Below are 173,808 nucleotides of genomic sequence, written 5' to 3' on the forward strand. Positions count from 1 at the left end.
GCGCCTTGAACAGCGGCGCGGCCTTTGCCTCTTCACCGGAAGCGGCCTCTGCCTTGGTTTCCTTCTTGGCCTTCGGCTCCTTCGGAGTGGCCTCGGCCTTCGCCTCGGCGGCGACTTCAGCCTTGGCCTCTGCCTTGGCTTCCGGCTTCGCTGCGGCCTTCTTCGACGGCTTGGCACCACCCAGCAGGATCTCGGCGATCCGGACGGTGGTCAGAAGCTGGCGGTGGCCGATCTTGCGGCGCGAATTCTGGCGGCGGCGCTTCTTGAAAGCGATGACGGTGCGGTTCTTGCCCTGCTCGACGACTTCCGCCGTGACCAGAGCGCCATCGACGAACGGCGCGCCGAAAGTGACATTCTCGCCCTCGCCATGCGCGAGCACATTGCCGATCTCGACGATATCGCCGACCTTGGCTTCGAGCTTCTCGATCTTCAGGAGATCGTTGGCGGCGACGCGATACTGCTTGCCGCCCGTTTTGATGACTGCGAACATTTTTTGCCTTTCGCTGTTCGGTCGGCCTCGATGAACCGCCTCGGGCGGTTCGGCCGTCTTTTTGTCAGTCTGCGGGTTCAAAAAACATTCGGCGCGGAAGAGCCTCCACGCCGAATGCGGGCTGTCCCTAACCGAAGGTTGCGCTGGAGTCAAGGCAAACGGCCCTGTCTCTGAAGAGGCCGCGCGCGGCGTTGCCGGCAAACATCGGTCCGTTCCCTCGCTGTCCCTTTTCGCGGAAGCTGGAATTCACTCGAATAGGGCCTTGTAACTCTAGCAGTCACCCGTTATCTAGTGCGCCGCGCCGGCAACGGCCGACCATGACCTCGCGGAGAGGTGGCAGAGTGGTCGAATGCACCGCACTCGAAATGCGGCATACTCGCAAGGGTATCGGGGGTTCGAATCCCTCCCTCTCCGCCATTTAGCTTCCATAATAATCGTTTCCTTTCAAAAGCTTCCTTGTTGCGCTTGACCAGCGCGAAGCGAAACTTATCTTAGACTGTGTAACAAACTGTGTAACATTAGAGAAAGATAATGCGACGTTCCGCAGCGCCAAAGCCGCATAAACGTGAAGGCATCTGGTATCTCGTCCGCAGGGTGCCGAAGGAATTCGCGGCGTTTGATCGCCGCTGCCTAGTACGCATTTCCACGGGCGTCGCCGTGGCTGACGATCCCCGCGGTGTACGGGCGCGAGATGCAGTGCAAAGCCTCGGCGCGGGGCTGGAGGCGTATTGGCGTAGACTGCGGGAAGGCCAATCCGCCGAGGCGGGGCTGCGTTTCGAAGCCGCGAGGAAGCGCGCGCGGTCATTTGGATTGGCCTATCGCTCTAACGAGGAACTAGCAGCGGGGCCGCTCGACGAACTCATGGCCCGTATCAAGCTGCTCCTCGACAAAAAATCGATCGAGGACGCGCAGGACGTCTCGGCCGTCATGGGTGGGGAGAAGCGGCCAGCGGTCCGCCTGAGCGGTCTTATCAAGGAATTCGAGACGATCGAGCAACAGAACTTGCTGACCATGTCGCCTAACCAAATCAAGAAATGGCGTAACCCCAAAAAGCGCGCAGTTGCCAATCTGGTTGGAGTCATTGGCGACAAGGAGATCGCAAGCCTCACTCGGGACGACGCAATCGCGTTCCGCGAGTGGTGGCAAAAGCGGATCGTTGAGGATGGACTTGATATCGGTACGGCCAACAAGGACATCGGCCATGTTTCGAAAATGCTGCGCGTCGTCGATCTGACTCACCAGCTCAAGCTGGAGCCGGTTTTTCGAAACCTGCGTCTTTCCGGCGCCGTCCCCGGGCAACGCGCTGCGTTCACAGCGGAGTTCATTCAGGAGAAGATACTCGCTGAAGGCGCGCTCGACGGACTCAATGACGAAGCCCGCCATCTAATCTATGTGATTGCCGATACCGGACTCAGGCTTTCTGAAGCGGCAAACCTCACCACCGAAACAATCCACCTCGATCAAGAAATCCCGCATGTGCGGGTGCGCCCCAATGGCCGTCGCTTGAAGACCGGTCATTCAGCCCGTGACATTCCCTTGGTTGGCGGCGCACTTGCAGCCATCAAGCTCCATCCGGACGGCTTTCCTCGTTATCGCGACAAGGCCGCGTCACTTTCAGCGCTCGTCAACAAGGTGCTCGCCAGCAAGGAACTTCTGCCGACTTCCGAGCATAGTCTTTATAGCCTGCGACACACTTTCGAGGACCGGCTGACGGCAGTTGAGGCGCCGGAGAAGGTAATTGCTTCTCTGATGGGCCACAAATGGATCCGGCCCAAATACGGCGCGGGACCTTCGTTAGCGCAAAAGCGCGAGTGGCTTCAAAAAATCGCTTTTACCCCGCCCGGGCGAATGTGATTGCGGCGCCATCCAGGCCTTGAGAACCAACCTCACGGCTCCAGCTGTCCGAGCCATTTAGGTTGAGCGTGGCCAGCACGCGCTGCGCTCGCTCGCGATTTCCGAGCTTCCGCCGCATTTGTTCGACCTCGTATTCCAGCCTTTCGAAGGTCGGTATATAGGCATCTCCATGCCGGATGACCAAGTAGGCGGCAACAGCTAGACAGCATTCTAGCTCCGTGGCCGATGGATCGGAAAAAGGGGCGACGCCATACCAAGACGAGCAACGCCTCTCGAGGGCTTCCGAACTAGGCAAACGGCCAGCATGTGGCATGGGATACAAACCTATGCCTGATCGACGAACCTAAAGTGCTCACGAAGCTTGACCGGTACGCGGGCCATCGGAGGGTTCTGCCTAAAACCGCCAAAAATTTTGAAACACCCATTCATCCGGCTCGAATTCAAAGGGATCGGCGATTTTTGGGTTATGGCTTGCAAGCATAGTTCAGCCCAGACAAGAACGCCTGATATCTTGTCGTTCACTGTCACCCTGCCAAATATGGTGCCGGTGACAACGGCAGTTTGGCGAGCAGAAGAATTCCCGAGACTGAGACGTTCTACGGCTTGGCCCATGTTCGCGCTCCTCCTCGATTGGAGACAGGATGGGCCATATGGAAGCGAATAAAAGGAGGTTGGTGACGAGTCTCGGTAGTGGAGTAGAAACGGGTGGAAAAGCTTGCGCTATTCGCCGTCGGCGCCGCTAAGCGCATTTGAGAGAAGGGGCAACGATCGCCAAGAGATGACGTCCGATCGCAAGCCGGCTAGAAATGCGACAGTGACGCGCCTTTTTTGGCACGACCTTAGCACCCGATCGGGCCTCAGCTGGTCGTCGTTGCGCAGCCGATCGGGTGCGATTTTTATAAAGCTCTCTTGGCTTTAGCTTTGAGAGCCCGTCATCGAGACAAATGCAAGGGAACGGTCCCGCCCCCTGGGGACATTCGACATGCCGTGGCAGCTTCCTATGGTGAGCCAGCGCATTCCGATACACGTTTTCCGCGCTCTACCGTTGCTCCAGCACCTGTGCTGAGGCTGAGCGCTTGATCAGGACCCGACCGCTGCTGTTGCGGGATGGTGACTGGGTTGAGGTCGCGAAAACCTTGACCGCGGGTACGTTGTTCATCCAGATGAGCGCTGAGCCGAGAAGCAGCCAAGAACGCTTCCCGTAATCGAATCCTACGGGAACCGCGAAACCAGCGTCCAAGGGACGCAATTCTCCGACGTCGTTCACTCAAGCTCATCTCGCAACTTGAACGCTTGTATGAAGCCGCTGCATGTGCGCCGGTGGACCGGATTGCTGCTATCCAAACCACGTGCTCAGTTTCGCCCCCGTAATAACTCTACCGTCCGAAACGGCTTTCGCGCGTCAGGTCCACCCCACATGAAAGTTCCGCGAGCAGCACGGACGGAGAGGCCGGTCACAACTCCTTCGCGTGCTCTTTTACTACCGAATCAAGTGCCAAATGGAGAGGCACTGCCTTAGAGAACAGGAAGCCCTGCGCGGTTCTGCAGCCAAGCTTGTACAGAGTTTGCCGATCTGCCTCTGTTTCAACGCCCTCGGCCATGACCTCGATCCCGAGCGTCCTACCAAGGTCAATCACCGCTTTGACAAGCAGCCGATTCTCCCGGGACTTGGCTAAGCCGCGAATGAAGCCCTGATCTATTTTCACTTTCCTGATCCGACTGTCCTTGAGCGATGCCAACGTCGAAAAACCGGTGCCGAAGTCCTCGAGCGCGATAGAAATGCCAGCATGTGAAAGCTGGCCGAGCTTTTCATCCACTCTGTCCGGATCCACTGGGGCTTCTTCGGTAATCTCGATGTCGAACATCGTTGCAGGGAGGTCTTTTGCCGCCAGACCATTAAGAATCATCTCGTCAATATCGCCAGCTTCCAACTCGCGCGGTGAAACATTCATCGCCACACGAACATCACGACGGTCAGCTTTGACCAAGCCCTCGATAAGAGCGCAACAGTCGGCGAATACCGTTTGAGTTAGCAGCTGAAGCATTCCAGTTTCGCGTGCCGCTGTCATGATCTCGGGCGGAGAAATGGGACCGTGAAGCGGGTGAGACCATCTTAGCAAGGCTTCAAAACCGACGACGCTTCAGTTTCGAGTCTTACGATTGGCTGAAACCAAGCGACCAAGCTTCTCATCGTTATCGCCGAATGAAGATCGCGTTCGATTGACTGGCGGCGTTGCAGTTCCCGGGCTAGCTCGGCACCGAACAGACAAAATTCATTCCTGCCGCGGCGCTTAGCTGTGTAAAGGGCGATGTCGGCCCGCAACAACATTTCCGTCAGTCCGGGGTTTTCAGCCAAGTAGATTCCTATAGACGCTCCAATGCGGACGGATGCGATCCCAGGATAGGGGCGAGCAAGCTTGGCTATGAGATTGGACGCGAGATTGGTGGGAGAAGGAGAATTCTTTCGCGAAGAAAAAACCAGCACGAATTCATCCCCACCGATGCGGGCGAGCGTTGAGCCCTCCGGTGCTTCTTCCTCTATTCGGCGGGCGATCCTGGCAAGCAGCTCGTCACCCGTTCTGTGACCGTAGGTACCGTTGACAGATTTGAACCCGTCCAGATCAATCAGCATGGCCACAAAGGGTCCATCGGTGTTCTCAAACTGATCGATTGCATGTTCGAGGCCCCGCCTGTTGAGGAGCGCGGTAAGATGGTCCTCCCTGGAATTGCGCTCCATTTCCGCGGCAAGCCGCTCGGCTTGATGTCTCAGGCGGCTCGCGTCACGGAAGCGCGCTTGTCCAACGAACGAGGATCGAACCAGGCCGCCCTCGAAAAGCAGGACGGCAAAAGCCAGAATGTAGTTTTCCGGGGCTCCCTTCGTCAGCAAACATGCGGCGGCAATGAGGAGTGGCGGTGTGATGAAGCATATCGCTGCCGCAGCATATGAGCTGCCGTACGTGACCGCGCCAGCTGAAATGCCCGCCAGAATTATTAGATGCAGCGATGCTTGAGACGTCGTGTATCCAGCCGTTAGGATGGCAAGGAATGACCAGGTGAATCCCGCCAGAAGAGCAAGCCTGCCAAACCAGCGAAGCCGCAGCCAAACCCGTGTCAGATCATCCTGGACTCCGGGTTCCTTCAGCTGATGACGGGCGAGTGCAAGGCGGGCGGCATTTATCGCATTAACGACCGAAAACCAGGCCGCGCCAGCAAGACCGTTCCCGGAAAGGGCCTGCACGGTCAAAATCAGCCCGGACAGCACAATGCTTATCGGCATTGAGACGAAAAGGCCTGCCCTCAGATCAGCGAGCTGGTCCTGAAGGATTCTCGCCTCCAGCGGATCTTCTTTTCCAAGGCTGGACGGGTCAGCTTGCTTACTCCTGCTTGTCCGCAGCCTATGCAGCCCCCCTGAAGGACGGGTTAATTCTTCAATCGGAGATCAGCGTCGGGGAGCAGGATTACTCCGGTGCATCATGCACTCTCTCCCATCGCTCGCCCAGCACGCGCAAAAATGCGACTGCTGGTGCAGTATCACCGCTGGAGCTCCGCCGATATCCCATGCCGGACAAGGGGAACATGTTGGGCAAAGCGAAGCCCCAGATGCCTTGCAAGCCGTGCCGCCAGGTGGTCTCTGGAGTAGAGTCCAATCAATATGTTCGTTGCATGGTAGAGCGGCGCCGCCGACAGGCGCAGCCGCCTTTCGTATATATGCAGCATGTCGGGGTCGCCAACATTGCGGCCGTCGCGGCACGCAGTCATGATTCCACGGGCGAGTTGCTTCTGGCTGCTGAGACCGATGTTGAATCCGTGAGCGGTCACCGGGTGCATGCCGATGGCAGCGTCGCCGATGAGTGCGGCGCTCGGCGCCCGGAATTTGTGCGCCCAGGTCGTGACCAGCGGATAGGTGTGGCGCTTGCTTGCCAAGGTCATTTTTCCAAGGCGCCCTCGACACCGTTTCGTCAACTCCGACAGGAACAAATCATCATCGAAGGCAAGCAGTCTATAGGCCTCGTTTGAGCGCAATGTGAGCAGCAGCGACGACATGCCCTCCGCGAGGGGCAACATCGCTATCGTCTGATGGTGATCGAACCATTCGATGGCGATCTGGTGGTGGGCGCGCTCGTGCCTCACTCGGCAAATCAGCATCGAGTGGCCAAGCCGGTTGATATCGGCGCCGATGCCTAGCAGATCACGCGTGGCGGACAAACGCGAATCCGCGGCAACAACCAGCCGAGCAGTTAAACGCGCGCCATTAGAGAGCGTTACGACTGCTCCTTCTTGGCTGTTTGTTGCATCGACGACCGAGTGGCCGCACAACAGCCGGGCGCGATCCTGCAAGCGGACGATTTTGAACAGCGCCTCGCGGATCCGGCAATTTGGAACCAAAACCCCCAGCGGTTCTCCAGAGTTGCTGGGAGGATCGAAACGAAGAGCGAATGCGCTCGAGCCGTTGAGCACGCGCGCGCCTTGAAGTGCTGATTTGTCCGAAGCCGGGATGACATCCCAGGCGCCGAGCTCGCGAAGGGTTCTGATCGAAGCGTTGGTCAGCGCGATTTCGCGACCATCGAAAGCCGGATTCGCCAGACTATCGAATGTGTTCTGTTCAACAACTGCCACCTTGAGTTCGCTTTGGGCAAGCGACGCAGCGAACGAAAGGCCGACCGGGCCGGCTCCAACGACAACGATGTCAAAATTATCGTCAGAGCCCATCAGCGTGCCGCCATCCGGTCGCCTATCCTCGTGTAACGGTGGAACTGAGCCGAGTGACATGAGCTCCGTGGCCGCCGCATTGCCTAAAGGCGCTGGGCCGGGAGATTCGCATCGATCGGCAACGAAGCACTCAAAGCGCTCAGAGGTGGATGCGGCTAACCGATCCCGCCCTTTGGCCGCGCAGCCGCGCAGATCGCCGCCAGCAAGCGAGACACTCGCGACGCTGGTCAGCCACGGCCGCGCCGCATCGATCGCCACATTCCACCTGGAACCCTTGCGCATACTACTCACGCTCCACGACGTCGAAGCGGGCTCTCTTGCGAGGGTATCGAACGTAGCGCTCTCTCTCGTCATCCCAGCCAAGGTAGCGGAAACTTTTATCCACGACCGCGCATATCTCATCAAGAACCTGCTGCATGGCTTCGATGTCGATGTCCTTGCAATTCAGTCGCCGATAGAGCAAAGCCCACGCGGCGACATAGTCGTCGAAATAGCGCGCGTCACTCGAACCAATGATCAACTTCGGACGGTTGATCGATCTCGAAAACGCACGTCCCAACCCCGATGATGCTCCGCAGCACGTTGACATCACGAGGATCTTCGGCGCTGGATGCGAGCCCTGGAACATTTCTACGAAGTCAGCCCAAAGAAGGCCACTTTCGACGCACACAACCCATCAAAGGCGAAAGCTGTTGATCGGCCCCCGTGTCCGCGCAGCCACGCGGATGGTCAGCCAGCAAGCGAGATACACACGACGCCGGTCAGCTAATGGCTGCGCCGTAAGCACAAGGCATGGCCGACCACACGACAGAAAACCCAGAACCGTGAAGGTGCTGATAATGACGACCAATCTTTCCGTAAGTCATGCATTTCTCCGTCGAAGACTGGTCAATAGAACACACCGATGAGTATGACCCTGATCTGGATCAGCCAGACATGACCAATCGGCACTGGCGGTTCACGGTCAGGTGATCGACCGTGACGTTCCACTTTGGAACCCGTGCGCACATGGCCAAGCTCTCGTCCGGCCACGCGAGGTACTCTCGTGGCATCAGCCGCCTCATACTGGGTGCAATGGGAGGCAGTCCTTCGCACGACAGAGGCTTTTCACAAATGTAGTGTGCAGCTTAGGTCAAGATGGTCATGGAGCATGGAGCATGGAGCATGGACAGCTTGTTCCCGACCGAGCCGGCTCGACTGACGAGCGCGATCCGCGCATCTTATGCACAGCGGATTGAAATCAGCGTTCCGGTTTGTCGTCCCGATCAATTAGTATCCGCTCGGCGGCTCCGTCGAGATCTTCGTATTGACCGCTTCGCAATGCCCAGACGAAGCCGGACACACCCAGTGCACCCAGAAAAAGGGCCACTGGTATGAGATAGAGCAACGTCGTCACGAGGATTATGCCGAATAGCTGACTGCGGAGCGTCCGACTTTTTGAATAACTTGCAGCGTCGCATTCGCCCCGAAGCCGTGCAAGCGCAATGCGTTTCCAATAACAAGCACCGATGAGGCAGACATGGCAATCGCCGCTAACAAAGGCGTGGCGTGCCCGAGGATGGCGATTGGTACTGCCACCGCATTGTAGACGATCGCAATCGCGATGTTCTGGCGGATCAGGTGTCCCGCCTTGCGCGAGACGTCCAGCGCGAGAGGCACTGCCAGAAGGCTTTCGCGCAGGAATACGAAGTCGGCGGCATTGCGGCCAATGTCGGCGGCGGTAGCTGGAGCGATCGAGACATGCGCCGCGCTGAGCGCCGGCGTGTCGTTGAGGCCGTCGCCAACCATCAGAACCTTGTGTCCGTCTTTCGCCAGGGTCTCGATGCGCTCGACCTTGCCGGATGGCAGCAGGCACGGAACGAAGTCCTTGACACCCAGCATTTCTGCGACTTCACCGCAGGCACCCGCAGTATCGCCCGACAGCATTTCCACTGACACCCCGGCATGGCTCAATTGCCCGATCGCCGCCTTGGCGTCTGCGCGCAGCGCGTCCTCAAAATCGAAGGTCGCGACAATGAACCCGTCTTTTGTCAGCACGGTTCCGCCATGTTTGCCTTCACCACCGGTCCGGGCTCTCCATCCAGCCCATCCGCGTCGGCCTAGCCGCCAGGTGCTTCCGGCTCCAGTGGCTTCGATTCCAAACCCTGGATGCTCGGTGACGGCATCAAATTTGTACTGCCCGCCGGGATGGGCAAAACCGGCTATGGCCTTTGAAAAAGGATGGCGGGAATGCGTAGCCATGTCTCCCGCGACTGCCAGCATGGCCGGATCGATCGACGATGCATTGACCAGCCGGGGCTGGCCGAGCGTGAGCGTTCCGGTCTTGTCGAACACCGCTGTATCAATCGTCGCCAGGCGCTCCATGGCAGAACCGTCCTTTACCATGATGCCGTTCTCAAACAGGCGCCGCGCGGCGACCACCTGAACGATCGGTACGGCGAGGCCGAGCGCGCACGGGCAGGTGATGATCAGAACGGCAATGGCGATGGTTATCGCCCGGTGCCAGTCGCCGGTCACCGCCATCCAGCCAAGGAACGTCGCGAAGGCTGTGAGATGAACCACCGGGGCATAGAGCGCTGAAACGCGATCGGCGATCCGGCGATAATGCGCGCGGCCGCCCTCTGCGGCTTCCATAAGACGAACCATTTCCGCCAGAAACGAATCCTTCGCGGCGGCTGTCGCCTCAATCGTCAGCGGGCCGGTAAGATTGAGCACGCCGGCCTGAACTGCTTCGCCCGGCGCCACGTTTTTCGGCGTGCTTTCGCCTGAGGCCAGCGAGCAGTCGAGATCCGACGTTCCCTGGATGATCTTGCCGTCGACGGGGATCCTCTCACCGGCTGCGATCAACAACCGCATGCCTGGTTCGATCTCGCCGACCGGCAAATAGTCGCGCGCGCCGTCGCTGCGCAGCACCATGGCGCCATGTGCGGCCAACTGGGACAGGCCTTTCACAGCGGTCCGGGCACGTTCGCGCATCACGTGATCCAACGTGCGGCCGATCAACAGGAAGAACAGCAGCGATACCGACGCGTCAAAATAGGCGTGATCGCCATGGTTGATCGTCTCGTAGAGGCTCATGGCGTAGGCGAGCGAAACACCGACCGCGATCGGCACGTCCATATTCATGCGGCCATGGCGCAAAGCATTCCAGGCCGAACGGAAGAAGATGCCGCCGGCGAAGGCGAGGGCAGGAATGGCGATCAGCGCCGAGACCCAGTGAAACAGGTCGCGGGTAGCACCTTCGGCGCCGGACCAGACCGAGACCGAAAGCAGCATGATGTTGCCCGCCGCAAAGCCGGCAACCGCGACCGCGCGGATCAAATCCGATAACGTCCTGTCCTTGTCGCCGACCTCGGAAGGGAAGAGATGCGCCTGGTAGCCTAGCCGCCCAAGCGCGACGACGAACGGTGGGACCTCGTCACCACGCCACCGGACAGAGACCCGTTTCGTCGACAGGTTGACGCGGGCGCTCTCGACGCGATCGAGCTTTCCCAGCGCCGTCTCGATCGTCTGGATGCAGCCTGCGCAATGAACCGTCGGTACTGAAAGATCGGTCTGGTGAAGATCATCGCCAAGCGATCGGCTCGCCAGCCTGATCTCCTGGCTGGACGGCAGGACCGATCCGGTGTTGACCAGATCAAGCGCCATTTCGGCGCCCGGTGCACAACAACTCATTGCAGCGCTCCATTGGAAATCATGATCCGGCGGACGTCGCGATACGGTTTGTCCAGACCGGCGTCGGCGTCGACTTCGACAATCCAGACGCCGTCCTTCGGCATGTGCTGGGCTGCGAATTCCTGGCCCGAGGCGGGTGCGAGGGTGACCGACTTGTCCTCCTTCTCGTACGCGGGATGGCGAAACAGCACCTTGACGCCGTGCAAGGGAACCGGCTTGCCGGCGACGTCGGCGAGGCCATAGCGAACTTCGCCCCATGCGATGGTCAGCTTGCCGGTCCAGCCAAGTGCTGCCTGCGCCCGTCCTTCCTCGGCCTTCTTGTTGAATTGCTGGCTCGCCACATAGGTGTTTTCGACGACGAGGCCAGTCCAGCTTGTGCTGGCGAGCGTTGCCATGGTCAGATTGACTGCGATGACCACGCCGAAAAAGGCCAGGATGATGACCAGCATGTGCCTGCCGGTGAATTCACGAGGCTTTTGTACATTGGCAGTCATCTGAGGGGCTCCGGCGCGTTGAAGGTGGCGGTGTACTCGTTCGACTCAAAGCTGGCTCTGTCCTCGACGCGGAACTTGAAGGTCTGTGCCGGAGCGCGGATCTGGTCCGCCGGCTGGCGAACGAAGACCCTCAGCATTTTCAGGCGGTCGGGTTCGACCGGAATGGCGAAGGAACGGCCTGCGGGGATGTCGTCGCCGACGACGACCATGTCAGCGCCTTCAAGGCCCTGCATGGTTACGACGATCGTCCTCGGCTCGGGGATCATGTTGAGCAGCTTGACGGTATAGCCATTGCGGATGGATCCGTCGGTCAGCGTGACGAACTGGGGATTGCGATCATGCAATACGTTCAGTTCGAGCCGATCGCGCGTCAGCAGCGAATAGAGCAGGCCGAGGCCGATCAGCGACCACAAGCCCATGTAGACGTAGGTGCGCGGCCGAAAGATCTTGCGGATGTGAAAATGCGCCACCTTGTCGGAGAACAGGCCATCAGCGGTCCTGATCAGCGATGGATTGACTGAGCTGGACCCGCCTGCAGTCGCCAGCATCATGTTGGCGTTGTAGTCGGAGAGCGTCGCATAGGCGATCAGCCCACGCTCCTTGCCGAGCTTGTCCATGACGCCGTCACAGGCGTCGATGCAGAGCGCGCAAGTGATGCATTCGAGCTGCTGGCCGTCGCGAATGTCTATCCCCATCGGGCAGACCGCGACACAGGCATTGCAGTCGACGCAGTCGCCCACGGGCTGGCCTGCGGCCAGCACCTTCTTGGCGTGGCGCGAACGCGGTTCGCCGCGCCAGTCATTGTAGGTGACAGTGAGGGAATTTTCATCGAGCATGGCCGCCTGGATGCGGGGCCACGGGCACATATAGGTGCAGACCTGTTCGCGCATCAGACCGCCGAACGTGTAGGTGGTAGCCGTCAGGACGGCGACAGTGATGTAGGCGACGGGCGCCGCAGTGCCGGTGAAGAGCTCGCCGAGCAGCGTCGGTGCATCGGCAAAGTAGAAGATCCAGGCGCCGCCAGTCGCCGCCCCTATGACCAGCCAGATGGTGTGCTTGGACACACGCAGCATGAGCTTGCGCGCGGTCCAGGGACCTGCGTCAAGTTTCATGCGGGCGTTGCGGTCCCCCTCGATCGCACGTTCGACGACGAGGAACAGATCGACCCACACCGTCTGAGGGCATGCATAGCCGCACCAGGCACGGCCGACAGTCGAGGTGATCAGGAAAAGACCGACGCCCGCCATGACCAGGAGGCCGGCCACATAGAAGAATTCCTGGGGCCATATCTCGATGAAGAAGAAGTAGAAGCGCCGGTTCGCGAGATCGAGCAGGACTGCCTGGTCCGGGGCAAATGGACCGCGAGCCCAAGGCAGCCACGCAGCCAGGTAGTAGATGCCAAGTGTGATCGTCATCACCAGCCATTTGAAGCGACGAAAGTTGCCCGAGGCGCGCTTCGGAAAGATCTTTTGACGCGCGGCATAAAGCGGCTTGCGGGTTTTGGCGGAATTGACAGTTTCTGTTTCGAGCCGTGTCAACTGCGTCTTATCACGCATGTGCAACTCCACTTTCCCAGCCAATGTCAGGGGCACCTGTCGTAAAGCCTCGCGGTAGGATAGCCTTGCCGGGTTGTGCAGATCGCATTAGGGATGGTGTCGAGGCCCGGCTCACGCCGGGCCTCGTCCGCTTGGCAGGGGGGACCGAAGAATAGGACTTCCATTCCTATTCTCCGCCGCCAAGCGAATGGACATAAACTGCAAGTTCCTTGACCTTGATCTCGCCGAGACGGCCAACCCAGGCCGGCATGACGCCCTGTTTTGGCGCACGGACCTGTGCGGCGATGGCTGTCTCACCGGATCCATAGAGCCAGATCGCATCGGTCAGGTCGGGGGCGCCGAATTCCCTGTTGCCTTTTGCATTGTCGCCGTGACAGGCGACGCAGTTCTCGGCAAAGACCTTGGCGCCGGGTTGGATCAGACTTGCATCGCGGACCTTGCCGGAAAGGCTGGCCACGTAGGCGCTGACTTGTGCGATCTGGTCGGCGGTAATGATGTCGCCGAAGGCCGGCATTTCCGACAGGCGCGTGTCCGGATCGGATGCGAAGCGGATGCCGTGCGTAATCGTCTGCTGGATCTGCTCGGCCTTGCCGCCCCATAGCCAGTCGTCGTCGTTGAGATTGGGAAAGCCCTTGGAACCTTGGGCGCCGGAGCCGTGACATTGTACGCAATTGACCTTGAAAGCGGCGCCACCGGCGGCGATTGCGAATTCGCGCAGGCCGTCGTCCGCGGAGATCTCCGAGACGCTCTTGGACTCCACCGCCGAGATATATTTGCCCTTGGCGGCCTCAGCCGCAGTCAGCTCGTTCCTGACCTCGTTGCGGCTGGAATAGCCGAGCACACCCTTCGTCGCCGAGTGCAACAGAGGCCATGCTGGATAGGCGATGGTGTAGCCTATCGCCCAGACAATGGTGACGTAAAAGGTGATAACCCACCATCTGGGAAGCGGGTTGTTCAGCTCCCGGATGCCATCCCATTCGTGGCCGGTGGTCGAGACGCCAGAGATTTCATCGATATGCTCGTCGCTCATGATCACTCGTCCTCGAGCGGAATGCGGGCCGCTTCGTCGGCCAGCCTTCGGCTGCCGGGGCGTAGGGCAAAGGCGATGCACCCCACGAAGAACAGCGCCATCGCAACCAGGCCCCAGCTGTCGGCAAACGCCCGCATCAAATTGTAGGTCATCAGCGTTCTCCTCAGCGGTAGCCGGCGGCTTCGTCGTAATTTTTGAAGTCGACCAGTGTGCCAAGCATCTGCAGGTAGGCGAGCAGGGCATCCATTTCGGTGACCTGTTGCGGGTTGCCGTCGAAGTCGCCGATCTTGGCTTTTGGGTAACGCGCCTCAAGGCCTGATGTGTCGGCATTGGGATCGGCCTGCGCCGCCAGATCCGCATTGGCGTGGACGATCATGTCATCGGTGTAAGGGACGGCTACAAGCCTGTTGGCGACCAGATGCGTTGAGAAATCCTTCACGTCGATCGGCGTGTCTTTCAGGAACCCATAGCTCGGCATGATCGATTCCGGCACCACCGAGCGCGGGTCGGTAAGATGCGCGACATGCCATGCATTCGAGTAGCGGTCGCCAACTCTGGCGAGATCCGGCCCGGTGCGCTTCGATCCCCACTGGAAGGGGTGATCGTACATGGACTCGGCAGCTAGGCTGTAGTGGCCATAGCGCTCAACTTCGTCGCGGAACGGCCTGATCATCTGGCTATGACAGAGGTAGCAGCCCTCGCGCATATAGATGTTGCGCCCGACAAGTTCGAGCGGCGAATAGGGGCGCATGCCTTCCACCTTCTCGATCGTATTGTCGAGATAGAAGAGAGGCGCGATCTCGACGATGCCGCCGACCGTCACCACGAGCAGCGAGCCAACGAGAAGAAGCGTGGCGTTCTTCTCGATGATTGCGTGTTTGTCCATCAAGCCCATTACCTGGCTCCTGATCGCGCAGGTCGGATGGCGACGGGGCTCGGCATCGGCTCCTCCTCGCGCTGGTGGCCGAGGATGGTCCTGGTGATGTTCCAGGCCATGATCAGCGCGCCGGAGAGGTACATGGCCCCACCGATGGCGCGCATGACATAGTAGGGGTGCATGGCGGCGACGGTCTCGGCGAAGGAGTAGACCAGGAAGCCCTGCTCGTCGTATTCGCGCCACATCAGGCCCTGCATGACGCCGGATACCCACATCACCGCGGCGTAGACAACGATACCAAGTGTCGCCAGCCAGAAATGCCAGGTGACCAGCCGCAACGAGTAGAGCCGTTGCCGGTTCCAGAGCTTCGGCACCATGTAGTAGATTGCGCCGAACGAGATCATGCCAACCCAGCCGAGCGCGCCCGAATGGACGTGGCCGATCGTCCAGTCGGTATAATGCGACAGCGAATTGACCGCCCGGATCGCCATGATGGGGCCTTCGAAGGTCGACATGCCATAGAAGGCGACGGCCATCACCATCATGCGTATGATCGGATCGGTGCGCAGCTTGTCCCAGGCGCCGGACAGCGTCATCAGGCCGTTGATCATGCCGCCCCAGGACGGCATCCACAGCATGATCGAGAACACCATGCCGAGCGTCTGCGCCCAATCGGGCAAGGCGGTGTAGTGCAGGTGATGCGGCCCGGCCCAGATGTAGAGAAAGATGATCGCCCAGAAATGGACGATCGACAGCCGGTACGAATAGACTGGCCGGTTCGCCTGCTTGGGCACGAAATAATACATCATGCCGAGGAAGCCGGCGGTGAGAAAGAAGCCGACCGCGTTGTGGCCGTACCACCATTGCGTCAAGGCGTCCTGGACCCCTGAAAAGGCGGAGTAGCTCTTGGAGCCCAGGAACGAGACTGGTATGGACAGGTTGTTGACCACATGCAGCATCGCGATGGTGACGATGAACGACAGGTAGAACCAGTTGGCCACGTAGATATGCGGTTCCTTGCGCTTCAGGATCGTGCCAAGGAACAGAATGAGGTAGGCGACCCAGACGATGGTCAGCCAGACATCCACATACCATTCGGGTTCGGCGTACTCGCGGCCCTCGGTGATGCCGAGCAGGTAGCCGGTCGCGGCCATGACGATGAACAGCTGGTAGCCCCAGAAGACGAACCAGGCCAGATCACGGCCGAAGAGGCGGGCGCGGCAGGTGCGCTGCACGACATACAGAGACGTGCAAAGCAGCGCGTTGCCGCCGAAGGCGAAGACGACACCGGATGTGTGCAACGGCCGCAAACGACCGAAATTGAACCAGGGCTGGATGTTGAGATCGGGGTAGGCGAGCTGCAGCGCGATCACCACGCCGACCAGCATGCCGACGACACCCCAGAACACGGTGGCGATCGCGCCGTAGCGGATCGGACCATCCATGTAAGCGGATGGGTCAATCGGAGCTGCTGGCTTGAACTCCGTGTTGCGCAACAGGATCGCAGTGAAACCAGCCACTGCGAAGAACAACACCCACATGTGTCGGCGGAAAGGTTCATCCACGCCGAAGCCGGCGGCCACCAGGGCCGCAAAAGCGAACACGCTTAGAAGGACGATCTCTGTGCCGAATTTCATTGCAGATCCCGATCTCGAATCTGGTGGATGCCAAATCCGCAGCGCACTAATCGCGCAGCCGCCGCCCCCTCGCCCTGATCTATGTCAGGCCGCAAGATTTTGTGTCGGCGGCGCAATCAGCAGGTGGCGAATGAACGAGGAACGCAGCGCGGGCTCACCCCCCTCATGGAAGGCGTTCCCTGGGTTGGGCGGGCGCAGACGCGATCGCTGAGGCGAAAGCTGAGGCCCTGCGCGCGTTGGATGCTATTGCCGATGCCCTGCCAAACGTTGTTCGGATCCCATTGGAAACGAACGCGATCGTTCCGCCGAGCCGTGGCAGATTAAGGACCATGCTTCGCCGGTATGTGCCGAAACACACCTGGCGATTGGTCACGTTCCTATCAAAGCCCGAAAGCTGTTTGTCTCGACCGTGACGCCGCTTCGTCGAAGGCGCGGCAACATCGCATTAAAAGGCAAACACGGCCCGCCCCGGAGTCATGCGACATGGCCTCGCCGCTTAGGGCCGCTCGCGTCCGCCGCCACAGCGCTTCTCCAGACGGCTTATGCTGTCCACCGTCACATGGCGTGCGTTCTCAATCCGAATCACCCCGTCAGCCCGCAATCGCGTCAGTTGGCGGCTCACGGTCTCGTTGGTGATTCCAAGGAAATCAGACATTTCGACACGCGTCAGCGGCAGATCGAAGGACGCCGACCCGGAAGCCGCATCGAGACTGGAATCGATATTCCGGGCCATCATGAGGAGAAAAGTCGCTACCTTTTCCGGAGCTGTCTTGCGCCCCAGCGTCACCATCCACTCGCGCGCCTCATCGAGTTCATTCAGCGTCTGTTTGAGCAGGCGATGCTCGAATTCCCGTGACGCCTTCATCATCCGTTCGACGGCCGCTCGCGGAAACGAACACAGCGTGACTGCTGTTGCCGCTTCCGCATTGATCGAGCTTTCCACCTTGAAAGGACGTCCCAGAAAATCCGGTGCAAACTGGAGACCGACGATCTGCTGGCGCCCATCCGACAGGCTCTTTGATAGCTTTACAACGCCTGAAAGCACGTTGGAGTAGCTGTCGACGTTCTGTGCCTCGCCGGTCAACTCCATTCCTGACTCGATCCGGCGACGCGAGCAAGTCTTGGCGAGCCCAACCAAATTGTCTGGATCGAGCGCACCGCAGACACCGCGACGCCGTGCCTCGCAAGGGAAGCAAAGAACAGGAATGCCGGAACTATGAATGTCTTGCCGAAAGGTCATGCGTTCGCCTTACCCGATCCTAACTGCCGGCAGGATACCCATCCAGGGTAGAGAAATCCTGCGGCGGTTTGTCCATGAGCGCGGCTGATCGAGATCAGGGTCTGCTTCAGCGATGCGTGCAGTGTTCCGGCGGGCAACACGGTGAACGCGAGATGCAATCGGAAATAGCTGTCAAACTCAGCGAGAACGTCCCACGCTACACCAGCTATCCGACGGCGCCGCATTTCCATTCGGGGATCGATGCTGCCATTTACCGTGGCTGGTTGGAGACGCTGGAAAGCGGCGACGAAATCTCGCTGTACCTGCACATTCCTTACTGCGACAAGCTCTGCTGGTTCTGCGCCTGCCACACCAAGCAGACGCACCAATATGAGCCGGTGGCCGCTTATCTGCGCTCGCTGAATGCCGAAATCGTCACGATTGCCGGTCTGCTGAGCGGCAAGGCACATGTCCGTGCAATCCACTTCGGTGGCGGTTCGCCAACTATTCTGAGGCCCGATGATATGGTTGCTCTTGGAGCGGCCTTGCGGGACAGCTTCGACTTTCTCCCGGATGCTACGGTCAGCATCGAAATCGAAACCAACGACATGGACAAGGCGCGCCTTGATGCACTTGCTCAAATCGGCGTAACCCGGGCGAGCCTCGGCGTGCAGGATTTCGATCCGCAAGTGCAAAAAGCAATTAATCGTGAGCAGAGTTTTTTGCAGACCAAGGCAGTCGTCGACGGGGTTCGTTCGCGGGGCGTCGAATCGGTCAATCTGGACCTGCTCTACGGGCTCCCGAATCAGACACGCGAGACGATCTGTTCCACGGTGGCGCAGGCACTGACCTTGGAGCCAGACCGGATGGCCCTGTTCGGCTACGCACATGTGCCCTGGTTCAAGAAGCATCAGACGATGATCGACGAGGCATGGCTGCCGAGTCCCACTGAGCGTTTCGCCCAATCTCAACTCGCGGCGCGGGCAATTGTCGCCAAGGGATATGAGGCAATAGGACTCGATCATTTCGCGAAGCCCGACGATGCGCTGGCCATAGCGGCCCGCGCAGGGGTTTTGCATCGCAATTTTCAGGGCTACACTGAGGATCGCTGCCCGACACTGATCGGACTTGGCCCTTCGTCCATCGGTCGTTTTCGCCAAGGCTACGTGCAAAACATGGCTTCGACTGCCGGGTACGGGCGCATGGTTGCGGATGGCGGGTTGGCTGCCGTCCGCGGCGTTGCCCTTTCCGACGACGATCGCGTCCGTGGCTGGATCATCGAGCGGCTGATGTGTGATTTTGCCTTCTCGGCAGTCGATCTGGTGGAGCGGTTCGGCAAAGCCGGCGAGCAGCTCCTTCATCGCTCGAGGTCCATCGCACTCCACGATCCTGCCCGAGCGCTTGAATTCGATGGTGACAGTTTCCTCGTACGTTCGCGGCCAAGTTCGATACATATTTCAAAGGGGGAACGGCGAGGCACTCGGTGGCGGTCTGAGCAAAGCACAGTGCGCTCGCCGTTTGGTCGATCGGCGAACCAGCTGCGTTCGTTTTGACCGCTCATAGGCGACTACCGCATCAAATCGAAAATGCAAACTTAGGCTGTTGCGCGGTATCTCCTTCCACATCCTCTCTTGCGCATACCTACATTCCAAGGGGTTTGATCCTATGCTTCGCGAGGAGCAGGTAGGTCGCGACAGCTAGGCAATGTTCCAGCTGCCCTAGCGGAGGAGTCACGATTTTCCGGCAAGCTCCGTCGGCAGACGTTCTTTTCTGGCCCTGGCAAAGGCTCGGTCGCCTTCCAGAAACGCCGCCAGCATGAAAGGGATGAGTTCTGCCACGGTTTCAGACTGACCATAGGTCTGACGGTAAAGTGCAGCATACTCCTTGAGTGTTTGGCTCAGCTCCGCGCTGACGGTAATGGTGATCTTCGAAGCTGTTCGGTCCGGAAGTTTTCCAAGTTTCAGGTCAGCCATGATAACTCCTGCTCAACTGGCGTATGGCCGCAGCACGATGTCCTTGTGCACGATGACGCGCAGTGGCCAACCTGGGCGGACGACGATGGTGGGCTGGATATTGAGGTTTTTTTCGGTGATGCGCTGGCCGGCTCGACTGGCGTTCTGCTGGGCTGATTCCCGGATCGCCTTGACCAGATCGCTCTCGTTTTCGCCGAGGCTGAATTCTGTGCCGACACCGAGCAATGTGGCAAGCGCCACTCCCTTGATCATCTGCCAAGTGTGGAAATCGACTTTGTCTTCCAGCCCTGCGTAGCCGGCGGTGTCGCTCGCGGGCAGATTGTCGATTTCGGCCGACGAGCCGTCGGGCAGCAGAATGCGCTGCCAGACCAGCAGCGCTCGCTTTTGCCCGAACGCGACGACGCTGTCGTAGACGCCGATAAGACGTGAGCCCTGCGGAATCAGCAATATGTTGCCCGTGACCGTGTCGTGCACATTTTCGGTGACTTGCGCGACGACAAGGCCCGGCAAATCGGAATTGATGCCGGTGATCAGGCTGGCGGCAATCACGCTGCCAGCCATCAGTTGATATGGCGAGATCGGCGTCTGAAGCGCATGCGGATTGTAGATCCCGCCAGTGCTCCGCTGGCTGAGAAAATCAAGCTTTCGCTGCTGATTGTTCTGGTCGCCTTCCGCCGCCGCCACCGAGGCTGACGCGCGTCCTGCTTCGGATTGGGGAAGCGCCTCAAATGGATGCTGAGCAGTTTGCACGCTCTCTCCGACATCTGTCTGTTGAGCTCGATTTTCGACGCGGAAAAGCACCCGCGATTCACGCGCTTCGATCGCCTGCTGCGCTAGACGCTGCTCCTCGGCCGAGATGTCTTGGCCCGGCACGATGCCGAGCTGGCGCTGCCGCTCGAGGATGGGGCGGCCGAGGTCGCCCGGCAAAGGTAGCCCAAGGACGGGAGGCTTTGGCTTCATGCCGGAATAGTCATGGGGAAGCGTATCGAGTCCCTCGGCGGTTGGTTTGCGCTCAGTGTTGTAGAGATCTTCCGCCTGATCCCTGATGCGAAGGGCCGGCCCCTGGAGGGCGATCATGGTAACGCCGAAGACAGCGCCGGATCCGAGCGCTGCGATAGCGATGATCACACCGCGCCTGAACCGCACCACGCGGCGGGGAGAGGCCCGAAGCTGCAGTTCCTCGGGATCCAGTTTCGGCGGGATGCCAGAGCGGGAATTTTCGATCATGAGCCCTCACCTCGCCGGCTGCCGCGAAAGAGCGAGATCCGCCGTTGCGGTTGCCTGCCGTCAATCCTGCTGATGCGGATCACCTGCTGCCGCTTGGTGCCGAGGCGAAGTTCGGCCGCGGCGAAGAGCCGATCGACGATGTAATAGTTGCCGCGCACGCGATAGTTGACGAGCTCGCTGCTCCCATCTGCGCCGACGATGAAGAGTGGTGGCGCCTCGCCCTGATCTATGCGACGAGGGAACTCAATATAGACCTTGCTGCCGTCGTCGAAGGCTCGCGTCGGTCTCCAGGGCGGTGTGTCGCCACTGATTGAGTAGCGAAAGCGAAGGTTTTCGAGCGCGATGTTCGACGCGACCGGTGTAACTGCCTCGGCTTGAGCATTGCGCTGGCGAAGCGCGATGATCTGGTCTTGGCTGTAGGTCCAGGAGATTGCCGCCATTGCGGTCTTCTCGGTGCTTTGAAGCTGCAAATGATAGGTCCGCCGGTCCGTCGTAATGACGACATTGGTGGCAAGACCCGGCGCGAAGGGTTTTACCAGAACATGGGTGCGCTGATTGTCACCGGTGCCGCTTGCGGTATCGCCAATGACCCAGCGCACGGTGTCGCCAGCCGACACGGCGGTTAGTTTCTCGCCCGGCTGCAGAGCGATGTCGGTCACGCGCTCCGGCGCGGCATAGAGTTGATAAAGCGCGCCATCGGTGAAGGGGTAGACTTGCACTGCATTAACATACCCGTACTTGGTGGGTTGCTGGGTCGCGGCTTTGTTGGCATCAGCGACGCGTTCTTCAGGAGGGCGCTTGTCCTCGGCCTTGCCGGGCTCGGGCTGCATTTGGCCAGGCAGCGGCAGTGGTTTTGGCACCTCGACAATTCTAATCGGCCTCTCCGGCGCTTTTTCGATCGCGGCCGGTTTGAAGTCGGCAGCGTCATAGGAAATCTCAGGCGGCGGCACCTTCTTCGATGCACAAGCGGAAACGACCGCTGCCGACACCGATAGGATCAGCACGGCACGAATCGGTGACATTTTACCTTTCATTGGTGGACTCCGTCGGAGAAAGGGGGGCTGGGACGGCGCTGTCGAGCTCGCGTGACCAGTCAATGGCATTGATGAAGACGCCGAGCGGATTCTTGCGCAGCTGATCCGTATTGCTTGGCGAGCGGATCACGATCGTGAGGATCGCAGTCCAGCGCATCGTGCTGGCAAGGCTTCCGCGCTCAAACACCTGCTCGGTCCATTTGACCTGGAATGAACTTTCGGAGGCTCTGACCACGCTGGTGACCTGTACCGAAACACTGCGCGTTCCGATCTGACCGAAGGGGTCGTTCGCCTTGGCGTATTCGTTGAGGAAGAGCGCTGCGCGATCGCTAGCAAAGTCGTACGCTGCCAACCAGTTCTGCCGAACCAAAACCGGATCGGTGGAAACGGAACGGACATTCTGGATGAAGCGGCCGAGATGCCAGGCGATCTGAGCATCCGAGGGCTCATAATTCCGGACCGCCGGCGCGACGGCGCGCGTCTCGCCGAAGCCATCGACCTCGACGACATAAGGCACGACACGGCTTTGCATCGACTGCCATACGAGTCCGCCGGAAAGCCCGGTCGCCAAGGCCAGGCAGCCAAGGGCCATGATCCGCCAGTTCCTGGCCTGCAGTCGAGATGAGCCGATGCGCTCGTCCCACAGTTGGGCGGCTTTTTGATACGGCGTGACCGGTTCGGGTGTTTTGCCGTAACGGTGCACGGGTCGCTTGAAGAGCATCTAGTCATCCTTGTCGTTGAGAGAGGGGTTGGCGCTGCCTCCCGGCCGGTCTCCGTCTCGGACAGCTTGCATGGCAGCGTGGCGATTTGCCCGGGCGGTCTGTTCAGAACGTAGGCGCCTTGCCCACGTCGGCGCCGAAACAGTGGCCGAACCGGCAGAGCGTTCGGTCATTGACGCTGTCGGCGCGCCGCCGGTCGCGGTCCACGCGGCATCGCGCCCGGCATCGGCGTTGCGCCCAACACTTGCAGTGGCGGATCGCGCTATGCGTATAGCGGCGCCGCCAGCTGCACTGGTTACACCATGCATTCCAGCAGCCACACCGGAGAGGCCAGCGTCGGGCGAGGTTGCGCGCCCGATCTGCCATGACGTGGAAGCAGCCGATCCCATTGTTGTGCCGGCTCGGATGGCGGCGAGACCGCCGCTGGTTGCCATACGCGCGCCAGCAAATGCTGTGCCTCCAGCAACGAGTGATACACCCGCTGCCGCCGCGGTCGTGCCGAGGGCGGCGCCCGCCCCAAGCTGCGGTGCGCCTGAGACAAGACCCGACGCGATCCCCGGCCCAAAAATGCCAAGGCCAAGCAGTGCCAGTGCGCCCAGTACCTGGGACATGGCACCGGCAAGATCCGGCTCCTTGCCTTGCAATGCGGAAGCGAACTCCCCGAAGAGCGTGGAGCCGATACCGACAATGACGGCGAGCACCATCACCTTGATGCCTGACGAGATAACATGGCCGAGCACGCGTTCGGCCAGGAACGCTGAACGGTTCCAAAGTGCGAATGGAACCAAAACAAAACCTGCCAGCGTGGTGAGCTTGAACTCTAGGATGGTGATGAAAAGCTGGATGGAAAGGATGAAGAAGGCGATGATAACCAGGAACCAGGCCATCAGCAGCACGAAGATGGTCAGTGCGTTGCCGAAGATTTCCGGGAAGCCCAGGAGCTGACTGGCTTGGTCAAGCATTGGCCAAGCACCTTCGAAACCGGTCGCGGCAATGCGGCCCGGGCGCAAGAGATTGTCTGCCGACAGATTGCCGGCCGACGCCTTAATCCCGAGACCGGCAAAAGAACGATAAACGATATCGGCGAGGTTCTTGAAATTGTTCAGAATGAAGGCGAAGACGCCAACATAGAGCACCTTGCGGACAAGCCGGCCGAGAACGCTGGTTTCGTCGCCGAGCGCCCACGCCAGGCCGGCAAGTGTGATGTCAATGCCGATCAGAATGGTAGTGAGGAAGGCGAGGTCGCCCGATAGCAGACCGAACCCGCTGTCGATGTAGCGGATGAAGGTCTCCATGAAGCGATCGATGACGCCAAGGTCGTTCATGCCGCTGCCTTTCTCGTCGTGATGAACTCGTGATTAATTGCCGGGATAAGCCGAGCCGGTACCCAAGAACCGCTTCGTCATCTCGCGGGCGGCTTCGTCTGACTGGGCCTTGCGGGCGGCATCCTCGGCCTCAGCTCGAAACTGCGTTGCGAGCAGCGTCTGGATCTGCATCTGCTGTTTTGTCGAAAGCGCCATCAGCTGGTTGGTGGCCTGGCTTGCCTGAAGCGCACCGGCCGCCCCTTGGCTGCGGTTGACGAGATCGGCGAGCAGATCGCCGTCGGCGCGGACGTTCTCGACGATTTGCGACTGGACACCCATGGTCTGGCGGAACGCCTGCATGGCGGTTTGCCAACGCTCCCGCGCAGCACTCGCCACATCGCTGACTTTGATCGTGGCGTCGTAGCTTTCCGGATATTGGCTGCGCCACTGGTCTTGAAGCTTGCCCAGATCAAAGCTGAGGCCACTCGCCTGGTCCATCAAGCCGTCGATGCGATGGAGCGAACCGGTGAGTTGGCCAACGGAAGAGAAATCCAGACGCTGAAGATTGCGCGCCATGTTCTGCAGCATGGTCGCCTGATTCTGCAGCGACTGGATTTGGTTGTTGATCTGCTCCAATGCGCGCGCGGCCGTCAGCACGTTCTGCGCATAATTGGACGGATCGAACACGATAAGGGCGTACGCGGGCTGCACATAGTCGGCCATAGGCTTGGCGATCAGGGAAACGGTGATCAGGCCGGAGAGAAGGCGTCGCCGCATCATGAGAATTGCTCCTTGTCTGGTTGAGGGAATTGCTTGAGAAGTTCGCCGGCCCAATCGAGGCCGCGCGCGATCAGGAACTGCGAGGCAAAGCTGCCTTGCCCGTCTTCGGACATGATCCTGTCGATCAGAGTCTGCGTGGCCGGATCGGAAGCACCGCAAAGCGCAAGAGCGATGGGGCCAAGCTCGAGCTCGAACAGACGGTTGCCGCGGCGCGATTGCAGATAATACTGACGCTTCGGCGTGGCGCGGGCGATCAATTCGATCTGCCGCTCGCTTAAACCGAAGCGCTCGTAGGCTGTGCGCGCCTGGGGTTCCACGGCACGATCATTGGGAAGGAAAATGCGCTGCGGGCAGCTTTCGATGATTGCCGGCGCTATGCCAGAGCCCGCGATATCAGCCAGCGACTGCGTAGCGAAGACAACCGACACGTTCTTCTTTCGCAGCACCTTCAGCCATTCGCGGATGCGGGCGGCGAACAGCGGATTGTCGAGATAGACCCACGCCTCGTCGAGCATGATCAGCGTGGGCCGTCCGTCGAACCGTTCCTCAAGTCGCTGGAACAGATAGGTAAGCACCGGCAGCAAAGCGCCTTGGCTGTGCATTAACTCCTCGGTCTCGAAACACTGCACATCCGACAAGGCCAGCCCATCATGATCGGCATCGAGCAGGCGGCCGAAGGGACCGTCGAGCGTGTAGGGCATCAATGCGGTCTTCAGCGCATTGGATTGAAGCAGGACCGAAAGACCGGTCAGTGTGCGTTCCTGCGCCGGCGCGGTGGCAAGGCTGGCCAGCGCTGACCAAATAGCCTCCTTCACCTCCGGCGTGACGGTGACGTTCTCGTGGGCAACAAGGCTGGCGATCCATTCGGCCGCCCAGCTTCGGCTAGCCTGGTCGTTGATGCTGCGCAGTGGCTGAAAGGCAAGGGAACCGTCCGCTCCTAGCGCGTGGTGTTCTCCACCCATGGCAAGTGTTGCAGCACGGGCCGAATTGCCTTTGTCGAAGACATAAACCTGGGCGCCGGCATAGCGCCTGAACTGCAGAGCAATCAGAGCAAGCAGAACCGACTTGCCGGCGCCGGTCGGACCAACAACCAGCATGTGGCCGACATCTTCGACGTGGGTGGAAAGCCGAAACGGTGTCGACCCACTGGTCTCGGCAACGAAAAGCGGTGGCGCTTCGGTTTGGGTGACTTTCGCGAGATGCTCGTTTGTCGCAGGACCGGCCCAAACCGACGACAGCGGCATGAGATGGGCAAGGTTCAATGTATGAACGAGCGGTTGGCGAACGTTAGCGTAGACATGGCCAGGCAATGAGCCGAGCCAAGCCTCGACCGCATTGACGCCTTCTCGGATCGTGGTGAAGCCGAGCCCATTGATGATGCGCTCGACCGCGCGAAGCTTCTCTGCAGCGGCTTGGCGATCCTCGCCCCACACCGTCACGGTGGTGGTGAGATAGCCGAAACTCACATGATCACCGCCCAATGCCTGAAGGGCTTCGTCGGCATCGAGCGCCTTGTTGTCGGCATCGTTATCGACAAGCGGGACCGGCTCGTTGGTAATGACCTCGCGTAGGATTGCCACGATCGATTTGCGCTTGGCAAACCACTGCCGGCGCAATCGCGTCAGCGTCTTCGTGGCTTCCGTTTTCTCGAGCGGAATGAAGCGCGTCATCCAGCGATAGGCGAAATCCTGATGATTGAGGGTATCGAGGATTCCGGGCCGGGTGAGGTTCGGAAAGCCGAGGATGGTCAGTGTGCGAAGATGCTGCTCACCCAGCATCGGCTCCAGGCCACCGGTAAGCGGCGCATCGACCAGGATTGCATCCAGATATATCGGCGTTTCCGGGGCCATGATAGGATGGCGACGAGGCGAAATCGTGCCGTGGAGATAGGTCAACGTCTGAGCATCATCGAGGACGCGTACTTCGGACATGAAACCCGAGAAGAGATCGAGCACGCGGTTGGTCTCGTCACGGAACCTCGCCAGATCCTGGCGCCAGTCTCTTTCTCCTCGGGAATAATGAGAGTCGACGAGCGCGCTTTCTGCGCGCGCCTGGGCGTCCGGCGGTGGCATAAACACCAAGGTCAGATGATAGCGGCTCTCGTAGTGCGCTACCTTCCCCTCGAAAGCAGCGCGGCGTTCTTCGTCGACCAGCCACGACGCGGCGTCAGGAAAATGCGAGTTCGGATAGCCCAGCGCTTCTGTGCGCTCGGCCTCAAAGAACAATGCCCAGCCAGAGCCAAGGCGTCTGAGAGCATTGTTCGCCCGGGCGCAAATGCCGACGAGTTCAGCCTCCGTCGCACTTTCGAGATCCGGGCCGCGGAACCGCAACGTCCGCTGAAAGCTGCCGTCCTTGTTGAGCACGATGCCGGGCGCCACCAAGGCAGCCCAGGGTAGATGGTCGGCAAGCCGGTCGGCTTTGCTTCGATATTCCGAAAGGTTCAGCATGCAAGCCACCCCTTCAGACGTAGGTGGCGCACAAGCACGCTGGCGAAGTCCGGATCGCGTCTTGCGGCAAACACCGCTAACGAGTGGCCTGCGATCCAAAGCACCAGACCAGCAATCCATTGCTGCAAGCCGAAGCCAATGGCCGCGGCCACTGTACCGTTGAGGATCGCCACCGCGCGCGGAGCCCCGCCGAGCAGGATCGGCTCGGTCAGCGCCCGGTGGACCGGTACTGCGAAGCCCTCGATATGCTGCTCCCCGGCGGCCATCAGACGAGCGCCCCACCACCGAAGGAGAAGAAGGAGAGGAAGAAGCTCGATGCCGCGAAGGCGATTGACAGACCGAAGACGATCTGAATCAGGCGCCGAAAACCACCGGCGGTGTCGCCGAAGGCAAGCGTCAGGCCGGTGGTGATAATGATGATCACCGCAACGATCTTGGCGACCGGTCCCTGCACGGACTCCAGGATCTGCTGCAGCGGCTGCTCCCACGGCATGCCGGAGCCGGCGGCATAAACCGGGGCCGTGTTAAGAAACGCGAGCGCTGTGGACGAAAGAAAGCGAAGCTTCTTGCGCATGAGGAAGGCCTTTCAAAGCTGCTGGAGTTGCGAAAGCGTGAGCGGGGCAACGGCGTAATCGCCGCTGCCGTCGAGACCGGTGACCTCGGCGATTGCGTCGATGTGGCGCGACGAGCCGCGTCCCGCTATGAAGACGATCAGATCTATCGCCTCAGCGATGAGCCGGCGGGGAACGGTGACCACCGCTTCCTGGGCGAGTTGCTCAATGCGATAGAGAGCCGAGCGCGCGGAATTGGCGTGTACGGTAGCGATGCCGCCTGGGTGCCCGGTGTTCCATGCCTTCAGCATGTCGAGCGCTTCCGCGCCCCTCACCTCGCCCACGATGATGCGGTCCGGCCTGAGCCTCAGCGTCGAGCGCACGAGATCGGCAAGGGTGACCGAGCCCCGCCTTGTTCTCAGGGCAACGCAGTCCCTGGCCGCGCACTGCAGTTCGCGTGTGTCCTCGATCAGGATCACCCGATCGTCGCATTCGGCGACTTCAGCCAGCAGAGCGTTGGCGAGTGTTGTCTTCCCCGAGGAAGTGCCGCCGGCGATCAGCATGTTGCGCCGCTCGCGGACGGCCTTTTTCAGCGCATCGGCCTGCAGCGGCAGCATGATGCGTTCGGCAACATAGTCGGCCAGGGTGTAGACTTTCGCGGCGGGCTTGCGGATGGCAAAACATGGCGCCAACACCACAGGTGGCAGCAGGCCTTCGAAGCGTTCGCCAGACGGCAATTCGGCACTGACGATCGGGTTGTCGGCGTGCGCCTCGGCGCGCACGTGCGAAGCAACCAGGCGGATGATACGTTCTGCCTCGGACGGGTGCATGTGAACGTCGGTATCGACCCGACCTTCGCCTAACCGGTCGAGTCGCAGCGCGCCGTCGGGATTGACCATCACCTCGATGACGGACGGATCGGCCAGGGCTTCGGTGATTGCCGGACCCATGGCGGTGCGCAGCATGACACGCCGCCGGTGGTCGGCCTCGGGATGAGAGCTCATCCTTCCCCTCCCCCACCATTGTCTTTGCTAAGCGACTTTTTGCCGGAAGCGATCTGGCGGCCGACCTTCTCAACGAATTTCTCGAAACGCTCTTGGGCAATAGCCTGCGTTGCCCGATCCGGGACCGGCGTGTGGGCGTGAAGGGTGATCGAAAAGCGGATGAAGAGCGCCAGGCTCTCCAGGATCACCTCGGAATCGCGCCTGACGTGGGCAAGATCGCGGGAGAGCCGGTCAAGCCTTACGCCGTAGCGCCGATCGAACTCGCTCTCGCCACGCCGCTCGATGAACGCCTCGATCGCCTTCGCCACGATCGCTGATTTGGTCGTTGACGGATCGCGACTGAGGTTGTCCAGTTTCTCGCTGAGCTCCGGCTCAAGCAGAAACTGATGGCGAATGCGGTGCGGCTTCATGCGGCTCGTTCCGACGGCCCGGCGTTGCGCCGGCGACGGGAGAAGCATCGGCCAGACGCTCAAAATTGCTTATGGCCGTTATCTACGCTGAGGTGCGCTCTGCAACTCAGCGGACTTCAGAAGCCGGGAATGACATCGTCGCCCCTGCCCTCGTTGATACCGTAGGCGCGGGCCGCAGTGGAAATCCGATCCATGACACGCTTGTCCGCGAGCGCTTCGCTGTCATCGTCTGCGGGCTTGTACAGATCGGCCTGATCGGGCTCTTGAGAGACAACAACGTCTTCTTCGGGCAGGCTTGGATGGCGTTGCTGCTGAACGCCTCCCTCGTCTTCAACTGGCGCGTCGGCGCTTTCCTCGTCCGCAGCAAGTCGGCTATCGACGCTGCACACTTGTCCAGTCCAGCCGTCCGGGCGTGATGCAGGGCAGTCCGCATAGGGTCCGTCGTGCAGCACCGGCGCAGGCAGCACCCGATCTGTGAAATTCTGATCCTGATAATAGCGCAGCTTCTTGGCGCGGATCGGCGGCAACCCAGAAACCAGGACCAATTCGTCTGACGGCGGCAATTGCATCACCTCGCCTGGCGTCAGGAGCGGGCGCGCGGTTTCCTGGCGGCTCACCATGACATGTGAAAGCCAGGGCGCAAGCCGATGGCCCGCATAGTTGCGCATCGACCTAAGTTCGGTTGCGGTGCCGAGGGCATCCGAGATGCGCTTGGCCGTGCGTTCGTCATTGGAGGAAAAGGCAATTCGCACGTGGCAATTGTCGAGAATAGCATTGTTCTCGCCATAGGCCTTTGAAACCTGGTTCAAAGATTGTGCGATCAGATAGGAGCGAATGCCATAACCTGCCATGAAGGCGAGCGCCGTTTCGAAGAAGTCGAGGCGACCGAGCGCCGGAAACTCGTCCAGCATCATGAGCAGCTGATGCTTACGGCTCTTCTTCGGGTCCCCCTCCAGACGCTCCGTCAACCGCCTGCCGATCTGGTTCAAGATCAGTCGCACCAAAGGCTTGGTGCGCGAGATATCCGAAGGCGGCACGACCAGATAGAGCGACAGCGGTCGCTCTCCATCCACTAGGTCAGCGATGCGCCAGTCGCAGGACGAAGTGGCCGCCGCGACCGTTGGATCACGATAAAGCCCAAGAAAGGACATGGCGGTCGAGAGGACGCCTGAGCGCTCGTTTTCCGACTTGTTCAGGAGTTCGCGAGCCGCCGAGGCCACTACGGGATGGACCTGAGGGTTATGCCCCGTCCCGAGATGGTTTGTCGTCATCATCCGCCGTAGCGTTGCGGCAAACGAGCGTTGCGGGTCCGACAGGAAGGTGGCGACGCGGGCTAGCGTCTTGTCCTCTTCAGCGTAGAGCACGTGCAAAATGGCGCCAACTAGGAGTGAATGGCTGGTCTTCTCCCAGTGATTCCGTCGCTCCAGCGCGCCCTCGGGATCGACGAGGATGTCGGCGATGTTTTGAACGTCCCGGATCTCATCTGGGCCTTTGCGCACCTCCAGCAGCGGGTTGTAGCGTGCCGATCTCGGGTCGGTCGGATTGAACAGAAGGCAGTACGAGAATTTCGACCGCCAGCCGGAGGTCAACTGCCAATTTTCGCCTTTTATATCATGAATGATGGCAGACCCGGTCCAGGAAAGTAGCGTTGGAACAACCAGCCCCACGCCCTTGCCCGAACGCGTCGGCGCAAATGCCATGACGTGCTCCGGGCCGTCATGGCGCAGATAGCGATCGTTCAGCCTACCGAGGAAAACGCCCGCCGGCCGTAACAACCCTGCCGTCTCGACCTCATGAGTCGTGGCCCACCGTGAAGACCCATAGGTCGTAACCGACCCGCGCTGTCGCGCGCGCAAAAGCGAGCCTGCGATTGCGGCGGCACAGCCCAGGAATCCGCTGGCGCCTGCAAGCGTACCGGCTTTGTCGAAGACCTCCGGCGCATAAGCATCGAAGTGGAACCACCATTCAAACAGCTTCCACGGCTTGTAGATTGGCCAGCCGGCGAAGAGAAACCATGGTGCGCCGAGAGGCGTCTGGTAGGTCAGCATTTGAGCGCACCATTGGGTTGCCGTCCATACGCCGATAATGACAATTGCGCACACAACGGCGATCTGCCCGATCAGTAGCTTCGTAGGTGTCATCGGCTTGGCCCGCTGAACAACGCGACCTAGCATCGCGCGGTGCAGCCGGGACAGGAATGTTCCTCACATACGATTTGGGAGCAATGAACGACTTCCTACTATGCAGGTCGGTCAGCACGCGTGTTGCGCCTTCACGCGACACCATCCTCTCCATTCACCCTGAGGCCCGGCGCCGCCGACAGTTGCGTGACCGCTCCTCCGCAAAGTTATCTTCTGCGTTCAGGGAGCCAGGGCGCCTGGGCTGGCTGATGAACACCGTCCGCTCGCGCATGTGGGGTCGAATTGATTTGTGCCCAAGTGGAGGCAGGCTCATCATTCAACAGTTGCCGCAGTTCCCCTGGCTCGAACGCCATCATTGGTGGGGAGGCAGGCTCGTCTTCCAACAGTTGCCGCAGTTCCCCTGGCTCGAACGCCATCATCGGTGGGGAAGCGGGTTCATCCTCCAACAGCTGCCGCAGTTCCCCTGGCTCGAACGCCATCATCGGTGGGGAAGCGGGTTCATCCTCCAACAGCTGCCGCAGTTCCCCTGGCTCGAACGCCATCATTGGTGGGGAGGCAGGCTCGTCCTCCAACAGTTGCCGCAGTTCCCCTGACTCGAACGCCATCATTGGTGGGGAGGCAGGCTCGTCTTCCAACAGTTGCCGCAGTTCCCCTGACTCGAACGCCATCATTGGTGGGGAGTCAGGCTCGTCTTCCAACAGTTGCCGCAGTTCCCCTGGCTCGAATGCCATCATCGGTGGGGAGGCGGGTTCATCCTCCAGCAGCTGCCGCGGCTCTTCCTCGTGCGGCAAGCGCCTCCTTAGCCGGTCTTGCAGCGCCTGCCGATCGGCAACGAGGTTGTCGAGGGGCAGCGGCTCGTGGTCTGGCCGCTGCCCTTTCACCAATCGTTCAACCAGCGCCCACGTGCCCTCCAGGACAAATACGCCGCAATCATAATGGTTCGTCTGTCTGGCCATGGGGGCTGGCGCCAAGGTAGCATTCAGCAGTCCTGCGAGCTGTTTTGCAGGCACGTCGTTATATCCCTCTCGCTGGAGGGAGTCGTAGTGATAGGCGAACCGCCTTTCGGGGTCGCGGCGATCAACGAGCAGCAGCGACCAATGGGTGCCGGGGCTAGTAGCCGTGCCATTATTCACTGGCAAGAACAGGAAGTCGGCTGTGGCGTTGTTTTGATTATAGATGGACTGCAATATGCCTCGAGCGTCTTGCGGCGACGTGTGTCGCAGTAGATGGGATACGGAAGGATCCACCAGCCGAGTCCGGGCAGCGAGCGCCGGATTGATCCCCTGCAGTTGCCGCTCCAGCAAATTGTAATCTCTCTGGACATGGGCGTCGCTCAGCCATTCGGCGGCGCCGAGCACCCGCCCCGTTGCAACGTTGGACGGGGCTGTCGGATCGAGCGCCCCGATCTGAGCCCCAGAGGAACTGGTCGTCAGTGTGGTCACATCAACCAGTGGAAGGCCGCGGTAGGTGCCTGGCAGCTTAGCGGTTGCTGGCGAGGCGGGTTGGGGAGCTCTTGCCGGTGCCGCTGGCCCAGCTTCAGCAGCGGCCCCAACGCGCCTGGTGACTGCGTCTGCCGGATGAGCAGCAAGGACAGTTTCGCGCCCGAGCACAATGCGCGGCAGGATATCCCGGAGGTGAGCCAATGCAGAACCGATACTTAGTCTATTACCATAGGAGACAGCCTTGAAGCTCTCAACATCTTTATCCAGCGATTTGTCGTGAATCCGAGCGGCAATCCCAGGCTTGTTATTTTGACGCAGATACTGGCTAAAATGTCTAAGAAAATTTGTATAGCCGCCCACGGTATCTGGATTCCGTCCGGTCGCAGGCGCTGCCAGGTACTCCTTGGTCGAAGCGGCTCTGTAATCTCTAATGAGCTCGGCATCGTCAGGATAGGGGATCACGAGAGGGCGACCCATAATCGGGGCTCCGCTTGTCGACTTCTTGAGGTAACGCAGTGCGCCAGCCACGGTGGAGGAACCACCCGTACTCTCGTACTCCTTGAGATCCTGATCCAGCGACGAATGGTAAAGCCGAGCAGCAAACCCTGGCTTGTTGTTTTGAAGGAGCCACCGACTAAAGCCGAAAAGAGAATTTACATTGAAAGTGACCGTGTTCGCGCTGGCCTTACCCGCGTGGAATGCTGCCCTCAGCCCTTCGATAGCGGTCGCATCGTTGGAATAGACAGGACGCTTGTCGGAACCGTTGGGGACTACAATTGGACGATCCGGCTGCACTGTCGAGGACATCGAACCACCACCTCCGGGATGCGGTGCTGGGGTGGATTCGTGTTCATCCCTCTGCCTGACGAGCTGCGCCTCAGATTCCGGTGTAGCCACCTTATGAGGATCCTGCATCGGTTCGATCCCCTCCATCTCCTGCTGCAACCAAGCCAAAGCTTGGCGAGCGGCGGCTTCATCAACCGCGGAGGATGTCTCCACACCTCTGGCGGACGCCGGCAGAGCCTGCTCCGCCCGCCGTCGAAAGAGCTCTGGCGAGGCGGATTTCTCCGCCCACAATCTGGGCTGCGTAGCGAGTCCCCGTCCAGATTTATGTGGCACCGCCTCGCTTGGCAGCGGGCTGCTCCTGTCCCGTGCAGCTACCAGCCCCTCCGGGGCGCCCTGGTCGCCGTGGCGCCAGTTCAAGTGAGGGACGGCCTCTCCAAAGTCGGGTGCTTGGTGTTGGTGCGCGGTTGGGGCGAGAGACAATGGTAGATCGGTGCCCTCCTTATAACCTACCGGCAGGAGCTCCTCTGGCCAATCGAATCCCTGCTGTGGTGCGGTATGCTGAGCAGCGTCGCCACGGGGACGAGCCTCCATGCTGACCGCGTTTTCCAGATGACTCCCGAGTATAACGCGCGGCGGGTGCTTGCGGATATAAACCAGTGCAGATTCGATCGGAGCTCCACGAGTAGAGGAGGCGGCCTTGTAGCTCTCAACATCTTTATCCAGCGATTCATCGTAAATCCGGCCCGCAATCCCGAGCTTGTCATTTTGACGTAGGTAATGACTGAAATGGTTAAGAGCAGTTGCGTAGCCGCTCGCGGATCTGAAATGTCTAGTGAGCGCGGCGTCGTCAGGATGGGGGTTCAGGACAGCGCGACCCACAATCGGGGCGGCTCCGCCTATCGGCTTCATCAGTTGACGCAGTGCGCCAGCCACTGTGGAGGAACCACCCCTACTCTCGTACTCCTCGAGATCCTGGCTCAGCGACGGATGGTAAAGCCGAGCAGCAAACCCTGGCTTTTTGTTTTGAAAGAGCCAACGACTAAAGCCGAAAAGAGAATTTGCGCTGCGAGTGACCGTGTCCGGCCTGGCTTTACCCGCAAGGAGTGCAGACTTCAGCCCTTCGATGGCGGTGGCATCGTTGGAATAAACAGGACGCTTGTCGGCACCGTCGGGGGCCACAATTGGACGATCCGGCTGCACTGTCGAGGGCATCGACCCATCGAGATGCGGCGCTGGGGTGTATTCGTGCTCATCCCCCTGCATCGCGAGCTGCGCCTCCCGTTCCGATGTACCCACCTGATGGGCAGGGAGTTGCATCATCGCGCGAGCGCCTGAGTCACCAACCTGACCTGGTTGCCGCTCAGTGACAGCATGCTGCAGATTGCTTTGGATCCTCTGCCTCTTCGTTGGTCTCAACTCACCTTTGCCATGCGAGCCATTGACGAGGACATCCTCGCCTGGTGCACTCATCAACTCATCCGCCGCCTGCAATTCGCCCAAGTGCTGCTCAAAACCGGCTTGGCCGGCTTGTCCGCTTGCTCGTGCGGTACGGCGTGCTGCACCTGCAGCCAAGCTGCTACGATGAATGTCCAGTTTGTACGGGTGCACGCTAGCCTCACTTCCACAGATCACATGAGCAACCTACTCAGGCAAGCTTTCGAAAGGCTGACGAGGTCCGCCGCCGCGGAAGGCGAAGGCTGGTTTTCTGCTCAGCGGTTGACGGCCTAGCGTGTTGCGGCCGCGCCGGGTATCACGCCAATCAATCTGAATAGTCGATGCGTCAAACGAACCAGGATAGGATTTTCGTAGCGGGGCTGCTCTACTCACTCTTGTCCTGAGGTAGAATTCAACCATATCGCCGAGCAACTGGATGCCGATTGGATACCCGATCCGGAAAGCTTCAGCTCATATGTGACGCGAGGATGAGAATCGTGGCAGCTCCAGACCGACGGGCTGCCACCCACAGCGGCGATGACCGACGAGGGTCTTCTATTGCCAAGGTAATCGTCCGTTCGGGGACCTATGTGTTCCTATGCTCGTCGAGCGGATCGGGTGGGCCGCACCGCCGTAGCGTTACGGCGAGCGGAAGCGGCGTTGGGTGCGGCTTTTCCCCTGAACGCTTCACACCAGGCTGATAGGGGATCTTGCAATCGCACACACGCGGTCTGCAGGCGTGCCTATCAAGCAGTTTGCTCAGACCAACGTCGCGGCGAGCCTATCCTCAATACGCAGCGCAAGTCCTAGACTCCACGATCGTCCTTCGGTGCAGATTTGCTCGCGCCTCGCCCTGATTACAGCCGATAAGGCGAGCTAACAATTGCAAGAGCCACAAGCTACTCCAGCTCGATCGGTTTGCTGTTCCAGTCGGGCGGGGTCTGACCGAGAATGTTGCGAACGAAGAAGTCTAGGAGTTTGCGCTCGGTGTAGGTGCCTAGAGTATGGTGATTGGCACCAGGAACGTAGACAATGTCAAAATCTTTTCCTGCCTTGATGAGTCGATCGGCAAGCTGGAACGAGCAAAACGGATCGACATTATCATCCATTTCGCCGACCGCGATCATCAGCTTGCCCTGCAGCCTGTGAGCATTGTCAACGGCGGAGGATTGCGAATATTCAATGCCGACCGGCCACCCCATCCACAGTTCATTCCACCAGGTCTTGTCTATCCTGTTGTCGAAGCAGCCGTTTTTGGCGACGGCGACCTTGTAGAAATCGGGGTGAAAGAGCAGCGCGCTGACTGCACTCTGGCCGCCGGCGGATGCGCCAAAAATGCCGACGTTGGATATGTCGTACCATGGATATTGCGCGGCCGCCGCCTTGTGCCACAGAATGCGATCGGGAAATCCTGCGTCCTTCAGATTCTTCCAAGCAACATCATGGAAGGCGCGGGAGCGGTTGTTGGTGCCCATGCCGTCGATCTGAGCAACGACGAAGCCCAGCTGCGTGAGCGGCTCTGTCCACCGCGAGAAGGATTTTGGGACGAAGGAGCCGTGGGGTCCAGCATAGATATTCTCCACAACCGGGTATTTCTTCGTCGGGTCGAAGTTGGCTGGCAGGTGGAGCACACCCCAGATGTCAGTTTTGCCGTCGCGCCCCTTGGAATGGAAACTGAGCGGCGGCTGCCAGCCTGCGGCGACGAGCTCGGAAATGTCGGCCGTCTCGATCTGCTGGAGCTTGGCATTGTCGCTGGCGCGGTAGAGTGCCATGCGCGGGGGCAGATCGATGCGTGACCAGAGATCGACATAATAGCGCCTGTCAGGCGAGAACTCGATATGGTGGTTGGCCGGTTCGGGCGTCAGTGCAGTCAGTCCCTTGCCGTCAAAGCCGATGCGGTAAGCATGGACCCAATAGGGGTCCTCCTGCGAGTTCATCCCGCTCGCCTCGAACCAGATCTGACGCTTCACCGGATCGACATGGTTGACCCTCCGGACGACCCACTCACCTCGGGTGATCTGGTTTTCGAGCGCGCCTGTCCGGCCGTTGAAAAGATACAAATGCTCATACCCGTCGCGCTCTGATGCCCAGATGATCTCCTTCCCGTCATCGACATCGTAACGGAAGATTTTTCCGGCATCCTCCTGGCCATGCCCCAGCGGCAAATAATCCACGAATGTCTCGCTGGTCTCATCGATCAGGGAGCGCCCGCGGCCCGAGGCGGCGTCTACCTCGACCAAGCGATAGAGCTGATGCCCGCGCTGGTTATATTCGAAAGTGAAGCCGCGGCTGTCCGCCCACCACCGGAGAGGGGAAAGTTCGAAGACGTTCGAGAAGAGGGCACCGTCAATCACGATCTGGCGCCGGCCGGCAATGTCGAACAGGACTGGTTGGGGCAGCGGAAGGACATCGCCCGGCCTGGGATAGAATATTGTTGAATATTCCCGCTCCAACTGGTCCGTCGATGAATTGAGGTAGCGGACCTCTCGCCTATAGCCGGGGCGAACAAGGTAAGCGGCGAGGTGGCGCGAGTCCGGCGACCAGCTCAGCGTCGAAAAGACGTAGCAATTGCCTTCGGCTCCGTCCCGGCTCAGAGGAACATCCTGCAATCCGTCCTCGCTGCGCAGGAAAACGTTGCAGTTCTTGATATAGGCGATCCATTTGCCGTCGGGCGACGCGTTGCTCTTGTCGGGGTTGTTCTCCGCTGGCGGCGTGTAGCGGTGGCTGAGCTCCCTACGGTCCCCTTTCCTTGCATCGAATGTGGTGCTGGTACAGTCATAGCTTGCAAGGTCGCAGCTCCACCGGGTGTCTTCAATCTGGAAGTCGAGCCTGCGACCATCCTCACTCAGTTCGAAACGGTCGAACGGAAGATTGCCGGCTTGATAGCTCTCATGGCTCACCTTGTTTAGCGCTGCCGCCAGACGCGCCTGATCGAAAGCGGGCCGCTTGAAACCCGTGGCAGCATCGACCTGCATGAACTGCTGCTCGCCGTGGCTAGTCCGGCGGTAGACGAAGGCTTCACCCCCGGTCAGCCAGAAAGGCATTTTGGGGACATTGACAGTGAGCCCGCCATATCGATCGTTGATCGTAAGTGCGCGCTTGAAATCGGCCGGCGCTAGCGTCGGGTGTAAACTTTTCGAACCCTTGGCCAGCGTCTGAGTTGCCGATCGCCATGCCGCGCGCGTCAAAGCGCCGATCCTGGACATACCTGTTCACTTCTTTCGGTTTTCGGAATGCTAATTTTGAAGTTGGGTTCTCGTCGCCGGTCTGCAGCAGCGCCGAGCGTCGCCTTGGAGGAGAGCCAGCACGCGGGTGCAGCCAGGCACGCGCAACAGGGGCGCTCCTTGGACATCCAGGCACTGGTTCGGGTGCCGATTGAAGAGTTGGCGTCCGTCGCCGAAACAACCAGGAAAGAGCGTCCATGCAGCCCTGACGCGACTATTTCCCCGCGAGTATGGCCGCTTGCTTTTCTGCATCATCTGAAAGGTCCTGCTCTAGTCGGGCCGGATGTCACCCCGGCAGATTGTGCTATTTCGACAATCTCCGAGCGATTGCCGCCGGCCCATGACGAGGTTTACCGATAGGGCGCAATATGCGTGCCAAAGGAAAAGCGGTTTAATACACGGCAATCCGCCTATGTCGCATCCCCAACATCGTCGCACACCGGACAATGCCGGACGATATTGTCCCGGGGCGTCAAATTGGTTTGATGGTGACCCAACAACTGGCGGATGACGATCTCGAAATGCGCGACAACGGCCTCGGTGGACACTGTCGCCGCGCCCAGCACGCTGGCCGCCTGCCCGGCGATGTCCGCGCCCAGGCGGATGGCCTTGGCCACGTCGACGCCATCGCGGATCCCGCCCGACGCGATCAGCTTCACCGTTGGCAGCGCCCGACGCACCGCCTGCACGCTGGTCAGGGTGGGAATCCCCCAATTGGCGAATGACATCGCCACTGCACGGTCGGCGGCATTGCGGGCGCGCTCGCCCTCCACTGCGGCCCAACTGGTGCCGCCGGCGCCGGCGACATCGATTACCGCCACGCCCGCCTCGACGAGCGCACAGGCCACCGAGGCGGACAGGCCGCCCCCACTTCCTTGGCCACGATCGGCACGCCCACGATGCGCGCGGCGCCAGCGATCAGCGCCAGGACGCCGCGCCAGTCGCGGTCGCCCTCCCGGCTGTACCGCTTCCTGCAGCGGATTGAGATGGACGATGAGCCCATCGGCCTCCAGCGCGTCCACCGCGCGACGCGCCAGGTCCAGGCCGTCGGCCTCCCGCAGTTGCGCGGCGCCGATATTGGCCAGCAAGGGAATGTCTGGCGCCAGGCGGCGCAGCGCGCGCGTTAGCCCCTGGGAGTTACGGGATTGCAGGCTCACACGCTGCGAACCGCACATGGCGATCCGCAAGGCTTGCGCTGCCTCGCTCAAATGCCGGTTGATGGCCTCGGCCCGTGGCATGCCGCCGGCCATAGAGCTGATCAGCAGCGGCGCGCGCATAGCCTTGCCCAGCAGCGAGGCGCGCAGGTCGATCTGCGTCAGGTCCAACTCGGGCAGTGCGCAGTGTTCGAAATGGATGTACTCCCAGCCAGCGGCCACCGTGGCCGGCGCCGTTCGCCGATCCAGCACCAGCGAAGCGCGCAGCTGAGCGCAGCCCTCGAATCCGGAGAGAACGCACGGTACGCCGTGCCCCAGCGCCTGCTCCACGGCGGCGAGCTGCTCCGGCGCGATCAGGCCAACGTCGTTGCAATTGTCTAGCCAGAACAGCAGCGCCAGTTCGCGATAGAACGCCACGATCAGCGTTTCGTTCTGCGGATCACGGCCGGTGCGGGCGCTGGTGTCGCGCAGGCTCGGGTGAATGCGTTGCAGGATTGGGGGACGCGTGACGCAGTCAAAGCTCCCCTTGCCAAGCACGGAGCAGGCGAGTGAGAGAGCAGATGAATAGGCGTGTCGCCAATATTTTCGCATTGCTATAATCGATTATAGTTGTGAGGAGCAATTTGAGACCATTTACTTGCGGCTCAAGTCACCCATAAAAGAAGGCAAGCACCGATTCGGTAGCTTATCCCCTGTCTTTCGCGTACTCGCGGCCGTGGCGCCGGGTGAACGATTGAAGACCGCCGGTCTCACTCGCAGGTGGGCGCCAGGGCGTGGGACGGTTGGCAAGCCACAGGAGTAGGACAATGTCGAAGGATTCGGGTAAGGGCGATAATCACGGCGGCGGGCCGGGCAAGATCGAGATCACGATGGTGGTGAACGGCCAGCCCACGCAGGTCGAAGCCAATCCCAACCAGCCGCTTCACGTCATTCGTACCAAAGCCCTTGAGAACACGCAGAATGTCGCCCAACCAGCCGAGAATTGGGAATTGAAGGATGAGGCCGGCAACTTGCTCGACGTCGACAAGAAGCTTGGCGATTTCGGTTTCCCGAATACTGTGACCCTGTTCCTCAGCCTGAAGGCGGGCGTCGCAGGTGCCTAAACCCCAAAGTGTGGATCCGGAGGTCTCCCGAGCGAAGTTTGATCGGGAGATCGGCCGGTTCCGGCCATATGCTGATGTCTATCGGGCTCAGGGCTGCTTCTTGATCGAGGCGACCTTTCCGCGCGCTTTCTTCATTTTCGCAAGCCTCAAGTTAAAACCACGGGTGATCAGCGCAGCGAGCGAGGTCGACTTCACCGACTACGACTTAAGACCACCGTCCGTGGTCTTCGTCGATCCGTTTACGCGTCATCCGATTGCCCGGAAAGATCTATACCTGAAAATGCTTAGACGTCCGCCGCTGCCCGGAACGCCGCCGGAGATGATAGGAGCTCTCATCCAGCAGAACGCCGTGCCGCTGACGGACTTCATCCAGGCCAACAGTCCCGAGGACGAACCATTCCTGTGCATGGCGGGCGTCCGGGAATACCACGACAATCCAGCCCATTCAGGTGATCCATGGCTACTTCATCGGGGTTCTGGCGAAGGCTGTTTGGCCTTCATCCTGGACAAGATCATCAAGTACGGAATCATTCCTATAGAGCAGTTGCAGATTCAACTCCCACCGGCAATCGTAGGAATGGTGGTATCCCCTCAGGCGATACAAGAATGACTGGTTTGAGAGATGTAACGATCGTGACTCTCCCGCGCGGCTGCATCTCGACCACGCATGGGCATCTGCGCTCAGTTGGTCGCGAAGGCAATGAGGGGATGGCGCTCTGGGTCGGCGTTCAGCAAGACCGGCACTTTGCCGTAACAGAGACGGTTATCCCGGCGCAGCGTCACATTCGGACAAACGATGGCGTTTGCGTGATCGTTGCGGCCGAAGAACTGCACCGGCTCAATGTCTGGCTCTACAAAAGCGGCCTGAAACTCTTGGCCCAGATTCACAGCCATCCGGGCCGCGCCTACCATTCGACGACGGACGACGCTTATGCGGTTGCTACCACGGTTGGGTGTCTGTCGCTGGTAGTGCCGAATTTCGCCCGCGAGCCTTTCGATTTTGCTCGGGTCGCCGCCTATCGGCTTGACGAAAAGGCCAAATGGAATGCGCTCCCTCCCGCGGCACTGTCGCGAATGATCATGATATCGAGTTGAACAATGGCATTCGCTAACTTCATCGATCGTGCCGCCACGGCGGCATCTCAGGTCCTGGCCGATTTTCATCTGGGAGACTTCAAAGCAGCTCTTGAAAAGCAGGTCGTGGCAGTCGCCTTCGACCATCAGGCCGCTTCCTGCGCCGAAGGCCAGGCGACACTAGATCTTGCGGTGAGATTGCTCGCTAGGCTCTACCCGGTTCTGGCGATACTCCCGCTGGACAGCGCGGCGAGCTCTCAAGCCCAAGCGCTGGAGCGCTTGGCAAAGTCGATCAATCCAAAAGTCGGCATCCGGCGTTCCGGCAAGTCTGCCACCGTCTGCGTCGTTGCAGGGGTAACGCGCCCATCACTCCGGTGCCCGATCTTTTTCGTGGGATCGGACGGTTGGGCGGCAAAGCTGTCGCGTACGGACCCGGTGGGCTCTGGCCCAAGTCTGCTGCCTTTTGGAGCTGGCGCCGCCAGTTGCTTCGGCGCCGCCAACGTCTTTCGAACTATCTTCGCCGCCCAGTTGACCGGCGCCGAGTTGGACGAAACCATCGACCTCTCGCTATGCAGCTACGACAAGACCAAAGCCGGGGAGGCTGGCCCGATCGACTTCCCAGTCGACCTTGGCGAAACCCACCTCGTTGGGCTCGGTGCGATAGGCCATGGCTCGCTTTGGGCGCTAGCGAGACAACCCGATCTCAAGGGTCGTCTGCATGTAATCGATCACGAAGCGATCGAACTCTCAAACCTGCAGCGCTACGCATTGGCCGGCCAGGCGGAGATTGGTATGTCCAAGGCGGTTCTTGCAGCCACCGCCCTTAGATCGACTGGCCTTGAGGTCGAGGCGCACCCTCTGACGTGGGCAGAATATGTTGCGCGCCGGGGCAATTGGGTCTTAGACCAAGTGGGTGTGGCGCTTGACACCGCCGCCGACCGTCTGGCTGTCCAAGGTGCACTGCCGCGATGGATCGCAAACGCTTGGATGCAGGAGCACGATCTCGGTATCTCCCGGCATGGTTTCGATGACGGCCAGGCTTGCCTTTGTTGCATGTACCTGCCATCCGGAAAATCCAAGGACGAGCACCAGCTGATTGCCGAGGAACTCGGAATACCGGAAGCACACGAGCAGGTGAAAACGCTCCTGCAGACAAATGCCGGAGTTCCCAACGACTTTGTAGTTCGCGTGGCTACAGCGATGGCTGTGCCGTTTGAACCGCTAGCCCCGTTTGTCGGCCAGCCCCTGCGCTCCTTTTATCAGCAGGCTATCTGCGGCGGTCTGGTGTTCCAGCTTAGCGAAGGAAGTCGCCGCGTTCGAACTGTGGTTCCGATGGCCTTTCAGTCGGTGCTTGCCGGGATTATGCTTGCCGCGGATTTGGTCAAGCATAGTGCGGGGTTTCCCATGAGCCCGACGACGAGCACTCGGGTGAATCTTCTGCGCCCCCTTGGCTCTCACTTGCACGATCCGAAGGCCAAGGACTCCAGCGGCCGCTGCATCTGTAGCGACGACGATTTCATTGCCGCTTACAGGCGCAAATACGGAGCGCGTTGATCAGGTAAGCGATGTCTCGGCCGCCTAAGCAGACGCGCACCTCTCCGTAGACGCAGGGGGCGCGGCTTGTGGGCGTGACCATGGGCGCCATTATGACACGCTTGGCCCGCTCCTTTGCCGGCCTATCGTCCTCCGCGCATGATCCCGTGCCGACGTGATGATCCAGCACCAGCCGCCATGGCACCAGAGGCTGGTCAAACCTCCGTTGTTGGCCGGTTTGGACAGTGCTGCATCAGGTCTCGACCGACGTCTCGACAGTCAGGGCTGCTTCGACGGGTGTGAAGATGTCAACATCGACCCCAGGCGCCCGAATCGTCACAATCAGGGCGTACCGAGCCAGAGCGTCGACGCGTTCCAGGTAAGGCTTCTCCTTCCACCAGCCCCCGACCGGGAACACGCCGATCGCGTCACGCTCGGCGAGATCGGCGGCGCTGCCCGACCAGAAATCGGCGTGCAACGAGCCGCGATCGCGGAAGGTGCCGAGCAGCCACTCTTCTCCGCCTCCAGCAGGCGCCCCTTCCTCCTCGTCCCGAGCGGCCTGATTGATGCGGGCTCGGAATTCGTCGACTGTCTCGGTCGCTGACTTTACTCTGAACCGAAGACCATGGGACGCGTAACGATGCCGGCGGGTCCATCCGCGTTCACCGGGGTTGGGTTCGATGAAATAGGACAGCGTGACGCGGAGCTCGACCTGGGCAGCGCCGAGCGCCGCGAGCTGCTCCTTCGGCCAAGGCAGGCGATGCAGCTTCATGTCACGCGTTTTGGCAGCCGCGCCGCCCTCGCGCTGGAAAGGCTGAAGCTCATCTTCAACGATAAGCGTGAGGTCGTTCACCGTTGACAGAAGCGCGCGCCCAAGATCTGGCACGCCGTAACCATAGCGCCGCACGAGCGCCTGGATCTCGCCCTTCGCTCCGTTGCACGCATCGATGCGTGCGCGCATCGCCGGAGTCCATTCGGCCGAGTGGACGATCAGGGCGCGAACCGATTCAGGCCACAGCTCGGGGCGCGCTGATAGAATTAGTCCCGCCATCCGTGCGGCATGGGCCGTTGCCGCGCTCGTATCTCCGAGGGTGGTGAAGTGGCGCAGTTCGGGTCGACAGAAAGTGGTCAATATCTGCAGATCGTCGATCGGCTCGCCGGGCAACACACCGTCATGGGCGAGATTGCCGCCTTCGAAGACGACCTCGGGCTTCACCGGCCACTGCCTGTCCCAAACGACCGAAGTGCGACTGCGCGGCGAGAGCTCGCCGACCGGCGCGATCGGAGCGTAGCCCGAAAAGTCGGTGTCAATGATATCGACCTTTTCTGTGAAAGCGCCGACCGTCAGCGCATTCCAGGCCTGAGAAGGATCATCGACTGCTTCCAGATCGTTGCGCGTCAAATGCTCGGCCGGCATGAGGTCATCGCCGATGTTGCCGGCAGAGAGAACGATCAAGCGTCGCTGTTCCTCTTCGAAACAGAGTTGGTCGATAGCGGCAGACCACGATGTGGGCCTTCCACGCGCCGGACTGGCGCTTGTCACAGCCATTGCGATCGCGCGGCGGCGCTCCGGCGCCTGCACCTCGGCGCGGGCGATCGCTTCCGCGGTGATCGCGCCATAGAGTTCTGGATCGTTTGCCTCGTCTTCTGGCGGAAGGATACGAACACTCTCCAGCCGAAAGGGCAATGGAACTGGATCGCCTCCGACCAGGAGCGGGACCAGATCACCGTACAGGCCGACACCTGCCATTCGCGTCCCGTGGCCGCTCCACGCAGGTGTGTCGTCGCTGCCCCATGCCGGTTTGACGGTGTGCCAGTCTTAAACGGCAAGTGCGGGTTCGATCAACGGGTGGGTGCGACGCACGCCGCTGTCGAGAATGCAGACCGCAATATCGGATTGAGGCGGTCTGACGCGCCCGAGAAGCTCGTCGCTCCAGTCCCTTTGCTCCGCGCCGCCAAGGCCCAGGAAGAAGGACGGCGTATCCTTCGCGCGCCGCAGCTCGGCGACGACATCGCTGTGCGCAATCATGCGGTCGAGCATTGCCGTGCTGGCGAGGGCCAGCATGACCACCCGCTCCGGAAACCTAACCGCATGCGTGCGCAAAGTGATGTTCAGGGCTTCGGCAATGTGCTCGAAGTTCTCGCGGCGACCGTCGCGCAGCCAGACTTCCCACCACACCTGCTCGTCAGCGGCCTGGGGGAAGAGGTCGTCGTGGTCGGTAAACAACGATCGTGCAGTCGCCAGCCTGACTGTCTCCATGCGGGAGACGAGCGGCTCGTTGCGCGGTCTGCCGCGGTCAGTATCAACGTCTCGATACGCCTCGACTTTCCGCAAATAATAGGCTTGCGCGCTTTGCGGCAGGAACACCGACGCTGTGATGGGAGCACCGGGTTGAGTTGGCTCATGGACGGCGACCAGCTCCATGTGCTGGCGACGATCGGCCAACTGGTCGAGGGCCGCCCGTCCGGACATGGGCAGATCGATCGCGAGGTAAAAGCCAGGCGTGCCGACCGACAGCTGGGGGTCACGCGCCGCAATCTGCTGGCGTGCACTTTCGACCGCTTGTTCGATGGATTGCGTCAAGGCCGCAGCATGCGACGCCCGATCACGCGCCGGCAGCGGCGGTGCATGTATAAGTTGGTTGGGCCGCCGATAGGCTTCCCGAATGCCGTTGTTGCGAAGGTGGATATGGGCGCGGTCGCGCGGAAAATCGTCTGCCATTATGATCTGTGCTGTCGCTACTCAAACAGCGACGCCTGCCGGCGTTCCTTCAGAGCGTCGATGAGCGCTTCCGAGGTGATCCGCTTCCCCCCCCGCAATATGATGGTTTTTGCAGCGTCGTCGGCCGCGCGCGTGATCTCGGCCTGCGACAGTCTCTCTGCCTGAGAGATCGCCTCGTTCCAGGCAAGCCCTCTGGTGTCGAAGCGGTCGAGTCGAGCCCGAAGCAGCGCCTCTATAATCGGCCGATCGGGCACGGCGTATTCGATGACATCGTCGAAACGGCGGAACAAAGCTCTGTCGAGCAGCTCGGGATGATTTGTTGCCGCAATAATCAGGCTGTGGCTGTCGTCTTGCTCGAGAAACTGCAGAAACGAATTCAGCACGCGCCGAATCTCGCCAACATCCTGGCGTTCGCCTCGACGCGCGCCGATGGCATCGAATTCGTCAAAGAAGTAGACGCCCCGCGTCGCCTGCATTGCATCAAAAACAAGCCGCAGCTTTCCGGCAGTCTCTCCCATGAACTTGGTGATCAAACCATCGAGGACGATCGTGAAAAGGGGCAGATGAAGCTCCCCGGCCAATGCCGATGCGGTCATCGTCTTGCCTGATCCTGGCGGGCCGACCAGAAGCAGTTTGCGACGGGGAACAAGCCCGTGCTCGCGCAAGCTTGCTTGTTGGCGCTGCTCTCCCAGCACGCGGTGCAGGCGCGAGCGCAGACTGTCCGGCAAAATCATGTCGGTCAGTCGCAGGTCCGGATAGCGCACATGCAGGAGCCCTGCGAGCTCGCCCTTTGGCTGAAAAAGGGGAACCGGCCGACTGCTCTTGACAATCCGGGCGTCCCTGCTCTTGGCTGCGTCGACCAGATCCTTGAGCTCCTGAGCAAGCTTACCATGGCCTTGACGTGCCTCATGCGCAGCAAGCTGCATCGCGATAGAGAGGAAACGATCCTCGTCGCCGGCAATGTGGCTTTTAAGCAGCGTCACGATATGGCGGGCCGTGGTCATGGCTCTCTTCTGGGGTATCCGTTTACTTGGCGAAGCGCATGCAACCTAAACGCTTTCAACGGCGATTTGTATCGCGCAATGGTGTTTTTTCTCTTGTCGATGTTCGCCCGTGGCAACTTCAGCGGTGAACTGTTGCGCCGCGGTCATAGGCCAGCCGGAATAACGCCGGCCAGCAGACAACAGTCCGCATCTTCGAGCGCTCGAAGTCTGGCCACTCACGCAGCGTGTCGGGTCCGAACGCTCCAAAGCCGCCCCGCCTGGCAGGTCCATGCGACCGATTGCGGGCGTGCGGCCATAAGGTCTACGCGGGCTCGCATGGCTGCCCGCGCCGCTGGCTAAAAAGCTGTACACCATCTCACGAAACACCAGGTCCGCTCCTTTGCCGGCCGACGGTCCATGAAATCCCCTCCCCACTTACGACACCGGAGACCTCCTTGCCCACATGGCGCTCAAGCACCGGCCGCCATGGCACCAGCGTGAACTCGCGCGACTTTTCAACGACGGCATATTTTCCGCTGGCAAGCTCGACGGAGCGGCGGAGCGTACCCTCTACTCGTCCTCCGGATCGCGCTTCGGCATAGGGCAGGCCAAGTTCCTCCGACAGTTGGCCAGCAACACGGTTCAGTTCTCGCTGGCGCAGGATCGAAAGCATGTTGGCTCGATAGACGATCCCATCCTGTTCTTTATGCGCGAGGCCTTGCGCGATCAGCCACTGCCGCCGGCGAGCTTGCGCCTCTCTCACGTCGCGGCCGAAGCCGGATCCGTGCAAAGGCTCGGGTCTATCGGCAACCAGCTCCCGGTCGAGCCAGGTGGCGCCGTTGAAGCTGACCTGTCGCTCCAGCGCCATTGAGGAGAGCTTGTCGGCAACGACAGGCTCGGCCCTGGCCCGCTGGCCCTCATAATTCGCGACGCGATCGAGATGGTCCGGCGCGATGAGCCAGGTGCCGTTCGGCTCTCGCTCGACGCCGCCGGTCGCGCGGCGGATCGCCTCCAGCCGCCGCACATGCGTTCGCGCAAAGCTCTCGGTGGCGGATGGGTCATGCTTCAGGTGCATATCGACGTCGTAACGGCCGCCATGCGCGGCGGCGATTTCGGCGATGGTACGATCGACCTGCCTCGGCTCGGTGTTCCTTGGCGCGACACGCACGATGCAGCCATTAGGCATCGTTTCCATCGCCTCGCCTCTACCGATGTTGATCCAATGGCTCTTACCGTCGACGGCGTCGACGATCATGTAATGGCGGTCATTGATCTCGTCGGCCAGTCCACGCGCGACAACGCGACCGACGAGAGACTGGACGGGCTCGCCGGATCGATCGTGGATCACCCAGTCGGCGGCCCTGCGGGCAAGCCCCTTGCCGGTCAGTTCGCGGTGCATGGTCTTGATGATGTCGCCGCGTTCGCCGGTGCGGCGCAGCGTGGCTTCGAGCTCATCGTCGAGGCGCCAGGAGCCAGCGCCGACCTCCGCGGCCAGACCCATCCGCTCGAGCTTGCGCAGCCGTCCCTGGTGCAGCGTCTGGCGAATGGCGTCGGGACCGCCCGGCGAGACCAGGCCGTCATCATCACGCATGCTGAGCAGCCGACGGTCGATGCTGGTGAAGCGTTCCTGCTCCATTTCCCGGCGCAGGCGAAGCTCAATCTCGCGGTCGGTTCGCGGACCGAGATCGAGGCTGACCAGCTCGGCCGCCCGCTCGCGGATGCCAGATGAGATATATTCGCGCGCGATGACCAGGTTCTCGCCACGGTCGTCCCTGCCACGGACGATGATGTGGCTGTGCGGGTGGCCGGTGTTGAAATGATCGACCGCGACCCAGTCGAGCTTCGTGCCGAGGTCTTCCTGCATCTGCGCCATGAGCCGCCGCGTCAGCGCCTTGAGGTCGTCGTACTCGATGCCGTCTTCGGCAGCGACGATGAAGCGGAACTGATGGCGGTCGCCGTCCGCGCGATCGATGAACGCCTTGCCGTCGACGCGGCCGCTGTCGGCGCCGTAGAGCTCGCCAGGTTCACCTTCGCGGGTGACCCCGTCGCGCTGAAGATAGCGTAGATGGGCACGCGCCCCGTCCGCGCCCTTGCCGGCGAGCTTGACGACCCGCGCCTTGACGATCACCCGGCGCTGGCGGAAGGCGGCATACCGGTCGCGCGATTTCAGCAGTGCGGCGGCCGCCCCGCCGCGCCCTGTCCGGCTTCCTGTGAAGCGACCACCGCGTTGCGGCCGGCCGCCAGCCCGGTTGATCGCCGCACGAACCTGGCCGGCATAGCGTTTGCCGGCCTTCGAGCCGCGCGACCCGATTTTGCCGAGCTTCGGCCTGAACTCGTCATCCTTAATGCGAGCCTCCCAGACATATCAAGCAAAATCAGACACTTACACGTCAAACCCTCTTGGCACCGGCGGCAGCCTCCCGGAAAAACGATGTGCAGACAAAGATTTAACCGCCTCCTGGAGGCGGTACCTTTATCTTGCCTTCCGCGCCCAGCCCCGCCAGACGCGCCCCCGTCCGCCATGGCTAACGCACCGGCTCCTTCGGCTGCGCGCCGTCCTTGCCGAGCGGCACGAAGAGATCGCCGTTTCGCACGCCTGAGTGAACACCGTCATGAATGAAGAACAGCGACCGTCCGAGAGGAGCGATTTGCGCCTTTGGAGCGACAGATTGGCTTTCGAACGCCTCGATGTCGGCCGCCGAAACTCCGGCCGCCTTGAGTTGGTCGAGGTACTCGACGGTCTCTTCTGGCAGCGGTTTGCCACGCTTCAAATGCTCGTCGTAGCGCTCGGGACCGGCATTGTAGGCGCCAAACAGGCCAGGAAATCCGAAGCGGTCATACATGGCACTGAGATAGGCCGTGCCGGCCAGGATATTGTCGCGCGGATCGTGGGGGTTAGGCCCAAGGCCGTGTTCGACCCGCATCTCTTCATAGGTGCCGGGCATCACCTGCATGAGGCCCATGGCGCCAGCGGGGGAGGTGATGGGGCGGCCGCCGCGCATTGTCTTGCCGCCGCTTTCGGCAGCCATGACGGCATAGATCCAGGCTTGGGGAATATGGAAGCGCCGGCTTGCTTCCGATACCAACGTCTGCCACTTTCGCAGCTGCGGACTTTGGGAGATGGCGACCGGCTCAGCGCCGGTCGAGGCGGAACAGGCGCATGGCGCAATGGCGATCATGCCCAACAAGAGGAGGGTCACTCGGTCCATAGTGGTACGAGCCTCCCGATGACATTTTGAGTGGGAACAGGCCCGAAATAGCGGCTGTCGAAGGAGCGGTTTTTGTCGCTGCCGAGCAGGAAAACCTCGTTATCCCCGAGCGCTCGGCAGCCGTTCCACCATGGCAAAGGTCGGCCTTCGGCGTCGATTTTGAGCCGGCGCGCGACGATGTCGCCGCCGATGATGATGGCGTCATTGAAGGCGCAGACATTATCGTCCGGCAGCGCTGCAAGACGTTTTGCCAGCGGCACATTGCGAGGCAGATAGCTGCGCTCGGCGGCGAGATACGCCGCGTATTCAGGCGGGCGCACGAGCACGAGATCGCCACGCGCCAGCGCTCCCGCAGCGATGCGGTAAAGGCCGATCGGCGCGCTGGCCGAGGCGTTCCAGACCAGCCAAGGGGCGGGCTTTCCCAGCGCCGTGAAGCCCAAAAGACCGAGACCGGCCGCGGCCAAGGCGACCGTCTTACGGGCTCGAACACGCCTCAGGCGGCTGCCGATCAGATGGATGGAAGGGCGCCGCCTCATGAACGGCCTCCCGTGCCGCCCTGGCCGGAACCGGCCTTGCCATCGCCGGCGATGGAGTGCTGCGGGTGTCCTTTCGACCAATGGTCGAGTTCGTCGATGTGATAGCGGACATAGCGGCCGTGCTTGCGGAATTTCGGGCCGCCGCCCTTGAGCCGCATCTTTTCGAGCGTGCGCTGGGAGAGCCCGATATAGAAGGCGGCTTGGGCTGTGCTGAGAAACGGGCTGCCCTTTTTCGCGCGGGCCGCGCGTTCGTTTTCGTCGTCCATGATGATCCTCGTTTCGCTTCGGACAAGCGAGGGCGAGGATGGGCGAGGGAGATCGTCTCGGGGACGGGCGAAGAGTCGGGGGAGAGTTTTCGCCGCCCTTTAGGGCGGACGGGGTTTGGGTGGAACTCCTGGGAATGAGCCCCGCGCCGGGGCTGCGGCGCGAGGCTCTTATCTCGGCCGGTCAGTCGGCCGGGTTCCAGATGATGGCGTAGGTGTCGTGATCGTCCTGGCCGGCGGCTCGGCCGAGATTGGCGTAGAGCTTGCGCGGTCCGAACTCCGGCGCTGCAATCGACAGGCTCACATAATCCTTGCCGGAAGTCTCGCCGGTGCGGATCCAGCCAGCGCCGACTTCGACCCCTTGCGTAAGCACCCGGAAGTCGGGATGGTTATCGGCGCTCTTGGCCTGGTTGGGGACGATATCGATGTCGGCGCGGACGCTGAGCGTCTTGAACTGGCCCTTGTAGGCGCCGTTTTCCTGCTTGTTGACGTAACCGATCGCGGTCATTTCGAAGTCTCCTTTTGTGGTTTCGCCGGGGACCATCCCCTGCGATGGCGCACCGTAATGGGCGCGTCAGGACCGCCTGAATCCGACAGGGCCGCAGCGACAGTGAAGGACCCGAGCGGGCAGCTTTTTTGTGAGCGAAGCGGCGCGAGGAAGCCGCCGCAGGCGGCGGGGAAAAAAGCTGATGGCGCGAGGGTTTCGGGCGGCCGGACCCGCCCATAGGTCGACAAGCCAGCCGCAGGGATGGTCCTTGGAGAGAGCATGGAGACCGCTCGCCAAGTGCGGTCTGTCAGCCAAGCAGGACGCCGGGATGAAACGGCCTGCAAAGATGCTGCGCCCTTATGCCGGATCGAGATCGTGCCAGCGGGTCGGGCGCCAGAGCAGACATCCGGCATGGTGCGATCTATGAAAGCAGGGCTCGCCAGCGGGAATTTGATACGCGAGGGGGCCAAAGTAAGGCTGGATGAGAAGCCGGTGCTACCTGCAGGTCCAGTGTCATGTGGCGGCGCTCGGGAAACCGCTACGCAATGTAACGCGCTCTTATGAGGCGAACAGACCGGCCCCAAAACCGATCGACCGGTGGTCGGCGCGAAACGCGTCATGCCTGTCCGAAAGCTGACAGTGGCAGAAGACGCATGTCGGGTTCCGCACAATTGACCATGCTGGATTTGTGAGGTTTTCAGGGAGAGCCATGCGTTCACTTCCCAGTGAGCTTTGGCACGGCATTTGCTCTTGATGTGGCAACACGGATCGAAGGTTGACTGCATGCACAAGCGCGAGATGAGCAATGCTCTCCTTTCCTGGAGGCTTGGCAGCAGATTCGATTTGACGTTGCGAGGAGCTTCAGCCGCTCGCGGCGGAAGTGATCTCAAATCTGAAGGCACCGTTGGGGCCGCAGCCATCAAACACATCTTTCTCTTTTTCGCAGCTCGTCTTCAACGCGATGCGGACTTCTTCGCGTCGACGGCGGCCGAAGGTGGAGAAGGGGCTCGACTTGCAAAAAGGAGTTGTCAATGACGTCTTACGTTCGCACCAACAGCCCGGCGCAGGTGCGCTCACTGTCCACCTTTGGCAAGCATCTGCAAAGGAGCGTGCTGACGGCGACGCTGCTTGCCGCGGCTTCGACGGGAAGTGAAGCGCAGCCCTATGTTCGTGCTGACGGCAGCACGACTGACGACTTGGAAGCGGCGCGAGCAAGTTGGCGTCATGACGCCGAATTCAATGGAAATGTGGGGCTCGCAGCCATCAACGCGGATGCCGCGTATGCGTTGGGTTCCACCGGGGAGGGGGCCAGAGCTCCTCGCCTGCCCTCGTCCGTCTTGACGAGTGCCCGCTTACAGCCTACCTCACTATCGCGTTAGCACTCGTCCATCGCGAGTGCTAACAAAAACCCCTCAACAGCGCACCAGGGAAAAATCCGAAAATGGCAAAGTCGAAGTTCCGCCCGCTGCATGACCGCGTGGTCGTTCGCCGGGTCGAATCCGAATCCAAGACCGCTGGCGGGATCATCATCCCCGACACGGCAAAGGAAAAGCCGCAGGAAGGCGAGATCATCGCTGTCGGCTTCGGCGCTCGTGACGAAGCTGGCAAGCTGGTCCCGCTGGACGTCAAGGCCGGCGACCGCATCCTGTTCAGCAAGTGGTCGGGCACGGAAGTCAAGCTCAATGGCGAAGACCTTCTGATCATGAAGGAATCCGACATCATGGGCATCATCGGCTCATATCAGGCCCTTTCGTCAACTGAATTCCCGGGCTCGATTGAAGCCCCTGCCAGGAGCTAAAAATGGCTGCCAAAGACGTAAAATTCTCCCGCGATGCCCGCGAGCGCATGCTGCGCGGTGTCAACATCCTCGCTGACGCGGTGAAGGTCACGCTCGGCCCCAAGGGCCGCAACGTGGTCATCGACAAGTCGTTCGGCGCCCCGCGCATCACCAAGGACGGCGTCACCGTCGCCAAGGAAATCGAGCTTGAGGACAAGTTCGAAAACATGGGCGCGCAGATGGTCCGCGAAGTTGCTTCGAAGACCAACGACATCGCTGGCGACGGCACCACGACCGCGACCGTTCTGGCGCAGTCGATCGTCCAGGAAGGCCACAAGGCCGTTGCCGCCGGCATGAACCCGATGGACCTGAAGCGCGGCATCGACCTCGCGGTAACCGACGTCGTTGCGACCCTGATCAAGAACGCCAAGAAGATCAAGACCTCCGAAGAGGTTGCCCAGGTCGGCACCATCGCCGGCAACGGCGATGCTTCGGTCGGCAAGATGATCGCCGAAGCGATGCAGAAGGTCGGCAACGAAGGCGTCATCACGGTTGAGGAAGCCAAGACCGCCGAGACCGAACTCGAAGTCGTCGAAGGCATGCAGTTCGACCGCGGCTACCTCTCGCCCTACTTCGTCACCAACGCCGACAAGATGGTTGCCGAGCTCGAGGACGTCTACATCCTCCTGCACGAGAAGAAGCTGTCCAACCTCCAGGCCATGCTGCCGGTTCTCGAAGCCGTCGTGCAGACCTCGAAGCCGCTGCTCATCATCTCGGAAGACGTCGAAGGCGAGGCTCTGGCCACGCTGGTCGTCAACAAGCTGCGTGGCGGCCTGAAGATCGCCGCCGTCAAGGCGCCGGGCTTCGGTGATCGCCGCAAGGCCATGCTGGAAGACATCGCCATCCTCACCGGTGGCCAGGTCATCTCGGAAGACCTCGGCATCAAGCTCGAGAACGTCGGCCTCAACATGCTCGGCCGCGCCAAGAAGGTGTCGATCTCCAAGGAGAACACCACCATCGTCGACGGCGCCGGCAAGAAGGCCGAGATCCAGGGCCGCGTTGCCCAGATCAAGCAGCAGATCGAAGAGACCACTTCGGACTACGACAAGGAGAAGCTGCAGGAACGTCTGGCGAAGCTCGCCGGCGGCGTTGCGGTGATCCGCGTCGGCGGTGCGACGGAAGTCGAAGTCAAGGAAAAGAAGGACCGCGTCGATGACGCCCTCAACGCGACCCGCGCGGCCGTCGAAGAAGGCATCGTTGCTGGTGGTGGCGTCGCGCTGCTGCGCGCTTCGGCCAACATCAAGGCCACCGGCGTCAATGCCGACCAGGCCGCCGGCATCAACATCGTGCGTCGTGCGCTTCAGGCTCCGGCCCGCCAGATCGCGGCCAACGCCGGTGCGGAAGCATCGATCGTTGCCGGCAAGATCCTTGAGAACAAGGGCGCGACCTTCGGCTACAACGCCCAGACCGGCGAGTATGGCGACATGATCGCCATGGGTATCGTCGATCCGGTCAAGGTTGTCCGTACGGCTCTTCAGGACGCGGCCTCGGTCGCCGGCCTGCTGGTCACCACCGAAGCCATGATCGCGGAGGCTCCGAAGAAGGAGTCGGCTGGCGGCGGCATGCCTGGCGGCATGGGCGGCGGCGGCATGGGCGGCATGGGCGGCATGGATTTCTAATCCAGCTCTGGCAGCTTTCGCAACGAGAGGGCGGCATCAATGCCGCCCTCTTTTTTTGCGAACCTCGGTCCGATGAACGATCGACGCCAACGCCGGCCATCGGCGTTAGGGCAACCTCAAAAGAACTGTCGAGTTGGTTGCGCGCGGCTTTGCGTCATCAGAGGCGCAAGGCGGTCGCGTGTGAGGATTGCGCGCTCCCATAGGCGGTTTCGGCATGTGCCTCGCCTTCGACATCGACATTGCGGCCAAGCAGGAAATCGGCGGCTTTCGAGGCATGGCTTGCGGCGCGGAAGATGGCGCGGTTGTCCTCGCGCAAAACCGTCAGCCATGAGCCGATGTAGTCGGCATGGCGCACGCTCGGCTCGATGCCGAGACTGCTGCAGATGAAGGCTGATGCGATTTCGGCGACCAGTTCCTCGCGCGCATAGGTGTTGGACCCGAAGGAGCCGGACAGGTCGCGCGCGAGTCGCCTCGGGTGGCCGGTCCAGTGTCCAAGCTCGTGAAAGCAGGTCCGGTAATAGTCGATCTGGTGGAAGAAAGCCGGCTGCGGCGGCACCTGTATGGTGTCGCTGCCGGGCATGTAGAAGGCGCGCTCGCCGCCGATGCGAAAATCAGCGCCGGTTGCATGAATGAGCGCCTCGGCCTGCGGGACCATCTCGCGCTCAGGCAGAGGCTCGCCGGCGGCGTAAAGATGTTCGGGCAGATTATCGCACTGCGCGACATCGAAGACGGTGAAGCGCTTCAGGAAGGGCACCGCCTGCGGTTCGTCGCCATCGGTGTCGGCGCGTTGCTTTTCGTTCTTGGGAACAAAGCGGTCAGCGTGAACGATGGTGGTGCCGTGCTCGCCCTTCCTGACATTGCCGCCAAGCGAAAGCGCCTGCCGGAAGGTGAGCCAGTTCTGGCTGGGGAAACCGCGCTCGATGACCGCGCCCCACAGGATCAGGATATTGATGCCGGAATATCGGCGCTGGGTGGCCGCATTCCGCGGCAGGCCGAGGCCTGTCCTTGCCCTGCCCCACGGCTTGACCCATGGCACGGTGCCGCGCTCCAGTTCGGCAATGATGCGGTCGGTGATTTCCTGATAAAGGCTGGCGCCGGTGCGCCCGCCACTGTCTGCGCCAGCCTGTCGGCTGCCGCAACGTTTGTTGTTTGCACGCATCGTGATGTCCTCCGCTCTACAATCGCGCGCCCTCCCCGGAAGCGGGGTGGGCGGCAAAAGCGACCGGAAAGGCCCGCCGTCGGAGGCGGACTGCATCAGCAGGACCGGAACGGAGTGGAGGACCCGAAAGCGACAAGCGAAGGGTTGCGGGACGCCGCGGCGGGCCTAGAAGGGAGTGCTGCCCACCCTGCGCCAGGGGGAAGGCCACAATAGAAAGACGCCGGCCGACAGGCCGGCGACCGTCAGCAGCCGAAGGCTGCCCCGCGCCAGGGGGCGATGCCGCAGGGCCAAGACCGCCTGAGCTTGCCGAAGAAAAGCGGGCTCGGTTCACGAGCACCCGGCCAGCGACTTCAGGCGCGGGCGCTCAGGATTGTTGTTGGCGCCCACGGCAGCTGGATGACCGCAACAAGATTACGAGGAGCGACAGCAAAGCCAGCTGCCACAAACGGCACGCTCCGGCAACAACAGCGTGGCCGGTCTACAGATGCTGCCCCGCACGAGAGCCAGCACGCTTTGAGCGCGCATCGGCGATGCAAGCGTTGCAAGCTGGCCATGTCCACAAGGTCGGCGACCACTATATCGCCGACCACCAACGCGGGCGTACCGTCTAAGTGCAGACCTTTCGCGAGTGCGCGGACCGCGCATTTCATCTGCGATGGCCGGATCTTGCATTCCCGCTTGAGCTGCTCAACGTCAAGGCCTACACGCGCTGCGATCTTGAGAGTGACCCTTCAACTGGGGGAAATCATAAGGGCGCGGTGGAATTCGTCGAACTTTCCCTGTTTTCTCGAGGCGAGTGCGGCGAAGGCTGGGAATTGGGAATCCGGTCCCAGGACCGGGAACTGTTTGATCACAAGCTTCAGATTGGGTTCATGCTTGAAGGCTTTTTGGTAGTTGATATCAGCCAGTCTGCAATGCGGACAGTTGTGGTAGTCATTGAATATGACCAGAACGGCATCGCCTTGCGGGTTGCCGGCGATTGGCGAAGGAGATCGTTGTCGAATGCGCCGCTCCACTTTTGCCTGTCGGTCGACCACGCCTGCCGGTGCAGGTTCGCGCTATATTGGCTCGCCAGCAAGGCGAGGAGTAAAAGAAGAGCTGCGACAGTGATGGCAGTCGGCTTAGACATGAGTCTCCAATCCATGGACGGCGTGGCAGCAACGGCCGCCTTTTTGGTGTAAAATGGGTCAGTTTTGATCGTGCCCCGCAGTTGCTACAGGCGCACAGGTGCCGGTGCGATCTGGCGGTTTCTCAAATACGGCTTTGCGCCATCGGGTCCACCCCAATAGCTGAGCGTCGTTCGCACGGGGAATTGTGTTCACCACGCCGGGCGACTTGACCGTCCACCGCCGGAGCGCTGAACGGTCCGCTAGTGAGGCGCTCCCCGAATCGTCGTTTATCCCGCTCGCCCCGGACCGGGTGACAGCCAGCGTTGCCGCTACGCTGCGGAGAAAAACCGTCAGCGCGTGGCATTCGGACATAAGCTGATCGACGCCAAGAATAAGCCCCACGGAGGTGACCGGTGCGGCCGGAACAAGAAAGAGCGTTGCAGCCATTGTGACGAGGCCTGCACCGGTAATGCGGGTTGTTCCGTTCGAAGGGAACAATGCGACAAACAGCATGAGGATCCGGCAGCCGATCGGGAGATCAGTTTTCGTCGCTTGGGCGATGAAAAGGGCGGCGAGCATCATATTCGTGCCGTCCAGATTGAATGGAATGAGACCCACGACCGAATGCGTGGCGCCGGCCCTTTCCATCTTCTCCATGAGCGAGGCCAGCGCGGCCTCTGAGGAGGACATTGCGAGCAGCAGCTCGTCCTTGATGTATCGGACGAGAGAGAAGAGCGAGCGGCCGTTGTAGCGGCAGACCGCGCCGAACAGGACCGAGAGGAACAAGACTTGCAGGATGTCGCCTTCCGCGAAGGCATTGGCAATCGTTGACGGGATGATGTTCATCAGGAAGCTGGTCACGGACTGCTCGTGAGCCGTGGCCACATAGCCCTTAACGGCTTGGACATCGAGCGAGGCCGGATCGATGTTGAGGCCGGCGCCAGGCTGAACGATATTCGCGACAATCAGCCCGACAACAAAAGCGAGCGTCGAAAAGGTGAGAAAATAGACCATCGCCTTGGCGGCAACTCGGCCGACCTTCTGCAGATCGCTCATGCCGGCAATGCCGGTCGCCATTGTCAGGAAGATGACAGGTACGGTGATTATCTTGACGACATCGACGAAGGCATCGCCGAGCGGCTTCAGGCTGTGGCCGGTCTCCAAATGGAAATAGCCGATTGCGGCACCCAGGATTATGGCGGCAAGTACCTGCACGTAGGTCCGGGCAAAATGGCGCTTGCGGGGCGCTGCGATCGCGCGGGGAACTCTTGGAACCAACACCGTCTCTCTCCTTGACCGGATCGGGGTGGGGCTCCTCCCTCTCCCATGCAGTGCTCCGGTCGAACGCTGCGCCCACTTCGGCGCAAACGATGTGCCAAATAGCAAAGAGGGGAAAACGCGCAGGACCTCACGCAATGCTTGCGATTCGCTCTCCCACACTCGTGCAGTGGTTGCCTGTCGCAACTATGGAAGGGTCGATTCTTGGGAACTCCAAAGGCCGCTCTTTGCGTCGAGCAGCTTGGCTGCCTGGAAGGTTCCCTCTTTGCCTTGCGGTCTGCGAGCTGAGTCCAGATCGTCATCATTTGGCTGCGCGCCGCACGGGGCTCGAAAGATTCAATCGAGGACGGGTCCTCTTGGAAAACGGGGGCAGCGTTGGTCAAGCCCTTCCACCCTGCTGTCCCAATGGTGTTCAGAAGCTCAGTTCACGATCAAGCGATGGATCAGCGTCATCTGGCGTTTGCGCCATCGCGGCGGCGTTGCAACGGGTCTGCCAAAGATGAGAAGGCCGCGAGGCAGGGTCCGAGACCTAGACTCCAACCTCATAGCGCGCTCGGCTCGCGTTCGGAAGGTTCGAACCGCAGCACGATCAGGTGGCGACACCGTTGGTCGGAACCGGAACCCGACGAATGATCGTTCGTGACCGACATCTGTGAACAAGCAGTATGTGTCATTGCAATCACCACCCGTTGCGCGGAAATGCCCATATGGCCGTGAATGAACTGGATTTGGTGATTTTCCAGATGGCGGTGGAAAGCGTCCGCTTGCTCTCTTCAAGCTTTGATGAGAAGGCGGCTGAGATAGCCACGAGGAGCCGTGGTAGCCTTCTTTTTGACGTGCGGGTGGACGGTGACCTGGAGGTCCAGCGAGTCGCAGCCATTGGATATCCAGGCGACAAGATCGGTGTGGTGGCATTGGACCGAGAGGGCCTTGTTAGCTGTTGTTGCCTAGTCAATGGCACCTTCTCACCTTTCATTGCACCGTTGGAGAACTGGACCAGCATGCCCCTTTCGATGCAGGCCCAGATCGATGTCACAGGCTATGCGAGGCTCCTTCTGGCCGCCTTGCGAAATGCTGGACATATGCTGGACAGGTAGCATCGCGATGATGTCTGTGATGAGATGGTGCAAACGGCTGGATGAGGCGATCGCTTGCTGGCAGCTTTGGCAACAAAGCGATCGGTGAGTTCGCAATGCTGGAACACGTCCTTTAGACTCTGCAGTTAAGTTAGCGGACTACCATCTGACGAATGCCCTCTGACAGTCTGCATGGCGCGGCATGCCCTCTTAGGAATGCAGCCGTGGTTCTACACCATCGGCTGTTTTTGTGTCGAAGGCGACGGGCACGCCATGAACGAAGGAAGCGGCCGCCAACAGTTCCTCCAACTCGCGGTCGGTGGCCTTGCATGCCGGCATTAGTGTTCGGATGGCGCGGATCGCCTGCGCCATGGAGAGAAAGCGGACCCTTCCCCTGGAAAGGACATAGGCTTCTGCGGCTTTTTCGACGGTGACGGTGTGAAACGAATTGGTCATGACGAATTCCTCCCTGAACCCTGACCAACCCGACTTATGGCACGAATTCGACCGCCTTCAAGCCTATGTCCGATTGCGGACAATAGCTGCGATTCGTTCAAAACCGCTGATGCTTTTGGGCGACCTGGTGAGGGGCAAGGAGACGTCGGCTGAACCCGTTTCAACCGACATGCTTCAGGCAGCGGCCAGGCCGAAATAACGCTGCTCCTCCTTGTCATAAGCGCCATGTGTGAGCTTTATCAATCCGGCACGGTCGATGATCGTGATCTCGCCGCGCTTGGCGTGCACCAGTCCTCGATACTCAAGCATTTGCAGGGCCGTGGTGACCCCGGGCGGTGGGCGCGAGCATGGTCGCCAGAAATTCATGCGTCGGGAGGATCTTATCTCCTTCCGCACGGTCGTGGACCATCAGCTGCCAGCGGGCCAGCCGTTCTTCGATCTTGGAGTGGCCATTGACCAGTGCCGTCCGGCATGATTGGACGAGGAACGCGTGGGCATAATCCAGCACTGAGGTGCGAAGCGACGGGCTAATCGCAGGGCGAAGGTTTTCAACCGGCAGGCGCCAGGTAGTGCTTTCCTTTCCGAGAATGACGGCAATTCCTTTCATCCCGTCATAGCCGACAATGCCGACTTCACCTTGCCGCCCGCCGGTCATGGTGGCGACCACCGACGCGATGCCCCTCTCGGGAAAATATACGTTCTTGATCGGCTGATGCGCGACCTCCAACTGGTCCTTGATGCCCGGTTCGACGTGATGCAGCGATGGTCGCAAAAGCGCGAAGTCCTGCGGGGTGAGGGCTTCAGCACCTGGTCGCGAAAGAGGGATCGGGCAAGGCTCTCTTCCAACGGGGCAAGAGCGCGTACGTCTTACTGTCGGCTGCACCGAAGTAAATGCCGGCCGATGCCAAAGCATAGGCTTCGAAACGCGCGATTGCAAAGCCCTGTCGGGGCAGTGCAGTCATGCTAGAAGTCGCGCCGCCTACGATAGGCAGCGGATGACATGATTCCCTTCTGCGGCGGCCACCAAGAACGGCTCGGGCACGCTTTAATCGTTCATACACAAGCTCGCAGGAATGTAAGCAGCGGAACAATCGGGTGATTCGTACCGCCCTGCCCTTTCAGAGATCAAGTCATTGGACGTCAATTCGGCTGGAACGCCTCGTCGAACGGCCCAGGAAAATGCAGCCGGATGAGCAATGGTGGTTCACCTTATGTGCGGTCCCGGATATGCGGTCCGGCGGCTCATCTCCCAATAGCTTGTCGATGGGGAAGTGGAACTCGTCATGTCGCCGCGAACCGTCACCGCGCTAGCGGGGCTCTTTTGAAGACGCCGGTGTTTTTCTTTGTGGAACTGAATCTGTGAGGTGATTGATGCATGAATCAAACATTTGCGTATTTCCGCTGCATCGGCGACGTATATTGGTCGAAAGTATCGCCCAGGCCCTCGAGACCAAGAACGGCGAGGCGGCGAGTGCGTTCTGGCGCTGTGCTGCCAAGAAAATGCTCATTCAATTGTCCGATGTAGGAATTGCGCCAGAGCTCGCTGCGCAGGAGGTTGGAAGCCTTCTTCATGCGGTCTTGGACGACATGGCCAACCGAACGGTAATGCACAAAGCATAGGCTCGGGCGCTGTTGGACCGCGCGTCAGCTCGGGTCCTTATCAGGGGACTGCTCCGACTGGCCGACGGTCCGGCCAAACCGGCATACCGGCAAAGGTTTGAGGTTGCGATCGCTCACGGCGGCCGGTCCAATATTCTAAGACGACCTCAGAAGCCACGTTGGCTTCTTTGGACGAAGCGGAGGGGCGCCATTTTGGCGTGCTCACGCTGGACTGCGGGTTGCGCCTACGGAAATCCAAAGTCCGGCCGCGCGAGCCAATCGACCGGAACAGTCGAAAGCTCGTGGGGGCGGGTCCGCTCACCCTCACGGCGGCGGTGGCGGCCGTGAGCAGACTTAACTCAAGTCACGGCTGAGCATCCGCAGGCGCTATGCCGATTGGATGAGAACTGGTTGCCACAACACCGGCCCGTTGAGGCGTCCCCTCCAGCGGATGCGCAAGAGACTGGCGTAGGAAATATCGAGGAAGCCGGCGACTGCCTCGGTGTTGCCGACCTGCTTGGGCTGTCCGATACGTGACAACGGCCAGGTGGCGAGACGAAGGATCCTTTCGATGCGCGTATCTGTCACCGTTACGATCCCGGAGAGATTGTTGGCCAAGCCGAATTCGATGATCCCCGCGAAGAGCTCGTAGGTTGCTTGGGCCAGGCCGCCAGCTGCCTTCGGCGCTGTCGCAGGGAGATCGAGCGCGAAACGACTACTCTCCCAGATATCGGCACTCGCAGGGACCACCATCTCATCCAGCAGCGTCGGAAACGTATCGCGCAACATTGTCGGTCCGGTGGTCGGCAAAAGGCGGACGCAGCCGCAAGTTCGCCAATCGGACCCCTTGAGAAGCAGGTAGACGGGGTTCAGGCTGTCAAACGGGTCCGTTTCCATTTCGCCTTCGGTCTGCACTTCCCAATCGAGCCGCTTCTTGAAAACCCGATACCTAAGTCCGTGCATTTCCTTGAGTTCGCTCGCAAACTCGGCGTAGCAGTCGGGTGTTATCAGCTGCATCATTGTCGTCTCCGTGCGGGATGTGTCCACGCAATCGAAGGGCAAAGCCGTCATGAATGCAGCCTGTAGACCTTTACAGCTAGACTTGGAGAGGATCAGGATCTCGCCCGAGCAGCCATCCGCACTACGGCCTGGTTGATGGTTCGCACGCCAAGCTTCGCCTTGGCGTTTTCCTGATGGAAGGTCACGGTGCGTTTCGAGACACCGAGAATCTGGCTGATATCCCAGGCCGACTTGCCGCACGCCGCCCATTTCAGGCACTCGAACTCCCGCCGGGTGAGCGTTATGCCATCTACCACGCAATCTTCGGCGAGCCTGCGCCGGGCATGGATATGAACGTTGATCGCAACCAGTTGCATTGCTTTTTCGTAGCGCGTCAGCGACCTCAGAAATGGCGGATGCGCCTCGTTGGAGGCGAAGGTCAGTGCGGCGAACCGGCCGCGATGATCATGCATCGACATGGTCAGTCCGCCGCGAATGCCGAACTCAGCTGCTTTTTCCAGGACTTCCTGCTGAGAGGTCGGCAAATAACGGTGATCGCGGTCCACACCCCAGTCGAAGGTATCCCAGCCCCGCAGTCCCCGCAGGATCACGGGATCCACGCTGTGGTAGCGCTGTTGCAGGTAATGTGATGTCCATGATGATGGATAATTCGAGATCAATCGCGGCCTGTCGCCGGAAGCGGATGGGTAGGTGAAATAAGCGAAGAGCGGAAAGTCGAACCCGGCTGCGGCGGACGCCATTGCCTCATGGAGATCGACGGCATCGACGCTTGCAGAGAGTTGCTCGACCAAGGTTTCAAATACGCGATGCATCTGCGCTTAGCGTACCTCGCGGAGGTTGCTGGAAGCCGACGGAGACGTGGTTCTAAATGATGGCCTGTCCCTGCAGGGCATACGACGCGCCGCCGTCATCACCGCAATTGCTGTGCTGCTTCCGATTGGAGAGAGCTCCGCCCACCTGACCAACTACCGATGGGTGATATTGCGACGTTATCGATGAGCCGCGTGTCGCCAAGCCAAGCCGCAGCAAGCAAGCGTGCCGGTCGGTCAAGGCTTGCTAACGATTGCAGGTCTGTTTCTCCGCGCAGCTCCAGGTATTCGAGCTCGCGATAGCCGGCAGCCAGAATTGCTGCACGCGCTTCATCAAGCGTAGGCAGGATGGGGGAGCCGCGTGCAAGCCGCTCGGCCGTATCGAGCAGGACCGATGCTAGTTTTGGGGCAATGGCGCGTTGGGCTGGGGAGAGCCGCACGTTACGCGACGATAGCGCAAGACCATCGGCTTCGCGGACTGTCGGACAGGGCACAATAGTGATCGGAATGTCGAGATCCCGGACCAAGCGCCTGACAAGCTGAAGTTGCTGAAAATCCTTTTCGCCAAAAAAGGCGAAGTCAGCGCCGGCCTGCAGGAAGAGCTTGGCCACGACCGTCGCCACGCCATTGAAATGGCCGGGCCGGAATGCGCCGCAAAGGCATTCGCTGATGCCGGACACTGAAACGGCCGTGGCGAAGCCCACCTGGTACATTTCCTCTGTGTCCGGCACATAGAGCAGATGCGTGCCCAGCAGAGCGAGCTTGGCAGCATCGTCGCTTTCCGTCCGAGGGTAGGCAATCAGGTCGGCGGGGCTGTTGAACTGCTTGGGGTTTACGAACAGCGTCACGATCACCCGCTCGGCCCTTTCGAGCGCCTTCCGCACGAGGCTCAGATGCCCGTCGTGCAAGGCTCCCATGGTCGGCACAATACCGATCGTGGCACCCGAGCGACGCCATTGCGCAACGACGCCGCGCAGCTCGCTCACGGTTCGAGCGATCGGCACGCTCATGTGAAGTCACCGGCCTTCAAGGCGTTGACATAGAGATGTTCGACCGCCGGAAAGTGCCGGTTCCGCACATCGGTGGCGTAAGCGGCGATTGCCGCCTCAGCCTGCTCACCGAGCTCGGCATAGCGTTTGACGAACTTCGGCCGAAATGAGGTGAAGAGCCCGAGCATATCGTGGCTCACCAGAATCTGGCCGTCGCAAGCTGGCGAGGCACCGATGCCGATTGTGGGTATGTCGATATCGGCGGTTATCTGCCGTGCAAGCTGCTCCGGTATCTTTTCCAGCACCAAGGAGAAGGCGCCCGCTTCGGTTACCGCCCTGGCGTCGCGCCTGATCCGCTCTGCATCGGCTCCCCGGCCCTGCACACGATAGCCTCCAAACGTGTTTACCGCCTGCGGCGTCAGGCCCACATGGGCCATGACAGGTACGCCGCGCGCGGTAAGGAAGCGGATGGTTTCCGAGATGGTCTCGCCGCCCTCGATCTTTACCGCTGAACAACCGGTCTCACCCATCACGCGCGCAGCGTTGCCGAAAGCGTGCTCTGGGCTTTCCTCGTAGGAACCGAAGGGCAGGTCGACGACCATCAGCGCGTGTTCAAGGCCGCGGCGAACGGCCTGTCCGTGCATGATCATCATGTCGAGCGTGACCCCCAGCGTCGACGACAGGCCGTGCAGCACCATGCCGACGCTGTCGCCGACAAGAACGATGTCGCAGTGGCGATCGAGCAGCCTCGCGACCGGCGTGGTGTAGGCCGTCAAGCATACAAGTGGCGTCTGGCCTTTTCGCGATCGAATATCTGGAGGAGTCATCCCTTTTATCTCACCAGCCGCGCTCAACCGAGGCCCCTTCCCTTACGTTACCAACAGCGGGTGTCGCGTTTGGCATATTTTTGTGCGACTGCGAAGAGCTAAAAACAGCGCTTGAGTACTCTGGTGTTGACGTGCTGGCTTCCAAGGTTACATTCAATCGATTAAGGCGCTCCGTTGGGCCAACCCGCTTTCGCAAACATGGATCCTCAGACAAGAAGAACCAAGAAAGGCAAAGCCGCCGTCAAAGCTGACGAAGCCAAAGTGGACCTGACTGCCGTCGTGGTCGCCGTAAACGACAGTGAGCCCTGTGTCCTCACAGTCGGTCATGCGGACACCCTCCCTTCTGGACCTTTTGCCCTTGAGCATCGATCACTGCAGTCGGGTTTGAGGGGGTGGGTGGAGCAGCAGACCGGCCATGCACTTGGATACATCGAGCAACTCTACACCTTCGCCGATCGCGATCGCATCGGCACTGAGCGCCACCAGCGCGTCATCTCAATCAGCTATCTCGCATTGACCAGGAAGGAACAGGCAACGAACTCGGCCGCGTGCGGCTGGCAAAGTTGGTACGAATATTTTCCCTGGGAGGACCACCGCTTCGGCACGCCGCCTGTGCTGCTCGATAGATTGCGGCCCCGCCTGATTGAGTGGGCCGGCGGCGCCAGCGAGCCGACCACTCAACGCGAGCGCCGGCAGCGCGCTGCGATAGCCTTCGGCTTCGACGACCGCCATTGGAACGAGGAACTCACGCTCCAACGCTACGAGTTGCTCTATGAAGCTGGTCTGATTGAGGAGGCCGGTGGCGGCAGGGACGCGATTGCGGCCGCGGCTGGCAAACCAATGGTCGCTGACCACCGTCGTATTCTGGCAACCGGGATCGCGCGGCTGCGTTCGAAGATCAAATACCGGCCGGTCGTGTTCGAGCTTATGCGGCCTTCCTTCACGCTGCTGCAACTGCAGCGAACCGTGGAAGCTTTGGCTGGCAGGCTGATCAACAAGCCGAACTTCCGGAGATTGGTCGAGCAGCAGGAACTTGTTGAGGAGACCGGGGAGACCTCCCTCGACACGGGCGGCCGACCGGCGAAGCTTTATCGCTTCCGGCATGCCGTCCTCGACGACAGGGCTATCGCCGGGACAAAATTACCGCTGGCGCGGGCTTGACATACTTATAGTCAAGGTAGATATATTCCCTTATTGTCAAACCGAATATAATCGAGGCGCCAATGACTGGGGCGTTACCTATGGCTGCGTCCCTGTATGAGCGTGTCCGGCGGGTGATCCCACCCGTTGAATGGCTCGCGTTCGCCGGCGATATTGAAGCCATCTTAGCGCTGAAGCGTGAGCGCAATGCGGTGGTGCTGGCGCACAATTACCAGACGCCCGAAATTTTTCATTGCGTGGCAGACATCGTCGGCGACAGCCTGGCGTTGGCCCACAAGGCGGTGACGGTCGACGCCGACATCATCGTGGTTGCCGGCGTTCATTTCATGGCCGAGACGGCAAAACTGCTCAATCCGAACAAGACCGTGCTCATCCCGGATCTCCGCGCCGGCTGCTCGCTGGCCGAATCGATCACGGCAAACGACGTGCGGCTAATGCGGCTGCGGTATCCGGGGGTCCCCGTTGTTACTTACGTCAACACTTCCGCCGCCGTAAAAGCGGAGTCCGACATCTGCTGCACGTCCGGCAACGCCAAGGCGGTGGTGGAATCGCTTGGCGTGGCGCGTGTGCTGATGCTCCCGGACGAATATCTGGCGAGGAACGTGGCAGCCGATACAGACGTCGAGATCATCGCCTGGAAAGGCCATTGCGAGGTGCATGAGCGCTTCACCGCAGCAGACATCCGGGAACTGCGCGATGCCCATCCAGGCGTCATCGTGCTGGCCCATCCAGAATGCCCACCAGACGTTGTCGCGGAGGCGGAGTTCTCCGGCTCGACCGCGGCGATGTCGGATTATGTCGAGCGTGAGAAACCGACGCGTGTCGTCCTTCTGACCGAATGTTCGATGAGCGACAACGTCGCGGTCGCGCATCCCGACGTCGAGTTCGTTCGCCCATGCAATCTGTGCCCGCACATGAAGCGCATCAACCTGGCCAACATTCGCGCCGCACTCGAGCAGAACCGGCATGAGGTCCGGATTGATCCCGAAATTGCCGGCCCCGCCCGCCGCGCGGTCGAGCGCATGCTTTCCCTATGAGTCTGGAGGTTCGCGACATCGCCGGGGCGCCGGTCGTCATCGGCGGCGGCATTGCCGGCCTGATGACGGCGCTTCATCTGGCGCCGGAACCGGTCGTGCTTTTGACCAACGCGCCGCTTGGAACCGGAGCCTGCAGTGAACTTGCCCAGGGCGGTCTTGCGGCAAGTCTCGGGGGCGACGACGGCCCAGATTTTCACCTTTGCGACACGATAGCTGCCGGCGACGGACTCTGCGATGAGGCCACGGTGCGGCGAGTGGTACGAGCTGCACCCGAAGCGATTAGGACGATCCAAAGGTTCGGCGTCGACTTCGACCAGCACCCTGACCGCGCGTTGCGACTTGGGCTCGAGGCGGCACACTCGCGACGGCGAATTGTGCATGCAGCCGGCGACGCCACCGGTCGCGAGTTGGTGCGCGCGCTCGTCGCCGCGGTTCGGCGTACAGCCTCGATCACCATTATCGAAAATGTGGAGGTCCGCCGGCTGGTCGTGCAGGACGGGTCGGTCATCGCCGTGGTCGCAGCAGGACGAGCCGGCGCGCTCGCTCTGCCCACGCGTCGCGCGGTGCTGGCGACCGGCGGCGTCGGCGGGCTGTTTTGCGACACGACAAACCCCGCTGGCTCATGGGGTCACGGGCTGGCGCTCGCCGCATGGGCGGGGGCGGAACTCGCCGACTTGGAATTCATACAGTTCCATCCAACTGCGCTCGACGGTCCGCGCCGGCCGATGCCGCTGGTGAGCGAAGCCGTGCGTGGCGAAGGCGCGGTGCTCATCGATGAGCGAGGAGAGCGCTTCCTCGCCGACACACCTGGCGGTGAACTTGCGCCTCGCGACGTCGTAGCGCGCGCCATTTGGCACCAGCTTGCCGTTGGACGCCGCGTATTCCTGGACGCACGGCAAAGTCTCGGCCCGAGATTTGGCAAGCGTTTTCCAGGCATCGCCGAATTGTGCCGGAGCGCAGGAATCGACCCCGCGACCGACCTGATCCCGGTGCGCCCGGCGGCACATTATCACATGGGCGGCGTCGCCGTAGACAGCGCCGGCCGCAGCTCCATCGAGGGATTGTGGGCCTGCGGTGAGGTGGCCTGTACCGGCCTGCACGGCGCCAACCGCCTGGCCAGCAACTCGCTCACCGAAGCGGCGGTCACCGCGAGCTGGGTTGCCGAAAGCGTTGCCGGCACGTCGTATACCCGGCGACCGCGCAGATGCTCCACATTCGTCCCTCCACGACCAGACGCTTCCGTGGTCCGCCCGATTGTCTCCGCCGCCCTGGGTATCATCCGCGACGGCGAGGCAATGCGCGAAGCGGTGGCGACCCTGCTGCCGATCGCAGCCAATAGTGTCGCTGCCTCTGGTCCGGCTTTGGTCTCACTGATGATCGCCGCGGCGGCCCTGAGGCGGGAAGAGAGTCGAGGCGCGCACTGTCGGTCCGATTTCCCGCTCCACGATGCCAACGTGCGCCCATCACGGCTGACACTGCACAGCGCAATGCGGGCCGCGGCCGCACTCGATTGCCGGGCTACCATACGGAGCACTTGATATGACTTCATTCTCCCCCCTCCCCGCGACCCTGATCGAACCGATTGTGCGCGTTGCGCTCCTCGAAGACCTGGGCAGATCCGGCGACCTGACCACCGATGCGGTTATCCCGTATGATTGCACTGCCACGTTGGTGCTCAAAGCGAGGCAGGCGGGCGTCGTTGCCGGGCTCGATCTGGTCTCGTATGCCTTCCTTCTCGTGGAACCGGCGATCAACATCCAGATCTGGCGCCCTGATGGCAGCGAGGTTGGGGCCGGGGAAACCATTGCAAGATTGTCCGGACCCGCACGAGGCCTGCTCACGGCCGAACGCACGGCCCTCAATTTCTTATGCCGGCTGAGCGGCATTGCCACTGCCACAGCGGCCATGGTTGAGGCCGTGCGCGGTCACAAGGCGAGGATTGTATCGACGCGAAAGACGACGCCCGGGCTGCGGGCATTGGAGAAATACGCCGTGCGCGTCGGCGGCGGTGCCAATCACCGGTTCGGCCTCGATGACGGCGTGCTCATAAAGGACAACCACATCGCGATCGCCGGCGATATCCGCACAGCAATAGAGCGGGCGCGCGCCGCAGCAGGGCATATGGTGAAGGTCGAGGTCGAGGTCGACACGCTGAAGCAGCTCGATGCAGCGCTCGCGATTGGTGTTGACGCGGTGCTGCTCGACAATATGTCGGTCGAGGATCTTGCCCGCGCGGTTTCTATAGTGGATGGCCGTACGATCACCGAGGCGTCCGGTCGGGTGATGCCGAAAACGGCGGCGGCGATTGCGGCGACCGGTGTCGATCTCATCTCCATGGGTTGGCTGACGCACAGCGCCCCGATCCTCGACATCGGCCTGGACATGCCGGACCACCAGAACATCTGCAAGCACTTGAACTGAGGATTACGGCGTGAGGAGCAACATCAGCTCGGCAGGCGTAGGAGGTGCTGGAAAGACGTGCCGCAGCTCGCCTTTAGCGAGTGCGCCCCAAAGCCAAGAAGGCGTACCGGACTAGCAAACAAAGGTTTGACGATGACGATTGGAATGAACTCGGAGTTCGACGTGAACCAGACCATGCAATCGGTCGATGGAACGCCTCCGCGATGGAACCGCAAAGAGGCCGAGGCCATCTACGGCATGCCATTCAACGATCTGCTGTTCCTAGCTCAGACGATCCACCGCCAGAACTTCGATCGAAACCGAGTGCAGCTGTCGCGGCTCCTTAGCATCAAGACCGGCGGGTGCCCCGAAGATTGCGGCTATTGCAGCCAGTCTGCGCATTACGAAACCGGTGTGAAGGCGTCGAAGCTGGTGGACGTCAAGCATGTCATCGACGAAGCGGCCATGGCGCGTGATGGCGGCGCAACGCGCTATTGCATGGGCGCGGCGTGGCGAAGTCCCAAGGAGCGCGACATGGAGGTTGTGGTCGCCATGATTGAGGGCGTCAAGGCCCTCGGCATGGAGACCTGCATGACGCTCGGCATGCTCGATCTTGAGCAAGCTGCTCGCCTGAAGCAGGCCGGTCTCGACTACTATAACCACAACATCGATACCTCTGAGCGCTACTATGGCGAGGTTATTTCAACCAGGACTTTTGCCGACCGGCTGGAAACGCTTGGGCACGTGCGCGCGGTTGGGATGAAAGTCTGCTGCGGCGGCATTGTCGGGATGGGAGAAGAAAAGACCGATCGCATCGACATGCTGGTCACGCTCGCGAACCTGCCCGAGCCGCCGGAAAGCGTGCCGATCAACATGCTTATTCCCATCGAAGGCACGCCGCTTGCCGCGGCCGACGCCATCGATCCGATCGATTTCGTCCGCATCGTTGCGCTCGCGCGGGTGATGATGCCGAAATCCTATGTAAGGCTGTCCGCCGGCAGGACGGCGATGAGCGACGAAACGCAGGCGCTGTGCTTCTTTGCCGGGGCCAATTCGATCTTTGTCGGCGACACGCTGCTGACGGCGGGAAATCCCGGCGAGGACAAGGATACCCTTCTGTTCCGGCGCCTCGGCATTGAGCCTATGGAACTCGCCACGCAATGAAGGAGGCAATTCTTGCCCGCTATGACGCAACCTTGCGGGGACTGGGGCGCAAGGACCGGTTGCGGACGCTCGCACCGCGCGCCGGGCTCGACTTCTCGTCGAACGACTATATCGGACTTGCCGCCTCCAAAAGACTGGGCGATGCGGTTTCGACGGCGATTGCGCGGGGCACGCCAGTGGGCGCCACCGGATCGCGGCTGTTGCGCGGCAATGCACCGGAACATGAGCAACTGGAGGCGGACGCAGCGGCATTTTTCGGAGCCGAGCGTGCACTGTTCTTCGGCAGCGGCTATATCGCCAACTTCGCTCTGCTGACGGCCCTGCCGCAGAAAGGCGACCTGCTGGTCCTCGACGAGCTCGCTCATGCCAGCATGCATGAGGGTGCCCAGGCCGGGCGCGCTGAGTTCAAGCTGGCCGCGCACAACGACGTCGACGCTGTCGAGGACGCAATCACCCGCTGGCGCGCCGAAGGCGGCATGGGGCGGGTGTGGATCGCCTTCGAAAGCCTTTACAGCATGGATGGCGACCGTGCGCCGATGGAGAGCCTGGTCGCGCTGGCTGATCGGTACCAGGCATTCATCGTCGTCGATGAAGCGCATGCCACCGGCGTCTGGGGACCGGACGGCCGGGGACTGGCCGCCGCGTATGAAGGCCGCGACAACATCGTCACGCTCCACACATGCGGCAAGGCGCTTGGCGCATCCGGCGCGCTCGTTACCGGACCGCGAACACTGTGCGACTATCTTATCAACCGGTGCCGGCCATTCATCTATGCGACCGCACCATCGCCGCTGATGGCAGTCGCGGCACGTGAGGCGCTGACTATTCTGTCTGACGAGCCTATGCGTCGTGCTCAGTTGCACGAGCGTGTCGCTTTCGCGAGCCGGCAATTGGCCGAACGCTGCGGCGTGATGCCCAGCGGTTCGCAGATCCAGCCGCTTGTGATCGGCGATAACAGCCGCACCATGGCGGTGGCGGCAGGACTGCAGGCACGCGGCTTCGACATACGCGGCATTCGCCCGCCGACAGTGCCTGAGGGTACGTCGCGCCTGCGCATTTCGCTGACTCTCAACGTCGACGAAGCCGACATTTCCGCCATGGTCGAGGCTCTCGTCGGAGTGTTGGCCACAGCATGACCAAACGCATCGTCGTCACCGGAACAGACACTGGAATTGGCAAGACAGTGTTTTCGGCCGGACTTGCCGGGCTGCTCGACGGCTTCTACTGGAAGCCGGTGCAATCGGGCCTCAACGAGGAGACCGACAGCGAGGTCGTCGCCCGGCTTTCCGGCTTGCCCGACGGACGCGTGCTGCCCGAAGTCTATCGACTGACGATGCCGCTGTCGCCGCATCGATCAGCCGAAATCGACGGCGTCGCGATCGAGGCCGACGATCTTTCATTTCCGGTCCTGCCGACACCGCTCGTCATCGAAGGCGCCGGCGGGCTGATGGTGCCGCTCAATCGACAGACAAGGTTCATTGACATATTCGAACAATGGCGGCTGCCGGTCATACTGTGCGCCCGCACCGCGCTTGGCACCATCAATCATACGCTGTTGTCGATCGAGGCCCTGAGAGCCCGCTCCATCCCGCTCATCGGCATTGCCTTCATTGGCGAAGAGGTGGCCGATACACAAAGGACAATCGTGGAATTCGGCGGCGTGCCGCAGCTGGGCAGGCTGCCGCACCTCGGTCCGCTGACGGGTGAAACGTTGAGAGATGCAATGATTTCCGGCTTCGACCTGGCCATGATTGCCGGAGGCGACTGATGGCGGAGTCTCGAGTCTGGCATCCGTTCACGCAGCACGCGCTAGAGCCCTCGGTCCCTGAAATCGTGCTGACTGAAGGCGCCTATCTCCACAAGGCCGACGGCTTCCGCATCCTCGATGCGATTTCTTCCTGGTGGGTCGTCACCCATGGCCATCGCCACCCCCGCATCATGAAGGCCATCGAGACGACCGCGTCGAGCCTCGACCAGATCATCTTCGCGGGCTTCACCCACGAGCCGGCCGAACGGCTGGCCGAGGCGCTTATCGGCATCGCACCCGCCGGCCTCGACCGGGTGTTCTATTCCGACAGTGGCTCCACCTCAGTCGAAGTCGCGCTGAAGATGGCGCTCGGCTATTTCCGCAACATCGGCGCGCCGCGTTCGCGCATCGCCGTCATGGAGCACAGCTATCATGGCGACACGATCGGGGCGATGAGCGTCGGCGCCCGCGGCGTCTTCAACGCCGCCTATGATCCTTTGCTGTTCGAGGTCGACGCCATCCCCTTCCCGGCCGCCGGGCGCGAGCAGGAAACGCTGGATCGGTTCGAGGCCGTTAGCCGCGACCGGCGCGCAGCCGCGCTGATCGTCGAGCCGCTGGTGCTTGGCGCCGGCGGCATGCTGATGTATCCGGCCTGGGTTCTTGCCGAATTGAAGAGGATCGCCGAAGCCTCCGGCACGCTGCTGATCGCCGATGAAGTGATGACCGGCTGGGGGCGCACCGGAACCATGTTTGCCTGCGAACAGGCGTCCGTCTCGCCCGACATCTTGTGCACCTCGAAAGGTCTGACCGGTGGTACCATCCCGCTGGCCGCCACGATCGCCACCGATGCCATCTTCCACGCTCACTTTTCGGAGGATCGCAAGAAGACGTTTTTCCATTCGAGCTCCTACACCGCCAATCCGATCGCCTGCGCGGCAGCACTTGCCAATGTCGAGATCTGGCGTGACGAGCCGGTGGCCGAGCGGATCGCGGTCTTGAGCGCGAGGCAGGCCGCCGGGCTGCAACGCTTCCGGGTCAATCCATATTTCACCGACTGCCGGACAACCGGCACCATCGCGGCACTCGACCTACGCACCGGCTCAGCCGGTTATCTGGCCGAGATCGGGCCAAAACTGCGCGCTTTTTTCCTTGAGCGGGGGCTACTTGTGCGCCCGCTCGGCAATGTCCTCTATCTTCTACCGCCCTATTGCATCACCAGCGACGAATTGGGCGGGCTCTATGACGCGATAGAGGAGGCCGGCGAACGCTTCGGCTCGCGGCCATGAACCTATCGTCGCGCGTTCTCGGCTTCGGCCATCATGCGCCGGCGCGCAAGGTCGAGAACCCGGAAATCGAAGACCGGCTCGGGCTTGAGCCCGGCTGGATCGAGCGGCGCACCGGAATTCGCTCGCGCTTCTGGGCAACAGACGAAGACACGCTGTCGGGCCTTGCCGCCTCTGCCGGCGACATGGCGCTGACCAATGCCGGTATCGACCGCGGCGACGTCGGTCTACTCTTGCTCGCCACGTCGACGCCCGATCACCTTCTGCCGCCAAGCGCGCCGCTGGTCGCACATCGGCTGGGGCTAGGCCGCGCCGGAGCGATCGACCTGACCGGCGCCTGCGCCGGCTTCATCTATGCGCTGATGTTCGCCGACGGGTTCACCCGCCTGCACGGCAAAGCGAGCCTTGTCATCGCCGCCAACATCCTCAGCCACCGCATCAATTTGGCCGAGCGCGCCAGCGCCGTGCTGTTTGCCGATGCCGCCGGCGCCATGGTGATCAGTCCTTGCGATGACCCGGATCGAGGCATTCTCGGCGCTTCGGTGGATTCCGACGGCTCGCGCTACGGGCTAATCCAGATTCCCGCCGGGGGAAGCAACACTCCGTTCCATGCCGACCTCGACCTCGCGCAGACACGGATGACGATCACTGACGGCCGTGAAGTATTCAGCAAGGCCGTGGAGATGATGACCGCCTGCTCGAGAGATGCGCTCACTGCTGCCCGACTGAGGCCGCAAGACCTCGATCGTTTCGTGCCGCATCAGGCCAATGCGCGCATTTTCGACGCGGTCGGCAGGAACCTCGGCATCGCTGATCACTCGATCGTCAAGACGATCGCCGAATATGGCAACTCTTCCGCCGCGACGATCCCGCTCTCATTGTCGCTGGCCCATCGGGCGCAGCCGTTTCGGCCTGGCGAGAAAGTCCTCTTGGCGGCAGCGGGTGCGGGTCTCAGCGGCGGCGCGCTTGTGGTGGGAATTTAGCAAAGCAATGCTTGCGCACAGGACTGCTCATGAATGAGACTATGAGAATGGCTCAATACGTAAATAGTCGCCGGCAAGCTCCATAGAGCTGGGTTCCGTGCGGTGCTCCGCGATGTCTAAGTATCGACCCGCTTGCTCAAATCGCAGCGCTCATCGAAGGCCAGCAATACCTCATGCAGAGCGAAAATCCTCAACCGCCCGTTTCAAAGACGCTCGCCCCATTTCGAAACAAGGTGTTTCGCTCAATTTGGGCGGCCACCCAGATTTCCAGCCTCGGTTGGCTAGTGCAAACGGTCGCCATCAGTTGGCTTATGGCAACGATTTCAGCGTCCGACCTCATGGTGGCACTCGTCCAGGCCGCATCCACATTGCCGGTGTTCTTCCTCTCAGTTTTCGCCGGAGCCATTGCCGACAACTTCAGCCGCCGGTGGGTGATGTTTGCGGGACACTGCCTGATAGCATCGGCGTCGACGACGCTGATGATTTCTGTGGGTCTGGGATTTGTCAGTCCTTGGCTGATTCTCGGGTTAGGTTTCCTGGCCGGCTGCGGCTTTGCCTTGAATGATCCGGCTTGGCACGCTTCGGTCGGCGATATCCTTCACAAACGCGACATTCCGGCCGCAGTGACGCTTATGTCCGTCGGATACAACATTGTGCGCAGCGTTGGTCCGGCCTTGGGGGGCGTGATCCTGGCCGTCTTTGGGCCGCTGGCCGCTTTCGCCTTGGCTGCGGTGAGTGATCTGGCGCCCATAAGCGCGATATGGCGCACCAAATGGGAGGTCCGCTCTTCGCCTCTCCCTCGTGAGAGAATGACGACGGCAATTCATGACGGAGTGCGCTTTACTGCGATGTCTTTGGAGATCAGGGCAGCGACCGCCCGAGCCGCTCTTTTCGGATTGGCAAGCATCTCCATTCTGGCGTTGCTCCCCCTCGTCGTCCGGGATCAGTTGAAGAGTGGGCCAATTGTCTACGGTATCTTATTGGCCGGCTTCGGCATGGGTGCTTTCATCGCGGGCATGGGCAACGGCTTCTTGAGGAAGGTCACGTCTCAAAACAGGCTGGTGGCCTTCGCCTCTGTGGCTTGTGCAGTCTGTTGCCTCTCCCTTGCCCTTACATCGTCGATTCCTGTGGCGGCCATTTCGCTGGCGCTCGGCGGAGCGGGTTGGCTTATCACCTGGACGGGCATTGACGTGTCGGTGCAGTTGGCAAGCCCAAGGTGGGTTGTAGGCCGCACGCTCTCCATTTACTACGCCTTGAGCGCAGGCGGTATGGCTGCTGGCAGCTGGATCTGGGGTTCTGTCGCGCAAAACTATTCCTTGACCTTAGCATTGGAGGGCGCCGCAGGCGCTCTGTTGCTGGTTGCAGCAGCGGGGATCGTGTTGCCGGTCCGTCCCTGGGAAGAAACCGATCAAGAAAGTTCAGTTTTTCATCCGCCGGACGTGGCTCTCGATCTGAAACCCAGAAGTGGCCCTATCGTGGCCAAGGTCGAGTATTTGATATCGGAGGAAAATATCGAGGCCTTTCTGGGCTCCATGCGCACGCGGCGACACGTCCAGAGCCGTGCCGGTGCACGAAACTGGACGCTCCAGCGAAATCTGCAAACACCGTCACTTTGGACGGAGACATTCCGCACCCCCACCTGGATGGACTTTCTCCGCCTAAATCATCGACTCACCGCAGCAGATAAGGAAGTCGCCCAGCATCTCCTGTCACTGCATGAAGGAGAGGTGCCTCCGCAGACAGTGCTTTCGATTGAACGGACGACCGAGGCAATTCGTACCCGTACCTCGACAATCTTTTCTCGTCCTCCAAGATGACGCCATCAAGCTGCTGTCCAGGGACAGGGTGGATCACCGGTGCTTTGCAGAGCACAGCCTCACACCGAGAGCAGCGTGCTCCGGGTTGTGCGCTTTCGCGCGCACCCAGGCGAGATGATGGTGAACGCGGCGTCAAGTGGAAGTCCCCTGCATACGCTTGCGGAGTCTTCTGCGAGAGCCCATGCCGACGAGCGCCAAACAAGGTTTGATGCCTTTCGGCGTCGTGGCCTCAACTCATCGATTCGCGAGAAAAGCATCGAATGCAGCAGCAACGGCGCGAACAACAAAGCGGTGCTCCGGCCGCACGCGGATGAAGCCGTTTTCGACGTCCAGGATCCCCTCCTCAGCCAGCGTCACCAAACTCTCAACTGAATCGAGAAAACGAGCTGGTTCGATTTCGTGGGCGGCACAGATGGTCGGCACGTCGGCCTCCAAATCGCACATCAGTCGCTCGATGATCGCTGCGCGCACCCGGTCATCGTCGGTCAGACGGTGACCCTTTGATGTCGCCAGACGTCCACTTGCGATGTGCCGGGCGTAAGAATCCCGTGTTACTTCGTTCTGAACATACCCCTCGCGGACTCGGCCAATAGCCGACGCGCCTAAGCCGATCACGTTTTGCAAGTATCGGCCGAGTATCCCAGCGAATTACGCCGTAGGCGCGCCCGGTCTTCTGCGCTAGCGCGAGTTCGTCGTCCGGCGGAGCGAAATGATCGAGCCCGATCTCCCGGTAGCCAGCGCCAACCAGTGTCTCGGCGACAGCTGCAGCCTGTTCGGCGCGAAGATCGCCGTCCGGTAGACCTGCCTGCTCGATAGGCGCTGGTTCTTTATCACGGAAGGAATATGCGCGTATCCGAACACCGCAAGCCGGTTGGGGCGCATGGCGACCGCAGCCATCGCGGTCTGGATGCAGGACTGCACAGTCTGTTTCGGTAGACCGAAGATGAGGTCGAAGTTGATATGGCCAACGCCATGCCGGCGGAGATTTTGGACTGCAGCGGCCGTCTGCACCTTACTCTGGATCCGATTGATCGCCTTTGCACATCGGGATCAAAGCTCTGCACGCCGATGCTCGCGCGGTTGACACCGTTAGCTGCCAAGGCTTCGGCCATTTCCGGTGTGAACGTTCGGGGATCGATCTCCACGGTGATCGCAGCAGTTTTGCTGAAAGCGAAGTGGCGGCGTAGAAATTCCATCAGCGCCAAGTGCTCGGCTGGCCCGATAAGGTGAGGCGTTCCGCGCCGAAATGCACATCGCTCACCGGCAGCCCTTGCCGCACTTGCTCCGACACCAAACTGATCTCCTGACGCAGCACCGCTAAATAATTAAGGATCGGGCCGTTGCGACGGATGACCGCGGTAGGGAAGCCGCAATACCAGCACATGGATCGGCAAAACGGAATGTGGAAATAGAGCGACACCGATTCGTCGGCCGGGAGGCCCCCCAGCCATTCCTCATAATCGTCAGCACCAACTGCCGCAGAGAAGTCTGGCACAGTCGGATAGATGGTATACCAAGGCGGCCGGGGGTCCCGGTACTTTGTCAGGATTGAGGTGTGCAAGGAGCTGTCATCCCACGTCGCTGATCCATCATTCTTTCGTTGCGCGCTCGTCCTGGTCTCTGACCTAAGTCAGTGCGTCCCGCTTATGTCGCAGTCTCGTTTGGACAGGATGGGGTCAACCACGCCGGGGAGCGCGCGTGCCATGGTTGCGCCTGAGGTGATGGTGCGGTGCCGCATTCAACGTCTGAGTAGTACGTGACGCCAGTGCAGTGTGCTTGAGGCGTCTGCGGAAGAACTTTGCAATGCGAAATTCATGTCCGACGCAACGGACCTGTCAAGCCTCGTTCAGACGCCATCCAGGTCCAGCCAGCGGCCTTCCCTGCCGGCCGAAAAACCATACCGGCTTTAGCCACCGAGACGCTCTAAAGCTGACGTCGGCTCATTTGATGAAAGGAGGACGCCGCTAGGGGGTGCACAAGGTTCCCCGGCTTGACGTCGCTTCGAGCGAAGAGCGGCGGTGTGGCTTGTCGTCAAGCGCCGGGCAGCGTGCCCCCTACCGATATCCCGAAAAGATCGACCAAGATGGCCATGCCGACGCCACACGCGGTCTGGATGAGGCCGACCATGAAAATGCGATTGGCGCGTTCGTAGATGGGGCGCCGCAAGGAACTCATGTCGAGCAGCATGGACAGCGCTCTCATCTGCAGTGCGATGCCGAGCAGGATCGGCACTACGGCGAACAGATCGTAGAGTTGCCATGGCAAGGGGTTCGCGGCCCAATGAGTGAGGAAGCCGAGCGAAAAGGCAAGCAGGATACCCACGGCAGTGATTGTGCCGTTGCGGAAAATGGTCTCGATCGGTTCTTCCTTCGGATCGTGCTCGTCCAAGCGGCTTCCTTTCGTTGCTCTTTCCGTCGAGACTAAGTTCTCGAGAATGCTGTTCATCGCCAATTACTCGAGGCGAGCCGTAGGCAGCCGTTTCAGGGTGCGCTCCCTCTCGCTTCCGGCCGCGCAATGTACCTGCACGGCGAACTTACAGCGGCGAAAAGGTGCTGCGGCCACCATGCGACGCCTCGGACGCGCACGCCCTCTGTTCCTGGCGCAGCCCTTGCGGAGCGTACGCGCAGTGATCCTTCTCGGTAGCGCATGGCGCGGCCTCCGTTGCGGTCAGACGGGAAGCCGTCGCTGTTAAACGAGACTGTCACATATCGAACATGGCGAACCGTGTCGCACATTGCTTTTCGCAGTGACCCTCAAAAAAAGTGATTCCAGCGAGACGAAGGCGCGTCGGCCCGATTTTGGTGTCGGCCGCATTTACGCTTCAGGTTGGCATGTCGCTTGCTGCTCTATTTCGGAGAGCTGCAGCGGTCCGACCGGAGTGTTTCACATGTAAACGATAATGAATCTCCTAACAGAAAACACTATTATAAGTACATGTGGCTTTTACGCTGGCTCACCTCTCGTGTCAAGCGCTTTGGCGTCCACATATTGGAGACAACACGCACAAAATTTAGAGGAAAAGCTTGCTCTTTCGCCTCTATCCTTTTTATTCCTTCATGGAGATCTAGACATGTACATCAAGAGTCCTCTTCTCGGCTTAACTGCTCTGATGACCGTTTCCGTCGGTCGAGCAGCTGGCGCCGAGCGGGAACCGGCCGAGTACATCAAGATCTGCGACGTCCTCGGCTCGGGATATTCCTATATTCCCAACACCGAGACCTGCCTGCGCATCGGCGGCTATGTCCGTTACGATATCGGCCTGGGTGACGTCCGATCGTATGACAGCGCAAGAACCTCGGACGTGAGAACTGGCGAGGACCAAGGCACTTGGCGAAACAGCACACGCTTCACGTTCAAAACTTGGACCGGCCAGCAGACCGAGCTCGGCGCGTTGACGACCTATACCGAAACCCACGTGAATTTTGGCAACAGCGCTAACTCGCATGACAGTCCTCAGAACTATGATTTCAACAGCGGCCTCGCACTGGCTTCTGCCTGGGTCGAGCTGGGAGGCCTGCGAGTTGGCAAGGAGGGGTCGGCCTTCGATACGTTTGTAAGCTACGCTGGCGACGTTCTCGATAGTATGCTCGTTCCGTCGGCCGGCTTCGACACCAACGTGGCTCAGTACCACTTCGACGCCGGCAACGGCATTTCGACTGTGATTTCGCTCGAACAAGGATCGGGCTCAGCCGGTACTATCGACAGCTATATTCCGCACGTTGTCGCCGGCTTGAAATACACGCAAGGCTGGGGCTCGATCACCGGCGTCGCGGCTTATGACAGCAATTACGAAGCTTTTGCCGGCAAGATCCGCGTCGACGTCGCTGTCACAAACCAGCTGTCGCTGTTTGGACTCTTCGGCTACGGTTCCAATGCCAGTCTCAACGAGGACTCAAACGGCGCAATTGCCAATCATGGGCGCGGCTCGTACAAAATCTGGAACGGCCAGTGGGCTTTCTGGGCGGGCGCCACCTACGAGTTTGACGAGAAAACTTCGTTCAACCTTCAGGTCTCGGGTGATCAGCTCAAGGATGCTGGTGTGGCTGCAAACGTCGCCTACATGGTCGTTCCCGGCTTCACGGTCACAGCCGAGGTCGATTACGACCACTACGGCAACTCTGGCCTCGGCCCTGCCGAGCCTACCGCCGTCAAGGGCACGAGCAAGCCGAACAGCGTCGGCGGCATTCTCCGCTTACAAGGCTCATTTTGAAATCTCTCCAGTCGCGAGCATGGCAAAGGCACTTGCCTCGACAACGCACGCATGGAGAGCTTCGTTCGCCATCTTGAAGTCTGCATCGACCGTCCACGGCCCATCGTACCAACTAGAAACTGAAAGTTATGAGCCCTGTGTACTACACCTAGCCCTTGACCTGCCCGATGAACCGGCCAGGGGCCGTCAGTTCAAATTCGGGGCCGCTTAGAGGGCAGTGTGAGGCCGTGTTAGGTAAGCGCCACTGCAATGTCGAGGCCGCGACACGCCTGTCGCTTTGGACGGCTGGAATTGCCCTTCGCGGCGCCATTCATTCTCTCAACATTTACGTGATAATGCACGCTGAGTCCGAGCCGCGTGGCAGCACCCATCCTAGGTCACTATCGGGGGGCCTTAAACCTGAACAGCTCCATCGTCGCGGCTGCTGCGGAAGCAGGAGCTATCACTGGGACCCGTACTGGTGCTTGTCAGCCGCTGAGCCGCTACTTCGTCTTAGGAAGAGCATTGTCCTTGCCAAAAGCCGGCCAGTATTTCGAGATTGCCAGTGTGGCGCCGGCTGAAGAGAAATGACCATAGTCGAAATATAAAAACTCTCCTCTATCGGAATAGGCGCAGCGTCCTGCGCTGCACAGGAATTTCAGCGGATCGATGAATGTGGCGCCTTTGGTAAATGAGCGCACACGTTCGTTGATGTCGGGGTCCATCGCGATCGGCCAGGACGTATCGTCCAGATTTTGGCGCTTGGCGAAGAACGCAATTTTCCGGACGTCAGTTGGGAACTGCGGAGACTGGCCGATGACAAACACGCGCACGCCCAGGGCACGAAGCGTAGCGATTGTTTGCTGAAGACCGTCGAAACCTCTGACCTCATAGTCACTCCATCTACCGCTGAGGATAACCGTCTTGATGTCCGCTTCCAAGATGACGTCCAAGGCCTTGCGATTGAACCGGACACAATCAAGACGATCGTAAGGGTAGTAATAGAGTATCGGCGCGCAGCTGGCGTACGTATATTCAACGATGTTCGCCTGCAATCGATTTATGTTAGCACCCAAGCCGGAAACATAGTGCGCGGCGAAGGAGTCGCCCCACAAAAAAACCGTTGTTGGAAAACCGCTGGTGCGCGTGCAATCCTCCATATTCCAGCTTTCGATCCGGCTGGTGCCCTCGTTGAAACAGATGCCATTCCTCCAGTCCCCGACGGAAATGCGCCGCTGGACATAGTCCGGAAACCGTTGCGGAAAGCCATTGCCGAGCGCCCCCGCCGCTCCGCCGGCACAAAGGACAACGATCGCGAGCGCTGAAAAGGCGAAGATAGGCCCCGGGGAGGTGAAGGCCCTCTTCTGTCGAAACGGCTGCTCTACAAACTTCCAGGAGAATGCAGCCAATGCGAGGCTTGCCACCAACATCGCACCGGTCATCAACGGATCGAGTTTTTGGAACGAAAGATAGTGCGCGAACGCATTGAGAGGCCAGTGAACAAGATACAACGAATACGAGATGAGCCCAATCCAGACCAGCGGCCGGACTTCGAGCATGCGGGTGGCGACCGTCGAGGGGGTATTTTGGCCAACATAGATCAGAAGGGCCGTTCCGATGCATGGATACAAGGCGTTGTAGCCTGGGAACGGATCACTCGCCGAAATCGCGAAGAACCCGATGGCGAGAAGGCCAAATCCGGCCACCCCCACCGACTCCATCAGGAATCGGTTGCCCAGCGGCGAGGGGCATTTGAGCATGAGCAGGGCGCCCAACATGAGTTCCCAGATTCGGGTCGGCAGCAGATAGAATCCGGCGGTGGGTGCCAGCGATGTCGCCATCACCGCCACTACGAAGCTGCAGAGAATTATCGGAAGAAGTGTCGTCAGCCAGCGCTTCCCGATGTAGCGATAGATTAGGAACATCAGGATTGGTGCGAAGATGTAGTACTGCTCCGCTACGGAAAGCGGCCAAGTGTGCAACAGTGGTAGAAGCGCGGCATCGATAGAGAAGTAACTTGACGTTTTCCAGAAGAAAACGTTCGACCAGAAGGTCGAGGTAGCTATGATGCTAAGACTGAATCCGCGCAGATCCGGTGGCAGAAGAATGAACAATGCTGCAATGCAGGTGAGAAGCATCACAAAGACGAGCGCCGGCAGAATGCGCCGGGCACGGCGCCAGTAGAAGTTGACGATGGAAAATTGGCCGCGTTCAAGGTCATCCAGGAGGCTTCCGCTGGTTAGGTAGCCGGAGATGACGAAGAAGATATCGACCCCGCTAAAGCCACCCGGGATCGCCGAAATTCCGAAATGAAAGAGTACGACCGGAAGTACAGCAACGGCCCTAAGGCCCTCGATATAGCGCCTATATTGCATCCAGCGGTTCCTTTTATTTTAGATCAGGACGCGATTGGAAGCTTTCAATCTCCGGTAGGAGTGCTGCCGAGATAAGGGCGGTATCAGCCACCTTTATCCGTCCCGAATGTTCTGTAAGTTGCAACTGGTACAGAAGCACGATCGCCATCGCCGGCCTTGACGGCCTGATTGTCGAGCAGATCGCGCGGATCGTTGACCATCACGGCCAGGTTATGTCCTGTCGAACAACCAAGCGGCTGTTTGAAGGATTCTTCATTGGGTAAGGCACCATATGAGGGACAGACCGGCGGACGGGCGTGATAGACAATCGCCTCAATTCGCACTGAGCCGGCGTCGTGTTGATCGCGCAATTGAATGTTGTCTTCTTCGATTGCCAACTGCCTGGCCTGATGGGCTACCCCTGCGCTGAGCTGGGGCGAACCGCTGATGAGGAGGTGGATGGCATCGAACCGGCCGCGACTGGCCTTGTCTAGGAAAACACGCAAACGCTGCCGTTCGGAAGCGCGCAGGCTTTGCAACGTCAGGACGGTGGTCTCCTCTCGGACAAGCATTGGTGCCGATGGTTCGACATCAACTGGCGTAGTGCTTGTGCAGCCACTTACGCTTGGTGCCAGAGCGACAAAGAGGATTATAAAACGCAACATCTTTGGATGACACTATTCGATGATGAAGCCGAGACCGCCCTGGGCGCTTGGCGCGCCCGCACGGATAGCAGCGCGGTCTCGCGGGGGACTTGTCACGGAATTCGTCGGAGCGCCCCCTCCGTTCAAAGCCGGTGCCGCCCGCTCGGTCGGTGCGCTCATCTGGTTTGGGTTGGAGCCTGGTCTTACAATGTAAGGCGTAACTAGAATGACCAGTTCTGACTCCTCTTTTTGAAACGAGGTCGAGCGAAAAAGCGGTCCCAGGATCGGCAGTTCTCCGAGCCAGGGAAAGGCCCTGACATCATTGTTGACGTTCCGCCTGATTAGACCGCCGATTGCGAAGCTCTGGCCGCTGGCGAGTTCGACGACCGTATCGGCTCGGCGCGTGGAAACTGCCGGCACGGAAATTCCGTTGATTTGCACGGCACCTTGCGTCGACAGTTCACTGACTTCGGGCGTTACGTGAATGTTGATTTGATTGTTGCTGAGAACTGTCGGCACAAATTCCAGACTGACGCCGAAGTGACGGAATTCAACCGATACCTGCCTGTTTTCCTGCAGGACAGGAATGGGAAATTCGCCGCCCGCGAGAAAGCTGGCCTTTTCACCCGACATAGCGGTGAGGTTCGGCTCAGCCAGGACGGAAGCTATATGCTCCTTGGCGAGCGCGTCGAGAACCGCGCTGACGTTGACGGCACCGTTGTCGAATCCGATTTCTGCTGTACCGCCACCCTGGGTTGAACCAGACCCAGCGCTTGCAGCGCTTCCGCTTAGAACGCCCACTTTGAAATTGCCGATTTGACCGAAGGCGGACAAGTTGACGCCGAGTGACTTCATGGCGCTGCGTGAGACTTCGGCTACGCGCACGCTGAGGTTAACTTGCAGGGATCCAGCGACCTTGATGTTGTTGACGACTTGCGCTCCGTCGCCCAGATATTGCTCAGTGACTCTTTTTGCGGTGTCGGCGACCTCTGCGTCGGGCGCCGTCCCGCTAAGGATTGCGCCGCGCGGCGTATAGTTGACGCGGATGGGATAGTCGCCGACCTGCTCCCGCAACATGGCGCGTAAATCCCCGATCGGTTGCGTGACAACGATACGCAATTCGGCGAGAGGCTCGCCATTGCCATCCAAGGCGAATAGGCTGGTCCGCCCCGATTTCTTGCCAAAGACGAAGATTGTTTTGCTCGATGGCGCCTGAAAATCCGCGATCGTGGGGTCAGCAACAAAGATGGTCGTGGCTGGCGCGGGCAGATGAACGGTCTCCCCGAGCGAAGAGGAAAGGGTCAGCGTGGCGTTGATGCTATTCGAAGCCGCATGCGGCGGGCCTTTGTCCTGCTTGTTTTGCGCCGCGACACCAAGTGGGAAAGTCACAATAAGCGCGCAGAGGAGATGGCCCAGGTAACGGGGAACTGCAGGTCTTGTAACCTTGTTGGCGATCGCCCGCCAATTGAGCGCATGGCAAGGATGTTGAAGGATCAGCAAAATAGATCTTCTTTCGATTCGACAAACTATGCGGACGAGGCGTCAGTCAATTCTAGGATGTAACCAATGCCTCGGATGGTCTTGATCCGTGGCGTTGCACCTGATCTGGTCAGATGTCCCCGTAAACGATAAATTCCGACTTCAAGCGCGTTGGCAGACACGTCGTCGTTGAATGAATAGAGGTGATCTTCCAATTGCGCACGGGGCACGATGCGGCCTGCCCGGTTAAGCAGGTGCTCTAGAATACAGAGTTCGCGACGTGCGATCATCATTGGGTGCCCATCAACGAAAACCTGGCGGGCGACCGGATCAAAGTCGAGATTGCCAAATACGAGCCTCAGGTCGGTCATCTGTGTCGCCCGGCGCAGAATGGCTCTCATTCTGGCAATAAGCTCATCGGTAGAGATGGGTTTGAGCAGAAAGTCGTCCGCACCACCGTTGAAGATCGCAATTCGCTTATCGAGATCGTTAAGGCTGCTCATAATGACGGCAGGAACTGAATGCCCGTGGGTCCTCAACTGCCTCAGCCAACCCAAGCCATCGCCATCTGGCAGAGCCAATTCCAGCAGGAGAATTTCATAGCTGGCGCAAGAAAATGCACTCGAAGCCAGTTCCAGAGTACCAACGACATCAACGACGAAGCCGCCATCCCCGAGCGCAAGTCGCATGGCGCGCGCAAGATCCGCATGATGATCCACGAGCAGCGTTCGCATTTCATCTCCTCTCGAAGAGGGACGGCCCATCGAACGCGTCACCGGCGGCCATCTGATCGGAGCACACGGCGCGCAACTCGTCGCAGCTCTCGGAACTGGTCCGAGTCGGAGGGACATGCAAGTCGCTCGGTGGCAATAGGCGCGGGTGAGGACCAACTGACGGGCTCAAATACGCCGGTCGGCGAACCCACGAGGCCAGCAACCCGCGTGCGATTTCTCGTTGCATCATCTCTCCTACGTGCAGCCCCTGCGCTCGCAAGGCAGCGTCGCGGCTCAGAGCCCGATTCCCACAGAGGGTAGGGTTAGCTTTCGAGAAACTGATTGAACAAATCGATTATTTGGATCGAATGCATCCACGGTATGGATGCAGCGCACCATCTTCAACGACTGCGGCGTCCTGATGCACTGTTGTGTCTGTCGTGCTCTGCTTTTTTCGCTGTCCTTCAAGGCTGGCGAGCCTGGTGGAACCTGCGCGTCATTGGCTTGGTAGCTTGAATGCTCAACAACGGAGCGCCCTGCGCAAAGCCGCTCTCATTTCCAAAAAGCCTTGCAATCTGGTTGGAGCACTTCGCGCTCGACACCAAAATAGGCGAGGAAAACTGACGTCTGACAGGGATGTACATGCAACAGCCGATTTGCGGCACCAGCAAACGACCGCGTTCAGGCTGAAGATCGACGACCAACGGCTCCTCGATTTCCGCACCGACCGCTTTTACAAGCTCTTCCTGTGCGGGCGGATGCCGGCAAACAGCAGCACAGGGTCAGCGAAACCGGGAGCGGGCCTGCTTGATCGCCATGATCACATTGCCGCTGTCGCGCGTGCGGAGCGGAATGCAATCGGTCCAGCCGGCGGCAATCCGGTCAGCACCATCGTCTGCACGAAGCTCCCTGACGAAGACGTGCCCGAATGCGCTCAACAAAGCCGGGCGGCGGATCTTTCCAATCGCCGAAGGTGCGGGCTGGCACCGAGCGGCGAACTGCGAACTCATTCCTGCCCGGCGGCGCTGGCCGCCGCGAGCGTCGATGCGGACCCAGCCGCTCCGAATCCTCCCACAACACGATGAGCGCGTCGCGGACATCGCTGCCGTAACAGCGGCTGCGGCTCTTGCCCGCAGACGGCCTCTGCTCACGACGGTTCATAAGACGGATCGCGCGCTTGCGAATAATAGCCGGTTACCGCCTCGAACTCATCCAGAATGCGCCGCTTGTCAACGCCGCAATAAAGCTCCACGATCGCCGCTTCACCGTGTCGCCATGCTGAGCCGCGCCATCCTTCCCCCGAACCGGAATGGCACGACCTGTCCATCCCCTTTGGAACAGGACACTATTGGTAACATTTTGCTTGAGGCAATGCGGCTCGTTGCCTTCCTTTTCGCTGACCGGAAGGGTACCGGAAGTCGTCTATCGCATTTTACCCGCTGAAAGCGGCAACACCTCGACCTCAATCGCAGATCATAGGAAATAGACGATCGCGTCGGGGCCTCAGCATCGGTTCACCGGGTTTCCGTCATCGACTGAAGCGAATTGCCCCATCGACCGTCACCGGGTGGGCCGCGATACGTCGCCGTGTATGATTAGCGAGCGCACGTAGCGGAGCCATAGCTCTCCACCCAGCCATGTTCCCCTAGTTGGAAAATGTCCGGCGGACCAGAGGTGCTGTCGTCAGCTTTTCCTGAATAGCGGCCAAGGCAATCCCTACCAGTCCATCACCACCTTGCCGGAACTGCCGCTCTTCATCGCATCGAAACCGATCTGAAAATCGTCGATGCCGATGCGGTGGGTGATCAGGCCGGAGACATCCAGCGGACCCTGCACAAGCGCGATCATCTTGTACCAGGTTTCGAACATCTCGCGGCCGTAGATGCCTTTGAGATGCAGCATCTTGAAGATGACCTTGTTCCAGTCGATCTCGAAGCCGGTCGGCGCGATGCCCAGAATGGCGATCTTGCCGCCATTGTTCATGGTGTCGATCATGTCGCGGAAAGCGGGGGCGGCGCCTGACATTTCGAGCCCGACGTCGAACCCCTCGGTCATGCCGAGCACCGGCATGACGTCGCGCAGCTTCTCCTTCGAGGCGTCGACGACATGCTGGACGCCGAGTTTCTTGGCTAGCGCCAGCCGCACCGGGTTGATGTCAGTGATGACCACTTTGCGCGCGCCGACGCATTGGGCGACGAGCGCGCCCATGATGCCGATCGGCCCGGCGCCAGTCACCAGCACGTCCTCGCCGACCAGATCGAAGGACAATGCGGTGTGGACGGCATTGCCCAAGGGATCGAAGATCGCGGCAATCTCATCGGGCACATCGTCGGGGATCGGCACGACATTGTGCTGCGGGATCGCCAGATACTCGCCGAAGGCGCCTGGACGGTTGACGCCGACGCCGAGTGTGTTGCGGCACAGATGCCCTCGCCCGGCGCGACAGTTGCGGCAATGGCCGCAGACGATGTGGCCTTCGCCCAATACACGCTGGCCGACCTTGTATTCGGTGACCGCTGCGCCGAAATCGGCAACGGTGCCGACGAATTCATGGCCCGTCACCATCGGCACCGGCACCGTCTTCTGCGCCCACTGGTCCCAATTGTAGATGTGCACGTCGGTGCCGCAGATCGCCGTCTTCTTGATCTTGATCAGCACGTCGTTGGGGCCGATTTCCGGCACCGGCACCTCTTCCATCCAGATGCCCGGTTCGGCCTTGGCCTTCACAAGCGCCTTCATCATGTTCGACATCAGGATTTCCCTATTCCGTGATTGCGCTTCTGGCGAGATAGCCTGCACAACGGGAAGGTAGGCCACTAACTCGTTTGAACGTCCGGAATGGTCAGCCCCGCCTGCTCGGCCTCGCGGCGCAAATTCTGACGGGGCCTGGGGCCGATCTGCTGGATCACCAATCCGGCTGCCAGTGAGCCAAGGTCGCCGCAAGTCTGCAGGTCGCGGCCTTGCGTGTAGCCATGCAGGAAGCCGGCGGCATAGAGATCGCCGGCGCCCGTCGTGTCGACCAGTTCCTTGATGGCGGTCGCCTTGATCACCACGGTCTCGTCGCCGCGCACGATCACCGAGCCTTTTTCCGAGCGGGTGACGGCGGCGATCCGGCAATCCTTGCGGATCTGGGCCAGCGCCTCGTCGAACGACGATGTCTGGTAGAGCGACTTGATCTCGTGGCTGTTGGCAAAGACGATGTCGACCGTGCCCGAGCGCATCAGGTCGAGGAATTCGTCGCGGTAGCGGTCGACGCAGAACGAATCCGATAGCGTCATCGACACTTCTCGGCCTGCCGCGTGCGCCAGCTTCGCCGTCTGGCGGATTGCCTCCTTGGCGCGCGGCGGGTCCCACAGATAGCCTTCGAAATAGGTGACCTTGGCGCCGGACGCCTTGTCGGCTTCGACATCCTCAGGGCCAAGCTCGACGCAGGCGCCGAGATAGGTGTTCATCGAGCGCTCGCCGTCGGGCGTGACGAAGATCATCGAGCGCGCCGTCGGCGGCTCACCCTTGAGCGGCGTGGTGCCGAAGGCGACGCCCTGCGCATGGATGTCGTGGGCGTAGATTTCGCCCAGCGCATCGTTGGAGACCTTGCCGAAGAAGGCCGCGCGGCCGCCAAAGCTGGCGACGCCGGCCGCCGTGTTGCCGGCGCTGCCGCCGGACGCTTCGATCGCCGGACCCATGCGGCTGTAGAGCAGTTCGGCGCGTTGTGTGTCGATGAGGTTCATCGCGCCCTTGATGATGCCGTTGGTCTCGAGGAATTCCTCGTCGCACTGGGCGATGATGTCGACAATGGCATTGCCGATGCAAAGCACGTCATAATCCGGCATCAAAATCTCCGCCAAAACCCGAGCCGGCTTCTTGCCACGCCGGCCGGGCGTGGTCTCGCGAGTTGAAATGGGTTGCCGCATGCGCTTGATCCAGCCGCCCTCACGCAGCTGCCGGTCCGGCTTCACGCAGCAAATCGTCAGCTTTGTCCGTCTTCTCCCAAGTGAACTCAGGCTCTTCACGCCCGAAGTGTCCGTATGTCGCCGTCTTGCGGTATATCGGCCGTAAGAGATCAAGCATCTTGATGATGCCTTTCGGTCGGAGATTGAAAACCTCGAGAACAAGGCGCTCGATCCTTTTTTCCTCGATCCTTGCGGTTCCGAAGGTATTGACCATGACAGAAACCGGACTGGCCACGCCGATCGCGTAGGCAAGCTGAACCTCGCAGACCTCTGCAAGGCCGCTGGCAACGATGTTCTTCGCGACATACCGGGCGGCATAGGCCGCCGAGCGGTCAACCTTGGATGGGTCCTTGCCCGAAAAGGCACCGCCGCCGTGACGCCCGGTCCCACCGTAGGAATCGACGATGATCTTCCGTCCTGTGAGGCCGCAGTCGCCGGCAGGCCCACCGACCACGAACCGCCCTGTTGGGTTGACCAGAAATCTGATCCCCGAAGTATCCAGGTGGGCCGGCAGGACCGGTTTTATGATCTCCTCAATGACGCCTTCGCGGACCGTGGCTTGTGAGACCGCTTCGTCATGCTGCGTTGACAGGACTATGGTATCCAGCGCCACCGGGCGGAGCCCTTCGTAGCGTACCGACACTTGAGATTTCACGTCCGGACGCAGCCAGCCAAGCTGTCCCGCTTTCCGGACCTCGGCCTGTCTTTTCGTCAAATGGTGAGCGAGTTGGATCGGCAGGGGCATCAATGTATCCGTCTCGTTGCATGCGAATCCAAACATGATGCCCTGATCCCCTGCCCCTTGCCCGAGATCCTGCCCTCGTCCTTCATCAACGCCCTGGCTTATGTCGGGCGACTGCTCGGTGAGGGCCAGAACGACGGCGCAACGTCGACCATCAAAGCCAATCGCATCATCGTCGTAGCCAATATCGAGTATCGTATCGCGGGCGACTTGGCTGTAATCGATGTGGGCATGGCTGGTGATCTCGCCAGCCACAACGACCATCCCCGTCTTCACCAACACTTCACAGGCGACGCGCGCCTTCGGATCGGTGCGCAGGACCGCATCGAGAATGGCATCGGAGATGTTGTCTGCCATCTTGTCGGGGTGTCCCGCGCCGACGGATTCGGAAGAGAACACGAACTGCCTGGTCATAAAAATGCCCTCGCTTCAAGTGCTGGAGTTAGTGAGGAGTTTCTGGATTGGGGTGGCTTATCGGTCGCGGATGCCGGGAACATCGAACGCAGTGCAGAAGTCGGCAACGTCTCTTCGTACGCTCGCATGAACTTCCTGGTCATCGGGCTGGCGGCAGACCGAGTCGATGAAAGCGGCGATCTGCACCATCTCCGTTTCGCGCATGCCCATGGACGTCACCGCTGGTGTCCCTAAGCGGATGCCGCTTGTCAGCGCCGGATGCCGCCGGTCGCCCGGGACCATATTGAAATTCGCAATGATGCCTGCACGCGATAAGCGCTCCGCATAGGCTTTGCCTGACAGCGGCCGGTCCCGAAGATCAAGGATCAGCATGTGATTGTCAGTGCCCCCAGTGACGAGTTCATAACCTCGCTCCAGAAGCGCCTGGGCCAGAGCCTTGGCGTTGTGGACGATCTGCTGACCGTAGACACGAAAGGACGAGTTCGCTGCTTCCTGCAAAGCGACGGCAAGCGCGGCGATAGTATTCATATGCGGTCCGCCTTGCAGAAGAGGGAACACGGCGCAGATTGTGTTTGCTCTTCGGATGATGGAGGGGCTGATAACGGTCTTCATTCCTTGATAAAATGAAGCCACCCCGGGGACCGCGGATCGACTTGTGAGAGGTGCTGGTGACCACATCGCAATGGGACACGGGGTTCGGATGCACTCCTGCGACAACCAGGCCGCAGATGTGGGCGATGTCAGCCACCAGATACGAGTTCACCTCCGAAGCAATTTCGGCCATTGCCGCGTAGTCAAAAATACGCGGATAAGCAGTTCCGCCGACCCAAATTAGCTTCGGGCGTTCCCGCTTGGCGGTCTCGCGCAAGTGGTCATAGTCAATTTGCTGTGTCTTTTCGTGCAGCCTGTACGGGACGCGCTGATAATCGCTGCCGGAAAAATTGACGGACCAACCGTGAGTCAGATGGCCGCCTTCGGGTAAAGGCAAGCCCATGACTTTGTCACGGGGGCTCAAAAGCGCGCGATAGACAGCCTGGTTGGCTGGCGAGCCTGAATAAGGCTGGACGTTGGCGTGTTCACTGCCAAATAGCGCTTTCAGGCGCTCGATCGCGAGGGTCTCAAGCTCATCGACGATCTCGTTTCCGGCGTAGTAGCGCGCACCGGGGTATCCCTCGGCATACTTGTTGGTGAAAATCGACCCGGTCGCTTCCAACACCGCCGAGGAGGCAAAGTTCTCGGAGGCGATCAGTTTGAGAGTTGTCCGCTCCTGACGCTCCTGTCTTAGAAGCAGTTCGTGAACGCGGGAGTCGACGGCGGCTAAGTGAGGCCGCCCGTAAGTGTCGGGCTGCGCGATGGCGCCGCCGGCGGAGTTATCCATGGTAGTCGCGCTCCATTTGGACTGATCTATTTCACGATCAAGCAGGCGGTCCCTTCAACCGCGCGTCTTGTATTGCTTCCAGGCGTTGTAGGTCTCTTTTATGATGGCCATCATCGTGGGGCAGGAGATCGACCACCAATTGAGCCAGCCCGCCATCCTTGCCTCCTGCTTGCATATGGTACGAAGACTGCGGACGTTGTTCGTTGCAGCAAAGAAAGTTGGCTCTGCCCAGCCGCCGAACGTGGCGTCGAACCTGCTCGCGAGGCAGACTGGTAATATCGGCCAGCTCGCCGACGGTTAGATCCGCATGCGCGCAAAGGCCCAGGATTCGAAGGCGATCAAGATGCGCTGCCGTCCTTAGGCGATTTACCAGTGTCAACATTGGTTGGCATCAACCCGGACGGGATGCAGCAAGCCGCTAGCCCTTCTATCCCCATCAATCCGCATGAGACCTCTCTCGTCATTTGCTGTAAATCCGCTGGTATGGATGCTAATGGAAGATGGATCACAGTCCTTTCTACGACTAAGACGCCAGATATTGGGGCTAATGTACCACCTGACAGGAGACTACACTCACGAACATTATGTGAATTTTTTTTAACGTTGCTGAGAATCAAGGGTGAGGTTTGGCGAATGTCTCGCCGTCGACTGTCGAATCCTGCCCGACGGGATTATGGGGTGCGTAGCCTGCTTGTCCTTTCCACATGACCAGCGACGATGGGGCGGAGGCGGCAGACATAGCTCTGGAGCATGCTGCGGTATCTTTGGCCTGAAGCCGAGGAAGGCGGACCGTGGCTTCCGCGCCGCTGCCGGGAGCCCGCGAACAGGCCAAGTTGATCAGCCGGGTGTTGCCGTCATAGAGCGTGAGACCCAAAGCTGGCCAGCCGCGCCCTGAGGCTGACGCACCGCTCAGCGTCCACCTTGCTCTCGAAGCCCATCGGCATAGCGCCGATAACGACTTGACCGCGTGCGTGTCGACGAGCGATCGGTGAGCGCAAGGATCGAGGGTGCAGTGCAGGATAATGCTGTTTTAAATCAGCGCTGTTTTCAGCCGACTGCCTTGAGCGTGGGCACAAGGATATAGGCCCAAGGCAGGAGATCATCGTCTGCTGTTCGGGAGGCCGCCCTGGGCGCGCGACAGCCGTTCCTTCGGCTGCGCCGCTCCGCCACCATCCGCGCCGTGCCTTCCGGAGACCATTCCCGCTGCCGGCCGGCGCCCGTGAAAACCTCGACCCGGCGCACCGGCTCGAGATGGCTGGGCTCAGCGTAACTCTGAAGTCGTCATATACCGAAGCCTTCACAGACTTCGGACATCCCCCTCACAGTCCGATCCAGATGGCGTCAGGAACACCGCTGCGTTGATGCGGATGAACCCCTGCTTGTGCCACAATGACCCTTATGTCAGCGCGCGAGCCAAAGCTTCCGCGCAAGGCGACGGCTAGGATAAGGCAATGCCGACGAAGGGCACATTGCTTGCCACACTCTGGAATGATGGCATGCTCGGAAGGCCTAGGCTTTGCTCAGGGCCGCCTGCAAGGCGCGCTTTGAGGTTATTCACATAGCCTTCTGCGTAGTCCTGCGCCGTCGAGACCGAAAGATCAATGCCTGCCGCCAAGGCCTCTTCCATCAGGTGCTTTACGAGCCCATTTCGAATGGCCAGCTTGACCTCGGGGCCTGCGATAAGGCCGATCGCCTGCGCGGCCATATTGAGGCCAGCTTCCTCCAGCGCTCGCTTCATATCGCCTCCGTTAATGGCCGTACGCAGGAGATTGGCTGCTTGCGACTCAGCCTCGAGAACCATCGAGGCAAGATCGGCTACTTGTCCGAGGCCCGGAATGAAGCTGAGCAGTCCCACCGCCGTTGCCGCCAAGTCGAGCACTTTCGTCTCGATTTTGAGCACGGAGTCGACGACGTGCATGACGGCCCCGCCGTTCTTTTTGGCTGACTTAATGTCAGGCTGGTCCATCAGGCCCATCTTCATGTCCGCGACGGCATTCTGCTCTTCTGCGGTTTGGGCGCCGTGGGTGATTGGCTGCTGAACGTTGCGGTTCGCAGACGACATGTTTGTGCAAAAATGGGCAAAGTCTTTTTTGCTGATATTGCCGGAATCAACCGTATGCCCGCCGCCAAAGTCGAAGAATTTATGATGGGTCTTATAGCCCGTGATCGAATTGTTCAGGAGGCCAAACAGAAGAGGATCTGAAAGGAGCTGAGAGGCTGCTTCCCGCACTTTCGGATCAAGGCTCTTGTCGTCTTTCATTTTCGCCAGTTTGTCGCGAGTCAGAACACCGCTTCCAAAGAACGTGTCCTGATGGTCCTTGATCATCTCGACCGTATTCAGCTCAGTTTGCGTGAGGCTCATCGACGATGAGGCGACTTGCAGGAAATCCTCTTTGTGCATCTTCCCTTTCGAGCCACCGCACAACTGGTTCCAAGCATCGGGGTGATCGAGGAAATATTGCGCCGCCGCAATGACCTGGGGCGGAAATTTGCCGTTTTTCGATTCGCCGCCGACCATTTTCTTGAACTCATCCAGACTCAGGTCCTTGGACAGATTTTCGGAGTACCGGTAAAACTCCCGCAAGGCATCGCTCAAGGTCATGACCGAAGGCTGCAAACCTCCGCTGCCGTCGGATGGTATGTAGTTCTGCTCGTAGCTTCGCGCTTGGGCTTCCTGAAATGCAGCAACTTGTGGGTGGTGGTTTGAAAATCCGGCCAAGTCCTTGGCGTTGATCTTGCCTCCACAGCGGCCGTCGCCCTGCGAGCCAATCGCATAAAAAAGTCCCGAATCCTGCTGCAGTCCCTGGATCGCCGCTTTCAGATCCGGTGGCGTAGAGGGATCATTGGCTTTGTCGGTCAACGACTTCCAAGTAAGCGGGCATTGGTCCTTGTGACGGTTGAGTACCGCAACAATCTGCAACTCAGCCGTGGTCAGCGACCCACCGTTCCACGTGATTCCGGGGCTCGGCCTGGGAGCCGGCTCGATCTTCGGAGTGACGCCGAGCAGATGTTGGGCTTCAGTCGCCTTGGAGCGTTGCGATTGGTCCTCCTTGAGAGCCGCCCTCATATTTGGCGGCAGCAGATCCAGTGGGTGTTGCTCCAAGCCATTCAATGTCAAGACATCCGGTGCCAGATGGCCCAAAGGGTCCTGCCGCAATTTATCCATTGTCGAATCAAGATTCGACGCTGGCAGATCCCCTTGCGCGAAAGAGCCGGGCTTGTCTGCCAGCACACAAGTGGACAGCATCGCTTCGAAGCACGATGCACTTTGCTGATGCTGGGTCGCAAAATGGGAAACTTTCAGGCCCGGCCAACCCCTTGCGGACTGTAGCGAATTTGAGCGGTAGAAAGTTGAAAGATTACTGGCCGACATTATGCATCCTCAGACGTGACGTTGAAATCCCCACAAGAGACCCCGACAGAAGATCCCTTGCGTTTCACAAAATTCGACAATTCCAAGCGTCGGCAGGTCACGAATGCGCCTGCCCTGCCTTCAATTGCTGTGTTCCGGGCCGGCTCCAAGGTTCGGTCCAACACAATGGCCGGAGTCACCGCGAGAGCTGCCGGGACTCATCATGAGCGGATTAGCTTTCGAGAAACTGACGAGTTTGCGAAGAGTTCACAAAGGGGTAGCCGCAGTCATGTTCTTCAGAGCTGCGGGAAATCCTCAATGTTCATTTCTTGCCCAGCTCAGGCTTCCCGCCAACGCTATCCTGTTGTGGGATGTCAGAAGAATAAGAAGCATCCGGTCGTCCGTCGCGAACGACCGTAGTGGAGGAGCCGCGAAACAAGATCAGCACTGATTCCTTTGGCGTTGCCGCTATGTGAGTCTGCGCCTGCGCCTGCGCCACCAAGCCGTTAAAGGTCTGCTCCACGAGTGCGACGAAGCGCGGTGGACCGGAAACGAAGACGAGGCCATTGCCTGGCACGGGTTTGACCACATAGCGCTCGTCGGAGATATCAAGCTTGTCGAGAGCCCCCTTGAACGCATCGAAGCGAATCGACGTCATCAAAAGCATTCGAGTTTGCGATTCTTGTGCAGCAGACACATAGAGCACAAGGCCGTCATAGTACCATTGTAGACCGTAAAGGTTCGTCAAGCGGTCGAGGAACGCGCGCGGTGGCAAATCAGGCATACGTCCGCGAATTCGCCCCTTCACCGCAGGACTGATGTTGACCCTGATATTCAGGTTGTTGCCGAATTCCTGCAACGCTGCAGCGAGCTCCTGATCCAGAACCGTGTATCTATAGGGTGTCGCCGGAAGGGACAGCGGGACTGCATGCGCCGGGTGAATCCCGGTGGACAGAAAAAACCCGGCACAAAGAAGTCTCAAAACATGCAGGGTGACGGGTTGGATAAGCGTTCTCGGCATGTCGCACTGATAAACCAAACGCTGAAATCATCACAAGTGACTAAATTGCCGAAGAGATTTTAGATTGTCGAAATGACGCCGCCGTTAGTCAGCTTGTTGTCAGCTTGCCCCCCTAGGAGTGTTGCGCCGACACCGGGTGATGAATGGGCGGGGCTCGCCCGGTCAGAGAGAGCAACCGAGTCCTTACATGATGATGCCTGTCACGTCGATCTCTGCCACTCTAACGGCTGGCCTCCCCAGGGTCGGATCACCGTCGATTGTCGAGCAGGCCCAGTTTGAGCGCGCCTTAGGGCATGCAGCCGACTCGCTGAAAAACGATGCCGCCGCGGGGCCAGCGAGTGCGGCGCCAGTTGCTGCGGCGATGGATGTTCAGCGCGCGGCTGCGCCGACGAGCGGCATGGGCGATCGCGTGTTGCAGACGATTTCCTCCCTATATCCACACAACACTGTTTCCTTCCCCGCGCTCGACCATGACATAGCCCTTTCGAAGGGCGCTCTACCGGGACCGGCGCAGAAGCTTCCCGTTCCAGGTGAGGCGGGAACCGGAATCTCGGGCATTCCCCAACAAGGGCAAGACTTCGAAACGATGATGGCTGGTCTTCGGGATGTTTACAACGGCGTCACCCAGGTGGCGCTTATCTCCAAAGGCGTCAGCGGCGTCACATCATCCGTGAATAAACTTTTGAAGGAAGGCTGAACCGCGCGCATGATTGGCTTGGCCGAGGGCGAAATCATGCGTGGCCTGTCAGGGTGGCGGTCGGTTAGACTTGTCATGCTGCCAGTTCTCGTCGCCCTCACTGCTTGCAAAGCCGACCTCTACACGCAATTGCAAGAGCGTGAGGCAAATGAAATGCTCGCACTTCTTGAAGACAACGGGGTCGCCGCGATCCGGGTGGTCGCCAAGGATGGAACCAGCACGATCCAGGTTGACGAAAAGCTGCTCGCCTTCTCAATCAACCTTCTGAACGCCAAGGGGCTGCCGCGCCAATCCTTCAAGAACCTCGGTGAGATATTCCAAGGATCAGGCCTGATTGCCTCGCCGACCGAAGAGCGTGCCCGTTACGTGTATGCCCTGAGCGAAGAGTTGTCGCGGACGATCAGCGATATCGATGGCGTTTTTTCTGTACGTGTTCACGTCGTGCTGCCGCATAACGACCTTGTGCGAGCCGGTGCCACGCCATCCTCGGCCTCGGTGTTTATCAGGCACGACGCAAAAACAAATGTCGCGGCTCTGCTGCCAAAGATAAAGATGCTTGTAGCCGACAGCATCGAAGGCCTGTCCTACGATAAGGTGGAAGTGGTTTTGGTGCCGGTAGAACGGTCCGCACACGAGCAACGGCCCGATCCGACTGCTGTTTTGCCACAAGCATCACTACCTCTTCCTGCGCCACTTCTGGCGACCGTAACAGGTTTTGCCGCAGCCGTATTCGCCGTGGCCTGTTATCTCTTGATCGGCGTTGTTACGCGTCGGCGCAAGCAATCAACCGGCGTTTCCAAGGTCGAGGGGCGCCGGGATGCTTCTGCTGTCGAGGCCATTCGCAAAAGAATGCCTGCAATTGGACGTGGGTGACATCTCATTGCCAATGCCTATACAGACCGCCCGACCTGATGGTCCGCACTTTCCGGGCGCGAGCGAGCTTGCGGCTTCGGCCCATCCAACCCGTCTTGCGGCGCGTCTTGATCCAGCGTTATCGGCCGAAACGTTAGTGAAGTTGCAGAAGTGTTCCAGACTGCATCCAAGGCTGGCAGAATTGCTGGGCAACGATGACGTGGATCTGAACCACATCGGCTGCAGGCCGGACCTTCTACGCGGGCATGATCCATATCGAGCGGCCCTTCTTGCTGGTAGTATCTGGCATGCCCGTTCGCTGGTCGCGTTTGTCTCTCAGCCTGAGCTTGCCATCCTTGTTAAACGCATCGGCGTGGATGCACACGCATTCGGAATCCGACACCTGCTGCATGCTGTTGACAAAAGACTGATCTCGGACCCAGAAAAACTCGCTCAGCAAATCGAATACGATGGACACGCATGTCTTGGAGCTTGGCTCCAGGACAGTTCAGCGACCGAGCGTAACCGCGTGCTTCTTCGATTGCCCGAGGGGACTGCCGCGGAGACTCCAGCACATGAGCATTGGACCGCCGCCGGCCAATTGCTTTCACTTGTAGTAGCTCATTTTGAGACAGAGACCCCGGTGAAATGACAGTCGAACTTTCCGAGGGGCCAATAGCGCCGCAGATGCGTCCAGTCGGACCACTGATACCCGCGAGCGAGCTCGAAACCTGGCACAGCGCCGCGCAAGCCCTTGCCGCGGCAGAACGGCATCGGCAGCGCGTTCGAAACTGGGCACGCGCGGTTTACCAGCGGGCGTGGGCGCGCGGCCACATGGAGGGCTCGAATGCAGGCACCGAGGAGATGGCAGGGTTGATTGCGGAGACAATCTCCGAAATCGCGCGACGAAAGGCGGCTCTGGAGCAGGAATTGCCGCAGCTCGTGATGGAAATATTGAGCGATCTTATCGGCGCTTTCGATCCGGGCGAGCTATTGGTGAGGGCTGTTCGTCACGCCATAGAGTGTCAATACAGCGGCGCCGACGTTTGCCTTCATGTTTCTCCCATGCAAGTCGACATGCTTGCACGAGAGTTTGCTCGATGCGACGGCCAGGATGGTCGACCAAGGGTGCGGATCGAGCCCGACCCGACATTGTCGCCGCAACGCTGCGTGCTGTGGAGCGAGTACGGCAATGTTGACCTTGGACTTGACGCCCAGATGCGCGCGCTGCGCCTTGGTTTCGGGACGCTCTGTGAGAAAGGCGAGCTATGAGAAAGCCCGTCCCAGAACATAACGCTGACGCCGACACTCGAGCTCTCGTTCCAGCAATCTCGTCTTTGAGGGCTGCGGCCAAGCGAATTGACACGCGTGCGGTGCGCGGTCGGATCACGCGGGCTATCGGCACACTGGTTCATGCCGTCTTGCCAGACACTCGTATTGGGGAACTTTGCCTCCTAGAGGACCCGCGAACCGGGCTGTCGCTCGAGGCCGAGGTGATCGGCCTGTCGGGTGATGGTGTATTGCTGACACCGATCGGGGACTTGGTGGGCCTATCCAGCCGCGCAGAGGTCGTGGCCACTGGCCGAATGCGTGAGGTGCCCGTCGGCGGCGATTTGCTCGGTCGCGTGATCGACAGTCGTTGCCGCCCATTGGACGGCAAAGGCGAAATCAAGACCGTCGAAACTCGGCCCCTGCATGGCAGAGCCCCCAATCCGATGACGAGGCGCATGATTGAGCGGCCATTCCCGCTTGGGGTCCGTGTCCTCGATGGTCTGCTGACGTGCGGCGAGGGCCAGCGGATCGGGATTTATGGCGAGCCAGGTGGTGGCAAGTCGACGCTGTTGTCACAGATCGTAAAGGGTGCCGCCGCTGACGTCGTCATAGTGGCGCTCATAGGCGAACGTGGACGGGAAGTTCGTGAATTCATCGAAAGGAATCTTGGTGAAGAGGGCCTTCTCCGTACGGTCGTCGTGGTTGAAACATCCGACCGCTCGGCGGTAGAGCGTGCGCAATGCGCTCCAATGGCGACTGCGCTCGCGGAATATTTCCGCGATCAAGGCCTACGCGTTGCTCTCATGCTGGATTCGCTGACGCGCTTCTGCCGCGCTATGCGCGAAATAGGCCTTGCTGCGGGTGAGCCGCCGACGCGACGGGGCTTTCCTCCTTCCGTTTTTGGCATGCTGCCAGGCCTGCTCGAGCGCGCCGGCATGGGTGAGCGGGGCTCAATCACGGCCTTCTATACGGTGCTTGTAGAGGGTGATGGCACGGGTGATCCAATCGCCGAGGAATCGCGTGGTATTCTCGATGGCCATGTCATCCTCTCACGCGCTATTGCGGCGCGATCGCATTTCCCCGCTATTGATGTGCTGCAGAGTCGCAGCCGCGTCATGGATGCAGTCGTTTCGGGGACACATCGCAAGGCAGCATCCATTTTCCGCGAGCTCCTGTCGCGCTATGCCGAGACCGAGTTCTTGATCAATGTTGGCGAATACAAGCCAGGTGGAGATCCCCTGACTGACCGGGCTGTCGCGTCAATCGACGAACTGAGGGAGTTTCTGCGCCAGAGCGAAGATGACGCGTCAGATTTCGAGGAGACGGTCGCATGGATGTCGCGTCTGACCGCGTAAACTGGATTCAGTCTTCGAGGTTACGGCTTCTGAAGGAAATGCAAGAGCGTCGTGCCCTTGGCGAGCTGTCCAAGAAGGAAGCCCAGCGCGATGTGGCCGCCTCAGCCGTACAAAATGCCTCTAGGGAGCTTGCAATGATACAGCAACATTGTTCAAGAAAAGAAGCAGCGCTCTATCAGCATCTGATGTCACTCGACAACTTGTCTAGCGCAGCGCTCGACCGTCACCGCCTTCACACTGAACAACTTGCCGCTGAGATCAATTCCAGACGGCAGATGCTTGATGATACCCAAATCGCTCAAGAGGAGGCTGAGATGGCGGCGTCCAGGACGAGGGAGCTATGGGTCATATGTTCGGCGGCAAGGGACAAATGGCAACAAATCGAGGACGACGTGCGGCGCGCCGTCGAGACTCATTCGGAGGCCGCAGCCGAGATCGAGGCCGACGATGAGATACTGCTGAAATATGCGAGGGGGTCGCTTGCCTAAATGCCGCGCAACCGGATCCGACGGTCGCAAGAGGTCGTCCGAATGACACGACCGTGCAGTCTTTGATAGGCGCTGCGGTCACACCCGCCATGTTCGAACCAGTTCTGAAACTGTCCCACACGGTTGTCTCGTGGCTCAATGATACAGCAGCGCCGCGCACGCCGTTTCAAAGCCGGATCAACGAGGTGCCGCTATCGGTGCGAACGGCAGGGCTTGTCTGGCAGCAGGAACCTGCTGCCATTCCGATGCTTGACTGCGTCTGGAGAGTGGGAGCCGAAACGGTCATCTTGTCACTGTCGCGCCCGCTCGTAGAGGAGTTCATCACGACAGTGCAGAACGGCTTGGCCTTCCCTTCCGAGCCAACTGCTTCGCTAATTCTCGAACTCGCTCTGGAGCCGCTTGTCACTCGACTGGAGGAGACGACGCGTCTGAACGTGCAACTCGTGCGGGTATGCGAAGCCACGATGCTGGCTCCTCATCTTGAACTCGACATCATTTTCGGCGCGGTCAAGGGCAAGGGCCGTCTATTCCTGTTCACGCCACTTGACGGCTTAGTACCGCCTGCGTTTCGCGCGCTAGGCGAACTGCTTGCCCAGTTGCCGCGGCAGCTGGGCGGGCTGCCTCCAGAGCTCCCGCTCATTGTTGCAGGAGAGGTCGGCACGCTTCGCCTTCCTGCGGCGCTTCTTCGAAGCGCATGTGTCGGTGATGCATTGTTGCCCGATATTGCGCCGTTCGGCCGCGGCCAGATCACCCTAGCTGTCGGCCAGTTGTGCGCCGAGGCGGATCTTGACGGCGATGAATTAATCTTGCGGGGGCCTTTCCGCCCGCGACCGTGTCCTTTGGAGAGTGCGCATATGACACAACCCGGATCGCAACTGGAGCTTACTAAGGATCTCGACGATGTCGAGATCGTGCTTGTCTTTGAATGCGGCCGCTGGCCTATTTCTCTTGGGGAATTAAGAAGTGCCGGCGAAGGGCATATTTTTGAACTTGGATGGCCGATCGACGGCCCGGTCGACATAGTGGCCAATGGTCAGCGTATCGGGCGTGGCGACATTGTCCGCATCGGAGAAGAGCTGGGCATCAGGCTCCGTGGCGGGTTTGCATGCAATGAGTGAAGCTCAGCCGACAATCCTGGCGCTTCTTGCGGTTACCGCCGGACTCGGTCTGCTGGTTTTAGCAGTTGCCACGACAACGGCCTTTGTAAAGGTATCAATTGTTCTTTTCCTCGTCCGCAATGCGCTCGGGACCCAGACCATACCACCCAATGTGGTGCTGTACGCCGCGGCGATGATCCTCACTATGTTCGTTAGTGCGCCCGTTGCTGAGCAGACCTATGACCGCATGTCGGATCCCAAGCTCCACTATCAGACATTCGACGACTGGGTAAGCGCCGCTAAAGCCGGAAGTGAGCCCTTGCGCGAGCATCTCAAGAAATTCACAAATGAAGAGCAGCGGCGATTTTTCCTATCTTCGACAGAAAAGGTCTGGCCAGAGGAAATGCACGCTGCAGCCACGCCTGATGACTTTGCAATACTTGTACCATCTTTCTTGCTATCAGAATTGAAGCGCGGATTTGAGATAGGATTTCTACTTTATCTGCCTTTTATTGTTATAGATCTGATAGTGACAACTATCTTGATGGCAATGGGTATGTCGATGGTCTCACCAACTGTTATATCTGTCCCGTTCAAGATCTTCTTGTTTGTTGCCATTGATGGTTGGTCAAAATTGATGCATGGGCTTGTGCTGAGTTATACGTTACCGGGAGGCTGATCATCACTGAATCCAGCATCATTACTCTTATGAGCCAATCACTGGTGGTTTTCATGATCTGGATTCTACCGCCGCTCATTGCATCAGTGGTTGTCGGCCTCGTCATCGGCATCCTCCAGGCGGCGACGCAGATCCAGGATGAAAGCTTGCCGCTCACCGTGAAGCTTCTGGTCGTTGTCGCGGTGATTGGGCTGTTTGCTCCTGTGCTAAGCGCCCCGCTCATAGAGCTAGCCGATCAGATCTTCACCGAGTTTCCCGCAATGACACTTAGCTACTAGTCCGCCCCATGGACGCGCCATCGGCCGATATTCAAATTCTGATCCAGACGGCTCTCGAACTCGTCGTTGCGGCAGGTCTTGGGGCAGCCCGCGCGATGGGCATCATGCTGATCTTTCCCGTATTCACACGCTCGCAGATCAGTGGGCTGATCCGGGGCTGTTTGGCTGTTGGCTTCGCACTACCATGCCTGGCACACGTCAGCGGCGGATTGCCGGCGCTGGATCCTGATACGCGCCTGATCCAGCTAACCCTGCTCGGATTCAAGGAAGTTTTTGTCGGTGTACTCCTTGGCACTTTTCTTGGCATTCCGCTTTGGGGCCTTCAGGCTGCCGGGGAGCTTATCGACAACCAACGCGGCATCAGCAGCCCGACCGCTTCGGCCGATCCCGCGACGAACAGTCAGGCTTCCGCGATGGGCGTTTTTCTGGGGATCACTGCGATTGCCATATTCGTCGGATCAGGAGGCCTGGAAACTTTGATCAGTGTCCTGTACCGCAGCTACTTGATCTGGCCGGTGTATCAGTTTCACCCGACACTGAGTGGGCCAGGAGCAATGGAGTTGTTGGGGCTTCTCGACAGCATAATGCGCACGGCATTATTGGTATCGGGGCCTGTCGTGTTCTTCCTGATACTGATTGATATATCGATGATGCTGCTGCGTCGCTTTGCCCCGCAATTTAAGGCGAGCCAACTGTCTCCGGCAATCAAGAACATTGTCTTTCCAGTTCTCATGGTCACCTACGCTGCCTATCTGGTGGAGAGCATGAAACTGGAGGTCACACGTGCCAACGGCGTGCTGGAGTGGTTCGACAAATTGCTGCCATGAGCGACACAAGTGAAGAGAAGACACACGCCGCCAGCCCGAAGAAGTTAAGTGAAGCGCGCAAAAAAGGACAGCTGCCACGTAGCTCCGATTTCGTCCGCGCGGTCGGGACTTGCGCTGGGCTCGGCTACCTTTGGCTAAGAGGCAGCGTGATCGAGGACAAATGCCGGGAAGCGCTCCTATTAGCCACCAAGTTGCAGAGCCTACCTTTCGATACCGCGGTGCCGCAGGCATTGGTTGTGCTCGTCCAACTCACAGTCGCGGCTGTTGGCCCGCTGCTTGGAACCCTTGTCGCCGCGGTGATTTTGGCCAGCCTGCTAGCCAATGGTGGATTTGTCTTCTCTCTGGAGCCGATGAAGCTCAGCTTTAAGAAAATTGACCCCTTTGAAGGGCTGAAGCGCTTGGGGTCTGCTCGTTCCATGGTCGAAGTCTGCAAGACCATGTTCAAGGTATTGGTTCTCAGCGCAACCTTTTCCATTGTCCTTCTCGGGATGTGGAAGACAATGGTCCCTCTGCCGATCTGCGGCATGGGCTGTGTTGGCCTCATCTTTATGGAGACAAAATTGCTGATGGGAATTGGCGCCGGCGCACTGCTGGTCGGCGGACTGATCGATCTTCTGCTCCAGCGCGCGTTGTATCTGCGCGAAATGCGCATGACCAATACCGAAGTGACGCGCGAGTCGAAGGATCAGCAAGGAGCGCCAGAGTTGAAAGGTGAACAGCGTCGCATCCGCGAGGAGGCGGCCGACGAGCCTGCGCTTGGCGTGCATCGCGCCACGCTGGTCTTAACAGGAAGGGCGGTCCTGATCGGTCTGCGTTACGTTCGCGGTGAAACCGGGGTGCCGTTCTTAGTTTGCCGTGCCGAAGGTGAGCGCGTTTCACATGTGTTGAGCGAGGCGCGGGCACTACGCCTGACGATCGTCCATGACCATGTCTTAGCGCGTCAGCTGATAGGCACTACAAAACTCGGCCACGCGGTTCCTATGCAATATTTCCAGCCTGTCGCGAAAGCATTCTTTGCCGCAGGCTTGGCCTAGTCATTGGAAGTCCACGACTGCCCAGTTCAAAACTGACCTGGCTCCATGCTAGTGGCAAATGTCGGCTGGCCATCCGTGCCCCAGTGTCTCTGTCAGGCCAACCGCGCAACCGCGGGCCTGGGGCAATCACTCCCCTCGGATCTGCCACCCAGCAACTACGGCAAGTCCTCCGGGCATGACCTTGCAGCCTCTGCTGGCCGGTGCGTGGCGCAGTCCGAGGTTTTGAGGCCGGCAGTGCGGATTTGATTGGTGCAGCCGTTGGAATGCCCTCGTCAGCTAGTCGTCAACTAAGCGCCCTATGTTGAACAGCCGTGCTAACTTGAGCTCGGTTGCGAAACATAGGAGTACGAATCGTCATGTATGGTCGAATTGGTGGCTCATCCGATAGTTACCGCGCGCATAATGCCGGCGAGCAATCGGATGCAGGAAGCGAAGGGTTCGCGGACACATTTGCCCGAATGCACTTATCCGGATCGGAAGGTAGCGGCGCCTCATCATCGGCGGCTCCCCAAGCATACTCCCTCAATTCCCGACCTCCTGTGGTGGAGATCAACAGGACTTCCTTCAGGAGACAGGTGAGGCAATTTCATGGTGATGAAATCACGCACATCGCCGACAATCCTCAAGAGTATTCGGAGTTCGTATCGTCACGAGCCAGGCGCACCGCGGACGTTGCTCAGCAATATGGCATCCGTCGAGATACGGAGCACGCGCGATATTTCAGTTACCAATTGGGAGACCGGAGTGCCGGACTGCTGAGAATGGAAGGCGGATTCAGCATGAACGAGTTCGAATCGGAAAGTTGGCGGGAACAATTTCCTGGTCGAACTGAGGTCACTTCCATAGTGGATCTTCAAGTCGCCCATCCGCTCGTCGAAAATGCGGGCGATATTCTGCTGGAGCATCAACTTCGGATAGACGGCGACCGACCGTTGCTGAATTGGCGTGCGGCTAATCCGGAAGCACAAGCGCGCGCGCAGACGATGGGGTTTGTTGAAGTGGATCATGGCGACCTGGTGCTTGACCCTACGCAGCATCCCGACAAATGGACGAAGAACAGTGCCGGTGAGTGGCAGCGTGCAGGCAAACCTCCACTCTATCTCCACAAAACCGAGGATAGCGACAGCAGCGATAGCGGGTCCGACGACGATTTCATGTGATTTGTCGACCCGCCGCCGAGCCTTGCAACTGGTGACGGTTGCAAGGCTGTTGGCAGTGAATGCTAATTGTCCGGCGACAGCCCCGCCTTAGCGCCAGCGCCGCCGAGCAATCCAGCCCATCTCCCAGACAATAAACTGCGGATGCGCATCGTGGGTGCTTGCGAGCGGATTGTATTCGGGCCGGAACTCCGCCTCTTGGAACCGAGCTCTCCCGAATCCAATTTTCTCCACCACACCGTTGGGTCGTTGCGATGCGCCGATCCCGATCGGATCGGCTATGCCTGCTCCGCGCTCGCAGGAAGACCTTCCGCCTCGATCTTGGCGGCGCGATCTCGGCGATAAGTTGGATGGGAGGCAAGATACGCCGCCACGTCAACAGCCGGTAACGCGACATCGCAAATCGGCCCTGACGGTAGCCGATCGACTCCAATCGCCGGACCGCAACTCGCGCAGCGGCATTCGCGGTTTGGCCAGGAGAAATGCTCGCTGACTCACAGCGTGGCCGGCCGCATTCTGAGTGCCCTGTCATGCAGCCTGCGCCGACGGGAGCTCGGCACGCGAATGGCGTGGTTGGCGGCCAAGCCCTGAGGTCAACAAGGACTTACAGAAAGCGGGGGTGAGTTTGCCGCGATGAATTATGACCTTCTCGCGACCGGACCTAGCATCGGCTTCCTCTCGCTCTCGATTGTAGCCGCGCTGTTCGTTGGATTTAACGTGGCAAGCGGTGAATTCGGAATCAGCCAGCCCTTCCAAGTTTCTGGCCATGACGGGGCGACTCGTGTGGATGTGCACCCACATCGGGCTCGGCATCGCACCATTGACCAGCATCTTGGGCTGCAGCTTCATCTCAAACAGCTTTCCTGGCTCGCCACGCAGCGCGACCGGTGCCTCCGGCGGCATCAATTCGTCGGCATTGCACAAATGTTCCAGGTATTTTTGCGCCGGAAATGCGTAGGTCTTCATGCAATCAGTCGTAATGCCGGCTTTTCCTTCATTCAATGCGTTGGCCTGTCCCAGCACCATGTTCAGCAACCCTTTGAGCTGGTCTGTGCGTTCGTGCACTTTGGGTAGCTGGGTGGAGGTGAGTAGCAGGCGTACATTACGCCCCTGCAACCCGGCGAGACAGGTTTGCATCTCAATGGCCTGGGCTCGCAGGTACTGGGCCACATCGTCCACGACCTTACCGGCCTCCTCAGGCTTCATCTGGCGCACTTGGGAGACGACGCTTTGCTGACCGGCCAGATCGAACTGCAAAAGTTCGTCCAATCGTTTGAGCCGCTCCGTCAATACCTCCATTGACAACGCGGCGCCCCCGATTGTCGAGCCTGCCCCCGACGAACTCGCAGCCACCTCTTGCGCTCTCACCTGTGTACTCGCAACTTGATCCGAGCGCGCGAGAACCTTGGCTGCTGGCACTGTGCCGGCGTTCGCAGCGACTGGTGTTGATGGCTGCCCGGCGGCAGAAGTCCCGGCGCGAGCTGCCGACTTATGCTTTGACTTCCCTTTCCTTCGCGCTGTAGTGCCTTCTGACACTGCAGCCGTACCAGCAGTGCCAGCCGGTATCGCAGCGCCTGCCCTGGCCGGCATCGCAGCGCCCGCCTGGGCCTGTGGCGCCATGATGGCTGACGGCGGAGACTGCAGGTTCAACAAGTGCATGGCATCGTGCGCAGTGATCCATGCATCGTCCACGATCCGTTCGAACAGTTTCAATGGGAGGCCGGCATCTGGGTAGGTATGGCTTAGCTTGGTATGCACCTCGTGCAACGCCAATCCAAAATCCGAAAGCCGCTCCATGATTTTTTCTACAACCGCGCAATCATGAGCGTTGAGTGTTTTGCCATCATCCATTATGCCCTTCGCCAAAGAGAGGGCGCGAAGAGCTTCTTGAGCGGCGCTTGCCATCAGCTGCACCACTCCATTTCGACCGACGAGGAGTTCCTTCAAATCTGGCTCGAACCTGCTCGCCCGCAGTTCAATCTTGGCCCGCGCAAGACCGATCCGCTCACGGACCAGCCAGATCCTGACACTCAGTACCGAGCCGGCACGCAGCCGCAGTGCGCACCGCTCGGCTTCCCGCATCACGGGCGTTCCACTGGATAGGCTAGCGGTGGCAGCGCAGGCGGATCGCTGCCGTTCGGAGCGCCATGCCTTTTTTTCCCACCACTTAATTGCCGCCGTATGGTGGTTCTCCACATTTAAAATCAACAGCTCCTGCCGGTCCGCCTGGGAGTAGGAGTAGAGTTTATCGACCATACCTGCCGCTTTCTTGGTCTTTTTGTCCAATTTCGTGATCGTCGACAGGCCAAGTTTGTCTACTTCATTCGCGGCGTCGCACACGATCTGGCAACATCTACGCACCTTGTCGTCTGGCATAATTGTCTGCGCCTCAGCCGCAGGCAGGCTAGCGCGGTACTCCAGAATTGCTGAGGCTGCATCGACGACCCGACTGATCAGCTCCACCGCCTCCTCGGGGACGTCGGTTTTCCTGGCCGCAGCCTCGCAATCAGTCAGTTGTTGAACAAGACTGTTCATTCTGAGCTGTGTCGGACTGATATCTTCATTTGACGATGAGCTGGTGCCTTCCACCTGCGCGGTTGATAGTTGGCTACCGACCGGCGCCATGGCTTCGCCCTCAGACATGGAGGGAGAACCGCGCCGCCTTGCGGCTGCGCCACGTGGCGCTACGGTTCCGCGTGGTGGCGCAGCGGCTCCACGTCGCGGTGTGTTCAGGATTTGATCTTCGCCAATCGAGGCGCCTGGCAGACTTTCGCGGGCATCGCCTGGACCGCGCGCAACTGGAAGGGAGGAGGGCCTCCTATCGGCGTCCCCAGAGCGCATCTGCTCCACAACGGAATCGAATGACTGTCCACCTTCTCCCGCAGCAAGACTTGATTGCGAAAGGGAACTGCTCGCCCGCCCCGCGCGGCTGGCTCCAGTTTCAGCCTGCGATTTCCGTGGTCGGCCAATGCCCTTCATATTGCGTCTCCGTAGTAGGCGAGAATGTGCTGCTATTGTGCTGGCGGCTGACGAGACCAGCGGCATCTTTCGGTTAACGTCACGGTCAGCCAGACCCGCGACGGCGTAATGTTCCCGCCAAAGTGCTTCTCAGTAGCAGGCCAAGATTGGCCCGAGCTCACAGGACTTTCGCAACGTTGCCATCGATGTCCTGAGATTATCAGCGCTTCAGTCCGCCGATTTCCAGGAACAGCGAATGAAATCAGACCAACTCGGCTAGCTCCCCTTCCTAGACACGTGCCTGACGATTTTATTGATGCGTCACTCCTCTCGTTCGCCACCGACAAAGTCACACATTTGCTTCAGAGAAGCGTGTGCGTTGCGTATCACGCGGACCATTTCGATCTATAGTTACAAAAAGTGTCGAGACGGGACCTTTGGATCCGAAGGTCAGGCACGGCCGGCCTAGATAGACCGCTTGGCTGACGATTAGCTGACGATGGGAGTTCTCACGAACAGGGCAAGAAAATCCGACCGCTTCAAGCTTTCGATATGGTGAGAAGAGGATCCGCACCGGCCTCCCAAAGCCGGCAGACCATCCCATGTTCGTACGGTCGCCGACCTTCTCGAAGCCAATGAGCTCACCGCGCCGGGCCGTGATGTGCAGGCGAGAGAATGGTGATGCAAAGACCGAGTTCCTGCTCGTTGCGTGCGCCCGTGGAGCCAGCAAGAATACGGTCATTGCGGTCATGCAGCACGTGGACCGTGTCTCCTGTTCGACACCACAGCATCGAGGATGCAAACGAGCTGCTGCGGCTGCCATTCGGTCGCGGCATGCGTGGACGGCGGGATTGGCCGAACAGCCGAGATCGTGGTCGACTGTTCGATGCGAGAGCAACATCCTGCAGAGCATACGTTTTTGCGCTGGCCGGTTTTTGTCAAAAGCCGTCAGGTTCTCGAAAGCTCCCGCCCTTAGCTTGATCGAGGCTAACCTTTAACACGTCGCCGCCAATGGCAAATGCCGGAGTACCTGATGATAGCAGCAATTGGGAGTGGAGTTGGCAACCTCGGGACTTCCTTGATCCGAAAGGGCCATGGGGATTCGAAATCCGAGCATTCTGGTGATGGCAAGCCGGCTGATGGCAATGATGGCAAGCCAGCTGGTGGGAATGATGGCAAGGCAGCTGGCGGGAACGATCGGGCGGATAACCGGACCGTTTCAAATGATCAACTTCAAGACAACTCACAGTCTGCAGCACAAAGTGAAGCCTTCCAAAGTATCCTGCGATCGTTCGCGTTCCAATTCGCGAACGATGCGATGGCTGAGGCCGATGAAGCTTTGGATGACACAGAAGATGCCTGACGCGGGAAATCCGGCGTGAGGTCATACAGGCCGTTATTGACGGCACAACTCCAACAGAAAAAGGAATGATCATGGCTGCAGTTGATAATAATAAAAAATCAGGCAATACCAATACCAGTAGCGCCGGCAATACCGATAAAACTAACAGTGGCACTCCCGGCAATACAAGCGGAGCTGATGCTACTGCTTTTCAGGCGCAAGTGCAGGAACTAACCAATGTTAGCTTGGAGGCGACGAAAAGGAGTGTCCAGTTGCGCACTCTAACGACCAATCTCCAGACCATCAAGAAGGCCGCCGACGAACGCGTTTCGTAATGTCGGAAGCGGGTTTTAGACTGCCCCCTAGCGCGTCTCCTTATTGACGCGACGTAGTCCCGAAATGAGCCGCATGGCAATTGCCATGCGGCTTCTATCCTGTTTGAGAGATGCTCTGTGGATGACGCCGTTTCCCTCCGTTTCGAAGTGCGTTCGGGGCACTATTGCGGTCTGACCGGCAAGACGGATCTTCAAAAGTGTTTAATCGGCAGCGGCTTCGATGCCGATTTGGTCTTTGTCGAGCAGGGACTGGCACCGCATCACCTTCGTGTAACTCTTCTTGGCAAGTCGATCGAACTGGAGGCGCTTGCACCCGGACTCAGTATCGAGGGCAACCGGAATATCGCCGCAGGCCAGTCCGTTGTTGTGCCCCTTCCTGTCGTCCTGCTCGTAGGCGAGATGTCCATTGCTTTGTCCGTGCAGGATGCAGAGCCGCCTGGTTCGACCGGCATACCGCGCCTACCGATCGGTGTGCTCGCCATGGTCATAATCAGCTCACTCGGGATCGGCGCGCTTTCAGGCACGATCTCCTATCTTGGCAATGCAAGTGGATCGAGCCCCAATTCACTTCGGGCTGAAGTCGCGTCCAGAACGATCAGTCACCGCGCTGACAATGAACTTACGGAGGCAGCGGCCCAAGAGCTGCAGGAGGAAGTCGATCGAGCGGGTCTTCTCGACGTCAAGATTGGGTCGGCAAAGGGTGTTGTGACCGCCGAAGGCACCGTCACGTCTGAATCGGTCATCAGCTGGCAGAAGCTTCAGCAATCGTTCGATCGTCGCACCAAGGGTACTCTAACACTGGTGAACGGAGTGCTCATCAAAGAGGAGAAGGCGCCATCCGCAATCGCGGTCGAAGCTGTGTGGCATGGGGTCCAACCATATATTGTCATCGACAGCGAGAAGTATTTTGTCGGCGCCATTTTGGCTGATGGATGGGTGGTCGAACGTATTGAGGACAGCCGTGTGCTGCTGAGCAGGAATGGCCGCATTGCTGCTCTCCAATATTGAAAGCTCGCAGGCCCCATCAAGCAGCACTCTATGGCCAGCCAAACATCCTGTCGCGCTCGGTGCTGACAAGCTGGCTGCGTTGGAAACATTTGCTGCCCAGCCATTTCGCGCCTGCTTGTGGCTCTCATGCAGGGTCACGCGCTGGCCAAGGCTGAGGCGCCTTCGGAGTTCGAAAGCCACGTTTCATGGCGTAACAGCAGAGTAAGTCTCAACCGATTGCAAAGGTGTCTCGATGGCCAACGTCCTGCGTGACTTCATCAAGCGTGCGCCGGCCAGCCCGGATTTAATGGTTGCGTTGATGCTGCTTCTGGCTGTCGCGATGATGGTCATGCCTATCCCGGTCGTGGTGGTCGACGCCCTGATAGGATTCAATATGGGGTTGGCCATACTGCTGATGATGGTTGCCCTGTATGTCAGTACTCCACTTGATTTTTCCTCTTTGCCCGGCGTTATTTTGATTTCCACTGTATTCCGTCTCGCGCTCACGGTCGCAACGACGCGACTGATCCTGGCCGAGGGGGAGGCCGGCAGCATTATTCATACTTTTGGCGATTTCGTCATTTCAGGCAATATCGTGGTGGGTTTCGTCATATTTCTGGTCGTCACCATGGTGCAATTCATGGTCCTCGCGAAGGGTGCCGAACGGGTGGCAGAAGTGGCGGCGCGTTTCACGCTGGATGCTCTGCCGGGCAAGCAAATGGCGGTCGACGCAGAGCTACGCAACGGCCACATCGATGCCAACGAATCCCGCCGGCGGCGCGCCGAATTGGAGAAGGAAAGCCAACTCTATGGCGCGATGGACGGCGCGATGAAATTTGTGAAGGGCGATTCCATCGCCGGGCTGGTGGTTATCTGCATCAACATGCTGGGTGGAATTTCGATCGGCCTGCTCTCCAAGGGCATGTCCTTCGGCGAGGTACTGCATCACTACACTCTGCTGACGATAGGCGATGCATTGATATCGCAGATTCCGGCCCTTCTGCTCTCCATTACTGCGGCGACCATCGTCACCCGTGTGACTGGGACGGCGAGGATCAACCTCGGTACAGAAATGGTCAGTCAGCTCACGGCCAGCACTCGAGCCTTGCGACTGGCGGCCGGCGTCCTGGTTGTAATGGGGTTCGTTCCTGGGTTTCCCCTCCCCGTCTTTCTGATGCTGGCCGCAGTGTTCGCTGCGGTAAGCATTGTCAAGGCTGATGTGCTGGGCGCCGGCACTGCCGATGCGAAAGGTGGAACTGCAGCGGAGCCTAAGCAAGCCGCGCCTGCGAAGGAATTCCCGATCGCATTTTTTCTAGCGCCAGATCTTATGCAGGCGGTCGATCAAGCCGAATTGCAAAAACATATTGGGCGCGTTTCGCTCCTGGTCACAGCCGATCTGGGCATTATCGTTCCTCGCATCCCTGTCTTGGTTGACGAGCAGCTGCCTGAATCGCAATTCCGAATTGATGTCGAGGGCGTGCCAGTCGAACAGGACGCCTTAGATCCAAACCAGATGGCGCTCCGAGCCGATGTAGCGCACGTCGACTCGAGCGGTGTCCCCCTTAGACGTGAGCCGAAAACGGACACACTCCCGGTTGAACATACCCCTGCAAAGGCCCTTACGGGCGCCGGCACGGAGCATAGGGCTCCCGGCGAACTCCTCGCCTTGCGCGTCCATGCAGCGTTGACCCGCTACGCACCGCGATTGGTGGGCATCCAAGAGACCCGACATTTCCTGGGCCGAATGGAGCAGGAATATTCTGAGCTTGTGAAAGAGGTGCTACGCACGACGCCGATTCCTCGGATTGCCGATGTTCTGCGCCGCCTCCTGGAGGAAGGTATCCCAATCCGCCACACCCGTCTCGTGTTGGAGGCATTGGCCGAATGGAGCGAGCGTGAGCAGAACGTTGCCCTGCTGACGGAATATGTCCGTTCTGGTTTGAAGCGACAGATCTGCCACCGCCATGCCAACACGGAGGGCATCGTGTCCGCCCTGGTCGTCGAGCGCGAGAGCGAGGATGTGATGCGTGGCGCGGTTCGAGATTCGGATGCAGGCCCCTATCTCGCACTGGAGGATCGGCAAAGCGAAGCGATGCTATCACAGATACGTCAGGTCCTTTCGAACGCAGAACCGGGTCAAACCCGCCCTATTCTGTTGACGTCGATGGATGTCCGACGTTTCGTCCGCGGCTTTCTGACGCGAAACGGGGTTGATCTCGCCGTGCTGTCTTATCAAGACCTCGCCTCCGACTTTACAATTCGCCCCGCAGGATCCGTCACACTCCCGCACGGATCGAACAGCGGATTGTTAGAGTAGTCCCACCTTTCCTAACTGAACGCCACGCGCCTCCCCGATAACTGAGAGATAACATGAATAGTAATACAGTTTCTCCATCGCCTATGTTTCTGCGCCGGAACTCACTTCTTTTTGCCGTACTCGCCATTCTGCCTTTGGGCGGTTGCGCCAGCTGGCAAAAGCCGGCTCTTTCCGTGCAGGAGACATCTTCCCCCGAGTTGCTCAGCGCCGATCAAATCGATCCGGCTATGCGCGAACGCATTTTGCGCGAAGTTGGTCAGGATGTTCAAGAGCGGGCTTTGCGGGATGAGGTGAAGCAGCACCCGGACAATGTTGATGCGGCGATACGACTTACAAATGCCTTGGTGGGCCAGAAGCGCCCGCACGAAGCGGTTGAGGTGCTCGACAGCGTCTTGGTTGCAGCCCCAGGAAACGTACGTGCATTGAATGCGAAGGGCGTGATTTTGGACATTGAGGGGCGGCATGACGCGGCACAGGCCCTGTATCGGCGAGCTCTCGAAAACGAGCCAGGCAATCAGATGGTGCAGCATAACTTCAATCTGTCGCTTGCCTTTAACGGCAAGTCCAAACAACCAAGGTTAGCACGATCGCAATAGGTGGGCACAGTGCATGCGCAGCCTGTTCCCCGGCTCGAACACGCGCTCGGCTCCCATCATAGATGGCCCCCTGAAGAGAGCCATATCTATGCAAAACAGTTGCTCCAGATCTGGCCGGCAGAGATCGGCAGGAGAGCCGGATGACATCACGCGGCCACCCGCAAGGCCACCCGCCTCGCTTCGTTGCCAGAGCGCCCTCTCCCTCGCCGGTCACCGTCTCGCAATGCGGCGACCTGGCTTAAGGCGGTCGACCGAGCGCCCGATGCAGTAGCCATGAATACGTAACGCAGCGATGGACCCGCCGGATCGTGTCGCGCTTGTGCTGGCCGTCCCTGCCATTACAGCACGGTGATTGTAGCTGGATCCTATTCTAGAGGCATCGATGGTGTGGATGCCTTCGATCCAAACAATCGATTTGTTGAATTCGTCCGCCTGAGGAAATTAGCTGCGGCGATCCGACTTCCGACGCCTGCAGGCGCAAAACCAACAGCGTGAGCGCTGCGGGTCCGGAGGCAGGCTGCAAAGTGCAATCACCAGCGCTGATAAGCGGCAAGTGAAGAATGTATCGCTCGGGCGACTCCTGTGTTGTGCACGGTTGCCCCGCGAGGTGAACTGTAGCAGCTTGGCAGCTCAGCGTTCACGAAAGGAGAAAAGATTTGGGGCCAAGCAAAGACCGGCTTTTTTGATTGTCTTGCTGTATCGCTATGGTGGGGCGGGCGCGACCGCTCCCATAATTCAATACGCTGCCTTTAGCGATGGACGATGACGGGATGCGTCGCCGAGACTTCAATGGTGGAGGAGCAGCGCACCCGTCGATCCATTTGCTTTCAGCGGCAACCGCCACTATGAAGCGACACTTCGCCCAACTGTGTTTCAAGCTGCCCGGAGAAGTTTATGACAGAAGAACCCCACAAGACCGACATCCTCATCGAGCTCACTGCCGATGTTGTATCAGCCTACGTCTCCAACAACCCCGTCCCGGCGGGGGAGCTTCCTGCCCTGATCGCCCAAGTGCACGGGGCTCTAAACGGCACGGCTGGACTCATACCGGCAGAAGAGCCTGTGCCTGTAAAAAAACCTGCTGTCCCGATCAAAAAGTCGATCGAACCGGACTACATCATTAGCCTTGAAGACGGCAAGAAATTCAAATCGCTAAAGCGCCATCTGGCGACGCACTATGGTCTGACCCCAGACGAATATCGCGCCAAATGGGGTCTGCCGTCGGATTATCCCATGGTGGCGCCGAATTACGCCGCTGCGCGCTCCGCCTTGGCCAAGACCATGGGACTCGGCCGCAAACCGAAAGAGCCGGAAGCCCCAGCCACGGCGCCGGCGAAACGGACCCGCAAGAAGGTCGCAGCCTAAATCCGTATTAACAGTCGTTCGGACGCGCAGCAGCCGTTGGCCCAATCTGCGCGGAATCAAAGGGCGGGGATGAGCCCCGCCTTTCCCGTCCAAGAGCCTCATTTCCAGAGTAATTCATGATGGCTCCAGCAATCCCTGCCGCGGCATTAACTTGCATGCTCCGGCCCGGGTTTCGAGCCGTCAATGCGTTCCGGCGATGACGAACCTTGCCAAGGCTTTCCCGGACCGTTAGCCAACCTTGCTGAGGCTGCCTGCAGAGGACTTTCCCGTGCGGCGATCCTGTTCCACCTCGTAGTTGATCTTCTGGCCCTCATTAAGGGTCGACAGGCCCGCTCGTTCAACAGCGGAAATGTGGACAAAGACATCCTGACCGCCGTTGTCAGGCTGAATAAAACCAAAACCCTTCGTGCTGTTGAACCACTTCACCGTTCCAGTCGCCATATCCATTCCTTTGTAATAAGTCGCAACTTAGGCAGGCCATTCACGCCAGCCTGATTTGTACACGAGACTTTAGGCGCATCAAAATCGGAAAATTGCAAGGCCCACTCGATCGCCTGATCTCCAGCAGCAACTGCAACATATGCGAGGCGCGTGCCAGACGAGGCGTATGCCAGACGTTTCGTCGTGCCCTGTCGCTCGAACGTTGACAGAAACAATGACACACCTTGCAAACTCGGCACATCTTGTGGACGTGCTCGGGTCGCTTCTCGACTGCGATACCCGCTCCTGACCGGGTATCGTCGGCCAAAATGAGGGTTTTTGTCATGTGCCGCCAGACCGAAAGATCAGGCGCGCAGCGACCTGCACATTCAAACCGGAACCCGCGAACCTCGATTAGCTTCTGCCTGCTCCGAAGGGCGGTAGCCTGCTCTGAGGCGGGCCACTGTCGGGTTGAAAACCAACTGTCGGGTTCGGAACCCCAGATTGTCGGCAAGGTACGCGCCGCCCACTGGTTGGCCAAAGGGGCACTGGCTCCTGATCCTGCCGCCATGCTCGCCCGATCTCAACCCGATCAAGACAGGTCTGCTCAAAACTCAAGGCGCGGCTGCGGAAGAAGGCGGCCAAAACTTTCGACGCTCTCTGCGGAACTCTCGGCGATATCTGCCAGCTGTTGGAGCCAAATCAAAAACCATTAATTGCGACAGGTGATTTTATGACATTCATTGCGAAGAGGCCAGAATGAACAGCGGAAGAGAGTAGCAGCTCTCTGGCCGCGGCGAGGTGGATCGTCGACACGATCGGCACCTGGCCCGTGCGGGGATCGCACCGCAGCCAGCACCAGAGCCAGACCTTGACCGCTTGCCTTGCTCAGGCGCCACAACAACGAGTGGCTGGAAGCAGATCCACGTGAACTCAGCGATATCGATCAGACGATGCTTACCCTCATGAAAGCCGATCCCGACGCTGTCCAGCGCCGCGAAATCCTGACCAGCATATGGCGCATCGGATGCCACCGCCTGCACACTCACCATCGACATGCCGGAACTCGGAACCAAAGGCCGCAAGCCTCGCCGGCCTCGGCAAAATGGAGCGGCCGCGCCTTCATCCGGGGCGGCCGGGCCAATGTTCGCCAGGCCCTCTACATGCCCGGCCTTCGCCCTGCGCTTCAACCCCGACCTCAAGGCAAAATACCAGGCGCTAAAGGCGGCAGGCAAACCCGCAAAGGTCATCATCTTGTTGCGAAAGCTCCTCATCCTAGCAAACGCTCTCCTCAAGGCGCAGCGAAAATGGCCCCTAAAACCCTTGACCGAAACGGATACCTTAGCCTTTCAGGTGAGGCGGGCCGAGATAGACCAACCGCGGGTTTAACTTCGCGAGTTTAAGCTGATTATGCCGATGCAACTCTAGCGCCTGCGCGACCGTTTTAGCTTCCATCAACAAGGCGGCAGGGTGGGAGGAAGTACCCTCCCCTGCCGCGAACAAGCTTTGGACAAAGCCCCACCTTGTCCGTAATGTGATCGGGAGGCCGGGGCGCGGCGGTGCTCAGCGGATGTGACGCGCGAGATCTGCGACCCTACCCATCAGCACTTCCACCGGTCCTCGCTGGAAGACGCGCAGCCAAAGCACCGCAAAAGTGCTGATAACCACAACGAAGCCAAAGAGCGTGGACAGGCTCTCGTCTTTGAAAATGTTTATCTTCATAAGATAGGCTATTCCCGCAATGTGCAGCACATAGGCCGTCAAAGACATCGAGCCGACTGCGATTATTGGCCAGACCAGCTTTCGCAGACGCGGGAGCGCATCCACAGCGAGCATGCAAGCCGCCAAGATGATCATTGCGCAACCGGTGCTGCCCACGATCGAAAGCGTCGTTTCGCTATGAGGTGCGGCTATCCATGACGACTTGACTATAAATGACGACTTGGAAGGCTCAAAAGCGCCGTCAACGTCAGACCACCACAAGGAGGTTTCAGTCAAAGCGCGGGAACTCAGCGCGAGCAAGGATCCCCCATGGCCCAACACGGCCAGCGCGACCCCCGCCAGACCAAGGCGCCAATGCGCTGCTAGCGTATTAAGATTAAGGCGCGCGATGGCCATGCCAGCGATGAGGAAAGGAACCCAGGTCACCGCGGGATAGTAGCCGTTGACCATGAGGTTGAAGACCGGGTCGAGGAGGTTGGGGGCAACCGACAGAAGGGAGGAACGGACTTGCGGGAGAACTAATGCCGTAGCGGCAGCGATCAAGCCCAGCTGATATGCGCTGAGCCGATGGAGCGGCAATACCAACAAGAAGCAAATTCCGTAGTATTCTAGGATGACTTCGACCTGGGTACCGAGGCAGCCCAGGATTGAGCCAAGCGCGAGCAAAACAAGGGCACGAATTGCGACTCTGGCGATGGCCTGTCTACCGGCTATCCCCGACTTCGGCGCCTTGCGACCTGTAATCAGGAGGATTGAAAAACCGGCCAATACGGCAAACAGGGCCGACGGCCGCCCATGGGTTAGTTCCATCAGAAACCCGACTAGTCCTCCTTCGCCGGGGTCGGGACCGAGATGGGCGGCATACATCCCGAAGACAGCCAGGCCCCGAGCGAGGTCGATGCCGACCAGCCGATCTACTACCGACCCATTCCTAGCGTCGGCAACCGGTGCCTTCATTACCATGGTAGATTCCCTTGTTGGGTGTGTGGATCGCGGGAGCCGCGATAGGAGAGCCGGTCGGCTGCTGCCGTCGCCTCGTGAAAGGGTTCAAAACATCGCGCCATCTGGCGCATCGAGCCGGCGACAGAGCTGTTCAGCCATTAGCCTGGGGTAAGAACAACAGATCGGCTCACAAAGCCTGTGTCACGGACCTGAAAAGTGGTGTCGCGGAACCGTCGTTTTTTGCATGATGGCTAAGCCGAGAGATCCACTGCACCGACGAGAGACTCAGCGACGTTGGATATCCGATCAGTACGCCGCGGCTCCGCCGGTGACGATCACCCCGGGTGTCAAGGCCAGGGCGTAAACCTGCCATAATCTGTGGTGGTGCGCCCGCGACCAATCCGTTCGACAAAGCTCGGCGCATGGTCGAGCCAATCATATTCTTCCATGTGGCTGTTGCCTGAAAAACCGAAGACGCCGTTCGCTGGTCCAGCTGTTCCAGACCTCGGCCTGCGTCGGTCATTAGAACCGGCGCGCCTGTTTCCCAAATCAATTTGCTGATGCAGCCGCCGGGGGTCACATTGAGCAAAAGTGCCGAGGTCAGGACGGGTTTCATAGGGGCTCTTCGTTTGGCTTTGTTAACGACCCCTTTCTTGCAAGTTGTAGCTGACAGCAGCCTGAAAGCTCCCCAAATAATTCGCTGCCGCCGGTTCAGCCTATTGTCAGCTTCGACCAATAAGATGGGAGCCTTGCCCTCATACCGGAGCTCGGAAGCATGATGCGAATACTGCTCACTGAAGACGATAAGGACCTTGGAAGTGCTATGCACGATCATTTGGTGGCTGGTGGCCACGCGGTCGACTGGGCCAAGAACCTGTCCGAAGCGCGCGATTATGCAGCTGTGGTCGGCTACGACCTTATTTTGCTCGACGTTCACCTGCCGGACGGCAATGGGATCGACTATCTGCGGGAGCTGATCAAGGAACTTGAATCGGCACCGGTCATCATTCTGACAGCCTGCGATCGGATTTCGCATCGCATCGAGGGCTTCAACGCTGGAGCCGACGACTATTTGGTCAAGCCGTTCGATCTGGGGGAACTCTCAGCGCGTATCCATGCAGTGGCACGTCGCCATGGGCATTTTCCGGAGCCGCAATTTTCGGTTGGGACGCTTTCCATACAGGCAGCCGAGCGACGCCTCTTCCGCGAGGGGCAGGAGGTCTACCTGACTTGACGCGGATGGGCGGTGCTCGACTACCGTCTGCCCCAGCCCTGCACGGTCGTTTCAAAAGGGAAGATCGTGGACGCGCTTTTCGGCAGACGGCGCTGATTCATACTCTAAAAGAAAATTCGGCTTCCAGTTGCCTTGGCCATGACTGCCCTTCCCGAGAGATGGGTGACAGTTCATTCCGGATAGATGGGTTAAACTTTCGGCCCTTTGCAAGGAGAGCAAGGTGCCTTGGAAGGAGTGTAACGTCATGGAAGAGCGGCTGAAGTTCGTCGCCCGGCTGCTGGACGGCGAGAAGATGGCGGTGCTTTGCCGGGAGTTCGATATCTCGCGCAAGACCGGCTACAAGATCCTCACGCGCTACAACGACAGCGGCCTGGAGGGGCTGACGGACCGATCGCGGCGGCCCTATCGCCACGCCAATCAGCTTCCGTTTCAAATCGAGAAGCTGATTGTGCGCCTCAAGCAAGACAAGCCGACATGGGGTGCGCCGAAGATACGCGAGCGGCTGGCCCGGCTGTATCCGGATGTGCACCGGCCCGCGATCTCGACCGTGCATGCCGTGCTCGACCGCCACGGCATGGTCGAGCGCCGCAAGCGCAGGCGCAACAGGGCGACGGGGACACCACTTTCAAACGGCTGTCGCCCTAACGATCTTTGGTGTGCCGACTACAAGGGCGAGTTCGGCAGAGAACACGGCCGGGACAGGGGATCACAAACACTTGACCGTTCCAGACCCTGGCAGTGGCGCATCGATTGACCGTTGGCTCTGTTCGTGGGCACCGAAAATAGGGCCTTCTTGGTCCTCGGCAGAGAATATGGCCCGGACGGGGGATAACAAACACTTGACCGTTCCAGACTCTGGCAGTGGCGCATCGATTGACCGTCGACTCTGTTCGCGAGCGCCGAAAATACGGACGACCCCTATGGTCAAAGTGCACTTCTGACCTGCTAGGCACTGTTCGATAACTGGAGGCACCCGCTACGGTGCCCTCGTATTTAAGACACCTGTCAGTTTCAAGCCTGGACATTGACGCGTGGCGCGGCTGCCATTCGTTGACCGCCACGTCGAATTGCCCGCCAACCAGTGTACAGCCGCCGGTGGTCACATTGAGCAAAAGTGCCGAGATCAGGAGGGGTTTCATAGGGGCTCTTCGTTTGGCTTTGTTAACGACCCCTTTCTTGCAATTGTAGCTGACAGCAGCCTGAAAGCCCCCAGATATTCGCTGGCGCCGGTTCAGCCTACTGTCAGCTTCGATCAATAAGGCAGGAGCCTTGCCCTCATACCGGAGCTCGGCAGCCTGATGCGAATACTGCTCATTGAAGACGACGACGACCTTAGAAGTGCTGTGCACGATCATTTGGTGGCTGGTGGCCACGCGGTCGACTGGGCCGAGGGCCTGTCCGGAGCGCGCGGTCATGCAGCTGTGGCCGGCTACGACGTTATTTTGCTCGACGTTCACCTGCCGGACGGCAATGGCATCGACTATCTGCGGGAGCTGATCAAGGGGCTTGATACAACGCCGGTCATCATTCTGACAGCCCGCGATCGGATTTCGCATCGCATCGAGGGGCTCAACGCTGGCGCCGACGACTATTTGGTCAAGCCGTTCGATCTGGGGGAACTCTCGGCACGCATCCGTGCAGTGGCACGTCGCCAAGGGCATTTTCCGGAGCCGCAATTTTCGGTTGGGACGCTTTCCATACAGGCAGCCGAGCGACGCCTCTTCCGCGACGGGCAGGAGGTCCACCTGTCTGGACGCGAATGGGCGGTGCTCGACTGCCTTCTACGCCAGCCCGGTTCGGTCGTTTCAAAGGGGAGGATCGAGCACGCGCTTTATTCATTCAATTCGGAGTTCGAGAGCAACACAGTGGAGGTTTATGTCAGCCGGCTCCGCAAGAAGATCGGCGGGGATAGAATAGCAACCGTGCGTGGCTCCGGATACAGGCTCGTGGTCACATGACGAACTCGAACAGCATGACGAGAAAGCTGCTATCGTGGTTAGGCGGGGCAACGCTCCTGGTTTGGATCGCCGCCCCAACCATGGCTGCGTTCATTTTTTGCAATTATGTAAACGAAAGTTCGGATGACTTGCTCCAGGCGAGCGCAGAGTACAGAGAACCAGAGCTGATCAAGGTCTTGAATGGAAAACACGTTGATCAATACAATAACAACTTTTCCACTTACGAAAAGTACTTTACCTATCGTGAGCAGGTTATTAATAAGTACGGGATAGTGCTTATTTCTGAACCGGAAGAGGGTCAGCAGCCCTTCCCTGATGCTCCCCTGAGTAACGGCTTTTGGGGAAACGCTGATTACCGCGTCTACACAGAGGAGATCCAAGACGGCGTGTATCATCAGTTGGCCGAACCGCTTCATGGCCGCCGTACCACAATCGCGAAGGGCGCACTTTTTGTCTTCCTTCCGACACTCGTGCTCCTGCCCTTTAGCTTAGCTGTTTGGTGGATCGTGATCCGGCGCTCGCTGCGGCCAATCGAGGTACTGCGACAGCAGATCGGATCGCGCGACGGCGGCAATCTGTCACCAATGGACTTGGGCGATTTCCCGGCAGAGTTGGCTCCAATCGCGGCATCCGTCAATCGGCTTCTCGATCGTCTGCGGGCGGCTCTCGAGGCCGAACGCGAGTTCGCCGCAAACAGTGCGCATGAACTGCGCACGCCGATCGCAGGTTCAATCGCTCAGATGCAGAGATTAGTGGCCGAGCTTCCCAATGGGTCGGCCAAAATGCGTGCGCGCGGCATCGAGCAAGCGCTGTCGAGCCTTGGCCGCCTTGTCGAAAAAGTGCTTCAGCTCGCTCAAGCCGAATCGGGGGTTGGCATGGCGGATCACGCGATCGATCTTGTCCGATCGGTTCGGCTGGAAATCGACGACCTGAGGAAAAAGCCGCAATATGCCGGACGCCTGCATCTTAACGTCGACGGCTGCCCCACTTTGATGCGCAAAGTGGATGTCGATGCGTTTGGGATCCTCCTTCGTAACCTGATCGAGAATGCGCTGATACATGGACTGCCCACTGTTCCGACAAGAGTTTCCGTCCAAACTGATGGAACCATCGCTATTGCAAACGCCGGACCGGTGGTGCCCCTCCCCGACCTCGAAGGGCTTACAAAGCGATTTAGTCGTGGTGCTACTCCTGCTGCGGGCTCAGGCCTTGGTCTACATATCGCTAACATGGTTATCCAGCGGATCGGTGGCAGTCTAGAGCTTGCGTCGCCCGCCCGCGGTCGCAATGATGGTTTCGAGGCGATCATACGAATTCCTCAATGACACCGGTGAATTCGACGACATTTGGACACAGGGCGGATTGCTGGCAAGGCTGCTGACATGGCGAACTGTACGGCAGTATGTATACGGCGTAGAAATCGTACTTCACACAACGCATTTCGGCCGCGGCAATCAATGCCGCTATCATCGTCTGAGCAGTTCGATCGAAGCGACACGACATGATCGGCAAAATCGAAGGCTCCGCCTCACCGCTCGCTCGATTTCGCCCGGGGAGAAAAGAGGCCATCCGAGAAAGTGCAAGCCGCCGCGCAAAGGCGACGTGTCCAATTGTCTGGGTGCCCCTGTGCGCCGGCCCGATCGGGTTGGCGCAGGTCCAGTAAGGACCCGGACCAACCATTCCATTTAGACGACCGGCAGGTTTTAATCGGCGTCCGGATCGCCGGCCCAAAATGCCCCAAGTATACGGCTAGAAAGGCTGCCAACGATCGAGCTTTGGTCGGAGGCGTGCTTGTCAGCGTCTTGGGTGCTTGACCGGCCTTTGCAATGGCCATCGCCATCGCAAGTATCGTGCGTGGCCAGTGAGACCGCAATTTCATCAGCCTGGAGCCGACCGTATCGGTGCTTTTTTCTGATTTAGGGATTTTTCGTTTTCCTCTTGGATCATCACGGGTTTGGAGAGGATCTGGTGTTAAGTGCCATTCGGAGCGCCGGCGAACCGCCCGAAATTAATGTGGTCGAGTCATGAAGCCTCCCGAATGCGTTAAACGAGACCCTTTATGGCGGCCCTGGCTGACAACAGTCTGAAAGCTGCAAGCGGCATGCGAAAATGGGGCGATCCTGAATGACGACAGATGCTATCAACATGAAAGAGGCTCGCCCTGAAAGCTGAGCACGCTTTATGCTCAGGCTGCTGACAAGGCCAAAGCAGCGTAAGTGCGTAGTGAAATCCAAGGTCCACATGGGTCGTCGCGCGTCCCGTGCGCCTGGGAAGGCGCCGGCCCGGCCAAGCTTTCCCAGCTCGTCCGCATGATGCTTCGCTGAGCGTCAATGGACGTTGGCGCGAGACCAAGGCGTCGTGCGTTGCAATCCGGACGGTCCAGGGTATCAGGAGTTTCACGGCCTCGGCCCGCTTGGCTGGCCACAGTTGAAGCTCCAACGTACCGGCTGGCACCGGGAAATTGGGCTCTGCGCTGCCTCAACGCTGATGGCACGGTCAATGCTTGCCTACCGATGGGGCCGCCCATGCCGTGATGCTGTCGGTCGACGTTCGCAAACCAGACCCTCGCGAGACCCAGCGAAGGGGCTCGCCGGTACGACGAGGGACCTTACCTCTTTATGCGCGGCATCATTATCGAGGATGACATGTTGCCTTACACGTCGTCCCTCGCGCTCGGGTCTTTGTGGGGCGGATGAAGTCCTGATCGCGGTGGCACTGCTGCATGTTTGCGTAAGACCCATCCAGTCACGATCGCGCTGTCCTTCGATGTCGCGGTGCTGATAGGCGGGCAGATCGGTGTGCGCGGCGCCCGCCAAAGGATCGTCGTCACGCCGGAGGAGGCGAGCGTCATAGCCGGCGCGCCGGCGAAAGGCGCTTTCTGTCGGATGCCCGACAATGTCGGATATCGCAAGTATCAAGGTTGGATCAAACCTTGCGAATCGGGGCTTTCTTACTTGGCACGGGGCATGCTCAGGTATCCGCAAACACCCAATGGATAACGAGCAGACTTCCCATGGCCTCACCATGCCGAAAGTTTCCCGGACGCATCCAAAGATGAGGCTCGCGTCAGGCCCAGCAACACGCTGACGGCTCATGTGGCTCGGCGTCGCGTGCCGATCCACTTTCTCCCAATAGGCGTTCGGGAGACATAGATCCTTCAAAATGAGGAACAGATCACTTTGCCAGGAACGCAGCCCATAACCCCACTCTCCCTACCAGAACTACCAAGCAAGCCCCGCACTCATGGGCTTCGCAGGACGTCCGTTGCGTCCGAGTTGGTCGGCGCGGGGCCGGCTCCGATCCCCGTCGCATGGGAGGACGGCAAGGCGAGGGATTTCGTGCTCGACAACGGCATGGAGGTGGTCGTCATTCCCAACCACCGGGCGCCGATCGTCACCCACATGGTGTGGTACAAGATCGGCAGCGCCGACGAGCCGCCGGGCAAATCCGGCATCGCCCATTTCTTCGAGCATCTGATGTTCAAGGCGACGACCAACCATGCGGGCGGCGAATTCGACCGCGCAGTGTTCGAGATCGGCGGCTCCAACAACGCCTTCACCTCCTCCGACTACACCGCCTTCTATCAGACAGTGGCGCCGTCGGCGCTCGAGCTGATGATGAGCTTCGAGGCCGACCGAATGCGAAACCTCATCCTCACCGACGATGTCGTCAAGACCGAGCGCGACGTGGTCATCGAGGAGCGCCGCTCAAGCACCGACACCAACCCGCAGGACGTGCTCCATGAGGAGATCGACGCGACGCTGTGGCAGAACCAGCCCTATCGCATCCCGATCATCGGCTGGATGCAGGAGATCGAGCAGCTGAACCGCGTCGACGCCACCGCCTTCTATGAAAAATACTACTGGCCCAACAACTCCGTGCTGATCGTGGCCGGCGATGTCGAGCCGGAAACGGTGAAGGTGCTGGCCGAGAAGACCTATGGCAAGGTGGCGCGCGGGCCCGACCTGCCGCCGCGCATCCGGCCGGTTGAGCCCGAGCAGAACACCAGGCGCACCGTCACGCTCTCCGACGCCCGCGTCAGCGTGCCCAGTTTTTCGACGCAGTGGGTGGTGCCGTCTTACCATACCGCCAAGCCGGGCGAGGCCGAAGCGCTCGACCTGCTGTCCGAAATCCTCGGCGGCGGTAACCGCAGCCGGCTTTACCAGGCGCTCGCTGTCCAGCAAGGTATCGCTTCCAGCGCCTGCGCCTATTTCCAGGGCACCATGCTCGACGACACCAGGTTCGCCATCTATGGCGCGCCGCGCGGCGATGCCAAGCTGGCCGATCTCGAAGCGGCGGCCGCTGCCGAAGTCGCTCGCATTGCCAAGGATGGTGTCAGCAGCGAGGAACTGGGCAAGGCCAAGGAGCGCTTTGTGCGCGATATGATCTTTGCCGAAGACGACCAGGACGACCTCGCCTGCATCTACGGCTCGACGCTGGCCACCGGCGGCACCGTGAAAGATGTCGAGGAACGGCCGTCTCGCATCCGCAGGGTTACCGCCGCGCAAATCAAAGCAGTTGCCGCCCGCTATCTCGCGTTCGACCGTTCGACCACGGGCTATCTCTTGCCCAAGACGGAGAATCAAGAGATGACGCTCGGCGCTCAGCCCCATGCTGCGATGAACATCCAGGAGGTGAAGTCCGAAAAGGGCATCATCGCCTGGCTGGTGGAGGACCACACAGTGGAAATCGTCAACATCGGCTTTGCCTTCAACGGCGGCACCACGCAGGACCCGGTCGGGAAGGAGGGGATGGCCAAACTGATGGCCGGCCTGTTCATCGAAGGCGCTGGCCATTACGACAGCGATGCCTTCCAGGTGAAGCTCGACGATGCCGGCGCCGAAATGAGTTTGGACGCGCAAAGCGACGACATCTACGGATCGGTGTGCATGCTTTCCAAAAAGCAGGACGCCGCGTTCGGCCTGCTTCGGCTCGCGCTGAACGCGCCGCGCTTCGACCAGGGGCCGATCGATCGCGTCCGCGCCGAGATTGTCTCCGGCATCGTCGGCAGCGAGCGAGACCCTGGCGCAATCGCTCAGCGCAAATGGCTGCGCGCGATCTACGGCGCGCATCCTTGTTCAAGGCCGGGAGAAGGCACAAAAGAGAGCCTCGCCGGCATCACGCCGTCCGACCTCCTCGCCTTCCACCAGGCCATTTTCGCTCGCGACGGGCTCCATATTGCCGTGGTGGGTGACATTGACGCGAACACGTTGAGGGAAAGGCTTGACCAGCTGTTTGGTGATTTGCCTGAGCAACAAACCCTCGTCCCCGTCTACGATGTCGCGCCGAAACTCGGTCAACTGGTGGAGGAGAACTACGACCTGCCGCAGACTTCGCTAACGTTGGCCTGGCCTGGCGTGAAGCGTAGCGCGCCGAATTTCTACGCCGCCGTGCTGATGAACGACATCCTTGGCGGCTCATACTTGACTTCCCGCCTTTACGAGGAGGTACGCCAAAAACGCGGCCTTGCCTATCACGTCAGCTCTGAACTGACCCTTGACAAGCTTCTGGTTACGACAGAGACACGCTCGGATTGCGCCGCCCAAACGCTGAGCATCGTGCGAGAGGTGGTAAAGCAGATGGCGCAGCAAGGACCGACCGGGGCCGAGCTCAAGGCGGCGAAGAAGCACCTGATCGGCACCTATGCCATTGACCGTCTGGGCTCGACCAGCTCGATTGCAGACCGGCTCCTGGATTTGCAGATTCAAAATGCCGACGTCGACTACAACCAGCGTCGCGCCCGCAGCATCGGTCGGGTGACGCTCAAACAGGTCAAGGCGGCGGCCAAGAAGCTGCTTTCGGCCGAGCCCGCCATTTTGGTGGTCGGCCCGCCGCTGGGCGGCAAGGATGAGTAAAGAAACTCATCTCGCCTTCCTTCTTCCTTGGGGCTTCTCGTGGGAAGAGCGAATATGGAGGCCGGTGGGCCAAGCAGATCATGCAGACCCGCGGAGTCGTTTCGCGGGCCTTGCGCGGCATTGGCGGTCCAGGGGCCTCTCGCCGAAAAGGCGCTCCTCAGCATGCATGCCGCCTTTTGCAGAATACACTCGCACGCCACCAGCAGGCAGCGGGTGGATGAAGCAAACATCCGGCTGCTCAATCCATCAACTGATGAACCGCGGGCACTCAAACTAACGGAACTGTTGTCGTATGTTTGGTCTACCAACTGCTTTGCCGAGGCCCTAGGACGAACCCGCTGGTGCAGAATACACACCGACGGCCTGTCGACCTGGATGTTCGCTGCGTTGAGGAGGAATCCGGTATTGCCCCTGTGCCTGCCGATGATCCGCCGTCTGAAATCCCCGCACCTGTTTGGAGCCATCGACCGCCTGCCGGCACTCGGCAGACCGGTTGGCAATAAGACGTTCGAGGTCGTCAATCCGTCGACCGGCGAAGTTTTGGCAGAGCTTCCCGATATGGGCGTGGAGGAGACACGTGCTGCGGTAGACAAGGCCTATGTTGCGCAGTCGGGATGGGCCGCGTTGACTGCCCGAGAGCGTAGCGACGTTCTTTGGCGATGGCATCAGCTGATCATCGACCATGCAGGCGATCTCGCCGCGATTCTGACCGCGGAAATGGGCAAGCCGCTTGCCGAAGCCGTGTCAGAGGTATCGCATGCGGCGGCGTATCTGCAATGGTATGCCGAGGAGGCCAATCGCGTCTATGGCGAGACGATCTCGGCACCCTCGACAGACCGCCGAATGCTAGTGATCAAGCAGCCCATCGGCGTTGTTGGCACGATCACGCCATGGAATTTCCCGGCCTCCATGGTGGCGCGCAAGATCTCGCCGGCCTTGGCTGCGGGCTGCACGATCGTGCTCAAGCCCGCTGAACAGACGCCGCTCGTGGCTGGCGCAATGTTCGCCCTTGCCCATCAGGCCGGCTTTCCCGATGGCGTGGTCAACCTGATCTATGCGTCCGAAGGTGATCGCGTCGGCCGTGAACTCTGCACCAATTCCAAGATCCGCAAGATCAGCTTCACCGGTTCGACCGAGGTCGGGCGGCTGCTGATGCGTCAGTGCTCTGACCAGATCAAGAAGGTTAGCCTTGAGCTCGGCGGCAACGCACCTTTCATCATCTTCGATGATGCCGACATCGACGCTGCTGTTGACGGTGCGATCCAGGCGAAGTTTCGCAATGCCGGCCAGACCTGCGTTTCGGCGAACCGTATTTACGTCCAATCGAGCGTTCACGATGAGTTCGTCAAGAAATTCGTGGAGAAAGTCCGGCACTTGTCGGTTGGCGACGGATTCGGTGCCGGAGTAGACATCGGACCGCTCGTCGACAGGCATGCTCTGGCCAAGATCGAGTCTCACATCGCAGATGCCATTGCGAAAGGCGGCACAATACGATGTGGGGGCCAACGTATCGGCAAGAATGGCACGTTTTTCGAACCCACGGTCCTCACCGAGATTTCCAGCGTCATGGCAGTCGCGCAAGAGGAGACATTCGGGCCGCTCGCGCCGATCATTCGCTTCAACGATGCGGATCAGGTCGTGCGCGAGGCCAATGACACGATCTACGGCCTCGCCGCATACTTCTATGCCTCAAACCTGAAGCGGGTCTGGCGTGTGGCAGAGGCTCTGGAATATGGCATGGTTGGCATCAACACGGGACGCATGTCCTCGGAGGCGGCACCGTTTGGCGGGATCAAACAATCCGGCATCGGGCGGGAGGGTTCCCGTCATGGCCTCGAGGACTATCTGGAAATGAAATATCTTTGCATGGGCGGGATTTGAAACCTGCTGCACTGTCTCTCCGCCCCACCGGGGGGCGGCCTGCGGCCAATGCCGCCACCTAATTGGAAGTTCCAAACGCCGTTGACCTGAAACACGGATGCCCGGCAGGAGACTGAGCTCGCTGCCGGGCCGGACATGCCTTGGGAGGGCATAAGTCAGCGCTCCTAGGGCCGATGGGCCACTCAGTTCGTGCGCCTTTTGCCGATTGCGTTGCATGTGCCGTGCCAAGCCAAAAAGCATTGATAAACCGCCGATGGATCAGCTTTTGCCCTGTTGCGCATTCTACATTGTGGGGATATGCGACAATGCCCAAGCGGTTGAATCGTCGTGTTGCAGACCCCCAGACGGGTCATGACTGCTGTTCTTAGGACAGTGCGCAGCAAGCCGCTACTCGCTGCACTCCAGGCACACCATTTCCATAATCAAGCGGTGGGTGCTATGTCTGACCGAGCTGTCGACCAGGGAGCGGTGTGAGGCCTCAAATCCCTCCATATTGTTGCACCCGCCGGTCCAACAGGACTGCAGGTCCGGACTCAAAGGATCTTGGCTGCTATGGCGACATTGCGGTGCACGCCGCTTTCCGACCAATGATGTGCGTCCAGGTCGAGGCCGGCCCTAATGAACCACCGCCTTGGCACCCTCGCCCATCTCATTGCGGCATCGACAAGCTAGACCAGAGCGCACCTTGCAAGGCGCCATGCAGTCCTGTCGGCGGGCGAACTGTTGGTGACGGGTACAGCTGCGAGCGAACGTTCATCCACCGACGCACAGCGCGGACTGTCGCTTTTCAAATTAGGAAATCTCTGTAGCCACCATTCATGAGCGCGCGGCCACGCGAGACGGCCCGACGGATGCGGTCGCGCAGATGATCGCGAGGATCCGCCCAGTCGGCATGGACGCGCCGTTGACCGATGAGAACTTCGGCGAGCTCGCGATGAGGTGCTCCGGCGAGCGAACCGTCGAGCGCACGAAGAACGAAGGACAAACGGACGCCGCGCTTTTCCGGCGCAAACAAGCGGGGGGGCAACTGTTGCCCTAGACTGAGAGCATTGAGGCACTCCAGTCCCCTCAGTCGATGCTTTAAAAGCACCGCGGGCCAGATGGCTTGCGTATGCAGGCAAACAGGGTGGAGGATATTCGCGCCCGAGACGGCGAGCTGCAGCGCGTGGTCCGCATTGCGAAGAAGAACATGCTGGCTCTTGTCGGGCGCCAGCAGGACGGTTGCACGACAGGGCAATGCCGAGAGTTCGAACGGCGGTGTCGGCGACGAGGCAGGCAACCGTTCCGCAATGACCGGCAGCACATGGACGCACCAGAGCGGACACCAGAATACGACCGAAGCGCGGCCACAAGACTCCGCGAAACAGAACACCCCAGCGTGACAGGTCGCCGGCCGACGCGACCATATCGAGAAAGGATTGGAGAGACCAAGTCTTGCAATGCTGGCGCGCAGCGGTCAGATCGCGCTGGAACGCTGGATTGCGGCGTAAGAACTCCCAAGCCCACTCCCGCAGCGTCAGGCCAGCGGTGTAGTCGTATGATCTTTCATCCCGCCAATCGGCCTGATCCGCGCCAGTCAGGAGATTCATGACTGACATCCCCTGCCCGCGCCTGCGTGCGTCGAAACATTATGCCACTTCGCAAAGCATCGGCGAAGGCAGCAGACGTCGAAGACCCCGTTTCGTTGAAGCGTCAGCCATCGCCACTGTCGGCGACAGAAGATGTGCCCAAATTGCCACCAGACCGTCGAACTGGCACAGCGACGGCCAGCGCGACCTGGAATTGATCCCGTAACGGTCATCGGCTCCTGCGTCGCGATCCAGACGTCCCTTGAAGGCGCAGTAGCGCGGCAGTGGATCGCACGCTGCTTGTCGGCAAGTTGTCGTAGCGGCGGCGCCATAGGCACGGTCATCGGAGGGTCTCCTGCGGCAAGTTTTCGCCATTGGAGGCCAATCTCCCCGCTAGGGCAGCCTGTGCAGTTGCACAGGTGAAGCGGATCAATCAGGGGGAGCCATGGCGGAAACTGGATGATGGCGGCTTGAGGAGAGCGGCGTATCGAGGCGGGTGATGAAGCCTGCCAGTACCTCTCAAGGAGAGTGATACGCCATGAACGAGACTATCAACACATTGTTCGCCTTCGTCAGCCCGACGAAATCGATGATACCCTGACGGATGTACTTCGCAGCGGCGCGCGCAAATTGCTTGCGCATGCGATCGAGATGGAGGCCGAGGCGTATGCCAAGGCGGTCGACTGCCTGACGAAAGATCAGAATGCGTCGCTGGCGCTCTACGATTTCCCCGCCGAACACTGGGATCATCTGCGAACGTCCAATCCCATCGAAAGCGTCTTTGCAACCGTTCGCTATCGCACGGTTCGCACCAAGGGCTCGCTATCCTCGAAAACCGCCCAGCTGATGGTCTTCAAGCTGTTGGCCGCGGCCAGGAAGTGGCGACGATTGAAAGGACAAAATCAGTTGCCGAAACTCATCGCAGGTGCCAGGTTCCTGGACGGAATCCAGGTCATCGAAACGAAGCCGCAGAGCGCCGCTTGATCAGCCTCGTCGCCCAAATTCCAGCATAGCTCCATCGGAACTGCCAGCCTTCCTTGCCGATCAGGCGCATATCAGCGCTGACGATACCGAGGACGGCGATGGCGATCACCTCCAGGCCGCCGAGTAACGACCCTCAAAACACCGCACTGGTCGAGGCCAGCCTGAACCGGTATCTTGTGCCTGCCCTCGGGAGTCGCTCTATCCACCATGTGATCGACACCGACATTGCTAACATCACCAAGAAGATCGTCGCCGGGGGTCACCCGCAAAGGGCTAACACGGCCTTCTGGTATATGCGGGCATTTTCAACTGGTATCGCAAACCGCCGCAACGGCTCATCGCGGTTTCCCGCGAGGGTTTGGAAAATTAGGTATCCGGCCCCGATCGTCAAGCGCAAGCGAGTGGTGAACGATGCCGAACTGGCGGCTATATGGACGGGCTGTGAGCCCGAACCGGGCGATATCGGCTATTCGTTCGGCTCCATCGTCAAGCTGCTCATGCTGACCGGACAGAGGCGTACGGAAGTTGCCGCGATGCATTGGTCTGAACTCAACCTTGAAGCCGGAACATGAGAACTATCGGGTGACCGCACGAAGAACGAAGAGCCTACGCTTATTCCGCTGTCCACACTGGCGGTGTCGGTCCCCCAGTCGGCACCGAAGACTAATGACACGTTTGTTTTCCCTGCCAGGGTCAACAAAAAAAGCCACTTCTCAGGCTACGCGAAGGGCAAGAAGGCTCGAGACGGCAAGGTCAATGTTGACGGGGTGGCTTTGGAGAACGGGACCCTTCACGATCTGCGCAGGACGCTCGCGACAAATCTCGGCAGGCGGCAGGTATTGCCACACGTCATCGAGCACATAGTGAACACAAGGCGTCGTCCCTGAGACATTGGCGAAATCTACAATCTCTTTAGCAACGTCAAGGAGAGGCGCGAGGTGTTGCAGATGTGGTCAAATCACATCGAATGGCTGATCAAGCAGGCTGCGGATGACGCTCTGGCGGCGTAGCTGCTGGCATGGGCGGAAGATGCGGCGCAACAATCGTCAGAGCCTCATCGAATTGGAGATCATGCTTGACCAGCAAATGCGCGGCCAATGCTTCGATGGCTGACCAGTGATCGAGTACTAGCCGGGCCGTGCGATCTTCGATCCGCCTCCAACGGGGGCGGCGCGGCATCAGGAACCGCAACTCACCATAGATTCGCTTGGCATCCGCGTAGTCGCTGCTCCCGTCATTCCCATCGGACGCATTCATCGCCATATCGCGCGGGTCCAGATAGCCTTCGAATGCGGATTCTGCAAAAGGACCTGCCAGACACGCAACTATCTCTTGGATCGCACAATCGCGTTTCAAATATCGATCCATATCGTCCTCGAAAATCGGCTTTCGCTTCGAGGTGACTCCTTGCGCTGAATAAAAACCCGCGCCTTCGACAACACCACCGCACTCTCCGTCACCGGCGTCGGGGTAAATACTAACACTTGAGAAAGCAGGGAGTTCACGGTCGTCGTCGAACACCTGACGGTGCAAAACGATGGCGGCCACCGCGTGCCCGGCTTCGTGATGCGCCACAAGCGGCAGATATTGGGAGGCTACATTCATGCGGTGCGGCTCTCAGGTCTAGTTTGCTTTTGCGCATAGGACCGCAATTGTCGTGCCAACTGGGAAAATCGTTTCGGGCAATGCGATCGCTCCGATAGCGTTGTGCCTCCTGTCTGACATTGTTGGGAAGTCGACACGCGCCCGTCGCAATGCGGTCGACCTTCCGCGCGAGTTGGGTGACCCGTGAAGGCGGCCGACCAGGACGATGTTGCGCTGATCGGCGACGAAGGCGCCGCCGGGCGAGATCGCGCATCAGGGGGTGACCGGCGTGTCGGCGAAGTCGAAGTCGTCGATGTCCTTGGCCAGCGGCAACTTGGCGACAGCGAACTGGTATTTGATGGAGCGGGCCTGCTTCTCCGATATCTCGGCCTGCAAGAGATCACCGACAATCCTGGGCTCGTGCCGTCGCTTGATGGCGACGCGCCCATGATCTCGTCATAGGCTCTGCGCATTCCGTAGAGCTTCAGCGCTCCCATCAGTTCCAGTACCTCGGTGCGTTCCATGGCTGTTTGTCCTCCTGAGACTGTCATAGCGGGCGCAGTCGGCGACCGCTCGTGAGCTAGCTTCAGCGCCTGGGGAATGGAAAGGATCGTGCCCGGCGCCGGATCGCGGCTGCGGGCCAGGATGTTGAGGATCACCGGCGCCGACGATGCACCGTGCTCGATGGCTTCCTGACAGGCGGCCTCGACCGCGCTCAATCCGTCGGTCAGCACCCAGGTGAGGATCAACACCATCTGCCGGTCGACGTCATCAACCGCCTTGAGCTGCGCCGCACCTTCTCCATTGCCGACCGCAGGACCCAGCTAAGGAACGGCGCGCGCCGTGTGCCAGGGATCGTAGACGACCTCGTTGCGGCCAAAGGAGCGAACGTGTTCTCCCACGACCACGCCATCCTCTGGCGGATGCGATCCGATCGACATAAGCATGGATCTCGACGGGCCGACCGACGGCACTCGACAGCACCGAGTATTTGTTGTTGTCGAAGCGCACCGTGCAGGTCTTCGACACCGACGGGGGAATGCAATGGAAGCCGTCGAAGCGACCGGCAGCCGCTCCCGCTGCGGCTTGGCCGCATTCGCCGACAGCAGCCGGTCCCGCGTCTCACGCCAGGCTCCCATGCGGGGAGGGCTGGTGCTTGCGCTCGTAGCGGAACTCCGTCTGCTCAGAACGCAGGACCTTGCGCACCACCTTGCGCGAGATCTTCAGCTCACGGCAGATCGCCTTGATCGACTTCCCCTGGACCAGCGACAGCCGACGTATCTTTGCAATCGTCTCTAAAACCAACATCCAAAACACAAATGCCTCCGATCAAGCCGGAGGCATCTTGATGACCCCATCGTTAAAGGGTCCCGTTTGGACGAAAATCACCCTTTAAACAGGGTCCCCATTCCACGAAAAATCAATGCACTACCTTCCAAAGCTGCGAGAGATCGCCACCGACCGCTTTGAAGGGCCTTTCGGCGGTCTCGTCAGCGAGGTTGTGGCATGAAGAAACATCAATCCACAGCATTGGGCCGAAGCATGCCACGGGCTCATGCCGCGGGAGAGCGGGAAGATATTCTTGAAAGAAGCGGTCTCCGACATCAATACCGACAGGATGGGCAGCTTTCTCACATCACTTGAGGTCGAGCGTGGCAGTTGCGACCCGCAATGCAAGGCTGGCGGCGATGCATGCCTTTGCGCGGTTCCTGATTTCGGAGCACCCCGAATATTAGGATACGCTGCAACTGGTGGTGACACTTCCCTTCAAGAGAGCGCGTGGGTGGCACCTGTCGAATATCTCGATGAGCCCGGAAATCAAGAGCGTCCTGGCGCGTATCGACCGCCGCACGCCTTCTGGACAGCGGGATTACGCTCTGTTTTCGCTGATGTTCAATACGGATGCACGAGTTCAGGGATCCTGACTCTTCGATTGTGACCTTCGTCTGGTATCGCCCTGTCCCGCCGAGCAAAGCAACGACCGCCCCACACTGCTCACCCGGTTCGGTGTTCGATACTTGCTGCGCACACATGGCTGCGGGCGAAGGAACCACCCTGGCGGAAAAAAGCATCCATCATCGCCCTTTGCGGGACACGACGGCCATCCACCTCGTCAAGGCGGGTGTTGACATCGCCACCATCAGTCGATGGCCAGGCCACTCGGGCTGAACTAACGATGCGCTACGCCCAGGCCGGTATCGATATGAAGCGGCAAGCGCTCGAACAAGTCTTCCCCGACGTGATGTCATCGGCAAAAGATCAGACGATCATCGCTTTGATGGCTGGATGTTTGGCTGGCTGCACCGCTTGTAGACGCTCAGTTATGTGGAGTTGTATCGCGGGAAGTCGCGCGTCTTGGGCTTTTGCGATGTCAGCTCCACATCTCTCCGCAGTGCACGTTGTCACTGTTGAAGAGCCGTTTGTTCAATCTTCGTCCTGGCACGGCAAGGGTTGTCCATATTGTGGGCGTCTTACGCTTGCCGAGCTTGTCCGAAATCCAGCGCCGGATCAGGCGTGAACACTGTTGCGTAGTTCGTCAGCCAGAGCGCGGAGAACGTCGGCGCTTCCTTCCAGCGCCGTAAAAGCGTAGGGATTGAGGAACTGTCGGCCCCAGAACAGATTGCGATCTGTGCCGGATAGCGTAGCTTCCTCGCTAACACGCGGCCAATTCTCCGCAATGCATCGGAGCTGGCCTTCAACAATCGCAAGAGCTTCCGGCGCGCTGAGCAGGAAGTGATGCGCGGCTTCAAGGCAGGACGCTATCCGGCTCATGCGGTTATTGCCGCTGATGAGCATGGCCTGGCTGGCCTCCTGGCCACTGCGGGCCTGCGGACAAATATCGTACGCAGGCGTGAGGGTGAGCTTAGCCCCATCCCAGAATGCCGCATGGTTGCGGGCATGATCGTCGGTGTTGCCGCAAAGTATGTTGAAGACAATGCGGCTGAATAACTCGCGCAGAGTTTCCGACGGCGCGGTGAATCGGTGGCGAATGATCTCCGCCAAATCCTGGTAGCTGGCGTAACGCGCCATCATCTCATCGAGCGCGAGCATCGTCAGCGCTGAGACCATGGATTTGCGTTGCCAGCCGCCCGTGACCTTGATCCGGTCGAATCGCTCGACGAGCAACACGTCGTTGCCTGCGGCGCGAACGAGCGAGACGGATGCCGCTCTGATGCCGCACAAGGCGGCAAGCCGCATGGCTATGAATTCTCCTTTGACGACGCTGTAAAGGTCGGCAGACGAGGAAAATTTCGCGACATGCTTGACGGCGTCATCCTCGATCAGCGCCTTTGGCCTTGCGCCGCCGATCGAGCTGCCGTGATGCAGCGCCTGATCTAATTCGGGGGTGAGCGGAATACCTTTCTCTACCCGCTCCGCCGATTGGACAAGCTCTTCGAGAGTGGCATTGGCCAGTGCGCGCGGCTCGTAATTCGTGGGCGAAAACTGAAAATCGAGCGCGCCGATGCGGTCCGAGCCTGATTCCAGCAGGAACGTCAGTTCTGAAATATCGAGCCGCGCGATTTCATCGCCCTTCACACCGAATTTGCGGTTTAGGATAACCCGTCGTCCCCAGGCATCGGGGGCAGCATCGCGGATGCATCCCGGCATGGTTAGGCCAGGAAGCAAAGGCAATTCGCCTGCCTTCAGGGGCAGTTCCGGGAGATAAAGCGGGATCGCGCTGCCCAGTTCACGAAAGCTCCTGCCATAGTTGAAGCTGACGAGTCCGTCATGGGCATATAGCCGCCCGGCGACAACCGGCGCGGTCTCGCCCGGCAGCCAGACCCAGACATAGGCTTCGTCGTACTTGGGGACCTTAGAACTCATCGACGATCTGCTTGCCGGCCTTGTAGACGTGCTTCGGCAGCAGCGCGATGCGATCGTCAATGCGGCCTGTGAGGGCTGTGATGCCATTGCCGTCGGCATCGAACAGCTTCACACCGACAATGGCAGCAGCTTCGAACATCAGTCCGATTTCGACTTTGGGATCGCCCTTCTCGATGCGCTGCAGGGTGCTGCGTGAAACACCGATTCTCTCGGCTAACTCCTGTGCGGTTAATCGGTGCTGCATCCGGCCCAGCCGGATGGTCTTACCGAAAAGGCCAAGCGCTTCCATCGCGTAGCGCGAATAGGTGCGTTTATGCGCTGCCGTCATTCGGGTCTCCGTGACCTATGCATGATCCATATCACCATCTTTCGACCTTTATATAGGTAATGTCGCAGAGCGACTGCCAAAGTCAAGACTCCGTATCGTATGACTCAATCCCCCTGATTCGACTTTATATGCAGCAAGAGTTCGCATCACGGCTACGTTCGGAAAGCCAGGTAGAATGCGACGGGAGACGCAAGCGTTACACGTCCGAACAAGGAAGGCGAATATTGCCTACGGCTCCTGCACAACCGGCCAGCTCTGCGCGCCTCGGGCGAGGCGGAGATCTGGCGCTGGATCGCGGACAGCCTTGAGACGCCTCGCATGAGTCATTCGATGGGCGGTCCCTGGTGCGAGGCCGAGGCGCTCGACTACTGGCCGACATCCTCGGCGGCGGGACTCGCAGCCGGCTATACCAGCACTTTTCGACCGCATACGCGCCCAGCTTCTCTCCGAAATCATTGCCAATGAGCGCGAACCTCACGCGATCGCCGAGCTGGCCTGGCGGCGCGGAATCTACGGCGTATTCGAGACCGCCCAAGGGAGCCTGACCAGCGTAACGCCCTCCGATCTAAGCGCCTTCCACAAAGCCGCTTTCGCCCGCGACGGGCTGCATGTGGCGGTCGTAGGCGACATAGATGCCAAAGCCCTGAGAGCAAGGCTCGACCAGCTGTTCGGCGATTTGCCTCAGAAACAGGCGCTCGCCCCCGTACCTGATGTCACCCCGAAGCGCCGAGCGGACGCAGGTCGCATACGCCCTCCACCAGACTTCGCTCCAGCTGGCCTTTCCCGCCATTGGACGCAACGACCCGGAATTCTACGCGGGACAGCTGATGAACGATATAGTCGGAGGCTCACGATTTACCTCACGTCTGTTCCAGGAAGTGCGCGAAAAGCGCGGCCTTGCCTACGGTGTCTCGTCCAGCTTGGAAGGCTACCAGCATTCCAACATGCTTGTCGTGACGACGTCGACGCGCGCCGACAGGGCGGCCGAGACGCTCGACCTGATAACACAACCAATCAACGAGCTGGTGGACACAGGCCCAACAGCGGCCGAACTCGAAGCGAGCAAGAAGTATCTGATCGGCGCCTATGCTATCGACAATCTGGGTTCCTCCAGGTCGATTTCCGCCACGCTTGTCGGGTTGCAGCTCGACAAACTCGGCATGGACTACATCCAGCGCCGCCCGGCCCTCATCGAGCAGGTGATCCTCGACCAGGCAGGGCGGCGGCGAAGAAGCTGCTTTCGGCCGGGCGTTGGCCCGTGACAGCGAATAATCCCACGCTCTACAATAGCTGAAGGACTCGCCGAACTACGTGTGGCTGATCCGATTATGGTGTGGCAGAATGAACGCCTTGAGACTGCCTGCGCGCCCTCGCAGACCAGGTTCTCTCCCGTGATTCGATTTCCCGCCCCGAAGAATGCCGTCGTTCCGAGAAAGTATTCTAACTTTTGCGTATACCAAATACGGGAAAGTTAGAAACTCTTGAATATGATGATTATGCTAGCTTTCCCGTATCTCAGGGAACTTTAGAAATGGCCCTTCACCTCGTTGTGAAAACATCGATAAAACCCGCAGCCACTATCAGGCTGAAACGGGCAAGCTCGTCCAGTTAATGCGCGGCATCTATCTCGATGCCGGGGAGGATATCGAGGCCATGATACTCAAGCACGCCATCGCCAAATACCTGTATCCCAACGCTTACCTCTCGGCGGCGAGCGCTGTGCTTCTCGGCCCGACCCGGGATGGCCGCCTGTTCCTGAGCGGGCGACGAATACAGCGCACGCGCTTGCGCTTGCTGGAAATCATTCAGAACGCAGCTCCCGACCACCCATCAGTCGCTCAAGCGGTTGTCGATGATGGAATGGGAGAATTCCGGATCGACGTCTCCTCGATGCGCCAGCGCTTCCTCGAAGCTTTCCGCCTGCGCAGCGAACACGCGGCATCCATCGGCGAGACGATGCGCGAGGCAATCGCGAACCGCCTCATAGAACAATACGGCAGCGCCCAGGGCGCTGCCGACGCGACATGGGCGCTTGCCGGCGCGAACCAGCGGTATCGCGAGGGCGAGCACGCCGAGCGCTTTTTCCTCCGCCCTCCACTGACCACAGAACCCGCACGCAACGAAGCCGCGCTCGATCTGATCGTGGCGTGGCACGGCTAGGTGCAATGTTTGCCCTCGCGCAGCAAGCCGGCTTTTCCTGACGTCGTCGTCAACCTGGGTCTATGCGACCGAAGGTGGTCGCGTGGGGCCGCGAACTCTGCTCCAATGCCAAGGTCCGAAAGATCAGCTTTACAGGCTCCACCGCGGTTGGCCGACTGCTCATGCGCCAGCGCTCGGACCAGATCAAGAAGGTCAGCCTCGAGCTCGGCGGCAATGCGCCCTTCATCGTCTTCGATGACGCGGATATTGACGCTGCGGTTGACGGCGCGATCCAGGCGAAGTTCCGCAATGCCGGCCAGACTTGCGCGTTTCATCGAACCGGCTTTACGTCCAATCGAGCGTTCACGATGAGTTCGTCGAGAAGTTCGTGGAGAAAGTCCGGCACTTATCGGTTGGCGACGGCTTCGCTCCGGGAGTGGACGTCGGACCACTCATCGACATGCATGCTTTGGCCAAGATCGAGTCCCACATCGCAGATGCCGTTGCCAAAGGTGGGATAATTCGATGCGCGGCCGAACATATCGGCAAGGATGGCACCTTTTTCAAACCCACAGTCTTCACCGAGATCTCCAGCATCATGGCGGTTGCGCAAGAGGAGACTTTCGGGCCGTTGGCGCCGATCATCCGCTTCCACGATGCGGATCAGGTCATCTGTGAGGCAAACGACACGATTACGGGCTCGCCGCCTATTTCCATGCCTCGAACCTGAGGCGTGTCTGGCGCGTGGCCGAGGCATTGGATGGCATGATTGGCATCAATACGGGCGTATGTCTTCGGAAGCGGCGCCCTTTGGCGGCTTGAAGCAGTCCGGCATCGGGCGGGAGGGTTCCCGCCACGGGCTCGAAGACTACCTCGGAATGAAGTACCTCTGCATGGGTGGAATCTAAATGACGTCGCCCCGAGTTTCTCCAGTTTTGGGTTCGTTTCCGGCGTGGGTTGTGCGCTGCTGGGCGGGTGAAGCGACGGGCGCTGGCGCGGAACCTTTCGCATAGCGCAGCGCGAGCGACCGTCGCGGGTTGAAGGTGGTGGCGAACTCGGCCGATGTCTGCCAGGCGATTTGGGAGTGCGGCCGCGCGGTGTTGCAGTCGGCGCGCCACAGGCGATAGCGATGCTTGCCATGCGCATGGAATGCCATTCGACCGGTTCTGATCCGCGCAGGAGAGGATGGCGTTCGAGATGAACTCGCTGGCATTGTCACTGACCAGTGATGAGCCGGTTCAATTCCCGGGCAACCAAGTGCCCTCGACCGTGCTGAATAGCGCGCCTTTGCCATACCGGCGGATTAGCGCGGCCGACCTTACTTCGGCATGATGCGAGCAATTTCTGCACCAGGCGCGCGACGTATGCCACTCCCTCAGATCGCCCAGCGATACGTCTGGGCCTGCATGTTTGCTGCCTTCTGCGATGGCTTGCCGACACTTTCGGCTCGCCGGGTGTGATGATCTTCTTCTGCGTCTTTCCCTCTCGGCGATATTGCCGTTCGGCCGTCCCGACCAAGGCCAAACCTCGGGCCGTTTTCCCGTTCCCGGGTAGAGCTTGAACGTCTCGTCGATGATGTCTCTGGCGTGCTGCGAGCTCAACGCCGAGGCGCTTGGCATCGATGCATGGCGCGACATGATTGCGGCGGTGTCGCACGGGTTCGACGGTTTGGGCTTCAGGATCGTGCGGATGGGCCACGCTTTTCTGGCGGCGCGAAACACGGGCAATGCGCGTTCAAAACCTGACAAAGGCAGAAATTTGTCAGGTTCAATCCAACCGCCATCCGGGCACTACGGAGGTTTTTCAAAGCATATTCATGCACTTGCGCGCTGAGCCCGCTGGCATGGACCTTGCAACGCTTGCAGCAGGACGGTATGCAATGGAGCAGACGAGGATGTTCTCTCCCCTGAACCGTGTGCCGTCTCTGAGAGGGAAATAAGCTCGTGCAGAAAATCTCACAACCTTTGACAACGGCTTTGGAGAACAACGTGGTGTTGCAGATCGAGTCCCCGGCTCCTTCGATTCAAGCGGAAACCTGGCTGCGTGGCGAGCCCCTCACCAGCTTCGAGCCTGGCAAAGTGTACATCGTCGAATTTTGGGCAACTTGGTGCGGTTCGTGTGTGGACGGGATGCCCCATCTGATGCAGCTGCAGGAGAAATACAGGGAAAGCGGCGTTGAGATCGTAGGAGTCGCGGCTAGTGAACGCGCTCCAACGGCCGATGAGGCCCGAAGCACGTTGGACGCTTGGTTGACGGAAAAGTTCCCGAATCTGAACTATCGGATCGCATTCGACTCGACAGGCGAAATGGACAAGCTTTGGATGGAGCCCAGCTTTTCTTTCTGGATTCCCACCAGTTTCGTGGTCGACCGAGACGGCTGCATCGCCTTTATTGGTGCACCGACGGAACTCGATGAGGTCTTGCCGAAGGTGCTTAACGGCAGCTGGCGCACCAGCGATAAAGCAAAATCCGCCGATGCGGAGCGGATCGCGGAAGGCGAACCCATAGCGCGCGAACAAGCGCTGAAGAAGCCGATCAATGACAGATATCGGGCGGCGGTGGAGAAAAAGAATTGGAGGACGGCGCTCTCGGCGATCGAAGAAGGCATCGCCTTGATGCCGGACAACCTCGGTTTCCGCCGTTCTCATGTGAATCTGTTGCTTCACAAAATGAAGGACATGCAGGTCGGCTTGCCCGTCATGCGCCAATTCGTTCGCGACGCGATCAACAGAAACTCCGAGAATTGGATGGTTGCGGCGTTAGACGAGCTCTTCTTTCCGAACTATGACCATTCGCACTTTCCGTCTGCTGAGCGCTTGGCGATGGGAAAACAGCTGTCCGAACACATCCTGGCACTGAATCCCCCGGAAAGCGACAAACGTAAGCTCCTGCCCTATCGTTTGGCAGCCCTCTACTATCACGAGAGCGGCAACAAAGATCGGGCGATCGAGTTGATCGAACTGGCACTGAAGTCGCAGGGCGGTCCGGAGCTTATCCGGGACGAAGATGAACAGCGCGAAATATCCCATTTGCTGCAGTTCCTGGCCTACTTCAAGGGTGAGAAGGTTTGTTACGGCGCTCTGTGTGCGGTTCCAAACAATGGCCGATTCGACAGCTGGTATACCGTTTGCGGCTGACCGCCAGCTTATGTGAGGGACAGAACTGGCCGGGCGGACAGCTCTTGATGCGAACGGCGCAAACCCCGCCCGGCTTGCGAAATCACCTGGGCCGCTCTTTTGGACCTAAGTCCGAAGGACTGCGGCCTTGTACGATGCCCGCCTTTGTTTAGGCGGGCTATGAGCTGAGCTACGGGTTTTGCCCGCTACTAACCGTTCGCCAGCCTGGCGCAGGTGCCTCTCAACACCTCCACCACACCAAGGTTTCATGCCGGTAGCGAATTCGATCTTGGCGGCATGGCCATTAAGCACATGGGAGGGCCTCGCTGGCGGCATGCCTGTGATCTGGTACTGCAGCCCACGCTTGCCTCCGCCAGCGGTTCGATGAGGCAGCCTGTCGCACAATTGATATCAGGACTTCAATGCCGGAACACCGGACCCACCCTCAATTCAATAAATGAGGTGTCGCGTACCACGGTTGGCTGCTTGATCCAGGCAATTCAGGCCGCCGTCATCCTCAATGAGGTGACCTCGACCAGAGCCTCGGCCTTGAATGGCATGATGCAGGTGCATGGGATGGCGGCCACCGTCATTTTCGTCGATCCGAACGGAATTTCTTGCAACCGGTTTGCGGCTTTATCCAACACGCAAGGGCCGCGCTGTCGACAGTCTCCCAACGCACCAAAAAGGCAACTGTGCAGAGCAAGCCTTCTATCCATCAATCTCCCTTTTGAAAATCATCATATCTGTGACCAACACTGCGATATTTTTCGCGGCGGAAGGAGCCAGGCACAGTCATTTCCATGCGCAACAGCATTTCTAAGTTTCTCAGCTCGCCGGAACACGTCGGCGGCCGATGTCGCGCTCCGGGGGAGCTCTATTCCTTTTCGAACAACATCAGATTTGTCGCAGAACTGAGTGAATAGGATCTCGTCCACAAATCCATCATCACTCTTCGCATCGGCGATCACTTGAGAAATCTTCTTTCTTCTTTCGGCGCTAAGCTTCTCCAGCCAGCGGCCCGGCGTTTCGAAGCGTCTCCTTATCGCATCCGCCATGGACGCTGCTCGCACTGGCAATTTCTGCATGTCTGAAATGCTGACGAGACCTTCGGTCTGGCGTCAGGAAACAACTAGCCGACACGGCCTTTGGTCGGCGTCTCGGATGAAGTCTAGAATGCTTGCGTCGGCTCCAACCAACGTCTCTTCTGGAGCGGAAACACGCTCAGAGATTTTTCCACTCGGCGGTGTCGCGTCGAAGAAGCGTTCTGCAAAAGAATAGTCCCCCGAAACCGCCGTCATGAACCACAGGGACATAGCTGTGACGAATTGATATTTCGCGTAGTTACATCGGAAACCGACTCGCAAGTCATAAGATGAGCTCTAGTGTCATTATCATTCCAACCGTAAGGCCTCCCTGTAGCGTGCCAATTTCCGGACTTACGTCGGCGAGTTCTTGATAATCGTTTTTTCCGCACGAAACTTAAGGTCCCATAGGAGAAGGCGAGGAAATCAATGCACGGTAGCAACGACGAGCCTGTCTCTCGAGAAATTGTAGAAGCGAGAATCAATTCTGAGTTCCACGTTTGAAGGCCGATTCCCAGTGCAGCGTCTGGACCCGGAGGCGTCTAGGAATCCAACAGCGGCATTCAACCAGAACCGAAATTCACCCACGTCGAAATGCGCAATGTTCGAGCGTATGGTCTCAGCGGCATGCTTTTCATGGACCCGCGCCAGCTTGCAGATTGTCATTGCCAGCATGATTGGCTGGCTGTTAGCCCGCTCCCACAGGAAGTCGTCGTCTAGAAATGCTGCTTCGTCAGCATCCGAAAACTCGAATCCACTACTGTCCCGTACCTCGGCAAGATTTTCATAGGGATGACTGTGGAAATCACCGATGAGCGTCAAGTGTGGTGCCCATCGATCCATCAGTTCGCTCTTCAGGCGGACAGCCTGATTGTTGGGCTTCACGCTGTTCCGTGATCGCTCGGCTGAAATGCTGAGACTCATAAGATCGACATGGAAATGGGTCGTTCCTTTCGAGTCCTCGCGACTGAAGCCCCAAAGATACCCCAGCGTTTCCAGCTTTGTTCGGCGCGGACGACCATCTCCGAGAACATAGGCTTCCAGTGTGGCAAGCGTAATAGTGTGACGAGCTGCATCAGAAAGGGAAATGGTGAAATTCATCGTGCGTTACCTGAAGGTGCCTCCGATTCGTTTCCGATCAACGGCCAGCCACGATCCTCACGGGGGCTTTGCTGGTCCAAATCGCGACATATCCTTGCATTTCAAAATTCGCAAGATTATAGCGATTGCGGAGGTGCGACATGTCGACTCCCACCATCAGCATCCGTTTGAAAGCGCTGCGCAGACAGCGCAACCTCTCGCAGGAGGAGGCCGCGCGTCTGTTCGGCTTCAAGGACCGCCAGACCATTTCCGCCATCGAGACGGGCGAGCGGCGACTTTCGGCCGAGGAACTCGTTCGCGCCGTCGAAATCTTTCGCGTTCCGCTGGACTTTTTCACCGATCCGTTTCTGCTCGTCGGCGAAGGTAAGTTCTCCTGGCGTCAGAACGGCGTCATCGGTCGTGCCCTACTGGGTTACGAAGAAGACGCGGGCCGCGTGATCGCGGCATTCCGTACGCTCGCGCCACAAGTGGGCAGGGAAGCTCCGCTGCTGAGGTGCTCGCTCGGTCTTTCAAAAGAATCCAGCTACGAGGATGCATCGGCTGCGGGCGACCGGTTCGCCGGCGAATATAAGCTAGGAAACGTGCCTGCCGCTCGCCTCGCCGAGGTCATGGAGCGGGATCTCGGAATGCTGGTCCTGATGGTTGATCCGATCGAAGGCGTGTCGGGCGCCGCCTGCCGCCTGCCGGAACTGGATGTCGTGTTGATCAATCGCCGCGAGGTTGCGGGTCGCCGCCATTTCGACCTCGCTCACGAGCTTTTCCACATCCTCACCTGGGACGCGATGCCGCCGGATCATGTCGAAGATGTCGTGCCCAAGAAACGTAGCCGGGTCGAGCAACTCGCCGACAATTTCGCCTCGGCTCTCCTCATGCCTTCAACTGTGCTTGGCAAGGTTGGCGATTGGTCCGAATTGGCAGGCGACGAACTCATCGTACGGCTGAACGCGGTCGCAGATGAATTGAGGGTCACGGCTTCCGCATTGCGCTGGCGGCTGGTCGGCCTTGACTGGATCGACAAGGATATTGGCAGGGGTATCGCCGAAGATCGCCTTCGCAACAACGGCCGTAGCAAGCCCGCCGAAGAGCCGCTGCTTCCGCTGTTCTCCCCGACGTTCGTCGAGGTGATCGGCAAGGCTGTCAATGAGGGTCGTGTGGCGATGAGGCGCGTATTGCACCTGCTCGGCATCTCGATCGACGATCTTGCGGACCTCTTTGCAGTTCACAGCGTGGAAGCGCCATACGAGTTGTAGGCGGGTGAATGCCGCGGCACCGAAGTTCGTTGCTGGTCGATACCAACGTCATCATCGAGTGCTGGCGTGTGTCGGCATGGAAGGCGCTGACGAGCGGGTACCCGGTGGAGACGGTCGAGATGTGTGAGATCGAAACCCAGACAGGGCTCCAGAGGCGGCGGCCCGAACAGCAGATCGAAGCTAATGTTCTGAGAGAGACACTTAAAGCCGTACATCCGGTCAGCGACATTGAACGCGCGAGCGCGCTATTGCGTGACGACCATATGCGCTTTCTGGACGCCGGAGAGCAGATGCTCTGGACACACCATCACGCGCAGCGACGCTTGGCTCCTTTGCGGTCCGGATAAGGCGAGTCTTCGCGTTGGGCTGCGCCTCGGCTTGCGCGACAGACTGGTCTCGTTGGAGCGGCTCCTCGCCGATATCGGCCATCGTCCGAAGGTCCTGTTAAAGATGCCTATACCCAAAAATGGCTCGACCAGACGCTGCGCAGCTTTACCTTGAGAGACCGACACCATGACGAATTCGCTCGAGGTACGAAACAAGCTGATCGACATCCTCCGCCGCGACCTAGTCGGCCCGAATCCTGACCTTGATCAGAATCTCGCACGCGAAGTTTGACCGAGAAGCAATCGCTGGGACGCCGGGGGCTTTATCGTTCCCGCCTACGACGGTGTTGCGCCTGTGATACCTGACGGCGAGGAAACCATCGAAGAAACCGCCGACGACCTTCTCGCCAGTGAGATGCTGGACTCCGCTGTCGAGGGGGAGGTCGAGGAGAAGGATTCGACTGACCAACCACCGCGGGACAGGTTTCTTCCGTCGTCGATAGGGTTGACGGTGGTTCTTCCGCAAACGGTGAGTCAAGTCACGCTGCGCGCAACATGGGGGAACTATAAGACGGAGCCCCCATTGCCCGATGCGCTCCTCATTCCCGAACTGTCGGGAAAGGGCAAGCCAAAGCCAGAAAAGCCCGAGAACCTCCGTTGGGTTCGGGTTCCCGGCGAAGCCGCGATCGTCCTCGACGTCACTCGGAACCAGTCCGGAATCCTGCTGCCGGAAAGCGCTGACTCAGAGGCCGGGCGGCGGCATCGAAGTCGCCGTTGACACCGTGTGCTCCGTCAAAAGACTCCGGAGGGGGCTGAAGAGCGTCTGCGCGTCATCACCGTCTTCTTGGTAAACCGTCGACGGAGCACAAAGGCTCCGTACAAGGACGTGGCCTACGCGTTCCAGACCCGGATCGAGCTCGAATGTGCGGATGGATTTTATCCGCGCAGCGACCTGTCCACCTACCAGTCCGATGATTTCGACCTTAGGCTGGGCGATCTCCATTATCGCGATGTCCGCGAATATGCCGTTGGTCGCAACACATCTGCAGGCTGGCAAGAACGGCTTGACGCGACGAACGATCCGCTCCCCGTGACGCGTGTTTGGACCGATTTCCTTCCGCAGCAGGAGGTGGAACGTGTCGTCCCGGCAAGGAGCGATGGCGTCGAGTTCGGCATGGAGGCTCTCGCTCGGGCTGCCGTTTCCGGAGCCGAAGCGGTCAGTGCAGCCTTGGATTCACTGCCTGAACTTTACGCCGAGTGGCGGCGGAGTCAGGAAGGACTGATGACAGGGCTTGCGCCGAGACGGCTAAAGACGGGCCAGGCGCTTCTGGAAAATGTTGACACCGCCGGCAGCAGGATTCGCGATGGGATAGATCTCCTTAAGCGTGATACGATGGCGCGTGAAGCATTCGGCCTGATGAATACGGCGATGGCGATGGCCAACCGCCGGCGCGAGGCAGAAGAAGCTGCCGGGCGATGTAGACCCGCCAACATGGCGGCCGTTCCAGCTAGCCTTCGTCCTCCTCAATCTCGTTGGCGTGACCGACCGAAACAGTGGTGAGCGCGAGATCGTCGACCTGCTTTTTTTCCGACCGGCGGCGGCAAGACGGAAGCATATCTTGGACTTGCCGCCTATGCGATTGTGCCGAGGCGGCTCCGCGGATCTGGCGTGCTGGGTGCGGGCATCAGCGTCATCATGCGCTACACGTTACGCCTGCTCACGCCGCTGGTCTCGTCTGCGCGCTCGAACTCCTGCGGACCCATGATGACAATGGCCGGAAGACGCTTGGCGAATGGCCGATCGAGATTGGACTCTGGGTGGGCGGCGCAGCCTCACCGAACAATCCAGCCGCGAAATTCTTCCGGCAAGGACGCCGCGACGACCTGGCTGAAGCGGTACCAGAGCAGACCTAAGACGAAACCCCGGTGCCACTGAAGGCATGTCCCTGGTGTGGTGAGCCCTTCAAGCCAGAGAGCTTCCACTTCACGCCCAACAGGACAGCTCCGCAGAATCTAGTGCTCAAATGCGAGAACGCCGAATGCGACTTCACGCGGGATCGACACCTGCCGGTGCTCGTGGTGGACGAGCCAATTTACCGCCGTCTTCCCGCATTTCTCATCGCCACGGTGGACAAATTTGCCTCCCTTCCATGGATTGGCAAGAGCGGCGCATTCTTTGGACACGTAGATCGGCATGATCCGGACAAGGGGTTCTTCGGCGCGTCTGAGCCAGGCGAAGGTCGCCCCTTCGGAAACGGGCATCGGCTCGATCCGCCGGATCTTGTCATCCAGGACGAACTGCACCTGATCTCTGGCCCGCTTGGAACGGCGGCCGCACTCTACGAAACAGCGATCGACCTGCTGTCGTCGCGGCCGGGTCTTCATGGACTCATTCGTCCAAAAATCGTCGCCTCGACCGCGACCGTCCGAAGGGCGGAGAAACAGATCGCAGCCTTGTTCGATCGTTCGGAGACGGCCGTATTTCCGCCACCCGGCATCCACCGTACCGACAGCTTCTTCGCCAGCACTGTGCCATCGGCACGAGAGCCAGCCCGCCTCTACGTCGGTGTGGCGAGTCAGGGTCGCGGGCTTAAACTCCTCTTTCTTCGGAGCATGCAGACCCTGCTGGCAGGCGCGCAGGCATTGACTTCCAGCCCGACGCAAGAAGGGGAAGATGCCGCCGATCCGTATCTGACAGTGCTCACGTATTTCAATGCGCTTCGCGAGCTTGGGGGCGCTCGTCTGCTCGAATTCTGCACGGTGTCACCGACTGGCGCCGGAGTTGACCCGGGATTAGGAGGAGCACTCGTTGTCGGATTCTCGACGATGTCGGACATGTGACACAACGCTTCCAGAGCGATCGCATTGTTCCGAAACGATTTTCCCAGTTGGCACGTCGGTTGCGGTCCTATGCGCAAAAGCACTGCGATGCCGCACCGACTGGAAGAACTCATCAATGATCACGCTTTTCGAACATGTGGGCGCCGCTACCAACACTGAGCGTTCCCGATCAAACGGAAGCCATTCCACTTTCATTCCTCAGGTCGTTCGGACATGAACGCATTTGATGTCCGTCCAACGCTGGATGCTCCCGACGACGATCCCTATCTCTGGCTTGAAAATGTAGAGGGCGAGCGGGCACTTGCCTGGGCCGCCGGCCAGTCGGCAAAGACCCTAAAGCACTTCGGTGGAACGCAGTTCGAGCGCGACCGCGCGGCTCTGACAGCCATTTTCGACAATCGCGACAACCTTCCCCTGATCGCGCGCCATGGTCAGTACCTCCACAATTACTGGCGAGATGCCGGAAATCCACGCGGACTGTGGCGCCGGACCACCCTTGCCGCCTACATGAAGGCGGATCCCCAATGGGAGCTACTGCTCGATCTGGATGCTCTCGCGGCTAGCGACGGAGAGGATTGGATCTGGGACGGCGCGTCCATCGAGCCGGAGAGACGGGAAAGAGCCGTTCTGCGCCTGTCGCGCGGCGGCAGCGACGCGGTCGTGCATCGCGAATTCGACCTGATCTCTCTGAGCTTTGTCGCCGACGGTTTCAATCTCCCCGAGGCCAAAGGCTACGTTAGTTGGCTGGACCCTGACACGCTTCTGCTTTCCAGTGCGCTTGGTAATGGCATGGCCACCCGCTCCGGCTATGCGCGCACCGTGCGACTGTGGAAGCGTGACGCGGATCCCCTCACCACACCGGTAATCTTCGAGGCCGGGTTCGAGAGCCTCAAGGTGTCTGGTCATTCGGACCGCACCGGCCGCAGCGAGCGCCTTTGGTTCATCGAGAAGCCGGCCTTCTTCGAGGAAATCAGCTGGATCGGCGACAGGAGCGGGCCGAGGAGGCAGATCGATCTTCCTCGTGACGCGTCGTGGCGGGTCTTCGGCGACTGGCTGGCGGTAAGGCCGCGCAAGCCGTGGACGGTGGGAGGCACCACCCATCCCGCCGACGCGCTGATCGTCATCTCGCTTTGCTCTTTCCTCGCCGGCGGACGCCGATTTGAGACCCTGTTTCAACCAGGGGAAAGGCGCTCCCTGCAGTCATTCTTCTGGAATGACGGGAAGCTCATTATCTCTTACCTCATCAATCTCGTACCGCGTTTCGAGATGTTCACTCCCGGCCACCAGGAATGGACGCGCCGAGTCCTGGACACTCTGCCCGCCGAAGGGACTGTCCACGTCTGGTCATTCGATGCGGCAGTTCACGAGGCCAATGGAGAGGTCCTGGTCTGTGCTCAGGATCCGATCACGCCGCCGCAGCTCTTGCTATTCGATCTCAATGCCGCGCCGTCTCTCAGCGCTTCAGCAATCCTGAAGCGCAGCCCGGAGAATTTCGATGCATCCGGACTGGTGGTCACGCGCCACGAGGCAGTCTCTATCGATCATGAGCTGATCCCCTATACGCAGGTTGGTCCGGCGAACGGGAACGGAGATGCTCCGATTCACCTTTCCGCTTATGGCGGGTTCGGCGTATCACTCCTGCCCTACTACAACTCCCCGCTGGGCAAGCTGTGGCTCGAGCGCGGCGGCACGTGTGTCGAGGCGAACATCCGCGGCGGCGGCGAGTTCGGCACCCGCTGGCACGAAGCCGGGCGCAGGGAGGGCAAGCGTCTCGCCCATGACGATTTCGCCGCCGTTGCCGCCGACCTCGTGCGAAGGGGCATCACCCTGCCGAGGCGGATTGCCGCCGAGGGTGGCTCAAATGGCGGCCTGCTGATCGCAAACATGCTGACCCGCTATCCTGAGCATTTCGGGGCTCTGTTCTGCACAGCACCGCTTATCGACATGCGTCGCTACACCAAGCTCTTGGCGGGCGCGAGCTGGATCGACGAATATGGCGATCCGGACAAGGTTCACGATTGGGCTTTCCTGAAGGAAATCTCCGCCTATCACGCCGCAGCGCCGGGACAGCCCTATCCGCCTATCCTGATCGCCACCACGAAACGCGACGACCGCGTCCATCCGGGCCATGCGCGCAAGATGGCCGCAAAACTGCAGGCTCTTGGCTATCCCGCTTACTTCTACGAGGCCAGCGCAGGCGGGCACGGCTGCGGCGAGGACAATCGGGAGCAAGCCGCATTCATCAGTCTAGGCACCAATTTTCTCCGCAGCGCAATCGGCTTCAACGATCACCTTCCGGAGACGGCGGAACGCGTTGCAACGCAAGTGGGGCATTTGAGGTCCATCAACAATTCATTCGAGCAGGAGACGAAATAGTGCAGTGCATCCTTTCTGAACATCAAGGAGTGAATCTCATGGCGAGAACGCGAATGGGCGTAGCGCGGGCAACAGCAGCGGCGGTGGCCCTGATCATGGTGGGACAGCAGGCCGTCGCCGCGGAGCCTGCGCAAGCAGAGACCGTCCTGGCGGAGACGGGAGCCTCGGTCACCGAAGCGCCAATCCCTTGGCAGATCCGCCTGCGGGCGTTGGGCGTCGTTACGAAAGATCTGGGCTACGTTGATACGCTTCCCGGCTCCGGTCTTTCGTATTCGGACACGGTGACGCCGGAACTCGATATCTCGTATTTCTTCACCGACAACATCGCCGCCGAACTCATACTCGGTACCACCTATGCCAACATCGCGGGCCAAGGGACGATCGGAGGGTTGGGCAACATCGGCAAAGTTTGGCTGCTGCCGCCGACGCTCACGTTGCAGTACCATTTTACCGATCTCGGCGCGTTCAAACCTTATGTCGGCGCAGGCGTGAACTACACGATCTTCTACAACCAGGACACTGGCAGCGCTGATGCTCTCAAGGTGAAGAACACGTTCGGCACGGCGCTGCAGGTCGGATTCGACTACATGGTGGACCAGCACTGGGGCCTCAACTTCGACGTGAAGAAGCTTTTCCTGAAGCCGGACTTCGACGTCACGGTGGCCGGCGCGAAGCTGACGGGGAAGGCGGAGCTCGATCCCTGGCTGATAGGCGCAGGTGTCACCTACCGCTTTTGAATATCAGAGTGAAGTCTGCTTCCCGACTGCCGGTTTAAATGAAGGGCGCCTCGCGCGCCCTTTTTTACGGTCGACACTGCAGGGCGAGACCTCATGAAGCCGATTGTCGAGAGGGCGGGGCTCTCTTCCGGCGGACCAAGAAGGTGCACTGGCCAGCAGGCCTCGCGCCTGAGATGGAGGGCTTAGAAGCGCTTTGGATCGGGACGGGCTTTGGTATTGTGGGTGGAATGCTTCAGCCAGACTATTTGCCAGCATCGTCTCCCGGACGTTATGTCTGAGCTTCGTGTCAGCGCAAGGCGAACACGCGACTCCTAGATGCCGACACGATGGCTGGTTCAGCCATGCTGCGACAGTTGCCTGTTTTTTCGGTTCCTTTGCTGTTCGCGCGCTAACCGCAACGCTCCATACTAGTCTCGCGTGCCTGTCCCCGTGGGGCGGGCGACAGAAAGCGATTAGGCCCGCTGAAAGAGGCAGACCGCATCCGAAGGACCGTAACCAAGAGAAGGACCTGAAGCGAGAGCGAAGGTTGCGGCAGGCCGCGGCGGGCCTAAAAGGGAATGCCGACCACCCCACGTCCCAGGAAAAGCTGACAAAAACGCAGCGGCCGACTGTCCAATAGGGTGCGCCCGCGCGAGGGCGAGCTAAATGGCAGGGGCTGCCGGGGGACCTAAGAAAAGCGTGGGCTCACAAGCACCCGGCGCGCGCCATCAGGCCGCCAGCTACTTGGAGGGCGGGGGCATCAGGCCTGTTTGTCGGGCCGAACCAGATCCATGTGGCTGACGCCGAGGGCCAATGCCAGTTCATAGATCGTGATAATTGTCGGATTTCTTCGGCCTTTCTCCAAGCCGCTGATGTACTGCTGACTGAACCCGGAAATCTCCGCAAGCTGCTCCTGCGTCAGGCGCTTCCTTTGCCTGATCCTCTGCACATTCCGTCCGACCAACTTGCGCATATCCATGCACGCAAGCCAGCGGATCAGGCGGCTTGAGTTTATCAACTATAATATGTAATCCACATTTAGCAGGCACAGGGCTTCGCGGGTCCATCGGCCGGAGATAGAATTAGCGATGTTGCAGCCCAGATCGAACACGCCGTTCGCCGACGAGGTCCCCTGGTCGGACCGCATCACGCCCTACGACAAGGACCACTTTACAACCTATATGAGGCTCCTGGACGCCTCAGCCGACAACGCCACTGAAGAGGAAATGGCCCATGTGATCCTCGGCATTGATCCGGCACGCGAACCGGAGCGCGCACGGAACGTTCTTCGCAGTCATCTCGACCGTGCAAACTGGGTGGTGACGAGCGGCTACAAGGATTTGTTCGCCAATTGACGAAATGGGCGGTGCGGTCGCTTCGCTTCAAGCAACGAAGTAGCGCAACCACCATGCATCGACGCATCACCACAGCGCGAATGCCGCTCCAAGATGATCGCGAGGACTTCCAGTCGGCGCGGATGGCCCTGCGCTTCGCTGGTCTCATCGTTTTGTCCTCCGCTCGCCAATGGCTGCTTCCCAGGAAGCGGTGCGGCGGCGAGTCATGACAGGAAGGGGCGCGCCGTCTGAGCCGCACCGCATCCGGAGGACCGGATGGACGACCTACTGAAAGCTCACAGCTGGCTAAGGGTTGCGGGACGCCGCGGCGGGCCTAGAAGGATACGGCGCCACCTGCTGGGAAAGGCACAAACAGAGAGAATTGCGAGAGTCTAACGACGCGCTAGGAGGCGCAGCGGAATGGTCGAGACGCCAGAGCCAAGAAAAGCGGGGATCAATCCACCGGCACACGGCACGCGCGGTGAGGGCGCGGGCGCCCACTACGTGCGCAGGCTCAACAGAATCTCACACGGATCAGCATCGAGGGCCGCAGTTACGTCGAGAAACTCAATGATATCGAGACGCCGCTCGCCACCCTCATATTTCGCCACGAAAGATTGCGGACGACCAAGCTTCTCAGCCACCTGCGCCTGCGTCAGCCCTTTGACATTGCGCAGTGAGATCAACTGGGCCAGAAACCGCTGGTGGCGGGGAGATCGAAGAGATTTGGGCATTTAGGTGAACCGGTCAGGTAGAGACCGGCTCAGCGACTAATCCCCGTTTCGGATTATCCCATTTTGGGATATTCTGCCTTGCATCCAGCGATCAACATGCGAGGTTCGCGGCAGACATGAATCGATCACCGGGAACAGATAGGACTCAAAGCTCAACACTGCTCGACGAAGTCCCTTGGTCTGACCGTCTTACCTCCTACGACAGGGCGCACTTTACCATCTATATGAGGCTCCTGGACGCCTCAGCCGATGAGGCGCCCGAAGAGGAAATGGCCCAACTGATCCTCGGCATTGATCCGGCACTTGAACCGGAGCGCGCCAGGAAGGCGCTTCGTAGTCATCTCGACCGTGCGAACTGGATGGTGACGAGCGGCTACAAGGAATTGTTCGCCAGCTGACAAATTCGCAGTGCTCGGTCATAGAAGCAGGCAGTTCCTGTGGCAGCCACGGTCAGGCTGATCGGGACCTGCACTACAGCCCCGGCAAAATGGCCCCAGTGGCGAGCACAATTAAGTTCCCAGGAAATCGGGTTTGGCAACCGAGCGTCTGACGTGATAGAAGGTTCCGCTCTGTCTGGATGGGTATTAGCCCGGAGCAGCACTCCATATCGTGCCGGCGCTCGACGAAGGGTCCACCTCTTCGCTTTCAAGCCGCATAACCGACAGCCATCGCCCTAAGTTAAGGGTTTAGAGATTACCGGCAGGCAGGTATGCAAGCGGGCCATCCTCGGAAACTATATAACCGCACGACTAGCTCGTCAGCGACGAAACACCCGCTCGAGCACCCATAGACTATGAGCACCGGCGCGGACTGGAAGAATACGGCTGCATCGCCCGAGCCGGCGGAACAGAAGATCTTGGCATCCAGTCAACGCTCGATACAAGGCGTGCGATCGAATGGCCCGAGCACAAGGGGATCAGAAAGCTTCTCAGAGAATTGAGGACCCTTCGGACCCCAAAAGGGCTATAGCCTGATTTTGGGTTCGCACGCCTAGCTTCTTCTTGGCATTGTCCAAATGAAAAGCGATCGTGCGTGGCTTGATACCCAAGATGCGGCCGGTCACCCAGGCTGAATTACCCCGCGCTGCCCACCTCAGGCACTCATATTCGCGGGATGTCAGCGAAATCCCATCCACTGTTCGATCGCTCGGCAATTTGCGGCGAACGCAACGATGAAAGCAGGCCGCCATCAGTTGAAGAGCTTGTTCGTACCGCTCAGCGACCCGAAGAAATACTGGACGAGGCTCATCGGCGGCAAAAGTAACCGCAGCGATGCGGCCGCGGAGATCGACAATTGGGATCGTCAAACCGCAGCAGATGCTGAATTGAGCCGCCTCATCGAATAGCTGCTGTTGAGCCGGCGACATTTTATCGCCTCCGAAATTCGATCCCCAGTGAAACGGGCAGCCGCCATTTCGAGCACGCAAGACCACAGGATCGAGTTTCTCATACTGATTTTCCAGATACTGTCTGGTCCAGCGGGGTGGATAGTTTGAAATTAGCCTCGGTTTGCCGGAAGGCCGTGCTGGCAAGGAGAGGTAGGCAAAGAAGATTAGGTCAAGTCGTCCGGCCGCCTCAGCCATGGCATCCCGGAAATCTGCCTCATCGACACTCTGTGACAGTCTTTCTAGGAATGTCTCGAAAACAAGTGGCATGTCCCTCGTCATCGTCGCGCTCGATTCTTCCTCTTTCTGCACGCCTTCCGGCTGCGTCGTGTATGTCCCGACAAACGTGATTGAATCCGCGGGCGTCGCTGGGCTGACCGGGCTCCAGAATGCTGCCACACTTTCGATCTTCGTCGGTCATCCCAATCATGCTGGGCTCACCCGATGGGCGTCTGGCAGACGCCTCATGATCTCAACAGCTCAATCAGAGAATCTCCATGCATTAAATCATGACCGCCCCTGCACCGACCAAACCAGGAGAAATCATCCTGCGCTGACCAAAAGCCATCATTGACCCCAGCTTTTGCAGGAATTTGGGTCGGCATTAGCATAACAATTCGGATAGCCGCTCATCCCCCACCCGGGGCGCCGTGATCCGCAAAGAAGTGTTGCGATGCTTTCTTTTCTTTGATAGGCAAATCGTCTCAACAATATTAAAATGCCTTTCCTTGTGAACGGGGTGGCGTGTGAGTATCGTCCTTTTATATACCTGACGTGATAAAATTCACCGCAATGATTATTCTGCTCTTTGTGATGTGAAGGAAGATAATCATCGGCATTGCCGCACTTTGGAACCGGCGACCGTGGCCCGCTGCAATGATGTAAAGGGCACGTCTAAGCTCAATCTGCATCGGAACGTGCAGATGACCTTTACCAGACCCTCGATTCCGCACGGGCCATAATGATACTGATTACGTGGGTCAAAAAGGGCGCCCTGCCGGCGGGGAGGTACACCCGCAGGGCGCGCCGCACAGAGGTCCTGGTCGTTGGGCAACAGGACAGCGGCGGCAGATCTGATTCGGTTACAAATCGTGACTGAAATAGCCCGGAGCATGCTCAAGATCAGATATCTGGAATTCAACAGTTTTGGGTCTGCTCGGCGCAGTAGCGCGCAGGGACATGCCTGCCTCCGGACTCGCTCCTTCGCGATCGCAAAATCATACGGCACCCTCGGCCTTCAGCGCGCGATAGGTGGTATCGACCGACTTTACCGTCGCGTCGACAATGATGTCGATCTCTTTTCGGGTAATGATCAGGGGGGGGGCATAACCGAGGATGTCGCCATGCGGCATGGCCCGTCCGATGACACCATTCTCAAACAGAGCAGCTGCAGTGCGCACCCCGACCTGAAGGTCGGGTTCGAATGGTATCCTTTGTTTTGGGTCCCGCATCATCTCTACGGCCGACAGGATACCCACTCCGCGAACTTCACCAACGATGGGATGTCCCGCCAGCTCGGCCTTCATCCGGTCTTGCCAATACGGTCCAACATCGCGGACATGCTCCAGAATATTTTTTTCTTTAAGCAGTCGAATATTGGCGAGCGCGGCTGCGGCACAAAGCGTGTGCCCCGAATATGTCCAGCCGTGGCCGAGTGCGCCGTGCTTCTCAGTTCCTTGTTCCAAAACCGACCAGACACGGTCGCCAATGATTGACCCGGAGATGGGGAGGTAGGCGGAACTCAAACCCTTTGCGATGGTCACGAAATCCGGACGCATGTTATACAGGTGGGAACCGAACTTCTCGCCGGTTCGCGCGAAGCCACAGACCACTTCATCCGCGATTAGAAGGATATCGTATTTGTCGAGCACCGCTTGAATGGACGTCCAGTACCCTTTGGGGGGCGGCACAATACCTCCTGTCCCAAGTACCGGCTCTCCGATAAAAGCTGCAACCGTTTCCGGTCCTTCGGCCAGGATCAAGGCTTCAAGCTCATCGGCACAGCGCCGGGAGAACGCTTCCTCGCTCTCCTCGACACGCGCCTGGCGGTAATAGTGCGGCGTGGTTGTATGGCGCACCAAATCCAGAGGCAGGTCGAAGAAATTGTGAAAGAAGGGAAGGCCAGTTAGGCTACCCGTGACCAATCCAGACCCGTGATAGCCGCGATTTCGCGAGATGATCTTTTTCTTTTCGGGCCGGCCAAGAATGTTATTATAGTACCAGACCAGCTTGATGTTGGTTTCGTTGGCATCGGAACCGGAGAGGCCGAAATAGACCCTTCGCATGTTCTGACCGAAATACTCGACCACGGCCTCTGCCAACAGGGCGACCGGCTCCGTACCTTGGCTGGCATAGACGTGCGCGAACGGCAATTCGTGTGCTTGCCTGGCAATGGCCTCGGCGATCTCCGTGCATCCATATCCCATGTTGACGCAGTAGAGTCCTCCGAAACCGTCGAGGCTCCTTCGGCCTTCGGTGTCCCAGATATAGACGCCTTCCGCACCGGCCATAATCCTATTTGGCGTTTCGCCTCGGCTGTGCTTGGCCAAATGCGTAGAAGGATGGAAGACGAAGCTTCTATCCTTCTCCCGGAGTTGCTCGGTTCCCAGATTGCTCAAGCGCATGTCCCTCTCCTCGCGATAAATTGGCGGAGGGCACTCGGCCAGCCACCTGTTTAGCAAATAGCATACCGGAAACGTCCCTCGAGTTTCTCGGGAATGCAGGTTATTGGCCGTGGAATTCGCGGGATCGGCCCGAATTGCCGTGAAAACTAAGGCGTCACCTTCGCCTTAGCCGAGGGTCGGGGGCGCGTCCTGCAAACACGAACAGCTTACGACGCGCATGCGCCCACCATAGTGCCCGATTAGCGGGCGATATTGGGTAGTGTGCTGAGGGTTCTGCAAATTCGCTGAGAGAGGGCGGTCATGGCAGGCTGGTGATGTTCAACGTCACCGATTCCCTGGAAGGAACGCCACCATGACCAAGACAGAAAGTAAGACCGCCAGCGCTGCCGTCAAAGACATTCTGCTTTCGAATCCGGATGGATTGCACGAGGTGATCCGCGCGGTGATGCAGGAGGTGCTCGAGGCCGAGATGGACGAGGCGCTGGGTGCTTCGAAGAGCGAGCGCACGCCGGAGCGTCTCGGCTATCGCTCGGGTTACTATGGCCGCACGCTTGTCACCCGGGTCGGCAAGCTTGAGCTGCGGGTTCCGCAGGACCGGGCGGGCCGCTTCTCGACCGAACTTTTCGAGCGTTACCAGCGTTCCGAGCGGGCCTTGGTGGCGACGCTTGCGGAGATGTATGTGCAGGGCGTGTCGACCCGGAAGGTCAAGGCGATCACCGAAGAGCTGTGCGGCCATGAGTTCTCGGCCTCGTCGATCTCGGCCATCAACAAGCGGCTGGACGAGAGCCAGAAGGTTCGGCCCGGCAAAGACGCGCGGCGAGAGCTCCTTGCCATCGACATCTTGATTCGCAGCCGACCAGCGCCGCCAAGTTCTATCGGTCAGCGTGTTGCCTTTCTTGCGATCGCAGATTCGTGGTTGCAGCGCAGGGCGAGCCGAGCTGCGGCTCGCAGGAGGGGGCAGCCGACAGAATTGCGCGGCCTGAAAAGCTGCCTCCATCAATGCTCGCCGCTCGTGCAGTCTCGAAACGCTGGATCAAGCCTCAACGTCGAACAGCCGCTCCTTTTCCTCGCGAAACCAGCGCCCTCGCGCGACGTGATCGTGCCTGACGATCCGACGCTTCGAGCGGGGCTCCTCAAATAGGTTGCACATGACCTGCAGCTTTCTGCCAAACTCAGCAAATCGGACGTCTTCTTATCATCGCTCGGCAAGCTCGGAACAGGCTGGCGGTCGTTGCTAAGGCTAGTCGCCGCCAGCGGATGGCGAGGATGTTTTGGCGGCTAAGTGCTTTTAGGTGGGCGATTATAAGCCGAGATCGCGATAGGTGCTTTCGCCATAGCTCCTGGCGCCATCGCCACGCTGAGCGTTTGAAAGCCGATGAAATTCGCTCGGCCAATTGGCTAGCGCGTGCTTGATGGCCTTCATCTTGAACGGCACGTGCACAACACATTTGTCCCTGATGATAGGCGGACAGCTCACATCTTGTTGCCGCGAGCCGTTAAGGTTTGCTGCGATTATCGGCAGACCTAGATCAAGAGCCAATTCCATTTCCCAGCGCACGAAGCGAAAAAGGTTTTTCGTCTTCTCACCGATCAGGACAAGTACCTGGCTCGATCCATTCATTCTGTTGCGAAGATTGCGTTTAACATAATCTTCGTCCTGTGCTCGGCCCGTCATATTGTCCAGATCGTGAGCGTTCGCGAATTCAAAACTCACATTCTCGCTGGCGTTCCACCCTTTCATAAAGCGGTATGCCCAAGCGTCTTCATCGCCGTCAAATATTACATAGGTCGGATCGCTGTATGCCATTGTTGTCTCTTAGTTGTTTTGACGAGCAACCCACTGGGTGTGCTCCCGTGAGAAAGCCAGTTCGGCTTCGTTCACCGCGGCGGAGAATGCCTCATCCGAGTTGGCGTCCGTAATAAGGTCGGCAGTCAAGCCGATCTCGTGAGCTGTCAACGTGTAAGCCGATGCCAATTCGTTAAATTTCTTGATCTGGGTCCACCCGATAAGGGAGGCGGCGATGACAATTAGCGGCTCGGTCGGCCAGCCTGGCATCGCGGGGTCAGCGATGCGTACTACGATGAACGAGAATCCCAGAGCGTATGCAAAAATACCAAGGCCCATCCAGACTTTCGCGGACCTCTTGTTCGAGCGCGCCTTCTTCTCGTACCACTTCCGTTGGTCGCAGATTCGTCTCTGCAGATATAGGTCTTTTCGTTCTTTTCGCGGGGAGTCCCTTATCGACATCATCTCGTCCGTTGTTTGGGGCGATGCTGAATCGGTGCCGCTCAACGCGCTACCAAGGTGACGATTGCTATCAAGGATATCTTCCATGAGCTTTCGAAAATCAGCTCTGGCGTCAGCCGCGCGCGCGTCATCGAACGGCTGTGCTCGCATCGCGAAGCGCCAAGTCAATGTCTTCACCGACTCTGCCAGAGCTCGAGCCTGATACCAGACCTGCTCGGGCTTTGTGACCGACCGGAAAATGAGGACTCCCATTGAGCAAAGAAATACCGCAGCATAGACACCGAAATAGGCTTTTGATGACGACAAGTCCAAAGAGAGCACCGACGCTAAAAAAAGAAGAACGTACTCTGCCCGGATCAGGCGCAGAAACGTCGCCTGCTGCTCGTTGGATGCCACGTCGGCGCTATTATAGAGTCCAGGATATTTCATTTTTGAAGCACACCAGTCTATTTTGTGGCGGTAAATTCTTTAAGCCAGGATTTGGCAAACGTGAGGTTAGCAGTCGAGCTTACAGAGCCTATTCTTGAGCGAGGCGCGGTCCCTCTGTTCATAAACAGGAATGCAGGTCCTGTCCCATCAATGTAAGGGTATAGGCCCAAAAATTCTTGCCCGGAGAATGTTTCCGAAGAATTTTTTGCCACGGGCAGAACCGCTACCGCGGTCCGAAACCCATCGAAAAAGCCAAGCTCCCAAGGCATCCATCTGGATCCTGGAGAATTGTTTGAATGCACATAGATAAGCGTCTTTGACTGCCTCATACGGGTTCGCAGCAACTCGGCGGTGGCCGAGGAGACCTTTGTGCGGTCCAGTTGTGAATCTTCGACCCAATCTACGTAAGCAGTGAACCCAAGCTCCTCGAAAATTCGCTTCACACCGAGAATGATCTCTGCGTCCTTGAAAGAATGTGACAGAAAAACGTCGAATGACGATCTGGCTGTAGCTGCGGCCGTCTCTTCCTTTAGAACGATCGATGCGGCTCTATGTCCTCGACTGGCATTCGCAACTCTTTTCAGCTCTGCCTCGGTCAGTAGCACTATTCAAATCCCCCCATGATCTGTTCGCAATCTATGAACTTGACGCCCATTCGATTAAGCGACCCTTGTCTTGTGAAAACTGGCACCATGCTCTCCAGCCGGGTAGCGCAACCTCCACCTTCTCAAAGACCACGTCGGCTGGCAGGAGTGACCGGCCTTGTCACCCACCTACGCGCCCCCGGCACAGCCATGCTCCTCACTTAGAAGGCTGCGGAGACCAGCAATGTCAAACAGGACAGACGATCTCCTAATCTCGATCAGCAACGAACTTAGGACGTAAAAACGCGATGGAGCGATCTCCGAATGTCCGCAGGCGTCGAGGGCCCGGTTGGTCGTCAAGGCCGAGCGGGCCAGCTTGCACTCCCGCTATCCGTCGGCTTGCCAAACCCTCGCTGTAGATTTCGCCCCCTACACGGATGCGCTGACCGCGACTAAGCTCAATCGCCACTGATCGCCAATCCAGGGCGAAAGTTCCCCCCTTGAAGTAGCGGTAGAGGCATTTTTCGGCACTTCGCATCTTAGATATGGACGCCTCCTCAACCAGGCACGATCCGGTTTGGCTTCTCGCCGTAACCGTGCTGGGCAAGTGCGTCCGATGGCTGCTTCGATCCGTCTCCTGGAATGATCGGTTCCAGATTGCTCAAGCGCATCGTCCTTCCTCGCCATCAACTGGCGGATAGCGCTCGGCCACCTTTTTCCAGCAATTAGTATACCGCAAATGTCCCTTGAGTTTCGTCGGAATGGGCGCCTTTTGCCGACGAATCTACGGGATCCGCGCCAAACGCCGTTGAAACTTAAACTTTCGGTTTCACCGTTGCCTCAGTGCGGACAAAGGTATCGGTGAATTGGACTTCACTGGTTTCGTGACGACAAGGCTATAGTATTGATCAATGCCCAAGCCTGCCTGCAGCAGTCCCTCCATGAAATCCTGATAGGCGGCCATAGAAGGAGATGCGACCCGCATCAGATAATCGACGCGCCCCCCAATTGCCCAGCAGTCCAGGATTTCCGGGATCTCTTGGATTGCAGTTTCGAAGTGTCGTTGGTCCTCAAGACGATGGCGATCCAGCACGACTTCTACCATCACAAAGATCATGCCGCCAATGAGGGCAGGACTCAGTCGCGCATAGAATCCCTCAATAATCCCTGCGGCCTTGAGTGCTCGGAGCCGCTCCGAACAGGCCGACGCCGAAAGATGAACTCGTTTTGCAAGCTCACTTTTTGAAATCCGACCGTCTGCCTGAATCTCGGAGAGAATCCGGACGTCCCAACTGTCGAGTTGCACGGGGTCGGGTTTCGACTTCATAACCTGTTGCTCTCAAGCAGCGATGACAGCGCCTTGTGCGCCGATCAATTCTATCCATCTTGAATGACCGAATGTAGTAGTGGAACGCATCCGTTCTCGGTCCGAAATGTGCCAGAATGGGGTACGACAATCAGCTGAGGGAGAGCGATCCGCTGAGAAAAGCTGCAGAAGTACTTTGGCTATCGCCCCGACGCCTAACGGGGCAATGATGCCGCTGGAGAGAATAGTCGGCGGCGGCGAAGACCTCCTAATAAATAGATACCCCATTTTCTTGAATCTCCGCTGCCGTACTTGATAGACGTGCGACAGCATTCGAGCCTCGATCGCGTGGACGGCATACTCAATGCAGTATTCAGTGGCACATTCAGCTATTGGGGTGAATTGAAGGCCTTGCTCGTCCGGCTCGCGGAGGCGCAAGGCACCGCAAATGCCGCTCGTCTCACGGCAATTTGACGCTGGAGTCTGGCCGAAATCGCCCAACGGAAAGACTCAAACGCCAATGTTGCGTGCGATGCTGTCGGCCGCCATACGCTTACGCCACTCAAGAGGCCCGGAATTGTGAATGGAGTTTCCCTCAACATCGACGGCCATGATAACAGGCATGTCCTGCACATCGAATTCATAGATGGCTTCCATGCCCAGGTCTTCAAAGGCAACGATCCGCGCCGCCTTAATCGATTTTGAGATCAGGTACGCAGCGCCACCCACTGCAGCAAGGTATGGCGTTTTGTGTCTTACAATCGAGGCGATGGCCGCCGGTCCCCTCTCCGCTTTGCCCACCATCGCGAAAAGGCCGGTTTCGGCGAGCACCTTGTCCGTAAAATCGTCCAAGCGGCTGGAGGTTGTTGGACCGGCGGGTCCAACGATCTCATTTCTCGCTGCCCGGACGGGACCGACGTAGTAGATCACGCGTCCCCGCAGATCGACTGGAAGCGGCTTGCCGGCATCGATCAGTTCGACCATTCGCTTGTGGGCAGCGTCACGGCCCGTCAGCATCTTTCCAGACAGCAGGAGCGTTTCACCGCAGCGCCACGATGCCGTCTCTTCCTTCGTCAGCGTATCTAAATTGACCCGCCGGACGCCGGCTGGGTTCAATTCGTCGGCTCCGATGTCGGGCCATTCGCGCAAATCGGGCGGCTGGAGGCTGATGGGTCCAGAGCCGTCCAAAGTAAACTTCAGGTGCCGGTTGGCGGCGCATTGCGGGATGAGCGCCACAGGCTTGGACGCTGCATGAGTAGGATAGGTCGCAACCTTGACGTCAACGACTGTCGTCAGACCACCAAGGCCTTGGGCGCCGATACCAAGCGCGTTGATCCGCTCATAAAGCTCAATCCGCAGCCCCTCCTCTGCGCTTGACGCCCCCCTTGCGATCAGTTCCGCCATATCGATGGGCTCGTTCATGGCCTCCTTGGCCAGCAGCATCGCCTTTTCAGCGCTACCACCGATGCCGACAGAGATCAGTCCAGGTGGACACCACCCGCTGCCAAGGGTCGAAACGGTATTGACCACCCAGTCGGAAACGGAGGCGCTGGGATTGAGGGTGGTAAAACGTGCCTTGTTCTCCGACCCGCCGCCTTTTGCGGCGATGGTGACCTCAATCTGGTTACCTTGCACCAGGTCGACATGGACAACTGCCGGCGTGTTGTCGCGGGTGTTGACCCGTCTGGCGAGGGGATCCGCAACGATCGATGCCCGAAGGGGATTGTCCGGATCGAGATAGGCTTGACGTACGCCCTCATTCACAAGATCAGCGAAACTGGCCGTTGACTTAATGCGGGCATCCATGCCGACCTTTGCGAAGACAACCACAACTCCGGTGTCCTGACAAATCGGGCGCCGCCCAAAGGCCGCCATGCGGGAGTTCAGCAGAATCTGACCTATGGCATTCTTCGCCGACGGGCTCTGTTCTCGCGTGTATGCGTGAGAAAGAGACCGGATATAATCTGGAGGATGATAGTACGAGATGTACTGAAGAGCGTCGGCGACGCTTCTTGTGATGTCCTTGCCAGCGATGGTCCGTGTTCTATTTCCCACCGGATTTTATCCAAATGACCCGAGGCCATTCACCATTTTCAGAATCTGGAAGCTTCGCACCCCCTGCTCGCCGCCTTCATATCCATAGCCGCTTTGCTTGACTCCTCCATAAGGGGCATCAGCGGAAACCCCTTTCAGGTAATTCACACTAACAGCGCCCGCAGAAAGACCGCCCACAAGCCTCTGTTGCGTATCGGCCGCGCCAGTAAACAAGTAGGCGGCCAGACCGTACTCCGTGGCGTTGGCTTCATCGATCGCCTCTTCGATCGTATCGAAAGGAGCCACGCTGAGAATTGGTCCGAACGGCTCTTCATGAAGCACTCTCGCTTCCTTCGGTACGCCAGTCAGGATGGTTGGCGGCCAGTAAAACCCCGGTCGGTCAAGGGGGGTGCCACCGGTCTCGATTTGGGCGCCGCCCTCTACCGCATCTTTGGTCAGGCGTTGCATGGCCTCGATTCGCCGCGCGTTTGCCATGGGACCCATCTGCGTTGCAGGGTCATCCGGTGGACCGATCCTGATTTTTCGGACCGCCTCCGTCATCCGGAACAGGAATTCCTCATAGCGGGATCGGGCGACAAGAATCCTGCTGGGCGCATTACAACTCTGGCCCGCGCACTCGAATTTGTATTCCGAAATAGCCGGTATCGCCGTTGCCAGGTCGGCATCTTCGCACACAATAACCGGGGAATGTCCACCGAGCTCAAGGATGCAGCGCTGCAGATTATTCGCGGCCAGTGTGGCCAGCTGTTTCCCAACAGCGGTCGACCCCGTGAACGTCAAGACTTTGACAATTGGCGAACTGAGCAGATGCCGTGATATATGCACAGGAACACCGAACACCAGGTTGACCACGCCTTCCGGTATCCCTGCTTGACGCAAAGATTCCACGATATGGACAGCCACGCTTGGCGTCTCTTCGGCCCCTTTGAGGATCACCGGGCAGCCTGCCGCCAGCGCGGGGGCGAGCTTGCGGGCGATGAGAACGGCTGGATAGTTCCACGGCGTAAAGGCAGCGACGACACCGAGGGCCTCCGGCACGATCATCCTGTTCGGACCCAACGGAATCGGGGTCGACAACTCATCGGCATGCCGGCCATTCCATTCCAGCGTTTCGACTGCGCGCGCGTACTCTCCTGTTGCTTCGGCAATCGTCTTTCCCTGTTCGGACGACAGGTCCCTGGCTGCGGCGCCAGCTTTCTCTGCCAGAATGCTGGCGGCAGAGACGAGTATCTCGCCACGCTCTTTGGCGGGTCGTGAGGACCACGCCTTGCGGCTGCGTTCTGCCGAAGCAAGAGCTTCATCCAAGTCTGAAACCGTAGCCGAGGCCACTGAGGCAAATACCTTCTCCGTCGCCGGGTTGATCACCGGCAAAGTGGCTCGGCTACCACCGGCTCGCCATTTGCCATTAATGAAGAGCTCGTAACTCTTGGCGTCGGACATCGCGGGCTCCACTTGACTGAATTCTTGCATACGAGCGCAGTTTCGATATCGAAACTGCTGAACTCGCTTGAGCCAGTTTCATCGCGATGGTCGCGGCGGGTCAAATATCGAATATTGCCGAAATCCATCTGGAATCCAGATCGGGCTGGTCCTAATGGCCGCAAAAGATCATGCCCAGCTTTAAAGGTTAGTTTGTCAGGTCGCCTCAGGCGCCACCGCTGCCCAGCTCCGGATTTCAATCAATTCTCGAGCGACCTTCGGAATGAGCGTGCGGACTGCGGACACGGCGGCGGAACGCTCATCTTTCGGGTTTACAGCAAGCACAACGGAGCGGGTAATCACCGGATCCACGATCTTGACCGTACGGACCAGACCCTGAGAGGCTTCTTTCTGAACCGCAGACGCGGCGAGAATAGAATGCGCTTTCCCCTCTACGACCATGTTGATGATCGTTGAAAGCGAGTCCACTTCAAACCTGACGTCCAGCGCGCAACCGTGCTGTGCGACGACGTCAGCCACCGAACGCCTGACATTGTTATTGCGCATGGGAACCGCCAGGGGGAATGCATGCAGGTCGGCCAGAGATATCGCATCTTCGAATGGCGGCTCACCCGACGGTACCACCAGACAAAGGTTTTCGCGCGCTATCACCGTCATTCGGCCTACGCTATCCGCAGTGCGGTAGAGTACCGCCAGATTGAAGCGTCCAGCAGCCATCCACTCCTCCAGCGGTCCCGTCATACCCTCGACCATCTTGAGGGAGACCCTGGGCAGTTCGTTTCTCACCGACTCAAGCAGGGGGCCGCTCAGGACGCGGGCAGCTCCAGACGGAATGCCAATCGTCACCTCCCCGGCGGGGGAAGCAGCTGTGTTGGTCAATTCCACCTCGGTAAGTCGAATTTCTTTAAGAATCGCCCGAGCGCGTTCGAGCAGTTTGGCTCCTGACGCCGTCACGCTCACACCGGTCCTGTCGCGTATCAGCAGTTGAGTGCCGAAGGCTTCCTCCAGTTGACGCACATGCAGGCTCAGCGCACTCTGGGCAACATTAAGGAAGCCAGCGGCCTTCGTGAAACTGCCTGCTTCGACCACACCGACGAAGTATCTTAACTGCCTGATTTCCACGAGTACCCATCCGAGAGCGGACTGCAATTAGTTTAATCTATCTCGAAATGCGATGGCGCGACAGCAATAATTGTGCCGAGTTGCATAACTCCTAGCCGTAGGGTCGCTCCAGTTTGGTAACCAACCTCTGAGGCCTCAGACGCCCAACCCGGCGCCCGGATCCGTGGCGATGATATCTCGGGCCCTTTGGATAACCGGTGGATCGACCATCCTTCCGTCCAGGGCGAACGCGCCTATGCCCTGCGCCGTCGCATCTTTCTCCGCCGCGAGGACACGACGGGCCCATTCGAGTTCCTGTGGGCTTGGCGAAAAAGCGTCATTGAATATGGCAACCTGGTTTGGATGGATCGCCAAAGCTCCGGCAAAGCCGAGCCGCCGTGCACGCTCCGCAGCCTCACGAAGTTTGTGAGTGTCAGAGAACGCGCCAATGCTTCCTATGAAGCCCAGCGGGAGCAACCCCGCCGCACGGGCGGCAAAAAGAACAGAAAGGTTTGGCGTCAAGAGAAGATCAAGTTCTGGGGCGCCGCCAACAGCGGCACTAAAGTCTTCAGGGCCAAGGGCCATTGCGACCATCCTGGGATGTGACGAGGCAATGGCCGATAGCTCTTGCAAGGCACCTGGGGTCTCGATTTGGGCAAGAAACCGGATACATCCCAACGGAAGATTTCTTTCTCGTTCGAGTTCCGATACCGCATTCGCGATCTCAGCTACCCACGCTGCCGAATCCACTTTCGGAAGAACAAGTGCATCAACGCCCGCCATCACGGCTGCGTCGAGATCGGCCGCCAAGGCTCGCAAACCGCGATTCACGCGAACTAAAACAGAAGCGCCCCTGCGGCCCACCTTTGCCACGGATGCACCAAGCTGGCGCCGTGACTCACCTTTTTGATCCTGGGGAACGGAGTCCTCTAGGTCGAGTATGATGCCATCTGCCCCGCGCTCATGAGCCGCCTCCACAAAACGCGGAACATGAGAAGGAACGAAGAGCAGAGATCTCCATCGGCGAATGGACATCGGGCTTTCAACGGCCGGAATGGTGCCCTTCATGAAGTCGCCTCTGGTGCCGGTTTTAGCGCGGGCTGTGTCAGTGAGCTGGCTGGGCGGCCGTGGGACTGGAAAGGGTTAGGAGTAGGCATGCACTCTGTGGGTCGCAACCGCGCCCCCTTCCCGACAAGGCGCGCGCTCACGCTGACGCAGCTCGTTCGCGCAAACGTCCCAGAACCTCCTCGCGGACAGCCTCGGTATGAGCTCCAAGAGCCGGAACGGGGCGCAGCAAAGGGCGCTCAGAGTTGAAGATCGCCGCCGGCGCTATCGCCTCGATGGTTCCTTCGGGTGTTCCGACCTGCACCTTGCGAATGTGTGGGTGCTTTGAAACATCCGCGACTTCGTTCAGTCGGCCATATGCCAACCCGGCCGCCTCAAGCTCCTGCATTGCTTCGTGGCATAACAGTTCGGAAAACCGCTGTTCGATGATCTCATCAAGTTGCGCACGGTGACCGAGGCGCTCCATATTATCGGCGAAACCAGGTGTGCGTATAAGCCCCGGCTGCTTCAGGAACTTCTCGCAGAAATTCACCCATTCACGGTCATTCTGAACCGAAAAGATGACCTCTTTGCCGTCGGCACAGCGATAGGCGCCATACGGCGCGAGCGACGGGTGTTTTACGCCCGCGCGAACCGTGTGATAGCCGCCGTATTCGTTTTGAAGAACCGGCACGTTCATCCAGTCGGCGACGGCATCGAACAGTGACACCTGAATGCTGGTCCCGTCGCCGGTGACCTCGCGGTGATACAGCGCCTGAAGAATGGCACTGTGCGCTGTCATGCCTGCCGAGATGTCGCAAACCGACACACCCACACGGGCGGGTCCCTGTTGCGTCCCGGTGATCGCACACAGACCAGTTTCGGCCTGGACGATGAGATCATAAGCCTTCAAGTGGGAATACGGCCCCTGCTCCCCGAAACCAGAGATATCGCAGGTGATCAGCCGCGGAAAACGTCGACGCAGATCCGCAGACCCGAAACCCAATTTTTCGATACTGCCCGGCTTTAGATTTTGGATCAAAACGTCGGCACCGGCAATGAGCGTATCCAGGACGGCACGATCCGCCTCAGATCTCAGGTCCAGACAGACTGACTCCTTACCCCGGTTGAGCCAGACGAAGTAAGCGCTCTGACCCCGCACCAACTTGTCGTAATTTCTGGCAAAATCCCCTTCGGGCCTCTCGATCTTGATCACCCGGGCGCCGGCATCAGCAAGGCGAGACGAAGCGTAAGGCGCAGCAACCGCCTGCTCCACGGCAACGACGGTGATCCCCTCAAGAGACTTCTGCATGCGACACCGTGTTTTCATCCAACGTTTTCGTTTTGAATTCGACGACGGTTCAGCATAGCCAGCAACCGATTTTGTTCGTTCCCAACTATTGAGAATGCCTCGTCGACACCCATTCCAGGCTTCGCAAGCATCATGTCTGCCTGGGTCGCCACCGATATGTGGACAGAAGCTTGGGCAGAGAGATCTGTCTCGGTACAGCTTCCTCCAACGTACGCGCCTACCTTGTTCTCCTTGCACAGGAGCACGGCATGTGCCGTGTCAGCCAATGAACCGACATCGGGCGTCTTGATCTGGACAAGATGCGCGGCCCTCGCTTCGGCAAAGAGCCGAATATCCTCGAGCGTGTTGCACCTCTCGTCCACGACAATCCGAGCGCTGGATCCCCGGTCATCCAGAATCGATACTATCCGGGCGTAGTTATCAATTTGCGCTTGCGTGGAACCAAAATCCGCGGGGCACTCAACGTTAAGCGTGACACCCGGAACGGTATCGGCGACCCCGCAGATAAAGTCGGCGATCCGTTGCGGGTCCAAGCCAATTTCTAGTCCTATCCAGCCGTACACATCGAAATGCAGCACCGGATCGTAACCCTGGCGGCCGATTTGGCGCGTGCGCTTTGCAACCCACTTCACAAGCTCCATGAAGGTCTGGCCGCCCACCCCGAATTTCTGCCGTGAATTGATCAGGCCGTGGGGGAGAACATCCACACCCTTCAGAATCATCTTGTCAACGTTGATTTCGCGAGCATCGCCGCTTTGGCAGTAAATCGGGACCGCGCACGTCGGCAGCGGCAGATCGAATTCATTACATATTACCTCTGCCATCGTACTGTGGTGGAGATGGGCCGCGGCGCGGAGCAGCGCCTGGCTGACGCCATACTCAAGCGCGAGAGGCAGCCGCTTATGTTCAAAGGGCTCGAAAACCTTTGCACAGGCATCAACGAAACGAGACGCATCGACGTCGAGCAGCCGGGGCGCCACAACGCCTGACGTCAAATCCGCGGTTTGAGCGGCTTCAAACAACGGATCGCGCCCGCCCGCACCAGAGTATTGGACGCTCATCATATCGCCCCAGACAACTGTATCGTCGCTGAGGACAAGCCCCACGCTGAGCGAAGATGCCGGAACGCGAATGGAGGTGAACCCCGTCGTCATCGGTCTGCCAACATAGATGAAACCGTCTTGGATTGCTCCGGCGCCGATGGCGGCTTGGTCGTCATAGAAGAACGCGCCATTTCCGGGCGCGAGCAGGACGTCTCTGATCTGCACTTCGCTTCGCTCAATGTATTCTAGAGGGCCACTCGGTGCGCGATTATGCGCCACTTGGCATTGAGTTAGCCAATATAATGTTCTGGACCGTCCCATCGCGTTTTCAGATAGCTGGGGCCAGAGTTTCCGAGATCGCTCGATCGGCCGGCATTCATGGGAGCCAGCTTTTCCGGTGGCGCAAAGAGCTTTGCCAGATCTCGGCGCCATCAGTGCCACTGCTCGTGCAGTGGAAGTCGTCGAGGAGCGGCCTGCGGCGCAGCCGCCTGTGCAGCAACCACCGATACCGCGACGGCGCAAAAAGAGCAGCACGGTGACGATCGAGCTTGGCGGCGCCCGTCGGCTGCAGGTCGAGGGTGACATCGATAGCGAGGCGCTCGGCCGGATGGCTTGCCACTGGCTATACGGATGTGCTCAAGGGCTTCCCCGGCCTTGCATTGATGGTGCAGAAGATCTTGAAGCGCGATCCGCACAGCGGCCACTTGCTCGGGCGTCAGGGAGGGCTGATCAAGGTGATCTGGCATGACGGCCAGTGGGCCTGCCTTTTTACGAAATGGACGTTTTATTTGGCCACGTGGCCGACGGCACCCTGGTGATCACGCCCGCTCAACTGGCGCATGCCGCAAATAACCTGGAGCGCGACTCGGCGGGATGAGCAAAGTCGTTGCACGGAGGAGCGAATATTCGTCATGGCCGATGAGCCGATCAGCTTCCTGATGATCTTGCCAGTGCGCACGCGATAATCCTCGCGGAGCTGGCCGCCCGCGCGAGGCACCCGGCGATCGCAGAGGCGCCATGGGAATGGATGCGGAGCGAGCGGGCAAGACTGTCCCGAAGCCTGTCCGGTTGTTGAGCCGATCGACCACTCTCAAATACGTTGCCGAGATGCTCGAGAGGACTGAGCACCTACGACGGCTATCGCAACCGAATTAAGCGAAACTGTCCTCCTCTTCACCTAAGACGACATCAACAACATTCGGCAAACCTACACGAGCGCAGGCTACCGGTGATGCTCCGCCCAAGCCTGCGGCAGGAAATCCCGATGCCATAGCCATCTCGGCCTTGCCCTATGGGGACTCATATCTGGCTCTGGTGACTCAGCCTAGGGGATGCCGATTCCGAAGGATCGCGTGTGAGCGAGATCGAGAATGCGATTGATCAAGCTCGAGTAGCTATGTCCGGCAGTCATAGCGGCCAAGGCGTAAGTGCCGCACATACTCAGCCCCGGCATCGAGTTGATCTCCAGGACAAAGGGCTGACCGGAGCGGTCGATCCGGAGGTCGACGCGGGCGTAGTCCCGGCACTGGCAGGCACGGAAGGTCGCAACCGCAATGTCCTGCAGCAAAGTTGCAAGGCTGCTCTCGACTTGCGCC

At 59.5% G+C, this 173,808-nt stretch carries 136 protein-coding genes, 1 tRNA gene and 19 pseudogenes (1 of these 156 running past the window's edge); 70 read left to right on the forward strand and 86 right to left on the reverse strand.

The window, feature by feature from the left end:
* Positions 1 to 490: the 5' portion of a 50S ribosomal protein L21 gene (locus EN852_RS16805; RefSeq protein WP_127876200.1), read on the reverse strand. The gene continues 206 nt to the left of window position 1, outside the view; 490 of the gene's 696 nt are visible here — the first part of the coding sequence; the start codon lies at positions 488 to 490; the stop codon falls past the left edge of the window.
* Positions 491 to 817: 327 nt separating this feature from the next.
* Here EN852_RS16805 and EN852_RS16810 point away from each other — a divergent pair.
* Together EN852_RS16810 and EN852_RS16815 are read left to right on the forward strand one after the other, a co-directional pair.
* Positions 818 to 907, forward strand: a tRNA-Ser gene (locus tag EN852_RS16810).
* Positions 908 to 1,021: 114 nt separating this feature from the next.
* Entirely contained in the window at positions 1,022 to 2,344 is a 1,323-nt protein-coding gene (locus EN852_RS16815) for an integrase (protein ID WP_126057794.1), read from the forward strand.
* Positions 2,345 to 3,798: 1,454 nt separating this feature from the next.
* Here the strand turns inward: EN852_RS16815 and EN852_RS42350 are convergent.
* From EN852_RS42350 to EN852_RS16875, 13 genes are all read right to left on the reverse strand, one after another.
* Complete coding sequence (locus EN852_RS42350; RefSeq protein WP_245454739.1) at positions 3,799 to 4,464, reverse strand: EAL domain-containing protein; 666 nt, start codon at positions 4,462 to 4,464, stop codon at positions 3,799 to 3,801.
* Positions 4,458 to 5,621: a GGDEF domain-containing protein gene (locus EN852_RS42355; protein ID WP_245455339.1), complete on the reverse strand. Its 1,164-nt coding sequence runs from the start codon at positions 5,619 to 5,621 to the stop codon at positions 4,458 to 4,460. The genes EN852_RS42350 and EN852_RS42355 overlap by 7 nt, the downstream gene beginning before the upstream one ends.
* 254 nt (positions 5,622 to 5,875) lie before the next feature.
* Positions 5,876 to 7,057: a 5-demethoxyubiquinol-8 5-hydroxylase UbiM gene (gene ubiM, locus EN852_RS16825; protein ID WP_185928959.1), complete on the reverse strand. Its 1,182-nt coding sequence runs from the start codon at positions 7,055 to 7,057 to the stop codon at positions 5,876 to 5,878.
* Between the two features lie 280 nt (positions 7,058 to 7,337).
* The gene (locus EN852_RS16830; RefSeq protein ID WP_126057793.1) at positions 7,338 to 7,682 is read right to left on the reverse strand and encodes a hypothetical protein; all 345 of its coding nucleotides are present in this window, start codon (positions 7,680 to 7,682) and stop codon (positions 7,338 to 7,340) included.
* 612 nt (positions 7,683 to 8,294) lie between these two features.
* Positions 8,295 to 8,450: a cbb3-type cytochrome oxidase assembly protein CcoS gene (gene ccoS / locus EN852_RS16835; RefSeq protein ID WP_081714250.1), complete on the reverse strand. Its 156-nt coding sequence runs from the start codon at positions 8,448 to 8,450 to the stop codon at positions 8,295 to 8,297.
* Positions 8,451 to 8,455: 5 nt separating this feature from the next.
* Entirely contained in the window at positions 8,456 to 10,729 is a 2,274-nt protein-coding gene (locus tag EN852_RS16840) for a cation-translocating P-type ATPase (protein ID WP_126059322.1), read from the reverse strand.
* Positions 10,726 to 11,223 carry a FixH family protein gene (locus EN852_RS16845; protein ID WP_126057792.1) on the reverse strand — a complete coding sequence of 166 codons (498 nt, stop codon included), beginning with the start codon at positions 11,221 to 11,223 and terminating at the stop codon, positions 10,726 to 10,728. The genes EN852_RS16840 and EN852_RS16845 overlap by 4 nt, the downstream gene beginning before the upstream one ends.
* The gene (ccoG, locus tag EN852_RS16850) at positions 11,220 to 12,779 is read right to left on the reverse strand and encodes a cytochrome c oxidase accessory protein CcoG (RefSeq protein WP_126057791.1); all 1,560 of its coding nucleotides are present in this window, start codon (positions 12,777 to 12,779) and stop codon (positions 11,220 to 11,222) included. The genes EN852_RS16845 and ccoG overlap by 4 nt, the downstream gene beginning before the upstream one ends.
* Before the next feature lie 166 nt (positions 12,780 to 12,945).
* Positions 12,946 to 13,809: a cytochrome-c oxidase, cbb3-type subunit III gene (gene ccoP / locus EN852_RS16855; protein WP_126057790.1), complete on the reverse strand. Its 864-nt coding sequence runs from the start codon at positions 13,807 to 13,809 to the stop codon at positions 12,946 to 12,948.
* Positions 13,810 to 13,811: 2 nt separating this feature from the next.
* A complete protein-coding gene (locus EN852_RS16860; protein WP_024502864.1) occupies positions 13,812 to 13,961 on the reverse strand; it encodes a cbb3-type cytochrome c oxidase subunit 3 in 150 nt (49 codons plus the stop codon).
* A gap of 11 nt (positions 13,962 to 13,972) precedes the next feature.
* Positions 13,973 to 14,704, reverse strand: coding sequence for a cytochrome-c oxidase, cbb3-type subunit II (gene ccoO / locus EN852_RS16865; RefSeq protein WP_126057789.1), 732 nt, complete (start codon positions 14,702 to 14,704; stop codon positions 13,973 to 13,975).
* The gene (gene ccoN / locus EN852_RS16870; RefSeq protein WP_126057788.1) at positions 14,704 to 16,323 is read right to left on the reverse strand and encodes a cytochrome-c oxidase, cbb3-type subunit I; all 1,620 of its coding nucleotides are present in this window, start codon (positions 16,321 to 16,323) and stop codon (positions 14,704 to 14,706) included. The genes ccoO and ccoN overlap by 1 nt, the downstream gene beginning before the upstream one ends.
* A gap of 496 nt (positions 16,324 to 16,819) precedes the next feature.
* Positions 16,820 to 17,563, reverse strand: coding sequence for a Crp/Fnr family transcriptional regulator (locus EN852_RS16875; protein ID WP_126057787.1), 744 nt, complete (start codon positions 17,561 to 17,563; stop codon positions 16,820 to 16,822).
* A gap of 152 nt (positions 17,564 to 17,715) precedes the next feature.
* Between EN852_RS16875 and hemN (EN852_RS16880) the strand changes: the two are divergent.
* Positions 17,716 to 19,037 (forward strand): annotated as a pseudogene (gene hemN / locus EN852_RS16880) (oxygen-independent coproporphyrinogen III oxidase).
* A 235-nt stretch (positions 19,038 to 19,272) separates the two neighbouring features.
* Here the strand turns inward: hemN (EN852_RS16880) and EN852_RS16885 are convergent.
* From EN852_RS16885 to EN852_RS41690, 16 genes and pseudogenes are all read right to left on the reverse strand, one after another.
* Complete coding sequence (locus tag EN852_RS16885; RefSeq protein WP_126057786.1) at positions 19,273 to 19,515, reverse strand: DUF2274 domain-containing protein; 243 nt, start codon at positions 19,513 to 19,515, stop codon at positions 19,273 to 19,275.
* Between the two features lie 12 nt (positions 19,516 to 19,527).
* On the reverse strand, positions 19,528 to 20,742 hold the full coding sequence (locus EN852_RS16890; protein WP_126057785.1) for a TrbI/VirB10 family protein: 1,215 nt from the start codon (positions 20,740 to 20,742) through the stop codon (positions 19,528 to 19,530).
* Entirely contained in the window at positions 20,739 to 21,764 is a 1,026-nt protein-coding gene (gene trbG / locus EN852_RS16895; RefSeq protein WP_127232321.1) for a P-type conjugative transfer protein TrbG, read from the reverse strand. Before trbG ends, EN852_RS16890 begins: the two co-directional genes overlap by 4 nt.
* Before the next feature lies 1 nt (position 21,765).
* On the reverse strand, positions 21,766 to 22,497 hold the full coding sequence (trbF, locus tag EN852_RS16900) for a conjugal transfer protein TrbF (RefSeq protein WP_126063930.1): 732 nt from the start codon (positions 22,495 to 22,497) through the stop codon (positions 21,766 to 21,768).
* Entirely contained in the window at positions 22,498 to 23,820 is a 1,323-nt protein-coding gene (gene trbL / locus EN852_RS16905; protein WP_126057783.1) for a P-type conjugative transfer protein TrbL, read from the reverse strand.
* A 33-nt stretch (positions 23,821 to 23,853) separates the two neighbouring features.
* A complete protein-coding gene (trbJ, locus tag EN852_RS16910) occupies positions 23,854 to 24,579 on the reverse strand; it encodes a P-type conjugative transfer protein TrbJ (RefSeq protein WP_024502854.1) in 726 nt (241 codons plus the stop codon).
* The gene (gene trbE, locus EN852_RS16915) at positions 24,576 to 27,026 is read right to left on the reverse strand and encodes a conjugal transfer protein TrbE (RefSeq protein WP_126057782.1); all 2,451 of its coding nucleotides are present in this window, start codon (positions 27,024 to 27,026) and stop codon (positions 24,576 to 24,578) included. The genes trbJ and trbE overlap by 4 nt, the downstream gene beginning before the upstream one ends.
* A complete protein-coding gene (locus EN852_RS16920) occupies positions 27,020 to 27,292 on the reverse strand; it encodes a VirB3 family type IV secretion system protein (protein ID WP_024502852.1) in 273 nt (90 codons plus the stop codon). Before EN852_RS16920 ends, trbE begins: the two co-directional genes overlap by 7 nt.
* A complete protein-coding gene (locus tag EN852_RS16925) occupies positions 27,292 to 27,600 on the reverse strand; it encodes a TrbC/VirB2 family protein (protein ID WP_126057781.1) in 309 nt (102 codons plus the stop codon). Before EN852_RS16925 ends, EN852_RS16920 begins: the two co-directional genes overlap by 1 nt.
* Positions 27,601 to 27,612: 12 nt before the next feature.
* Positions 27,613 to 28,581 (reverse strand): P-type conjugative transfer ATPase TrbB, encoded by a 969-nt coding sequence (gene trbB / locus EN852_RS16930; protein WP_024502850.1) that lies wholly within the window; start codon positions 28,579 to 28,581, stop codon positions 27,613 to 27,615.
* Positions 28,578 to 28,991 (reverse strand): CopG family transcriptional regulator, encoded by a 414-nt coding sequence (locus EN852_RS16935; RefSeq protein ID WP_095488561.1) that lies wholly within the window; start codon positions 28,989 to 28,991, stop codon positions 28,578 to 28,580. The genes trbB and EN852_RS16935 overlap by 4 nt, the downstream gene beginning before the upstream one ends.
* Positions 28,992 to 29,107: 116 nt before the next feature.
* Complete coding sequence (locus tag EN852_RS16940) at positions 29,108 to 31,132, reverse strand: conjugal transfer protein TraG (RefSeq protein ID WP_024502848.1); 2,025 nt, start codon at positions 31,130 to 31,132, stop codon at positions 29,108 to 29,110.
* A 206-nt stretch (positions 31,133 to 31,338) separates the two neighbouring features.
* A complete protein-coding gene (locus EN852_RS16945) occupies positions 31,339 to 34,860 on the reverse strand; it encodes a Ulp1 family isopeptidase (protein ID WP_245454737.1) in 3,522 nt (1,173 codons plus the stop codon).
* Between the two features lie 833 nt (positions 34,861 to 35,693).
* Positions 35,694 to 38,000, reverse strand: coding sequence for a S9 family peptidase (locus tag EN852_RS16950; protein ID WP_126080685.1), 2,307 nt, complete (start codon positions 37,998 to 38,000; stop codon positions 35,694 to 35,696).
* Between the two features lie 515 nt (positions 38,001 to 38,515).
* Positions 38,516 to 39,439: pseudogene (fni, locus tag EN852_RS16955) on the reverse strand (type 2 isopentenyl-diphosphate Delta-isomerase); the annotation flags it as partial.
* Positions 39,428 to 39,667 (reverse strand): annotated as a pseudogene (locus EN852_RS41690) (hypothetical protein); the annotation flags it as partial. The pseudogenes EN852_RS41690 and fni, both read right to left, overlap by 12 nt.
* Before the next feature lie 311 nt (positions 39,668 to 39,978).
* On the opposite strand from EN852_RS41690, the gene EN852_RS16960 reads away from it, so the two are divergent.
* From EN852_RS16960 to EN852_RS16975, 4 genes are read left to right on the forward strand one after another with little or no spacing between them, the layout of a single operon-like run.
* The gene (locus tag EN852_RS16960) at positions 39,979 to 40,275 is read left to right on the forward strand and encodes a DUF2604 domain-containing protein (RefSeq protein ID WP_126057779.1); all 297 of its coding nucleotides are present in this window, start codon (positions 39,979 to 39,981) and stop codon (positions 40,273 to 40,275) included.
* Entirely contained in the window at positions 40,268 to 40,885 is a 618-nt protein-coding gene (locus EN852_RS16965) for a putative metal-binding protein (RefSeq protein WP_126057778.1), read from the forward strand. The genes EN852_RS16960 and EN852_RS16965 overlap by 8 nt, the downstream gene beginning before the upstream one ends.
* On the forward strand, positions 40,882 to 41,370 hold the full coding sequence (locus EN852_RS16970) for a Mov34/MPN/PAD-1 family protein (RefSeq protein WP_126057777.1): 489 nt from the start codon (positions 40,882 to 40,884) through the stop codon (positions 41,368 to 41,370). Before EN852_RS16965 ends, EN852_RS16970 begins: the two co-directional genes overlap by 4 nt.
* A 3-nt stretch (positions 41,371 to 41,373) precedes the next feature.
* The gene (locus EN852_RS16975; RefSeq protein ID WP_126057776.1) at positions 41,374 to 42,903 is read left to right on the forward strand and encodes an E2 ligase fold family C protein; all 1,530 of its coding nucleotides are present in this window, start codon (positions 41,374 to 41,376) and stop codon (positions 42,901 to 42,903) included.
* A gap of 232 nt (positions 42,904 to 43,135) precedes the next feature.
* Here EN852_RS16975 and EN852_RS16980 read toward each other — a convergent pair.
* The 7 genes and pseudogenes from EN852_RS16980 to EN852_RS17010 form a co-directional block, all read right to left on the reverse strand.
* Positions 43,136 to 45,604 (reverse strand): annotated as a pseudogene (locus EN852_RS16980) (S8 family peptidase).
* A 17-nt stretch (positions 45,605 to 45,621) separates the two neighbouring features.
* Complete coding sequence (locus EN852_RS16985) at positions 45,622 to 46,608, reverse strand: ATP-binding protein (RefSeq protein WP_126057775.1); 987 nt, start codon at positions 46,606 to 46,608, stop codon at positions 45,622 to 45,624.
* 355 nt (positions 46,609 to 46,963) lie between these two features.
* The gene (rlxS, locus tag EN852_RS16990) at positions 46,964 to 48,934 is read right to left on the reverse strand and encodes a relaxase/mobilization nuclease RlxS (protein WP_024505648.1); all 1,971 of its coding nucleotides are present in this window, start codon (positions 48,932 to 48,934) and stop codon (positions 46,964 to 46,966) included.
* 178 nt (positions 48,935 to 49,112) lie between these two features.
* A complete protein-coding gene (locus EN852_RS16995; protein ID WP_024505647.1) occupies positions 49,113 to 49,796 on the reverse strand; it encodes a lytic transglycosylase domain-containing protein in 684 nt (227 codons plus the stop codon).
* On the reverse strand, positions 49,784 to 50,332 hold the full coding sequence (locus EN852_RS17000; RefSeq protein WP_024505646.1) for a S26 family signal peptidase: 549 nt from the start codon (positions 50,330 to 50,332) through the stop codon (positions 49,784 to 49,786). Before EN852_RS17000 ends, EN852_RS16995 begins: the two co-directional genes overlap by 13 nt.
* Complete coding sequence (locus tag EN852_RS17005; protein WP_024505645.1) at positions 50,329 to 50,598, reverse strand: helix-turn-helix domain-containing protein; 270 nt, start codon at positions 50,596 to 50,598, stop codon at positions 50,329 to 50,331. The genes EN852_RS17000 and EN852_RS17005 overlap by 4 nt, the downstream gene beginning before the upstream one ends.
* A 181-nt stretch (positions 50,599 to 50,779) precedes the next feature.
* Entirely contained in the window at positions 50,780 to 51,103 is a 324-nt protein-coding gene (locus tag EN852_RS17010; protein ID WP_024505644.1) for a DUF736 domain-containing protein, read from the reverse strand.
* Between the two features lie 1,010 nt (positions 51,104 to 52,113).
* Here EN852_RS17010 and EN852_RS17015 point away from each other — a divergent pair.
* The 3 genes and pseudogenes from EN852_RS17015 (at position 52,114) to groL (ending at position 54,538) form a co-directional block, all read left to right on the forward strand.
* Positions 52,114 to 52,461 carry a hypothetical protein gene (locus tag EN852_RS17015; protein WP_063169239.1) on the forward strand — a complete coding sequence of 116 codons (348 nt, stop codon included), beginning with the start codon at positions 52,114 to 52,116 and terminating at the stop codon, positions 52,459 to 52,461.
* 62 nt (positions 52,462 to 52,523) lie between these two features.
* Positions 52,524 to 52,817, forward strand: a pseudogene (gene groES, locus EN852_RS17020) (co-chaperone GroES); the annotation flags it as partial.
* 65 nt (positions 52,818 to 52,882) lie between these two features.
* Positions 52,883 to 54,538 (forward strand): chaperonin GroEL, encoded by a 1,656-nt coding sequence (gene groL / locus EN852_RS17025; protein WP_126057772.1) that lies wholly within the window; start codon positions 52,883 to 52,885, stop codon positions 54,536 to 54,538.
* A gap of 157 nt (positions 54,539 to 54,695) precedes the next feature.
* On the opposite strand, the gene EN852_RS17030 is transcribed toward groL, so the two are convergent.
* The gene (locus EN852_RS17030; RefSeq protein ID WP_126059319.1) at positions 54,696 to 55,697 is read right to left on the reverse strand and encodes a zincin-like metallopeptidase domain-containing protein; all 1,002 of its coding nucleotides are present in this window, start codon (positions 55,695 to 55,697) and stop codon (positions 54,696 to 54,698) included.
* Positions 55,698 to 56,308: 611 nt separating this feature from the next.
* On the opposite strand from EN852_RS17030, the gene EN852_RS42360 reads away from it, so the two are divergent.
* Complete coding sequence (locus tag EN852_RS42360) at positions 56,309 to 56,878, forward strand: hypothetical protein (RefSeq protein WP_245454735.1); 570 nt, start codon at positions 56,309 to 56,311, stop codon at positions 56,876 to 56,878.
* Positions 56,879 to 56,884: 6 nt separating this feature from the next.
* On the opposite strand, the gene EN852_RS17040 is transcribed toward EN852_RS42360, so the two are convergent.
* Positions 56,885 to 58,084 (reverse strand): cation:dicarboxylase symporter family transporter, encoded by a 1,200-nt coding sequence (locus tag EN852_RS17040; RefSeq protein ID WP_306462679.1) that lies wholly within the window; start codon positions 58,082 to 58,084, stop codon positions 56,885 to 56,887.
* 707 nt (positions 58,085 to 58,791) lie between these two features.
* Between EN852_RS17040 and EN852_RS17045 the strand changes: the two genes are divergently transcribed.
* Entirely contained in the window at positions 58,792 to 59,181 is a 390-nt protein-coding gene (locus EN852_RS17045) for a hypothetical protein (protein ID WP_024505560.1), read from the forward strand.
* Between the two features lie 189 nt (positions 59,182 to 59,370).
* Here the strand turns inward: EN852_RS17045 and EN852_RS17050 are convergent, their stop codons facing one another.
* The 3 genes from EN852_RS17050 to EN852_RS17055 form a co-directional block, all read right to left on the reverse strand.
* Complete coding sequence (locus tag EN852_RS17050; RefSeq protein WP_063169243.1) at positions 59,371 to 59,616, reverse strand: hypothetical protein; 246 nt, start codon at positions 59,614 to 59,616, stop codon at positions 59,371 to 59,373.
* Between the two features lie 174 nt (positions 59,617 to 59,790).
* A complete protein-coding gene (locus EN852_RS43185) occupies positions 59,791 to 59,925 on the reverse strand; it encodes a hypothetical protein (protein WP_256754986.1) in 135 nt (44 codons plus the stop codon).
* Positions 59,918 to 60,388, reverse strand: coding sequence for a hypothetical protein (locus tag EN852_RS17055; RefSeq protein WP_245454734.1), 471 nt, complete (start codon positions 60,386 to 60,388; stop codon positions 59,918 to 59,920). Before EN852_RS17055 ends, EN852_RS43185 begins: the two co-directional genes overlap by 8 nt.
* Positions 60,389 to 60,987: 599 nt before the next feature.
* Between EN852_RS17055 and EN852_RS42365 the strand changes: the two genes are divergently transcribed.
* Positions 60,988 to 61,236, forward strand: a complete 249-nt coding sequence (locus EN852_RS42365; protein ID WP_063169245.1) for a DUF6074 family protein — start codon at positions 60,988 to 60,990, stop codon at positions 61,234 to 61,236.
* 366 nt (positions 61,237 to 61,602) lie between these two features.
* Here the strand turns inward: EN852_RS42365 and EN852_RS17065 are convergent, their stop codons facing one another.
* The 4 genes from EN852_RS17065 to panB form a co-directional block, all read right to left on the reverse strand.
* The gene (locus EN852_RS17065) at positions 61,603 to 62,235 is read right to left on the reverse strand and encodes an acyl-homoserine-lactone synthase (RefSeq protein WP_126057769.1); all 633 of its coding nucleotides are present in this window, start codon (positions 62,233 to 62,235) and stop codon (positions 61,603 to 61,605) included.
* A gap of 92 nt (positions 62,236 to 62,327) precedes the next feature.
* Positions 62,328 to 63,047 carry a LuxR family transcriptional regulator gene (locus EN852_RS17070; RefSeq protein WP_126057768.1) on the reverse strand — a complete coding sequence of 240 codons (720 nt, stop codon included), beginning with the start codon at positions 63,045 to 63,047 and terminating at the stop codon, positions 62,328 to 62,330.
* 98 nt (positions 63,048 to 63,145) lie between these two features.
* A complete protein-coding gene (panC, locus tag EN852_RS17075; RefSeq protein WP_024505565.1) occupies positions 63,146 to 64,054 on the reverse strand; it encodes a pantoate--beta-alanine ligase in 909 nt (302 codons plus the stop codon).
* Positions 64,051 to 64,887: a 3-methyl-2-oxobutanoate hydroxymethyltransferase gene (gene panB, locus EN852_RS17080; RefSeq protein ID WP_126063927.1), complete on the reverse strand. Its 837-nt coding sequence runs from the start codon at positions 64,885 to 64,887 to the stop codon at positions 64,051 to 64,053. Before panB ends, panC begins: the two co-directional genes overlap by 4 nt.
* Before the next feature lie 171 nt (positions 64,888 to 65,058).
* On the opposite strand from panB, the gene EN852_RS17085 reads away from it, so the two are divergent.
* The 10 genes from EN852_RS17085 (at position 65,059) to EN852_RS17130 (ending at position 76,452) form a co-directional block, all read left to right on the forward strand.
* Positions 65,059 to 66,021: a hypothetical protein gene (locus EN852_RS17085; protein WP_126063926.1), complete on the forward strand. Its 963-nt coding sequence runs from the start codon at positions 65,059 to 65,061 to the stop codon at positions 66,019 to 66,021.
* Between the two features lie 62 nt (positions 66,022 to 66,083).
* Positions 66,084 to 67,058: a quinolinate synthase NadA gene (nadA, locus tag EN852_RS17090; RefSeq protein ID WP_126063925.1), complete on the forward strand. Its 975-nt coding sequence runs from the start codon at positions 66,084 to 66,086 to the stop codon at positions 67,056 to 67,058.
* Positions 67,055 to 68,596, forward strand: coding sequence for an L-aspartate oxidase (locus EN852_RS17095; protein ID WP_024505569.1), 1,542 nt, complete (start codon positions 67,055 to 67,057; stop codon positions 68,594 to 68,596). Before nadA ends, EN852_RS17095 begins: the two co-directional genes overlap by 4 nt.
* Before the next feature lies 1 nt (position 68,597).
* A complete protein-coding gene (gene nadC, locus EN852_RS17100; protein ID WP_024505570.1) occupies positions 68,598 to 69,479 on the forward strand; it encodes a carboxylating nicotinate-nucleotide diphosphorylase in 882 nt (293 codons plus the stop codon).
* Positions 69,480 to 69,653: 174 nt separating this feature from the next.
* Positions 69,654 to 70,622 carry a biotin synthase BioB gene (gene bioB, locus EN852_RS17105; RefSeq protein WP_245454882.1) on the forward strand — a complete coding sequence of 323 codons (969 nt, stop codon included), beginning with the start codon at positions 69,654 to 69,656 and terminating at the stop codon, positions 70,620 to 70,622.
* The gene (locus tag EN852_RS17110; RefSeq protein WP_024505572.1) at positions 70,619 to 71,758 is read left to right on the forward strand and encodes an 8-amino-7-oxononanoate synthase; all 1,140 of its coding nucleotides are present in this window, start codon (positions 70,619 to 70,621) and stop codon (positions 71,756 to 71,758) included. Before bioB ends, EN852_RS17110 begins: the two co-directional genes overlap by 4 nt.
* Positions 71,755 to 72,390 (forward strand): dethiobiotin synthase, encoded by a 636-nt coding sequence (bioD, locus tag EN852_RS17115; RefSeq protein WP_063169254.1) that lies wholly within the window; start codon positions 71,755 to 71,757, stop codon positions 72,388 to 72,390. Before EN852_RS17110 ends, bioD begins: the two co-directional genes overlap by 4 nt.
* Positions 72,390 to 73,655, forward strand: a complete 1,266-nt coding sequence (locus EN852_RS17120) for an adenosylmethionine--8-amino-7-oxononanoate transaminase (protein ID WP_126080683.1) — start codon at positions 72,390 to 72,392, stop codon at positions 73,653 to 73,655. The genes bioD and EN852_RS17120 overlap by 1 nt, the downstream gene beginning before the upstream one ends.
* Entirely contained in the window at positions 73,652 to 74,635 is a 984-nt protein-coding gene (locus EN852_RS17125) for a beta-ketoacyl-ACP synthase III (RefSeq protein ID WP_126063924.1), read from the forward strand. The genes EN852_RS17120 and EN852_RS17125 overlap by 4 nt, the downstream gene beginning before the upstream one ends.
* A gap of 173 nt (positions 74,636 to 74,808) precedes the next feature.
* Positions 74,809 to 76,452, forward strand: coding sequence for an MFS transporter (locus EN852_RS17130; RefSeq protein ID WP_126063923.1), 1,644 nt, complete (start codon positions 74,809 to 74,811; stop codon positions 76,450 to 76,452).
* Between the two features lie 234 nt (positions 76,453 to 76,686).
* Here the strand turns inward: EN852_RS17130 and hemN (EN852_RS17135) are convergent.
* A pseudogene (gene hemN / locus EN852_RS17135) lies at positions 76,687 to 78,013 on the reverse strand (oxygen-independent coproporphyrinogen III oxidase).
* Positions 78,014 to 78,483: 470 nt separating this feature from the next.
* Positions 78,484 to 78,840: a hypothetical protein gene (locus tag EN852_RS17140; RefSeq protein WP_024505577.1), complete on the reverse strand. Its 357-nt coding sequence runs from the start codon at positions 78,838 to 78,840 to the stop codon at positions 78,484 to 78,486.
* Positions 78,841 to 79,522: 682 nt separating this feature from the next.
* Between EN852_RS17140 and EN852_RS17145 the strand changes: the two genes are divergently transcribed.
* Positions 79,523 to 80,662, forward strand: coding sequence for a porin (locus EN852_RS17145; RefSeq protein ID WP_126063922.1), 1,140 nt, complete (start codon positions 79,523 to 79,525; stop codon positions 80,660 to 80,662).
* Positions 80,663 to 81,144: 482 nt separating this feature from the next.
* Here the strand turns inward: EN852_RS17145 and EN852_RS17150 are convergent, their stop codons facing one another.
* The 9 genes and pseudogenes from EN852_RS17150 to glyA all read right to left on the reverse strand — a co-directional run bounded on the left by EN852_RS17150 (position 81,145) and on the right by glyA (position 92,315).
* Positions 81,145 to 83,016, reverse strand: a complete 1,872-nt coding sequence (locus EN852_RS17150; protein WP_126080682.1) for an acyltransferase family protein — start codon at positions 83,014 to 83,016, stop codon at positions 81,145 to 81,147.
* An 83-nt stretch (positions 83,017 to 83,099) separates the two neighbouring features.
* Positions 83,100 to 83,660 carry a CpaD family pilus assembly lipoprotein gene (locus EN852_RS17155; RefSeq protein ID WP_063169261.1) on the reverse strand — a complete coding sequence of 187 codons (561 nt, stop codon included), beginning with the start codon at positions 83,658 to 83,660 and terminating at the stop codon, positions 83,100 to 83,102.
* A gap of 12 nt (positions 83,661 to 83,672) precedes the next feature.
* Positions 83,673 to 85,094 carry a type II and III secretion system protein family protein gene (locus tag EN852_RS17160; RefSeq protein ID WP_050580548.1) on the reverse strand — a complete coding sequence of 474 codons (1,422 nt, stop codon included), beginning with the start codon at positions 85,092 to 85,094 and terminating at the stop codon, positions 83,673 to 83,675.
* Between the two features lie 71 nt (positions 85,095 to 85,165).
* Complete coding sequence (locus EN852_RS17165) at positions 85,166 to 85,852, reverse strand: response regulator transcription factor (protein ID WP_024505585.1); 687 nt, start codon at positions 85,850 to 85,852, stop codon at positions 85,166 to 85,168.
* An 812-nt stretch (positions 85,853 to 86,664) separates the two neighbouring features.
* A pseudogene (locus EN852_RS42370) lies at positions 86,665 to 86,833 on the reverse strand (transposase); the annotation flags it as partial.
* A 714-nt stretch (positions 86,834 to 87,547) separates the two neighbouring features.
* Positions 87,548 to 88,582, reverse strand: coding sequence for an L-threonine 3-dehydrogenase (gene tdh, locus EN852_RS17175; protein ID WP_126063920.1), 1,035 nt, complete (start codon positions 88,580 to 88,582; stop codon positions 87,548 to 87,550).
* A 65-nt stretch (positions 88,583 to 88,647) separates the two neighbouring features.
* Positions 88,648 to 89,661: an adenosine kinase gene (locus tag EN852_RS17180; protein ID WP_126063919.1), complete on the reverse strand. Its 1,014-nt coding sequence runs from the start codon at positions 89,659 to 89,661 to the stop codon at positions 88,648 to 88,650.
* Positions 89,662 to 89,761: 100 nt separating this feature from the next.
* On the reverse strand, positions 89,762 to 90,937 hold the full coding sequence (gene metK / locus EN852_RS17185) for a methionine adenosyltransferase (RefSeq protein WP_063169265.1): 1,176 nt from the start codon (positions 90,935 to 90,937) through the stop codon (positions 89,762 to 89,764).
* 57 nt (positions 90,938 to 90,994) lie between these two features.
* Positions 90,995 to 92,315: pseudogene (gene glyA / locus EN852_RS17190) on the reverse strand (serine hydroxymethyltransferase).
* 100 nt (positions 92,316 to 92,415) lie between these two features.
* On the opposite strand from glyA, the gene EN852_RS40875 reads away from it, so the two are divergent.
* Positions 92,416 to 92,616: a hypothetical protein gene (locus EN852_RS40875; protein WP_024505365.1), complete on the forward strand. Its 201-nt coding sequence runs from the start codon at positions 92,416 to 92,418 to the stop codon at positions 92,614 to 92,616.
* A gap of 1,137 nt (positions 92,617 to 93,753) precedes the next feature.
* Here the strand turns inward: EN852_RS40875 and EN852_RS17205 are convergent.
* Together EN852_RS17205 and EN852_RS17210 are read right to left on the reverse strand one after the other, a co-directional pair.
* Positions 93,754 to 95,688 carry an HrpF/NolX family T3SS translocon protein gene (locus EN852_RS17205; protein ID WP_024505366.1) on the reverse strand — a complete coding sequence of 645 codons (1,935 nt, stop codon included), beginning with the start codon at positions 95,686 to 95,688 and terminating at the stop codon, positions 93,754 to 93,756.
* A 301-nt stretch (positions 95,689 to 95,989) separates the two neighbouring features.
* The gene (locus EN852_RS17210; RefSeq protein WP_024505367.1) at positions 95,990 to 96,688 is read right to left on the reverse strand and encodes a secretin N-terminal domain-containing protein; all 699 of its coding nucleotides are present in this window, start codon (positions 96,686 to 96,688) and stop codon (positions 95,990 to 95,992) included.
* A gap of 187 nt (positions 96,689 to 96,875) precedes the next feature.
* Here EN852_RS17210 and EN852_RS17215 point away from each other — a divergent pair, with 187 nt between their 5' ends.
* The 12 genes from EN852_RS17215 to EN852_RS17270 all read left to right on the forward strand — a co-directional run bounded on the left by EN852_RS17215 (position 96,876) and on the right by EN852_RS17270 (position 106,427).
* On the forward strand, positions 96,876 to 97,385 hold the full coding sequence (locus EN852_RS17215) for a nodulation protein NolB (RefSeq protein WP_024505368.1): 510 nt from the start codon (positions 96,876 to 96,878) through the stop codon (positions 97,383 to 97,385).
* A gap of 9 nt (positions 97,386 to 97,394) precedes the next feature.
* Positions 97,395 to 98,258 carry a type III secretion inner membrane ring lipoprotein SctJ gene (gene sctJ / locus EN852_RS17220; RefSeq protein ID WP_024505369.1) on the forward strand — a complete coding sequence of 288 codons (864 nt, stop codon included), beginning with the start codon at positions 97,395 to 97,397 and terminating at the stop codon, positions 98,256 to 98,258.
* Positions 98,203 to 98,889 carry a nodulation protein NolU gene (locus EN852_RS17225; RefSeq protein WP_269470858.1) on the forward strand — a complete coding sequence of 229 codons (687 nt, stop codon included), beginning with the start codon at positions 98,203 to 98,205 and terminating at the stop codon, positions 98,887 to 98,889. Before sctJ ends, EN852_RS17225 begins: the two co-directional genes overlap by 56 nt.
* On the forward strand, positions 98,886 to 99,509 hold the full coding sequence (sctL, locus tag EN852_RS17230) for a type III secretion system stator protein SctL (RefSeq protein ID WP_024505371.1): 624 nt from the start codon (positions 98,886 to 98,888) through the stop codon (positions 99,507 to 99,509). Before EN852_RS17225 ends, sctL begins: the two co-directional genes overlap by 4 nt.
* Positions 99,506 to 100,864: a type III secretion system ATPase SctN gene (gene sctN / locus EN852_RS17235; protein WP_024505372.1), complete on the forward strand. Its 1,359-nt coding sequence runs from the start codon at positions 99,506 to 99,508 to the stop codon at positions 100,862 to 100,864. The genes sctL and sctN overlap by 4 nt, the downstream gene beginning before the upstream one ends.
* Positions 100,840 to 101,352, forward strand: coding sequence for a hypothetical protein (locus EN852_RS17240; RefSeq protein WP_032899688.1), 513 nt, complete (start codon positions 100,840 to 100,842; stop codon positions 101,350 to 101,352). The genes sctN and EN852_RS17240 overlap by 25 nt, the downstream gene beginning before the upstream one ends.
* Positions 101,353 to 101,441: 89 nt before the next feature.
* Complete coding sequence (gene sctQ, locus EN852_RS17245; protein ID WP_095769044.1) at positions 101,442 to 102,470, forward strand: type III secretion system cytoplasmic ring protein SctQ; 1,029 nt, start codon at positions 101,442 to 101,444, stop codon at positions 102,468 to 102,470.
* Positions 102,463 to 103,128 (forward strand): type III secretion system export apparatus subunit SctR, encoded by a 666-nt coding sequence (gene sctR, locus EN852_RS17250; RefSeq protein ID WP_029354851.1) that lies wholly within the window; start codon positions 102,463 to 102,465, stop codon positions 103,126 to 103,128. The genes sctQ and sctR overlap by 8 nt, the downstream gene beginning before the upstream one ends.
* Before the next feature lie 29 nt (positions 103,129 to 103,157).
* On the forward strand, positions 103,158 to 103,406 hold the full coding sequence (locus tag EN852_RS17255; RefSeq protein ID WP_081714428.1) for an EscS/YscS/HrcS family type III secretion system export apparatus protein: 249 nt from the start codon (positions 103,158 to 103,160) through the stop codon (positions 103,404 to 103,406).
* A gap of 8 nt (positions 103,407 to 103,414) precedes the next feature.
* Positions 103,415 to 104,233, forward strand: coding sequence for a type III secretion system export apparatus subunit SctT (gene sctT, locus EN852_RS17260; protein ID WP_024505376.1), 819 nt, complete (start codon positions 103,415 to 103,417; stop codon positions 104,231 to 104,233).
* A complete protein-coding gene (locus tag EN852_RS17265; RefSeq protein WP_024505377.1) occupies positions 104,230 to 105,267 on the forward strand; it encodes an EscU/YscU/HrcU family type III secretion system export apparatus switch protein in 1,038 nt (345 codons plus the stop codon). Before sctT ends, EN852_RS17265 begins: the two co-directional genes overlap by 4 nt.
* 356 nt (positions 105,268 to 105,623) lie before the next feature.
* On the forward strand, positions 105,624 to 106,427 hold the full coding sequence (locus tag EN852_RS17270) for a hypothetical protein (RefSeq protein ID WP_024505378.1): 804 nt from the start codon (positions 105,624 to 105,626) through the stop codon (positions 106,425 to 106,427).
* A 525-nt stretch (positions 106,428 to 106,952) separates the two neighbouring features.
* Here the strand turns inward: EN852_RS17270 and EN852_RS17275 are convergent.
* Complete coding sequence (locus tag EN852_RS17275; RefSeq protein WP_245454733.1) at positions 106,953 to 109,067, reverse strand: hypothetical protein; 2,115 nt, start codon at positions 109,065 to 109,067, stop codon at positions 106,953 to 106,955.
* 1,348 nt (positions 109,068 to 110,415) lie between these two features.
* On the opposite strand from EN852_RS17275, the gene EN852_RS17280 reads away from it, so the two are divergent.
* The 6 genes from EN852_RS17280 to EN852_RS17305 all read left to right on the forward strand — a co-directional run bounded on the left by EN852_RS17280 (position 110,416) and on the right by EN852_RS17305 (position 116,324).
* Positions 110,416 to 110,745, forward strand: a complete 330-nt coding sequence (locus EN852_RS17280; RefSeq protein WP_081714433.1) for a hypothetical protein — start codon at positions 110,416 to 110,418, stop codon at positions 110,743 to 110,745.
* Positions 110,746 to 110,816: 71 nt separating this feature from the next.
* The gene (locus tag EN852_RS42375) at positions 110,817 to 111,059 is read left to right on the forward strand and encodes a nodulation protein NopA (RefSeq protein ID WP_224570034.1); all 243 of its coding nucleotides are present in this window, start codon (positions 110,817 to 110,819) and stop codon (positions 111,057 to 111,059) included.
* Between the two features lie 117 nt (positions 111,060 to 111,176).
* A complete protein-coding gene (locus EN852_RS17290; protein WP_024505382.1) occupies positions 111,177 to 112,067 on the forward strand; it encodes a hypothetical protein in 891 nt (296 codons plus the stop codon).
* A gap of 232 nt (positions 112,068 to 112,299) precedes the next feature.
* On the forward strand, positions 112,300 to 114,363 hold the full coding sequence (gene sctV, locus EN852_RS17295; protein WP_024505383.1) for a type III secretion system export apparatus subunit SctV: 2,064 nt from the start codon (positions 112,300 to 112,302) through the stop codon (positions 114,361 to 114,363).
* A 53-nt stretch (positions 114,364 to 114,416) separates the two neighbouring features.
* The gene (locus tag EN852_RS17300; RefSeq protein ID WP_081714429.1) at positions 114,417 to 114,959 is read left to right on the forward strand and encodes a tetratricopeptide repeat protein; all 543 of its coding nucleotides are present in this window, start codon (positions 114,417 to 114,419) and stop codon (positions 114,957 to 114,959) included.
* Between the two features lie 894 nt (positions 114,960 to 115,853).
* On the forward strand, positions 115,854 to 116,324 hold the full coding sequence (locus EN852_RS17305) for a MucR family transcriptional regulator (protein ID WP_024505385.1): 471 nt from the start codon (positions 115,854 to 115,856) through the stop codon (positions 116,322 to 116,324).
* Between the two features lie 228 nt (positions 116,325 to 116,552).
* Here the strand turns inward: EN852_RS17305 and EN852_RS17310 are convergent, their stop codons facing one another.
* Positions 116,553 to 116,765, reverse strand: coding sequence for a cold-shock protein (locus EN852_RS17310; protein WP_127249593.1), 213 nt, complete (start codon positions 116,763 to 116,765; stop codon positions 116,553 to 116,555).
* 1,542 nt (positions 116,766 to 118,307) lie between these two features.
* Positions 118,308 to 119,429, reverse strand: coding sequence for a DUF418 domain-containing protein (locus EN852_RS17315; RefSeq protein ID WP_126097377.1), 1,122 nt, complete (start codon positions 119,427 to 119,429; stop codon positions 118,308 to 118,310).
* Positions 119,430 to 120,183: 754 nt separating this feature from the next.
* On the opposite strand from EN852_RS17315, the gene EN852_RS17320 reads away from it, so the two are divergent.
* The 8 genes and pseudogenes from EN852_RS17320 to EN852_RS17350 all read left to right on the forward strand — a co-directional run bounded on the left by EN852_RS17320 (position 120,184) and on the right by EN852_RS17350 (position 130,336).
* Positions 120,184 to 120,642: a response regulator transcription factor gene (locus EN852_RS17320; RefSeq protein ID WP_245458615.1), complete on the forward strand. Its 459-nt coding sequence runs from the start codon at positions 120,184 to 120,186 to the stop codon at positions 120,640 to 120,642.
* 244 nt (positions 120,643 to 120,886) lie between these two features.
* Positions 120,887 to 121,321: pseudogene (locus EN852_RS17325) on the forward strand (helix-turn-helix domain-containing protein); the annotation flags it as partial.
* A gap of 619 nt (positions 121,322 to 121,940) precedes the next feature.
* Positions 121,941 to 122,600: a response regulator transcription factor gene (locus EN852_RS17330; protein ID WP_126097376.1), complete on the forward strand. Its 660-nt coding sequence runs from the start codon at positions 121,941 to 121,943 to the stop codon at positions 122,598 to 122,600.
* Positions 122,601 to 122,614: 14 nt separating this feature from the next.
* Positions 122,615 to 123,925, forward strand: coding sequence for a HAMP domain-containing sensor histidine kinase (locus tag EN852_RS17335; protein ID WP_189546021.1), 1,311 nt, complete (start codon positions 122,615 to 122,617; stop codon positions 123,923 to 123,925).
* Positions 123,926 to 125,326: 1,401 nt separating this feature from the next.
* Positions 125,327 to 125,599 (forward strand): hypothetical protein, encoded by a 273-nt coding sequence (locus EN852_RS41695; RefSeq protein WP_024505391.1) that lies wholly within the window; start codon positions 125,327 to 125,329, stop codon positions 125,597 to 125,599.
* Positions 125,600 to 125,875: 276 nt separating this feature from the next.
* Positions 125,876 to 127,180, forward strand: a pseudogene (locus tag EN852_RS17340) (pitrilysin family protein); the annotation flags it as partial.
* 549 nt (positions 127,181 to 127,729) lie between these two features.
* Positions 127,730 to 128,455 (forward strand): annotated as a pseudogene (locus EN852_RS43335) (pitrilysin family protein); the annotation flags it as partial.
* A gap of 405 nt (positions 128,456 to 128,860) precedes the next feature.
* A complete protein-coding gene (locus tag EN852_RS17350) occupies positions 128,861 to 130,336 on the forward strand; it encodes an NAD-dependent succinate-semialdehyde dehydrogenase (protein WP_126102500.1) in 1,476 nt (491 codons plus the stop codon).
* A gap of 787 nt (positions 130,337 to 131,123) precedes the next feature.
* Here EN852_RS17350 and EN852_RS17355 read toward each other — a convergent pair.
* Positions 131,124 to 131,639 (reverse strand): DUF2285 domain-containing protein, encoded by a 516-nt coding sequence (locus tag EN852_RS17355; RefSeq protein ID WP_245329899.1) that lies wholly within the window; start codon positions 131,637 to 131,639, stop codon positions 131,124 to 131,126.
* 793 nt (positions 131,640 to 132,432) lie between these two features.
* Between EN852_RS17355 and EN852_RS17360 the strand changes: the two genes are divergently transcribed.
* Together EN852_RS17360 and EN852_RS17365 are read left to right on the forward strand one after the other, a co-directional pair.
* Entirely contained in the window at positions 132,433 to 132,888 is a 456-nt protein-coding gene (locus tag EN852_RS17360; protein WP_281015810.1) for a transposase, read from the forward strand.
* 98 nt (positions 132,889 to 132,986) lie between these two features.
* A complete protein-coding gene (locus EN852_RS17365) occupies positions 132,987 to 133,460 on the forward strand; it encodes a hypothetical protein (RefSeq protein WP_126097374.1) in 474 nt (157 codons plus the stop codon).
* 403 nt (positions 133,461 to 133,863) lie between these two features.
* Here EN852_RS17365 and EN852_RS17370 read toward each other — a convergent pair whose 3' ends face one another.
* From EN852_RS17370 to EN852_RS17390, 6 genes and pseudogenes are all read right to left on the reverse strand, one after another.
* Positions 133,864 to 134,493 carry a hypothetical protein gene (locus EN852_RS17370; RefSeq protein WP_126097373.1) on the reverse strand — a complete coding sequence of 210 codons (630 nt, stop codon included), beginning with the start codon at positions 134,491 to 134,493 and terminating at the stop codon, positions 133,864 to 133,866.
* A 192-nt stretch (positions 134,494 to 134,685) separates the two neighbouring features.
* Positions 134,686 to 134,996 (reverse strand): annotated as a pseudogene (locus tag EN852_RS42380) (ATP-binding protein); the annotation flags it as partial.
* 10 nt (positions 134,997 to 135,006) lie between these two features.
* Positions 135,007 to 135,540, reverse strand: a pseudogene (locus EN852_RS42385) (IS21 family transposase); the annotation flags it as partial.
* A 54-nt stretch (positions 135,541 to 135,594) separates the two neighbouring features.
* Positions 135,595 to 135,780, reverse strand: a complete 186-nt coding sequence (locus tag EN852_RS42390; RefSeq protein ID WP_245460175.1) for a hypothetical protein — start codon at positions 135,778 to 135,780, stop codon at positions 135,595 to 135,597.
* Positions 135,781 to 136,980: 1,200 nt separating this feature from the next.
* Complete coding sequence (locus EN852_RS17385; RefSeq protein WP_126063913.1) at positions 136,981 to 138,297, reverse strand: HipA domain-containing protein; 1,317 nt, start codon at positions 138,295 to 138,297, stop codon at positions 136,981 to 136,983.
* A complete protein-coding gene (locus tag EN852_RS17390; RefSeq protein WP_167498459.1) occupies positions 138,287 to 138,625 on the reverse strand; it encodes a helix-turn-helix transcriptional regulator in 339 nt (112 codons plus the stop codon). Before EN852_RS17390 ends, EN852_RS17385 begins: the two co-directional genes overlap by 11 nt.
* Positions 138,626 to 139,229: 604 nt before the next feature.
* On the opposite strand from EN852_RS17390, the pseudogene EN852_RS43340 reads away from it, so the two are divergent.
* The 4 genes and pseudogenes from EN852_RS43340 to EN852_RS17405 form a co-directional block, all read left to right on the forward strand.
* Positions 139,230 to 139,286 (forward strand): annotated as a pseudogene (locus EN852_RS43340) (hypothetical protein); the annotation flags it as partial.
* A gap of 49 nt (positions 139,287 to 139,335) precedes the next feature.
* A complete protein-coding gene (locus EN852_RS43345; protein WP_335930839.1) occupies positions 139,336 to 139,887 on the forward strand; it encodes an insulinase family protein in 552 nt (183 codons plus the stop codon).
* Positions 139,888 to 140,156: 269 nt separating this feature from the next.
* Positions 140,157 to 140,782 (forward strand): annotated as a pseudogene (locus tag EN852_RS17400) (type II toxin-antitoxin system HipA family toxin); the annotation flags it as partial.
* Positions 140,773 to 141,672: pseudogene (locus EN852_RS17405) on the forward strand (aldehyde dehydrogenase family protein); the annotation flags it as partial. The pseudogenes EN852_RS17400 and EN852_RS17405, both read left to right, overlap by 10 nt.
* On the opposite strand, the pseudogene EN852_RS17410 reads toward EN852_RS17405, so the two are convergent.
* A pseudogene (locus EN852_RS17410) lies at positions 141,669 to 141,990 on the reverse strand (hypothetical protein); the annotation flags it as partial. The pseudogenes EN852_RS17405 and EN852_RS17410 sit on opposite strands and share 4 nt — an antisense overlap.
* Before the next feature lie 331 nt (positions 141,991 to 142,321).
* Between EN852_RS17410 and EN852_RS17420 the strand changes: the two are divergent.
* Together EN852_RS17420 and EN852_RS17425 are read left to right on the forward strand one after the other, a co-directional pair.
* Positions 142,322 to 142,597, forward strand: a complete 276-nt coding sequence (locus tag EN852_RS17420; RefSeq protein WP_126097371.1) for a hypothetical protein — start codon at positions 142,322 to 142,324, stop codon at positions 142,595 to 142,597.
* Positions 142,598 to 142,707: 110 nt separating this feature from the next.
* Positions 142,708 to 143,901, forward strand: a complete 1,194-nt coding sequence (locus tag EN852_RS17425) for a TlpA disulfide reductase family protein (RefSeq protein ID WP_245458614.1) — start codon at positions 142,708 to 142,710, stop codon at positions 143,899 to 143,901.
* A gap of 719 nt (positions 143,902 to 144,620) precedes the next feature.
* Here the strand turns inward: EN852_RS17425 and EN852_RS42395 are convergent.
* A complete protein-coding gene (locus EN852_RS42395) occupies positions 144,621 to 144,968 on the reverse strand; it encodes a hypothetical protein (RefSeq protein WP_245464223.1) in 348 nt (115 codons plus the stop codon).
* 423 nt (positions 144,969 to 145,391) lie between these two features.
* Entirely contained in the window at positions 145,392 to 146,066 is a 675-nt protein-coding gene (locus EN852_RS17435) for a hypothetical protein (protein ID WP_126097369.1), read from the reverse strand.
* 140 nt (positions 146,067 to 146,206) lie between these two features.
* Between EN852_RS17435 and EN852_RS17440 the strand changes: the two genes are divergently transcribed.
* From EN852_RS17440 to EN852_RS17470, 7 genes are all read left to right on the forward strand, one after another.
* On the forward strand, positions 146,207 to 147,316 hold the full coding sequence (locus tag EN852_RS17440) for an XRE family transcriptional regulator (protein ID WP_126097368.1): 1,110 nt from the start codon (positions 146,207 to 146,209) through the stop codon (positions 147,314 to 147,316).
* 29 nt (positions 147,317 to 147,345) lie between these two features.
* Positions 147,346 to 147,663: a hypothetical protein gene (locus EN852_RS17445; protein WP_126097367.1), complete on the forward strand. Its 318-nt coding sequence runs from the start codon at positions 147,346 to 147,348 to the stop codon at positions 147,661 to 147,663.
* Positions 147,664 to 147,997: 334 nt separating this feature from the next.
* Positions 147,998 to 148,420 carry a hypothetical protein gene (locus EN852_RS17450; protein WP_126097366.1) on the forward strand — a complete coding sequence of 141 codons (423 nt, stop codon included), beginning with the start codon at positions 147,998 to 148,000 and terminating at the stop codon, positions 148,418 to 148,420.
* A 108-nt stretch (positions 148,421 to 148,528) separates the two neighbouring features.
* A complete protein-coding gene (locus EN852_RS17455) occupies positions 148,529 to 149,203 on the forward strand; it encodes a hypothetical protein (protein WP_127275150.1) in 675 nt (224 codons plus the stop codon).
* Between the two features lie 365 nt (positions 149,204 to 149,568).
* Positions 149,569 to 150,483 carry a hypothetical protein gene (locus EN852_RS17460; protein WP_126097364.1) on the forward strand — a complete coding sequence of 305 codons (915 nt, stop codon included), beginning with the start codon at positions 149,569 to 149,571 and terminating at the stop codon, positions 150,481 to 150,483.
* A 213-nt stretch (positions 150,484 to 150,696) separates the two neighbouring features.
* Positions 150,697 to 152,859, forward strand: coding sequence for a prolyl oligopeptidase family serine peptidase (locus tag EN852_RS17465; RefSeq protein ID WP_126097363.1), 2,163 nt, complete (start codon positions 150,697 to 150,699; stop codon positions 152,857 to 152,859).
* A 38-nt stretch (positions 152,860 to 152,897) separates the two neighbouring features.
* Complete coding sequence (locus EN852_RS17470; protein ID WP_126097362.1) at positions 152,898 to 153,596, forward strand: OmpW family protein; 699 nt, start codon at positions 152,898 to 152,900, stop codon at positions 153,594 to 153,596.
* 739 nt (positions 153,597 to 154,335) lie between these two features.
* Here EN852_RS17470 and EN852_RS17475 read toward each other — a convergent pair.
* The gene (locus EN852_RS17475; protein ID WP_029354714.1) at positions 154,336 to 154,554 is read right to left on the reverse strand and encodes a helix-turn-helix transcriptional regulator; all 219 of its coding nucleotides are present in this window, start codon (positions 154,552 to 154,554) and stop codon (positions 154,336 to 154,338) included.
* A 109-nt stretch (positions 154,555 to 154,663) separates the two neighbouring features.
* Here EN852_RS17475 and EN852_RS17480 point away from each other — a divergent pair, with 109 nt between their 5' ends.
* On the forward strand, positions 154,664 to 154,930 hold the full coding sequence (locus EN852_RS17480; RefSeq protein ID WP_126097361.1) for a DUF2285 domain-containing protein: 267 nt from the start codon (positions 154,664 to 154,666) through the stop codon (positions 154,928 to 154,930).
* Between the two features lie 479 nt (positions 154,931 to 155,409).
* On the opposite strand, the gene EN852_RS17485 is transcribed toward EN852_RS17480, so the two are convergent.
* Complete coding sequence (locus tag EN852_RS17485) at positions 155,410 to 155,643, reverse strand: helix-turn-helix transcriptional regulator (RefSeq protein ID WP_126097360.1); 234 nt, start codon at positions 155,641 to 155,643, stop codon at positions 155,410 to 155,412.
* 116 nt (positions 155,644 to 155,759) lie between these two features.
* On the opposite strand from EN852_RS17485, the gene EN852_RS17490 reads away from it, so the two are divergent.
* Positions 155,760 to 156,041, forward strand: coding sequence for a DUF2285 domain-containing protein (locus EN852_RS17490; RefSeq protein WP_126097359.1), 282 nt, complete (start codon positions 155,760 to 155,762; stop codon positions 156,039 to 156,041).
* 530 nt (positions 156,042 to 156,571) lie between these two features.
* On the opposite strand, the gene EN852_RS17495 is transcribed toward EN852_RS17490, so the two are convergent.
* Positions 156,572 to 157,309: a LuxR family transcriptional regulator gene (locus EN852_RS17495; protein ID WP_126102498.1), complete on the reverse strand. Its 738-nt coding sequence runs from the start codon at positions 157,307 to 157,309 to the stop codon at positions 156,572 to 156,574.
* 935 nt (positions 157,310 to 158,244) lie between these two features.
* A complete protein-coding gene (locus tag EN852_RS17500; RefSeq protein WP_063169303.1) occupies positions 158,245 to 159,651 on the reverse strand; it encodes an aminotransferase in 1,407 nt (468 codons plus the stop codon).
* Between the two features lie 352 nt (positions 159,652 to 160,003).
* On the opposite strand from EN852_RS17500, the pseudogene EN852_RS17505 reads away from it, so the two are divergent.
* Positions 160,004 to 160,438 (forward strand): annotated as a pseudogene (locus tag EN852_RS17505) (transposase); the annotation flags it as partial.
* Positions 160,439 to 160,951: 513 nt separating this feature from the next.
* On the opposite strand, the gene EN852_RS17510 reads toward EN852_RS17505, so the two are convergent.
* The 9 genes from EN852_RS17510 to EN852_RS17550 all read right to left on the reverse strand — a co-directional run bounded on the left by EN852_RS17510 (position 160,952) and on the right by EN852_RS17550 (position 172,438).
* Positions 160,952 to 161,458: a TIR domain-containing protein gene (locus tag EN852_RS17510; protein WP_126097358.1), complete on the reverse strand. Its 507-nt coding sequence runs from the start codon at positions 161,456 to 161,458 to the stop codon at positions 160,952 to 160,954.
* Positions 161,459 to 161,467: 9 nt separating this feature from the next.
* A complete protein-coding gene (locus EN852_RS17515) occupies positions 161,468 to 162,328 on the reverse strand; it encodes a DUF4231 domain-containing protein (protein WP_095488148.1) in 861 nt (286 codons plus the stop codon).
* 1,413 nt (positions 162,329 to 163,741) lie between these two features.
* Positions 163,742 to 164,239, reverse strand: coding sequence for an Lrp/AsnC family transcriptional regulator (locus tag EN852_RS17520; RefSeq protein ID WP_095488146.1), 498 nt, complete (start codon positions 164,237 to 164,239; stop codon positions 163,742 to 163,744).
* A gap of 489 nt (positions 164,240 to 164,728) precedes the next feature.
* Positions 164,729 to 166,273: a fumarate hydratase gene (locus tag EN852_RS17525; protein WP_126097357.1), complete on the reverse strand. Its 1,545-nt coding sequence runs from the start codon at positions 166,271 to 166,273 to the stop codon at positions 164,729 to 164,731.
* Positions 166,274 to 166,279: 6 nt separating this feature from the next.
* Positions 166,280 to 167,713: an NAD-dependent succinate-semialdehyde dehydrogenase gene (locus EN852_RS17530; RefSeq protein WP_126097356.1), complete on the reverse strand. Its 1,434-nt coding sequence runs from the start codon at positions 167,711 to 167,713 to the stop codon at positions 166,280 to 166,282.
* Between the two features lie 195 nt (positions 167,714 to 167,908).
* Positions 167,909 to 168,835, reverse strand: a complete 927-nt coding sequence (locus EN852_RS17535) for a LysR family transcriptional regulator (protein WP_126097355.1) — start codon at positions 168,833 to 168,835, stop codon at positions 167,909 to 167,911.
* Positions 168,836 to 168,970: 135 nt separating this feature from the next.
* Entirely contained in the window at positions 168,971 to 169,882 is a 912-nt protein-coding gene (locus EN852_RS17540) for a CoA ester lyase (RefSeq protein ID WP_126097354.1), read from the reverse strand.
* Positions 169,883 to 170,018: 136 nt separating this feature from the next.
* Entirely contained in the window at positions 170,019 to 171,170 is a 1,152-nt protein-coding gene (locus tag EN852_RS17545) for a CaiB/BaiF CoA-transferase family protein (protein WP_167498460.1), read from the reverse strand.
* A 14-nt stretch (positions 171,171 to 171,184) separates the two neighbouring features.
* Complete coding sequence (locus EN852_RS17550) at positions 171,185 to 172,438, reverse strand: methylaspartate ammonia-lyase (protein WP_126097352.1); 1,254 nt, start codon at positions 172,436 to 172,438, stop codon at positions 171,185 to 171,187.
* 353 nt (positions 172,439 to 172,791) lie between these two features.
* On the opposite strand from EN852_RS17550, the gene tnpB reads away from it, so the two are divergent.
* Complete coding sequence (gene tnpB / locus EN852_RS17560; RefSeq protein WP_126097350.1) at positions 172,792 to 173,031, forward strand: IS66 family insertion sequence element accessory protein TnpB; 240 nt, start codon at positions 172,792 to 172,794, stop codon at positions 173,029 to 173,031.
* 506 nt (positions 173,032 to 173,537) lie between these two features.
* On the opposite strand, the pseudogene EN852_RS17565 reads toward tnpB, so the two are convergent.
* A pseudogene (locus tag EN852_RS17565) lies at positions 173,538 to 173,808 on the reverse strand (hypothetical protein); the annotation flags it as partial.

This window comes from Mesorhizobium sp. M2E.F.Ca.ET.209.01.1.1 (assembly GCF_004010375.2).
Classification (GTDB): Bacteria; Pseudomonadota; Alphaproteobacteria; order Rhizobiales; family Rhizobiaceae; genus Mesorhizobium.

Coding starts and splice junctions, on each gene's coding strand:
- EN852_RS16815 (WP_126057794.1), top strand. CDS start 1,022: ATGCGACGTTCCGCAGCGCCAAAGCCGCATAAACGTGAAGGCATCTGG.
- EN852_RS42355 (WP_245455339.1), bottom strand. CDS start 5,621: ATGCCGATAAGCATTGTGCTGTCCGGGCTGATTTTGACCGTGCAGGCC.
- EN852_RS16830 (WP_126057793.1), bottom strand. CDS start 7,682: ATGTTCCAGGGCTCGCATCCAGCGCCGAAGATCCTCGTGATGTCAACG.
- EN852_RS16840 (WP_126059322.1), bottom strand. CDS start 10,729: ATGAGTTGTTGTGCACCGGGCGCCGAAATGGCGCTTGATCTGGTCAAC.
- EN852_RS16845 (WP_126057792.1), bottom strand. CDS start 11,223: ATGACTGCCAATGTACAAAAGCCTCGTGAATTCACCGGCAGGCACATG.
- ccoG (WP_126057791.1), bottom strand. CDS start 12,779: ATGCGTGATAAGACGCAGTTGACACGGCTCGAAACAGAAACTGTCAAT.
- ccoP (WP_126057790.1), bottom strand. CDS start 13,809: ATGAGCGACGAGCATATCGATGAAATCTCTGGCGTCTCGACCACCGGC.
- EN852_RS16860 (WP_024502864.1), bottom strand. CDS start 13,961: ATGACCTACAATTTGATGCGGGCGTTTGCCGACAGCTGGGGCCTGGTT.
- ccoO (WP_126057789.1), bottom strand. CDS start 14,704: ATGGGCTTGATGGACAAACACGCAATCATCGAGAAGAACGCCACGCTT.
- ccoN (WP_126057788.1), bottom strand. CDS start 16,323: ATGAAATTCGGCACAGAGATCGTCCTTCTAAGCGTGTTCGCTTTTGCG.
- EN852_RS16875 (WP_126057787.1), bottom strand. CDS start 17,563: ATGACCTTTCGGCAAGACATTCATAGTTCCGGCATTCCTGTTCTTTGC.
- EN852_RS16885 (WP_126057786.1), bottom strand. CDS start 19,515: ATGGCTGACCTGAAACTTGGAAAACTTCCGGACCGAACAGCTTCGAAG.
- EN852_RS16890 (WP_126057785.1), bottom strand. CDS start 20,742: ATGATCGAAAATTCCCGCTCTGGCATCCCGCCGAAACTGGATCCCGAG.
- trbG (WP_127232321.1), bottom strand. CDS start 21,764: ATGTCACCGATTCGTGCCGTGCTGATCCTATCGGTGTCGGCAGCGGTC.
- trbF (WP_126063930.1), bottom strand. CDS start 22,497: ATGCTCTTCAAGCGACCCGTGCACCGTTACGGCAAAACACCCGAACCG.
- trbL (WP_126057783.1), bottom strand. CDS start 23,820: ATGAACGACCTTGGCGTCATCGATCGCTTCATGGAGACCTTCATCCGC.
- trbJ (WP_024502854.1), bottom strand. CDS start 24,579: ATGATGCGGCGACGCCTTCTCTCCGGCCTGATCACCGTTTCCCTGATC.
- trbE (WP_126057782.1), bottom strand. CDS start 27,026: ATGCTGAACCTTTCGGAATATCGAAGCAAAGCCGACCGGCTTGCCGAC.
- EN852_RS16920 (WP_024502852.1), bottom strand. CDS start 27,292: ATGGCCGCCGGGGAGCAGCATATCGAGGGCTTCGCAGTACCGGTCCAC.
- EN852_RS16925 (WP_126057781.1), bottom strand. CDS start 27,600: ATGCGCAAGAAGCTTCGCTTTCTTTCGTCCACAGCGCTCGCGTTTCTT.
- trbB (WP_024502850.1), bottom strand. CDS start 28,581: ATGAGCTCTCATCCCGAGGCCGACCACCGGCGGCGTGTCATGCTGCGC.
- EN852_RS16935 (WP_095488561.1), bottom strand. CDS start 28,991: ATGAAGCCGCACCGCATTCGCCATCAGTTTCTGCTTGAGCCGGAGCTC.
- EN852_RS16940 (WP_024502848.1), bottom strand. CDS start 31,132: ATGACACCTACGAAGCTACTGATCGGGCAGATCGCCGTTGTGTGCGCA.
- EN852_RS16950 (WP_126080685.1), bottom strand. CDS start 38,000: ATGTCCAGGATCGGCGCTTTGACGCGCGCGGCATGGCGATCGGCAACT.
- EN852_RS16960 (WP_126057779.1), top strand. CDS start 39,979: ATGTCGAAGGATTCGGGTAAGGGCGATAATCACGGCGGCGGGCCGGGC.
- EN852_RS16970 (WP_126057777.1), top strand. CDS start 40,882: ATGACTGGTTTGAGAGATGTAACGATCGTGACTCTCCCGCGCGGCTGC.
- EN852_RS16975 (WP_126057776.1), top strand. CDS start 41,374: ATGGCATTCGCTAACTTCATCGATCGTGCCGCCACGGCGGCATCTCAG.
- EN852_RS16985 (WP_126057775.1), bottom strand. CDS start 46,608: ATGACCACGGCCCGCCATATCGTGACGCTGCTTAAAAGCCACATTGCC.
- EN852_RS16995 (WP_024505647.1), bottom strand. CDS start 49,796: ATGGACCGAGTGACCCTCCTCTTGTTGGGCATGATCGCCATTGCGCCA.
- EN852_RS17000 (WP_024505646.1), bottom strand. CDS start 50,332: ATGAGGCGGCGCCCTTCCATCCATCTGATCGGCAGCCGCCTGAGGCGT.
- EN852_RS17005 (WP_024505645.1), bottom strand. CDS start 50,598: ATGGACGACGAAAACGAACGCGCGGCCCGCGCGAAAAAGGGCAGCCCG.
- EN852_RS17010 (WP_024505644.1), bottom strand. CDS start 51,103: ATGACCGCGATCGGTTACGTCAACAAGCAGGAAAACGGCGCCTACAAG.
- EN852_RS17015 (WP_063169239.1), top strand. CDS start 52,114: ATGACGTCTTACGTTCGCACCAACAGCCCGGCGCAGGTGCGCTCACTG.
- groL (WP_126057772.1), top strand. CDS start 52,883: ATGGCTGCCAAAGACGTAAAATTCTCCCGCGATGCCCGCGAGCGCATG.
- EN852_RS17030 (WP_126059319.1), bottom strand. CDS start 55,697: ATGCGTGCAAACAACAAACGTTGCGGCAGCCGACAGGCTGGCGCAGAC.
- EN852_RS17045 (WP_024505560.1), top strand. CDS start 58,792: ATGGCCGTGAATGAACTGGATTTGGTGATTTTCCAGATGGCGGTGGAA.
- EN852_RS17050 (WP_063169243.1), bottom strand. CDS start 59,616: ATGACCAATTCGTTTCACACCGTCACCGTCGAAAAAGCCGCAGAAGCC.
- EN852_RS43185 (WP_256754986.1), bottom strand. CDS start 59,925: ATGCTTGAGTATCGAGGACTGGTGCACGCCAAGCGCGGCGAGATCACG.
- EN852_RS42365 (WP_063169245.1), top strand. CDS start 60,988: ATGCATGAATCAAACATTTGCGTATTTCCGCTGCATCGGCGACGTATA.
- EN852_RS17065 (WP_126057769.1), bottom strand. CDS start 62,235: ATGATGCAGCTGATAACACCCGACTGCTACGCCGAGTTTGCGAGCGAA.
- EN852_RS17070 (WP_126057768.1), bottom strand. CDS start 63,047: ATGCATCGCGTATTTGAAACCTTGGTCGAGCAACTCTCTGCAAGCGTC.
- panC (WP_024505565.1), bottom strand. CDS start 64,054: ATGAGCGTGCCGATCGCTCGAACCGTGAGCGAGCTGCGCGGCGTCGTT.
- EN852_RS17085 (WP_126063926.1), top strand. CDS start 65,059: ATGGATCCTCAGACAAGAAGAACCAAGAAAGGCAAAGCCGCCGTCAAA.
- nadA (WP_126063925.1), top strand. CDS start 66,084: ATGACTGGGGCGTTACCTATGGCTGCGTCCCTGTATGAGCGTGTCCGG.
- EN852_RS17095 (WP_024505569.1), top strand. CDS start 67,055: ATGAGTCTGGAGGTTCGCGACATCGCCGGGGCGCCGGTCGTCATCGGC.
- nadC (WP_024505570.1), top strand. CDS start 68,598: ATGACTTCATTCTCCCCCCTCCCCGCGACCCTGATCGAACCGATTGTG.
- bioB (WP_245454882.1), top strand. CDS start 69,654: ATGCAATCGGTCGATGGAACGCCTCCGCGATGGAACCGCAAAGAGGCC.
- EN852_RS17110 (WP_024505572.1), top strand. CDS start 70,619: ATGAAGGAGGCAATTCTTGCCCGCTATGACGCAACCTTGCGGGGACTG.
- bioD (WP_063169254.1), top strand. CDS start 71,755: ATGACCAAACGCATCGTCGTCACCGGAACAGACACTGGAATTGGCAAG.
- EN852_RS17120 (WP_126080683.1), top strand. CDS start 72,390: ATGGCGGAGTCTCGAGTCTGGCATCCGTTCACGCAGCACGCGCTAGAG.
- EN852_RS17125 (WP_126063924.1), top strand. CDS start 73,652: ATGAACCTATCGTCGCGCGTTCTCGGCTTCGGCCATCATGCGCCGGCG.
- EN852_RS17130 (WP_126063923.1), top strand. CDS start 74,809: ATGCAGAGCGAAAATCCTCAACCGCCCGTTTCAAAGACGCTCGCCCCA.
- EN852_RS17145 (WP_126063922.1), top strand. CDS start 79,523: ATGTACATCAAGAGTCCTCTTCTCGGCTTAACTGCTCTGATGACCGTT.
- EN852_RS17150 (WP_126080682.1), bottom strand. CDS start 83,016: ATGCAATATAGGCGCTATATCGAGGGCCTTAGGGCCGTTGCTGTACTT.
- EN852_RS17155 (WP_063169261.1), bottom strand. CDS start 83,660: ATGTTGCGTTTTATAATCCTCTTTGTCGCTCTGGCACCAAGCGTAAGT.
- EN852_RS17165 (WP_024505585.1), bottom strand. CDS start 85,852: ATGCGAACGCTGCTCGTGGATCATCATGCGGATCTTGCGCGCGCCATG.
- tdh (WP_126063920.1), bottom strand. CDS start 88,582: ATGTCGAACATGATGAAGGCGCTTGTGAAGGCCAAGGCCGAACCGGGC.
- EN852_RS17180 (WP_126063919.1), bottom strand. CDS start 89,661: ATGCCGGATTATGACGTGCTTTGCATCGGCAATGCCATTGTCGACATC.
- metK (WP_063169265.1), bottom strand. CDS start 90,937: ATGACCAGGCAGTTCGTGTTCTCTTCCGAATCCGTCGGCGCGGGACAC.
- EN852_RS40875 (WP_024505365.1), top strand. CDS start 92,416: ATGATGGCCATCATCGTGGGGCAGGAGATCGACCACCAATTGAGCCAG.
- EN852_RS17205 (WP_024505366.1), bottom strand. CDS start 95,688: ATGTCGGCCAGTAATCTTTCAACTTTCTACCGCTCAAATTCGCTACAG.
- EN852_RS17210 (WP_024505367.1), bottom strand. CDS start 96,688: ATGCCGAGAACGCTTATCCAACCCGTCACCCTGCATGTTTTGAGACTT.
- EN852_RS17215 (WP_024505368.1), top strand. CDS start 96,876: ATGATGATGCCTGTCACGTCGATCTCTGCCACTCTAACGGCTGGCCTC.
- sctJ (WP_024505369.1), top strand. CDS start 97,395: ATGATTGGCTTGGCCGAGGGCGAAATCATGCGTGGCCTGTCAGGGTGG.
- EN852_RS17225 (WP_269470858.1), top strand. CDS start 98,203: ATGCTTCTGCTGTCGAGGCCATTCGCAAAAGAATGCCTGCAATTGGAC.
- sctL (WP_024505371.1), top strand. CDS start 98,886: ATGACAGTCGAACTTTCCGAGGGGCCAATAGCGCCGCAGATGCGTCCA.
- sctN (WP_024505372.1), top strand. CDS start 99,506: ATGAGAAAGCCCGTCCCAGAACATAACGCTGACGCCGACACTCGAGCT.
- EN852_RS17240 (WP_032899688.1), top strand. CDS start 100,840: ATGGATGTCGCGTCTGACCGCGTAAACTGGATTCAGTCTTCGAGGTTA.
- sctQ (WP_095769044.1), top strand. CDS start 101,442: ATGTTCGAACCAGTTCTGAAACTGTCCCACACGGTTGTCTCGTGGCTC.
- sctR (WP_029354851.1), top strand. CDS start 102,463: ATGAGTGAAGCTCAGCCGACAATCCTGGCGCTTCTTGCGGTTACCGCC.
- EN852_RS17255 (WP_081714428.1), top strand. CDS start 103,158: ATGAGCCAATCACTGGTGGTTTTCATGATCTGGATTCTACCGCCGCTC.
- sctT (WP_024505376.1), top strand. CDS start 103,415: ATGGACGCGCCATCGGCCGATATTCAAATTCTGATCCAGACGGCTCTC.
- EN852_RS17265 (WP_024505377.1), top strand. CDS start 104,230: ATGAGCGACACAAGTGAAGAGAAGACACACGCCGCCAGCCCGAAGAAG.
- EN852_RS17270 (WP_024505378.1), top strand. CDS start 105,624: ATGTATGGTCGAATTGGTGGCTCATCCGATAGTTACCGCGCGCATAAT.
- EN852_RS17275 (WP_245454733.1), bottom strand. CDS start 109,067: ATGTCTGAGGGCGAAGCCATGGCGCCGGTCGGTAGCCAACTATCAACC.
- EN852_RS17280 (WP_081714433.1), top strand. CDS start 110,416: ATGATAGCAGCAATTGGGAGTGGAGTTGGCAACCTCGGGACTTCCTTG.
- EN852_RS42375 (WP_224570034.1), top strand. CDS start 110,817: ATGGCTGCAGTTGATAATAATAAAAAATCAGGCAATACCAATACCAGT.
- sctV (WP_024505383.1), top strand. CDS start 112,300: ATGGCCAACGTCCTGCGTGACTTCATCAAGCGTGCGCCGGCCAGCCCG.
- EN852_RS17300 (WP_081714429.1), top strand. CDS start 114,417: ATGAATAGTAATACAGTTTCTCCATCGCCTATGTTTCTGCGCCGGAAC.
- EN852_RS17305 (WP_024505385.1), top strand. CDS start 115,854: ATGACAGAAGAACCCCACAAGACCGACATCCTCATCGAGCTCACTGCC.
- EN852_RS17310 (WP_127249593.1), bottom strand. CDS start 116,765: ATGGCGACTGGAACGGTGAAGTGGTTCAACAGCACGAAGGGTTTTGGT.
- EN852_RS17315 (WP_126097377.1), bottom strand. CDS start 119,429: ATGGTAATGAAGGCACCGGTTGCCGACGCTAGGAATGGGTCGGTAGTA.
- EN852_RS17320 (WP_245458615.1), top strand. CDS start 120,184: ATGATGCGAATACTGCTCACTGAAGACGATAAGGACCTTGGAAGTGCT.
- EN852_RS17330 (WP_126097376.1), top strand. CDS start 121,941: ATGCGAATACTGCTCATTGAAGACGACGACGACCTTAGAAGTGCTGTG.
- EN852_RS17335 (WP_189546021.1), top strand. CDS start 122,615: ATGACGAGAAAGCTGCTATCGTGGTTAGGCGGGGCAACGCTCCTGGTT.
- EN852_RS17365 (WP_126097374.1), top strand. CDS start 132,987: ATGGCGATCACCTCCAGGCCGCCGAGTAACGACCCTCAAAACACCGCA.
- EN852_RS17370 (WP_126097373.1), bottom strand. CDS start 134,493: ATGAATGTAGCCTCCCAATATCTGCCGCTTGTGGCGCATCACGAAGCC.
- EN852_RS42390 (WP_245460175.1), bottom strand. CDS start 135,780: ATGTTGGTTTTAGAGACGATTGCAAAGATACGTCGGCTGTCGCTGGTC.
- EN852_RS17385 (WP_126063913.1), bottom strand. CDS start 138,297: ATGAGTTCTAAGGTCCCCAAGTACGACGAAGCCTATGTCTGGGTCTGG.
- EN852_RS17390 (WP_167498459.1), bottom strand. CDS start 138,625: ATGACGGCAGCGCATAAACGCACCTATTCGCGCTACGCGATGGAAGCG.
- EN852_RS43345 (WP_335930839.1), top strand. CDS start 139,336: ATGTCACCCCGAAGCGCCGAGCGGACGCAGGTCGCATACGCCCTCCAC.
- EN852_RS42395 (WP_245464223.1), bottom strand. CDS start 144,968: ATGCAGAAATTGCCAGTGCGAGCAGCGTCCATGGCGGATGCGATAAGG.
- EN852_RS17435 (WP_126097369.1), bottom strand. CDS start 146,066: ATGAATTTCACCATTTCCCTTTCTGATGCAGCTCGTCACACTATTACG.
- EN852_RS17440 (WP_126097368.1), top strand. CDS start 146,207: ATGTCGACTCCCACCATCAGCATCCGTTTGAAAGCGCTGCGCAGACAG.
- EN852_RS17465 (WP_126097363.1), top strand. CDS start 150,697: ATGAACGCATTTGATGTCCGTCCAACGCTGGATGCTCCCGACGACGAT.
- EN852_RS17470 (WP_126097362.1), top strand. CDS start 152,898: ATGGCGAGAACGCGAATGGGCGTAGCGCGGGCAACAGCAGCGGCGGTG.
- EN852_RS17475 (WP_029354714.1), bottom strand. CDS start 154,554: ATGGATATGCGCAAGTTGGTCGGACGGAATGTGCAGAGGATCAGGCAA.
- EN852_RS17480 (WP_126097361.1), top strand. CDS start 154,664: ATGTTGCAGCCCAGATCGAACACGCCGTTCGCCGACGAGGTCCCCTGG.
- EN852_RS17485 (WP_126097360.1), bottom strand. CDS start 155,643: ATGCCCAAATCTCTTCGATCTCCCCGCCACCAGCGGTTTCTGGCCCAG.
- EN852_RS17490 (WP_126097359.1), top strand. CDS start 155,760: ATGAATCGATCACCGGGAACAGATAGGACTCAAAGCTCAACACTGCTC.
- EN852_RS17495 (WP_126102498.1), bottom strand. CDS start 157,309: ATGACGAGGGACATGCCACTTGTTTTCGAGACATTCCTAGAAAGACTG.
- EN852_RS17500 (WP_063169303.1), bottom strand. CDS start 159,651: ATGCGCTTGAGCAATCTGGGAACCGAGCAACTCCGGGAGAAGGATAGA.
- EN852_RS17510 (WP_126097358.1), bottom strand. CDS start 161,458: ATGGCATACAGCGATCCGACCTATGTAATATTTGACGGCGATGAAGAC.
- EN852_RS17515 (WP_095488148.1), bottom strand. CDS start 162,328: ATGAAATATCCTGGACTCTATAATAGCGCCGACGTGGCATCCAACGAG.
- EN852_RS17520 (WP_095488146.1), bottom strand. CDS start 164,239: ATGAAGTCGAAACCCGACCCCGTGCAACTCGACAGTTGGGACGTCCGG.
- EN852_RS17530 (WP_126097356.1), bottom strand. CDS start 167,713: ATGTCCGACGCCAAGAGTTACGAGCTCTTCATTAATGGCAAATGGCGA.
- EN852_RS17540 (WP_126097354.1), bottom strand. CDS start 169,882: ATGAAGGGCACCATTCCGGCCGTTGAAAGCCCGATGTCCATTCGCCGA.
- EN852_RS17545 (WP_167498460.1), bottom strand. CDS start 171,170: ATGCAGAAGTCTCTTGAGGGGATCACCGTCGTTGCCGTGGAGCAGGCG.